Here is a 221,662-nt window from a genome sequence, read left to right as displayed (position 1 = left end):
GTCCATGTAGGCGGTGGCGATGCCGGTGACGGCGTTGGTCACGCCCGGCCCCGAGGTGACCAGGGCCACGCCGACGTCGCCGGTGGCGCGCGCGTAGCCGTCGGCGGCGTGCACGGCCGCCTGCTCGTGGCGCACCAGCACGTGCTGAATCGATTCCTGCTTGTAGAAGGCGTCGTAGATGTGCAACACCGCACCGCCCGGATAGCCCCAGACGTACTTGACGCCCTCGGCCTGCAGCGCCTTGACCAGGATTTCGGCGCCGCGCAGATCTTGGGATGTGTGGGATGCTTCGCTGCGCGAGGACGCGGCAGCGGCCGACTTGAGTTCGGCTTTGGAGATTTCCATTTCGATCAACCTTTCGAGAATTTCTCTGACGAAAAACCTTGGGTGCCCCTTGCCAGCCCTCGTGGGGCCGCTTCAGGACTTGAGACCACACGCCATGGACGGGAAACTGTAAAGCCCGCCGGACGGTGACCCGTTTGCCAGTTTGACTGCAGCGCGCATTATGGCACCGCGCGGCCCGAGCCGCCGCGCCGGCCGCCTGGACGCTGCGGTGCCGATGCCATAATTCACCGCTTCGCGGCTTCCCGCCGGCATGCGCGCCGGCAGCCCCCCGATGACTCGCGTCGTCCCTCCCGGCGTGCCGCCGGCACGCTCCCGCATCGCCTGAGACGCCCTTGGCGACCGAACAAGAACTCGCCGACCTGCTGCGCAGCGTGGAAAAGCGCGCCTTCAAGCGCACGCTCTACCACGTGCGCGACGAGAACGCCGCGCTGGACATCGTGCAGGACAGCATGATGAAGCTGGCCGAGCACTATGGCGACAAGCCGGCCGCGCAGCTGCCGCTGCTGTTCCAGCGCATCCTGTCCAACAGCACGCTGGACTGGTTTCGGCGCCAGAAGTCGCGCAAGGCCCTGTTTTCCAATCTGAGCGACTTCGAGTCGGCCGACGACGAGGGCGGCAGCTTCGACCTGCTGGAGAGCCTGGTCGCCAACGGCACCGGCGAGTCGGTCGAAAGCGCCGAGGACAGCACGCGCCGCGCCGAAATCCTGCACCAGATCGAAACCCAGATCCAGGCCCTGCCGGCCCGTCAACGCGAGGCCTTTCTGATGCGTTACTGGGAGGAGATGGACGTTGCCGAAACCGCCGCCGCGATGGGGTGTTCGGAAGGCAGCGTCAAGACACACTGCTCGCGCGCCGTCCAGGCCCTCGCCAAGGCCCTGCGCAGCAAGGGAATCACACCATGAGCACCAGCCACCAAGTCCAGCGCGACGACATCCTGCAAAACCGCTTCGGCCTGCGCGTGGCCGCCCGCCTGTCGGCCGGCGCCAGCGAGTTGCCGCACGAGCTGTCCGAGCGCCTGCGGGTGGCGCGCCAGCAGGCGCTCGCGCACCGCAAGCGCCCGGCGGTGGTGGCGCATCGCCCGGTGGTCAGCCGCGCCGCCGCCGTCATGCGCCAGGGCCCGGCCGCCGTGCTGGGCCTGGGCGGCGGCGACGGCCCTGGCTTCTGGGGCCGCGCCAGCACCGCCGTGCTGCTGGCGGGGCTGGCGATCGGCCTGGTCGCCATCAACATCGTGCAAGGCGACGACCGCGCGGTCGACATCGCCGACCTGGACGCCGCCCTGCTGACCGACGACCTGCCGCCCCAAGCCTACACCGACCCGGGTTTCCTGCAGTTTCTCAAGACGCAGCACCACGAGCGCAGCGGCGGCTCCTCGTCCGATCGCCCCGAAACCTGAAGCCGGAGCCCCGCCAGCGCCCATGCCCGCCCGGATTCGCCCCACCCGCTGGCTTGCGGCCCTGCTCGTCCCGATCGGCCTCACGCTGGCCTTGGCTGCGCCGGCGCAGGCCGAAAGCGGCGCCCGTCCCGCCCGGGCGGCGCGCCCCGCGCACGCGGCGGCCAGCAACGGCATCGCTTGGCGTGAGTTGACGGCGCGCCAGAAAACCGCCCTGGCGCCCCTGAAGGAGCAGTGGCCCACGCTGAGCGCCGAGCACCAGCGCAAATGGATCGCCCTGGCGCGCAACTACCACCGCCTGTCGCCGGCCGAGCAGGCCACGCTGCAGCGGCGCATGAGCGACTGGGCCCAGCTCAGCCCTTCGCAGCGCACGCGGGCGCGGCTCAACTTCGGCGAGGCGCGGCGCCTGCCGGCCGACGAAAAGCGCGCCCAGTGGGAGGCCTACCAGGCGCTGCCCGAGCAGGAGCGCGAGCGCCTGGCCCAGGACCGGCCCAAGCCCCCGGTCACCGCCGCGCCGGCCCTGCGCCCCGCGCCGCCCAGCGCCATCGCGCGGCCGCTGCTGCCCGCCACGCGCCCGGCCGACGGCGGCACGCGCGACATTCGCTCCAGCGTGCCGCTGAACCGCCATACACTGCTGCCTTTGCGGACGGCGCCCGACACGGTCGATCGGCGCTGACCGCGCCCCGCCTTTGTCGTCATTGGCGAGCGTGTCGCATGCACGCCGTCTGATCCGCTTTCCCTGTCGATGCCTGCCCTGCCGTCCAGCCCCTCCTCCATGTCTGCCGCCGAGCCGGGCGTGCTCGTCGCCCCCCCGCTGCGCCGGCGCATGGCCTGCTGGCTGTACGAAGGCCTGCTGCTGTTCGGCGTGGTGTTCGTCGCCGGCTACCTGTTCGGCACGCTCACGCAGACGCGCAACGCCCTGAACAACCGGCACGAGCTGCAGTTTTTCGTCTTCGTGGTCATCGGCATCTACTTCGGCTGGTTCTGGAGCAAGGGCCAGACCCTGGCCATGAAGACCTGGCACATCCGCGTGGTCGACCGCCAGGGCCGGCCGCTGTCGCAGGGCCGCGCCCTGCTGCGCTACCTGCTGTGCTGGGTGTGGTTTTTGCCGCCGCTGGCGGCGATGGCGCCGTTTCCGCTGCGCGCGGGCGAAGTCACGGTGCTGACCGTCGGCTGGGTGCTGGTGTGGGCGCTGCTGAGCCGTTTTCGCGCCGACCGCCAGTTCTGGCACGACATCTGGGCCGGCACGCGCCTGATCGACGTGCGGCCCGCCGCGGACGGGGCGCGCCCGTGATCGCCAGCCCGCCCCCCCAGCCGCCACGCAAGAACCACGCTGGCCTGGCCCGCCTGGCGCCGGCGCTGCGCCACTCGCTGGCGGGGCTGCGCGCGGCCTGGGACGAAGGAGCCTTTCGCCAGGAGGTGGCGCTGGCCGTGCCGCTGATTCCGCTCGCCTTCTGGCTGGGCCAGGGCTGGGTCGAGGTGGCGCTGCTGGCCGGCTCCGTCGTCGGCGTGCTGATCGTCGAGCTGCTCAACAGCGGCATCGAGGCCGCCATCGACCGCTTCGGCGACGACTGGCACCTGCTCTCCAAGCGCGCCAAGGACCTGGGCTCGGCGGCCGTGCTGCTGGCCCTGCTGCTGGCCGGCGCCATCTGGGCTGCCGCGCTCTATCACCGTTTTCTCACCTGATCGCCATGTCCGAAGTTTCTGTTTCTGCCGCCGCACCCGCCTTTTCCATCTGCGTCTACTGCGGCTCGCGCCCCGGCGCCAACCCCGCCTTTGCCGAGGCAGCCGCTGGCGTGGGCCGCTGGATCGGCGAGCGCGGCGGCCAGCTCGTGTACGGCGGTGGCCGCAGCGGCCTGATGGGCGTGGTGGCCAACGCGACGCTGGCCGCCGGCGGGCGCGTGGTCGGCGTCATCCCGCAGGCGCTGGTGGACCGCGAACAGGCGCACCGCGGCTGCACCGAACTGCACGTGGTCGACACCATGCACGAGCGCAAGCGCCGCATGGCCGAGCGCGCCGACGCCTTCCTGGCCCTGCCCGGCGGCATCGGCACGATGGAAGAGTTCTTCGAGATCTGGACCTGGCACCAGCTGGGCTACCACGGCAAGCCCGTGGGCCTGCTGAACGTGGACGGCTACTACGACGCGCTGCTGCAGTTCATGCACACCGGCGTGCGCGCCGGCTTCATGGACGAGGCGCAGATGCGGATGGTCGCCACCGGCGCCCAATGGCCAAGCCTGCTGCCTGAACTGGTCGAGCGTGCTGGCTTCACCGCGCCAACGCAGCTCAACGCGATCTGAACTCAGCCCGGCGGCAGAAACAGCTGCTGCAGGTCGCTCAGAAAGTCGAAGCCGCGCGCCGTGGGCCGCAGGCCGGCTCCGCCGGGCTCCAACCAGCCCTGGTCCTCGGCCTGCCGCAGGGCGGCGCGCACGCGCTCGGCCGGCAGGCCGGTGCGCGCGCTGAACTCGGACAGGGCAAAGCCGTCCTTCAGCCGCAGCGCGTTCAGCATGAATTCGAACGGCAGGTCGCCCGGCGTCACCTCGTGGTGGCTGGCCACCGCGTCGCCGGCCAGCGCCTGCTGCATGTAGCGCTCGGGCAGGCGGTGGCGCACCTGGCGCAGCACGCGGTGGGCAAAGCTGAGCTTGCCGTGCGCGCCGGCGCCGATACCCAGGTAGTCGCCGAACTGCCAGTAGTTCAGGTTGTGCACGCAGCGGTGGCCGGCCCGCGCGTAGGCCGACACCTCGTAGCGCTCCAGGCCGGCGGCGCCGGTCAGTTCGGTGATGCGGTCCAGCATGTCCCAGGCCACGTCCTCCTCGGGCAGGCGCGGCGGGTACTTGGCAAACACCGTGTTGGGCTCGATCGTCAGGTGGTAGATCGACAGGTGCGGCGGCGCGAACGACAGCGCGGTGCGCACGTCCTGCTCCAGCTCGGCCAGCGTCTGGCCCGGCAGCGCGTACATCAGGTCGAGGTTGAAGGTGTCGAAGGCGCGCGCGGCCTCTTGGAGCGCAGCGCGGGCCTGCGCGCCGTCGTGCACGCGGCCGATGGCCTTCAGGTGCGCGTCGTCGAAGCTCTGCACGCCCACCGACAGGCGCGTGACGCCGGCGGCGCGAAAAGCGGCGAAGCGCTCGCGCTCGAAGGTGCCGGGGTTGGCCTCCAGCGTGATCTCGCAGCCCGGCGCCAGCGGCAGACGGGCGCGCACGCCCTCGATCAGGCGCTCGATGCGCTCAGGCGCGAACAGGCTGGGCGTGCCGCCGCCGATGAACACGCTGATCACCGGCCGCCCCCACACCAGCGGCAGGCTGGCCTCCAGGTCGGCCAGCAGCGCGTCGACATAGCGCTGCTGCTCGGCCTCGGCGTCGGCGCCGGCGCGCATCTCGTGCGAGTTGAAGTCGCAATAGGGGCACTTGCGAATGCACCAGGGCAGGTGCACGTACAGCGACAGCGGCGGCAGCGCGGGCAGGTTCAGGGGGCCCGGCCCCATCAGGGACACGACATCAAAGGCGGGGTTCACAGCCAGCGCTCGCGCATCAGCGCAATCATGGCGCGCGCCGCCTGGCCGCGGTGGCTGTGCGCATTTTTCTCGTCGGCCGGCAGCTCGGCAAAGGTTTTGCCCAGCGCGGGGATGAACATCACCGGATCGAAGCCGAAGCCACCGCTGCCGCGCGGCTCGCGCACGATCTCGCCCACCGCGCGGCCGACGGCGATCAGCGGCTCGGGGTCGTCGGCGCTGCGCAGCGCCACCAGCGTGCTGACCAGGGCGGCGCGGCGCTGCTCGATGCCCTGCATCTGCTCCAGCAGCGCGCGCACGTTGTTGGCGTCGCCCTTGGCATAGCCGAAGCGCGTGGCGTAGTAGGCAGTGTCCACGCCCGGCTGGCCGCCGAAGGCGTCCACGCACAGGCCGGCATCGTCGGCCAGCGCCGGCAGGCCACTGGCGGCGCTGGCGTGCCGCGCCTTGGCGAGCGCGTTCTCGACAAAGGTGCGGTACGGCTCGGGCGCCTCGCCGATGCCCAGCTCGGACTGGCGCCGCAGGCCAAAGCCCAGCGGCGCCAGCATGGCCTGCAGCTCGGCCAGCTTGCCGGCGTTGTTGGAGGCCAGCACGATGTTCATGGTCAAATCAGGCTCCAGCGCCCACCAATCAAGCGCAAATAGCTATTATTTTGATAGAGACTTTTGCTGCAGCGCGATGAGCTCGCCAATGCCCTTTTCGGCCAGTTGCAGCAGGCGGTCCATCTCGGCGCGCGAAAAGGCCGCGCCTTCGGCCGTGCCCTGCACCTCGACGAAATGGCCGGCGCCGGTCATCACCACGTTCATGTCGGTGTCACAGGCCGAATCCTCGCCGTAGTCCAGGTCGAGCAGCGGCACGCCGTCCACGATGCCCACCGAAATGGCGGCCACCGTGCCCAGGATGGGCGAGGCCGCGACGCGCTGTTGCGCCAGCAGCCAGCTCACCGCGTCGTGCGCGGCCACGTAGGCGCCGGTGATGCTGGCGGTGCGCGTGCCGCCGTCGGCCTGGATCACGTCGCAGTCCAGGTGGATGGTGCGCTCGCCCAGGGCGCCCAGGTCGAACACGGCGCGCAGGCTGCGGCCGATCAGGCGCTGGATCTCCTGCGTGCGCCCGCTTTGCTTGCCGCGCGCGGCCTCGCGGTCGCCGCGCGTGTGGGTGGCGCGCGGCAGCATGCCGTATTCGGCCGTCACCCAGCCCTGGCCGCTGCCGCGCTTGTGCGGCGGCACTTTTTCCTCGACCGAGGCGGTGCACAGCACGCGGGTCTGGCCGAACTCGACCAGCACCGAGCCCTCGGCGTAGGCGGTGTAGTGGCGGGTGATGCGCACCGGGCGCAGCGCATCAAAGGCGCGGCCCTGGCGCTGATGGGCAGAAGAAGAAGTGGAGGAATCGGTCATGGAAACGGCAGTCGAAAAAAGACGGACCCGGGCGCCTGCGCACCGGCCCGAGGTGGTCAGCGCCGCGCGGCGCTGCGCTGGATGGCGTCGTTGATCTCGGCGATGGAGCGCTCGATGGCCTGCTCGTCCAGCTCGTCGAGCAGCGGGTCGACGTCGACGGCCTGAATGGTGGAGGCAAAGCTGTCGCGGTCCATCAGCTCGGTCTGGGTGAAGCCGCTGCTGGCGACCGCCGGCTGCGCGGACTCCCATTCGAGCGCCAGCACCGTGACGTTGTCCGAGCGCGCCCCGGCCTCGGCCAGCGCCTGGTCGACCAGCGCCGGCACCGCCTGCGCCACCGGCAGCGCCGACAGGCTGGCGACGATGGCCTCGTCGTCGATGCTGTCCCACAACCCGTCCGAGCACAGCATCACCTTGTCACCCTGCCGCAGCGGCAGCGGCCCGCCCAGGTCGTACATCGGGCGGGCGATGGAGCCCAGGCAGGTGAACAGCACATTGCGGTTCAGCGCCTCGATGGCGCTACCGGCGTGCGCCTGCGCCTCGACGTAGGAATGGTCGCGCGTGCGCGCCAGCAGGCGCCCCTCGCGCACCACGTACAGGCGCGAATCGCCGCAGTGCACCCATTGCAGCACGCCGTCCTGCACCACCGCGGCCACCACCGTGGTGCGCGGGGTGTCCAGCAGCGCGCGCGCGCTGGCGTAACGAATGATCTCGTGGTGCGCGGCCAGCACGCCGGCGGACAGGAAATCGGGCACCACCGCCAGCCGCGTGCGGGCGTGCCGTTGGAACTGGCTGGAAAACGACTGCAGCGCGATCTGCGCCGCCACCTCGCCATCAGGGTGGCCGCCCATGCCGTCGGCCAGCACGAACAGCCCCGCATCGCGCGTGTAGCTGTAGCCCATGCGGTCTTCGTTCTTCTCGCGCCCCCCGATGCGGCTGAGCTGAAAAATCGAAAACTTCATTGCCACCACCCGGACTGCCGGGCGCCAAACGAAACCATCGGACACCCAAGAGCCCGATGGCCGCGGAGCAGGCCATGCCAGCGGTCGCCGTGGACGGGCTTGGCCCGTTCACTGGCGACGCCCCCTCGAAGGGGGGAGGCGAAACAACGCGCAGCGTGTGGAGTCTGGGGGTGAGCCATTTATCTCATGCGGGTGGCCAGATGCGTGGCCCGCTTGATGTTCTTCTTGGTGTCGGTCAGCACGTTGTCCAGCCCCAGCCGCACCTTCTCGGTCATCGACAGCTTGGTGTAGCGGCGCTCGCCCTCGCGCGACAGCTCTTTCTGCAGCGCGAACACCGACTGCGGGCGCGACAGCGGATCGAGCGCCATGCACCACTCGACCATCTCGATCAGGCTGTCGGAGTACAGCCCGCGCATGCGGGTGAGCGACAGCGCCAGCCGGTCTTTCTCCAGCCGCTGCGGCGCCTCGTTGGGCGGAAAGCCGTGCATGCACGAATAAATGCAGGCGCCGATGGCGTAGATATCCGTCCAGGGGCCCATGGTGGCGTCGCGCCGGTACATCTCGGGCGCGGCAAAGCCGGGCGTGTACATGGGACGGGTGAAGTTGCCTTCCTTGTTCAGCACCTCGCGCGCCGCGCCGAAGTCCAGCATCACGGCGCGGTTGTCGTCGGTGATGAAGATGTTGGCCGGCTTCAGGTCCAGGTGCAGCATCTTGTGCTGGTGCACCACGCGCAGGCCGCGCAGGATTTCGTCGAACAGCGAGCGGATGGTGGACTCGCGAAACACCTTGTCCTTCTTGAGCTCGCGCGCCGTCACGATGAAGTCCTGCAAGGTGGCGCCCTCCAGGTGGTTCATCACCATGTAGACGGTTTCGTTCTGACGAAAGAAGTTCAGCACGCTCACCACCGAGGCGTGCGAGATCTGCGCCAGCGCGCGGCCTTCCTCGAAGAAGCTCTTGAGGCCCAGGCGGTACAGCGACAGTTTTTCGGGCGCCACCTGGGGCACCAGCTCGCCCGGCGCGCGCGTGGTGAGCGCCGTCGGCAGGTATTCCTTGATGGCCACCTGCTGGCCCGAGGCATCCAGCGCCAGGTAGACCACGCCGAAGCCCCCGCCGGCCAGCTTGCGCAGCACGCGGTAGCCCCCGATCATGGTGTCGGGAGGCAGGGGAGCAGGCTTGAGCTTTGCCATAGAATTTTGAATGCACCCCGGTTGCCGCGCGAACCCGCTGAAACCGGCCTGAAGCGCCGTAGGCAGGCCCGTCACGCAAGCGAAGGAAACCAAATGTCAGTTTACAGTATGACCGGCTACGCCAGTGGCCGGATCAACCCCCGGAAAGCCAGCGACGAGCAAGCCGCCCTCCCCGGCGTCGTGATCGACATGCGCTCGGTCAACAGCCGCTTTCTGGACCTCACCTTGCGCCTGCCCGACGAGTTGCGCGCACACGAGCCGGCCCTGCGCCAGCTGCTCACGCAAGGCCTCAAGCGCGGCAAGGTCGAGTTGCGCGCCGCGCTGGAAGGGCGCACCGGCAGCGCGGTGGGCGACCCGCCGATCGCCGTGCTGCAGCAGCTGGCCAATTTGCAGGACAAGGTGCGTGCCTGGCTGCCCGAGGCCGCCGCGCTGTCCGTGGCCGACGTGCAACGCCTCGCCGCCGGCACCGGCGACGGCGCCAGCGAGGTGCCGGCCGACGCCCTGCTGGCGCTGGCCCGCCGCGTGCTGGATGATTTTGCGGCGGCGCGCGCGCGCGAGGGTGCGCGCCTGGTCGAGCTGCTGCACGCGCGCATGGCCGAGCTGCGTGCGCTGGCCGCACGCGCCGAGCCGCTGGTGCCGCAGGCCGTGCAGGCGCAAAAGCAGCGCTTCGTCGCCCGCTGGAACGAGGCCTTGGCCGACGCCGGCAGCACCGTGCCCACGGCGGCGGCGCAAGAGCGCGCCTTGGCCGAAGCCGCCGCCTTCGCCATCCGCATCGACGTGGCCGAGGAGCTGGGGCGTCTGCGCGCGCACCTGGACGAGATCGAGTCGGTGCTGAAAAAAGGCGGCGAAGCCGGCAAGCGCCTGGACTTTTTGATCCAGGAGCTGCACCGCGAAGCCAACACCCTGGGCTCCAAGTCCGCCGCGCTGGAGCTGTCGCGCATCAGCGTGGACATGAAGGTGCTGATCGAGCAGATGCGCGAGCAGGTGCAGAACATCGAGTGACGTTTCAGGGCTGCCCGTGCCGCCCAAAAAACGATCGTCTTGCTATCGACAAAGCGTTGCGCGCCGGTTGAATGCCGATCCCGTGAGCAAAGAAATCGACGGGAAACCTACAACATGGGATCGGACGTAACCCGCCGCAGTTGGAGCTGAACCAGTCAGCGGATGCCCGGCGATCCCTGTCATGGACAAAACTGCGGTTACATGGACTTGCCTGAAATACTGTATAAATCAACAGTATTTCTATGCGCTCTTCAACCACGTCCATCAAACACCCGAATGCATCAGCCATCGCCTTGCCCGGCGTCTGGCGCGGCTGCGAACTCGGTCAACGGCCCGCTGCGGTGCAACCGACGGGATGGGAGCAGCTCGACCAAGCGCTGCCCGGCGGCGGTTGGCCTAGCCGCTCACTGACCGAGGTGCTGACGCCTCAGCCGGCCGTCTTGGAGTGGCGTCTGCTGAGCTTCGCGCTCGGGCGCATCGCGGCGCAGGGCCGCCAGATCGTCACCATCGCGCCGCCTAGGCATCCGTACCTGCCGGGCCTGCAACAGGCGGGTCTGGACGAGCGGTGCTTCGTCTGGATTCAGGCCGACCAGCCCGCCGAACGGCTCTGGGCCGTCGAGCAATTGATCAAGTCCAACGCCTGCGGCGCCATCGTCGCCTGGCTGCCCCAAACGCGGCCCGAGCAATTGCGCCGGCTCCAAGTGGGCGCCCAGTCCTGTGATGCTCCAGTGTTCCTGTGCCGCCCCGAAACCGCGCGGCGCGAGCCTTCGGCCGCGCCGCTGCGCGTGCTGGCCAGCCCCGGGCTGGATTGGACGCTACGGCTGCAAATCCTCAAACGCCGCGGCCCCGCCATGAGCGAGGCGATTTCGCTGCCGTCCATGCCCGGCTCATTGGGCTCCATCATCATGCCCCGGTTGCGGCAGCCGAGCCGGTTTTTCTGCCCTGAGGTGCCTGCGCATGCAGTGGATCGCTTTGTCCCTGCCTCCCACCCCCAATGGGACGCCACCGCCCAGTGACGCGCTGGCTGGGCTGGCGACCTGGGCCCTGCAGTTCACGCCCCGCGTCGCCATTGTCGATGAGGCCGTGCTGCTGGAGGTGGAGGCCAGCTTGCGCCTGTTTGGCGGACGCCGGGCCTTGCATGACCGCATCGCGGCCGAGGTTACGGGTCTGGGCTGCACGGCCATCGCCTGGGCGCCCAACAGCCTGGCCGCGCTGGCTTGCGCCCGTGGCGGAATCGTCAACGGGCTGCGCCTGCCTTTGCCCGATCTGCTCGACGCCCTGCCCTTCAAGGTTTTGTCGGCCACGACGCCCTGCCGCCTCACACTGGCCCAGCTCGGCTGCCACACACTGGGCGACGTGCGCCGCCTGCCGCGCGGCGGCATCGGCCGGCGCTTTGGCCAGACGCTGCTGGCGGGGCTGGACCAAGCCTACGGTCTGCGCCCCGAGGCCCATGAGTGGGTGCAGTTGCCCGCGACCTTCCGCGCCCGGCTGGAGCTGATGAGCCGCGTGGAGACCGCGCCCGCCCTGCTGTTTGGCGCGCGCCGGCTGCTGATGCAGTTGTGCGGCTGGTTGGCCGCGCGCCGTGCCGGCATCACCACCTTCACGCTGCGCTGGGCCCATGACGCCATGCGCACGCGCGACGCAGGCGAAGGCGGCGCACTCAGGGTCCGCACCGCGCAACCCATGCGCAACATCGAACACCTGTGCTGCCTGCTGGCCGAGCATCTGGCCCGTGTCGTGCTGCAGGCCCCCGTGGGCGAACTTGAGATCACGGCCGACCACGTTGTGCCCCTGCACGAACCCAACGCTTCGCTGCTGCCCGACCCGCGCAGCGACGGTGAGTCGCTGACCCTGGCGCTGGAACGCGTGGCCGCGCGGCTGGGACCCGATCGCGTGCTGCGGCCGGTGCTGGTGGAAGACCGTCGCCTGGAATGGGCCCAGCGCTGGCAGGCGGCGGCCCTGCCGCTGCCTCGCGCGCGCGTCGCGCCGCCGGAGTTGGCACAACCCACCTTCGTGCTGCCCACGCCGCTGCGTTTGCAAGTGCGCAACCACCGGCCGCTGTATCGAGGCCCCTTGGCGCTGCTGACGGGGCCGCAGCGCATCGAAGGCGGCTGGTGGCATTGCGAAGGTGGCACGGCCGCGCAGCACAGCCAGTTGGTGTTGCGCGACTACTGGGTCGCGCTCAGTGAGCACGCCGGTGTGCTGTGGGTATATCAGCAACGGCTGGCCGGCGACGACATCGCCTGGTACCTGCATGGGTTCTTTGCATGAACGCGCCGACACATTTTTCGGTACCAGATTACGCCGAACTGCGCTGCCTGAGCAATTTCTCGTTCCTGCGCGGCGCCAGCCACCCCGAGGAGCTGGTGGCGCGCGCCCGGCAGCAAGGCTACGCCGCCCTGGCGATCACCGACGAATGTTCGCTGGCCGGCGTGGTGCGCGCGCATGTCGCGGCCAAGGAGCAGGGACTGAAGCTGCTAATTGGCAGCCAGTTTCAGGTCGAAACAGTGGGCGACGACGCATCCGGGCTGTGTCCCTTCACGCTGGTGGTGCTGGCCTGCAATGGCAATGGCTATGGCAATTTGTGCGAATTCATCACCCGCTTGCGGCGCACCGCCCCCAAGGGCAGCTACCGGCTGCCGGTGCGCGACATCGACCCGCAGGCCCTGGCTGACTGCGTGGTGCTGGTGTCGCCGCAGCGCGCCGGCACTGCGGCGCAACTGCTGGCCTGCGCGCGCTGGCTGCTGGAGCGCTTCATGGGGCGCTGCTGGCTGGCGGTGGAGTTGCTGCGCCAACTAGACGATGCCATGTGGCTGCACCGCCTGCGCGAGGTCGGCGAACTCACGGCGATTCCGCTGGTGGCCGCCGGCGATGTGCATATGCATGTGCGCTCGCGCAAGCCGCTGCAGGATGTGCTGACGGCCACGCGCATCGGCAAACCATTGACGGAGTGCGGCCTGGCGCTGCAGCCCAATGCCGAGCGGCACCTGCGCTCGCGCCTGCGACTGGCACAGACCTATCCGCCAGAGCTGCTGGCGCAAACGCTGCGGGTCGCGGCGCGGTGTGATTTCAGCCTGGATGAGCTGCGCTACCAGTACCCGGCCGAGGTGATGCCAGCAGGTGAGACCCCGGCCGGCTATCTGCGCCGCATTACTTACGAGGGTGCCGGCCGGCGCTGGCCTGAAGGTATTCCCGCCAAGGTGCAGAACCAGATCGAGCATGAGCTGGCGCTGATCGCCGAGCTGCGCTACGAACACTACTTCCTGACGGTGGCGGACATCGTGGCCTTTGCGCGTTCGCGCAACATCCTGTGCCAGGGGCGCGGCAGCGCCGCCAATTCGGCGGTGTGCTACTGCACGGGCGTGACCGAGGTCGACCCGGCCCGCATGTCGGTGCTCTTCGAGCGCTTCATCAGTCGGGAGCGCAACGAGCCACCGGACATCGACATCGACTTCGAGCACGAGCGGCGCGAGGAAGTCATCCAGTACCTGTATCAGAAGTACGGGCGCGAGCGGGCCGCGCTGACGGCCGCGGTCATCCGCTACCAGCCCAGGAGCGCGATCCGCGATGTGGGCAAGGCGCTGGGCTTCGAGCTGGACACGCTCGATACCCTGGCCAAGGACCACCGCTGGTGGGACGGCGGCACCATCGATCCCGAACGGCTGGCCGAGGCGGGGCTCGCACCAGGATCGCTGCAGGTGCGCCAGCTGGTCACGCTGACGGGTCAGTTGCTGGGCTTTCCGCGCCACCTGAGTCAGCATGTGGGCGGCTTCGTGCTCACGCGCGGCCCGCTGTCGCGCATGGTGCCGATCGAGAACGCGGCGATGCCCGATCGCACGGTTATTGAGTGGGACAAGGATGACCTCGATGCCATGGGCCTGCTCAAGGTGGACGTGCTGGCGCTGGGCATGCTCACGGCCTTGCGCAAGGCGCTGGCCTTCATCGGCGAGTGCCAGGGCCAGGTGTTCGAGATGCAGGACATACCGCCCGAGGATGGCGAAACCTACGACATGGTCTGCAAGGCCGACACCATCGGCGTGTTCCAGATCGAGAGCCGCGCGCAGATGAGCATGCTGCCCAGGCTCAAGCCGCGCTGCTTCTACGACCTGGTGATCGAGGTGGCGATCGTGCGACCCGGGCCCATCCAGGGCGGCATGGTCCACCCTTACTTGCGCCGGCGCCAGGGCCTGGAGCCGGTGAATTACCCCGGTGCAGCGCTCAAGGAAGCGCTGGGCCGGACGCTGGGCGTGCCGATCTTCCAGGAACAGGTGATGCAGGTGGCGGTGTTGGCAGCCGGCTTCACGCCCGGCGAGGCCGACCAGCTGCGCCGCGCGATGGCGGCCTGGAAGCGCAAGGGCGGACTGGAGAAATACCGCGCCAAGCTGGTGGATGGCATGACCGAGCGAGGTTACGGGGCCGCGTTTGCCGAGGCCATCTTCGAGCAGATCAAGGGATTCAGCGACTACGGGTTCCCGGAGAGTCACGCGGCCAGCTTTGCGCTGCTGGTGTATGCGAGCTGCTGGATCAAGTGCCACCATCCGGCGGAGTTCCTGGCGGCCATGCTCAACAGCCAGCCACTGGGTTTCTACAGCCCCAGCCAGCTCGTGCAGGACGCACGCCGCCACGGCGTGCAGGTGCGGCCGGCCGATGTGGCGGCGAGCGACTGGGACTGCACGCTCGAAGGACAGACGGACCAGTCCGTGGTGCGGCTGGGACTGCGCATGATCTCAGGCATGCCCCGTGCGGCAGCCGAGCGCATCGTCGCCGCGCGGGCCAAGGGGCTGTTTGCCAACGCCGACGATCTGGCGCGGCGTGCGCTGCTGGACCAGCAGGACATGCGCCGGCTCGCCGGTGCCGAGGCGCTGGCGAGCCTGGCCGGCCATCGCCGGCAGCAGGTGTGGGAAGCTTCGGCGCTCAAGGCCACGCCGCGGCTTCTGCGCGACGCGCCGGTCCACGAGGATTTCCTCGAACTGCCGGCCGCGCCCGAAAACGAAGAAATCGTCTTCGACTACGCGAGCACGGGCCTGACGCTCAGGCGTCATCCGCTGGTGCTGCTGCGGCCGATGCTGCGCAAGCGGCACCTGCGCAGCGCACAGGAACTGAACGACCTGCCCAATGGCAGCCTGGTACGCTGCTGCGGCATCGTCACGCTGCGACAGCAGCCGCAAACCGCCAAGGGCGTGGTCTTCGTCTCGCTCGAAGACGAGACCGGCGTGGTGCAGGTCGTCGTCCGGAAAAGCGTGCGCGAGCACCAGCGCGCAGCGCTGCTGCAATCCAGGCTGCTGGCGGTGCAGGGCCGCTGGCAGCGCGAGGGCGAAGTGTCCAATGTCGTGGCGGACCAACTGGAGGATCTGACGCCACTGCTGGGACGACTGGCAGACGTGCTGGGCAAGAGCCGGGATTTCCACTGAATGATGATGGCACTCCATCGAATGCCTCAGGTCAGTCTGCGTTCGCTCCGCTGTGGCATCGGATCCGGCACTCCCGCCCCAAGGCATGGATCCCCTCAGTGGGGCGCCACGACGGGGCCTGCTACCGGCTCGTTGATGGCCCCCGGCACGCGCCGGCGCGCCAGCAGCGAATACATGGTGGGCACCACGAACACCGTCAGCAGGGTGCCCAGACTCATGCCGCCCACGATCACCCAGCCGATCTGGCGGCGGCTCTCGGCCCCGGCGCCGGTGGCCAGGGCCAGCGGCAGCGCGCCCAGCACCATGGCGCCGGTGGTCATCAGGATGGGGCGCAGGCGCTGGCTGCTGGCGTGCACCAGGGCGTCCAGCATGGGCTCGCCGCGCTGGCGCAGTTGGTTGGTGAACTCGACGATCAGGATGCCGTGCTTGGTGACCAGGCCGACCAGGGTGATCAGGCCGATTTGCGAATAGACGTTGAGCGAGCCGCCACTCCACTTGAGCGCCAGCAGCGCGCCGATCATCGACAACGGCACCGAGAACATGATGACCAGTGGATCGACGAAGCTCTCGAACTGCGCCGACAGCACCAGAAAGATGAACAGCAGCGCCAGCGCGAACACCACGATCAGGGCACCCTGCGAGGAGCGGAACTCGCGCGAGATGCCGTTCAGATCGGTCGTGTAGCCGGTCTTGAGCACCTTGTCGGCGCTTTGCTGCAAAAAGCCCAGCGCCTCGCCCAGCGAATAGTCGGGCGCGAGGTTGGCCGTGAGCGTGGCCGAGCGGCGTTGACCGAAGTGATTGAGCTCGCGCGGCGACACGCTTTCGCGCACCGTGACCAGGGCCGACAGCGGCACCATGGCATCCACCCCGCCCTTGCTGGCGCGCAGCTGGATGCGCTCGATGTCGTCAGGCGTGCTGCGACCGGTGATGGCCGTCTGCACGATCACGTCGTACTGCTCGGCGTCGCGCTTGTAGCGCGTGACCACGCGCCCGCCCAGCATGGTCTCGATGGCACGCGCCACGGCGTCCACGCCCACGCCCAGGTCGGCCGCCCGCGCACGGTCGACCTCGATACGCAGCTCGGGCTTGGACAGGCGCAGATCCACGTCGGGGGCGATGAAGCCCGGGTTGCCGGCCACTTCGGCGAGCAGTTGGCGCATCACCTCGTTGAGGTTGGCATAGCTGTCGGAGGTCTGCACCACGAAGCTGACCGGCCGCTCGCGAAAGCCCTGCCCCAGCGACGGCGGCGTGATGGCGAAGGTGTTGACGCCGGCAATGCGGTTGAACTGCGGCTGCAGCTCGCGCGCGATGTCCAGCGTCGAGCGCTGACGCTCGGACCAATCCACCGCGCGGTACATCACGCTGCCCTGCGACACCGTGGGGTTGCCGACGTTGGCGAAGATGCGATCGAACTCGGGATAACGCTCGCCGATCTGCGCCAGCTCGCGCGCATAGCGGTCGGTGTAGGCCAGGGTGGAGCCGTCGGGCGCGTTGATGCTGGCCAGGATCATGCCGCGGTCTTCCAGCGGCGACAGCTCCTGGCGCAAGCTGGGGTAGACCACCGCAATCGCGGCGGCGCAGCCCAGCATGACCAGGCCCACCGCCCAGCGCCAGCCGCTCAGGATGCGGCGCAGCAGTCGGCCGTAGCCGTTGGCCAGCGCCGTCAGCGCGCGCTCCATGCTGCGGTCGAACCAGTGCGGATGGGGGTTGTGGCGCAGCAACTTGGAGCACAGCATGGGCGTCAGCGTGAGCGCCACGAAGCCCGACACCACCACTGCGCCCGCCAGCGCCAGCGCGAACTCGACGAACAGCCGCCCGGTGCGCCCGGGCGTGAAGGCCAGCGGCGCGAACACCGCCGCCAGCGTGAGCGTCATGGCGATGATGGCGAAGCTGATTTCGCGCGCGCCGTGGATGGCGGCGGCAAACGGCGCCATGCCCTCCTCGATGTGGCGGTAGATGTTCTCCAGCATCACGATGGCGTCGTCCACCACCAGGCCGATCGCCAGCACCAGCGCCAGCAGCGTCAGCGTGTTGATGGAAAAACCGGCCAGCGCCATCAGGCCGAAGGAGCCGATCAGGCTGACCGGAATGGTGACGATGGGAATGATGGAGGCACGCATCGTGCGCAGAAAGACAAAAATCACCAGCGCCACCAGCACGATGGCCTCGGCGATGGTGGCATACACGCTCTTGACCGCGCGGTCGATGAACACCGAGTTGTCGCTGGCGATGTCGACCTTCACGTCATCGGGCAGATCCTGCTGCAGGCGCGGCAACAGCTCGCGCACGCCCTTGGACAGCTCCAGCGGGTTGGCCGTGGCCTGGCGGATCACGCCGGCCGAAATCGAAGGCCGACCGTTCAGCCGCACCGCGCTGCGCTCGTCGGCCGCGCCTTCCTCCACCCGGCCCAGGTCGGCAATGCGCACCGGAAAGCCGTTGACGGTCTTGACCACCACGGCGGCAAACTCGGCGGGCGTGACCAGGTCGGTCTGCGAGGTGACCGAAAACTCGCGCTGGCTCGACTCGATGCGCCCGGCCGGCAGCTCCAGGTTGTTGCGCCGGATGGCGTCTTCCACGTCCTGCGTGGTCAGGCGGTAGGCCGCCAGGCGGTTGGCGTCCAGCCACACGCGCATGGCGTACTTGCGCTCGCCGTAAATGCGCACGTCGGCCACGCCGGTCACCGTCTGCAGCCGCGCCTTGACGATGCGGTTGAGCAGGTCGTTGATCTCCAGCGGCGACCGCGTGTCGCTGGAAAACGCCAGCCACATGACCGGAAAGGCATCGGCCTCGACCTTGGCGATGACCGGCTCGTCGATCGCCTGCGGCAGCTTGTTGCGCACGCGCGAGACGCGGTCGCGCACTTCCGCGGCGGCCGTGTCGGCGTCCTTCTCCAGCCGAAAGCGCACGCTGATCTGTCCCTGCTCGGGCCGGCTGATCGAGGTCAGCACGTCCACCGCGTCGATGCCGGCAATGGAGTCTTCCAGCGGCTTGGTCACCTGCGACTCGATCACCTCGGCCGAGGCGCCGGCGTAGCGTACGCTCACCGTCACCACCGGCTCGTCGATCTTGGGGTACTCGCGCACCGACAGGCGCGTGTAGCTCACCAGGCCAACCAGCAGGATCAGCAGCGACAGCACGGTGGCGAACACCGGGCGGCGAATGGACAGCTCGCTCAGTTGCATGGCGCGCTCAGCGTGCGGGCGCGGCGCCGCAGGGGCTGGGGCCGGGCAGGGTCTCGGCCCAGGCCACGGCGGCGCTCGAGGCGGCCGGCGCTGCAGGCGTCGCGGCGGCCGAGGTGTCGGCCACGCGCAGCAGCGCGCCATCGCCCTGGATGCGTTGCTGGCCGGCCGTGACCACCCGCTCGCCCTCGGCCAGGCCCTGCACGATCTCGACCAGGCCGGCCAGGCGCACACCGGTCTGCACGTCCACGCGCTCGCCGCGCCAGGCCGGCGTCCCCTCGGGGCCTTCGGCCTTGACCAGCCGATAGACGCTTTGCCGGCCGCCTTGCGAGACCACGGCCTGCTCCGGAATCATCAGCGCCGCGCGGTCATCGCCCAGGCGCGCGGCCACGCGCGCAAACATGCCCGGGCGCAACTGCAGCCGCCGGTTGTCGATGCAGCCGCGCACGATCAGGCTGCGGCCGTTGGCGTCGATCTGCGGGTCCACCGCCTGCACCACGGCGGCAAAGGCGCGCTCGGGCAGCGCCTCGACCTGCACGCGCGCACTCTGGCCCGGCCGCACGCGGGCTTGCCAGCGCTCGGGCAGGCGAAAGTCGACATACATCGCGTTCATGTCTTCCAGGTTGACGATGTCGGCGCCGTCTTTCAGATAGTCGCCGACGCTGATGTTGCGCAGCCCGGCCACGCCGTCGAAAGGCGCCAGCACCCGCAGGCGCGCGGCGGTGGCACGCGCCAGCTCGGCCTTGGCCTGGGCCACCTTGACCGCCGCCGCGCTTTCATCCAGCCCGCGCTGGCTGATGAAGCCCTGCGCCACCAGCTCGGTGTTGCGCCGGTGGTTGGCCTGTGCGATCGACAGCTCGGCCTGCGCCTGCTGCAGTTGCGCCTGTTGCAGCCGGTCGTCCAGTTGCACCAGAAACTGGCCCCGCACCACCTTCTGGCCGTCGCGAAAGCCGATCTGCACCACCCGGCCCGCCACCTCGGCGCGCACCACGGTGCCCTGGCGCGAGCGCAGCGAGCCCACGGCTTCCACGTCGTCGGCCACGGCCTGGCGGCGCACGGGCGCCGTCTCCACCACCACGGCCGCGCGCGCCGGCGCGCCACCGGCCACACCGGGCTGGGCCGCTGCGGCGCTCTTGGTGGTCGCCGTGGCCGGCGGGCGTTGCACCCACCAGGCCACGCCCAAGGCACCCGCCAGGGCCAGGACAGCGATCAGGGATGTCGAGGTCTTCAAGTTTGGGCTCACGCGCACCGGCGCCACCGCAGCGCCAAATCTTGCAAACTGTAGCAGCAGCCAGGCCCGCTGCCCCGGCATCGGGGCCATCCGGCGCAGAAAAAATCAGCCGCGCGGCACGCCGCGATTGGCCAGCGCGTCGGCGCGCTCGTTGCCTTCGTGGCCGGCATGGCCGCGCACCCAATGCCAGGCGATGCGGTGGCCGCTGCCCGCCACCAGCGCATCCAGCCGCTGCCACAGGTCGACGTTCTTCACCGGCTGGCCGGTGGAAGTGCGCCAGCCCTTGGCCTTCCAGCCCGTGATCCAGCTGGTGATGCCCTGGCGCACGTACTGGCTGTCCAGGTACAGCGCCACCTCGCACGGGCGCTTGAGGGCGCTCAAGCCCTCGATCACGGCGGTCAGCTCCATGCGGTTGTTGGTGGTCAGCGGCTCACCGCCGCACAACTCTTTCTCGTGGCCCGGCGAGCGCAGCAAGACCCCCCAGCCGCCGGGGCCGGGGTTGCCCTTGCAGGCGCCGTCGGTGTACATCTCAACGCGATCCAAAATGACTTTCCTTGTGATGGCCGGCCGGCGTGGCGCGCCCGGCAATGGACGCCGGCTGGCCCACGGGGGCGGCCGCCTTGCGCCAGCTTTGCCCGATCAGCAGCGGCCCGCGCACACGCTTGACGGCGACGATGCAATAGGTTGCGCCCAGGATGGGCCACCAGCGCTGCCCCAGCCGCTCCAGCCAGCCGAAGCGCGCGAGTGTACGGGCGCCGCGCACGGCGGGCTGATAACAGCCGAACTCGGCCGACTCCAGTTCCAGCTCCAGCAGCTGCAGCCAGTCGCGCAGGCGTCGCGGGCCGATGAACTCGCCCACGTCGGGCAAGAACAGGCGCCCGCCCAGCCAGTGCGCGCGATACTGGCGCAGCCCCCACAGGCTGGCCGGGTTGAAGCCGGTAATGGCCACCCGCCCCTCCGGCACCAGCACGCGCTGCACCTCGCGCAGGCAGGCATGCGGGTCGGCACTGAACTCCAGCGTGTGCGGCAGCACCACCAAGTCGAGGCTGGCCTCGCCAAATGGCAGGGCCGTGCTGTCGGTCACCAGGGCCGTGCGCGGGACCGCCGCCTCGGGCAAGGGTGGTGTCACGTTGGCCAGCCAGCGGTGCGGCATGCGGTTGGCCGCCATCGCGTCCAGCTCGGCCAGGCCCAGTTGCAGCGCGTGGTAGCCGAACACGTCGGCCAGCGCCTCGTCCAGCCGCGCGCGCTCCCAAGCCAGCACCACTTGGCCGGCGGGCGTCTGGAACCAGTCGTGCAGATCGCTCATGCCCGGGTTTGCTCCGTGGTCCCGTTGGGAAGCGGATTCTTCGGGCGTTGGAGAGGCCGGCCAGCCAGCGCATCCAGCACCAGCCACGCAGCACGGTCCAGGCCCCCGCTCGATGGTGAATAAAATCCGCTCTTCATGAATCTGATCGCCCTGCCCGCCTTCGAGGACAACTACCTGTGGCTGCTGCACGATGGTGCACGTGCGTTGGTGGTCGATCCGGGCGATGCCCAGCCGGTGCAGGCGGCGCTCGACCGCCTGGGTCTGCAGTTGCAGGGCATTCTAGTCACGCACCATCACGGCGATCACACGGGCGGCGTGGCCGCCCTGCGGGCCGCCACCGGGGCGCCGGTGTACGGCCCGGCGCGCGAGCGCATTCCGGAGCCCTTCGAGCCGCTGCGCGGCGGGCAAGGGGTGACGGTGCTGGGCATCGACTGGCAGGTCATCGACGTGCCGGGCCACACGGCCGGGCACATCGCCTACTTTGCCGCCGACGTCGATGGCGCGCCGCTGCTGTTTTGCGGCGACACGCTGTTTTCGGGTGGCTGCGGGCGCCTGTTCGAGGGCACGCCGGAGCAGATGCTGGCCTCGCTCGACACGCTGGCCGCGCTGCCGGCCGCCACACGCGTGTGCTGCGCGCACGAGTACACCCTGGCCAACCTGCGGTTCGCCATTGCCGTCGAGCCCGGCAACCGGGCGCTGGCCGACTACACCCGCCAGTGCGAGCAGCGGCGCGCGCAGGGGCTGCCGACCCTGCCGTCCGACATTGGCACCGAGCGGGCCATCAACCCCTTTCTGCACAGCCGTCAGCCGGCGGTGGTGCAGGCCGTGCGGGCGCACACGCCGTCCGCCCACGACGAAGTGGCGGTGTTCGCCGCCCTTCGTGAATGGAAGAACACGTTCCGATGAAACTCCTGCATGTGCTGGCGCTGGGCGCCTGTGTCTGGCTGGCCGGCTGCGCCGTGCCTCCCAAGGAAGCCGATGGCGGCGCGGCCGGCACGCCCACGGCGGGCGCCACCCCGACCGGCCAGGCGGGCGCCATGCCCGCCGTGGCCGTGACCGAGCTGCCCAGCGGCAAGGTCGCCCCGCTGGCCGCCCCCGCCGACCTGTGGGAGCGCATCCGCCGCGGCTTTGCCATGCCCAACCTCGATACCGACCTGGTGCGCCAGCAGCAGCAGTGGTATTTGAGCCGGCCCGACTACATCGACCGCATGGTCGAGCGCTCGCGCCTGTACCTGTTTCACGTGGTCGAGGAGTTGGAGCTGCGCGGCATGCCGACCGAGCTGGCGCTGCTGCCCTACGTCGAATCGGCGTTCAACCCGCAGGCGGTGTCCAGTGCCAAGGCCGCCGGCCTGTGGCAGTTCATGCCCGGCACCGGGCGCGACTTTCAGCTGACGCAAAACGTGCTGCGCGACGAGCGCCGCAGCGTGCTCGACTCGACCCGCGCGGCGCTGGACTACCTGCAGAAGCTGCACGACATGTTCGGCGACTGGCATCTGGCGCTGGCGGCCTACAACTGGGGCCAGGGCAACGTCGCCAAGGCCATCGAGCGCAACCGCGCCGCCGGCCTGCCCACCGGCTACCTGGACCTGAACATGCCGGCCGAGACGCGCAACTACGTGCCCAAGCTGCAGGCGGTCAAGAACATCATCGCCGACCCCAAGCTGTACGGTGAGATGCTGCCCGACATCGGCAACCACCCGTTCTTCGACACCGTCGACATCACGCGCGACATCGACGTCGAGATGGCCGCGCGCCTGGCCGGGGTGCGGCTGGAAGACTTCAAGGCGCTCAACCCCTCGCAGCGCAAGCCGATCATCTTTGCCGCCGGCACGCCCCAGATCCTGCTGCCCTGGGACAACGCCGCCGTCTTCAAGAAGAACCTGGCCGCCGCCGACCCGACCACGCTGGCCTCGTGGACGGCCTGGGTGGCCCCCAGCACCATGGCCACGCGCGAGGCGGCGCGGCAGGTGAGCATGGACGAAGGCGACCTGCGCGAACTCAATGGCGTGCCGCGCGGCATGATGATCAAGCAGGGCTCCACCCTGGTGGTGCCGCGCAACGGGAAAACCCCGTCCGCCGTGGCACCGCAGGTGGTCGACAACGCGCACCTGGCGCTGGCGCCCGAGGTGGTGTTGCGCCGCACCACCGTGCGTGCGCGCCGCGGCGACACCATCGCCCTGGTGGCCGCCCGCTACGACCTGCCGGCCGCCACCGTGGCCGGCTGGAACAAGACCCACGCCAGCGCTGCCCTGAAGCCGGGCCGGGCGGTGGTGGTGTATCTGCCGGTGCGTGCCGGTCGCGCCGCGACGGCCAGTCCGCGCGCGGGCGCCAAGGCCTCATCGCGCCATGCAACGCCGCAGCGCGCCCAGCGCCGCGCGGCGCCCGCCAAAGCCGCGCACAAGGCGACGCCGGCACGCAAGGCGGCCGGCAAGGCGACCACCAAGAAGCGCCGCTGAACGGCGGCGCCCACTACGCCCCAAAGCGCAGCTTGGCGCGCTGGGCGAATTCGTTGGTGTAAGTGGTGGCGGGCGCGGGGGCCCGCACCGGGGCCACGGCCGGAACATGCCGCGCCACCAGCTCGTGCGCGGTCGTGACGGCGGCTTCGCTGATCAGGCCGTCGGGCGAAAACGCCTCGCGCACCTTGTCCAGCGCCGACAGGTAGATCGCGCGGTCGCCCGACATGGCGCTTTCGGGCACGGCGCGCACGATGTCGCTGGGGCCGGCCGTCTGCAGCCACTTGAGGGCGCGCACCAGGGCGTTGGCCAGGGCCTGCACGGTGTTGGGGTAGCGCACGATGAAGCCCTGCGGCGCGTACAGGCAGCCGCCCGGCATCGGCCCGCCATACAGCTGCTGCGTGCTGCGCAGCGAGCGCGCGTTGGCGATGACGCGAATCTGCGCGCGAAACTCGAGCTGGCTGATCACCGGATCGACGCTGGCGATGGCGCCGATGCGCCCTTCCTGCAGTGCCGCCGCCGCCGCCGCCCCGGTGCCCACGCCCACCCAGCTCACCTCGTTGGCGCGCACGCCGGCGCGCGCCAGCACCAGGCGCGCAAACCACTGGGTGGCCGAATCGGCCGCCGAAATGCCGATGCGCTGGCCGCGCAACTGGCGCGCGTCGCGAAACTCGGGCAAGGCCGGGCCGCCCACGCCCAGCACCGCCTGTGGCGCGCGCCCCAGCAGCGTGAAGGCGCGGCAGTTGATGCCGCGCTGGCGCAGGATCACCGTGTGCTCGTAGGCGCCCGCCACCAAGTCGGCGTGGCCGCTGACCATGGCCTGCTCGGCCGGGCCACCGCCGGGGTGATCCTGCAGATCGACGCTCAGGCCCTCGTCGTCGAAATAATGCAGCTGCTGGGCCAGGGTGAGCGGCAGGTAGTACAGCGTGGCCAGCCCGCCCACCGCCACCGTCACGCGCGGGCGCTCTGGCCGCGTTTGCGCGCGCAGCGCGGGGCTGGCCAGCAGCCCGAGGGCGGGCGCCGCCGCCAGCCAGCGGCGACGTTGGAGATCGGGTGAAGGGCAGGCGGTCAGCACGGCACGCAGCGGTCGGCAAGGTCAACCCAGACCCTAACCAAGCCCCGGCACGTGTGCATCGGGACGTGCCCGGATGGGGTTTTCATTGATGCCGCAGGGCGGCAGATCGGCTAGGCGTCGGCGTTTCGAGTTTTTAAACGAAACCGGGCCGCAGCCCCCGCCGATCAAGCGCGAGCAGCTATGTAATCAATAGTAACCGAAACGCTTCAACGGCGATCGACCAGGGCATGCGCGATGGTGCCCAGGTCGACGTATTCCAGCTCGCTGCCCGCCGGCACGCCGCGCGCCAGGCGTGTCACCGTCAGCCCGCGCGCCTTCAGCGCCTGGCCGATGACGTGCGCGGTGGCCTCGCCCTCGGCGGTGAAGTTGGTGGCCAGGATCACCTCCTGCACCAGGCCGTCGCTGGCGCGCGCCAGCAATTCATGCAGGCCGATGTCCTGCGGGCCCACGCCATCGAGTGGGCTCAGCCGCCCCATCAGCACGAAGTAGCGGCCGCGAAAGGCGGCCGTGCGCTCCAGCGCGGCCTGGTCGGCGGGGGTCTCGACCACCGCCAGTTTGCTGGCGTCGCGGCGCGGATCGAGGCAGGTGGCGCACACCTCGGCCTCGGTGAAGGTGTGGCACAGGCGGCAATGGCGCACCTGTTGCACGGCCGCATCCAGCGCCTGCGCCAGGGCCTGCGCGCCCGGCCGGTCGTGCTGCAGCAGGTGAAAGGCCATGCGCTGCGCCGAGCGCTGGCCCACGCCGGGCAGCCGGCGCAGCGCCTGCACCAGGGTGTCGAGGCTGTGGGTGTCGCTCAAGGCGAAGGCGCGGTCAGAACGGAAACTTCATGCCGCCCGGCAGCCCCGGCATGCCCGCCGGCATCAGCTTGCCCATTTTTTCGTTGGAGACTTCCTCGGCCTTGCGTACGGCGGCGTTGAAGGCCGCGGCCACCAGGTCTTCCAGCATGTCCTTGTCGTCGGCCAGCAGGCTGGGGTCGATGGTGACGCGCTTGACGTCGTGCTTGCAGGTCATCAGCACCTTGACCATGCCGGCGCCCGACTCGCCCTCGACCTCCAGGTTGGCCAGCTCGTCCTGGGCCTTCTTCAGGTTGTCCTGCATCGCCTGGGCCTGCTTCATCAGGCCGGCCAGTTGTCCTTTGTTGAACATCGCTCATCCTCTACGTGGGTATTCAAGAAAGCTCTACAGCGGTTTGACGCTGCCGGGTACGATTTTCGCCCCAAACTCGCGCATCATTTCCTGCACGAAGGGGTCGGCCATCAGCACGGACTCGGCCGTCTTCTGGCGCTGCGTGGCGGCCAGGGCGTTGCGGCGCGCAGGACAGTCCTTGACGGCGCCCAGCTCCACCTGCAGTTGCACGGTGTGGCCGGCCTCCGCCAGGGCCGCTTGCAGGCGCTCGCGCGCGCCCGACTGCGCCAGCGAGCCGCTTTCCACCCGCAGCGTCCAGCAGTCCGCCGTGCGCGCCACCAGTTCGGCCTGCAAGGCCAGCTCGCGCGTGAGCGCCGTCACCGCTTCGGCGGCCACCAGCTTCTGCACCAGCGCATGCCAGAAGTCGCCCTCGGCACCCGGCACCACGGTGGGCGGCGCCGGCTCGATGCCGATCGGTCGGGCCGGTGGCTCGGGTGATTGCGCCGCCTGGCGCACGGGGGTGGCGACGACCGCGTCGAAGGGCGCCGGGGAAGCCGCCCTGGGCTCGGGCGCCGGACGGCCGGGTTCGCGCACCGGCAGGGCCTGCACCGGCGGGCCGGCCTGGGCCGTGGCGGTCGGGGTCGGCGCATGAGGAGACGGCGGCTGCTCGCCGTCGGGCGCGCGCGCCGCTGCCACGGATGCGGCGACGGGCGCCTGGGCATGCGACGCCGCCGCAGGGGCATGGGCCGCCGGCTCAGCCGCTTTCAGAGTTTTTTTTTCAGCCGTGGCGCCGGCGGCCGGGCCGGGCTTGAAGGGCAGCAGGCGCAGCAGCACCATGGTCAGGCCGACGTACTCGTCGGGCGCCAGGCCCAGCTCGGCACGGCCGTGTATGCACAGGCTGTACAGCAGCTGCGTCTCGTCGGCCGGCATCCGCTGGGCCAGCTGGGCGGTGCGCACGGCGTCGCGGTCGGATTCGTCCACCGCCATGGTCGGCACCGCCTGCTGCACGGCCATGCGCTGCAGCACGCCGGCCATGTCCTCCAGCGTGGTGGCGGCCGACTGGCCAGCGGCGCGCAGCTGGTCGACCTGCTCGACCACGGCACGGCCGTCGCCCTGCGCCAGCGCCTCGATCAAGCTGAACACCACGCTGCGGTCGACGCTGCCCAGCATCTGGCGCACCGCCGCTTCGTGCAGTTGGCCGGAGCCGAAGGCGATCGCCTGGTCGGTCAGGCTCAGCGCGTCGCGCATGGAGCCCCGCGCGGCGCGCGCCAGCAGGCACAGGGCGGGCGCGTCGGCACTCACCTGCTCGGCTGCCAGCACGCGCTGCAGATGCTCCTGCACCGTCTCGGGCGCCATCGGCCGCAGGTTGAACTGCAGGCAGCGCGACAGCACCGTCACCGGCACCTTCTGCGGATCGGTGGTGGCGAGCACGAACTTGAGGTATTCGGGCGGCTCCTCCAGCGTCTTCAACATGGCGTTGAAGGCGGTGTTCGTGAGCATGTGCACTTCGTCGATCATGAAGACCTTGAAGCGACCCTGCACCGGCTTGTAGACCGCCTGCTCCAGCAGGCCCTGCACCTCGTCCACGCCGCGGTTGCTGGCGGCGTCGAGCTCGGTGTAGTCGACGAAGCGGCCGGCGTCGATGTCGGTACAGGCCGGGCACACACCGCAGGGCGTGGCGGTGATGCCGCCCTGCCCGTTGGCGCCGGTGCAGTTGAGCGACTTGGCCAGGATGCGCGACACCGTGGTCTTGCCGACGCCGCGCGTGCCGGTGAACAGGTAGGCGTGGTGCAGCCGCTGCTGCGTCAGAGCGTTGCTGAGCGCTTGCACCACATGCTCCTGGCCCACCAGTTCGGCAAAATTGCGAGGCCGATATTTGCGGGCCAGCACCAGATAGGACATGGCGGCGATTCTACGGGCGCATGCCTTGACTTCGGTCAGGCGGTGCCAGCCCGTGTTTTAGAGTGCAAACTCTGAAACGATGCATTCGCACAACGCCCGTTCGCGCAAGTCGCCAAAGCGCGTTATGCTGCGGCGCAACATCGTCATGATCAAAGGTTTGAAAGCCACGCGCCGCACCCCGCGCCGAGCTGCTTCCTCCATCCATGCTGCACCGCATCGACAGCCCTGATTTCGCAGATTCCGAGACGGCCCTCATCGCGGCCTGTCCCGAGGCGGCGTCCCTCATCCAGGCGCTGCGCGGCTGTCAGCACCCCCGCAGCGGCCGCCTGATGGCGCGGCTGCGCGACTGCCAGGATCCCCAGCGCATGGACGAGTTGCGCGCCGAAATCTTTCAACTGCTGGCCCTCAGTTTCGGCCGCGCCGAGGCCGAGCGCCGCCTGCTGCCGCTACAATAGTTGGCGACGGGCCTTCCCGCATGGTGAAGGAGCCAACCGGGTCAGGTGGGGAACCAAGCAGCCCTCACTCTGGAGTCAGTGCCGGGGTCAAGGCTCGTCACCTTTTCCCACTCAAGTCATCGGCGCCCCAGGGGCGCCGATTTCATTTGAGGACGTCGGGCGGCGTCCAGTCGGGTGGCGGTTGCACCACCTCGGGGTGGTCGAAACCATTGACCTCGCGCGCCGGGCGCGCCAGCATCAGGGTGATGCCGCTGCTGAGCATCAGCATGACCCAGAAAATGAAGAAGGTGACGCTGTAGATCGTCTCGCGCGGCCAGTTCACCGTCTCGCCGAACAGGGTCAGCGACAAGGGGTCGAGCACGGCGAACACCATCATCTCCAGCGCGGCGGCGACCATGAAGGCCGGCCAGGCAATCCACATCAAGCGTTGGCGCAGCATCGTGCGAATCTCCCGCGCCTCACGGGCGCTGACTGCCGGGAACGCCACCGGTGGCGGCGTGATTGCGCGCCTGCATGGCCGGTGCCAGGGTGGCCGGTGTCGACGACGTGCCGGGCTGCTGCCGGGTCGCCACGACGCGCTGGGCATCGGTGTAGACCGGGTCGGGCCGGCTGATGGCCAGATACAGGGTGAAAAAGCCGGCCACCACCACGATGGCGGGGCCGCTGACCACCAGCCACATGTGGCCGTACTTCCACCACGGGCCGCTCGCGGGTTCTTGGCTAGTTGACATCGGCTTACCTTGGAACGATGAAGACGGATTTTTCGCGCACCTCGCCCACGCCGGGCGAATCGACGCGGAAGTGGATCTCGTGCGATCCCGGCTTGGCGCCATCATAGGGCAGGCGCAGTTGCACCGGCACCCACATCGACTGCGCGCCGTCGATGGTGACGCTGGGCTCGCTCACCAGCGTCAGGCCCGGCAGACCGTCGACCGCCAGGCTGAAGGTGCGCGGCTGCTCGGTCGCGTTCATGACCTGCACGCGGTAGATGTTCTCGATCTGCCCGCCCTCGACGATGCGCGCCAGCGTGGCGCGGTCGCGCACGATGTCGACCTTGAAGGGCGTGCGCAGCCACAGGCTGGCGGCCAGGGCGACGATCAGGGCGGCCAGCGCCGCGCTGTAGATCAGCACGCGCGGGCGCAGCACCCGGCGCCAGATTTCGCGCTTGCCCCAGCCCTGCTCCAGCGCCCGCTCGGTCGAGTAGCGGATCAGCCCGCGCGGGTAGCCCACCTTGTCCATCACCTCGTCGCAGGCGTCGATGCAGGCGGCGCAGCTGATGCACTCGTACTGCAGGCCGTCGCGGATGTCGATGCCGGTGGGACACACCTGCACGCACATCGTGCAGTCGATGCAGTCGCCCAGGCCCAGCGCCTTCGGGTCGGCCTTCTTGGAGCGGCCGCCGCGCGGCTCGCCGCGCGCCGCGTCGTAGGTAACGATCAGCGTGTCCTTGTCGAACATGGCGCTCTGAAAGCGCGCATACGGGCACATGTACTTGCACACCTGCTCGCGCATGAAGCCGGCATTGCCCCAGGTGGCAAAGCCGTAGAAGAATATCCAGAACGTCTCCCACGGCCCCAGCGACCACGTGGCGATGTGGCCCACCAGTTCGCGGATGGGCGTGAAGTAGCCGACGAAGCTCAGCCCCGTCCACAGGCCGATGGCGATCCACACCCCGTGCTTGCCGGCCTTGCGCCACAGCTTGTTGGGCGACATGGGCCCCGCATCCAGCCGCAGGCGCGCCTGGCGGTCGCCCTCGAACTGCTTTTCCACCCACAAGTAGATCTCGGTGTAGACCGTCTGCGGGCAGGCGTAGCCGCACCACTGGCGCCCCGCCACCGCCGTGAACAGGAACAGCAGCAGCGCCGAGATGATCAGGATGCCCGTCAGGTAGATGACGTCCTGCGGGTACAGCACCAGCCCGAAGATGTAAAAGCGCCGCGCCTCCAGATCGAACAGCATGGCCTGGCGCCCGCCCCACTGCACCCAGGGCATGCCATAGAAGAACAGCTGCGTGGCAAAGACGAAGAACCAGCGCCAGCGCGTGAACAGGCCGCTGATGCTGCGCGGATAAACCTTCTTCTGCGCCTCGTAGAGCCAGACCGTCGCCCCCTCGTCCGGGGATGTCGCTGCCGCCGCCGCTTGCTTGGATGGTTTCATGTCAAACGCTTCGAGCGTGCGCACCCGGCGGCGCGCACGCTCCAGTCAGAGCCGGATCTCGCCTATTTCGCCACCTCGGCCGGCATGCCGCCACCCTTGCCCCAGACGTAGGCCGCCAGCAGCTTCAGCTGCTCGGGGCTGAACTTGCTGTCCCAGGCGGGCATCACGCCGGTGCGGCCGTTGGTGATCATGCTGACGATGTGCGACTCGACGCCCGGACCGTGGGTGAAGATGCCCGTGGTCAGATTGGGCGCGCCCAGCGCCGGATTGCCCTTGCCGTCGATGCCATGGCAGGCGGCGCAGGCCACGAACTTGGCGCGCCCCAGGTTGGCACGCACCGAATCGTGCGGCGCGCCCGACAGGCTGAGCACGTAGTTGGCGACATTGCGCACGTCCTCGGGCGTGCCCACGGCGGCGGCCATCGGCGGCATGACGCCGGTGCGGCCCTTGGCGATGGTTTCCTCGATCTGCGCCGGCGTGCCGCCCCAGTTCCACTGGCGGTCGGTCAGGTTGGGAAAGCCCTTGCCGCCGCGCGCGTCCGAGCCGTGGCACTGGGCGCAGTTGTTCATGAACAGGCGGTCGCCGATGGCCATGGCCTGGTGGTCCTTGGACAGCTCCTCCACGCTCTTGCCGGCAAAGGCGGCGTAGATGGGAGCCACCTGCTCCTTGCCCTTGGCCAGTTCCTGGTCGAGCTGGCCGATCTGCGTCCATTTGAGCGAGCCCTGGTAGGAGCCCAGGCCCGGATACAGGTACAGGTAGGCGAAGCCGAACACGCAGGTGATGATGAACAGGCCCACCCACCAGCGCGGCAGCGGGTTGTTCATCTCGCGCAGGTCCTCGTCCCACACGTGGCCGGTGGTGTTGTCCTGCAGGGTCATGGCCTTGGTCTTGCCGCTGAACCACAGCAGCAGCAGGCAGGCGATGATGCCGCCCAGTGTGATGACGGTGACATACACCGACCAGAAGTTGCTTGTGAAGTCGCTCATGTCGTGTGTCCCGGGGTTCAGTCCTGCTCGAACGGCAGGCGAGCGGCTTCTTCGAAGCGGGCGCGGTTGCGGCCCGACCAGGCCCACACCACGATGCCCACGAAAACAATGAACGTCACCACGGTGATGACGCCGCGCAGCAGATTGATGTCCATGCGAATGCCCTCCGTGCTTACTTGCGATGAATGCCCAGCACCTGCAGGTAGGCGACCAGGGCGTCCAGCTCGTTCTTGCCCTTGACGTCCTCGGGCGCCTTGGCGATCTCCTCGTCGGTGTAGGGAGCGCCCAGGGTGCGCAGGCCGCGCATGTGGGCCTGGATGCTGCCGGCGTCGGCGGCGGTACGCTCCAGCCACGGGTAGGCCGGCATGTTGGACTCGGGCACCACGTCGCGCGGGTTGTTCAGGTGCGCGCGGTGCCAGTCGTCGCTGTAGCGCCCGCCCACGCGCGCCAGGTCGGGCCCAGTGCGCTTGCTGCCCCACAGGTGCGGGTGGTCGTAGACGAATTCACCCGCCACCGAATACGGCCCATAGCGCAGCAATTCGGCGCGGAAGGGGCGGATCATCTGCGAGTGGCAGTTGTTGCAACCCTCGCGGATATAGACGTCGCGCCCCACCACCTGCAGCGCGGTGTAGGGCTTCAGGCCCTCGATCGGCTGGGTGGTGGACTTCTGGAAGAACAGCGGCACGATCTCGACCAGGCCACCGAAGGAGACCACGATCAGGATCAGCACGATCATCAGGAAGTTGCTGGTCTCGATGCGTGCGTGACCGGTGATTTTTTCTTGCGCCATGATGCATGGGTCCTTTCTGGCTTCAGGCGTGCGCCACGGCGGCGGGAATGGACACCGGCACCACGCGGCCGGCCGCGGCGGTCTTGGCGGTGTTCCACAGCATCAGCACCATGCCGCTCAGGTACAGCAGGCCACCCAGCAGACGGATCACGTAGAACGGGAAGGTCGCCTTGACCGACTCGACGAAGGTGTAGGTCAGCGTGCCGTCGGCGTTGACCGCGCGCCACATCAGGCCCTGCATCACGCCGGCGATCCACATGGCGGCGATGTACAGCACGATGCCGATGGTGGCGATCCAGAAGTGCGCCTCGATCGCCTTCACGCTGTACATCTGCTTGCGGCCGTACAGGCGCGGGATCATGTAGTAGAGCGAACCCATGGTGATCAGGCCCACCCAGCCCAGCGCGCCGGCGTGCACGTGGCCGATGGTCCAGTCGGTGTAGTGGCTGAGCGCGTTGACGGTCTTGATCGACATCATCGGCCCCTCGAAGGTGGACATGCCGTAGAACGACAGCGAGACGATCAGAAAGCGCAGGATCGGGTCGTCGCGCAGCTTGTGCCAGGCGCCCGACAGCGTCATGATTCCGTTGAGCATGCCGCCCCAACTGGGCGCCAGCAGGATCAGCGAAAACACCATGCCCACCGACTGCGCCCAGTCGGGCAGCGCGGTGTAGTGCAGGTGGTGCGGGCCGGCCCACATGTAGGTGAAGATCAGCGCCCAGAAGTGCACGATCGACAGGCGATAGCTGTACACCGGGCGCTCGGCCTGCTTGGGGATGTAGTAGTACATCATGCCCAGAAAGCCCGCCGTCAAAAAGAAGCCCACGGCGTTGTGCCCATACCACCACTGCACCATGGCGTCCTGCACCCCGGCGTAGGCCGAGTAGGACTTGAACAGGCCCACCGGCAGCTCGGCGCTGTTGACGATGTGCAGCAGCGCAATGGCCAGGATGAAGCCGCCGTAGAACCAGTTGGCGACGTAGATGTGCCTGACCTTGCGTGTGCCGATGGTGCCGAAGAAGACGATGGCGTAGGCCACCCACACCAGGGTGATCAGCACGTCGATGGGCCACTCCAGCTCGGCGTATTCCTTGCTGCTGGTGTAGCCCATGGGCAGCGTGATGACCGCCCCCACGATGACCGCCTGCCAGCCCCAGAAGACGAACGACGCCAGCTTGTCGCTGAACAGGCGCACCTGGCAGGTGCGCTGCACCACGTAGAACGAGGTGGCGATGAGGCCCGTGCCGCCAAAGGCGAAGATCACCGCGTTGGTGTGCAGCGGCCGCAGGCGCCCGTAGCTGAGCCACGGAATGCCGAACGTGAGATCGGGCCAGGCCAGCTGGGCGGCGATGATCACGCCCACCAGCATGCCCACCACCCCCCAGACCACCGTCATGATGGCCAGTTGGCGCACCACCTTGTCGTTGTAGACCGTCGCTTTAGCGTTGGCAAATGTCATGTCAATCGTTCCTGCTTAACAACCGCGCAGCAGTATCCTCGATCGCGTCATGGGCACGTTGACGTGCGTCAATCGTCCTCGAGAATGCGCTGCCCCTCACGTTCCACATCCTCGAACTGGCCCCGGTAAATGGCCCAGCCGAGCGCCCCCAAAACAAAAAACACCAGCACCACCGACAGCGGGATGAGCACGTACAGCACGTCCATCAGGCCCACTCCCCATCCATGCCGCGCGACAACCGCAGCGCGTTCAGCACCACCACCAGCGAGCTGGTGGCCATGCCCAGGCCCGCGGCCCAGGCCGGCATCCACCCCGCCATGGCCATGGGCACGGCGGCCGCGTTGTAAACCATGGCCCAAGTCAAATTCTGCTTGACGACGGCCACCGTGCGCAATGCCTGCCGGCGCGCCGCCGGCACCGCCCGCAGGCGCTCGCCCAGCACCACGAAGTCCGACTGCGCCTGGGCCAGCGGCACCGCGCGGCCGAAGGCGAACGACACCTGGGCCGCCGCCAGCACCGGGCCATCGTTCAAGCCGTCGCCCACCATGGCGGTGCGCGCGCCCTGCCCCTGCAGCGCCCGCAGGTGCTCCAGCTTGTCGGCCGGCGAGCAGCCGCCCAGGGCCGCGTCGACGCCGAGCTGCCCGCCCACCTGCGCCGCCGTGCGCGCGTCGTCGCCCGACACCAGCTGCACCCGCAGGCCTTGCTGGTGCAGGGCCGCCACGGCCGCCGGGGCGTCGGCGCGAATGTCTTCCAGAAAGAAAAAGCTGGCCAGCCAGCCCCGCCCGTCGCTCAAATGGCTCACCGGCCCGGCCGCCGCCACGGCGGGCACGCCGCAAAAGGCGTGCGAGCCCAGCCGCAGGCTCCGCAGTTGCCCGCCCCAGGCCATCTCGCCCGCCACGCCCTGCCCGACCACCTCGTGCACCTGCGAGGCGTCGAGGGGCGCCACATCGCCCGCGGCCGTCACCACCGCACGCGACACCGGGTGCAGGCTGTGGCGCGCCAGCGCGGCGGCCAGGGCCAGCGCGTCGGCCTGCGCCACGCCCTCGCGCAGCAGCACGCGCTGCAGCACGAAGGCGTCGCGCGTCAGGGTGCCGGTCTTGTCGAACACCACCGTGTCCACCCCGGCCAGCGCCTCGACGGCCTGCAGGCGCCGCACCAAAATGCCGCGCCGCGCCAGCGCCCCGGCGCTGGCCAGCATGGCCGCCGGCGTGGCCAGCGACAGCGCGCAGGGGCAGGTCACCACCAGGATGGCCACCGCCACCATCAGCGCCTGTCCCGGGTCCCGCGGCCACCACCAAAGGCAGGCCAGGCCCGCCGCCGCCAGCACGAACAGCAGAAAGGGCGTGGCCAGGCGGTCGGCCAGCTGCGCGATGCGCGGCTTGCTGATGGCGGCCTGCTCCATCAGCGCCACCACCTGGGCGTAGCGCGTGCCCGCGCCCACCTGGCTCACGCGCAGCTCCACCGGCTGGCTCAGGTTGTGGCTGCCGGCAATCACCGTCTCGCCGCGACTGCGCGCCACCGGGCGCGACTCACCCGTCAGCAAGGCCTCGTCGACCGTGGTCTGGCCGCTCAGGATCGTGCCGTCGGCCACAAAGCCCTCGCCCGGCAGCACACGCAGCACGTCGCCCACGCGCACGCGGCGCGCCGACACGCGCTGCCAGGCGCCGCCCGCATCGCGGCGCTGCACGCTGTCGGGCAGGCGGTGCATCAGCGCCTCCAGCGCGCCAGCGGCGCGGTCGCGCAGGCGCAGCTCCAGCCAGCGCCCGGCCAGCAGGAAGAACACGAACATGGTGAACGAGTCGAAATACACCTCGTGGCCGAACGGCCCCGCGGGCTCGAAGGTGCCCAGGCTGCTGACGGCAAAGGTGATGAGCATGCCCAGCGCCACCGGCAGGTCCATGCTGACTCGGCGCGCGCGCGCATCGCGCCAGGCGCCGCTCAGGAAAGGCTGGCACGAAAACAGCAGCACCGGCAGCGACAGCACCCACTGGGCCCAGCGCAGCAGGTGGATCAGGTCGGGCTCGATCTCGCCCGGCGCGGTGAAGTACGACGGGGCGGCGTACATCATCACCTGCATCATGCACAGGCCGGCCACGCCCAGGCGCCACAGCATGCGGCGCGTGTCGGCCTGGCGCTGCACGGCCGCCTGCAGGTCGTGCACCGGCACGGCGCGGTAGCCGCTGCCCTGCAGGGCCGCCAGCCAGCGCGAGGGCCGCGTGGCCCGCTCGTCCCACAACACCCGGGCGCGCTGGGCCGCGGCGCTGACCTGCACCTCGCGCACGCCCGGCACCGCGCCGATCAGGCGCTCGATGGTGCCGGCGCAGGCCGCGCAGTGCATGCCTTCCACCGCCACCGACGATTCCCAGCAGCCCTCGGGGGCCGCCGCCGCGCCGGCCTCGGCCACCCGGCGACTGAAGGCCAGCCACTCGTCGCGCTCGTCCAGCAGCGACAGCCCGGCCGGGGGGGCGTCGCCTCCCTGGGGTGCTGCCATCGCGGCTGCGTGAAGAGTCCCTTCTGCCAGCATGGACGGCAACCATAACCGAACCGCGGACGCCTTCGCTTGACGCAGGTCAATATGGCGCCGCCGTGGGTGGGCGAACATGGCGGCGAACGCACCCCGCGCCTGCACCGGCGCCGCGAATGCGGTATGGTTTTGACGCCGGCACGCGCTGCGGCGCACGCGTGGAGGGGCGCATCGTCACACACAAGGAGAAAGATCATGTATCAGCGCATTCTGGTTGCCACCGACGGGTCGGAGCTGTCCAACAAGGCCGTCGATCACGCCGTGCGGCTGGCGGCCACCTGCGGCGCCGAGTTGCTGGCGGCCACCGTCATCCCGGTCTATCCGCGCGGCTATTACGACGGCTCGCTGGCGCTGCACGAGGACGAGATCGCGCGCATCAAGCAAAGCTGGGCCGACATCGGGCGCAAGCACCTGGACGTGGTGCGTGACGCCGCCGCGGCGCACAAGGTCAAGGTGACCGAGGTGATGGCCGAGTCGGACTTGGTGTCGGACGCGCTGCTGGAGCTGGCCGCCAAGCACAAGGCCGACCTGATCGTGATGGCCTCGCACGGCCGCCGCGGCATGTCGCGCCTGCTGCTGGGCAGCGAGACCCAGCATGTGGTGACGCACGCGAAAATCCCGGTGCTGGTGCTGCACTGATCACGCGCCGCCACCAGAAAATACTATCGTTTTGATAGCTGTCGGCGCTTGTTCATCAAGCGCCATCGCCCATTTTCATTCGTGTCCCGGCGTGACCTGGCCGACCGGGTCGACGGGCGCGGCTGCGGGCTGCTCCAGCGCCGCCGGGCGCACGCTGGCGGGAGCCGGAATGTAACCGGCCAAGCCTTCGCGCAGGCCCATCTCCAGCCGGTCGACACGTGAATGCAGGTCGCGGTTGTGGTTCTCGACGGCATCGGCCAGGCGGCCGATCTCGGCGTCCACCGGGCGCTCGCGCAGGCCCATTTCGGCGCGGTCGATGCGCGACATCGTGTCCTGCTTCTGGCGCTCGACGGCGTCGGTCAGGCGCGCCACCTCCTGGTCCAGGTGCTGGCGCAGGTCGGTGAAGCGCGAGGCCTCGGCCTTGTCGGCCAGCTCGCGCTGGGCCGCCAGTTCCTTGGCGTGGCGGCGCGTCTCCATCAGCACCGTGCCCTGGGTGTAGGCCATCACGCCGACGAACACCACGAACAGCAGCACCATCAGCCCCACCAGCACCAGGCCCAGCGGCGCCGTGACGTGGGTGAAGATGAGCGACAGGTCGGTCGGCCGGTTCATTTCCGTCCAGTTGACACCGACGAAGGTGGCGATGGCGGCGCAAATCAGCAGGAAAAACAGCGTGCGCAAGGACATGGGGGCTCCTGAAGGGTCGATGTGCGAACTTGCGAAGAGTGTAAGCGCCCACCGCCGCGGTCAGGCCGTGAACAAATCCTTGTAGCGTTCGCGCAGCAGGTTCTTCTGCACCTTGCCCATGGTGTTGCGCGGCAGCTCGGCCAGCACGAAGCAGCGCTTGGGAATCTTGTAGTTGGCCAGCCGCGCCTTGAGCGTGGCCAGAAGCGCGTCGGGCTCGGGCGCGGCGCCGGCGCGGGCGATCACCACCGCCACGCCGACCTCGCCGAAGTCGGGGTGCGGCACGCCGACGATGGCCGACTCCTGCACGCCCGGCAGCTCGTTGAGCACGCTTTCGATCTCGGCCGGATACACGTTGTAGCCGCCGCTGATGATCAGATCCTTGCTGCGCCCGACGATGGTGACGTAGCCGCGCGCGTCCTGCTGGCCCACGTCGCCGGTCTTGAAAAAGCCGTCGGCGGTGAATTCCTCGGCCGTCTTCTCGGGCATCTGCCAGTAGCCGGCAAACACGTTGGGGCCCTGGACCTGGATGCCACCGATCTCGCCGGCGGCCACCGCGCGCCCGTCCTCGCCCTGCACCCGCAACTGCACGCCCGGCAGCGGAAAGCCCACCGTGCCGCCGCGCCGCTCGCTCTGGTTTTGGTAGCGCGGGTCGGCCCGGTAGGGGTTGCTGGTGAGCATGATGGTCTCGCTCATGCCATAGCGCTCGAGGATGGTGTGGCCGGTGCGCGCGTGCCAGTCGTTGAAGGTCTCGATCAGGAGCGGCGCCGAGCCGCTGATGAACAGGCGCATGCGCGCCGCCTGCGCGCGGGTCAGCGCCGGCTCGGCCAGCATGCGGGTGTACAGCGTGGGCACGCCCATGAACACGCTGGCGCGCGGCAGGTCGGCGATGACGCGCCGGGGGTCGAACTTGCCGTGCCACAGCATGGTGCTGCCGTTCAGCAGGGCGCCGTGGATGGCCACGAACAGGCCGTGCACGTGAAAGATCGGCAGCGCATGAATCAGCACATCGCCAGGCTGCCACCCCCAGTAGTCCTTGAGCATCACCGCGTTGGACAGCAGGTTGCCGTGCGACAGCATGGCGCCCTTGCTGCGGCCCGTGGTGCCGCTGGTGTAGACGATGGCGGCCAGGTCGCCCGCCTGCCGCGGCACGGGCGCCTGCCGGTCGCTGCAGTGGGCCGCGCGCTCCAGCAGGCTGCCGGTGCGGTCGTCGTTCAGCGTGAAGACGTGGCGCGTGCCGGCCTGGAAGGCGATCGGGCTGACCCAAGCGAAGTTCTTGCCGGTGCACACCACCACCGCCGGCCTGGCGTTGCCGACGAAGTATTCGATCTCGCCGCTCTGGTAGGCCGTGTTGAGCGGCAAGAAGACAAAGCCGGCGCGCAGCGTGGCCAGATACAGGATCATGGCCTCGACCGACTTGTCCACCTGCACCGCCACGCGCGGCGGCATGCCGCCGGGCTCGCGCGGCAGATCCAGCGACTGCAGCAGGTTGGCCACCATGGCCGTGGCGCGGTCGAGGTCGCGCCAAGAATAGCGCAGGCCGCCGTCGGTTTCGACCGCCACGGCGTCCAGGTCGGCGGGAAAGGCCGCGCGCAGGGCGGCAAACAGGTTGGCGTTGGGCATGGTGGTCGTTGGCGGGAGCGGGTGGGACTAGAACCGCGGCGGGCGCTTGGCCAGGAAGGCCGCGATGCCCTCCCGGTGCTCGGCGCTGTCGGCGTAATCGTAAGCGTCGACGACTATGTTTTCAATAGCTGGTGGCGCATATCCAACGGGCGCTGGGGGCTGATTCAATGCCCGAAGCGTCTGCTTGTTCAGGCGCGCGGCGCGCGGCGCCAGGCTGGCGATGCGCCGCGCCCGCTCGCGGGCGTGGTCCAGCAGCTCGGCCGCCGGCAGCACGCGGTGCAGAAAGCCGCGCGCCTTCAGCTCGGCCGCATCCAGCACCGCTGCCTCCAGCAGCAGCTCGCGTGCCGTGGCCTCGCCGGCTACGCGCGCCACCAGCGCCGCCTCGCGCGGCGCCATCGGAAAACCCAGCTTGGCGATCGGCGCGCCAAAGCGCGCGTCGTGCGCCGCCACGCGAATGTCGCAGCAGCTGGCGATCTCCACGCCGGCGCCCATGCAATGGCCCTCGATGGCGGCGATCACCGGCACGTCGCAGTCCAGCATGGCCTGCAGGCCGCCCCACACGTCCTGCTCGTGAAAGGCCCGCAGGCTGGCCACGTCGAAGCGGAAGGCCGGGTATTCGGCGATGTCGCCGCCGGCGCAAAAGGTGCCGCCCTGGCCCTGCACGATGACGCAGCGCACGCCCTCGTCGGCCTGGATCGCCACGAACACGGCCCGCAGCCGGCGCCACATGGCGCGTGACATGGCGTTCAGCTTGCCGGCGTGGGCCACGGTGACCCGCGCCACCGCGCCGTCGTGTGCAAGCTGGATGTCACCCGACATGGCGATGCGCGCGGCCCGTCAATCCAGCAGGCTCTGGACGGCACCGGCCACCGGCACGGTGCCCTGCGCCAGCTCGCGCCGGTGCTTGTCCAGGCGCTTCAGGTCATACAGATAGTTGACCATCAGCCCGTACGACTGCTTGAGGCCCTTGGGCGAGGGGTCGCCCAGCCAGTTGATGCGCTCGATGCGCGCGCCGTTGCCCAGGTGAAAGCGCGCCACGGCGTCCAGCGGGCGGCCGCCTTCGATGCGCTCGCGCGCCAGGTAATGGGCGGCGGCGGCCAGCAGCCAGCGCGCGCGGGCCGACTTTTCGGGCCACAGCGCCACGCCGTCGAGCGCGGCCTGCAGGTCGGCCGCGCCGACCTGGGCCACGCCCAGCTCGCGCGCCAGCTCGTTGCGGGCACGCGCGGGCAGGGCCTGCAGGCGAGCGTCGAGATTCTTGCCCAGCCAGGCGCGCAGGCCGGGAATGGGCGAGAGCGTGGCGAACAGCTTGAGGCGCGGAAACTCGGTCTGCAGCTCCTCGACCACGCGCTTGATCAGCTCGTCGCCAAAGCTCACACCCTTCAGGCCGCTTTGCGTGTTGCTGATGGAGTAGAAGATGGCGCAGGCGGCCTTGTCCAGGTCGGCCGGGGCGGCCTCCTCGTCCAGCAGCGGGACGATGCCGCCGGCCATCTCGCGCAGCAGGGCGACTTCGACGAAGATCAGTGGCTCGCCGGGCATGCGCGGGTGAAAGAAACTGTAGCAGCGGCGGTCCTCGTCCAGCCGGTTCTTGGCGTCCTGCCAGCTGCGGATGTCGTGCACGGCCTCGTACTGGATCAGCTTTTCGATCAGCGAGGCGGGCGAGTCCCAGCTGATGCGGCGCAGGTCCAGAAAGCCGACGTCGAACCAGGTCGAAAAAAGCTCTTGCAACTCGCCGTCCAGCGCGATCAGGCGCTTGTCCTTCTTGAGCTGCGGCAGCAGCTCGGCACGCAGATCGACCAGGAAGCGCACGCCGCCGGGATAGGCCGAAAAGCGCTGCAGCAGCCGCGTGCGCGGCGCGGTGAAGGCGCGGCGCAGGCGCAGCTCGGCGCGCGCCTCGTCGTCGGTGCCGCGCACCGCCTCGTAGGCGGCGTGGGCCGACTCGATGGCGGCCACGTCGGGGGCGAAGTGCTCGCTCATCAGCACCCAGCATTCGCGCCGCTGCTCGGGCGTGGCGCCGGCGTACCACTGCGCCACCGCGGCGGCGCGGCGTCCGCCCTCGACCTCGCTCACGGCCGGGTCCAGCACCTGCTGCAGTTCGCGCAGGATGCGGCGCGCGCCCCAGGGGCCGATGGCGTCCACCCCGCGCTCCAGCATCGCGCTCAGGCGCTGGCGCATCAGGGCCACGGGGGTGGCGACGGCATCGGCGTTTGCTTCATTATTCATAGCTGTTCGCGATTGATTCATGAGGGCCAGAGGCCAAAATGGCCATGAAAATCATGCCGCGGGGCGCCGGCTGGCCCACGCCCACAGGGCGATGCCCGCCAGCACCATGGGCACGCACAGCCACTGGCCCATCGACAGGCCCAGCGACAGCAGGCCCAGGTAGGCATCGGGCTCGCGAAAATACTCGGCAATGAAGCGCAGCACGCCGTAGCCGACCAGGAACGCGCCGCTCACCTGCCCCGTTTGGCGCGGCCGGCGCGCGTACAGCCACAGCAGGACGAACAGCAGCACGCCTTCCAGCAGGAACTGGTAGATCTGCGAGGGATGGCGCGGCAGCATCGAGCCGCTTTGCGGAAACACCATGCCCCAGGGCAGGTCGGGCGGGGCAAAACGGCCCCACAGCTCGCCGTTGATGAAGTTGCCCACGCGCCCGCTGGCCAGGCCCAGCGGCACGCAGGGCGCGACCAGGTCGGTCACCTGCAGCCAGGGCCGGCCGCGCCGGTGCGCCCACAGGATCATGGCCCCGATCACGCCCAGCATGCCGCCGTGAAAGCTCATGCCGCCTTCCCAGATGGCGAACACCTGCAGCGGGTGGGCGGCGTAGAACTCGGGCTTGTAGAACAGGCAAAAGCCCAGCCGCCCGCCCACGATGACGCCCACCACGCCCCAGAACAGCATGTCCTCGATGTCGCGCCGGCTCCAGGGTGCGGGCTGGGTGACGGCGGCGAACTGCGGGTGGCGCAGCCGGCGCGTGGCCAGAAAATAAAACAGCCCGAAGGCCACCAGGTAGGTGATGCCGTACCAGTGAATGGCCAGCGGGCCCAGGCGAACGGCGATGGGGTCGATGTGCGGGTACATCAGCATGGCCGCATTGTGCCCGCGCAAGGGCCGGCGCCGGTTCTTGGCGCATACTTTGCGTTTTGCGCAGCCGCCCCAGGCTGCGTTTTCATGCCTTCCTTCATCAACCCATCGCCATGGCCGCTTCCAAACCCAACCTGCCCATCAACCGCCGCAGCGCCAACATCACGCAAGGCAAGGCGCGCGCCTCCAACCGCTCCATGTTCTACGGCATGGGCTACACCGAGTCCGACTTCGACAAGCCCATGGTCGGCGTGGCCAACGGCCACAGCACCATCACGCCCTGCAACAGCGGCCTGCAAAAGCTGGCCGACGCGGCGGTGGCGGGCATCCAAGAGGCCGGCGGCAACGCGCAGACCTTCGGCACGCCCACCATCAGCGACGGCATGGCCATGGGCACCGAAGGCATGAAGTACAGCCTGGTCAGCCGCGAGGTCATCAGCGACTGCGTGGAGACCTGCGTGCAGGGCCAGTGGATGGACGGCTGCGTGGTCATCGGCGGCTGCGACAAGAACATGCCCGGCGGCATGATGGGCATGCTGCGCGCCAACGTGCCCAGCATCTATGTGTACGGCGGCACCATCGAGCCAGGCTGCCTGCACGGCTGCGACTTGAACATCGTGAGCGTGTTCGAGGCCGTGGGCGCCAACGCCGCCGGCAAGATCAGCGACCAGGAGCTGAAGGACATCGAGCAGCACGCCATTCCGGGCACCGGCTCCTGCGGCGGCATGTACACCGCCAACACCATGAGCAGCGCCTTCGAGGCCTTGGGCATGAGCCTGCCCTACTCCTCGACCATGGCCAACCCGCACTCTGAAAAGGTGGATTCGGCCCGCGAGTCGGCCAAGGTGCTGATCGAGGCCATCAAGCAGGACATCAAGCCGCGCGACATCGTCACGCGCAAGTCGATCGAGAACGCCGTGGCCGTGATCATGGCCGTCGGCGGCTCGACCAACGCGGTGCTGCACTTTCTGGCCATCGCCCACGCGGCGGGCGTCGAGTGGACCATCGACGACTTCGAGCGCATGCGCAAGAAGGTGCCGGTGTTCTGCGACATGAAGCCCAGCGGCAAATATCTGGCCGTCGACCTGCACAAGGCCGGCGGCATCCCGCAGGTGATGAAGATGCTGCTGAACGCTGGCCTGCTGCATGGCGACTGCCTGACCATCACCGGCAAGACCATCGCCGAGACGCTGAAGGACGTGCCCGACCAGCCGCGTGCCGACCAGGACGTGATCCGCCCCTTCAACCAGCCGCTGTACGACGAAGGGCACCTGGCCATTCTCAAGGGCAACCTCAGCCCCGAGGGCAGCGTGGCCAAGATCACCGGCCTGAAGAACCCCGTCATGACCGGCCCGGCGCGCGTGTTCGAGGACGAGCAGTCGGCGCTGGATGCGATCCTGGCCGGCAAGATCAAGGCCGGCGACGTGATGGTGCTGCGCTACCTGGGCCCCAAGGGCGGCCCTGGCATGCCCGAGATGCTGGCACCCACCAGCGCGCTGATCGGCGAGGGTCTGGGCGAAAGCGTGGGCCTGATCACCGACGGGCGTTTTTCGGGCGGCACCTGGGGCATGGTGGTGGGCCACGTGGCGCCCGAGGCGGCCGCCGGCGGCAACATCGCGCTGATCCAAGAAGGCGACTCGATCACCATCGACGCGCACCAATTGCTGCTGCAACTGAACGTGCCCGAGGCCGAGCTGGCCCAGCGCCGCGCGGCCTGGAAGGCGCCCAAGCCGCGCTACACCCGCGGCGTGCAGGCCAAGTTCGCGTTCAACGCCTCCAGCGCCAGCCGGGGCGCAGTGCTGGACGACTTTCCGCAGAACTGAGGAGCCTTGCCATGAGCATCCCCGTCGCGCTGCCCGAACTGGGCCAGGCCATGGCCCGCTATCGCTTTGCCTATTTGCTGACCAGCCCCGGCCAGGGCGCGCCGCACGCCACCGCCACCGCGGTGACGCTGCAGGGCGGCGTGCTGCACCTCGCCGGCATCGGCCGGCGCACGCGCGCCAACATCGAGCGCGAGCCGGCGGTGGCGCTGGTGTGGCCGCCGCTGTCCGCCGATGAGCATTCGCTGATCGTCGACGGCACGGCCGCGCTCGAAGGCGACGGCCTGCGCATCACGCCCACGCGCGCCGTGCTGCACCGCTCGGCGCCCGCGCCCCAGCCCGCGGCGCCGGGCGCCTGCGGCTCCGACTGCATCGAGCTGAACCTGCCGGGCTGACGCCGGGCGGCAGGGCGCGCGCGAAAGACCCCACCGCGCGCGGCCTCAACACGCTGCGGGGCACGATGCGCGCAGGTGCTGCGGCAGAATCGTCCGGTCAACAACCCAGGAGATTTCGCATGGCCGACACTTGGCTCACCTCGCTCATCACCGCCACCCCGCAAGAAGGCTTCGAGTTGGCCATCACGCTGAGCCGCCGCGGCGTCAAATACACGCAGCCCGATGCCCAGGTGCTGCACAAGCTGCGGCCCGAATATTCGAACGACGCACACGAGCTGACCGCGGCATCGCAGGTCATCGCCACCAACTTCCAGACCGTGGCGGCGGCCAACAACTATTGGCGCAAGTGAGTTGAACGTCGGCCGGTCGCCGACCTCGACCGTCAGCGGCCGGTCACGCGCGCGCGGATGCGCAGGTCGGGGCCGATGCGGTCGACGCCGATGTATTCAAGCTGCGGCCCTTGGGCCAGTTCGGCGAACGGGCCCAGCGCGGCCAGCGGCGCGCCCTCGCCCAGCAGGCGCGGTGCCTGGTAAAGCAGCAGTTCATCCACCAAGCCGGCACGCCATAGCGCGGCGTTCAGTTGCGCGCCCGCTTCCACGTGCACCTCGTTGACCTCGCGCCGCGCCAGTTCGACCAGCAGGGCTGACAGATCGATGCGCCCTTCTGCAGCCGGCTGTTGCAGCACGTCGGCGCCGCGCTCGCGCAAAGCCTGCTCGCGCCCGGCATCCGCGCTGGCGCCGACGATGCAGACGCGGCGCCCCGGCACCTGCCACAGCCGCGCGGCCAGCGGCGTGCGCCATTGGCTGTCGGCGATGACCAGCATGGGCTGGCGCGTGGCACTTGGCAGGCGCACGTCCAGCCGCGGGTCGTCGCGCAGCACGGTGCCGATGCCGGTCAGCACCGCGCACGCGCGGGCGCGCCAGGCGTGGCCATCGGCACGGGCGGCGTCGGAGGTGATCCACTGGCTGGCGCCGTTGGGCAGCGCCGTGCGCCCATCCAGCGAAGCCGCCACCTTCATCCGCACCCAGGGGCGTCCGCGCGTCATGCGGCTGAAAAAGCCGATGTTGAGTTCGCGCGCCACCTCGGCGCCCGGCCCCACTTCCACCTCGACGCCCGCGGCCTGCAAGCGCGCCAAACCCTGCCCGGCCACGCGCGGATTCGGGTCTTGCAGCGAAGCCACCACCTTGCGCACACCCGCCTCGATCAGCGCGTCGGCGCACGGCCCGGTGCGGCCCTGATGCGCGCAGGGCTCGAGCGTCACGTAGGCCGTGGCGCCCGCAGTGGCGTGGCCACGCGCCTGCGCATCGCGCAAGGCCATCACCTCGGCATGCGCCTGCCCGGTCGGCTGCGTATGCCCCTGCCCGATGACCTGGCCGTCGGCCCCCACCAGCACGCAGCCCACCGCCGGATTGGGCGGACAGATCAGGCGCGCCTGCTCGGCCAGCGCGAGGGCCTGGGACATGAAGAGATCGGACGGTGTCGCCATGGTCGAATTGGATTGCGCCAGGGACAACGAGCTCGGCCAAAAAGAAAAAGGGCCTGATGAAAATCAGGCCCTTTTGAGCTTTGGCGGAGTGGACGGGACTCGAACCCGCGACCCCCGGCGTGACAGGCCGGTATTCTAACCAACTGAACTACCACTCCACGCGGCATTGCGTTTTGCTCTTGCGAGCCAAGTGCAATAAAACTTGGCGACCCTACGGGGATTCGAACCCCGGTACCTACCGTGAAAGGGTAGTGTCCTAGGCCTCTAGACGATAGGGTCAAAACCTTGGAACGACCAACGATGTACTCGACACTTTGATGGTGGAGGTAAGCGGGATCGAACCGCTGACCTCTTGCATGCCATGCAAGCGCTCTCCCAGCTGAGCTATACCCCCGTTTGTGGGTGTCGAGCCTCGCATTATATGTTGGATTTCACCCGCCTCGCAAACGCGCCACAACTTTTTCGCGCTGGTGCAGGGCCAGCACCGCATCGACCGAAGGCGTCTGCGGCGTGCCCATGACCAGCACGCGCACGGGCATGGCCAGCTGGGGCATTTTCAGGCCGTGCTCGGCCAGGGTTTGCTTGAGCGCGGCGGCGATGTCGGCCGCCGTCCAGGGCGCCGATTCGAGCCGCGTAGCCAGGCTGGCCAGGGCGGGCCTGACGGCCTCGGTGACGTGCTTGGCCAGGTCTTCCGCGCTGGGCTGAACGTCGGCATAGTACGGCTGCAGCCAGTCGGCCAGCGCCACGGTGGTGTCGCAACGGTCCTTGAACAGCTCGCACAGCGCGGGCAGGCGCTCGTCGCTGTTGACCCCGCGCTGTTGCAATTGCGCGGCCACCAGCGGCGCCAGTTCGGCACCCGGCATGGCCTTCAGGTGCTGGGCGTTGACCCAGCGCAGCTTGGCTTCGTCGAAGCGCCCGGCGCTGGTGCCCAGGTGGTCCAGGTTGAACCACTGCAGGAACTGCGCGCGCGAGAAGATCTCGTCGTCGCCGTGACTCCAGCCCAGGCGCGCCAGGTAGTTGACCATGGCGTCGGGCAGGTAGCCCTCGTCGCGGTATTGCGTGACGGCCTTGGCGCCGTTGCGCTTGCTCATCTTCTCGCCCTGCTCGTTGAGCACGGTGGGCAGATGGGCGAACACCGGCACCGGCGCGCCCAGGGCCTCGAAGATGTGGATCTGGCGCGGCGTGTTGTTGACATGGTCGTCGCCGCGGATGACGTGGGTGATGCCCATGTCCATGTCGTCCACGCAGACGCAGAAGTTGTAGGTGGGCGTGCCGTCCGCGCGCGCGATCACCAAGTCATCGAGCTCGCTGTTTTGAAATTCGATGTGGCCCTTGCACTTGTCGTCCCAGCCGACCACGCCGGTCAAGGGCGTCTTGAAGCGCAGCACGGGCTTGACACCCTCGGGCACGGGCGGCAGCGTCCTGCCGGGCTCGGGGCGCCAGGTGCCGTCGTAGCGTGGCTTTTGCTTGGCGGCCATCTGGCGCTCACGCAGCGCGTCGAGCTCGGCCACGCTCATGTAGCAGGGGTACACGTGGCCGGCGGCCTGCAGCTGTGCCAGCACCGCCTGGTAGCGGTCCATGCGCTGCATCTGGTAGTAGGGCCCTTCGTCCGGGTCCAGCCCCAGCCAGGCCATGCCTTCCAGGATGACGTCGACCGAGGCTTGCGTGGAGCGCTCCAGGTCGGTGTCCTCGATGCGCAGGATGAAGGTGCCGCCCTGCGAGCGTGCAAATGCCCATGGATAAAGCGCCGAGCGGATGTTGCCCAAGTGGATGAAGCCGGTGGGCGATGGCGCGAAGCGTGTGCGCACGCGCCGCTGGGTTGAATCCTGGTTTTGAGTCATTTCGTGCCCTGACGCCCGCCGAACAAGCGCGAGCAGCTATTTATTTTATAGTATTCAGTCGATGCGGCCACAGCTGTCCAGCCCGTGCGAGAGGTCGCGCAGGATGTCGGGCACGTGCTCCAACCCGATCGACAGGCGGATCAGGCCCTGGCCCACGCCGGCGGCCTGGCGCTGCGCCTCGGACAGGCGCCCGTGCGAGGTGCTGGCTGGGTGGCTGAGCAGGGTGCGCACGTCGCCCAGGTTGGTGGCGATGGAGCACACGCGCGTGCTGTCGATGACGTGAAAGGCGCGCGCCCGGCCCTGCTCGGGACTGGCCGCCTTGACGCTGAAGGCGATGACCGAGCCGCCCACGCCGCCCTGCTGCGCCATGGCCAGCCGGTGCTGCGGGTGCGAGGGCAGGCCGGGGTAGAACACGCGCTCCACCGCAGGGTGCTTTTCCAGCCAGGTGGCGATCTGCAGCGCGTTGGCGCTTTGCGCGGCCACGCGCAGGCTGAGCGTTTCCAGGCCCTTGTGCACCACCCAGGCATTGAAGGGCGAGAGCACCATGCCGGCGGTACGGATCAGCGGGGCGAACACCTGCTCGATCAGCTGGTGCGAGCCGCAGATGGCGCCGGCCATGACGCGGCCTTGGCCGTCGAGGAATTTGGTGCCCGAGTGGATGATCAGGTCGGCCCCCAGCGCCAGCGGCTTTTGCAACGCGGGCGTGGCAAAGCAGTTGTCGACCGCCAGCAGCGCGCCGGCTTTTTTGGCGATGGCGGCCAGCGCGGCGATGTCGCACACCTCGGTCAGCGGGTTGGTGGGCGTTTCGGCAAACAGCAGCCGCGTGTTGGGGCGCAGCGCGGCGCGCCATTCGGCCACGTCGGTCTGCGACACGAAGGAGGTCTGCACGCCGAAGCGCGCGAACTCACTGCCCAGCAGCTTGATGGTGGAGCCGAACATCGACTGCGAGGCGATCACGTGGTCGCCGGCCTTGAGCAGGCCCATCGCCATCAGGAGGATGGCCGACATGCCGCTGGCGGTGGCAATGGCCGCCTCGGCGCCTTCCAGCGCGGCCAGGCGGCGCTCGAACGCGGTGACCGACGGGTTGCTGGTGCGCGTGTAGGTGTAGCCCTCCTCCTGCATCGCGAAGCGGCGCGCCGAGGTCTCGGCGTCGGGCTGCACGAAGCAGCTGGTGAGGTACAGCGCCTCGGAGTGCTCGCCGTAGCCGCTGCGCGGGATCGACACGCGCACCGCCAGGGTGTCGGGGTGCAGGCCTTCGGGCAGGCTCTGCTCGTTCAGTTCATTCGGGTTCATGGTCAAGCTCAAGGGTCAATCGGCGCCATCGGACACGGCCGACACGCGCGGGCGCTCGGCGTTCAGGCGCACCAGGTCGCCTTCGGAAATGTCGCCGGTGACGTACACGCCATCGAAGCACGAGGCGTCGAAGCGCGTCACGCGCGGGTTGACGCTGGCCACGGCCTGCTTCATGGCCTGCACGTCCTGGTAGATCAGCGCGTCGGCGCCGATGATCTGCCGCACCTCCTCGACGCTGCGCCCGTGCGCCACCAGCTCCTCGCGCGTGGGCATGTCGATGCCGTACACGTTGGGGTGGCGCACCGGCGGCGCGGCGCTGGCCAGGTACACCTTGCGCGCGCCGGCCTCGCGCGCCATCTGCACGATCTCCTGGCTGGTGGTGCCGCGCACGATCGAGTCGTCCACCAGCAGCACGTTGCGGCCGGCGAACTCGCTGGCGATCACGCCCAGCTTTTGCCGCACCGAGCGCTTGCGCACCGCCTGGCCCGGCATGATGAAGGTGCGCCCCACGTAGCGGTTCTTGACGAAGCCCTCGCGGTAGGGCTTGCCCAGCATGCGCGCCAGCTCGTTGGCGCTGGGGCGGCTGGATTCGGGGATGGGAATGACGGTGTCGATCTCGCTCGGCGGCACGGTCGAGATCACCCGCTTGGCCAGCGTCTGGCCCAGGTTCAGCCGCGCCTGGTAGACCGAGATGCCGTCCAGCACCGAGTCGGGCCGCGCCAGATAGACGAACTCGAAGATGCAGGGCGACAGGCTGGGCCGCTCGGCGCACTGGCGCGCATGCACCGTGCCGTCCAGCGTGACGAACAGCGCCTCGCCCGGCGCCAGGTCGCGCTCGAAGACATGGCCCGTGCCCTCCAGCGCCACCGATTCGCTGGCCGCCATCACCGCGCCGCCGGCGCCGCGCCCGAAGCCGAGCGGACGAATGCCGAACGGATCGCGAAACACCAGCATGCCGCGCCCGGCGATGTGCGCCACCACCGCGTACGAGCCGCGCAGGCGCCGGTGCACCGCCGCCACGGCGGCGAAGGCCTGCTCGGGCCCCAGCTCGCCACCGCGCGTGGCCTGCGCCAGCTCGTGCGCCAGCACGCCCAGCAGCACCTCGGAGTCGCTGTCGGTGTTGATGTGGCGGTGGTCGCCCGCCAGCAGCTCCTGGCGCAGGGCCTGCGCGTTGGTCAGGTTGCCGTTGTGCACCAGCACCACGCCGAAGGGGGCGTTGGTGTAGAAGGGCTGCGCCTCCTGCTCGCTGTCGGCGTTGCCGGCGGTGGGGTAGCGCACCTGGCCCAGGCCGCTGGTGCCGGGCAGCGCGCGCATGTTGCGCGTGCGAAAGACGTCGCGCACCATGCCCTTGGCCTTGTGCATGAAGAACTTGCCGTCCTGCTGCGTCACGATGCCGGCGGCATCCTGGCCGCGGTGCTGCAGCAGCAGCAAGGCGTCGTAAAGAGTCTGATTGACCGGCACCTGACCAACCACGCCGACGATGCCACACATGATGATGTCCCGAGAAAAAGGCCCCAAGGCCCGATTGTCACGTCGAAAGATATTGTCCTAGTCCAGCGAATCGGAGAAATCGGCGGTGCGCGGGTGTCGCAACGGGTGCAGGCCAAGGCGCGCGCCGCAGCCAAGGCTGGTGGCCTTGGCAAGGTGCGCAACGCCGGCATGCGCCTGTTGCGGCACCCGCCCTTCGGGTGAATGCCTGGCAGGGCCGCACTCTTTGTTGCCGTGCTCGCCGGGTGTCCAACCCGGCTGCGCCCGACGCCTCGATTGCCGCCCTGCCAGGCATTCACGCACCGCCGATTTCTCCGATTCGCTGGACCAACGCCGCCGGCAGCACCGGATGCAGCTGCCCCAGCATGCCCTGCAGCCAGGCGCCGCTGGCCGACTCGCGCCACCACGGCGCCTGGCCCTGCCCCGTCACCTGCACCACGACGGCCAGCACCAGCAGCAGCAGCACGCCGCGCAGGGCGCCGAACACGGCGCCCAGCACCCGGTCCACCGGCCGCATGCCCAGCGCGCGCGCCGCGCCGCGCACCGCCCAGGCCAGCATGCCACCGCCAAAGGCGACGACGATAAACACCAGCACGAAGCCCGCCGCGAAGCGCCATTCGGCGGGCGCCTCGCCCATCGGCAGCGCCTGGCCGACCCAGTCGGCTGCCCAGCGGGCGACGAAATACGCCGCCACCCAGCCGGCCACCGACAGCGCCTCGTACAGCAGCCCGCGCCAGGCCCCCAGCAGCAGCGAGCCCAGCAGCACGGCCAGGCAGATCCAGTCGGTGGGGTGCATGGGGGCTGGCCGCGGGTCCGATCGGGCGATCAGAGCGTGAGGATGCTGCCCGGCAAGCCCGCCTTCTTCAGCGCCGCCGCCGCCTTCTCGGCCTCGGCGCGGCTGGCGAAGGGGCCCACGCGCACGCGGGTGCGCTTGCCGTTGGCGGTGCTCACCACCTGGGTGTAGGTCTTCAGGCCCGCGCCCTCGGCCTTGCGGCGCGCCTGCTGGGCCGAATCGGCCTCGGCGAAGGCGCCGATCTGCACGATGAAGCGACCGGCGTCGGTCGCGCTGGCGGTCGCGGCCGTGGCCGTGGCCGGCTTGGCGCTGGCGCGGCCTTCCAGCGCCGCCCGGGCGCGCGCGGCCTCGGCCTCGCGGCGGGCCTTGGCTTCGGCCTCGCGCTGCGCCTTGGCCTGCTGCTCGTCGTGCTGGGCCTTGGCGCGCGCCTGGGCCTCCTGCTCGCGGCGCGCCTTGGCCTCGTCGTCGCGCGCCGCCTGGGCAGCGGGCGCGGCGGAGGGCTTGGCCGCATCGCCGGCCGCGGCGCGCGTGGGGGCCGTGGTCTCGGTGGCCGGTGTGGCCGCAGCTTGCGCCGCTGGCTTGGGTGCGGCGGGCACTACCTCTTCGTGCTCGCCCAGGCTGGCGGCGGCGGGCACCGCGGCCTGGCCGACCGGCTTGGGCGCCGTCAGCGCAGGCGCGTGGTCGCGGTCGGGAATGGTGATGGGCGCGTTGACGGCCGCCGGGCGCGGCTCGGTGTCGAACAGCAGGGGAAAGCCGACGACGGCCACTGCCACCAGCACCACCGCGCCGATCAGGCGATGGCGCGCGCGCCGACGCACGCTCTCGATCGAGTCGGGCGGCGCGCTGGCCGCATCGGCCTTGCGCGGCGGCTTCTTGGCGGAGGCAGCGCTGTGCTGGCGAAACTTGAAAAATGCCATGGTGCTGGGTCAGCAGTCAGCGATCGGCATGCTGCCAGGGCGCGTCGGATTCGAGGTGCGGCACGCCGTGCTCCAGCACGCCACCGACGGTGTAGAACGATCCAAAGCAGACGATTCTATCAGTGGGCTGCACGCGCGCGGCCGCCGCGTCGAAGGCCGCCATGGGCGTGGCAAAGCACTCGGCCGCGGCCCCCGCGCGCTGCGTGACCGCGCGCCAGATGGCCTCCAGCGCCTGCGCCGAGGCGGCGCGCGGCGTGGGCAGGTCGGTGAAGTACCAGCGGTCGATCAGCGGGTCCATGTGGCGCAGGATGGCGGGAATGTCCTTGTCGGCCATGGCGCCGAATACGCCGTGCGTCATCAGAAACGAGCCCATGGCGTCCAGGCTTTGCGCCAGCGCCGCCACGGCGTGCGGGTTGTGCGCCACGTCCAGGATCACCACCGGATGGCCGGGCACGACCTGAAAGCGCCCCGGCAAGTCCATCATGCCGAAGCCGTTGCGCACCGCCTGCGCCGTCACCGGCAAGCGGGTGCGCAGCGCGTCCAGCGCCGCCAGCGCGCCCGAGGCATTGATCAGCTGGTTGGCGCCGCGCAGTGTGGGGTAGCCCAGCCCGCTGTAGCGCCGCCCGCGCCCGGCCCAGGCCCATTGCTGCGGGTTGTTGCCCTGGTAGTTGAAGTCGCGCCCCAGCAGCCACAGGTCGGCGCCGATGGCGGCGGCGTGGTCGAGCACGCTTTGCGGCGGCACCGGGTCGCTCACGATGGCGGGCTTGCCGGGGCGCATGATGCCGGCCTTCTCGAAGCCGATCTTCTCGCGCGTGTCGCCCAGCAGCTCGGCGTGGTCGATGTCGATGCTGGTGATGACGGCGCAGTCGGTATCGATCACGTTGACGGCGTCCAGCCGCCCGCCCAGGCCGACCTCCAGGATCACCACGTCCAGCCCCGCGCGCGCCATGGCCAGCAGAATGGCCAGGGTGGTGAACTCGAAATAGGTCAGCGAGACGTCGCCGCGCGCCGCCTCGACCTGCTCCAGGCAGGCCACCAGTTCGTCGGCGGCGATGGCCTGGCCGCGGATGCGGCAGCGCTCCTCGAAGTGCACCAGGTGCGGCGAGGTGTAGACGCCGGTGCGGTAGCCCGCCTGCAGCAAGATGGCTTCCAGCATGGCGCAGGTCGAGCCCTTGCCGTTGGTGCCCGCCACGGTGATGACCGGGCCGTCGAAACGCAGCGCCAGGCGGTCGGCCACCGCGCGCACCCGGTCCAGCCCCAGTTCGATGACCGTGGGGTGCAGCCGCTCGCAGTAAGCGAGCCATTCGTTCAGTGTCTTCATGGGAGCGCCGATTGTCGCGCCAAGCGCCAAGGCCATGGCATCATCGCCGGCATGGCCCGCGCATCCGTCACGCTCTACGGCATTCCCAACTGCGACACCGTCAAGAAGGCGCGCGCCTGGCTGGCCGAGCACGAGGTCGCGGTGCGCTTTCACGACTTCAAGAAGGCCGGCGTGCCGGCCGAGCACCTGCGCCGCTGGATCGACGCCGTGGGCTGGGAGCGCCTGCTGAACCGCCAGGGCACGACCTGGCGCCTGCTGGACGCCGCCACGCAGGCGGGCGTGCACGACGCCGCCAGCGCCGCCACCCTGCTGCAGGCCCACGCCAGCGCCATCCGCCGACCGGTGGTGGAGTGGGATGCGGGTGCGCCCACCATCACGGTCGGCTTTGCGCCGGCGGACTGGCAGGCGCGCCTGAAGGGCTGACGCGCGCACCCCTCGACCCATGTCGCTGTCGGACCTCACCTTCGCCGGTCACGCCGGAACCTATTGGCTGGCTTGGGCCTGGTCGGTCTCCAGCGTCATCCTCACCGCCTGGATCATCTGGCAGCGTCGCGCGCCGGTGTCCACGCTGGCGTGGATCATGACGCTCAACCTGCTGCCGGTGCTGGGCCTGCTGGTGTATGCCTATTTCGGCCCGCAGCGCGTGCACCGCCAGCGCCTCAAGCGTTGGCACACGCAGGCGGCACTGATGTCGCAGCAGGACATGCGCACGCTGCGCGCCGACCGGCCCGAGCCGCCGCTGTGGGCGGTGCAGCACGCGCGCCTGATCGAAACCAGCTGCGGCCTGCCGATCTGCAGCGCGCACGGCGTGGAGCTGCTGGCCAGCGGCGCCGCCACGCTGGATGCGCTGCTGCGCGAGATGACGCAGGCGCGCAGCCACATCCACCTCGAGTACTACATCTTCGAGCCCGACCAGACCGGCCGCGCCGTGCTGCAGGTGCTGACCGAGCGCGCCGGCGCCGGCATCGCCGTGCGCTTGCTGGTCGACGCGGTCGGCTCCTCGCGCCTGCTGGCGCGCCGCCACGCGCCGCTGCTGCGGACGCTGCGCCAGGCCGGCGGCGAGGTGGCGGTGTTTCATCGCGGGCGGCTCGACCGCCTGCGACCGCTGGTCAACCTGCGCACGCACCGCAAGATCGCCGTGATCGACGGCCGCACCGGCATGGTGGGCGGCATCAACGTCACCGACGAGGAGAACGAGCGCCTGCGCCCGCAGGACGCCTACCGCGACACCCACCTGCTGCTGCGCGGCGGCGCGGTGCGCTGGCTGCAATACGTCTTTTTGCAGGACTGGTACTACGCCAGCGGCCACAAGCTGAACCACGACGGCCACGTGCTGCCCACGGGCGAGCCGCCCGGCCAGGTGCCGGTGCAGATCGTCGCCTCGGGCCCCGACAGCGACGGCGAGGCCATCCACCGCGCCATGATCGACGCGCTGAACCTGGCGCTGGAGCGCATCTGGCTGTCCACGCCCTACTTCGTGCCCACCGAGCCGGCCATCACCGCGCTGACCAACGCCGCGCTGCGCGGGGTGCAGGTCAAGCTGATCGTGCCCCAGCGCAGCGACTCGCGCATCGTCACCGCCGCCGCGCGCTCGTACTACAAGGAGCTGCAAAACGCCGGCGTGCTGGTGTTCGAATACCAGGGCCGCATGTTCCACCCCAAGACGCTGGTGATGGATTCGCTCTACAGCGTGGTGGGCAGCGCCAATTTCGACAACCGCAGCTTTCGCCTGAACTTCGAGGTCGCCGCGGTGATGTACGACCGCGCCCTCAACCAGCAGCTGGCCGACCTGTTCGAGGCCGACCTGTCGCACTGCCGCCTGGTGCCGCGCGACCGCCGCACGCCGGTTCACCAGCAGTTCTTCGAGGCCGTGGCGCGGCTGGGCTCGCCGCTGCTGTAGCAACCTTGGCGGGCATCGGTCAAACCAGCGCGCGCAGATCGAGCCCCGCCTTGCGCAGTACGCTCCAAAACAGCATGCGCTCAAGTTGGTCGCGTGGCTCGAAGGCCGCGGCATCGCGCGCGCAGGACAGGCGCACGGCATCACTCAAGGGAACGTTGGCGCCGCGCAGGCTGTCGGCCATCACCTGCACCTCGCAGGCGCGCTGCAGCGTCCACATCCAGCGAAAGGCATTGAACACGTTGCAGCCGGTGCCCAGCAAGCCATGATTGCGCAAGATCATGACGCGCCTGCCGCCCAGGCTGGCCGCCAAGCGTGGGCCTTCACCATCGTGCACGGTGATGCCCTCGAAGTCGTGGTAAGCCACGTCGCCGAACAACTCGGCACCATAAAAATCGTCGTGTCCCAGGCCGGCCTGCTTGCAAGCCACCGCGATGCCGGCCGTGGTATGGATGTGCATCACGCAATGGGCGTCCTGACGCGCGCCGTGGATGGCGCTGTGAATGACGAAGCCGGCCCGGTTGACCGGGTGCGAGGTGGGCTCGGCGGGCGTTCCGTCCAGGCCTATTCGCACCAGGTTGCGCGCGGTCACCTCGTTGTAGTTCAACCCGAACGGGTTGATCAGGAAAGTATCGGGCGTGCCCGGTACCCGCAGCGTGATGTGGTTGAACACCAGCTCGGTCCAGCCCAGGGCGTCGAACACACGATAGCAAGCCGCCAGTTCCAGCCGCAGCCGCCATTCGGCCGGGTTCATGCCGGCGGGCCGCAGCGCCTCCAGTTCGGTCAGCAGGTCGGCTTGTGCGGGGGTGGGACTCACGATTGCGCTCCTTCTACAAATGTCACGCTGCCTCGACAGGCGGATGGTTGCAAGTCTAGGAACGAGCTGCGTGGCGATCAACCGGCGTTCGGCAAACATCTTGTTCGAGTTTCTGGATAATCAAATCCATGAACTGGAACGACTGCGAAATGTTCTGCCACGTGGTCGAGCACGGTGGTTTCTCGGCCGCTGCCAACTTTCTGAGTCACCCCAAGTCCAGCATCAGCAGTGCCGTGCAGCGACTGGAGCAGGAGTTGGACACGCGCCTGTTGGAGCGCACCACCCGCAGCGTGCGCGTGACCGAGGCGGGCGAAATCCTGTTTCGGCGCACGGCCCCCCTGTTCGCGGGCCTGCATGAAGCCTGCGCCGAGGCCCTGGGTTCGGGCCGTGAGGTCACGGGCATGCTGCGCATCGCCTCGCCTTATGAGTTCGGCGCGCACCACTTGGCGCCGGTGGCCTGCGAGCTGATGCTGCGCTACCCCAAGCTGCAGGTTCAGATCGACGTCGAGAATCGCCCGATCAATCCGCTGACCGAGCCTTACGACATCGTTTTTGCCATGCTGGAGAGCCAGTTGCCCGCCTCCAGCGTGGTGATCCGGCGCATGTTCTCGCTGCAGCGCGACCTGTTTGCCGCCCCCTCGCTGGTGCGCGACCGGGGCCGCCTGCAGCGGCCCGACGAACTGCGCCACTGGCCGCTCATCACCAGCTCGGCCGACGCCGGCTGGTCCTTCGTCGACAGTGACGGCGTCGACCACCAGGTCGCCATCGCTTCGCCCCGCGTCATCAGCGCCAACGCCGACATCCGCATGCAGGCGGCCATGCGCGGGTTGGGCATCACGCGCATCACGGCCAGTTTTTGCGCCGATGCCGTGGCCAGCGGCGCGCTCGCGCGCGTGCGCTTTGCGGGCTATACCTGCGAGCCATTGCGCGTGTATGCCCTGTTGCCCGGCAAGAAGTTGCAGCCCGAGAAAGTGCGGCATTTCCTGGACGCCCTGGCGGGCCACGCCCGCCAGACGCGCGAGGACATGGGCTGGCAGTTTCACCACGACAAGGGCGCAGCGCGCATCTGAGCCCGGCACACCGGCTGACCCCTGCCCTTTCCTCCACCACGCGGCGATTGTTCGATTCGTCGAACAATCTGTTCGCGGTTTTGATCTTTATCACCGCTCCTTCGGGCTTTACGGTTCACGCTGCGCTGTCGCCGTGGGTGATAGCTCTTTTTCCCATCACGAACGGAGACAAGCCCAATGTCGGCATTCAACACCTGGAAGTTTTCCCGCCCCGTCCTGGCGCTGCTGGTGAGTGCAACGGCCGCATTGTCCGCGCAGGCCCAGATCAAGGTTGGGGTGGTGCTGTCGACCACCGGCCCCGCTTCCTCGTTGGGCATTCCCGAGCGCAAGACGATCGAGCTGTTCCCCAAGGAAGTCGCGGGCCAGATGATCGAGTACACCATCCTCGACGACGCTTCCGACCCCACGGGCGCCGTCAAGGCTACCCGCAAACTGGTGTCCGAGGACGGGGTGCACCTGGTCATTGGCGCCACCACGACGCCCAGCTCGCTGGCCATGCGCGACGTGGTGGCCGACGCGGGCGTGCCGCAGATCTCGATCGCCGCCGGCCGCAGCATCGTCTTTCCGGTCGACGAAAAGCGCAAGTGGGTCTTCAACACCGCCCCCACCACCTCGCTGATGGCCAGCGCCGTGGTGCAGCACATGAAGAAAAAGGGCGTGAAGACGGCCGCCTACATCGGCTTCGACGATGCCTTTGGCGAAGACTGGGCGACCAACTTTTCCGAGGCCGCCAAGGCCGCCGGCATCGAGGTGGTGGCCAGCGAGCGCTACAGCCGAGCGGCCACCTCGGCGACGGGCCAAACCCTGCACATCAAGGCCGCCAAACCCGACGCGGTGATGATCGGCGCCTCGGGCACCGCCGCTGCGCTACCCGAGCGCTCGTTCAAGCAGATTGGCTATACCGGCACGCTCTATCAAAGCGGCGGCGTGGGCAACCCCGACTTCCTGCGTATCTGCGGTGCCGACTGCAATGGCACCGTGGTGGCCGTCGCGCCCGGCATGGTGGCGCGCCAGTTGCCTCAAGACAGCCCCATCAAGCAGTCGGCCATGCGCTTTGCCGACACCTACGAAGGCGTGTACGGCACGAAATCCATCACGCAGTTCGGCGCCAACGCGTGGGACTCGGGCGTCCTGTTCGAGCATGCCGTGCCGGTTGCGCTCAAGCAGGCCAAGCCGGGCGACAGCGCCGCCTTTCGCAAGGCGCTGCGTGACGCCCTGGAGGGACTGAAGGACGTACCCGCCGCCGGTGGCATCTACACCATGACCCCAGACAACCACAACGGCCTAAACGATCTTGGCGTTGTGCTGGTGAAGATCGTCGATGGGGACTGGCAGCTGGAAAAATGAGACTACACTGAACCGTCGAGAGGCCGCAGCGCCAGGAGTTGCGGCCCATCCGCCAGTCGACCCGCTTGCGAGCGGGTTTTTTCCTTTCCCATCGTCAAGCGGACGTCCCAAGCCACCTGACGTTTTCATTGGATCGAGACGCATCGCATGGACCGCCCAGCCTCCCCCCTGACCCTGCTCAAGGACCCCCGCCTGCTCGTCACCGACGGCCTGATCAACGGCAAGTGGGTCAAGGGCAGCGCGCGCTTCGACGTGCTCGACCCGGCCACCGGCCGCAAGCTGGCCGACGTGGCCGACCTGGGCGCCAAGGAGACCAAGGCCGCCATCCAGGCCGCCAACGCCGCCTGGCCGGCCTGGCGCGGCCTGACAGCCAAGCAGCGCCACGCCGCGCTGATGAAGTGGTTCCATCTGCTGATGGAGCACCAGGACGACCTGGCGCGCCTGATGACGGCCGAGCAGGGCAAGCCCCTGCCCGAGGCCAAGGGCGAGGTGGCCTACGGCGCCAGCTTTGTCGAGTGGTTTGCCGAAGAAGCCAAGCGCGTCAACGGCCAGACGCTGCCGACCTTCGACAACAACAAGCGCCTGACGGTGATCCAGCAGCCCATCGGCGTGTGCGCGGCCATCACGCCCTGGAACTTTCCGCTGGCCATGATCACGCGCAAGGTGGCGCCGGCGCTGGCCGCCGGCTGCACGGTGGTCATCAAGCCGGCCGAGCTGACGCCGCTGACGGCCCTGGCCGCCGCCGAGCTGGCGCAGCGCGCGGGCCTGCCGGCGGGCGTGATCAACGTCGTCACCGGCACCGACGCGCCGGCCATCGGCCGCGTGCTGTGCGAGAGCGAGGTGGTGCGCCACCTGTCCTTCACCGGATCGACCGAGGTCGGCCGCATCCTGGCCGCGCAGTGCGCGCCCACGGTCAAGAAAATGTCGCTGGAGCTGGGCGGCAACGCACCCTTCATCGTGTTCGACGACGCCGACCTGGACTCGGCCGTCGAGGGTGCGCTGGCCAGCAAGTACCGCAACGCCGGCCAGACCTGCGTGTGTGCCAACCGCCTGTACGTGCAGGACGGCGTGTACGACGCCTTCGTCAAGAAGCTGGCGGCCAAGGTCAAGGCGATGAAGGTGGGCAATGGCTTCGACGAGGGCGTGAGCGTCGGCCCGCTGATCGAGCCCGCGGCCCTGACCAAGGTGGAAAAGCACGTCAAGGATGCGGTCAAGAAGGGCGGCAAGCTGGTCACCGGCGGCAGCCGCCTCAAGGGCCAGTTCTTCGAGCCCACCGTCATCTCGGGCGCCACGGCGCAGATGCTGGTGGCGCGCGAGGAAACCTTCGGCCCGCTGGCGCCGGTGTTCCGCTTCGCGACCGAGCAGGAGGCGATCGACGCCGCCAACGCCACCATCTTCGGCCTGGCCAGCTACTTCTACGCGCGCGACATCGGCCGCATCACGCGCGTGAGCGAGGCGCTGGAATACGGCATGGTCGGCATCAACACGGGGCTGATCTCGACCGAGCACGTGCCCTTCGGCGGCGTCAAGCAGTCGGGCCTGGGGCGCGAGGGCTCGACGCACGGCATCGACGAATACCTGGAGATGAAGTACTTGTGCACGGGTGACGTGCTGAAGTAAACCCGGCACGCAAAGCGCAAGGGGCATTCTCTCACCCCCTTGGGAGCGGATTGGGGTGAGGGCCAGCAGCCTTTCCCCAGGCGTACGACCCGAGGCATCCCGCCTACACTCCCGCCCGTCAAGGCGCCAGTTCGACCCTCGCGTGAACACCAGGCGCGCGTGGTTGATCTCGACAGCGCCAACTCGCGGTCGACGCCTTCCGTTTCCGGTCGTCGTGAAGCCCAGAACCGGAAAGATTATCCAAGCTGCTGAATAGTCTGTCCGGCAATATGCGATTGATCGCACGTCCTCGTCTTTCTAGACTGCAGGCATCGTTTCTGACCTTTCGACATGGGCAGAGTCATCAGCATCGACGGTATTGATGCCATCTTCATTGAAGGCTACGACGCTTGTCGGTACGCTGCAACATAGGTCAAGAAACCGATCCACGGCCAGAAACAGGCGTGCGTGATCTTGAAAAACGCGCCGCCAACCGACCACGGCATGAACAAGTGGTCTTGTGTTCGTTCGAGATGTTGGGTGAACCGCAAGTGCAGACATCGCATAAATCAGCAAAGGAAATCGAATGCTCAGCAAGGCGACAAGGATCGCAATCATTGGTGGAGGGCTGGGTGGCCTCTCCGCGGCGATTGCGCTGAAGAAGATCGCGGGGGTTCAAGCCACCGTATTCGAGCAATCCAACAAGCACGACGAGGTGGGTGCCGGCGTAACCATCGCACCCAACGCCTGTCGGGTGCTCGACAAGCTGGGCTTGCTGGAGCCGATGCGGCGTGCAGGCGCGATACCGGACGGACACGGCGTTTATCTGGATGCCATGGGCGATGTGGTCACTGACGCCGCCTGGGAAGATACGTCGAGGCAATACCAGAATATCGGCATGTATCGGCCTGACATGATCGATATTCTGGCGAAAGCCGTGGATCCCGAGGCAATTCGGTTGCACCACCGGGCCAAGTCGGTCGAAATTCTGGATTCCGGCGTACGCGTCCTATTCGAAAACGGCAAGCAGGAAGACTTCGACGCCGTCATCGGCGCGGACGGGATTCGCTCGGTGGTGCGCAAGGCCGTGGGGCAGCCAACCCATTTCGTTTACTCCGGATACATGGCCTATCGGGGCGTGATCGATGCCGCCGACCTCCCCAAGGACTGGAAGCGGATCAGCCAGACCTGGATGGGCAACGACCGACACTTGATGACCTATCCGTTGCAGCAATACAAGCTGTACAACTACGTCGCCTGCGTACCGAGCGACCGGCCTCTCAAGGGCCCCTGGTCCGGCCCTGCGGACGTGGCCGAAGTGCATGCCGAGTTCAGTCGCCAGAAATGGGATCCGAGGGTTGAGCAGTTTCTTTCGGCGATCAAGGAAACCTTCTGGTGGGGTTTGTTCGACATCGAACCCCTCACCAACTGGTCACGCGGCCCCATCGCGCTGCTGGGTGACGCGGCACACAGCATGATCCCCCACCAGGGCCAAGGAGTGAATCAGGCGTTCGAAGACTGCATCACGCTTGCATTTTTTCTCAAGGAAGCTGACAGCGTCAGCGATATTCCCGAAGCCTTCCGGCGCTATACCGCCGCGCGCATGCAACGCGCGGCCATCCTGCAAGTGGGCTCACGCAGAGCGGGTGCGATGTTCGACTCGCAATTGCAATTCACCAATACCAGAAAGCGCAACGTCGACATCGCCTCCGGGCGCGATTTCCGCAGGGCGGTCGTTTTCGATTACGACGCACTGAAAGTGGCTGAAAACACACTGCAACGATTCCAGAGGGTTTGATTCATATGACATCGATCAGCATTATTGGCAGAGGAAAAATGGGTTCGGCAATCGCGAACATCGCGGAACTTGCCGGAGCCCACGTCCAAATCGTCAATCGCAGTGCCACGCCCATCAAGGACCACCCGCATGCCACGTATTCGGTTCTTGGCGACGATCTGACCGGTGATCTGGTGGTTTTCGCCATTCCCTATGGAGCTTATTCAAGCATATTGGGGCATTACCGGAGCCGACTGGGTGGCAAAGTCGTGATCGACATCAGCAACCCCATTGATTTCATGACGTATGAGCAGCCAGCGGCGCTGCAGAATTCTTCCACGGCGCTTGAACTTGCCAAGCAGCTTCCCCAAGACGCCGCCGTCCTGAAGGCGTTCAACGTCAATCTCGCCGACACGCTCATTGCCCGTACGAATGGGACGACAACGACGACGGTCCTGTTCGCCGGAGATCACGCGGAGGGGAAGATTGCGCTCACGGATCTCCTTGGAGCGGCGGGCCTTCGTGCCGTCGACGCTGGGCCTCTGCAGCGTTCAAGGCAACTTGAGGCGATCGGCTTCCTGCAAATGGTGCTGGCATCGTCCGGGAAGACACGCTTTGAATCGGGCTTCACCCTGCTGCCTTGATCGATTGCGACCCATGGCAAGATTGGCATGACGTGGGTCGCCAAAACCGGCAAAGCACGTCACGGCCTCCGGTTCGTACCGCTACGGAGCACCGCCCGCCAGCCGCCGCAGCACGCCGCGCCCCGCCCGCACGCCGCTGGCCAGGCTGGCCGTGAGCAGGTAGCCGCCGGTGGGTGCTTCCCAGTCCAGCATCTCGCCGGCGCAAAACACGCCGGGCAGGCGGCGCAGTTCCAGGTCCTCGGTCAGCGCACTGAGCCGCACGCCGCCTGCCGTGCTGATGGCCTCCGCCACCGGGCGCGGCGCGCGCAGCGTGATCGGCAAGGCGACGATGGCCTGCGCCACGGCCTGCGGGTCTTTCAACTGCTCGGGCGTCAGCCGCTCGTGCAGCAGCGCCATGTGTACGCCGCCCAGTCCCAGGCGGCTCTTCAGGTGGGAGGACAGGCTGCGGCGGCCGCGCGGGTGCGCCACCTCGGCCGCCACCTGCGCGGGGGAGCGCGCGGGCAGCAGGTTCAGGTGCAGCGTGGCCTGGCCCTGCGCCGCAATCTCGCCGCGCAGCAGGCTGCTGGCGGCATAGACCAGGCTGCCTTCGATGCCGGTGGCGGTCAGCACGAACTCGCCGCGCCGCTTGAACCGCCGGCCCTGGCTGTCGGCAAACGTCAGCACGACGTTTTTCAGCGGCTGGCCGGCAAAGCGTTCGGCCAGGTAGGGCGACCAACCCACGCCATCGTCCAGCACCGCATCGCCCACCGGCCCGCCGCGCGGCGCCACGTCGAAGCCGCAGTTGGCCGGCGCGAGCGGCGCCACCTCCACCCCGGCCTCAGCCAGCCAAGGCGCCCAGGCGCCGTCCGAGCCCAGGCGCGGCCAGCTGGCGCCGCCCAGGGCCAGCACGGCGGCGTGCGGACGCAGCGTCATGGCGCCATCGGGTGTTTCAAAGCAAAAAGTGGCTGCAGCGCCCGTTGAACAAGCGCCAGCGGCTATCGATTTATGAGTATCCGGCGCCCAACCGACCCAGCGATGCCGCATGAAAAAGCGCACCGGCACGGCGTCCGGCGCCTGCGGCGCGCGCAGTCGCAGCAGCCAGGCGCGCAGCAGGGGCGCGGCCTTCATCTCGGTCGGAAACACGCGCCCGGAGGTGCCGACGAAAGTCTGCACGCCCAGCGCCGCCGCCCAGTCGCGCACGGCGTCGGGGCCGAAGTCGCGCAGCCAGCCCGCCACGGCCTCGGCGGCGCCCGGTTCGCCCTCGCCCTGTCGAAAGCGACCGATGAAGGGCGCCAGCGGCTCGGAATGCGTCAGGTTCAGGCCCCCGCGCCCGGCCAGCAAAAACTTGCGCCCGGCCGAAGGCATGGCGTCGAACACCGCCACCGCCACGCCGGCGCGCGACAGCACGTCCGCGGCCATCAGGCCGGCGGGGCCGGCGCCGATGACGGCAACTAAATCGTGGGGCAAGTCGGACATCGGCGCAGGGCACGGAGCAATGCGCCGATTGTCGCGGAAGGCGCGCCGCTGCTATGAAGGCGCCGGCAGCCGCTGGCTCACCAGCTCGGCAAAAAAGCGCGCGCCCACGGGCAGGATGGCGTCATTGAAGTCGTAGCCCGCGTTGTGCAGCGGCAGCCCGCCCACACCGCCGGGCAGGCCGTTGCCGATGAAGACGAAGGCACCCGGCACCTGGCGCAGGAAGGCGCCGAAGTCTTCCGACGCCAGCAGCGGCGGCGTGTCGGCGGCCACGCGCTCGGGCCCCACCACGGCACGCGCGGCCTGCAGCGCGGCGGCCACCGGCGCGTCCCAGTTGACGGTGGGCGCGAACTCGTGCGTGTACTCGACCTCGCAGCTGGCGCCATGCGCCGCGGCGATACCGGCGCAAAGCTCGCGCATGCGGCGCTCCAGCAGCAGCTGCACCTCGGGCGTGAAGCTGCGCGTGTCGCCCTTGATCGTGACGTTGGACGGGATGGCGTTGCGAATGCCGTCGGTGATGAACTCGGTGCACGACACCACGGCGGCGTCGGTGGCCTCCACCGCCCGCGCCACGATGGTTTGCAGCGCCAGCACGATCTCGGCGCCCACCACCAGCGGGTCGATGGTGAGGGCCGGGCGCGAGGCATGGCCGCCGCGCCCGCGGATGCGGATGACGAAGTTGTCCTCGCTGGCCATCAGCGCGCCGGCGCGGGTGGCGATGCTGCCGGCGGCGATGCCGGGCATGTTGTGCGCGCCGTAAATTTCATCGACCGGAAAGCGCTCGAACAAGCCGTCGTCGATCATGGCCTTCGCACCCCGTCCGTGCTCTTCGGCCGGCTGAAAGATGAAGCGCACGGTGCCGCTGAGGTTGCGCCGCTCGACCAGCAGGCGCGCCGCGCCCAGCACCATGGCCATGTGGCCGTCGTGCCCGCAGCCATGAAAGCAGCCGGCGTTTTGCGACAGGTACGGGCGCCCCGGCGCCTGCTCCATCATGGCCAGCGCGTCCATGTCGGCGCGCAGGCCGATCACGCCCGCGCCGGGCCCCACGCGCAGGCTGGCCACCAGGCCCGTGCCGCCGATGCCCCGCTGCACCTGCAGGCCCATCGCCTCCAGCGCCGTGGCCACGTAGTCGGCCGTGCGGTGCTCGTTGAAGCCGGTCTCGGGGTGCCGGTGCAGATGCTGGCGCCAGCGCACCAGCTGAGTGCCCAGTTCAGTTTCGACATACATGTGGGTACTCCTTTCAGATCAAGGGTGGCGCGCCAGCCAAGCCGCTTGCCGCTGCAACACCCGCGCGGCGCTCTCGCCCACGCACTGGGCATAGACCTGCGGCGCGGTGGCGCCTTCGGTGCTGATCAGCAGCACGCGCGCGTCAGCGCTCAAACCTGCCTCGGCCCATTGCGTTGGGTCGGCGCGCAGCGCCTGCAGCGCGGCCAGGCCGGCCACGCCGGATTCACCGGCCACGAGGGGCAGGTCGCCATCGACCCCCTGCGCCAGCGTGCGCATGGCCTGCACGGCCTGCACGTCGTCCACGGTCTGAAAGTGATCCACGCCCGGCTGCAGAAAGCGCCAGGCCAGCGGCGAGGTCTCGCCACAGGCCAGCCCGGCCATCACCGAGTCGACCGATCCCGTCGCCCGCGCGGGCCGCCCCTGCAGCGCGCTTTGCAGCAGGCAGTCGGCCTGCGCCGGCTCGACCACGATGAAGTGCGGCCGGTGCATGCCGTGGAGTTCCCAGAAATAACTCAGCAGCCCGGCGGCCATGCCGCCCACGCCGCCCTGCAGGAAGACGTGGGTGAAGGCGCCCGCCTCGCCCGGTCGCGCGCCGGTCTGCTCCACCACTTCGGCGGCGACGGTGGCGTAGCCCTGCATCACGTCGCGCGGAATGTCCTCGTAGCCCTCATACGACGTATCGGACACCACCTGCCAGCCGTTGTCGCGCGCCAGCCGCGCGGCCTCGGCAACCGAATCGTCGTAGTTGCCGGCAATGCGCACGATCTGCGCGCCGTGCGCGGCAATGGCGTCCTCGCGTTCCTGGCTGACGTGCGCGTGCAACACGATCACGCAGCGGCAGCCGGCCGAGCGCGCCGCGGCGGCCAGCGCGCGGCCGTGGTTGCCGTCGGTGGCGCTGATCACGGTGTAGCCCTGCAGTGGCGTGGCATAACGGCCGGCCAGCACGCCCGTGGGCTCGATATCGGGGTGCAAGCGCAGCACCTGGCGCACCAACGCCACCGGCGCGCCCAGCGCCTTGAAGCTGCCCAGCGGCGAGCGCACGGATTCGTCCTTGACGCTGACGCGCGCCACACCCAGCTGCCGCGCCAGGCCGGGCAAGTCGTGCAGCGGCGTGGCGCCGTGGGCGATCTGCGGCCAGGCGGCCAGCCAGCGCCGGCTCTCCTGCGCGCGCTCGATGTTCATGATCGAACGCAACTCGGCGGGGTAAGGCGCGCGAATGGCGTGTGGGTTGGGGATCAGCATGGCGGGCTCGTCGAAAAGTCGTTGGCCCCATGGTAGGACGCCAGCGGCGGCAAAACATCCCTGCTTTGGAGTCTGCAGAGCAACGTTGTACCGTTTGCGCCGTCGCGCGCGCAACGCCGTCGACCTTCAACCCGGCAGGGGCACCGCCAGCGACACCTTGGCCCGCTGCATCACCACGCAGGTCTTGAAGGCCTTGACGTTGCCGCCGGCAAAAAACAGCTCGCGCGTCAGTTGCTCGTACTCGGCCATGTCGCGCACGTTCAGGATCAGCAGAAAGTCGAAGTCGCCCGTCACGTAGTACACCTGCTGCACCTGCGGGCAGTCGACCAGGCGCCGCCGCACGGCGTCCAGCAGGTCGATGCGCTCGCTCTCGAGCGTCACCTGCACCACGATCGTGATCGACCGTTGCACTGCCGCCGGCTCCACCACCGCCACCGTGGCCGTGATCACGCCCTGGGCCTCCAGCGCCGCAATGCGCCGGTTGACGGCCGAGGGCGACAGGTTCACCGCCTCGGCCAGCTGCCGCTGCGGGCACTTGCCATCGGCCTGCAGCAGGGCCAGCAGTTTGAGGTCGTAGGTGTCGAGGGGCATGGTGGGGGTGACGGGCAAATGGCGCAAGACCTGTTCAGTGGGCCTGAAGGCGGGCGAGACGCGACTGCCAAGGCGGACACACTCAAGCGTTCAGGCCAGAATCTGGGTTGGCAAAAACAGCAGCAAGGCATTGTCCGGCGCGCACTGAAACCCAAACCGCTGGTAGTAGCCTGCAGCCCGCTCGTCGATGGCATCGACGAACAACCCGACACCACCCGCCTCGACCTGAATGCGTTGCGCCCGGTGCAATGCATCCATGAGCAGGAGTTCGCCCAGTCCCTTGCCGTGATGGCGCACGTCCACCGCCAGTCGACCCAGACGCACGCCCGGAATGCGCTGTGGCAGCTTTTTGCGCCAGGCCAGCGGCAAATGGCGGCCTTCGAGTTCGGCCAGGGTCAGCGCGTAGTAGCCGCAGATGCGCGACGGTTCGGCGTCGAGCGTGGCGACGAAGGTCTTGGACAGGCCCTTGGTCTGGTGCTGGCGCGCCACCTGCCGCAACCAGATGTTCAGTTCGTCGCGCCCGCAATCGAAGCCCTGCCGATCATGGCTGCCAGTCAAAGGCGTGATCTGCATCGTTGTGGCGAGCCTTCTTGTAGCGCTTGAGTGCAGCGGCCAGCTTGGCATTGGCCTTGGGCGGCGCCTCGGTCAACTCCAGCAGCCAATTCCAGTCGCGCGGAGACAGGCGAATGACCTCCTGCTGTTCGATGACGTGCTGTGCTTCTTTGAGCGCGGCTTGCACGAGAAACTGGTTGACGGTGGCACCGGTCAACTCGGCCGCGCGACACAGGGTTTGATACACGTCGTGCGACACGCGCGCGCCGATGCGGTCTTGTTTGGTAAGGGCGGTTTCCATGGCAGTTGGCCTCCTGGGGCTTGAGCCTGCATTTTATCATTGGCGCCAAAATGGCGACAACCATGGGAACCACGGATCAAGCCCCTGCCACCCTCCCCTCCCCACTCAAAAACGCCACCCGCACTGCCTGCCCCGGGTGCAGGCGCTCGATGGCGGCGCGGTAGCCGGCCAGCTGGGCTTGCAGGGTTTCGTCGCGCTCGGGCTGCGCGGCGCTCTTGTAGTCCAGCACCCACCAGGCCTCGGGGCCGTGGGCGCCGGCGCGGCGGCGCACCAGGCGGTCGATGCGCAGGCGCTGGCCCTGGTGCACCAGTTCGATTTCGTCGAAGGCCTCCAGCACCTCGGCGGTGGACCAGGCCCAGGCGGCTTCGCCGGTGAAGATGCGGCGCGCCATGGCGGTCGCGTGGGCGGCCTGCTCGGGCGCCAGGGCAAAGCGGCGCTGGGCCTGGGCGGTGCGCTCGGCGCGCCAGCCCTCGGGCGTGTCGCCGGCGTGCTCCAGCAGCCAGTGCATGGCTTCGCCGATGCGCGAGGCGTCGGTGGGAGGGCTGCGCTCGGGCTCGTCCGTCACTTCTGATTTGATAGCTTCCAGCGCTTGTTCCACGCCGGTATTCGGCACTTCAAGCATGAAAAACTCGCCCGGCGGCGCGGTGGCAGCCACGGGCGCCTCGGGCGCGGCGAGAGGAGAGGCGAGCGTTTCGATGCGCTGCCACCAGCTGGATGCGGGCACGCGGTGCGGCACCACGCCGCTCATCACCAGCCGCTGGCGCGCACGGGTCATGCCCACGTACAGGGCGTTGAGTTCCTCGCGCGCCTGGGCGGCGTCTTCCTGCGCTGCCAGCGTCTCCAAACTCGGTGGGGGCTGGCGGTCGTTGGCGACGAAGGCCAGGCGCGCGGGCACGGAGGCGTCGCCAGGCCAGTCGATCAGCACGCCCGGGCCGGAGCGGTGGCTGTCGGCGCCGGCGTCGGTGCCCAGCAGCAGCACGCAGTCGGCCTCCAGGCCCTTGGCGCCGTGCACGGTGAGCAGCTGCACGCTGTCGGGCTGGGCGTGGCGCGGCGCGGGCAGGTGCTGGCGGCGCAGCGCGCGCACCCACTGGTAGGCCGTGAGCGTGCGCCCGCCACCGACCTGCAACGCGCCGGCCAGCAACGCGCGCAGCTGCGCCAGGGTGTGTGCGCGCTCGGGCGCGGGCGCGGCGGCGGCAAAGCGGGCCAGCACGTCGCCGTGCTGGTAGATGGCCTGCAGCGCGTCGTGCGGGGGCAGCGTGGCCAGCCAGTGCTGGTATTGCATCAAATCGGCATGCAGCCGTTGTCCATCAAGCGCGAGCAGCTCTGTATTTGGTAGCACATCGAGCCACGCCGGGCGCGCGTCACCCACGGCGTCGGATGCGCGCACGGTCCGCGCGATGCGCGCCAGGTCGTCGTCGGGCAGGCCGAACAGCGGCGACTTGAGCGCGCGCGCCAGCGACAAGTCGTGCCCCGGCGAGACCAGCGCGTCGACCAGCGCCAGCACGTCTTGCGCGACGGGCAAATCGCCCAGGTTCTGCGCCTGGGGTTGTTCGCAGGCGATGCCCAGGTGGCGCAGCTCGGCCTGCAGCTCGCCCAGCGGCGCGCGCTTGCGGCACAGCACCATGATCTCGTCCGCGGGGGTGCCGGCCGCCACCTGCGCGGCGATCCAGCGCGCGGCCTGGCGCGCCTCCAGCGTGCGCTGATGCTCCTCGGGCTCGACACGCGGCGTGGCCAGGCTGTCGCGCCAGGCCAGCGGGTCGTCGTCCGCGCCGCCCGCGCGCTCGGGGCGCGCGATGAGGGGCAGCGCGGCGACGCGGCCCTGCTCGTCGGTCGATTCGGTGCTGTGCGCGCGGTAGCCGTCGAACTCGCCGGCCGCCTGCGCCGCGCCCATGACGGCGTTGACGGCGGCCAGCACGGCCGGCGCGTTGCGGCGCGTGTGGTCGCAGGCCAGCAGCTCGCCGCCCAGGCCTTGGGCAATGAAGCGCTGCGCGGCGCCGAACACGCGTGGGTCGGCGCCGCGAAAGCGGTAGATGCTTTGCTTGGGGTCGCCGACGATGAAGACGCTGGGCGGCTCCAGCCCGCCGCCCGCGCCGGCGTAGCCCGCCAGCCAGGCGTGCAGCGCCTGCCACTGCAGCGGGTTGGTGTCCTGAAACTCGTCGATCAGCAGGTGACGCACGCGCGCGTCCAGGCGCTGCTGCACGTAGCCGCTGAGAAATTCGTCCGACAGCAGGGTGAGCGCGGCGCGCTCGACGTCGGCCAGGTCGACCCAGCCACGCTCGCGCTTGAGGCGAGCAAAGGCGTCGATGAAGGCGCGCGTCAGGCGCGCCACGCGCTGGTGATGGGCACGGGCCTCGTGCTGGCGGGTGGCGGCCAGCAGGCGCTGCAACTCGGGCTCGGCCTCCTGCGCGGCGGCGAACTTGCGCAGGTGCTGGGTCAGCCGGTCTTCGTTCTTGACGAAAAAGGCATCGCGCAACGCGGCCAGGCGCTGCAGCGGATCGGCCAGCGACTCGAAGGCATCGACCACGGCGGCGGCGGCGGCTTGCGGCGTCTTGTTTTTCTCGACGCCGAGCAGCCGCGCGCGCGCCAGCCAGCGCTCGCGCACGGCGGCGGGCAGCAGCGCATCGGCCGGCTGCGCCTGGTCGGCGAACTCGGGGTACAGCGCGGCGGCCGATGCCACCGCCTCGTCGACATGGCCCACCTCGTCGGCCAGCGCAAACTCCACGCGCCGCGCCAGTGCGCCCTCCAACGCCTGGTGCGCGCGGGTGCGGCCCAGCGCGGCCACCAGGGCGGCGTAGTCGGCGCGCAGGCCGACGTCGGCGTCGATGGTGTCGAGCAGGCCGCGCCAAGCCTCGGCCACGGCGTCGGCGGTGTCTTCCAGCAGCTCGTAGCGGGTGGGCAGGCCCAGGTCGGCCAGCACCTGCAGCGGCGCGCTGCGCAACAGGGCCGCGAACCAGCTGTGGAAGGTGCGGACCTGCACCGTGCGCGCCTGGGCCAGCAGCGTTTGATACAAATGTTGTAGCTGCTCGCGCTGGCCTGGCAAGCGCTGGAGCTCGATTCCTCTTGCAATCAACTCTTTGTCCAGCACCTCGGGCGCGGCCTGCGCGAATTCGGCCAGCCACTGCTGCAGGCGCTGGCGCATCTCACCGGCGGCCTTGCGGGTGAAGGTGATGGCCAATATCTCTTGCGGCGCGGCGCCGTCCAGCAGCGCGCGCAGGATGCGCGACACCAGCATCCAGGTCTTGCCCGCGCCGGCGCAGGCTTCCACCGCCACGTGGCGGCGCGGGTCGCAGGCGATGGCGTAGAACGCATCCCGCGTGCAGGGCTGGTCGTTGTGTTCGTAGGCGGGCGTCGTCATGACCAGAAGTCCCTGCGGCACAGACCGCGCGCCGCGCACCAGTCGCACACGCTGCCCTCGCCCAACGGGCGCAGCGGGTGGCCGGCGGCGATGCGGGCCAGGTCGTCCTCGATGCCCTGGTGCAGCGCGGCGGCGTGCTCCAGCAGCTGCGCCGACGCATACAGCCTGGCGGGCTCGCGCTCGCCCACGTTCAGGTAGGCGGCCTGCGGTGCGTCATGGCCGGTCAGCAGGGCGTAGAAGGGCAATTGCGTGTCCTCGCTGCCGGTCTTCAGGCGCGCCTGGGTGCGCGCGGGGCTTTCGGTCTTGTAGTCGATCACCAGCGGCGCGCCGTCCGGCAGGCGGTCCACGCGGTCGAAGGTGCCCAGCAGCGCCACCTCGCCCACCTGGCGGCGCACGCCTTGCTCGCCTTCCTCGAACACGGCGCCGGTGGCGGCCTCGTGCCCGGCCAACCAGTCCAGATAGCCATCACGCACAGCCGGCCAGGCGACGGCGAAGGGCAGGAAAGCCCCGCCCTGCAAGCCCAGCGCCTGCATGGCCTGCTCTGCGGCAGCGTCCAGCAGGGCCGCGCGCACGGCAGCCGGGTCGGCCTGCAGCGCCCGATGAAAGCGGTGCAGCACCTCGTGCAGCCAGATGCCGAAGTCGCGCTTGTCGACCTCGGCTTCCAATTCACCCTCTTCGGCCAGCCCCAGCTGGCGCAGGGCAAAGAATCGGTACGGGCAGGCGCGCAGCATCTCGTAGCTGCTGGCCGACAGCGGCTGCGTGGGCAGCGCGGCGCCACTCGGCGCAGGCACCGCCACGGGCTTGGCAATCAGCGCGCGGCGGGCGCGCGGATCGACGCCTTCGCTACTCTGCCCCTGCAGCCGCAGCGCCTGCACCCAGGGCGAGGGCAGCAGCGGCTCGCCGCTGTCGTCGCTGGTGCGCCACAGCACGTCGATCTGCGGCACGGCCAGCGCGACGCGCCAGGCCGCCGCCTGCGCCGCCGCCAGCTGCTCGCGCAGCGGCAGGTGCAATGCCTGGCGCTGGGCGGCGGTCCAGGGGCCGGGCGGCTCGGGCGCGGCGGGCAGGCGCTGCTCGTCGGCGCCGGGCAACACCAGGGCGACAAACGGGCGGCCCAGCAGCTGGCTGAGCGGCAGCACCACCACCGGTGCATTGGGCGGGTGCGGCGGGCGAAAGCTGGCGGCCTCCAGCGTGTCGCCGACCCAGCGCGTGAACTCGCGCAGGCCCAGGCGCCGCCGGGCCGCGGGCCAGGCCAGCCAGTCGGTGTCGGCGCCGGGCGCCAGGCTCAGCGCATCGGCCACGGCGGCGCCGGCGGCGTCGTCTAGCAGCGGCTGCCAGGCGCCCCACGCGGCCAGCGCCTCGCGCAGGGCGGCCAGCCAGTCGGCCAGCGGGCGCGGCGCCTGCAGCGCGGCGCGCAGTGCCTCGACCCGATGGGTCAGCGGCTGGCCGGCGGTGCGCGCACTGGCCTCCAGCCAGTCGCGCACGCCGTCCCGGCGCAGTTGACGCTCCAGCGTGCGCAGGGCGGCGGCGTCCGCGTCGGGCGCCAGCTTGAGCCAGTCCAGCACCGCGTCGGTGGACGCACCCCGCGCCGCCGCGCGCAGCAGCGCCACCAGCCGCGCGGCGGCATGGGTGGTGGACAGCGTCCAGCCCGTCTCGTCGCGCAGCGGCACGCCGCGTGCGGCCAGCAGCGCGCTGATGCGGCGCGTGAGCACGCGGTCGCCGGCCACCAGGGCCACCGGCGCGCGGCCCTGGGCCAGGTGTGCCAGCACGCAGGCGGCGGCGCGCTCGGCCTCGTCCTCGCCGTCGGCGCACACGTGCAGCGCCGGCGTGGCGCCGGGCGGGTCGGCCGGCAGGGCAAGCCAGGTCGCCTTGTCGGCGTAATGCTCCGCCAGGTGGGCGGTCAGCAGATCGGGTTGCAGGCCGGGCACGATGACAAGCGCGTCCAGCGTCTGGCCCACGCGCGGGCCGAACAGCACGTCGGTGGCGTAGTCGGAGCTGCCGGCCCAGGCCAGCGCGATGCGGCCCAGCGCAGCCTCCAGCGCCATCGGGCCCTCGCCCAGCGGCGGCAGCGCGGCGCGCGCCTGCTGCGCCCAGTCGGGACGCAGCGCGGGCGGCAGGCTGGCGGCCACCGGCGCCAGCGGCGCCGCCCACTCCAGCAGCAGGCCAGCCAGCGCCTGGCGCTGGGCGCCCAGGCCGGCAGCCTCCAGCAGGCCGGCGGCGGTGAGCCAGTCGCGCCCATGCTCGCCGCTGAGGTCGGTGGGCGCGGGGCTGAACATGCCCACGCGCGCTGCCCAGGTGCGCGTGCTTTCAAAGCGCGGCGCGTAGCCGTCGGGATACTGCGCCGCCCACAGCCGCGCCGCCAGCGGCGCCAGTTGGGCATAGGGCAGCAGCACCACGGAGCGCGCCGGATGCGCGGCCTGCTCGTGCAGGCTGGCGTGCACGCGGGCCAGCAAATCGGCCCAGTTGGAGGGGGTGGGCGCCTGATTCGTCACGCTGGGGGCAAGCATCGGCGCGTCAGTGGATATGGGTTTCTGTCACAATGACCCGCACTGTAGCCGCAGCGTCGGCGCCCACTTTTCTCAAGGATTGCCTCATGGCCAGCGACCTGATCAAACACGTGAGTGATACCTCTTTCGAAGCCGACGTGCTGAAGTCGGACAAACCCGTCCTGGTGGACTTCTGGGCCGAATGGTGCGGCCCCTGCAAGGCCATCGCGCCTTCGCTGGACGAGCTGGCCGGCACCTACGACGGCAAGCTGACGGTGGCCAAGGTCAACGTCGACGACAACCAGAACATCCCGGCCAAGTACGGCATTCGCGGCATCCCGACGCTGATGGTGTTCAAGAACGGCCAGTTGGCCGCCACCAAGGTGGGCGCGCTGTCCAAGGCGCAGCTGGCGCAGTTCATCGACCAGCAACTGGCCTGAATTTGGCGCAGTCTCGACTGCGCAACAGCCCACGCCGCGCCGCTCGCGCGGCGTTTTGTTTTCCTGCCATAATCTGCCCCTGAGACCGGCGTTCAGGTAAGCGCCGGCCGGTGTCCTGCAACCCAGGTGCACCTGCAGCAATGCCCCATGCGGGCCTTGCCCGCCTCCCCAAATCCATCCGCTTTCTTTCCCGTCATCGCACGGTCTGGCTCGGCCCACCCGCGCGCCCACACGCACCGACCACATTTCCCATGCATCTGAACGAACTCAAAGTGCTGCACGTCTCCGAACTGCTCAAGCAGGCCGAGGCGCTGGAAATCGACAACGCCAGCCGCATGCGCAAGCAGGAGCTGATGTTCGCCCTGATCAAGAAGCGCGCCAAGGCCGGCGAGCAGGTGTTTGCCGACGGCGTGCTGGAGATCCTGCCCGACGGCTTCGGCTTTCTGCGCAACCCCGACACCAGCTACACCGCCAGCACCGACGACATCTACATCAGCCCCAGCCAGGTGCGCCGCTTCAACCTGCACACCGGCGACATGATCGAGGGCGAGGTGCGCATCCCCAAGGACGGCGAGCGCTACTTTGCGCTGACCAAGCTGGACATGGTCAACGGCGACGCGCCCGAGAAGAACAAGCACAAGGTGATGTTCGAGAACCTGACGCCGCTGTTTCCGCGCGAGCAGATGCGCCTGGAGCGCGACGCCTTCAAGGGCGAGGAGAACATCACCGGCCGCATCATCGACGTCATCGCCCCCATCGGCAAGGGCCAGCGCGCGCTGATCGTGGCGCCGCCCAAGAGCGGCAAGACGGTGATGATGCAGACCATCGCCCACGCCATCGCCGCCAACCACCCCGACATCCACATGATGGTGCTGCTGATCGATGAGCGGCCCGAAGAGGTGACCGACATGCAGCGCTCGGTCAAGGCCGAGGTGATCGCCTCGACCTTCGACGAGCCGGCGGCGCGCCATGTGCACGTGGCCGAGATGGTGATCGAGCGCGCCAAGCGCCTGGTCGAGCTGAAGAAGGACGTGGTGATCCTGCTGGACTCGATCACCCGCCTGGCGCGCGCCTACAACAACGTCGTGCCCTCCAGCGGCAAGGTGCTGACCGGTGGCGTCGACAGCAACGCCCTGCAGCGGCCCAAGCGCTTTCTGGGCGCGGCGCGCAACGTCGAAGAAGGCGGCAGCCTGACCATCATCGCCACCGCGCTGATCGACACCGGCAGCCGCATGGACGAGGTGATCTTCGAAGAGTTCAAGGGCACGGGCAACAGCGAGATCCACCTGGACCGCCGCCTGTACGAGAAGCGCGTGTTCCCCTCGATTCAGCTCAACCGCTCGGGCACCCGCCGCGAGGAACTGCTGCTGGCGCCCGAGGTGCTGCAAAAGACCCGCATCCTGCGCCAGTTCATGTACAACATGGACGAGATCGAGGCGATGGAGATGGTCATCAAGAGCATGAAGGCGACCAAGACCAACGTCGAGTTCTTCGACATGATGCGCCGCGGCGGGTAAGCCGCGGCAGCACGACTGGGGCGCCGCGGGCTTACGAGGCCGTCGCCGGCCTCTTGCCGTAGGCGCTGCCGCCGGGGTTGTCGATGGTCGAGTGCTCGCGGTTGTCGTGCATGAACAGCACGGCGATCAGCCCGAACACCGCGACGACCGTCACGTACCACGGGAACACCTCGCCAAAGCCGTGCTGCTTCATGAACAGCGCGACGTATTCGGCCGAGCCGCCGAACAGCGAATTGCCGATCGCGTAGGTGAAGCCCACGCCCAGCCCGCGGATGTAGGCCGGGAACATCTCCGCCTTCACGATGCCCGAGATCGAGGTGTAGAAGCTCAGGAAGAACATCGCCAGGATGATCAGGAGGCCCGCGTCGAACAGCGAGGTCTGCCTGCCGATGGCGTTCAGCACCGGCACCGGCAGCACGATCATGGCGACGGCGAAGATCAGCATGCTGTTCTTGCGCCCGATCTTGTCCGAAATGGCGCCGATCACCGGTTGCATCAGCATGAAGACGAACAGGCACACGGTCATCGTGTCAGCCACGTCGCCCTTGGAAAAGCCGCCGGTGTTGATCAGATACTTTTGCATGTAGGTGCTGAAGGTGTAGAAGGTCAGCGAGCCGATGCAGGTGATGCCGAACACCACCCAGAACGAGCGCTGGTGGTGCCAGACCTCCCTGAAGGTACCGGCGCCCTCGTGATGGCGGTCCGATTTCGAAGTGGTCTCGGTCAGGCCCGAACGCAGCCACAGCGACACCAGCGCCGCCACCGCGCCGATGACGAAGGGCAGGCGCCACCAGCCGGCGGTGATCTGGTCGCCGCCCAGGGTGTGGGTCATGATCACGGCCAGCAGGCTGGCCAGCAGCTGGCCGCCGATCAGCGTCACGTACTGGAACGACGAGAAAAAGCCGCGTCGGCCGGGTTGCGCGATCTCGGACATGTAGGTCGCGGTCGAGCCGTATTCGCCGCCGACGGCGATGCCCTGGATGCAGCGCACCAGCAGCAGCAACACGGGCGCCCAAGCGCCCACGGTGGCGGCGGTCGGCAGCGCCGCCAGGCACAGCGAGCCGAAGCCCATCATCAGGATCGACACCACCATGGCGTCCTTGCGCCCGAAGCGGTCCGATATGCGCCCGAAAATGTAGCCGCCCACCGGGCGCATCAGAAAGCCGATGAAAAACACCCCGGCCGCCTGCATGAAGGCGCCGGTCTGGCCGGTGCCGGTGAAAAACTGCTCGGCAAAGTAGACGCTGAAGAAGGCGTAGATGTAGAAGTCGAACCACTCGACCAGATTGCCACTGGAGGCCTTGACGATGGCCCAGACGGTCTCTCGGGTGGAGAGCTGGCCCATGATCGGGGCCGGCGCCCCGGTGGGTGCCGGCGCCGCTGCGGCATTCGCCATGACGAGACCTCTTTCCTTGCCTTGATGCCGGCAAATACTACTCCGCCGCCGGCCCGCGCGTCAGCCCGGTTGCGCGCGCCAAGACCCATTCGCCGCACGGGCAACACCGCCCTTGGCGTCCATACCCGGTACCGATATAATGGGCGGTTTTTTCGGCAAGTACGTCGGATGGGCCGGCGCGGCTACCGCAGCGAACCCCCAAGGATTTCATCATGCGTGAAGGCATTCACCCCGCGTACCGCGAAGTGTGCTTCGTGGACCTGTCCAACGGCTTCAAGTTCGTCACCCGCTCGTGCGTCAACACCAAGGAAACGGTGAAGATGGACGACGGCCGCGAGCTGCCCCTGTTCAAGCTGGACACCTCCAGCGAGTCGCACCCCTTCTACACCGGCACGCAGAAATCGGTGGACAACCTGGGCGGGCGCGTCGAGAAGTTCCGCAACCGCTACGGCAAGGTGGCCCGCTAAAATCGCGCGGCGCCTTTTCCGGCTCTCGAAGGGCAGCACGGGCAACCGCGCTGCCCTTTTTCTTTCCTTGATCCGCCTGCCTTGAACGAACCCAGCCCCGCCATCGTCGCCCAGGACGCCGTGCGCCGCCTGCCGCGCTGGGCGCTGCTGCTGCTGTGCCTGGCCTACGTCGTGCCGGGCTATGTCGGGCGCGACCCCTGGAAGAGCGCCGACCTGGCGGCCTTCGGCATCATGCGCGAGCTGGCGGGCGAAAGCGCGTGGTCCGCCTGGTGGCAACCCAGCCTGATGGGCCTGGCGCCCGACACCCCCGCCCTGCTGCCCTACTGGCTGGGCGCCTGGGCATTGCAATGGGCGCCGGCCTGGGTGGCGCCGGACTTCGCGGTGCGCCTGCCCTTCATGGCGATGCTGGCCGGCACCTTGGCCGTGACCTGGTACGCGGTGTACGACCTGGCGCGCCATGCCGGTGCGCAGCCCGTGGCCTTTGCCTTCGGCGGCGAGGCACGCGCCACCGACTACGCCCGCGCGCTGGCCGATGGCGGCCTGCTGGCGCTGATCGCCACGCTGGGGCTGGCGCAGTTCTCGCACGAGACCACGCCGGCGCTGGGGCAGCTGTTCTTCTCGACCCTGGTGTTCGGCGGCCTGGCCGGCCTGCCGTTTCGCCCGCGTGCCGCCCCGGTGGCGCTGCTGATCGGCCTGCCCGGCCTGGTGCTCAGTGGCGCGCCGTCGATCGCGCTGATCTTTGGTGTCGTGGCCACGCTGGGCCTGCTGCGCCCCTCGGCCGATCACCTGCCGCCCGCGCTGCGTCGGCGCGCCGGCTTGGTGCTGGGCGTGGCCACACTGGCCAGCGCCGTGCTGGCGTGGTTCAGCGGGCTGCTCAGCTGGCAGCTGGCCGTGCCGGGCTCGGGCTGGGGCAACCCGCGCGCCCTGAGCCAGCTGCTGCTGTGGTTTACCTGGCCGGCCTGGCCGCTGGTGCTGTGGGCGCTGTGGCGCTGGCGCGGACAACTGGGCCAGCTGGGGCGCCAGCGCCATCTGGGCCTGCCGCTGCTGATCGCCGGCGTGCCGGTGGCCTGCACCGTCGCCACGCCCGCGGGCGACCGCGCCCTGCTGCTGGCCCTGCCCGGCATGGCCTGCCTGGCCGCGCTGGCGCTGCCCACCTTCAAGCGCAGCGCGGCGGCGCTGATCGACTGGTTCACGGTGCTGTTCTTCAGCGCCTGGACCCTGGTCATCTGGGTGGTGTGGATCTCGATGCAGACCGGGGTGCCCGCGCAGCCGGCCGCCAACGTGGCGCGGCTGGCACCGGGCTTTCAGCCGAGCTTTCAGTGGTTGGCGTTCATCGCCGCGCTGGCGGCCACCATGGCCTGGATCGCGTTGGCGCGCTGGCGCACCGGGCGCCATCGCACCGCACTGTGGAAAAGCCTGGTGCTGCCCGCGGCCGGCGCCACGCTGTGCTGGCTGCTCCTGATGACGCTGTGGCTGCCGGCCCTGAACTACGCGCGCAGCTACGCGCCGCAGATGCGGCAGGTGCGCCAGCTGGTGGGCGAGGCGCCCTGCGTGCAAGTGCATGGCCTGTCGGTGGCGCAGGTGGCCGCCGTGCGCTTTCATGGCGGCTGGGACACGCTGCCGGCGCGCAGCCTGGCCAGCTGCCCTTGGCTGCTGGTGGACGTGGACGCCACCGCCAGCCTGCCGGCCATCGTGTCGATGTCGCACTGGCGCCTGGTGGGCGAGGTGCGCCGCCCGACCACCAAGGACGAAGACCTGCTGGTGTACCGGCGCGTCGGCGCGCCCTGACGGGCGCGGCGCCGGGCGCGCCGTTCAGGCCGCGGGCGCCTGCAGGTACGCGCGCCGCAACTGCTCGCGCGCGGCGCTGCCCACCCCCAGTTGCCGGGCCAAGTAGGCGTCCAGGCCGCCAAACTCCTCGTCCACCGTCTGCAGCGCGGCGTCCAGGAACGGGCCCTGCACGCGCCACAGCACCTCGCGCACCTCCTGCGCGACGCGCGGGTCGCGGGCGGCGGGCATGCGGTAGTGCTCGTTGGTGAGCAGGTAGTCGTGCATCACTTCGCCGCGCGGCACACCCAGCGCCAGCAGGATCAGCGCGGCGGCGTAGCCCGTGCGGTCCTTGCCAGCGGTGCAGTGGAACACCAGCGGCTCGTCGCTGCGCAGCAGCTGCGCGAACAGCTCGGCAAAGCGCGGCGCGTTGTGGCGCACGAAATTGCGGTAGGTCAGGCACATCAGCTCGACCGTGCGCTGGGCCGTGAGCGCCTCGCCGGCCGCCAGGATGCTCTGCATGCCCTGCACCACCGTGGGCTCGATGGGCAGCGGGTGCTGCACCACGCCGGGCAACTGGTAGGCGGCGGCGGCACGCTCGCTGCCTCCGCGAAAGTCCAGCGCGCGCGAGACACCCAGCGAGGCCAGCACCTGCGCGTCGTCGACCGTGAGCGCCGCCAGGTGGTCCGAACGGAACAGGCGGCGCCAGCGCACCACGCGCCCGTCGTCCGTGCGGTAGCCGCCCAAGTCGCGGAAATTGCTGGCGCCGGACAGGTGCAGGGAGCGGTCGGGAGACGGGGTCATGGGCAGGGCAGTGGCAAGCAGGTCAACCAAGTATTGTCGGACAGGCCGCCGTGACCCCGTGTCGCCCACGGGGCTGAAACCTCAGTCAACGAGCACTTTGCCACGCAGCGAATGCGGCAGGGCCTCGGTGATGGTCACGTCCAGCATCTGCCCGACCAGGCGCGCGCCCTGGGGGCCGCCGTCGAAGTTGACGATGCGGTTGCACTCGGTGCGGCCCATCAGCTCGCTCGGGTTCTTGCGCGAGGGCCCCTCGACCAGCAGGCGCTGCACGGTGCCGACGCGGCTGGCGCTGATCGCGCGCACGTTGCGCTCCACCACCGCCTGCAGGTGCTGCAGGCGCGCCAGCTTCACCTCGTGCGGCGTGCGGTCGGGCAGGTTGGCGGCGGGCGTGCCGGGGCGCGGGCTGTAGATGAAGGAAAAGCTGGCGTCGTAGCCCACGTCCTCGATCAGCTTCATGAGCTGGGCAAAGTCGTCCTCGGTCTCGCTGGGAAAGCCGACGATGAAGTCGCTGGACAGGCTGATGCCCGGCCGCACCGCGCGCAGGCGGCGGATGATGCTCTTGTATTCGAGCGCCGTGTAACCGCGCTTCATCAGCGACAGGATGCGGTCGGAGCCATGCTGCACCGGCAGGTGCAAATGACTGACGAGTTTGTCGACTTTGCCGTAGACGTCGATCAGCGCCGGCGTGAACTCGTTGGGGTGGCTGGTGGTGTAGCGGATGCGTTCGATGCCGGGGATTTCGGCCACGTATTCGATCAGGGTGGCGAAGTCCGCGATCTCAGCCGTGTCACCCATCCTGCCGCGATAGGCGTTGACGTTCTGCCCCAGCAAGGTGACCTCGCGCACGCCCTGGTCGGCCAGGCCGGCGACCTCGGTCAGCACGTCGTCGAAGGGACGGCTGAACTCCTCGCCGCGCGTGTAGGGCACCACGCAGTAGCTACAGTATTTGGAGCAGCCCTCCATGATCGAGACGAAGGCCGTCACGCCCTCCACGCGCGCCGGCGGCAGGCAGTCGAACTTCTCGATCTCGGGAAAGCTGATGTCCACCTGGGGCGCCCGGGTGCGCCGGCGCTCGGCCAGCAGCTCGGGCAGGCGGTGCAGGGTCTGCGGGCCGAACACCACGTCCACGTAGGGCGCGCGCTTGATGATTTCCTCGCCCTCCTGGCTGGCCACGCAGCCGCCCACGCCGATCAGCACGCCCTTGTCCTTCAGGTGCTTGACGCGGCCCAGGTCGGAAAACACCTTTTCCTGTGCCTTCTCGCGCACCGAGCAGGTGTTGAACAGGATCAGGTCGGCCGCCTCGGGGTCGTCGGTGGCCTCGTAGCCGTCGGCGGCGGCCAACACGTCGGCCATCTTGGCCGAGTCGTAGTCGTTCATCTGGCAGCCGAAGGTCTTGATGAAGAGTTTGCGCGTCATGGTGGGTGGCAAGAAATGCAAGGCGAGCGGCCGGCGGGGCGCCGGCCGGAAGAACCGCGGGCCGTGGGCCGGCCGTCAGTTGATGTAGTCGGGCTCGGGCCGGGCGCTGCCGGCCTGCGCACCCTGCACGGGCCGCGCGATCTCGGCCGGCGTCAGAATCCAGATCTCGCGCACCATGCCGGCGGCATCGCGCTGGTAATTGACGACGAAGCTCTTGCCGCGCAGCGTGCCGGTGAGCGCCACGCGGTTGTGCGCGTCGCGCACGCGCACGCCGGGCCCCAGGCGTTCGGTCTTGCCGTCGAGCTCGACCACGGGCGGCGCCGTGAAGGTGATGCCGCCGCGCTGCACCTTGGCCGGGAACAGGCGCTGCATCTGGGCCTGGGCGGCCAGCGGCAGCATGCCGGCCAAAGCCAGCGCGGCGCCTAGGGCCAACCGGCGTGGCTGGGAGAGGGGTTTCGAGCAGCGGTTCATGGTGTCTGTCCAGAGGCTGTGAAAGCAAACGTCAAACCGGGCATTTTACGGGCTGCCTCGCCCGCCCGGCGGCCCCGGAGGGCGCCGCAAAGCCCGCAGCGCCAGTGCTGGCACCGCCCGACGATGGGCAAAGCCGATAAAGTTGCATAAAATCTGCATATTTAAAACGCCCCGCTCCCCAACGTTCATGGCTGCACTCCCCGAAGCCTCCGGCCTGCCCATCGCCAGCGAGGAAAAAACCCAGGCGCCGGCGCTGACGCAGGCGCTGGCACGCCCCTACCAGCACGGCTTCGTCACCGACGTCGAGTCCGATTCGCTGCCGCCGGGCCTCGACGAGGACACCATCCGCGCCATCTCGCGCATCAAGAAGGAGCCCGAGTTCCTGCTGAAGTGGCGCCTGGCCGCGCTGGAGCGCTTCTTCAAGATGGAAGAGCCCGACTGGGCCTACCTGCGCATGCAGCCCATCGACCTGCAGTCGCTGTCCTACTACTCGGCGCCCAAGTCAATGCAGAACGCGCCCAAGAGCCTGGACGAGGTCGACCCCAAGCTGCTGGAGACCTACGAAAAGCTCAACGTGCCGCTGCACGAGCGCGCGCGCCTGGCCGGCGTGGCCGTGGACGCGGTGTTCGACTCGGTCTCGGTGGGCACCACCTTTCGCAAGCAGCTGGCCGACGTCGGCGTGATCTTCTGCTCGTTCTCGCACGCGGTGCAAAACCACCCCGAGCTGGTCGAAAAGTACATGGGCACCGTGGTGCCGCAGGGCGACAACTACTACGCCGCGCTCAACTCGGCGGTGTTCTCCGACGGCTCCTTCGTCTACATCCCCAAGGGCGTGAAGTGCCCGATGGAGCTGTCCTCGTACTTCCGCATCAACGCCGCCAACACCGGCCAGTTCGAGCGCACGCTGATCATCGCCGAAGAGGGCAGCACCGTCAGCTACCTCGAAGGCTGCACCGCGCCGCAGCGCGACGAGAACCAGCTGCACGCGGCGGTGGTCGAGCTGATCGCGCACGACGACGCCTTCATCAAGTACTCGACGGTGCAAAACTGGTACCCCGGCGACGAGAACGGCGTGGGCGGCATCTACAACCTGGTGACCAAGCGCGGCCTGTGTGCGGGCAAGCGCTCGCGCATCGCCTGGACGCAGATCGAGACCGGCTCGGCCGTCACCTGGAAGTACCCCAGCGTGATCCTGCGCGGCGACGACTCCAACGGCGAGTTCCACTCGATTGCCGTGTCCAACCACTTCCAGCAGGCGGACACCGGCACCAAGATGATCCACATCGGCAAGAACACATCGAGCCGCATCGTCTCCAAGGGCATCAGCGCCGGCAACGCGCAAAACAGCTACCGCGGCCAGGTGCGCATCAACCCCGGCGCCGCGGGCGCGCGCAACCACACGCAGTGCGACTCGCTGCTGATCGGCCCCGACTGCGGCGCCCACACCTTCCCGTACATCGACGTGGCGCGCAGCGACGCGGTGGTCGAGCACGAGGCCACCACCACTCGCATCAGCGAGGAGCGCCTGTTCTATTGCCAGCAGCGCGGCATCGACCCGCAGGAGGCCACGGGCCTGATCGTGGGCGGCTTTTGCCAGGCCGTGATCGAGGAGCTGCCGATGGAATTCGCGCTCGAGGCCAAGGCCCTGCTGGCCGTGTCGCTGGAAGGCGCCGTCGGCTGATTTGAAAGCAAAAAATGGCTCTGGCGCCCGTGTATCAAGCGCGGGCAGCTATCAAAACAATAGGACTTCTCCCTCATGACCTCTTCCTCTCCCCTGCTGCAAGTGCGTGACCTGCGGGTCGACGTGGGCGAGCGCACCGTGCTGCGCTCGGTCTCGCTGGACGTTCCCGCCGGCGCGCTGGTGGTGCTGATGGGCGCCAACGGCAGCGGCAAGAGCACGCTGGGCATGGCCCTGGCCGGCCACCCCAACTACCAGGTCACCGCCGGCAGCGCCCGCCTGGGCGATGCCGACCTGTTGGGCCTGCCGGCGCACGAGCGCGCCCGCGCCGGCCTGTTCCTGTCCTTCCAGTCGCCGCCCGACGTGCCGGGCGTCAAGAACAACCTGTTCATCCGCACCGCGCTCAACGCCGTGCGCGAGGCGCGCGGGCTGGAGCCGCAGGACGCGTTCGACTTCCTGTCCAGCGCCAAGCAGGGCGCCAAGCAGCTGGGCCTGCCCGAGGCCATGCTGGGCCGCCCGGTCAACGAGGGTTTTTCGGGCGGCGAGCGCAAGCGCAACGAACTGCTGCAGTTGTCGCTGCTGCAGCCGCGCCTGGCCCTGCTCGACGAGATCGACTCGGGCATGGACGTGGACGGCGTGCGCGCCGTGGTCGAGCTCGTGCAGCGCCTGCGCGCGCAGGGCACGGCCTTCATCGTCATCTCGCACTACCTGCAGATGATCGAGCAGCTGCAGCCCGACACCGTGCTGCGGCTGGACCAGGGCTGCATCGCCGAAACCGGCGACATCGAGCTGGCGCGCCGCATCGCCCGCACCGGCTTCGCGCGCGCCGCCGCCACCGCGGAGGCCTGAGCATGGACAGCGCCCGCGCCGACATCCTGGCGGCCGAAAGCCACCTGCAAGCGCACGGCTGGATCGGCCGCCACAACGAATCGTTCCGCCACCTGCCCCCGCCCGACTTGCCGACGTGGCAGGGCCAGCCGGCCACCGACGCCGCCTGCGACGCGCCCCCCCTGGCGGGCACCGGCTGGACGCTGCTGCCCATGGGCCAGACGCCGGCGCATGGCGTCGACGCCCGCTGGCTCGACGCGCTCGACCCGGCGCAGCGTGCCGAGCTGTTCGCCGGCCTGCCCCCGCCGGGCGAAGGCGGCGATGCCGCGCCCTTCGCCTGGGCCCACCGCGCCCTGTGCCGCCAGGGCCTGCGCCTGCGCGTGCAGGGCACGCCCGGCAAGGCGCCCGGCGAGCAGGACACCGTGTGGCTGCAGCTGCGCCACCAGCCGCGCGCGCAGGCCGAGGCGCCGCTGCTGGTGCTGGATGTGGACGAAGGCGTGCGCTGCATGCTGATCGAGTCGCACGAGCACGACCCCGCCGTGTGCGCCCACGGCCTGACGCAAAACCTGCACGTGCACATCCGGCTGGCGCGCGGCGCCCGGCTGCAGCACCTGCGCGTGGCCGCGCCCGGCCCGCAAGACCGCCGCGCCCACGTCGTGCACGCCACGCTGGCGGCCGACGCGCATTACGCCCAGGCGCTGGTCGCCACCGGCGGCAGCTATCACCTGCAGCGCTGCGTGGTTCAGCTGCAGGGCGCGGGCGCCGAGGCGCGCCACGCCGGCCTGCTGCTGGCCGGCGCGCAGGCCATCGACCACCACATCTTCAGCCGCCTGGACGCGCCGCGCACCACCAGCCAGGTCGAGGCCCTGGCCCTGGCCTCGGGCAGCGCCCGCGCGGTGGCCAATGCCTACACCCGCATCGCCGCCGGCAGCGACGACGCCTCGGTGCGCCAGCGCCTGTCGGGCATCGCGCTGGACGGCCAGCCGCGCATGGTGCTGCGCCCGCACCTCGAAATCCTGCACGACCAGGTGCAGGCGGTGCACGGCGCCACCTGGGGCGCGCTGCCGGCCGACGCCCTGTTCTACGCCCGCCAGCGCGGCCTGGACGAGACCACCGCGCGCGCCCTCATCATCGACGGCATGGCGCGCGCCGTGCTGGAGCGCTGCCTGATTGATGCCGACGGCACCCGCCTGCTGACCGAATGGCTGGACAGCGGCTGGCTGCACCAGGCCATCGCCCGCCACCTGACCCTCAAGGAGCCCGCCCATGGGTGAAGCCCACGCCTTCCTGCACGACGGCGCGCTGAACGTGCCGGCCCTGCGCGCGCAGTTTCCGGTGCTGGCGCAGGCGGTGCATGGCGCACCGCTGGCCTACCTGGACAACGGCGCCACCACCCAGATGCCGCTGGCGGTGCTGGAGGCCATGCGCGTCTTCGAGACGCGCGACCGCGCCAACATCCACCGCGGCGTGCACACGCTGAGCCAGCGCGCCACCGACGACTTCGAGGCCGCGCGCGCCGTGCTCAAGCGCTTCATCGGCGCCGGAGCCGAGCACGAGCTGGTCTTCACCTCGGGCACCACCGAGTCGCTCAACCTCGTCGCCCAGGGCCTGTGGCTGGGCGGCGCGGGCAAGGCCTGGCTGCGCGCGGGCGACGAGATCATCGTGAGCGGCCTGGAGCACCACGCCAACCTGATCCCCTGGCAGCAGGCGGCGCAGGCCAGCGGCGCCAGGCTGCTCGTGCTGCGCCCCGACGCCGCAGGCCGCCTGCACACGGCCGATCTGCAGCGCCTGCTGACCGAGCGCACGCGCGTGTTTGCCGTGACGGCCGGGGCCAACGCGACCGGCGAGCGCCCACCCTATGAAGAGATGCTGCTGCTGGCCACGCAAGCCGGCGCGCTCACCGTGCTGGACGCCGCGCAGGCGGCCAGCCACGCCGTGCCCAAGCTGTCCGCCCTGGCCTGCGACTTCATGGCCTTCTCGGGCCACAAGATGTACGGGCCCATGGGCACCGGCGTGCTGGCCGGCCGGCGCGCGGCGCTGGAGCGCCTGCACCCGCTGCGCCTGGGCGGCGACATGGTCGAGTGGGTCAAATACGACAGCGCCTGCTATGCCGCCCTGCCCGCCCGGCTGGAAGGCGGCACGCCCAACGTGGGCGGCGCCGTCGGCCTGGCGGCCGCCGCGCAGTTCATCGACCAGGTGGGGCGCGCAGCCATCGACGCCCACGTGCACGCCCTGCGCGCGCAGGCGGTGGCGGGCCTGGCGGCGATCGAGGGCGTCACCGTGCTGGCGCCGCACGCCACCGATGCGGCCCTGCTGTCCTTCGTGGCGCGCGACGTACACCCGCACGACATCGGCACCCTGCTGGACGAGCAGGGCATTGCCGTGCGCACCGGCCACCACTGCGCCCAGCCGCTGATCGACCACCTGGGCCTGGGGCCCACCACGCGCGCCTCGTTCGCGGTCTACAACACGCCCGAGGAGGTGGAGCGCCTGGTCGCTGGTGTCGCGCGCGCGCTGGAGGTCCTGCGATGAGCAGCGCCGAGAACGATCTCTATCAAGAGGTGGTGCTGGAGCACAAGCGCGCGCCGCGCAACTTCGGCCACCTGCCCCATCCCACGCACCAGGCGCAAGGCACCAACCCCTCGTGCGGCGACCGCATCGCCGTCGAGCTGGACCTGCAGGGCGATCGGGTGGCGGACATCCGTTTCACCGGCCACGCCTGCGCCATCTGCATGGCCTCCACCTCGATGATGACCGAGGCCGTCAAGGGCCGCGACGTCGCCGCCGCCAAGGCCTTGCAGCAGCACTTTCGCGCCGTGCTGACGGGCGAGGAAGAGCCCGAGGAAGCCCCGCTGGGCAAGCTGATCAGCCTGGCCGGCGTGCGCCAGTACCCCAGCCGCATCAAGTGCGCGCTGCTGGGCTGGCACGCGCTGATGCACGCCATCGCACAAGACGGTTCGGGCAGCACCGAGACCGTCATTTCGGACCAGGAGCCCGTTTGATGAGACGCAACCGCGAAACCGTGCTGGTGCGCCGCACGGTGCAGGTCGAGCTGGTGCCCGCGGGCACGCCGGTCGAGCTGGAAGAAGGCACCTGGGCCGAGGTGACGCAGGCGCTGGGCTCGTCCTTCACCCTGCTGGTCGAGGGGCAGCTGGTGCGCCTGCGCGGCAGCGACGCCGACGCCATTGGCAAGACCGACCCGACGCCCGTCATCGACCATGGCGACGTGCAGGCCAGCGACGTCGAGCCCCTGGTGTGGGAGGCGCTGCGCACCTGTTATGACCCCGAGATCCCGATCAACATCGTCGACCTGGGCCTGGTTTACCGCTGCGAGCTGCTGCCCTTTGCCGAGGAAGAGGGCAAGCTGCACGTGGTGATCGACATGACCCTGACGGCCCCCGGCTGCGGCATGGGCGAGGTGATTGCCAACGAGGTCAACGAGAAGGTGCTGAACCTGCCGCGTGTCGAAGAATGCACCGTCAACATCGTGTTCGACCCGCCCTGGGACCGCTCGATGATGACCGAGGAAGCCAAGCTGGCGCTGGGGCTTTGACGCCCCGGCGCGCGCGCCACGAAACCACAAAACCATGGGGGCCGCGGCCCCCATTTGCATGTCCAGGGTCGGCCGGCTTCAACCGTCCTTGCCGTCCAGCCGCGTCTGGGTCAGCCAGGGCACGTAGATCAGCAGGTAGATCAAAAACGCCAGCCCCCACAGGCCCGACGCCAGCAACAGCGCCTGCGTGTAGACCGCCGGCACGGCCGCCGGCAGCAGCACCCGCACTACGGCGGCGGCCAGCACCAGGGCGTAGGCCAGGGTCTCGCCCCACGAGGTCTTCAGCGGCCGCCCGGTGTGCCCGCGCGCGGTGCGCGTGATCATGCCGATGATCAGCCCGCCCACGGCGCCGACGGCAAAGGCGTGCACCGCCAGCGCCTCGGCCACCCAGCCGGCCTGCGCCGCGGCCAGCAGCGCAAAGCCGATCGGCAGCCAAGCATAGGCCCCATGCAAAATCCACAGGATGGGCCGCGTCAGCGTGACCTGCGGCTTCCACATCGCCAGCCGCAGCGCGTGCAGCACGGCCGCCAGCGCGCACAGCAGCCCGACCAGGCCGGCCGGCGCGCCGCACACCCACGCCGCCAGCGCCAGCGCGGTGGCGGCCAGCACGCTCCACTCCAGCGGCCGAGGCACGCTGTTCTTCAGCCCCGGCGTCACGTTGCGGGTGAACACCGGCACCACGCGCCCCGCCATCACGCTGATCACCATCAGGATCAGCGCCAGCCCGGCGTACAGGGGCCTGGCGGCGGGCACCGCCAGCACGCCCATCACGCTCAGGTGAAACACCGCGTTGGCCGCCGCCATCAGCAGCAGCAGCGAGAGCAGCGGAATGTTGCGCCGGTTGCCGGCCTTGACCAGGATGCGCAGCAGCAGCACCGCCACCACGGGCAGCAAGGCGAAGTCCAGCACCGCGAACAACGCGTAGGGCCCCGTCAGCGCCGCCAGGCGCGCCGCCAGCCACAGCACCGCCAGGGCGGCCAGCAGCGGCCCGCGCGGGGTTTCCAGGCCCGTCCAGGCGCGCACCCCGGTCAGCAGAAAGCCGATGATGACGCCGGCCGCAAAGCCGAACACCATCTCGTGGCCATGCCACAGCAGGGCCGGCAGCGCGAACGCGGTGTGGGCATGGCCCAGGAAGACGGCCACCCACAGCGGCACCGACACGCAGGCCAGCAGCGCCGCGCCCAGGTAAAACGGCCGAAAACCGAGCCGAAACAGCGGCCAGCCGCGCAGCGCGGGAGCCGGCGCCGACCCGGCGACGGGGATGGAAGAAGCGGAGCGTTGGTTCATGTAACGGGCGCGAAAAGTGCGCTTGGAGACGGCGCGCAGGCCGAGATGGCTCATTTTTATATAGCGGGGCGTTGGACGCCAGAAGAATCATTTTGAGCACGTGTTCAGTAAGGTTGCTGGACGATCGCCGGCGGCCCGCCGTCCTGCGCGAAAACCCCGAGCCGAAACACCGCCGGTCTTTCGGATTCCGAACTGCAACAGTGCAAGAATGATGCTTTTGGCTGCCGGACCGCTGGGCTCCGGCAACGTCGACCGAGGAGTTCACCCCATGAAAAGAGACCCGCTGCCCCAGGCGCAGCGCCCACTCGCCGCCCAGTCCATCAGCGCCGACGTGCTGGCGGAAAAATACTTCAAGCCCGGCGAGCACTCCCTCGAGCAGCTCTATGGCCGCGTCGCCCGCGCACTGGCCAGCGTCGAAAAGCCCGAGCTGCGCGCCGAATGGGAAAGCCGGTTCCTGAGCAACCTGCACGCCGGTGCCATCGGTGCGGGCCGCATCATGAGCGCGGCCGGCACCGACATCCAGGCCACGCTGATCAACTGCTTCGTGCAGCCGGTGGGCGATGCCATCCAGGGGCGCGACGCCGACGGCTACCCCGGCATCTACGAAGCGCTGCGCGAGGCCGCCGAGACCATGCGCCGCGGCGGCGGCGTGGGCTACGACTTCTCGCGCATCCGGCCCAAGGGCGCCTTCGTCAAGGGCACGCACTCGTACGCCAGCGGGCCGTGCAGCTACATGAACGTGTTCGACCAGTCGTGCTCGACGGTCGAGAGCGCCGGCAGCCGCCGCGGCGCGCAGATGGGCGTGCTGCGCATCGACCACCCCGACGTGCTGGAATTCATCACTGCCAAGCGCACGCCCGGGCGCTGGAACAATTTCAACGTCTCGGTGGGCGTGTCCGACGCCTTCATGAAGGCCGTGGCCGACGGCACCGCGTGGGAGCTGGTGCACCGGGCCGAGCCGGGCCCGAAGGTCAAGGATCAGGGCGCCCATCAGCGCGCCGACGGCCAGTGGGTGTACCGCAGCGTGCCCGCGCGCGAGCTGTGGGACACCATCATGACCTCGGCCTACGACTTTGCCGAGCCGGGCATCCTGTTTCTGGACCAGATCGGGCGCGACAACAACCTCAACTACACCGAGAAGATCGAGGCCACCAACCCCTGCGGCGAGCAGCCCCTGCCGCCCTACGGCTGCTGCGACCTGGGCCCCATCATCCTGACCCACTTCGTGCGCCACCCCTTTGGCGTGGGCGGCGAGGCCCGCTTCGACTTCGACGCCTTCGAGCAGGTGGTGGCCACCCAGGTGCGCGCGCTCGACAACGTGCTGGACGTCACCTACTGGCCGCTGCAGCAGCAGCGCGACGAGGCGGCCGCCAAGCGCCGCATCGGCGTGGGCTTCACCGGCCTGGGCAACACGCTGACCCTGCTCAAGCTGCGCTACGACCGCGAGGACGGCCGCCAGATGGCGGCCGAGATCGGCCGGCGCATGCGCGACGCGGCCTACCGCGCCTCGGTCGAGTTGGCCCGCGAGAAGGGCGCCTTCCCCAAGTTCAAGGCCGATGGCTACCTGGCCCAGGGCACCTTCGCCAGTCGCCTGCCGGATGACATCCAGGCGGCCATCCGCCAGCACGGCATCCGCAACAGCCACCTGCTGTCCATCGCGCCCACCGGCACCGTCAGCCTGGCCTTTGCCGACAACGCCTCCAACGGCATCGAGCCGGCCTTCAGCTGGGGCTACAAGCGCAACAAGCGCGAGGGCGACGGCAGCACCAGCAGCTACATGGTCGAAGACCATGCCTTCCGCCTGTACCGCGAATTGGTGGACGCCAGCGTCACCACCGACGACGTGGCCGGCAAGCTGCCCGCCTACTTCGTCAACGCGCTGCAGATGAGCGCGCAAGAGCACGTGGCCATGATGCAGGCGGTGCAGCCCTACGTGGACACCTCCATCAGCAAGACCGTCAACATCCCCGAGGACTATCCGTTCGAGGACTTCAAGGACCTGTACCGCCAGGCCTGGCAAGCCGGCCTGAAGGGCCTGGCCACCTACCGGCCCAACAGCATTTTGGGTGCGGTGCTGGAGACCACGTCGACCAAGAAGCCCGAGCCCCAGGCCGCGCCGGTGCCCGCCTACGACCCGATGCGCACCGTGATCGAAAAGCGCCCGGCCGGCGGCCTGCCGGCCGTGGCCGAGAAGATCGAGTACTGGACCAGCGAAGGCCAGCAGCGCCTGTACCTGATCGTCACCTTCCTGCCCGTGCCCGCGGCCGACGGCAAGGGCACGATCGAGCGCGCCATCGAGTTCTTCATGCCAGTGGGCCAAAGCAGCGAGTCGCAGCAGTGGATCACCGCCACCATGCGCATGCTGAGCCTGGCCGCGCGCGGCGGCTTTCTGGATCGGGCGCTGTCGGACATGCGCAAGGTCACCTGGGACCGCGGCCCGGTGCGCCTGGGCACCTACGAGAAGGCCGACGGCACCCACGTGCCGCGCTGGCACGACAGCGAGGTGGCGGCCATCGGCTATGCGGTCGAAAACCTCATCGCGCGCCGCGCCGAGGCGGCCCAGGCCTCGCTGTTCGAGCCCGACGAGATGCTGTCGGCCGAGCCGGCTGCCGACTCATCGCCCGCGGCCCCCGGCGTGATGGCCGGCAAGAAGTGCCCCGAATGCGGCGCGCACGCCATGATCCGCAAGGACGGCTGCGACTACTGCACGCACTGCGGCTTTGTCGGCAGCTGCGGGTAGGCCGCCATGAAGCGCCGCCACGCCCTGGCCCTGACCTGCGCCGCCTTGCTGCCGCTGGCCGCGCACGCCGCGCTCAAGCCGGGCGACGCCGCGCCCGAGTTCAAGAGCACCGCCGCCCTGGCCGGGCAGACGTTTGCCTTCGATCTGGCCGAGGCCCTGAAGAAGGGCCCGGTGGTGCTGTATTTCTTCCCCAAGGCCTTCACGCAGGGTTGCACCATCGAGGCCAATGCCTTTGCCGAGGCCACGCCCAAGTTCGCCGCGCTGGGCGCGCGCGTGATCGGCATCTCGCACGACGACATCGACACGCTCAAGCGTTTTTCCACCGAGGCCTGCCGGGACCAGTTCGCGGTGGGCTCGGACCCGAAGGGGCAAACGATCAAGGCCTACGACGCCGCGTCGCTGCTGCCGGGCGTCGCCAACCGCATCTCCTACGTCATCGGCCAGGATGGGCGGATTGCCTTTGTCCATCAGGGCAGCGACCCGCTGCGGCACGTCGAGCTGACGCTGAAGGCGGTAGGCGACGGGGTGCACAACAAGCGCTGACGCGGCGGAAACTTACAAAAAAATCACTGGAATCCGGCGCCAATCAAGCGCGAATAGCTATAAATTATGTAGTATCCGATCGTAATCAACGGTCGAACTGCTGCGCGCTGGGTCAACATGGCGAACGCCCTTTGCAGTCGAAAAGCATCGGGCAAGAATGGCGCCAAGGGGCTTATGTCAAGGCGGCGCGCAGGTGTCGGGCGATCCGCTGGGCCGCCTGGCCGTCACCGTAGGGCGACACGCCCTTGGCCATGGCCCGGTACGCCGCCGGGTCGTCGAGCAGGCGCTGGGCCTCGGCCACGATGCGCTCGAAGTGGGGCCCGACCAGCTTGACGACGCCGGCGTCCACCGCCTCGGGGCGCTCGGTCTCGTTGCGCAGCACCAGCACCGGCTTGCCCAGCGCGGGCGCCTCTTCCTGCACGCCGCCCGAGTCGCTGATGATGAAGTAGGCCTGCTTCATGGCCGCCACGAAGTTGTCGTATTCGAGCGGCGCGCACAGATGCATGTTGGGCAAATCCGCCAGCGCCGCGTGCGCGACATCGCGCACGTTCGGGTTGGGGTGCACCGGGTAGACGAAGTCCACCTGCGGGTTGTGCTCGGCCAGATGCCGCAGCGCGCGGCAAACCTCCTGAAACGGCGCGCCGAAGTTCTCGCGCCGGTGGGCGGTCACCAAGACCATGCGCGCGCCGGGACGCTGCCCCAGATCGACCGTGGCGCTGCGCTCGGCGGTCATCAGCAGCGCGTCGATGACGGTATTGCCCGTCACCAGGATGTCGGCATCCGCCACGTCCTCGCGCAGCAGGTTTTGCCGCGACGACTCGGTGGGCGCGAAATGCCAGCGCGCGAACAGCGAGGCGATCAGCCGGTTGGCCTCTTCCGGAAACGGGTTGTGGATGTCGCCCGTGCGCAGGCCCGCCTCCACGTGCCCAATCGGGATGCGGCGATAAAAGCAGGCCAGGCACATGGCCATCACCGTCGTGGTGTCGCCCTGCACCAGCACGGCGTCGGGCGCCTGCTCGGCCAGCACGGCATCGGCGCCGGTCAACAGGCGCGCCGTCAGGCCGCTGAGCGACTGGTTGGCCTGCATGACGTTCAGGTCGACGTCGGGCTGGATGTCGAACAGGCGCAGCACCTGGTCGAGCATTTCACGGTGCTGGGCCGTAGCCAGCACGCGGACGTCGAAATTCGGATCGGCACGCAAGGCCAACACCACCGGTGCCATCTTGATGGCCTCGGGGCGCGTGCCAATGACGCAAAGAATGCGCTTCATCTCACCTCCACAGATTCACAGCGTTGGAAAACCGATCCCATCCGCTCACTTGAGCGCCTTGTAGCGCATGCGATGCGGCCGCGCGCCCTCCTCGCCCAGGCGCTTCTTCTTGTCGGCCTCGTACTCTTGGTAGTTGCCGTCGAAGAACACCCATTGCGAATCGCCCTCGGCTGCCAGGATGTGGGTGCAGATGCGGTCGAGGAACCAGCGGTCGTGGCTGATGACCATCACGCTGCCGGCGTATTCCAGCAGCGCGTCTTCCAGCGCGCGCAGGGTTTCCACGTCCAGGTCGTTGCTGGGCTCGTCCAGCAGCAGCACGTTGGCACCCTGCATCAGGGTCTTGGCCAGGTGCAGGCGGCCGCGCTCGCCGCCCGACAAAGTGCCGACCTTCTTTTGCTGGTCCTGCCCGTTGAAGTTGAAGCGCCCGCAATACGCGCGGCTGGCCATCTGGAACTTGCCGACGTTGATGATGTCCAGGCCCCCCGAGATGTCTTCCCACACCGTCTTGTCGTTGGCCAGCGCGTCGCGGCTCTGGTCGACGAAGGCCAGTTGCACCGTCTTGCCGAGGGCGACCTCGCCGGCGTCGGGCTGCTCCTTGCCGGCAATCAGGCGAAACAGCGTCGACTTGCCCGCGCCGTTGGGGCCGATGATGCCGACGATGGCGCCGGCCGGCACCTTGAAGCTGAGGTTGTCGATCAGCACGCGGTCGCCAAAGCTCTTGCTGACGCCCTTGAACTCGATCACCTCGGTGCCCAGGCGCTCGGCCACGGGGATGAAGATTTCCTGCGTCTCGTTGCGCTGCTGGTATTCGTAGTCGCTCAGTTCTTCAAAGCGCGCCAGGCGCGCCTTGCTCTTGGCCTGGCGGCCCTTGGGGTTCTGGCGCGCCCACTCCAGCTCCTTCTTCATGGCCTTCATGCGCGCGTCTTCGCTTTTCTTTTCTTGCAGCAGGCGCGCTTCCTTTTGCTCCAGCCAGGTGCTGTAGTTGCCCTTCCACGGAATGCCGTAGCCGCGGTCCAGCTCCAGGATCCATTCGGCCGCGTTGTCCAGGAAGTAGCGGTCGTGCGTGATCGCCACCACGGTGCCGGGAAAGCGCTGCAGAAAGATCTCCAGCCACTCCACGCTCTCGGCGTCCAGGTGGTTGGTGGGTTCGTCCAGCAGCAACATGTCGGGCTTGGACAGCAGCAGCTTGCACAGCGCGATGCGGCGCTTTTCGCCGCCCGACAGGTTCTTGATCTGCGCGTCCCAGGGCGGCAGGCGCAGCGCGTCGGCGGCAATTTCCAGCTGGTGCTCGCTGTCGGTGCCGGCAGCGGCAATCACCGCCTCCAGCTTGCCCTGCTCCTCGCTCAGGGCGTCGAAGTCGGCATCGGGCTCGGCATAGGCGGCGTAGATTTCCTCCAGCCGGGCGCGCGCGGCGTTGACCTCGCCCATCGCCAGTTCGACCTCTTCGCGCACCGTGTGCTCGGGGTTGAGCTGCGGCTCCTGCGGCAGGTAGCCGATGTCCAGGCCCGGCATCGGCGTGGCCTCGCCCTCGATCTCGGTGTCGATGCCGGCCATGATCTTCAGCAGCGTGGACTTGCCCGAGCCGTTCAGGCCCAGCACGCCGATCTTGGCGCCGGGAAAGAACGACAGCGAAATGTCCTTCAAGATCTGCCGCTTGGGCGGCACGATCTTGCTGACGCGGTTCATGGTGTAGACGTACTGGGCCATCAAATTACTCTCAAAAACATAGCTATCAGCGCTTGCCAGGCGAGCGCTGCAGCATTAAAACGCTTGAAATCGGAGGAGCAGATCCCCCGCGCGGGCACCGCGTGGCCGCAGGCCGCCAAACCTCGATTATCGGCGCTGCGCCATGGCCGGGGCGCAGCCGCGGGCGCGGCGCGCGCGCATCCGCTGCGCCATGCGTGCGATAATGGCGGGGCTGACGGTTCACCAGTTCCCCGTTTCAGCCAGCCCTTCCGCTGGGGCACCTTGCACATGCGCAGCCCATCCGGGCCCATCGCGCGCCAGGGCGCCCACCTCAAGAAGAACCCGCTTTTCGCCCACCTGACTGGCCGGCCCTGCGCCGGATCGGGCCCAAGGCAGCCGCGCCGCATTGCACGGCGCATCCATCTGATGAACTTTGACGATCTGAACCTGGCACCGGCCCTGCTCAAGGCCGTGCTCGATCTGGGCTACACCCAGCCCACCCCCGTTCAAGCCCAGGCCATCCCCGTCGTGCTGCAAGGCCACGACCTGCTGGCCGGCGCGCAGACCGGCACCGGCAAGACCGCCGGCTTTGCGCTGCCCCTGCTGCAGCTGCTGTCCACCCGCCCCGCGCGGCGCCCCGGCGCCATTCGCGCCCTGGTGCTCACGCCCACGCGCGAGCTGGCCGCGCAGGTCGAGGAAGCCGTGCGCCAGTACGGCAAATACCTCGATCTGAGCTCCACCGTGATCTTCGGCGGCGTCGGCATGAACCCGCAGATCGAGCGCATCCAGGCCGGCTGCGACATCCTGGTGGCCACGCCCGGGCGTCTGCTCGACTTGGAGCAGCAGGGCCACCTGGACCTCTCGCACGTCGAAATCCTGGTGCTGGACGAAGCCGACCGCATGCTGGACATGGGCTTCATCCACGATGTCAAGAAGGTGCTGGCCCTGCTGCCCGCGTCCAAGCAGAGCCTGCTGTTCTCGGCCACCTTCAGCGACGAGATCCGCGCGCTGGCGGCCAACCTGCTGAAGGACCCCAAGAGCATCCAGGTGACGCCGCCCAACACCACGGTCGAGCGCATCGCGCAGCTCATCTACCCGGTGGGGCGCAACCGCAAGAAGCAGGTGCTGACGCATCTGATCAGCGAGGGCGACTGGAGCCAGGTGCTGGTGTTCACGCGCACCAAGTTCGGCGCCAACAAGGTGGCCGACTACCTGAACGCGCAGGGCATCAAGGCCATGGCGCTGCACGGCAACAAGAGCCAGAGCGCCCGCACGCAGGCGCTGGCCGAGTTCAAGAGCGGCGAGCTGCGCGCCCTGGTGGCCACCGACATCGCCGCGCGCGGCATCGACATCGACGAGCTGCCGCACGTCGTCAACTTCGACATCCCCAACGTGCCCGAGGACTACGTGCACCGCATCGGTCGCACCGGCCGCGCCGGCGCCAGCGGCGAGGCCGTCAGCCTGGTGTGCCTGGACGAGGAAGGCTTCATGCACGAGATCGAGCGCTTCACGCGCCAGCAGATCCCGGTGCGCATCCTCGACGCCTACGGCCCCGAGGACGGCGAGCAGGCCGAGCCCATCGCCATGGGCCGCCAGACCCTGTGGGGCGGCCTGGGCAAACCGCCCAGCCGCGAGGTGATGCAGGCCGCCGCGCGCGCCGCGCGGCAGGAGATGATGCAGCGCATCCGCGAGAACAAGGCCACGCAAGGCCAGAGTGCGCGCGGCGCGCGACCGCCACGTGCCGCCGCTGACGGCGCCGAGGGCGCGCACGGCCCCGCGCGCAGCGCCGACGGCCAGCCCGGCGCCGAGCCGGCGCGCAAGCGCAAGCGCCGCCGCGGCAAGGGCGGCAGCGCCGGCCCCAACGCGGGGCCCAATGCCGGCCACGCCATGCGCCCAGACAATGGCCCGCCCAAGTCGCACGCACCGCGCGGCTACGACGGCGGCTTCGACGACGGCGATGACGAGCGCGAGCTGGACACCCTGCCGCGCCACATCGACCCGCTGCAGACCAACCTGCACACGCGCCGCAGCGTCCCGCGCGGCCCCAGCCACGGCGCCGCCGGCCAGCCCGACCCGATGCGCACCAGCATCGACCTGATGGGCGGCAAGGGCGGCGGCAAGCGCAACCGCGGCGGCGGTGGCGGCGGCTATGGGGGCGGCAAGCGCTCCGGCGGCGGTTACGGGCGCTGAGCGCGGCGCACCGCACCATGCAAAGGCCTCTTCGGAGGTCTTTTTGCATTTTTTGCCTCCAGCGCTTGCGCAGCAAGCGCGAGCAGCTACTTATTCCATTTCCATATCAATAGATCAATAATATCCATGTCACCGATCCCGCAAGGAGAACGACATGGCAAGAACAGCCCGAGGTGCCGACAGTCTGGAGTCGGCCCGTCAAATGCTGGCCGGCGCACAGACCGCTGAGCAGCTTCGCCAAGCACAGGCGGTGGTGTTGCCGCTGGACTATGGCTTGAGCCTGGAGCAAACCGCGCAGGTCATCGGCCGCTCCCCGGCGTGGACCTGCCGCTTGCGCAATCGCTTCCTGGCCGGCGAGGTTGCAGGTGACGGCCAGCGCCCCGCGCGCGGCGGCAGGCGCCACCAGAACATGACGACTGAGCAGGAGCGCCAGGTGCTGGCGCCCTTTCTTGATCGCGCTCGCACGGGCGGCATCCTGGTGGTCGGTCAAGTCAAGTGTGAAATCGAAGCTGCCCTGGGCCGTCCCATGGCGCTGTCCTCGGTCTACAACCTGCTGCACCGCCACGGCTGGCGCAAGCTGGCCCCCGACAAACGCCATCCGCAAAGCGATCCTTTGGCTCAAGAGGAGTGGAAAAAAAACTCCCCGAGCGCCTTGCCGAAATCTGCTCGCACTGGCCGCAGCAAGGCCCCATCAAGCTGATGTTCCAGGACGAGGCGCGCTTTGGACGCATCAACGACGTGCGCCGCTGCTGGGCGCCCAAGCCGGTGCGGCCGCTGTGCCAAGCCATGTTGACCCACGAGTACACCTACGCGTACGCCGCCGTCGATGTGGCAAGCGGCCAGTTGGACTCGCTCATCTTGCCTCACGTCAACACCGAGTGCATGCAGTTGTTTCTCGACGAGGTGAGCGAGCGTCACCCGCACGAGCGCATCGTCATGGTGCTTGACGGTGCCGGCTGGCATGCCAGTGGTGAGCTGCACCCGCCCGCCAACATGCGCCTACTGAGCCTGCCCCCCTATGCGCCGGAGCTCAACCCGGTGGAGCACGTGTGGGACGAGCTGCGCGAGAAGCGATTCCACAACCGCGTCTTCGACAGCCTGGAGGCGCTCGAAGATCACCTTGAGCTCGCCCTGCGAGACTTCGAGAGCAACTGCGAACGGATCCGATCCATCGTCGCCTGGCCGTGGATTATTGATGCGCTATTGAATTAGAAATGGAATTATTCAATAGCATTTCGCGCATGCGCTCGGCCCATGCCGGATTGCCACGCCACAGCGGCTGCAGCGCGTCGGCGGATCCTGGCTGCGTTTGTGCGCACTCGCGCAGCCAAGCCGCCGCCGCGCCGCGGCGCCCCAGCGCGACATTGGCTGCAGCCGCCGCCTGCATCGCCGAGCGCCAAGTCGGCCGCACCTTCAAGGCGGCGACCGCCCCTTGCAGCGCCGCTTCGGCCCGGCCGTCGAACAGCTGGGCGAGCGCCTGCAAGGTGTACCAGACAAAGTTTTGCGGGTCATGGCGGTTCAGCTTGAGCCCGTCCTCCAGCGCCTGCGCCGCAGCGCCGGCCTGGCCCGAAAACAGCGCCGTCATGCCGTGCACGAGGTGGCCCAACGCAAAGCAGGGACTCAGCTCGATCGCCTTCTCGGCACTGCGACGCGCCAGCACGAAGTCGTCCACGTAATTGCTGACGATGGCCAGCGCATAGTGGGCGTAGGGGTTCTTCTCGTCGAGCTGCACGGCCTGGAGCGCGGCGGACTGGCCCTCATGCAGGTCACGCGCCGGGTCTTCGCTCCATGCGTAGCCCACCAGGCCGGCGCTGACCCGGCCCAGCCACAGGTGCGCCTCGGTGAGTTCGGGGTCGATGCGGCTGGCCTGGCGAAACAGCTCGCGCGCCTCCAGATGCGTGGGCCGCGTGACGTGGTGGAACAGCCACGAGCCCCGGGCAACCAAGTCCCACGCGCTCACGCTGCCGCCGCGGCGCCGCGCAGCCAGATCGCCCGCGCCCTTCAACAGCTCCGGCTCCATCGCCCCCGCGACCCGCCGGGTGATGGCGTCCTGCACGTCGAACAGATCGGCATCGCCAAAGTCGTAGTGTTCCGCCCACAGGCAGCGGCCACCCGCCGCCTCCACCAGTTGGACCGAAACGCGTCCGCGCCCGGCCGCCTTGCGCACGGAGCCCTCCACCGCGTAGCGCACCCCCAGTTCGCTGGCCGCGGTGCGTCCGTCGGCAGGCCTCAGCTTGTAGACATGGCTGGCATTGCGGCCCGTCACCGAGAACCAGCGGAACCGGGTCAGCGCGGTGATCAGCGCCTCGGTGAGGCCGTCGGCGAGATACTCCTGCGTGGCATCGTCGCCCAGGTGCGTGAAGGGCAGCACGGCGATGCTGGGTCGGCCCCCGTGGTCGATCAGGCCATGGTCGAGCGGCGCGAGTTGCACCTCCTCCACCGCAGCCGCGCCGAGCAGGCGATAGCCGGTGCGCGGCACGGTGACGATCCACTCCGAGCCGTGCTGCTGCGCCGGGCCGAGCAGCTTGCGCAACGCGGCCACCTGCACCGAAAGGTTGCTGTCCTCCACCACCAGCGCCGGCCAGGCCAGGCGCATCAAATCGGCCTTGGACACCGACTCGCCTCCGGCCTCCAGCAGCGCCTGCAGGATGCGCAGGCCGCGCTGGCCCACGGTGAGGGCCTGGCCATCGCGCGTCAGCGTGCCGCGCGCGGCATCAAACAGGAAGGGACCGAACGCAAAGCGCTTCGTCACGGCGGGCTCGGCGTTCTCGCTGGGCATGATTTCGCAACTTTTCGGCGCCGTTTCAGTGACACGCGCGGCGGGCGCCCCTATTGTCCGGCCACGGGCCACCGGCCCGCAACCATCGCAGGAGAGACACCATGTCAGCACCCGATGCAAGGTCCGCGCGGTACGTCATCCGCCCATCGCCCGCCTTCACCAGCACCCAGGGCTCGCGTTACGCGCCGGCTGTCAGCGCCGAAAGCGTCGGCGCGCGCGCACTCTTCATGGGCGAGATCACGCTCGCGGCCGGCCAGCGCACCAAGGCGCACGCGCACGGACACGAGACCGCCCACCGCATGCAGAGCGGCGAGGCGGTCGAGCTGTGGACCGGCGCGCGGCTGGAGCACTGCGACCTCGTGCGGCCCGGCGACTACCTGTCCATCCCGGCCGGCATGCCGCATGTGGCCGTCAACCGCAGCGACACCGCCGCCGTCTTCATCGGCGCTCGCAACGAGCCCAAGACACAAGAAAGCGTGACCCTGCTGCCCCAACTCGACGCATTGGTGCCATAACGCACGAACCCAGGCGCCACGGCGCGCCAAGCCAGCCGCTCAGGCGCGCACGAACAGCGTGACCAGCGGCTCGTCGCCCAGCAGCCGGCTGCGGTGGCCGTGCAGCGCCGGATCGAAGCTGGCGCCCGCCGGCAGCGTGTCGTTGGAGTAAAAGCACTCGCCCGGCCCGAACACGCGCGCGCTGCCGTCGCGCAGGCCGATCTCCATGCGCCCCTGCAACACCACCAGCCACTGCGGCGTGGTGGTGCAATGAAAGTCGCTGGCAAAGCCGACCGGGCTGTGGCGAAACTGCCAGCCACCCGAGGCCTGCAGCGCCGACAGGCGTGCGACGGGCGAGCCCTCGGCCAAAACCACCACACGGTCGCGAAAGCTGGCGCGGCCATCGGCACTCGTATACAGTTCGGTCAAAGTCAGGGTGGTCATGGGCAAGCGTCGCACGGGTGGGCCGAAAGGGGCAGTGTAGGCGCAGCGGACGACGGCATCCGCCCGGCAGCGGACAGCGGGTCGGGCCTCGGAACCGGCTCGGGGTGGTGATTCAGGCCCGCCCCAAAAATGACCGCCACCGCATCAGAATTTGCATACTGAAGTGGTACATTCCAGCGCTTTGCCGCCTCGCTGATTCGACCATGTCCGCCACCACCGCCCCCATCTGCTTTGGCCTGCAAGGCCGCGTCGTCATCGTCACCGGCGCCGCGCAGGGCATTGGCGCGGCCTGCGCGCGGCGCTTCGCGCGCGAGGGCGCGCAGGTGGTGATCGCCGACGTGGCCGACGCCGCCGGCCAGGCCCTGGCGGCCGAGCTGCAGGCCGACTACATGCATTGCGACGTCGGCGACAAGGCGCAGGTCGACGCGCTGGTGGCCAAGGTGCTGGGCCAGCACGGCCGCATCGACGTGCTGGTCAACAACGCCGGCATCTTCAAGGCAGCGGATTTTCTGGACGTGAGCGAGGCCGACTTCGACGCCGTGCTGCGCGTCAACCTCAAGGGCGCCTTCCTGGTCGGCCAGACGGTAGCGCGCGCGATGGCCGCCGCCGGCCGCGGCGCCATCGTCAACATGAGCTCGGTCAACAGCGTGCTGGCCATTCCCAACATCGCCAGCTACAACGTCAGCAAGGGCGGCATCAACCAGCTCACGCGCGCCATGGCGCTGGCGCTGGCCGACAAGGGCGTGCGCGTCAACGCCGTGGGGCCCGGCACCATCGCCACCGAGCTGGCCGCGCAGGCGGTGCTGACCAGCGACGACGCCAAGAACAAGATCATGATGCGCACGCCCATGAAGCGCCTGGGCGAGCCCGCCGAGGTGGCCGAGGTGGTGGCCTTCCTGGCCAGCGACGCCGCCAGCTACATGACGGGCGAAATCGTCATGGTCGACGGCGGGCGCATGGCGCTGAACTACACCGTGCCGGTGTGAGCGCCGCGCAAGACCCCGGCACGCCCCCTCGGCCGCACGCCATGCTGATCGCCCAGATCACCGACCCGCACATCGGCCTCCAGCCCGGGCCGGCCACCGGCCCGCTCGACCCCACGGGCAGCCTGCGCCGCGCGCTGGCGCACGTGCGCGCGCTGCAACCGGCCGTCGACGTGCTGTTGCTGACCGGTGACCTGGCCGACAGCGGCCGGCCACAGGACTACGCCGAAATCGCCACCCTGCTGGCCGACACCCTGCCGACGCCGGCCGATGGCGGCCCGCGCGTGCTGGCCGTGCCCGGCAACCACGACCGGCGCGCCCCCGCGCGCCAGGCACTGGCCGCGGCCATGCCGGTGGCGCCCGACGCGCCGGGCGACTGTGTCTGCCTGCACGTCGAGCACGGCGGCCTGCACCTGATCGGCCTGGACACCGTGGTGCCCGGTGCCGCGCACGGCGCGCTCGCGGCCGAGCAGCTGGCCTGGCTGCAGCGCCACCTGACCGCCTGCGCCGGCGCGCCGGTGCTGATCTTCATGCACCACCCGCCCCTGATCAGCGGCATGGCCGCCATGGACGCCTGCGGCCTGCTGCAGGGCCGCGCCGAACTGGGCCGCATCGTGGCGGCGCACGGCGGTGTGCAGGCCATCGCCGCCGGCCACCTGCACCGCGCCATCGTCGGGCAGCTGGGTGGCGCGCCGGTGGTGGTGGCACCCTCAAGCTCGCACCAGCTGACGCTCGACCTGCGCCCCGACGCCCCGCTGGCCCTGCGCTTCGAGCCGCCCATGATCGGCCTGTACCGCTGGACGGCCGCCGATGGCATCGCCTGCCACTTCAGCTACGTCGAGGCGTTCGGCCCCAGCCACCCGATCTGAGCGGCTACTTCGTCAATTTCCACTTTCCATCGACTACATCGACCAGCACGGCGGATTTGGGGTCGTAGCCGCCGTGATCTTCGGCGCTCATGGTGTAGGTGCCGTTGGCACCCACCACCTTGCTGGTCTTTTCGAGCCCATTGCGCACCGCCTCCCGGAACTCCGGGGTGCCCGGTTTGGCCGTGGCGAGCGCCGCCTTCAGGGCACCTTCCAGCACCAACCAGCCGTCCCAAGACGCGCCCGCGAAACTGGAGCGCGAATCCGGACCGAACTTCGCGGTGAGTGCCTTGTCGAGGGCGAGGCCGGCTGCCTTGTTGGGTTGACTATCGGGCAGTTGCTCTGCGACCAGCACCGGTGCGATGGCCAACCGCGCACCCTCGATCGCCTTGCCGCCCACGCGCAGAAAATCCTTGTTCGCGACCGCATGCGAGTGGTAGATCGGCCCGGCGTAGCCTCGCTCACGCAAAGTGATGTGCGGCAACGCCGCCGGCGTTCCTGAGCCACCCACGAACACCGCATCTGGCTTGGCGCTGATGGTCTTCATGACCTGACCCATCACGCTCGGATCAGTGCGCCCATAGCGTTCGATCGAGGTAATTTTGATGCCTTCGCTTTCGGTGGTCTTGGTGAGCGCCTTCAGCAGCAGTTCGCCCCAGGCATCCGTGAAGCCAATGAAGCCGACGTTCTTGATACCCCGCTCCTTCATGTCGCTGACCACGCGACCGACCATGACCTCCGCCAGCGGCTCGATGCGGAAAGTGTAGCGATGCAGATCCGGGCCGACCACCACCGGCGCCTGCGCCAGGAAGGCGGTTTTGGACTCGACCGCCACTGGGGCGATTGACAGAGCGGACGGAATCGCGTTGACACCGAACAGCACATCAACCTTGTCCTCCAGCACGAGCTTGCGCGCGTTCTTCACCGCCTGCGAGGGATCGGTGGCGTCGTCGAGCACGATGTAGTTGATCTTCTCGCCACCCAGGGCGTTCGGCATCAGGTCGATCGCCTTGCGCGTCTCCTTGCCGAGCGACGCGGCGGGCCCCGTCAATGAGAAGATGACGCCGACATTGATGTCGGCCAGGGCCGGAGCCGCCGAGACGACCAAGGTGGCCGCGGCGGCCAGAGGTTTCCAGTTGAGTTTCAAGGGTATCTCCTTCAGATTGCGCTCAAAGTGCTTGTTGGATGCGCGGCCGGGTTCGGAAATGCCGCGCGAGTTGGTGGAGTCGACGGTTCCCAGCCGCCGCGGTCGAAGGTTCGTGCGAATTCATCACGGTCAGCGCGACAGGAATTCGATCGCCATGCGGTTGAACTTGTCGGCGTGCTCCCACTGCGCCCAATGTCCGCAGCGGCTGAAAACGTGCAGGTCGGCGTCCTTCAGGCCGGCCACCAGACGCAGGCCTGCGTCCAGCGGCACGAACCGATCGTCCCGGCCCCAGATGACCAAGGTGGGCGCCGCCACTTCGCCCAGGCGCGGGCCGACGTCCGGAAACTGGCGCGGGTTCGCCTCGCTGCTGCGCACGAAGTTCTCCAGGTGCTCGCGGTGCGCCAGCATGTTCTCGAGCCGTTGCGCCATCAGTTCCTCGGTCAGGCTGCCGGGGTCGTACACGAACACCTGCATCATCCGCTGGAGGTTCTCCAGCGTCGGCGCACGGTATAGCGCCCCGATCAGCTTGATGCCCTCGGTCGGCATGGGCACAAAAGAGCTGATGCCGCCCGTGCCGCCACCCATCAGCACCAGCTTGGCGACGCGCAGGGGCTGCGCCATGGCAAACGCCACCGCGCTGTGGGCGCCCATCGAGTTGCCGACGATGTGCACCTTGTCCAACCCCAGCGCATCGAGCAGGCCTTGCAGCGCGCGTGCGTTGAGTTCCGAGCGCGAACCAGTGCAGACGATCGGATCGCTCTTGTTCCAGCCCGGGCAATCCATCAGGATCACGCGGTAGCCAGCCGCCGCCAGCGGCTCGACATTGCGGTGAAAGTTGGACCAGCCGCTGGCACCGGGACCGGAGCCGTGCAGCATCACCGCGGTTTGTTCGCCCGCGCCGATATCGTTGTAGTGCAGTTGCAAATCGAGATCCTGCGCTTGCACGCGCAGCAGGCGGCTGGTGGAGGCTTCGGTAATCGTCACGGTTCTTCCTTTGGTTCAAAAATGGCGTTCAGGCCGGCGTGAGCATCATGGCCCCGAAGCCGGCGATGTATTCGGGAATCGCCTGGTAATGACGGAAGGTGCAGTGCGGCCGGCCGTCGCCAGGCAGTGCGCTGCGTGCCACCAGCCAGCTCTTCGATTCGTGGGCGGAGCGCCCGCCATCGCGCGCGACCTCCTCCTCGGTCATGCCGCACAGGCCATCGATCGCCCCGACCTCGCCGGCCAACGCGTCCATCCAGCGGCGGTCCCATTCCGGGTTCAGCGGCCGCAGCGGACTCTGGCCGCTCGCCAGTGCCATGCCGGCCGCCATCACGCGCCGGGTCTTGGCGTCGCGCTCGGGCTGCGTCGGACGCTGGCGCGCCGTGATGCGCTCGCGCACGGCCGGATCGGGATCGGCCAGGGTGGGTACCGGCGGCTCGTGCGACAGGCCACCCGACCCGATCAGCAGCGTGCGGCGCGGCTCGCCCTGCAAGAAGCGCCCAATCGCCGCGCCCAGCGCGCGACAACGACGCAAGCGCGGAATGCCTGGCGCGGCGACCGCATTCACGAACAAGGGCAGAACGGGCGGCGTATCCAGATCGCCCCAGAGCATCTGCAAGGGCTGGGCGAAACCATGGTCGACCACCATGCGGCGCGAGACGGCGATGTCGAAATCTTCATCCATCAAACGCTCCGCCAGGGTCACGGCAGTAACGGTGTCGACGTTGAGAGATCCGGGCGGCGTCAAATAGTCGCCCACCGATTCGGCCTCAGTGCCGATGCAAAAGGGCGGCATCAGCTCGTTGAAGAAGCCGTTGTAATGGTCTGGCGCGACCAACACGATTAGTTCTGGCTGGAACGCCAGCACCTGCTCACGCAACTCTGCCAGGGCAAATTGAAGTTCGCGCTCTACCGTCGGCGAGATGGGATTAAGTCCCATCAGCGGCGAGTGCGACAGGCCGACGAAGGCGCGCGCGCTCGTTGAACCACCTTCGGCCTGACGGCCTGAGGTACGCTCATCTTGGAGCGGTCCGGCGGTGGTCATGCCAACTCCTTCGGCATGGCCAATATCTTCGACAACACCGCGATCAGTTCGCTGCGCGCCTGCTGCACATCAGACACGCCGGTGGCCCTGCGCCACGCCACCACGCCATCGGGGCGCACCAGCAACGCGCCCTCCTCCTCGATCTCACGCACGCCATGCCAATCGGCGTAGACGTCCTGAGCACCAAGCGTGCCGATCACCAACACGTCGAGGTAGGGCAGCGCCAGTGTCTGCACTGCCTGCGCCCATGCCTGACCCGCAATGCCCGTGACCACGGTGAAACGACCCTTGCCGGTACAGTCCAGAGTGGACACACGCCGGCCGTCCTTGCCGATCAACCAGGCGTGCGGGATCTTGGCGCCGGGGCGCGTGGTGGCCTGAAGGTAAAGCTGCGGGTCGCGCCGCCAGGTTTCCTCGCCGGCCTGCGGGTCGGAGATGACGGCGTCGGATGCGCAGCGCTGGTTCATCTCCACGCCCTGCGCATTAAATTCGGTGTTCTTCAACTCCAGCGCTCGGGCGAGCGCCTCGCGTCGTGCCACACCCTCCGGCCCGGGGTCAGCCAGTTGGGCGAGCCCTGCGGCCACGGGATCAGCGGCCGCCTTGTTGCGAAAGCACGCGTTCAGCGGTGCGTAATCGACACGCGATTGGTTGGCGCGCGCGACGATTTGCGCGCCCACCGGAGCGCGCTCCAGGCTGTAGGAGTCCAGCAGCCGCTCACCCGCGTGGCCCTTGCACACGTAGGCCAACTTCCAGGCCAGGTTGAAAGCGTCCTGCATGCAGGTGTTGGAGCCCAGGCCGCTGGACGGCGGATGCCGGTGCACCGCATCGCCGCCACAGAACACGCGGCCTTTCGAATAGACCGGCGCATGCGCCTGGTTGACGTACCACACCGAGGTATTCTCGACCTCGATCTCCAGTGCGGGATCGCCCACCAGGACGCGCACCTTCCTGAGCACTTCCTCAGGCGAGAAGTCTGGCTCCCCCTGGGCCATGTCGAAGCCCCAACCGGCGATCCACTTGGTCCACGGATCAATGGCACGCAGCAGGCCCTGACCGATCTCGCCGAAGGCTGCGTTGGAGGTCACGATCCAGTACAGGATGCTGGGCCGGTGCGCCACGTAGCGGGTCAGGTCGGCACGGAACAGCACATAGGCCGTGGCGGCGCGGGCCAACTGGCCTTCGACCTTCAGTCCCGCGTCGTCCAGCACTTTTGAGCGCGCACCGTCGGCGCCGACCAGGTAGCGTGCCCGCACCTGGCGCTCGCGACTGGAAGACAGGTCGCGCAGCGTCACGGTGACGCCGTCGGCATCCTGCTCGTGCCCGACGTACTCGGTGTTGAAGGCCAGCACGGCGCCGTGGGCAGCGGCGTGCTTGACCAGGATCGGCTCCATGCGATCCTGCGGAATGTCGAGCATCGGACACGGGCTGCCTTGCAGGTAGTCGCCGATGCGCTTGTCGCCCGTGCCCCATGTGCGCAGGCGCGCGACCTCGGGGCCGGCCAGGCTGGTGGTGAACAGCGTGTCGCCCATCCATTCCCACGGCGTCGCGAACTGCCGCGCCTCCGGCTCGACGCCGAGATCGCGCAGCACTTCGACCGCACGCTGGTTGGTGATGTGCGCGCGCGGTGTGGAGGCCGTCCAGTTGTAGCGGTTGACCATCTGCACGCGCACGCCCTCGCGCGCCAGCGCCAACGCCGTGGTCGCGCCCATCGGGCCCGCGCCCACCACCAGCACATCAGTATCGAATGTCGAAGTCATGTCGTCCTCTGTTCGTTATCGCGGTCCGGCAGGCAGGGCACGCATCGCCAGTTCCCGCAGCGACAGCCAGTTTCAGAAAAGGTCGTGGCGCCGTATAGTGTGTGCACTGAGTGCACCATGAATGATCGCCTGCGCAGCGCTGTCGGGGATGCCCGGGCATACAAGGAGGTTCGCGGCTTGACGCGCGGGCTGGCCGTACTGCGCGCGCTGAACGAGTTGCCGGCCGGCATCGGCACCGTGGCCAGCCTGGCGCGCAAGACCGGCATCCACCGCACGACCGTCAAACGGCTGCTGGAGACGCTGCGGGCCGAAGGCCTGGTGCACCTGAAAGACGAGGGCACCTCTTATTCGCTGGGCTTCGAGGTGCGCCACCTGTCCGAAGGCTACGTCGCCGCATCGTGGATCGACCAGGTGGCCGCTCCCCTGATGAAGGAGCACGTCAAGGCACTCTCGTGGCCGAGCGACTTGGCCACACCCGACGCCGGTTTCATGATCGTGCGCGAATCCACACACCGCAACAGCCTGCTGTCGCAGCACCGCGCCACCATCGGCATCCGCATCCCGATGCTGGTGTCAGCCATCGGCCGCGCCTGGCTGGCATGGTGCGACGCCGATGCGCGTGAAGCCACCCTGGCGCTGCTGCGTTCGCGTACCGACGCCATCGGCGACATGGCACGCGACTCCGGCTACGTGCGGCGTATCCTGCGCGAGACGTGCAAGCGCGGCTATGCGATGAACCGCACCGAATGGGCGATGGAGCCGCACGTGACCGCCATCGCCATGCCCATCCTCAGCGCAGGCCACGCCATCGGCGCGGTCAATCTGATCTTGCATCGCGATGCCGTGTCCGAGCGCCAGATTGCTACGCGCCACGTTCCTCTGCTGCGTTCGTTGGCGGACGAGATTTCGATCGGCGTGGCTCGCATGAAGCATGAATGAGCGCCCATCGCCGGACACCACTCCCACATCCCCTTCCGCACGGAACCCGTCCAATGTCACTCCCTCACTTGTTGATCCGGCAGGCGCGCCGCCAGCCGCACGGCGACGCCATCCTGCACGGCGCGCGCGTGCACGCCAGTCACCGTCAATGGGCCTCCCGCAGCGCCGGTCTGGCCGAGCGCCTGCGCGCCGCCGGCCTGCAGCCGGGCGAGCGCGTGCTGCTGTTTGCGCACAACCACCCGCGCTACCTCGAAGTGCTGTGGGGCCTGTGGTGGGCCGGCCTGGTGGCGGTGCCGGTCAACGCCAAGCTGCACCCGCGCGAGGTCGAATGGATCGTGGCCAACTGCGGCGCGCGCTGGGCCTTCGTCACGGCCGACGTGGCCGATGCGCCGTTGGCCGGCATCGAGCGCCAGGTCGAGCTGGACTCGCCCGCCGCCGACGCGCTGCTGGCCGAGGCGCCCGACCCCTTGGCCGTGCCGGTGGCCGAGCGCGCGCCCGACGACACCGCCTGGCTGTTCTACACCAGCGGCACCACCGGCCGCCCCAAGGGCGTGATGCTGAGCGAGCGCAACCTGATGACCATGGGCCTGGGCTATCACGTCGACGTCGATCCGGTCGCGCGCCAGGACGCCATTGCCTACGCCGCCCCCATCTCGCACGGCGCGGGGCTTTACTCGATCCCGCACCTGATGGCCGGCGCGCGTCACGTGGTGCCGGCCTCGGGCGGCTTCGACGCCGCCGAACTGTTTGCGCTGGGCCACGCCGTCGGGCCGCTGTCGCTGTTTGCCGCGCCCACCATCGTCGGGCGCCTGGTCGACCACGCGCAGCACGAGGGCCTGTCGCCCGCCGACTGCGCGCGCGCCTTCAAGACCATCGTCTACGGCGGCGCGCCGATGTACCTGGCCGACATCCAGCGCGCGCTGCAGGTGATGGGCCCGCGCTTCGTGCAGATCTACGGCCAGGGTGAAACGCCCATGGTGGGCACCGTGCTCTCGCGCGCCGACCTGGGCGACACGCCGCACCCGCGCCACCGGCAGCGCCTGGCCAGCATCGGCGTGGCCCAGACCCCGGTGCGCGTGCGCGTGACCGACGCGGCCGGGCGTGACCTGCCGCCGGGCGAGATCGGCGAGGTGCTGGTGCGCGGCGACAGCGTGATGACTGGCTACTGGAACAACCCCGAGGCCACGGCGGCGGCCATCCGCGACGGCTGGCTCTTCACCGGCGACATGGGCGCGCTGGACGAGGACGGCTACCTGACGCTGAAGGACCGCAGCAAGGACCTGATCATCAGCGGCGGCAGCAACATCTACCCGCGCGAGGTGGAGGAAACCCTGCTCACCGCTCCCGGCGTGCTCGAGGTGGCCGTGGTCGGCGAGCACGACGCCCAGTGGGGCGAGAACGTGGTGGCCTTCATCGTCGCTGCTGCCGGCCTGGCCGCACCAGACCCAACGGCGCTGGATGCACATTGCCTGCGGCAGATCGCCCGCTTCAAGCGCCCCAAGCGCTATGTTTTCGTGAGCGAGCTGCCCAAGAACAACTATGGCAAGGTGCTCAAGACCGTCCTGCGCGAGCGGCTGCACACCGCCGGCTGACGGCCACCCGGCCCGGGCCGCGCGGGCACAATGGCGGCATGAAAATCCTGCACACCATGCTGCGCGTCGGCAACCTGCAACGCGCCATCGACTTCTACACCCAGGTGCTGGGCATGCAACTGCTGCGCACCTCCGAAAACCCCGAATACAAGTATTCGCTGGCCTTCGTCGGCTACGAGGGCGGCAACCCCGGCCAGGCCGAGATCGAGCTGACCTACAACTGGGGAACCGAGAGCTACGACATCGGCACGGCCTACGGCCACATCGCCATTGCCGTGCCCGACGCCCACGCCGCCTGCGACAGGATCAAGGCCGCCGGCGGCCAGGTCACGCGCGAGGCCGGCCCGGTCAAGGGCGGTACCACGGTGATTGCCTTCGTCACCGACCCCGACGGCTACAAGATCGAGCTGATCCAGCGCGCCGAGGGCGCGGCCGGCGGCGGTCTGCGCTGAGAAAAAAACCCGGCTCGCGGCCGGGTTCTCGTCTGCTGGGCGCTGCCTGGCCTCTTATTCCAGCGTCACCTCGACGCGCCGCGCCTCGGCGTTGCTGCCGCTGGCGGTGCCGACCTCGGGCTTGCGCAATTCGATCTTGTCTTCGCCGATGCCCAGCGCCACCAGGGCGCCCTTGACCGCCAGCGCGCGCTGCTTGGCCAGCTCTTCGTTCTGGGCCGCGTCGCCGGTGGCGTCGTGATAGCCGCTGATCACCGCCTTGCGCCCGGCCGCCACGCCCTTGACGATGACGCCCAGCGCGTCGGGCGCGCCGGCGGCCAGTTCGGTCTTGCCGCTGGCAAAGAAGAACTTGACCACCTCGCCCTGCACCTGCACCCCGGCCGCGTCGCTGGCGACGGTCTCGGTCGCGCCCGCCGCGGCCACCGTCGCGGTCGCGGGCGGCATGACCGCCGCCTGAGCCGCGGCGGCCGGCGCCGCCACACGGCCCGCGCCACGGCCCAGCACCAGGCCGAAAATCAGGCTGATGACCAGCACGATCAGGCCGAAGACCACGCCCAGGACCAGGCCGTGCGATTCATCGTTTTGCGTTGACATGTTGTTGTGCTCCAGACATTCCAAACCCGTCATTGTATAAATTGATTTCATGCGCACCGATTCCGACGCCTACGCCGCCTACGAGCACCTGCGCCCGCCGGGGCGCGATCCCCAGCACATGCGCGAAGTCACGCGCGACCAGTGGCGCCGACAGGCCGGTGCGCGCGGCCCGCTGTGGGTGTTCGGCTATGCCTCGCTGATCTGGCGGCCCGACTTCGACCCCGCCGAGCGGCACCCCACGCGCGTGCACGGCTGGCATCGCGCGCTGGCCATGTGGAGCCGCGTCAACCGCGGCACGCCCGAGCAACCCGGCCTGGTGTTTGCCCTGTTGCCCGGCGGCAGCTGCCAGGGCGTCGTCTACCGCGTGCCCACGCACGAGGCCGACGCCGTGTTCGACCGCCTGTGGGCGCGCGAAATGCCCAGCGCCGTGTACGACCCGCGCTGGCTGGCCTGCAGCACGCCGCACGGGCCGGTGCAGGCGCTGGCCTTCACCCTGTCGCGGCGCAGCCCGTCGTACACCGGCGCCCTCACGCCCGGCCAGTACCGCGACATCTTCCGCCACGCACACGGGCGCTACGGCAGCACGCTGGACTATGCGCGCCAGACCCTGGACAGCCTGCACGCCCATGGCGTGAAGGACCTTCAGCTGAGCCGGCTGCTGCACTACGCCGACGAATGAGTACCGAAGCGCATCGCCCATGAACGACATCGCCCAACTGCGCAAGAGCTACGAGCGCGCCGAACTGTCCGAATCCGCCTCGCAGGCCGACCCGCTGGCCCAGTTCGGCCAATGGTTCGACGAGGCGCGCCGCGGCGAGGTGGCCGAGCCCAACGCCATGACCCTGGCCACCGTCGGCAGCGACCTGCGCCCCAGCACGCGCATCGTGCTGATCAAGGGCTTCGACGCGCGCGGCATCGTCTGGTACACCAACTACGACAGCCGCAAGGGCCAGGAACTGGCGGGCAACCCGTTTGCCGCGCTGCAGTTCCACTGGGTCGAACTGGAGCGCGTGGTGCGCATCGAAGGGCGGGTGCAGAAGGTGGACGATGCCGAAAGCGACGCCTACTACGCCAGCCGCCCGCTGGACAGCCGCATCGGCGCCTGGGCCAGCCCACAAAGCCAGGTGATCAGGGACCGGGCCGTATTGGTCAGCGCAGCTGCCCAATACGGCGCGCGCTTCCTGCTCAAGCCGCCGCGTCCGCCGCACTGGGGCGGCTTTCGGCTGGTGCCCGACCGCTGGGAGTTCTGGCAGGGTCGCAAGAGCCGGCTGCACGACCGGCTGCGCTATCGGCTGGACGGCGGCACTTGGGTGCGCGAGCGCCTGGCGCCCTGAAGCACCTCAGCGCCGGCGCGGCGGCACCGCCGTCTTGGGCTTTTGCCCCAGCGCCTCGCGGTGGCGATTGATGCGGTCGAGCTTGCGCTGGTCGTCGCGCTCCATGGCCTTGCGCTTGGTGTAGCCCGACCAGTCGGCCCAGGCCCACCACAGTGCGGCGCCGGCAAAGGGCGCCAGCACCCACCACCACGACCACCGGCGACGACGCCGATCTCCTGCCACTTCAGCAGCAACAAAACGACGCCCAGGCCCAACAAGTACATGGTGTATTCCTCCTGCCCCCCGTGGGGGATTTGCCCGCCGGGTCAACGTGTCACCCTACAATCGCGTTGAAAGTTGGCAAGTTGACTCTCTCGATAAAGGAAACATTATGAAGCGTGTTCTGCTCACCCTGGCTGCCCTGACCGCCGTGGCCGCCGCCACGCCCGCCATGGCCGACGAAGCCATGGCCAAGGCCAAAAACTGCATGGCCTGCCATGCCATCGACAAGAAGGTGGTGGGCCCGGCCTACAAGGACGTGGCCAAGAAGTTCGGCGGCCAGGCCGGCGCAGTCGACATGCTGGCCGACAAGATCATGAAGGGCAGCTCGGGCACCTGGGGCCCCGTGCCCATGCCGCCCAACACCAACGTCAACGCGGCCGAGGCCAAGAGCCTGGCCACCTGGATTCTGAGCCTGAAGTAACGTCTCTAATCCGCCACAAAAAAGCCTGCGCATCGCGCAGGCTTTTTTGATTTGACGCAAGAATCGGCTCAGAGGCTGAGAGTTTTTTGAGCGTGCCCGAGGAGCGCGCTCAAATGCGCCCAATCAAGGCGCAAAGCACAGCCGTAGCTCGAGCTACGGCGAGCATTTGCAACGCCGAGTGGGTGCGTTTGGGCGTGATCAGCGGGCATGAGCAAGAGACTCTCAGCCTCTCAGTGGGTCTGGCCCAGCTGGTCCAGAATGGCCGGGTTTTCCAGCGTGCTGGTGTCCTGGGTGATGGCCTCGCCCTTGGCCAGCGAGCGCAGCAGGCGGCGCATGATCTTGCCCGAGCGCGTCTTGGGCAGGTTCTCGCCAAAGCGGATGTCCTTGGGCTTGGCGATGGGGCCGATTTCCTTGGCCACCCAGTCGCGCAGCTCCTTGGCGATCTTGTCGGCCTCGGCACCGTGCGGCAGCGAGCGCTTGAGCACCACGAAGGCGCAGATCGCCTCGCCGGTCAGCTCGTCGGGGCGCGCCACCACCGCCGCCTCGGCCACCAGGTCGGTCTTGGCCACCAGGGCCGACTCGACCTCCATGGTGCCCAGGCGGTGGCCCGAGACGTTCAGCACGTCGTCGATGCGGCCGGTGACGCGGAAGTAGCCGCGGTCGGCCGAGCGCACAGCGCCGTCGCCGGCCAGGTAGTAGCCCTTCATCTCCTCGGGGAAGTAGGTCTTCTTGAAGCGCTCGGGATCGCCCCAGATGGTGCGCACCATGCTGGGCCAGGGCTTCTTGTAGACCAGCATGCCGCCGGTGCCGTTGGGCATCTCGTGACCGGTCTCGTCGACGATGGCCGGAAAGATGCCCGGCAGCGGCAGCGTGCACGAACCCGGCACCAGCGGCGTGGCGCCCGGCAGCGGGTTGATCATGTGCGCGCCGGTCTCGGTCTGCCAATAGGTGTCGATGATGGGGCAGCGCTCGCCGCCGACGTTCTTGTAGTACCACATCCAGGCTTCGGGGTTGATCGGCTCGCCCACGCTGCCGATGATGCGCAGGCTGGACAGGTTGCTGTGCCTGGGGTGCACCGCGTCGTGGGTCTCGGCGGCCTTGATGAGCGAGCGGATGGCGGTGGGCGCGGTGTAGAAGACGCTGCACTTGTGGCGCTCGATCATCTGCCAGAAGCGGCCGGCGTCGGGGAAGGTGGGGATGCCCTCGAACACGATCTCGGTGGCGCCCGCGGCCAGCGGGCCGTAGGTGCAGTAGGTGTGGCCCGTCACCCAGCCGATGTCGGCGGTGCACCAGAAGACGTCGGAGGGCTGGAGGTCGAAGCTCCAGTCCATGGTCAGCTTGGCCTGCAGCAGGTAGCCGCCGGTGGAGTGCTGCACGCCCTTGGGCTTGCCGGTGGAACCGGATGTGTAGAGGATGTACAGCGGATGTTCGGCCTCGACGCTGACCGGCGCGCATTCGGTGGGCTGGCCCTTCAGCACCTCGGCGAAGGTCTTGTCGCGGCCGGCCTGCATCGGGCAGGCGCTGGCGCTGCGCTCGTACACGAAAACGTTGCGGATGCTCTCGCAGCCGCCCATGGCCAGCGCCTCGTCGACGATGGCCTTGAGCGGCAGCTCCTTGCCGCCGCGCATCTGGTAGTTGGCGGTGACCACGGCCACGGCGCCGCCGTCGATGATGCGCTCTTGCAGCGCCTTGGCCGAAAAGCCGCCGAACACCACGCTGTGGATGGCGCCCAGCCGCGCGCAGGCCTGCATGGCGACCACGCCCTCGATCGTCATGGGCATGTAGATCAGCACGCGGTCGCCCTTCTGGACGCCGTGCGCCTTGAGCGCGTTGGCGAACTGGCACACGCGCGCCAGCAGCTGCTTGTAGGTGACCTGGGTGACCGCGCCGTCGTCGGCCTCGAAGATGATGGCGGTCTTGTTCTCGACCGGGGTGCCCATGTGCCGGTCCAGGCAGTTGACGCTGGCGTTGAGCATGCCGTCGTCGAACCACTTGTAGAACGGCTTGGCGGACTCGTCGAGCACGCGGGTGAAGGGCTTGTCCCAGGTCAGGTTCTCGCGCGCCAGGCGGCCCCAGAAGCCGGTGAAGTCCTTCTCGGCCTCGGCGCACAGGGCCTCGTAGCCGGCCATGCCCGAAATGCGCGCGGCCTTGACCAGGGCCTCGCTGGGCGGAAACACACGGTTTTCGATCAGAACGGATTCGATGGCACTCATGCTCTTTGTCTCCTCGATGGGTTGCACTCAGGACCGCGGACGCGCTGCCTGAACGGCGGCATCATCGCGCGGCGCTCTTACACACTTCTGACGGGGCCGGCACGCCGCCCCAGCGGCGCGCATGGCCCACGGGGTCAACGATACGCCAAATGCCGCGGGCTCATGCCATGACCCGATCATTTCAAGCCTTTTCGGCACTCAGCCCACATGCAGCAAGCGCGAGCAGCTATCAATAAAGTAGTGACAATCACACCATGTCCTGCGGACGCACCCAGGCGTCGAACTGCTCGGCCGTCAGAAAGCCGCTGGCCACCGCCGCCTCGCGCAGGCTGATGCCCTGCTGGTGCGCCTTCTTGGCGATGGTGGCGGCCTTGTCGTAGCCGATGTGGGTGTTGAGCGCCGTCACCAGCATCAGCGAGCGCTGCACCAGCTCGTCGATGCGGCCGCGGTTGGGCTCGATGCCGACGGCGCAGTGCGCGTTGAAGCTCTTCATGCCGTCGCCCAGCAGGCGCACGCTCTGCAGGAAGTTGTGCGCGATCAGCGGGCGAAACACGTTCAGCTCGAAGTTGCCCGAGGCGCCGCCGATGTTGATCGCCACGTCGTTGCCCAGCACCTGCGCACACAGCATGGTCATGGCCTCGCATTGCGTCGGGTTGACCTTGCCCGGCATGATGGACGAGCCGGGTTCGTTCTCGGGGATGCTGATCTCGCCCAGGCCGCTGCGCGGGCCGCTGGCCAGCCAGCGCACGTCGTTGGCGATCTTCATCAGGCTGGCGGCCAGGCCCTTGAGCGCGCCGTGCGCCTGCACCTGCGCGTCGCAGCTGGCCAGGGCCTCGAACTTGTTGGGCGCGCTGACGAAGGGCAGCCCGGTCAGCCGCGCCAGTTCGGCGGCGGTCGCCTCGGCATAGCCCTTGGGCGCGTTCAGGCCGGTGCCCACCGCCGTGCCGCCCAGGGCCAACTCGCACAGGTGCGGCAGCGCGGCGCGCACATGCTGCTCGCCATGCGCCAGCTGCGCCACCCAGCCCGAGAACTCCTGCCCCAGCGTGAGCGGCGTGGCGTCCTGCAGGTGCGTGCGGCCGATCTTGACGATGTCGGCAAAGGCGGCCGACTTGGCCGCCAGCGTCTCGCGCAAGGCGGCCAGCGCCGGCAGCAGCCGGTGCTCGATCGACTCGACCGCGGCCAGGTTCATGGCGGTGGGATAGGTGTCGTTGCTGGACTGGCTCTTGTTCACGTCGTCGTTGGGGTGCACCAAGCGCTCTTCGCCGCGCACGCCGCCCAGCAGCTCGCTGGCGCGGTTGGCCAGCACCTCGTTGACGTTCATGTTGGTCTGCGTGCCCGAGCCGGTCTGCCACACCACCAGCGGAAACTCGTCGTCGTGCTGGCCCGCCAGCACCTCGTCGGCCGCACGCACGATGGCACCGGCCTTGGTCGGGTCCAGCTTGCCCAGGCGCTCGTTGACGGTGGCGGCGGCGCGCTTGACGAGCGCCAGCGCGCGGATGATCTCGCGCGGCTGGCGCTCGCCGCTGATGTCGAAGTTCTGCAGCGAGCGCTGCGTCTGCGCGCCCCACAGGCGCTCGGCGGCGACCTCGATTTCACCAAAGCTGTCGCGCTCGGCGCGCGTGGGTTGATCCGGGTTGGACATGGTCGGGCCTGTCAAAATAAGGGTTTGCGTCGACTGGCAAGGTAGCAGAGCCTGCAAAACCTTGCTGGCGCCCGCGTTGCCCATCCCGTTAGCCTATTCGTCAGGAATCACCATGACCACGACCATCCGCTGCACCGACCTGGTGGAGTCCGTCGCCGCCGCGCTGCAGTACATCAGCTACTACCACCCCGCCGACTACATCGCGCACCTGGCGCGCGCCTACGAGCGCGAGCAGAGCCCCGCCGCCAAGGACGCGATGGCGCAGATCCTCACCAACAGCAAGATGAGCGCCACCGGCCACCGTCCGATCTGCCAGGACACGGGCATCGTCAACGTGTTCCTGAAGATCGGCATGGACGTGCGCTTCGAGGGTTTTGCCGCCGACCAGAGCCTGGAAGACGTCGTCAACGAAGGCGTGCGCCGCGGCTATCTCGACCCCGACAACACCCTGCGTGCCAGCGTGGTGGCCGACCCGCTGTTCGCGCGCAAGAACACCAGGGACAACACCCCCGCCGTCATCAACGTGCAACTGGTGCCCGGCGACAAGCTGGACGTGACGGTGGCCGCCAAGGGCGGCGGCAGCGAGAACAAGTCCAAGATGATCATGATGAACCCCAGCGACAGCCTGGTCGACTGGGTGCTGAAGACCGTGCCCACCATGGGCGCCGGCTGGTGCCCGCCGGGCATGCTGGGCATCGGCATCGGCGGCACGGCCGAAAAAGCGGTGCTGCTGGCCAAGGAAAGCCTGATGGAAGACCTGAACATGTACGAGCTGCAGGCCAAGGCGGCGCGCGGCGACAAGCTCGATCAGGTGGAAGAACTGCGCCTGGAACTGTACGAAAAGGTCAACGCGCTGGGCATCGGCGCGCAGGGCCTGGGCGGCCTGTCCACGGTGCTGGACGTGAAGATCAAGCTGTACCCCACGCACGCCGCCAGCAAGCCGGTGGCCATGATCCCCAACTGCGCCGCCACGCGCCACGCGCACTTCGTGATGGACGGCTCGGGCCCGGTCTACCTGGAGGCGCCCAGCCTCGACCTGTGGCCCAAGGTGCAATGGATGCCCAACACCGAAACCAGCCAGCGCGTGAACCTGAACACGCTGACCAAGGAAGAAGTCGCCAGCTGGAAGCCCGGCCAGACCCTGCTGCTGAACGGCAAGATGCTCACCGGCCGCGACGCCGCGCACAAGCGTATCCAGGACATGCTGGCCAAGGGCGAGAAGCTGCCGGTGGACTTCACCAACCGCGTCATCTACTACGTCGGCCCGGTCGATCCGGTACGCGATGAAGTCGTCGGCCCCGCCGGCCCCACCACCGCCACGCGCATGGACAAGTTCACGCGCATGATGCTGGAGCAGACCGGGCTGATCGCGATGATCGGCAAGTCCGAGCGCGGCCCCGTCGCCATCGAGGCGATCAAGGACAACCGCAGTGCCTACCTGATGGCCGTGGGCGGCGCCGCCTACCTGGTCAGCAAGGCCATCAAGGCCGCGAAGGTGGTGGGCTTTGCCGACCTGGGCATGGAGGCGATCTACGAGTTCGACGTGGTGGACATGCCCGTCACCGTAGCGGTCGACGCCAGCGGCACCAGCGTGCACAACACCGGCCCGGCCGAATGGCAAAAGCGCATTGCCAGCGGCGAGTTCCCCAGCGTGCAGAGCTTCACGGCGCGCAAGGCGGGCACGCCGGCCTGAGGCACGAGCCGCCGCAAGGGCGGCTCGGCGTCCGCGTCAATGCAGATGCCGTGGGCGGCGTCCGCCACCGTGGCCGGGCGTGCCGCCACCGGCACCGCGCGGCGGCTTGCCGATCTGCAGCGAGTCGACCAGCGCGTCGAAGCGGTCCGAGAACAGCTTGTCGATCTCACCCACCACGCCGCCCAGCTCGGCACCGTCGAAGTGGCGCTCCATCAGGGCGACCACGTCTTCCACCAGCAGATCGCGCTGCGCCTGCATGATGGCCTGCGGCGTGGGACCGACGAACAGCAGCAGGAAGTCGTCGCGCGACTCGCGTCCGGCGTCCTCGTCCTCCTCGTCGTACTCGGCGTCGTAGAACGTCACCTCGACCGAGGCGCCGGCGGCGCTGAGCTCGTTGAGGTTCATGCACATGTCGTCGAGCTGCTGGCGAAAGTCCTCGTCGCCGGCCAAGGTCCAGCACATCTGCAACAGGTGCTCGGCGGGCTCGAAGCGGATGCCGGGCTCGTCCTCGTACAGGCTGGCCGCGCCATCGGCCAGCGAGCGCGCACCGGCGTATTTCCAGAGGGGTTTCAAGGCGTCCTGCAGGGCATCGAAGCCCACGTCGGGGCGCAGTTTCACGTCGCCATGCACGTGAATCTCGAAGGGTGCGTCGTCGTGATTCATGGCGTTTTCCTGTTGTGTGATGCTGGTGCCCCGAGCCGGGGTCGAACCGGCACGCTCCCTTGCGGGAAAGCGGCGGATTTTAAGCCAGAGCATGGCATCCGCACCGTGCTAACGCTGGACTTGGATGAGGCTTGCTGTAGCAGGTTTTCCGCCAGACCAATGCCTTCGATCATATCCCGGTGCGCGATGCAAACCGCCCCGGTTCCCCTCCGCCTGGCTCCTAGCCGGCCCCTGGAATCGGGGCCTTTCAGGAGCACCTCATGGCAAAGATCAAACTCACCAAGTCCGTCGTTGACACGGCGCAGGCGCAAACCTGCGACGTGGAACTCCGGGATACGCTCGTTCCGGGCTTCTTGTGCAAGATAACACCAACGGGCCGCAAGGTCTTTATGGTTCAGTACCGCACGAACTCCGGCGTGCGGCGCAAGCCCGCCCTCGGCCAGTTCGGCGAGCTGACGGTCGAACAGGCCCGATCGCTGGCACAAGACTGGCTGGCCGAAGTCCGGCGCGGCGGCGACCCCGGACTCGACAAGGCCGAGGCCCGCAAGGCGCCGACGGTCAAGGAGCTGTGCGGCCGGTTCATGGACGACCACTCCAGGCCGCACAACAAGCCCAGCACGCAGGCCGGCTACCAGTACCAGATCGACAGCTTCGTCATCCCGGCCTTCGGCAGCAAGAAGGTTCACGAGGTCACACGCCACGACATCACCGCGCTGATGAAGCGCATGGAGAAGTCTCCGACGCAGGCCAATCGCGTGCTGTCGCTTGTCCGCAAGATGTTCAACCTGGCCGAGCTGTGGGGCTACCGGCCCGACGGCTCGAATCCCTGCCGCCACGTGCCCAAGTACCCGGAGAAAGGCTCGACCCGCCTCATCACCGACGAACAGATGGTCAAGCTGTTCGCCTATCTGGACAAGGCCGAGGCCGAGGAACTGGAGCATCCGATCCACCTGCTGGCTGTCCGGCTGCAATTCGAGTTCGCGGCCCGCATGTCGGAAATCCTGCTGTTGCAGTGGGATTGGCTCGACTTGCCCAATGGCCGGGTTGTCTGGCCGGACAGCAAGACGGGCGATATGTCGAAGCCGTTGAGCGAGGAAGCCCGTCGGCTGCTGACGAACGCACCTCGCTATGGCAAATCGCCCTACATCTGTCCAGCCATCAACGATCACGACAAACCACTCGGCCCCCATTCCTACTACCAGGCATGGCGCCGCATCCTTGATCGCGCCGGCGTACCGAAGGTCGGCACCCACGGCATCCGCCACCGCTCAGCGACCGACATTGCCAACTCCGGCATCCCGGTCAAGGTCGGCATGGCGCTGACAGCGCACAAGACCGTGGCGATGTTCATGCGCTACGTCCACACCGAGGACGACCCGGTACGTAAGGCGGCCGAATTGGTGGCCAGCCGGCGCAAGTCGGTCATCGGCATGCGCCAGGAGCCGAAAGAGGTGACCACATGACCAGTGGCCAGCGGTCAGCCCTGTCGGCCCAGATTGTCGTATCGCTGTCACGACAATCTGCCCAGCGACCCTCCCCGCCCGGGCATCGCGCGGGGGTCTGGAAAAGTGTACCCGTTTCGGGTATAGTTTGGAGGTCAAGATGAAGCGCGTTCTCAAGCGAAAGGACTTTGCGCGGTGGCAGGCAAGCGAGAAGCTGCCTGATGCCGCCTTGTGCAAAGCGGTTCAGGAGATGGAAAGCGGTCTGATTGAAGCGGACTTGGGCGGCTTCCTCTATAAGAAGCGGGTTGCACGCCCCGGCAGCGGCAAGAGCGGTGGTTACCGCACGCTGCTGTCGGCCCGCATCGGTAGCCGCTACGTGTTCCTGCATGGGTTCCCCAAGAGCGACAAGGCGAACATCACGCAAGACGAGAAGAAGGCGCTGCAGTTCGCCGGTAAGGTGTTTCTGGAACTGTCCGCGGAGGCTTTGTCGAAGGCGTTGCGGTCGGGCGCGTTATTGGAGGTGCATTGTGAGCAAGATCATTGAATCCCTGCGTGGCGACTTGGCTGCGCTCCACGAAGCGGGAGCGATCAGCAAGGTGACGATGCGCGAGTTCGACGCGATCTGTCCGCCGCCGGTGCGGCAACTCAGTGCTGCCGACATCAAACGTCTGCGCGAAGCCTTGAAGTTCAGCCAGCCGGTGTTTGCTCTTCATTTGCACACGTCGGCCTCGACCGTGCGCAAGTGGGAGCAAGGCGAAACCCATCCCACCGGGCCGACCCTCAAGCTGCTCAACGTCATCGCCGACAAGGGACTACAGGCAATTCTTTAAGCGAGCAAGCTGGCCAGTAGCCCCTACTGCACCAGCCACAAACCCGGTTACGATCTTCAAAACATGCAAAACCATGGAGGTGACAGATGGCAGACAAAAGGAATGTATTCATCAGCCATGTCCATAAGGACGATCATGGGCTCCAGAAGCTCAAGGATTTGTTGGCTCCGAAAGGTCTGGAGGTCCGGGATTCCTCGATCCATACAGGAAAGTTCAACAATGCCACTGATGAGCACTACATAAAGACGCAGATCCTTGCGCCTGCCATCAATTGGGCTGGGGTGTTCATTTGCTATGTCTCTCCCCAAACCAAGAACAGCGATTGGGTGAACTGGGAAATCGAATATGCGGCCAAACAGGGCAAGCGCATTGTTGGTGTTTGGGAGCATGGTGAGAAGGAATGCGACCTACCAGATGCGCTGAAAGAACATGCGGACGCCTTGGTTGGGTGGAACGGTGATTCAATCATTGACGCGATCAACGGGAAGGACTCGTGGGAAAAGCCTGACGGCGGTGCCTGCGACCCGGTTCCACTCAAGCGGCATCCCTGCTGATGACACGTATTCACTCCTATGTAGTGCGGTACGACAGTGGTTTTGCACCCAACCCCTTCTATAGCTACTGCACGCTCGCGACTTGCAAACCCAGTATCCGCAGAAGCGCTGACATCGGCGATTGGGTGGTCGGTAGTGGAAGCAATGATCGAAGTGTCCGACGCGGTGGGCATCTCGTGTATGCGATGCGGGTCACCGAAGCAATGACATTTGACGAGTATGGCCGAGACCCGCGGTTTGAATCCAAGAAGCCGTACCGCAATGGCAGCCGGAAGCAAAGTTGCGGGGACAACATCTACTTCAGGGCTGCGGCTGGGGTTGCTTGGCAGCAGCGAGACTCATTTCACTCCCGCCCCGATGGCTCGCTCAACCCTGACCATGTGGCCCGTGATACAGGCGTCAACAGGGTTTTGATCAGCAACGATTTCGTATATTTCGGGGGTGAGGGCCCTGCGTTTCCTGATGAATTGCAAGATCAGCAAGGTCGCCCTCTATGCAAAACGGGAATAGGCCTCACAGCCTTTGACGATGCGCAATTGGTTGGAAATCTTGAGCAATGGATTCGCAACTTGGCAGTGAGCGGCTACCAAGGCGCCCCATTCGAATGGCTGACTCTTCGCAGGTGACCGATGAAAAAGGAAGGCTCCCTCTTGCTCTCGGATTACGCTGCGGGAATTGCAGCCACAGACGTACTCAATCCGAACGACTTCAATCCGGTTCTCCAAGGGCTATATGGAGAAGTTGGCGGAATAATGGCCACGGCCAAAAAGCACGTTCGAGATAAATCAGCATACCCTGGCTACAAGAGAGCGGCGGAAGAAGAATTCGGCGACACTCTTTGGTACTTGGCTGCAATCTGCAGGCGCCTGAATATCCCTCTTGAGGATATCTTCGGGGAAGCCGCCAACCACGGAAATTTTAAGAATGTTGGCGCTGCAAGTGATATCGCTGAAGGTGCATTGGCCTATATCGCAGTGCCTATTGCGGCGACTGCATCGTTAGATGCCACCCTGGCACGTTTGGGGCAGTCAGCAGCAGCCCTAATGGGAAGCACCCCTGCGCGCACTGATTTGGTCGCGTTCGCGCGGGCTTACCTGGATGCAATCCATGCGGCCGAACTAGCATTTTCGGAAGTGGCTCGCGCCAACCTTCGGAAAGCGCGCGGCGCGTTCTTGGAACCACAAGCAGATGATCTGGTTGACCTTGATTTCGACAGTAAATTTGGAATCGAGGAACAGCTACCCAGAGAATTCAGAATCCGAGTCAATCAACGAGGCAGTGGTAAGAGTTATCTCCAATGGAATGGCGTATTCATTGGAGATCCCTTAACCGACAACATTGCCGACCGCGATGGTTACCGGTTCCATGACGTCTTCCATTTTGCGAATGCGGCGATCCTGCACTGGTCACCCGTGATGCGGGCATTGATCAAACACAAACGAAAGAGCAATCCGAAATTCGATGAAGAGCAGGACAGCGGTCGAGCCATCGTCGTTGAAGAAGGGGTTTCAGCTTGGATTTTCTCAAGAGCCAAAGAATTGAATTTCTTCGAGAACCAGGAAAAGGTCTCACTCGGAATTCTCAAGACCATCGGCGAGTTCGTGAGTGGTTACGAGGTAGAGAAGTGCCCACTGAAGCTCTGGGAAAAGGCCATCTTGGAAGGGTATGCGGTCTTCCGACAGCTTAAGGAAAATCAAGGCGGCTGGATCATTGGAAACCGAGAACAACGCACCATCAAATACATGCCACTTGAGTCTGAAAAATGAACATCCACCCATTCGTTGAGGCAGTTGCTTCGCTGCAATTCGAAGACTGCTTCAATCCGTATTCGGATCGATGTGAAGTCCATGATCGGCGCGATGCGCCGCGTCGCCGTGCTGCAGCACTTTCCGCCATGTTGCGTCGTGCAACAGAGGAGCCTGTAGATGCGATCTGGATCGGGAGAGACCTCGGATATCGCGGAGGGCGCCGCACTGGGCTAGCCCTGACTGACGACGTTCACATGAGCCAGCACGCCAAGCGCTGGAATCTCGATCTGATCGCTGAGCGGCCGACGATAGGAAGTGCTGTAGCTGAACGAACCGCGGCGGTCATATGGGGCATGCTAGAACACATTGATGCTCGCATCTTCCTCTGGAATGTCTTTCCCCTTCATCCGCATGAATCTGGAGATCCATTCACCAACCGCCAGCACAACGCGCACGAAAGACGCGCCGGCGAAGAACTGCTCCAACAACTCATTGTCTTGCTGAAGCCTTCTCGCATCGTTGCCATCGGCAATGATGCCACCGCTGCGGCCCATCGCATCACGGATTCTGTACCGGTAATTTGCGTGAGGCACCCTAGCTACGGAGGACAGACACAGTTCCAGACGCAAATCTCGGAACTCTATGGGCAACCAATGAGTACCGGATCGTTGTTTTGACGAGATGTTCTGACTTCTAGCGAGCGGCGATCGCTGCTTCGATCCAACTCGACAGGCTGTCGCTGATGGAGGTATAGACCGCGCTACTGGTGCCTCCCGGCGGATCGTAGACGCGGACGACGGAGGATAGCTTTCTACCGTCGTTCAAGGTAAATGAGTCGAACGGATTGGCCCCTGCCACTGATGGTTGCTGGTTGTGGTCCAAGAGCTTGTGGACACGTATCCCCAGGAGTCCCTTTCCGCTGTTCCATGACTGCTCAATCTCATATCGAATCCAGGGGCGATTTGCCGTTTCCGCACCAACCAAAACAATTGTGCATGTCCGCCCTTGCAATTGATCGTCAATCCAGCGCTTGATCGCGGTATCACCGCCTCGCTTCACTTCTTCCCATTTATTATCGCTTGCTGACGGGTTGCCCTCTACAACCCCAATATTGCGTATCTTGGATGCGCGCCAACTGTCGCGTTGATAATGAAAGCTGTAGAAAACTTTCCGTGGCATGAATAATCCTCGGTTGATTTTTTAGAGCACGGGATCGGGAAACGAACTGACTCTACTTGCCAGCCAAGGGCACCGCCAGATGCTCATGGAAGAGCTGAGCAAAGTCCACATCGACAAGCGCTTCCCCGGTGAAATAGCTATGGTCCTTGGCGAGATTCAGCGCCGCTCCGCCTGGCGAGGACACCGGGAGCACCTTGGCTGCAGGATGGAAGCGCCTGAAAAGCTCATGTTCAGCTTCTACCCCATCCATTCCACCAATAAACACAGCAGCGCTTAAGTCCTCACGCGAGAGCATCTGTTCGCGCATGACAAGCAAGCTTGCCGCCCTGTCATTAGGGACTGCATCGGTGAAGACTACATTTTGGAAATGCTTGTTCTCTTCAGGGAAGATTTCTGCAAAGAACGTGCTCTGATACAAGACAACAGACTGCGAGTAGTCGACCCCCAAGTCTTCACTTATGCTCCAAATCATCGGGGTAATCGCAGGATGCCCACCCCACACGATCTTGTGCTGGCGAATGACTGCTATGACCAGTTCTCTCACCGCACATTGGATAAGAAATGGATCGGCGGTTTCGTGGTAAGTGCCACGCCCTACAAGTGGCACGCTGGCCGAGAGGAAGATTGCACTCATGGCTACGCCTCCCAGTCCGCGAATTGCCAACCCGCCTCGCTGGCTTTAACCCACCTAGCGGAGTGAATGTGCTGTCCTAACCAGTCCAGATGGCCCAGCCACCTGGGATGCAGACCTACGTGATCGTAGACCACGGCAACGGATTGTTCCGGTGAGTTCGTAGACGCATCGTGCAGCGTAGTTGACGTGGGAACACCGACCGTTGGATAAACAACTACATTCCGCCCATCGGGCAGTTGGACATATACAGCTCTATTGGCGCCCACTCCGACGACTTGGCCGCCGATTGTTTGAATGGCATTGCGCAGATTGCTTACGAGGTTGACAGAGCGAACCGCGTGACTCTGGCTGCGAACTTCCTCCAGTTGAAGACAAATGCGATCCACCGCACCGTCTGCGATGCGTCCGGTCGTCGGATCGACTTCTTCAGGTAACAGTTCCGCCCGACTGGCCGTTGCCGTGCGCGCAGAAGGCGTTGTGTCAGGCCAACCGACCCGCAAGACGCTGATGCCTTTGGCCAAAGCGCGTCCGAACTCAGCACTCGTCCAACGGCTTTCAAAATATCCTGGCGTGTCGAGCATCAGCAGGACATCCGAGTCACAAAGCCGGTGCCATAGCATTGTCTGGAAATCTTCTGCAGGTGGAATACCATGTGTATCGAGAAATACATCAAATAGCCGAGCAGACAGCGCATCGAATAGCTGCAAGGCTGCTTCCCTAGCCTCGCCCCGACGATAGCTTACGAACACCCGGCGCTGTCGAGGAAGGAGCCCAGCACACTCCAGCAAAGCAGACGCGACACGTTGCGGCCCACCTGCGGCGTATGCTAAGCAGTTGAGCGGCTGCAGCAATGCGGGGATTTCTGCACTGACTCGATTGACGTCAGAGGCGACCGGGAGCAATGGGATGCCTCGCGCCAGCAGTCTTGCCACATTGGCAAGAGGAGGCTCATGACCTCCGAAAAATGCCGCAGCAGACGATCGCTGTTGGTCTGGATTGAATTCATCGGGACAAACCTCCCATCCAATCTCATGCCCCAACCGCAAATTGAACATGCCGACAGCCTTTCCGATGACTTCTTCAAGTTCGGAAATTTGAACTGCAGTTGGTGTTCCAAGCAGGGCAAGTTGATATAGGGCTGGCATGCCGTTCCTTGCAATGGCAGTGTTCTAACCAAGCGAGACCCAATACGGGAATCTGTTGTTTCTAAAGATACCCGATTTTGGGGCGTCCCCGAATGGGCCGCGCTGTCGTACTTCGCATCGAGCCACCGTTGGCGTCTCGCCCCTACGGGCGTCCATCGCTGACGCCTCCGGCCTGGACAGGCCTGCGCGCTCCGCTTGCCAGAGTTCATGCGTCGCATGGAGACGGTCTTGCTGTCCCTACACCGTACCACGGCGTTCTCGCCGTCAAGGGCCTCGCGCCTTCGGCGCTTGCGGCCGTGGCCGTCTTCGACCCTGTGACAGCTTGCGCTGCGCCGTGCTGGGCCCGGTTGCCCCGCGATCCTCGATCACAAGAAGCCGTTAAGCCTCCACTCCTACTATCAGGCGTGGCGGCGCATCCTTGACCGTGCCGGTGTGCCGAAGGTCGGCACCCACGGCATCCGCCACCGCTCGGCGACGGACATTGCCAATTCGGGCGTGCCGCTCAAGGTCGGCATGGCGCTGACAGCGCACAAGACCGTGGCTATGTTCATGCGCTACGTCCACACCGAGGACAATCCTGTGCGCCAGGCGGCCGAGCTGGTGGCGACCCCCGGCGCCAGACCATCACGAAGGCGCGGCAGCGCCAGCCCCAGGAGGCCACGACATGAGCGCCCGGATGCCCAAAGCAGTAAAAGGTGCCGCCCCTGCCTGCCGGCTACGCCGGCATCCACGACGGCATGACGGCCAGCTATTGAGAGATTGGCCGCCGCATCGTGGAGGCCGAGCAACAGGGCAAGCGTCGCGCGGGATATGGCGAACAGTTGATTGCCCGGCTGTCCGCCGACCTGACCGTGCGCTTCGGTCGCGGGTTCAGCCCGGACAATCTGGAGAACATGCGGCGGTTCTTCGCCGCATACCCCCGGCCTGTGATTTCCGAGGCACTGTCTCGGAAATCGGGGAACGGGCTGCCCGCCGAGAAATCCGAGACAGTGTCCTCGGAAATTCGCCCTTCTGCACTACAGATGGATCGACCGCCTAAGCAACGCCGCGCTGGCAGGACACAAGTTCGCAGCCTGCCGCGTCGCCGGTACTGAAGCCGGTGCGCTTGTACGCTCCATCGGCTTGAAGCCCGCGCGCTCGAAGAACGGCGCGGCCGTCGTGGTCAGCAACCAGGCTTCGCGCCCCCCTTCGTCGAAGGCGCGGCGCAGCAGCAGCGCGAGCATGCCGCCGCCGATGCCGCGATGGCGCGCTTGCGGCAGTACCACCAAGGAGCGCACCAGCACGTTCTGGCCCATGCGCTCGAAGCCACCAAAGCCCACGCGCTCCCCTGACACCGTGACATAGGCGAAGAATCGGCGTCCCGGCTCGGTCAAGTCATCCGTGGGAAGCCCGGCCCCCTGCAGCGCCAGGGCAAGGTCGGGATCGCCGCCGGCGATTGGCGCGTCTATGAGGAGCAGCGTGCCGTCCTCTTTGCGGATCTCGCCTGCCTGCCGCTGCGGCAACAGCTCGACCACAATGTCCGAAGGACGGCACAGCCGCACACCCAGCGCAGACACCACGATGGGCCGATTGATGAGGATCGGGTGCGCCAGCATCTGGTCGATCAACTGGTCGTCGCTCCAATGCATGGCGTCCAGGCCCAATTCCTTGTAGGGCGTGCCCTTGACGCGCAGCACATCCCGCACGCGCATGCCCATCCGCGCGATCAGTGCCTTCAGGATTTCCCGGTCAGGCGGCGCTTTCAGGTACTCGATGATCGTGGGCTCGATGCCGCTTGCACGGATCAGTGCCAGCGTGTTGCGCGACGTGCCGCAATCCGGGTTGTGATAGATCGTGACGATACTCATGCCGGATGTCTCGCTGCGTTGCGCGGGGCCTGTTCGTACCAGCCACGAGATCGGTTGACCAGGCGCACGACCAGCAGCATCACCGGCACCTCGATCAGCACGCCGACCACGGTGGCCAGCGCAGCGCCGGAGTGGAAGCCGAACAGGCTGATGGCCGCTGCCACGGCCAACTCGAAGAAGTTGCTCGCGCCGATCAGCGCCGAGGGGCCGGCAATGCTGTGCTTCTCGCCCACCTTGCGGTTGAGCCAGTAGGCCAGGCCGGAATTGAAGAACACCTGGATAAGGATCGGCACCGCCAGCATGGCGATCACCAGCGGCTGCTGCAGGATGGCTTGGCCCTGGAAGGCGAACAGCAGCACCAGCGTCAGCAGCAGCGCCGCGATCGACAGTGGACCGATGCGCGCCAGCGCGCGGTCGAACGCCGCCTGGCCCTGACGCAGCAGCGCTCGGCGCCACACCTGCGCGATGATGACCGGGATGACGATGTAGAGCACCACCGAGGTCAGCAGCGTGTCCCAGGGCACGATGATGGCCGACAACCCGAGCAGCAGCCCGACGAGGGGCGCAAAGGCGAAGACCATGATGGTGTCGTTCAGCGCCACCTGCGACAGAGTGAACATCGGATCGCCGCCGGTCAGCCGGCTCCAGACGAACACCATCGCCGTGCAAGGTGCGGCGGCCAGCAGGATCAGGCCGGCGACGTAGCTGTCGAGCTGGTCGGCCGGAAGCCAGTCGGCGAAGACCTGGCGGATGAACAGCCAGGCCAGCAGCGCCATCGAGAACGGCTTGACGGCCCAGTTGACGAACAGCGTCACGCCGATGCCGCGCCAGTGCTGGCGCACCTGGCCGAGTGCGCCGAAGTCCACCTTGAGCAACATCGGGATCACCATGATCCAGATCAGCAGGCCGACCGGCAGATTGACCTGGGCCACTTCCATGCGGCCGACGGCCTGGAACGCGCCGGGCGCGAGCTGGCCCAGGGCGATGCCCGCGACGATGCACAGCAGCACCCACACGGTCAGGTAGCGCTCGAAGACGCTCATGGCGGGCGCCGCCGGCGCGCGGCCGGCGGTATCGGCTCCTGCGGTCATCGTGCTGGCCTCACTGGCGGCCAATGTCGCGCAGCTCGCGCTGCAAGGACATGGCATCGAGACTTTTCAGGGGCAGCGACAGGAACAGCTCGATGCGCCGGCGCAGCGTGATCGCGGCGTCCGTGAACGCTTTGCGCTGCTGTTCCTCCGTGCCTTCGACGGCCGCTGGGTCGGGCACGCCCCAATGGGCCGATACCGGCTCGCCCGGCCACAGCGGGCACGCCTCACCGGCGGCGTTGTCGCAGACGGTGAAGATGAAATCGAACACCGGCGCATCCGGCGCCACGAACTCGTCCCAGCTCTTGCTGCGGTAGCCGGTCGCCGGCAGATGCAGGCGCTCCAGCGTGGCGAGCGCCAGCGGATGGACTTCGCCCTTGGGATGGCTGCCCGCCGACCAGGCGTGAAACCGGCCCTTGCCCAGCTCGTTGAGGATGCCTTCGGCGAGGATCGAACGCGCCGAATTGCCCGTGCAGATGAACAGCGCGTTGTAGGTGGCTTCAGTCGTCATGCGTGCCTCGCGTCAGCAGCAAGATGCAGCGGGCTTCGCGGCGCGGCCATCGCTTGGCGCGCAGCACGCCGCAGCGGCGCCGCTTGCGGGCTGGGATGCTTCGTTGAAGACGGGGATGTTGCCCAGCGTGTGGAAATGCTCCCAGGCCACACCTTGCGGGTCGGTGATCCAGTGCTTCTCGCTGCGCGCGTAGCAGCAGGTCGTGGTGCCTTCGTCGAGCAGTGCCATGTCGGCGGCCTGCGCGCGGGCCTTCAGGCCAGCCAGTTCCTCGGCATCGTCGGTCTGGATGCCCAGGTGGTCGATGCCCGGCTTGCCGCCGCGCGTGGAGATGGCGAAGTTGACCGGCGGGTCTTCGAGCATCCACTTCGCGTAGTCGCTCTCGGTGCGCGCGGGCTGCGCGGCGAACAGTTGGGAATAGAAGCCGATGCTGCGGTTCAGGTCATCGACGTTCAGGTGGACGTGGAAGCGTTTCATGGGAAGTCCTTTCAGCAGGTGGTGCAGATGGCGGAAGACGGGCTGACCTCGCACACGCCGCCCTGGCAGCAGTGCTCGGTCAGGTAGCCGATCAGGCCGTTCATGCGGCTGTACTCGGCGCGGTAGATCAGGTTGCGGCCCTGCTGCTCGATCGTGACGAGGCCGGCGTGCGCCAGCTCCTTCAGATGGAAGGACAGGGTGTTGCGGGCCACGTCGAGCTGGTCGGCCAGGATGCTGGGCGTCAAACCCTCGGGGCCGGCGACGACCAGGGCGCGGAACACGCGCAGACGCTGGGCATGGGCCAAGGCACTCAGGGCGGAAACAGCTTGGGTCTCGTTCATTATTCGATAATACAACATTTATTGAATCATTGTGCAAGTCATCAGTAGGCAGAACTGCATGGCGTCCCGGCGTCCCGGCGTCCCGGCGTCCCGGCGTCCCGGCGTACCGGCGTACCGGCGTACCGCCGTCGGGCTCGCGGGCTGCGCCCCGCGCTTCGTGCCGAATCGCGGCCATCCGGCTTGATCCCTGACGCCTCCGGCCCTTGAGGGCCTGCGCGCTCCGCTTGCCCCAAAAGCCGACTGTGTGCAGTGGGCGGGGTGTGGGCGGTCTTGCTGTTCCCTTCACCGTATCACGGCGTTCTCGCCGTCAAGGGCGGCGCGCGCTTGTGCGCGCTTGCGTCCTGGCGGCCGTCTGCGACCCCTGACTGCTTGCGCTGCGCCGTGCTGGCCACGGTTCCGGGCAATTCCGCCCGAGCAACCGGAGCACGATCATGTCGCAACTGTCCTTTTCCTCGTTCGATGCCTCGCTGATGGTGCGTGACGCACAGGGCCGCTACCTGCTGGCGACGGCAGACCAGATTTTGGAGGCCGCGCGCCACGCCATCGAGCAGAAGATGCAGCGTGGTGCCTCGTTCAGTTCGCCGGCGGCAGTCAAGGAGTACCTGCGCGCCAAGCTGGCTGGCTTCGAGCACGAAGTGTTCGCGGTGCTGTTCCTCGATACGCAGCATCGCCTGATCGAGTACGCGGAGATGTTCCGCGGCACCATCGACAGCGCATCGGTGTATCCGCGCGAGCTGGTCAAGGAGGCGCTCCGGCTCAACGCGGCGGCGGTCATCGTTTCGCATTTTGTGGCGCGCCACAAAATGAGCGTTTTGTGCCCTGTTTTCTTATGTGCCATCGAGGATTGATCTCGGCGCACGTGAGCGGTTTCCGACGGGCGGATGGGCACAAAACGGTAGACAAGCGGAATCGTTGCATACCAGAGGTCTTGGCGGATGGGTGATTGTCTTGAAGCTGGACGGCCAACAAGACCGTCCAGTGATTGGTGCTACAAGGACGACAGCCAGGCCAGCATGGCAGCATCGTCGCGCCACGCGGATTTGCGCGTTGGCGCCACCGCGACGGGCTCGCAAAGCTTCAGGGCCTCGGCCTTCATGCGGATGGTGATCTCGGCATAACGATTGGTCGTCTCCAGGTTGACGTGCCCCAACCAGCCTCGAATGACGTTGACCTCCACACCCGATTCGAGAAGATGGACCGCCGTGGTGTGCCGAAATACATGAGGAGTCACGTGGGTGGGTGACGATGCTGTGACGGAAGCTTCCCAGAGCTTGGCGTAGTGGCGGATGCGCTTGTAGATGCCGAAGCGGGTCATCCCCTCTTGAGCCACTCCGACGAACACCGGAGCATCCGGTGGCAAACGCTCGGGCCGTTCATCCAGCATGCTCTGCAAGGCCTTGGCGGTCTGGCTCCAGAGGGGGCAAGTTCGCCACTTCGATCCTTTGCCCAGCAATCTGACGCGGGCAGGCGACTGCAAATCAAGTTGCCCCACCTTCAGCTGTGCAACCTCCGAGACGCGCGCGCCGGTGTTGTACAGCAGCATAAGAAGCGCGCGATCCCGCTGCGAAAGACGATCGTGGGCCGGAATGAGGGCAAACATCGCCTCGACCTCATCGCGCGCGAGAAACTTCATCTCTGGCAGTGGACAGCGCTTCATCGGGATGGCAGCAACCTTGGCGCTGGCTGGCAACATCTCGGGGGTCGTCCGGCCGAGATACTCGTAGAACATGTGCAGGGCGGTCAGGCGCTGATTGCGGGTGCTGATGGCGTTGCCCCGTTTAACCTCCATGTTGTTCAGGAAGTCCTGCACAGCGGCGTAGCCCAAGTGCTCGAACGCCAGTTCGCTGACCCCGATCCGGTTGGCATCGGCGACGAAGATCAGGAACAGGCGCAGGCTGTCCCGATAGCTGCGGATCGTGCTGGACTGCAAGCCCTTGTGGCGAGGCAGATACTCCAAGAAGTAGCGATGGATGGCCGACGGAAGACCCTGCTGTTTCATGATTCGCCTCCACCGGAGAGCATCGGGACGAAGGACTCGAAGCGCTGATTGGCGGCATCGAGAAGCTCGCTGGTAATGGTGAGATACACCGCAGTGCTACTGGGGTTGAGGTGTCCCAGGAACGTGGACAGGTGATGGAGTCGGTCTGTCGGTGCTATTCCCTGGCGATACCAGTTCAGCAAGGTGCGCACCGCGAACGAGTGCCGCAGGCAATGAACGTGAGGACCAAAGACACCGGGCGGGGTCACCAGGGCGAGCTGAGGCAGCAAGTCATCGCGGAAGGTGTTGCGGATGCTGTTCGTGCTGATCGGCGTGCGGCCGTTCCAGGAAAACAGGTAGTGGGCGCCCGCGCAGGCGTAGCCTCGTTGCTCGCGTTGGGCTTGGTAGCCACGCAGCCTGGCCGCCAGCTTGGGGCCAAAGGGCACCAGCCGATCCTTGCCGAACTTGGTGTTGCGGATCTCCAGCACTTCTCGCACCAGGTCCACGTCACCCCATTGGAGGCGAGCGACTTCACCCACCCGCAGGCCAAGACCCGCGAGCAGTGCAAGGATCATCTCGTAGCTGGCACCCCGCAGTTGAGCGCGTGAGTTGTCTGGCAACGCTCTGGCCGAGATCAGCAAGCGCCGGATGGTGTCGTCTGAAAACAGGAAGGGAAGCCGGCGAGCTGTCTGAGGTTGAGCCCTGGCCGTCAACGGGGAGCCCACCAGAACCTGCTGACCGACCATCCACTCGAACAGCCGTCGGACATCTCCGAGCAGGTTGTTGTAGCTGCGAGGGTTGGTGCGATGGCGGGAATCCAGAAATGCCTGCAAGCACTCTCCATCGATCGCCTCGATGCATTCGACACCGCGGTCATCGAGAAATCGGTCGAGCAGTCGCAATTGACGATCCTCGCAGGCGAACTTGCATCCCATGGCGCGCTTGGCGCGCAGGTACTGTTCGATGTGAGGAGCCAAGGCGCTGTGAAAGCCGTTCCAGAGGGCGGTCATAGCACGTCCTCCCCGTGGCCAATGACCATCTCTCGCAGTTTGTGCACCGCCACCTTGCCATAGACCAGTGTGGATTCAGGATGGCGATGGCCAACGTAGTCGCCAATGACCTTGAATGGCAAGTCGGCTTCCACCAAGTGCTGAACGCAGGAGTGACGCAAGGTGTGGGAACCGGCGCGTGCTACCTGAATGCCGATGCTGCGCAGATGGCCAGCCACCATGGATGAAACCGTCCAGTGGTTCATCGGGGTATAGGGCGAGCGGACCGTGAGAAAGATTCGGCGGTCGTCTATATCGGTTCTTCGGACATGCAAATAGGCGATGATCGCTTCGCCCACCGCCGCCGAAAGCGGATAACGGGTCGAATGGCCGCCTTTGCGCATGGGAATGCCGATCTGCCCATGGGCCCAATCCAGATCGTCCAGACACAAGGCTACGATCTCCCTGGCACGCAATCCGTAGCTGGTCAGCAACGTCAGGATGGCATAGTCGCGTTTACCCAGGTCGCTGCGGCGGTCGATGCTGGCCAGCAATCGCTCGACGTCCGCCCAGCCGATGGCGCGCGGAATGGATGCCTGGCGGTAGACACGGCCGCGCGGCACACTGCGAACCAGATCGTTGGCGATGATGCCTTCACGGTGCAGATAGCGAAGGAAGACACGCAAGGCCCCCGCCGTATTGAGCATGCCGGACTTGTGCAACGTCTTCGCCCGGTCATTGATGAACTCGGTGATGCAGGCTGGAGTCAGCTTGTCCAGGGAAATACCTGCTTGTGCCAAATATGAATCGAATGGACGCAACGTGAAGGTGTAGTTGTGTATCGAGGTCTGGCGCAGACCCTTCTCCTTGAGAAGGAAGGGAAAGAAGCCAGGAACGCTGGTGGAGAACGGCATGGCCGGCCGGTTGCTTGGCCGCGTGTAGCCAGGCACGGCCAGGCTGAGCATCCGTTCCACTGGGACACGGCTTTGTGCAACGACGGCGGCCCGATCTTGCGCGCTCTTGCACCAGCGTCCGTGCCCGGCCTGCCAGTGCTCCACGAAGGCATCCACATGGTCGGGTAGATCGTCCAGACAGGTGGCACCTCGGCCAATCACGAAGTCGTTGAAGTGCCCGAGAGCGCGAACATGCTGCCGAACCGTGGAGTTGCTCGTGTGCAACTCGTCCAGAAACTGTGCATAGCGCTCAATCTGCGGCCCCAGCCACTGGGCCTTGATGCGGTCGATCGCCTTGAGCGACCGGAAATGACGTTCCAACATGACAATCACCTCTCCGAGAAAATGAAGGGGACGTCATGTTGCGCTGCGGCTGCTGTTATGTGCCCCGATTCTGACCAGAGGCCCAGGAGGTGCGCTCCTGGCCTCCAAGCACGGCACATAAGAAAACAGGGCACAAAATTCGCACAACCACCCGAGCGGCAATCCAGAGCCGAGTGGCGCTGACAAGGCACTGACCCAGCGGCTCAAGGAGGCGCTGGCGCTGGTGGATGTCCGCACGCTGGATCACATCATCGTGGCGGGCGACAGCACTACGTCCTTCGCCGAACGCGGCCTGATCTGACCAAGGGGGCTTCGGCCCCCTTTTTGCTGTGCCCGGTGGGCAACTCCGGCCCTCGCGGGCCTGCGCGTGCTACGTACTTTGCCGAAAGCCGGTGTGCTTGGGGGGTGCGAGGGAGGCGGTCTTGCTGTTCCTTCATCGTGCCACGGCGTTCTCGCCGTCAAGGGCAGCGCGCCGTTGGCGCTTGCGTCCTGGCGGCCGTCGTTGACCCCTGACTGCTTGCGCTGCGCCGTGCCCCGGAAGGGTCGGGCAATTCCGCCCGGCAACCTTTCAGGAGTTCACCATGAACAACGCACTCATCACCGACGAGCAGCACATCATGCTGCTGGCCAACGGCCGCGAATCCTTGGAGAACCCGGACTTCGATCCGGCGCCCGTGGTCAAGCTGTTCACGCCAGATGCCGGCGCGACCTGGCTGCTGACCGAGATTGATCCCGATGACCACGACCACGCCTTCGGTCTTTGCGACCTGGGCCTGGGAATGCCGGAAATCGGCTGGGTCAGTTTGGGCGAGCTGGCGACGGTGCGCGGCGGGCTGGGCCTGCTGATCGAGCGCGATTTGTCCTTCCGCGCCGAGAAGCGGTTGAGCGCCTACGCGCGCGATGCGCGGCTGGCGGGAAGGGTCATCGTGTGACCTCGCAAGCGCGTCGCCCTTCGGGGTGACGCGCTTTCTTTTCTTTTTGCGGCGCCTGCATCAGCAGCAAATATCAGACTTCACTTCAACGCCGTCAGCCGACAACGCAGCGGTTCGTGGCTATGCGCCGCCGCCAAATATCTCATCAAATGTTGAGTGATTGAAAAACTCATCCGTAGCCGGCACCGAGTAATTCGGCACACTCGAAACATACCCGCAGAAAGTTCCGAACGTGGGATCTCGTCCCAACGCACCCGGCGATGTGACATTCGACTTGTAAATCACGGCCGCGCTCGGGTCTATGAATCCAGTGACGACAAAGCAATTCGCTACAAGCTCGGAACAAAAATAGCGGCCTTTCTCGATAGGTGCGGGTGTGTACGTTCCATTGAAGAACGCATGGAGCTGTTCAGTGAGTGAAAGCTGGTGAACGTCGCTTCTCTTCTTGAAAGTCACCACGTCGCGCAGGTTGTATTTCGCCCCGGACGCCACGATGGAATCTACAAAAGCGTTCATGGCTTGAACGCGCTCTGGCGGTCGCCACGCATCGGGTTGGCGGAACACTGCGACATGATCGTAGCGTTTGATTAGGTCTTCAATCTGAACCTTGCCTACGCCGCCTGAGACCGTTGCTTCTGCCGCGACACAAGGTCCGATACAAATTGCGGCGTGCGTGTATTCGCTGTCCGTAACGCGAGTGATGCCCTTCCCAACCGGGTCGATTTTTGCATCTTTATAGCAAAGCAGAACGTCGCCTGCGCGAATCTCGTTGGCGTGCATCATCTTCATTTTCTTCTCGTCATTGAGTTCAAGTCACACATATCAAGCGTAGAGAATAAACGAGCAATTTGTGCGTCTCCGCTTCGCGGACCGCGCTGCTCCAGGTTCGCTGTTCGCTCATCCCTTACGGGACTGGCATTCGCCAGCCTTCCACATCCCTGACGCCTCCGGCCCGGCTTCCAGCTTCGGGCCTGCGCGCTTCGCTTGCCGTGCGGTCTGCATATCGAGGCGGCCGTTGCCATGTCCAGCCGTCTTCCCTGACTCCATCACCTTGTCCGCGACTGTAGCCCGCGGCCGGGTGCCGTCAAGGCGCGCAGGGCCGTGTCCTCGGCTGCGCCTGCGGGCCGCACCAACCCTGCGCTTGCCTCCTTGACGGCCCCCGTCCGCGCGCTCCTGACCGTCGCGGGCGATGAACTCAGGAAAGACGGTGGCAACAGGGCCAACCGGGTTCCTCGTGCCGACCGCACCGAACAGCCGAAAGGCTGGGCTCCGAATCTAGGAATCCGGTGTGCGGTGTGAACAGCAAACCCTTCTTTGTCAGGAGAAAGACCATGCAACTCGCATCCCGTTTCGCTTCCCGTTCGCCGGTGCTGCGTTCCGACTATCCCTTGTCGGATGACCAAATCCGCGCCGTGGCCCCGTCCATCTTCGCGGACGCCCCGCACGAAAGCCGCTCCGAGCGGTACAGCTACATCCCCACCGCGACCGTGCTGCAAGAACTGCGCGGGGAAGGCTTCGAGCCTTTCATGGTGACGCAGACCCGCGTGCGCCACGACGACCGCCGCGACTACACCAAGCACATGATCCGGCTGCGCCACGCCAGCCAGATCAACGGCCGCGAGGCCAACGAAATCATTCTCCTGAACTCCCATGACGGTACCAGCAGCTATCAGATGCTGGCCGGGATGTTCCGCTTCGTGTGCAGCAATGGCCTTGTCTGCGGCGACACCGTGGCCGACGTACGCGTGCCCCACAAGGGCGACGTAGCCGGGCACGTCATCGAAGGCGCTTACGAAGTCCTGCATGGCTTCGACCGTGCGCAGGAATCCCGCGATGCCATGCGCGCCATCACGCTGGACGCCGGGGAATCGGAAGTGTTCGCCCGCGCTGCGCTGGCGTTGAAGTACGACGAGGACAGGCCCGCGCCCATCACGGAATCGCAAATCCTGATGCCGCGCCGCCATGACGACGACCGCCGCGACCTGTGGAGCGTGTTCAACCGCACGCAGGAGAACTTGACCAAAGGCGGCCTGTCCGCCCGCGCCGCGAATGGTCGCCGCCAGACCACCCGGCCCGTGCAGGGCATCGACCAAAGCGTGCGCCTGAATCGCGCCCTGTGGCTGCTGGCCGATGGCCTGCGCCAGTTGAAAGCCTGAATCCCCACGCGGCAGGGGCAGGCAGCAGCCTTTGCCGCTTCTCTCGCTGCTGCATCCCAACCGCTAGGAGAAATCACCATGAACGCCGTACTCAAAACCGAAACCGTCGCCATCGAAGCCGCCGCACCGCTGGAAGTGGCCGACCCGACCAAGAACCTGATTTTGGTTCCGCTGTCGCAACTGTTGCCGCGCCGCTCCAAGCGCAACGTCCGCACGACCCCGCGCCAGTCCATCCCCGAACTGGCCGCGAGCATTGCCCGCATCGGCCTGCTGCAAAACCTGATCGTCATCCTTGCCGCCGATGGCGAGGCTTACGAGGTGGTGGCAGGCGACCGCCGCCTGACCGCCTTGAGGCTGCTGGCGAAGAAGAAGCGCATCCCCGCCGACTACGAGGTGCCGTGCCTGCTGGTGGCCAATGCGTCCGCCCGCACCGTCAGCCTCGCGGAGAACGTGCAGCGCGAGGCCATGCACCCCGCCGACCAGTTCGCGGCTTTCGCCGCGCTGGTCAAGGAAGGACGCCCCATCGAGGACATTGCCGCCGACTTCGGCGTGTCCCCGCTGGTGGTGCAGCGGCGCTTGAAGCTGGCGAACGTCTCGCCGCGCCTCATGGCCGATTACCGGGCCGGAGGCGTCACGCTGGAACAGTTGATGGCCTTGACCATCACCGACGACCACGCCGCGCAGGAAGCCGCGTTCTATGGTGCGCCGGAATGGCAGCGCAGCCCGTCCAAGCTGCGCGAGCGCCTGACCGAGCGCGAAATCGACGCCGCGCACGCGCTGGTGCGCTTCGTCGGGCTGGACGCCTACCGGCAGGCAGGCGGCGGCATCCGCCGCGACCTGTTCGCGGAAGGCGATGCCGGAACCTACCTCACCGATACCGCAGTGCTGGAAACGCTGGTGCGCGGCAAGCTGGATGCGCTGGCCGAGGACGTGCGCGCCGAGGGCTGGGCATGGGTGGAGGCCGTGCCGCATCTGGCCTACGAGGAACGGCAGGCTTTCCAGAACGCCCCGCGCCATCGCCGCGAGCCGACCACCCGCGAGGCCCGCCGCATTGCCTCGCTGCAAACCCGCCTCGACAAGATCGACGCCGAACTGGAAGAAGCCTGCCAAGGTGAAAGCAGCGAGGACGAGGCCAAGGCCGAGAAACTGGAACAGCGGCGCGATCAGGTGATCGGGGAACTGCAAGACGCGGAGGACGCCTTGCAAGGCTATGCGCCCGAGGTGCGCGAGGTGGCCGGTGCCATCGTCACCATCGACCGCAACGGCGAGGCCGTCATTCATCGCGGCCTGCTGCGCGAAGCCGAGGCGAAGGCGCTGCGCACGCTGGAAAAGCTGCGGCGCGGTTTCGGCAGTACCGAAGGCGAAGCCGCCAACGACGAGCACGAGGACGCCGACGACGCGCCCAAGGCCGCGAGCCTGTCCGACCGGCTGGCGCAGCGGTTGAGCGCCCACCGCACGGCGGCGCTGCAAATCGAAGTCGCCCGGCATCCGCAGGTCGCGCTGGCCGCGCTGGTGCATGGCATGGTGCAGAAGGTCTTGCAGCCCGACGCCTACGGCGATGGACTGCCACTCGGCGTGCGCCTCACGGCGCAAGACAGGCTGGAAGGCATGGCCCCGGACTGGCCGGAATCGCCTGCCGCCGTGGCGCTGCGCGAACTGCAACAGGTAGCCGGTGAAGCCTTGCCGGAGGACAGCGCCGAACTGTTCGCCGCGCTGCTGGCGAAGTCGCAAGACGAACTGGTGCGGCTGCTGGCCGTGTGCGTGGCTTCCACGGTGGACGTGGTGACGCCCCGTGCCACGCCGCACCAGCCCGGCAAGGAACTGGCGCAGGCCGTGGGCCTCGACATGGCCGCATGGTGGAAGCCGACCGCAGAAGGCTACTTCAAGCACGTTTCCAAGGCCGTGATTCTGGATGCCGTGGGCGCGTTTGCACCGGAATCCGTCACCCGGCTGGCGAAGCTCAAGAAGGCCGACATTGCCAGCGAGGCCGAGCGGCTGGCCGATGGCACCGGCTGGATGCCCGCCATATTCAAGGCCGAAGGCCCGCAGGAGGCCGCGCAGGAAGAAGGCCCGGAGCAGGACGCCCCGGAGGATACCGAGGCAATGGCGGATGAACCCGCCGAGGCACTGGCCGCTTGACCCGCGCCGAAGGCAAGCGCCCCGGCCTCGACCGGGGCGCTTCGCTTTGTGTGGTGGCGCATCGAGACGAAGGAATAACCGCGATCAGCACCGCGCCCAGGCCGTTCCGCCCTAGGCGCGGTGGACGCGAAATCCGGGTGCGACAGTGGCCGCGCCCGGTGTTCAAGGCCAATAGCCGAATTAAAACGCCGCCGCCTTCGCGCTGGCTCAGGCGGCGGCGTTGAAGGCATCGCTGTAGTGCGCGATGCCTTCCGGCACTGTCCCATGCAGGGCCAGCGCCATGAAATAGCCGGGCGGCACGCCCGGCAGTTGCAAGCCCGCATGGGCCTGGAAGCCAAAGCGCGTGTAGTACGTTGGATCTCCCAGCAGCACGCAGCCTGCGGCCTGCATAGCCCGCAGTTCAGACAGCGCCTGTTCCATCAGGCGCGAACCGATGCCTTGCCCCTGCCTTGGCGGCAGGACGGAGATCGGCCCCAACCCATACCAGCCCTCGGTCTTTCGCCTGTGCTCATGGGTGATCGTTACTGGCGACAGCGCGACGTGACCGACGACGCGCCCATGTTCTTCGGCCACGATGGAAAGCGTCAGTTCGTTGGCGGCACGCAAGGCGCGCACGATGAATTGCTCGGTGTGGCTGGTGTGTGGTGCATCAGCGAACGCGGCGATGGTCACGGCCTCGATGGCGGCAATGTCGTCCGGGGTTTCGTGTCGGAGCTGGAGGGTCATGGGCTTGTCTTCGATTGCTTCCTGAAAATATAGAACAGCCTGGGCGTGTCGGCGCACTGCGCCGCCGGGCTTTCGGGCTGCGCCCCGTGCCGCCTTTGCCGTCACGGCCATTCGGCTTCAATCCCTCACGCCTTCGCGCCTGCGGCGCTGCGCGCTTCGCTTGCCTCCAGGGGAAAGTCCCGCGGGCTATCCCCGCCGCGCGATGCTTGGCGCCCCTCGATGACGCCGAACCGGCTGCGCCGGATCGGCCCGGCCAGCGCCCCGCCGCGATGGGCGAGGCGCTGGCGAACACGCTGGCGCTCGCTGCGGCAGGTTGTGCAGGTGCGAGCCGTCCTCAACGCTGGCGGTTCCTGCCCATCACGTCACGAAGGACGGTTCACGGACAACCCGCCCGGCATCGCTATGGAGCTTCCACGCCACGCCTCAAGAGCGGCGCCGCAAGGTGCGGCGGGGGCGTTCTCGCCTGTCGTCGGGTGGTTGACCTGGCCCGCGTCAGTGGGCGAGCCGGAGAAGCCTTCGTGCGGGGATGCCGAGCCGGCCCCATCTCCTTTCGGAGCGGTCCGGCCCAAGGCGTCCTTGTCTCGTTGTGAATCCTGGCGGTGGCGCGGCTGCGCCTCGGGCTTCATGGCTGCAACCGTCCGGCGAAAACAATTTCCCCTGCGCTGCGCGCATTCCTCGCGGGCCAAGTTCTTTTCGCCTCCCGGCTCTCCACTGCGTTGCGACCGCAAGCGGTGCAGCCAGCCCGTCCCCCGCCGGCCGGATCACAACAAGGACGCGATGGGCGCGAACCTTGTTCAACCGAAAGGAGAAAACATCATGGCCAACATCGGCACCTTCACCACCGACAAAGACGGCTTCACCGGCACGCTTCGCACCCTGACGCTCAACGTCAAGGTCAAGCTGGTTCCCAACGACAAGGGCAGCAGCGAGAACGCCCCCGATTTCCGCCTCCAGGCCGCCAGCCACGACATCGGCGCGGCGTGGAAGAAGACCAGCGAGGCTGGGCGCGAGTACCTGTCCGTGACCCTCGATGACCCTTCGTTCCCGGCAGCGGTCTATGCCCGCCTGATCGAAGGTGAGGACGGCACGCACGACCTGATCTGGTCGCGCAGCAAGCCCCAGGCGGCGTGACCGCCGCAGCGCCCCGCCCATCGCGGCGGGGCGATGTGCTGCTAATAGCAGCACATCACCGCATCACGCGCGCGGCTCCGCCGCGTCGCGTTCGCTCAACACCGCCTCCAGCTCTTGGCGCACCTGCGCCAGCAGCTCGTCGGCCTTGCGCGGGCTGTCGCCCGCGTAGGCCAGCGTCAGCAGCGTGAGCGGATGGATCTCCATCACCTCGCACAGCTCGGCCAGCTTGTTCAAGGTGGGGCTTTTCAGGTCGCGTTCGAGGGTACTCATATAGGTGCGGCTGGACACGTCAGAGAAGGCTTCCTGGCTCAAGCCACGCGCCTTTCTGACTGTCTTCAACGCCTTCGCCAATGAGTTCCCAGCCGCCACCTATGGTTTCCTCTCAAAAACCAAGATGACATCCCATTGCGCCCTATAGGGCTACAATCTATAGTGTTCATTTGGTGTTCTCCGTTTTTGTGCCTCTACGGAAATCCGTATCGGCGGATTCCGGCAAAGCCATAGAACCGCATCCGTGCTTGCGCACGAAGGCGCAAATCCGGTTTCGTGGTTCTGCGCTTCGACGTGAAACCGCATTCGTGCATCATTGGATTTGTGGGATTGCCGACCATGCCCCAGCCATTCGCCACCGCCCCGGAGCGCGCGCAATTGCTCGCCAACGGCGAGGCCCGCGCCGCTGGCCGGGCCATCGACCCGGTGCCCGTGGTGCGGCTGTTCACCCCGGACGCGCACGTGACCTGGCTGCTGGCCGCACTCGATCCGGCCGATGGCGACACGGCCTGGGGCCTCATCGACCTGGGGATCGGGATGCCGGCACAGGGCACCGTCAAGCTGTCCGAGCTGGCCGGCATCGTTGGGCCGCGCCAGCAGCCCGTGATGCGCGACCTCTATTTCCGTCCCACGCGCACGCTGTCGGAGTACACCCGCGCGGCCGAGCGTGACGGAGCCATCCCGGACTGAACACAGCCCACTGTGACTTTTTCAGTCTGATGTCATGCCGGGCAGGTCTCAATCGGCATTCTTGCAGCGTAGCCCCACCAGTCTGATCCAAATAGACATGATGGCTGGCGCGGGCTGCGGCAGGCTGGCCTGTGCAGCACTCCAACTCGGGGCGCTGCCGCCGCAGCATTGAGACGAATACCGCAACGCATCGGAGCCAATCGGTCTTGACAACCCGATCCATCTTTTTGACCCATAACCTTTTGACGATGGCGATGTAGCGCGTAGTTCTTCCGTGGCGGCGAGTCCTGTTCGCAGGAGGAGGCGTCATGGTCGATCACAGCGCCGAGCCTTGGTATCCGACTGCCGCGTATCTGTACGTGCTGCATCTGGACGGCCTTGCGCTTGCCTGGGAATACCTGCGCCGGCATCCCGACTACCGGCTCGACTGGCTGCGCCGTCATCGTCGGCCACAAGCAGCCCAGCAGGCGGCGCATCACTGGGGCTTGCGCCTGCTGGAAGACCCGGCACTGGATGCGCGTGACGCGCATCCGGCCTGGCTGCCTGGTCATGCCGCCGTGGTGCAGCTCTACCCCGATGCCGATCCGCCGCTGGACGCGGCGACGTTCGCGTTCTGGCGTATCCCCGGCCACAAGCAACTGCTGCATGACGGCAAAGGGCTGGCGCTAATCGCGCGCAGCCCAGGCCACTGCCTGCGCTGCGCGCTCGCGGCCGGCCTGGAGGACGGCATGGCTGTCGCCTATGCCTATCGCGGCGGCGCTGCCGCGCCTGCACGCGGACAGGTGCCCGGCGCCGCTCTGGCCGATGCCAAACCCAGGCCAACACCTACCGCGCTGCTGGAACTGCACAGCTTGCAGGCGCTCGACGCGACCCTGGCGGGCGCGTCCTTGCGTGAAGTCGCGGAAGGACTGTTCGGCGTGGATGCCGCAGCCGATTGGTACAGCGATGGCGGGCTGCGCTCCAAGGTGCGCCGCCTGGTGCGTCGCGGCGATGCGCTGATGCGCGGCGGCTACCGCCACCTAGCACAGCTTCCGCCGCTTGAGAAGGGTCGTTTTGAAGACCAAGAAAAACGACCCTGAGCAGGAGAGCTTCGTTTTCTGAGACTGCCTCCATCCCGGTTGCGCTGGTGCAGCCGGCGTTTTCAACCGATGGAGGTTCACACCATGCGTCCCGCTCCCTTGCGGCCTGCCGCCACTGTCTCGACCGCTGCTGCGCAGCCCCAACGCTATCTCACCAACGACGAAGCCGCCGAGTACCTCCGCCTGTCGCCGCGCACGCTGGAAAAGCAGCGCGTGATCGGCGGCGGCCCGCGCTTTCGCAAGTTCGGCCGTCGCGTCATGTACGCCGTGGCCGACCTCGATGCCTGGGCTGCCGACCGCAGTTTCGAGACGACTTCCGATCCCGAATACGCCGAGCACCACTCGGCCGACAGTCGTGCGCGCTGATCGGCGGCGCGCGGCAGGCCATCGCCATGTCCAGCACTGCGCTGCCGCCCCGGCAGCGGCCGTTGCAGGAGCGCGAACAGCTCGACCTGTTCCGCGCCTTGCCCGGCGACATGGCGCCGCGCGACAGCCAGGACTTGATGGCCTATCCGTTCTTCTCGCTCGGCAAGTCCAAGCGGGTCAGGCCCATCGACTTCCGTGCGGGCAACGTGACGATCCGCGTGGAGGGAACAGCCGAGCACGGCATCGCCACGATTTGGGATGCGGACGTGCTGATATGGGCGGCCTCGCAGATCGTGGAAGCGAAGGACGCGGGCCTGCGGCCGTCGCGGCTGATGCGCGCCACGCCTTACGAGATCCTGCGCTACATCGGGCGCGGCAAGTCGCTGCGCGACTACCAGCGCCTCAAGGCCGCGCTCGACCGGCTGCAATCGACTACGGTGGCCACGTCCATCCGCGAGACGACCGGGCGGCGCCTGCACCGTTTCTCGTGGATCAACGAATGGAAGGAACTGGCCGATGCTCGCGGCACGCCGCTGGGCATCGAGCTGATCCTGCCGGACTGGTTCTATGCGGGCGTGCTCGACGCCGCCTTGGTGCTGACCATCGACCCGGCGTACTTCCGGCTGACCGGCGGCATCGAGCGGTGGCTGTACCGCCTGGTGCGCAAGCACGGCGGCAAGCAAGCATACGGCTGGCAGTTCGACTTTCGCTACCTGCACCAGAAATCCGGCAGCACTGCGAAGCCCTACGACTTCGCCTGCGACCTGCGCGCGCTGGTCGCGCGGCAGTCGCTGCCCGGCTACGTCCTGGGCATCGAGCGGATGCCGGACAGCGGCATGGAGCTGCTGACGTTCCGACCCGTGCCGCATACGGCACGGGGATAACTCCGGGAAAACTTGTGAATGGTGTCGTGCTATCAGGCGTGCGGGGTATCGTGCTATCAGGCGTGGGACTATCGTGCTATCAGGCGTGCCGATCGGCCGCAAACCCGCGCCAGCATTGGGTTTCGCGCCCCTCTAACTTCCCTAACTTAAATTCTCTAACTTTTAGTAGGGAAACGCCGCTGCGGTGGATAACCACCACGCGGCCACAAACGGCAGGCAATACCAGCCGGCAGCCGACAGGTTTTGCAGACCGATCAAAGCAAGGCTTTCCAGCATGGAGGGCCTCGTCATGATCGTCGCTCTGCTCAACCAGAAAGGCGGCGTGGGCAAGACCACGCTCGCCACGCACATCGCCGGCGAGCTTGCGATGCGCGGCCAGCACGTCGTCCTGCTGGACGCCGACCCGCAGGGTTCATCGCTGGACTGGACGCAACGCAGAAGCCAGCAGGGTTTGCCAAGGTTGTTCAGCGCCGTGGGCCTGGCACGCGAAACGCTGCATCAGGAAGCACCAGAGCTCGCCAGGCGGGCCGATCACGTCGTCATCGACGGCCCGCCACGCATCGCGGCACTGGCGCGCTCCGCGCTACTGGCGGCCGAGCGCGTGCTGATCCCCGTGCAACCCAGCCCCTACGACCTGTGGGCCAGCGCCGAGATGGTGGCGCTGATCCGCGAAGCGCAGGTGTTTCGGCCTGCGCTGCGTGCGGCCTTCATCATCAATCGGCGCATCAGTACCACCGTCATCGGGCGCGAAGCGCGCCAGGCTCTGGCCGACCAACCGCTTCCTGCGCTGCGCTCTGAAGTGCATCAACGCATCGTGTTCGCCGACAGCGTGGCCGCTGGCCGGCTTGCACGCGAGACGGCGCCGGACAGCGCCGCCGCGCGGGAAATCACCGCCCTGGTGGACGAACTGCTGCGGTGGCCGATATGACAGCGAAGCCGCCGATACGCGCAAAGCGCGTCGGCATCGGCGCGCGTCCGCCCGCGAATCCGCACGCCGAGGCGTGGATTCGCCAAGGCGACGCCGATGCGCTGGGCAAGGGCGACCTCTACACCGCCCGCCTGACCCTCGACATCACGCCCGCGCTGCGCGCGCGCATCAAGGTGTCGGCCTTCACGCAGGGCGTGACCGTGGCCGATCTGCTGCGCGGCCTGCTGGAGCGTGAGTTTCCAGAGCATCGCAGGGAGAACGCACCATGACCGCATCCGCTTCGCCTGCCGCTGGCGCGGCCACGGCTGCGCTCGAAGCACCTTCCGGCCAGCCTGCCAGCGCGCCGCTGACGCGCGTGGCACTGGCCTACATCGAACCGCGCTTCAAGCTCTACCTGCGCTTCGGTGAACCTGCGCGCACGCACCAGCTCGACCGCTGGCGGCGCTGCGCGGTGTTCCAGCCGGGCGCTATGTTCTGCCGCATCCGCTGGCAGGCCAACGACTACGGCACGATTCGCTGGCAGCTCATGGTGATGCAGGCTTGCACGCCGCTCGATGCGGCGCAGCGCATTTCCGGCGTGCAGCCGGGCGCGCGCCTGCTGCTGCACGCCGAGGGCGAGAATCAGGTGCGCGCCGTGCTGGAGCGCATCGACGCCATCGAGGCGCTGGGCATCGCGCCTATCGGTGCCTCGCCCGTGTACTGGCGCACGCTCGCCAACCGGCTCGCTGCGCGCTTGCCGCTGCCCGAATACACCGCCGAGCGGCACGCCGCATGGCTCATCGGGAGGGCGCTGCCATGACCGCCGTTTCGACTGCCGGCACCGCGCCGCGTCCTCGCTCGCCCCGCGCACGTTTGCGCGCTCGCATCGTGCTGGCGGGCCTGTCCGCTTGCGGCCTCGCTGCGCTGGCCTGGGCGTCCTTCGTGCATCCGCTGCCGCGCCTGATCTACAACCCGTCCGACAGCGTGGCGGTCGGCTGGTATCGCGTCGATCCGCTGGGCCACGGCACCGGCTCGCTGCCACGTCCTTTGTCTGTGGACAGCATCGTCCTGACCACGCTGCCGCCAGATGCCGCTGCGCTGGCCGCGCAGCGCGGCTACCTGCCGGCGCGCGTGCCCCTGCTCAAGCGCGTGGGCGCCGTCGCGCCGCAGGAGGTGTGTATCACTGACCGCGTTGTCCGCATCGACGGCGTGCCTTCGGCCGCCGTGCTGCCTGCTGACCGCTGGGGTCGGTCGCTGCCATCCTGGCAGCAATGCCGCCGCCTCGAACCTGGCGAACTGTTCCTCTTGAGTGTGACCAACCCGGCGTCGTTCGACAGCCGGTATTTCGGGCCGGTCAGCGCATCCGCCGTGATCGGCGTCGCGCATCCGGTCTGGCTGGAATCCCGCCCATGAAGGCCGTCGATTCGCTGCACGTCGCCGTGCATCTCATCGTGCCATCGGGCGTGTCGTTCTGCTGTTCGTCGCCGTGTCGTCGCGCGTGCAGTGCGGGTGCCAATCCTACGCATTGGGCACCGCACTTCGCGTTGCCTTCGGCGCAGCCGTCCAACGTGCAGGCGTCTTGCCTCGAACGCGCCCGGCCTGCGGCCGTGTCCGCGTTCGCCGGCGCGCTGGCTGCTCGCGCAGCAGCGCCGCCGGGCCGCCGCTGCCCGGAGCGCCAGCGAGGGGCAAAGGCGGAAGGCAAGACAAAAGGACGCGGCACCGGGCCGCGTCAAAAGCCAGTCTGCACATGGGGGTTGCGCGGCACGCAGCGGCTTCGCCGCCGTGCCGCTTGTGGCGCGAAGCCGGCGCCGATGCGGGCATGTCTGCGTGCTTCGCACGACCGGACACGCCGGAGCTTGCAGGGAACGCAGCCATGACCGACCGCCGCGACGACGATTTCCGCATCCGCCCCAGCGCCCCGAAGAATCGGGGCCAGGGCTTCGTCTCCAAGGTGCTCGAGCAGGCAGGCAAGGCCAGCAGCGGCAAGTCCGCTGTGCGCCGTCCTGGCACTGCCAGCGGCACCGGGAGGGGCACCGGCCAGCGGCCCGGCTCGCGCCTGGGGCGCGGCCACACGGCGGCGCGCTTCGCCGGGGCGAAGCTGACGCCCATGTCTCGGCGTGTGACCATCAAGACGCTGTTGGTCAACCAGCGCCAGGCCAGCCCGCAGTCGCTTGCCAAGCACCTGCGCTACATCGAGCGCGACGGTGTGGGCCGCGATGGCGAGCCGGGCCAAGCCTACGGGCCGCAGACCGATGCCGCCGACCTCGACGCCTTCAAGGAACGCTGCGCCAACGACCGGCACCATTTCCGCTTCATCCTCGCCCCCGAGGACGGCGCGGAACTGGAAGACCTGCGCACCTACACGCGCCACCTCATGGGCCGCATGAAGGCCGACCTGGGCACCGGCCTCGATTGGGTGGCGGTCAACCACTGGAACACCGACAACCCGCACACGCACATCGTCGTGCGCGGACGTGACGACACGGGCAAAGACCTCATCATCGCGGGCGACTACATCGCCGACGGCCTCCGCCACCGGGCCGCCGAACTGGCGACCGAATGGCTGGGGCCGCGCACCGAGCTGGAGATCCAGCAGACCTTGCAGCGCGAGGTGGAGCAAGAGCGGTGGACGAGCCTGGATCGCACCTTGAAGCGCGAGGCCGGCGACGATGGCCTGGTGCATGTCGAACGGCTCAACGAACCCCGCTTGCAGCGCCAACGCCTGCTGCTGATCGGCCGCCTGCAACGCTTGCAGCGCATGGGCCTGGCCGACGAGACGCAGCCGGGCACCTGGGCCGTTCATGCCGATGCAGAGAAGACCCTGCGCGCCCTGGGCGAGCGTGGCGACATCATCCGCACGATGCAGCGGGCAATGAGTGGGCAGCCGCGAGAACTGGTGGTGTTCGAGCCGGGCGACGATGGCCGAACTATCCTCGGGCGCGTGGCCGCGAAGGGGCTGGCCGACGAGCTGCGCGACCGGGGCTATCTGGTCATCGACGGGGTGGACGGCAAGGCGCACTACGTCGCGCTCAATGCCCGCGACGAGCTGGCGAACTACCCGACCGGGGCCGTGGTGGAGGTGAAGGGATCGGCCGACGTGCGCGCGGCCGACAGGAACATCGCCGCGCTGGCGAGCAATGGCCTGTACCGTACCGACCATCACTTGGCCGTGGCACAGGGCCAGGCCGTGCCGGGCCGCGACCCGCAGGAGGTTGTGGCGGCCCACGTTCGCCGGCTTGAAGCCCTGCGCCGGGCCGGCATCGTGGAGCGCGTGACCGAGGGGCTATGGAAGGTGCCGGGCGATCTGCCCGAGCAAGGCCGCCAGTACGACGCGCAGCGCCTGGGCGGCGTGGCCGTGGAACTGAAATCGCACCTGCCCATCGAGCGGCAGGCCCGCGTGATCGGGTCCACCTGGCTCGACCAGCAGTTGATCGGCGGCGGCTCGGGCCTGGGCGATCTGGGCTTTGGTGGCGACGCCAAGCAGGCCATGCAACAGCGCGCCAACTTTCTGGTCGAGCAGGGGCTGGCCGAGCGGCGCGGGCAGCGCGTGATCCTGGCGCGCAACCTGCTGGGCACGCTGCGCAACCGGGAGTTGGCACAGGTCGCCAAGGACATTACGGCCGAAACGGGCCTGGAGCATCGCCCCGTGGCCGACGGACAGCGCGTGGCTGGCATCTACCGGCGCTCCGTCATGCTTGCCAGCGGGCGCTATGCGATGCTCGATGACGGCATGGGGTTCAGCCTGGTGCCCTGGAAGCCGGTGATCGAGCAGCGGTTAGGGCAGCAGATTGCAGCGACAGTGCGCAGCGGCAGGGCGACTTGGGAAGTTGGTCGGCAACGCGGGCAATCAATCGGCTAACCACTTGCTACCGATCACAGTATTCAGTTCAAGCCGTTTGTCGTTCCTTGGCGATGAATCTCAGTCCAACCCCAGGTTCAGTCACGATATAACGGGGTGCGGAAGCATCGTCTCCAAGTTTGTGACGCAACTTGCCGACAAGAATGCGTAAGTAGTGAGCATCTTCGTCGTGCGTCGGTCCCCACAGTTCCCTTAAAATTTGCGTTTGCGTGATCAACCGTCCTGGTTGGAGAGCCAATAGAGACAGTAGAGAAAACTCCTTACGACTTAAAGTGACGATCTGGCCATGAACCGTCACTTCCCGGTTTACCAGATCTATGCTGACAGTCCCATCGTCATAGACTGGACCTTCCTCCAGACCAGATCCTACGGTTCGCAGGAATGCGCGAATACGCGCCATGAGTTCCTCGACACCGAATGGTTTGGTCACGTAATCGTTAGCGCCCGCATCTAACAAGGCTACCTTTTCCTCCTCGCCGGACCGCACCGTCAACACTATGACAGGCACGCGTGACCACTGCCGAAGCTCTTTGAGAACTTCCTTTCCGTCCTTGTCCGGCAGCCCCAGATCAAGAACGACGAGATCCGCCCCCTTACTGGCTAGCAGCGTTAGTCCCTCGCGTCCCGTTCCTGCCAACAGGGTGGCATAGCCCTGCGAACGCAAACTGATGTCGATGAACTTGCGAATCTGCGGTTCATCATCGATTACAAGAATCCTGGCAGCCGGCGCGCTCGCAGTCGATTCATTAGGTCGTCCCATCATCTTCTTTCGCCTCTTGCTTGGCATATTCGCCCCACGGCAAGGTCAGACGGATCGTGGTTCCCTTGCCTTCCCGTCCGGGCAGTGCCTGGACGCTGCCCATATGGGCGCCCACGATGCCTTGGACTATCGTCAATCCCAGACCAGTCCCTTGCTTGCCCCGGTCGCCACGCTCCACGCTGTAGAACATATCGAAGATGCGTCGTCGTTCGTCTTCTGGAATGCCGGGACCACGGTCCGAGACGTCTACTTGCAATTGACCATCTTCATTGCGCTGGACCTTCACGTGGATGGGAACTTCCAGAGGGGAGAACTTTGCCGCGTTTTCCATCACGTTGAACAAAGCCTGCTCGATTAGGGCGGGATGGACATGAATCGGCGGCAGCCCCGAGGGAATGTCGAGCTCCAGGCGGATATTCGGCTCGTACCGTTGCAGACGCCTTGACGCCGACCCCACTAATTCGTCTATACCGATCCAGTCGCGCGTCAACGTCAGGCCCTGCTGCCCAAGTCGCGTCATGTCGAGCAGGTTCTGAATGTAGCGATCCAGGCGTTCGCCCTCAATATGAATGGTTTCCAGCAAACTCTGCTGATCCTCCGTTCCCATGTTCTTGCCGTACCGCGCCAGACTGTCGGCCGCCCCTATCATCGATGACAAGGGCGAGCGCAGATCGTGCGACACGGATGACAACAACGCGGACCGCAGACGCTCCGTTTCTCCCGTGACCCGCGCCTCCTCCAATTGTGATACCAACCGCGTGCGTAGCGCCGCCTGACCAATGTCTTCCACCATGCTTTCTGCGAGGCGGCGCTGCTCAAACGATAGACGACCCATATCCGACCGGAACCTTAGTCCGGCCACGCCTAGCGCGTCTTTGTCCGAACGCACTGGGAGGAACAGCCAACTGGAACTACTCAAGGTGTCTGTGTAACGCCCGCTCATTTGTCCGTGTTGTTGCGTCCAGTCCGCCGCCATCAAATCTTTATCGGTAAGCGGGGTTGTGGCTGCGGTAGGCCCCGATTCCCCGTTGATGCGTATCCATGCTTCGGCATGAAGGGTCGATCTTAGTATCGAGGCGCCTGGCGCAATAACCTGTCCAAGATCGGCTGCCTTGGCAAGTTGGCGTCCCAATTTCTGCATTGCTGTAGCGTGAGTGTTGGCGGCTCGCAGTGCCACTACTTGTCTGCGTAGTTGCGAAGCCAAGCGCCCCGCGATCAGTGCTGCTGCGAGAAACAGCATTACGGTTGCGACGCCCCGAGGGGCGCTGATCAGAAAGGTAAGCTTTGGCTCGATAAAGAAGAAATCATAGGCCAAGAAGCAGAGAACTGCAGTGATAACTGCTGACGCCATGCGAGTGCGTGACGCGACCAGCACAACGGCGACGAGAAAGATCAGCGACAGATCCTGTAATCCTAGAACTCGTTCAGCCAAGGCTGCTGAACCTATGGCGGCAGCGCTGGCCAGAAGAATCAGCGAGACTTCCCGTTTCGTAATTCGGCTGCTGGCCGTGTCCGTCCAATATATCGTCTGCTGCCGCGCCTGCGGTGTGCTGACAATCGTCAGTTCGTAGCGAGCGCCGCGCTGAAGCAGTTGCTGCGTCAATGTACGGTTGAACATTCGGGCGAAAGGACGCTCGCGTGTGCGACCGATCACAATGGATCTTGCGCCGCGCGCTTCCGCAGCGTCCAGCAATGCCTGCGTGACGTCGGTGTTGTTCATCACCTCCGTCTCCCCGCCAAGATTGCGCGCTAGCGCAAAAGCCTTGTCGATCTCCATCAAACGTTGCTGCTCAGCACGCGCGTTCCTTCTGAGCCATGAGATCGGCTGGGCGATGCTGCCTACTTGCTGTGTCGCGTCGGCAGACCTTCCTGTGTCTACGGTGACCACTGACCATGGCGAGCCACGTCGCTCGGCCATTCTGGAACCCGCTCTCACGAGATATTCGGATTGTCCCCGGCCATCAATGGCGATCAGCACATGGTGTTGGATGGGACTGCCTGCCAGCCCGCGTGCGGCACGCTTTTCGCGAAGGTCGACATCGACGTGCTCCGCCACCGTTTGCATTGCAAGCTCACGCAAGGCGGTGAGATTGGACGGTGAGAAGAACGCCTGTAGCGCTCTCGCAGCCTGTTCGGGAATATAGACTTTCCCATCGTTCAGACGTTCTATCAGTTCGCGCGCAGGCAAATCGACCAGACGAATGTCACGCAAACGCTCAAAAATAGTGTCAGGAACAGTCTCGCTTACTCGAATACCTGTAATCTGGTGCACAACGTCGTTCACACTCTCCAGATGCTGGATATTGACCGTCGTGTAAACGTCGATACCGGCGTTGAGCAATTCCTCCACATCCTGCCAGCGCCGCTCATGACGGCTTCCAGGGGCATTGCGATGGGCCAGCTCATCTACTAAGGCAATTGCCGGCTTGCGTGCTAGCAAGCCATCCAGGTCCATTTCCTCCAGTTGCCGCCCTCGATACTCAATTGTTTTGCGAGGCAGCAGTGGGAGCCCCTCGACCAGAGCCCGGGTCTCGCCACGGCCATGGGTTTCGACGATACCAATAACGACATCCACCCCTTGGCGGTGCAGTTCTCGCGCACGGGCCAGCATGGCGTAGGTCTTGCCAACGCCAGGCGCAGCACCCAGAAATACCGTCAACCGCCCGGCAGATTCTCGCTTGAGTTCACCCAGTATGGCGTCGGATTTTATGGGTTGGGTCGCTCCCATAAGGCGGTCCTCGTAACTCGGTAACGTCCTAGAGTTTTGGGCAACGTTTTTAGCGTTGCCCAATTATTCCATAGGATTAAATTTCAGAAGAATGGGGTCAGTAGAATGTCTATCAGCTTGATTCCAATGAACGGCGCGATGAGGCCACCGACCCCGTAGATCAGTAGATTGCGCCTGAGCAGGTGGGATGCAGGTTCGGACCGATATTTCACGCCACGTAGGGCAAGCGGTATCAAGGCGACGATGATCAGCGCATTGAAGATCACCGCGGATAGAATCGCCGAGCTGGGACTGTGCAAGCCCATCACGTTCAATGCTCCCAATGCCGGATAAGTGGCGACGAACGCGGCCGGAATGATCGCGAAGTACTTCGCCAGGTCATTCGCTACACTGAACGTGGTCAATGCCCCTCGCGTCATGATCATCTGCTTGCCCACCTCGACGACACGCAGAAGCTTGGTGGGATTGCTGTCCAGATCCACCATGTTGCCCGCTTCTTTCGCGGCTTGAGTGCCGCTGTTCATGGCCACTGCCACGTCAGCCTGTGCAAGGGCGGGTGCGTCGTTGGTGCCGTCTCCCGTCATCGCCACCAAGCGGCCTTCGGCCTGGTATTTGCGGATCAGGCTGAGCTTGTCTTCAGGCGTCGCTTCTGCAAGAAAGTCGTCCACTCCAGCATCAGCGGCAATCGAGGCAGCGGTAAGCCTGTTGTCACCCGTGATCATGACCGTCTTGATGCCCATGGAACGCAGCTGGGCGAAGCGCTCCTTGATTCCATGCTTGATGATGTCCTTGAGTTCAACCACACCGATGACGCGGGGGCCGTCAGCCACAACCAGGGGGGTGCTGCCGCGCCGAGAAATTTCCTCGACTGTCAGATTGACGGCCTCAGGGAACGTCCCACCGGCATGCTCCACATAGGCACGAATCGCCGATGCAGCCCCTTTGCGCAGTTGCCGATTATCGATGTCGATGCCACTCATGCGTGTCATCGCACTGAATGCAATGGGCTGCGCACCATCCAGTGTCCGAGGCTTGACATTGAAGCTGCGCTTGGCCAGCGTCACGATGGAACGGCCTTCCGGCGTTTCGTCGGCCAGCGAAGCCAGGTAGGCAGCGTCGGCAACAGCCTGCTCCGAGAGGCCTGGAGCGGGTACAAACCTGACGGCTTCACGGTTGCCTAGGGTGATTGTGCCAGTCTTGTCGAGCAGGAGCACGTCAACGTCACCAGCAGCTTCGATCGCACGGCCGGAGGTCGCCAGAACATTGGCGTTCATCATCCGGCTCATGCCGGCGATGCCGACCGCCGATAGCAGCGCGCCGATGGTGGTCGGGATCAGGCACACGAGCAAGGCAATGAGGACCGTGATGCTCACCGGCTGCCCTGCGCCATTGACCTGTACGCCGAACATGGAGAACGGCAACAGGGTCACGCACACCAGCAGGAAGATCAGCGTCAGGGCGACCAACAGGATGTTCAGCGCAAGCTCGTTAGGTGTCTTGCCTCGCTTGGCACCCTCAACCATGGCGATCATGCGGTCAAGGAACGCCTCACCAGGCTTCGCTGTGACGCGCATGATGATCCAGTCTGAGAGCACGCGGGTTCCGCCGGTAACTGAGCTGAGATCGCCCCCAGCCTCGCGGATCACCGGGGCCGACTCCCCTGTGATGGCTGACTCATCGACGGAGGCAACCCCAACCAGTACCTCACCGTCCGCTGGGATGGTTTCTCCGGCGTTGACGTGGACGTAAGCACCCACGGCCAATTCGTCGCTGGGGACGGGCCAGCTCGTACCGTCTAGCTTAGGTTCCTTGAGCACACGGGCAACCACTCGCCGCCGAGAGGCGCGCAGCGCTTGAGCATGCGCTTTGCCGCGGCCCTCGGCCAATGCCTCGGCTGCGTTGGCGAAGAGCACGGTGAACCAGAGCCAGGCAGCCACTGCAAAGATGAAGCCCGCCGGGGCGTCGCCATCTCCTCGCACAGCCTGAATCCCCAGAACCGTTGCCACGATGCTGCCGATATACACGACAAACATCACTGGGTTCTTCATCTGCACCCTTGGAGACAGCTTACGGAACGCTTCACCAATAATCGAGGACCATGGCAGGGCGCCGGGCTGAGGGTTTGGCGGCTTACCAGATGGGCCGGTGCTATTAGTAGACGTGATGACTTTTGTTTGGGACATAAAAACTCCCAGCTTTATTGAGTGACTGGCCGGGCCTTGAAGGCCTCGTCCAGTGCAAGGTTGAGTTCCAGCACATTGACGCGGGGTTCGCCAAGAACGCCGAGCTGACGTTGCGCTGTGTTCTGTTCCAGCACCGACAGCACATCCTTCTCAGGCACATTGCGCGCCTTTGCCACCCGGGGCACTTGCAGCCGGGCGTTCGCTAACGAAATGTGCGGGTCAAGGCCGGAGGCAGATGCGGTCACCGCATCGACCGGTACCTTCGCGTCAGCTGCCAGACCGTTTTCCTCCCGGTAGGCTTTGGTGCGCTCTGCCACGGCGTCGAGCAGTTTCTTGCTCAGCGCCCCCTGGTTGCTCGCGCCGCTGTTGGCAGCGTTGTACGGCTGGTCGATCGAATTGGCTGGATCGTTCGGGTCAGTGCCGGAGGTGGCACTGGGGCGGCCATGGAAATACTGAGGCTGCGTGAAAAGCTGGCCAATGACACGCGAGCCGACGGCCTGTCCGTTGCGAGTAATCAAACTGCCTTGCGCCTGATCGCTAAAGAGCAGTTGGGCCACACCAGTAGTGGCCAGTGGATACACCAGTCCGGTCACGATCATGAAGAGCACGGCAGAAACAAGCACCGGGCGGGTGACACCGCTGAATGCCGATGTCACAGCCGGGCTGACTTGTGTTTGAATTTCAGTCATAGCTACTCCTTAGAAGGTCTGGCCCGTGAGCAACAGTAAGTGCTCCACGATGGGACCCAGAGCGAGAGCGGGCAGGAAAGTCAGTCCGCCGACGATGAGGACGATGAAAACCAGCAGCCCCGTGAACAGGGGCGTGGCTGTCGAGAGCGTTCCTGCGCTGGCCGGAATGCTGTTCTTGGCTGCCATTACTCCAGCGACCGCGAGCATGGGCAGCAGCGTGAAGTAGCGGCCCACGAGCATGGCCAGGCCGATGGTCGTATTGAAGAAAGGCGTATTGGCATTCAGGCCCGCAAACGCAGAGCCGTTGTTCGCCGTGCCTGACGTATACGCATACAGGACTTCACTGAAGCCGTGTGGCCCGAGGTTGGCCAAGCTTTCCATGGTGGCCGGGACCAGGCATGCGATGGCCGTGAATCCGAGGATGCTCAACGGATGGGCGAGCACGGCGATCATCACGTACTTCATCTCCCGTGCCTCGACTTTCTTGCCAAGAAACTCAGGAGTGCGGCCGATCATCATGCCCACAAGGAACACCGTGAGGATGGCGTAAGTGACCAGATTGATCAGACCCACGCCATCACCACCGAATACGTTGTTGAGCATCATCTGCGCCAACGGAACGAAACCGCCCATCGGGGTGTAGGAGTCGTGCATCGAGTCCACCGAGCCGGTGGTTGCGGCTGTGGTTACTGCTGCAAACATGCTGCTTTGAGCCACGCCAAAGCGCAGTTCCTTGCCTTCCATGTTGCCGCCACCCTGCAGAGCGCTTTGCGTCTGATCCACGCCCAGGGGCGTCAACATCGGATTGCCGCTATGCTCCGCGTTGTAGATCAACGCAAGAAAGCCTACGAACATCACAACGAAGGCGCCAAAGAAGGCCCAGCCTTGCCTGCGGCGCATGATCATCGAGCCGAACGTGTAAGTCAGCGCAGATGGGATCAGCAGCATGCTGAGCATGTGCAGCGTGTTGGTCAGCGGCGTCGGATTCTCGAACGGATGTGCGGCATTCATGCCGAAAAAGCCACCGCCGTTGGTGCCGATGTGCTTGATCGTCTCGAAGCTCGCGACCGGCCCCATGATGATCTGCTGCTTGGCTCCTTCGAGCGTGGCGACAACTGCGTCGGCACTCAGCGTTTGCGGCATGCCTTGCCAGACATAAACCAGTGCCATCACGAAGCACAGTGGCAGCAGGAGCCGATAGAGCACACGAGTGAAATCCACCCAGTAGTTACCGATGTCGCCGGTGGACCTGCGGCTCAGGCCCCGGATGAACCCCCCTGCGGCAGCCACGCCCGTTGTTGCGCTAACGGACATCAAGAAGGTGATGACCGCCATTTGTGAGAAGTTGGACAGGCTGCTTTCGCCTGAATAGGCTTGCCAGTTGGTGTTGGTGATGAAAGAAGCCGCAGTATTGAATGCCAGATCAGGCGTTTGAGACGCCCTCTCCAGCGCATCGCCAGGCAAATACTGCTGCACGCGCAGCAGAACGTAGCCAAGGAGCATCATGGTGGCGTTGCTCAGGACGAGCACCATCCCGTAGCGTTTCCATGACATCTTCTCCGACGGGTCAACGCCAAGAACTCGATAGGTACCACGCTCCAGAAAACTGTGCGCAGGACTTGTGAAAAGACGTGCCATCCATTTCCCGAGCACCACGACCAGGCCGGTCATGATCACCAGGATGATAGCGAATTGGACAATGTCGACAGTCATCTTGGACTCCGATCAAATTTTTTCGAGGCCAACGATGAACCCCGCCGTGATTACGAAAAATCCGCAAGCCAATACCAAAAACAAGAAATCACCCATAAATGCACCTCGATTGATTTGAATAATTTTGTAATCAGAACTTTTCAGGCCTGATCAGTGCATAAAGCAAATATGCAAATAACCCGAACGATATCAATCCGATAATCAAATTCACGATCCACCTTTATTGAAAATTGCCATGCTGCTGGCAAGTTAATGATTTTTAGAAAGAGGCTTGCAGAGCGAACTCAACACGAGAGCCCGCCATACTGGGAAACATCCTTTTTGCGGCGGAGTCCGTCCCGTGCAGCGTCAGCCTTGCCTCGAATGGGGCTTGAAATCCCCACACCACGCCCAGGGAGCCGTGGGTGTAGCTATCCGCGTAGGCGCTGTCCAGGAAGTAGCGCGCTAGCGTGCCCTCGAAACGCCATTTGTCATTGACGGGGTATCGCACGCCGATGAGCGCATAGGTACCAGTTGTCTTGCTGGCCATCGCGTTCGTGGAGCGCCCCACCGACAGCCAGTAGTTGTCGCGCCAAGTAAGCGCCGCGTTGACTTCGTTCCAGCTGGGGGAGCCTTGTGTACCGGGGTACTGGTAGCGCAGGTAATACGCATCAAGCGCCCAGTCTTCTGCCAGCTTGCCGCTCCAGCCCAAAGCGATATCGAATTCGCTACTGGCATTGTTATCTGGCTTGAACTTGACGTTGGAACCCCAGGCCGAAGCATAGAAGCCGGAGTCGTGGGCGTACTTCACTCCTGCTTGAACCGCCGGCTTCTCACGTGTCTGTGAAGAGCCGCGCCACACGTAGTCCGACGTCAATGCAACATTGCCGGAGACTTGCGCTTGAACGCTGGTTGCCGCCCCAAGCAGCAGCACGCTGATCGCAGCAGCAACGACCTTTCTAGTCGCCTGAATTTTTTCGAGATGCATGATTTTTCTCGCGAACGAATAGCGAAATGCCCATGCAACCAAGTATTCAGTGAAAGCGCGTAAATTTTCCATTCATGAACAATCTCCACGCATAAATTCTACGTAAATTATGAAGATCTTCGCTGTCGCACACGAGTTTAGTGAAGTCGGTCAAGGCGCGTCGACGTCCGCGTGCGCGCGGCGGCTGTGATCGTAAATTTATGTTGAATTTACGACGAGCGGAGTCTGCTTGAGGTATGGTTTTCAGGCCTCCGGCGCAAGAGTGTCCAATCAAATACAAGACGCCATCCTCATTGGCACTGTTGTGGTTGGATTCGTCTCCTTTTTTCGTATCGCAGAAATGAGCTGCATGGCTTGCAAGTCGACTTAAAGAATCACTACCGAGCCGCAATTTTCAAATATGCGCCAATCTTCTTAGAGCTGCATATATGGGTGATTGATTTGACCGAAAATGAAGCGTCAGCGAGATAGAAAGAATGGAGTTACGCCACCTTCGATACTTTCTCGCAGTTGCAGAGGAGCTTCGCTTTGTTCGTGCTGCCGAGCGACTGCACATCGAGCAATCACCGTTGTCGCGCGCAATCAAGGAGCTTGAGGAGGAGTTGGGTGTCCTGCTATTTGCGCGCACCACACGCAGCACGCAATTGACCCGTTCTGGCAAGTTGTTTTTGGAGCATGTGCGCCGTGTATTCACCGCCTTGGAGCAAGCACGGGATAGCGTGCGAGCGGCAGCTAACGGCTTTCACGGACAATTGCGCGTGGCATTATCGGACGGCATTACACCGTCGCGCTTGCCGGCATTGCTGGCGCAATGCCGGCAGGAAGAACCCGAAGTGGAACTCAGATTCTTCGAGATTCCACTGTCGCAGCAGATCAAGGGACTGCATGACGACTCGTACGACGTGGGATTTGCGCAGTCCGACGAGGTAGGTGTCGCATCCCGGACGATTACATAGATGAAAACCGCTACCCGCTGTTCATGGCCCGAGCCGTATTGCGGGAGTTGATAGAGTCCTTGCAAGCCACCGGGAGTGCCACGCCATGCTGATAGCCCTGCACAAGAACGCCCGCACGACACCGGCCGTGCGCGCCGAGATCGCGGCCAGCCACGAGACCGCCGCTGTCCTGGCCCAGCGCTTTGGCATCACCGAGCAAACGGTCTACAAGTGGAAGAAGCGCCAGGTCTTTGGGGATCGCTCGCACACGGCCCATCGCCTGCAGACGGTGCTCACGCCGGCGCAAGAGAGCGTGGTGGTGCACCTGCGGCGCACCTTGCTGCTGCCCCTGGATGACCTGCTGGCTGTCACGCGGGAGTTCATTTGCCCCCATGTCTCGCGCTCAGGCCTGGATCGGTGCCTGCGCCGCCATGGCGCGGGCAACCTCAATGCCCTCAAGCCCCAGGAGCCTACCGTGGCCCACAAGGCCTTCAAGAGCTACGAGCCGGGCTATGTGCACATGGACGTGAAATACCTGCCCCAGATGCAGGACGAGAGCAGTCGGCGCTACCTGTTCGTGGCCATCGACCGGGCCACGCGCTGGGTGTACGTGGCCCTCAAGGCCAACAAGACCGCCGCCAGTGCACAGTCCTTCCTGAAGGCACTGCACAAGGCCTGCCCGATCAAGATCCACAAGCTGCTGACCGACAACGGCAAGGAGTTCACCGATCGCCTGTTTGCCAGCCGCGAGCGCCAGCCCAGCGGCAACCACGAGTTCGATCAGTTGTGCGACGAGTTGGGGATCGAACACCGCCTGACCAAGCCCAGAACGCCCAGGACCAATGGCATGGTGGAGAGGTTCAACGGTCGCATTGCCGACGTGCTCAAGACGCACAGGTTCAACAGCCGCGAGGACATGGAGCAGACCTTGCTGCGTTATGTGGCCCTGTACAACCACCAACTGCCGCAGTCAGCGCTGGGCAGCAAGACGCCTATGCAGGCCATGAAGCAGTGGTATCAGGAGAGCCCGCATCTGTTTCACAAGCGACCTTATGATCGTCCGGGATGCGACAGGTAGGCGATGGCATCTTCGCTCTACCTGTCTGGAGCGATCCGCTCATGGTTGCGGTGCCAGCTCGGCATCCACTGCTGGCCCACAAGCGGATTCCTCTGGACGAACTGCTGCGCTATCCGCTTGTCCTGTGTGACCCACAAATCTGTGAAGGCCATGCCAAGCATGTCGAGCGAGTGTTGCGCCGTACCGAAATGGAGCCGCTGATCGCGGAACGAGTGGCATCCGCCGACCTGATGATGGCGCTGGTGGCGGCAGGCTTTGCGCTTGGACTGGCAGGTGCGGCGCACATTGCTGCCAGCCGTGAACCTGGCGTAGTGGCCCGGCCTCTGGCGGCGCGCGTACCGCCGCTGACCACTTATTTGCTGTATCCCGAAAGTGAGCCGCTGGAAGTGCTAGAACGATTTATTGGGCGCGTACAGGCGATCGAATCCCTGGAATCTCCCAGGCCTATGCGAGGCCGCTGTTCTGACATATCGGAGGAACCCGCATCATGAGGAAGATACTTCCGCTTTTACTGGCTGCCGCGTTGACTGCTTGCGGCTCGTCCGAGATGCCTCAGAAGGCCGACACCTCGGAAGCGAATATCCCAACGGTGGAAGAACTGGCGGCCAATCCTGAGCGGCTCAAAGAGCTGCGCCAGCAATGCAAGACCGACCGCCCGAAGCTGGGCGACGTGCTGTGCAACCGGGTGGCCGAGGCCACGCGCAAGCGGTTCTATGGCGACGGCGAAACGCCGTACACACCACCGAAGGAACCGCCTAAGTTCTGATCGTTGGCGGTTCGCCGAATCGCCTTAATTTTTTGCTCGATACGCCGCAATGCGCCCGCGCTTGCGGCGTTTTTCTTTGGCTCGCCGTCGCACTCATTCTGTCTTTTTGCTCGACCTTTCTGCCGAAAACGGTCTTTGACCGGCACTGGCCCGGCACCGATCCTGACGCCTGCGGCACGCCTTTGTGCCGCTCTTTCCATGAGGAATCAGCTCAGGAGAAATCGGAGGCCAGGTCATGCAAGGGACGAACGTGCTGTTCGGTCAGATCGCCGTCGTATTCGGCATCGTGATCGCTGGCGTGTGGGGCGCCACACAATGGACAGCAGCCGCCCTTGGCTATCAAGTACGCCTTGGCTCGCCCTGGTTCGACTTCCTTGGCACGTCGATCTACCACCCCTGGAAACTGTTTGAGTGGTGGTTCTTCTTCGGGGCCTATGCACCGGAAGTATTCGACACCGGCGGCGCCATCGCCGGCGCCAGCGGCATGGTCGCCGTGGGCGTTGCCATCGCCATGTCGGTCTGGCGCTCGCGCCAAGCACGCCTCGTCACCACCTACGGCTCTGCGCGCTGGGCTAACGCGCAGGACATTCGCAAGGCGGGCCTCGCACAGCCTGCCGGCGTGTTCCTGGGCCAGCGCGATCGCCAGTACCTGCGGCATGAAGGCCCGGAACACGTCCTGACCTTCGCGCCCACGCGCTCGGGCAAGGGCGTGGGCCTCGTGGTGCCGACGCTACTGTCCTGGCCGGCTTCGGCCGTCATCCACGACATCAAGGGCGAGAACTGGCAGATCACCGCAGGCTGGCGCAGCCGATTCAGCCACTGCTTGCTGTTCAACCCGACCGATGCGAAGTCGGCGGCCTACAACCCGCTGCTGGAGGTGCGGCGCGGCGCGCATGAAGTGCGCGACGTGCAGAACATCGCGGACATTCTGGTCGATCCCGAAGGCGCGCTGGAGAAGCGCAACCATTGGGAAAAGACTTCGCACGCGCTGCTGGTCGGGGCCATCCTGCATGTGCTCTACGCAGGCGAAGACAAGACGCTGCGCGGCGTCGCCAACTTCCTGTCCGATCCGGCCAGCCCGTTCGAGCTGACCTTGCATCGGATGATGACCACGCCCCACCTGGGCGATGGCCCGCATCCTGTTGTCGCTTCGGCGGCGCGCGAAGTCCTCAACAAGAGCGACAACGAACGCTCGGGCGTGCTTTCCACGGCCATGTCGTTCCTCGGCCTGTACCGCGATCCCACGGTGGCCGAAGTCACCTCGCGCTGCGACTGGCGCATCGCCGACCTGATCGCGGCCAAGCATCCGGTGTCGCTCTACTTGGTAGTGCCGCCTTCGGACATTTCGCGGACGAAGCCGCTCATTCGCCTAATCCTCAATCAGATCGGGCGGCGCCTCACCGAATCGCTCGACGGCTCCGACGGCATCGAGCGCCGGCACAAGCTGCTGCTGATGCTTGACGAGTTCCCGGCGCTGGGGCGCCTGGACTTCTTCGAGACGGCGCTGGCCTTCATGGCGGGGTATGGCATCCGCAGCTTCCTCATTGCGCAGTCGCTCAACCAGATCGACAAAGCCTACGGCCAGAACCATTCGATCCTCGACAACTGCCACGTGCGCGTGACGTTTGCGACGAACGACGAGCGCACCGCCAAGCGGATCTCCGAGACGCTGGGCACGGCCACCGAGCTGCGTGCGCAACGCAACTATGCCGGCCACCGGCTCGCGCCGTGGCTCGGGCACCTGATGGTGTCGCGCCAGGAAACCGCGCGCCCGCTGCTGACGCCGGGTGAAGTCATGCAGCTTCCGCCTGACGAGGCCGTGGTGATGGTGTCCAGCCTGGCGCCGATCAAGGCGAAGAAGCTGCGCTACTACGCGGACGCCAATTTCAAGCGCCGCGTGCTGCCGCCGCCTGCACTGGCGAACGGGCAGTACGCGGACGCGCCGACGCTGCGTCCCGACGACTGGAGCGGGCTGGCGATTCCGTCCGTGCCCGCTGCGCCTGCCACGGCATCCGCCGATGGCCTGGAGAACTTGGGTTCGGCCGACGACGGCGGCCCGCGCCGTCAGCCCGAACTCTCCGAAACCGTCGCCTACGACCCCGAGCTGGCCGCGCCTGCGGCTGACCTCGGGCTGCTCGATGACGACGACGACCTTCCGCTTCCCCTTCCGCGCCAGCTCGATCCAGCCATGCAGCGCACGGCCCGGCTGGCTTCCCTCGACCCCAACGACGGAATCGAGCTATGAGCCACTACCGCCTCAACCTGTTCATCCAGCCGGAGCACGCCAAGCGCCTGGATGAGCTGGCCGCCAAGAAAGGCGTGTCCAAGTCGTCCATCGTCGCGGCGGCGCTCGCATCGTGGCTGTCGCCCGATGCCGCCGACCAGCGCGAGGCGGCCATCGCCAAGCGGCTGGATCGCCTCTCGCGCCAGACCGAGCGCATGGAGCGCGACCAGAACATCGCCATCGAAACGCTGGCGCTGTTCATCCGCTACTACCTGACCGTCAGCACGCCGGTTCCCGAGGCGCACCAAGACGCGGCACGCGCGCAGGGCAAAGCGCGCTTCGAGCAGTTCACCGAGCAGCTTGGCCGCCACCTGCTGCGGGGCCGCAGCTTGGTGCGCGACGTGGTGGAGGAACTGCATCCCGATCCGATGCGGATGGAGGACGCGGCGGCAGCCGCCCAAGCGCGGGAGCGTGCGTCATGAGCGCCGTTCCCCAATCCATGACCGCCACGTCGCTCGACCGCCGCATCCAGATGCTGCGCACGGCGATGGGACCGCTGATCGCCGCCGCGCTCGAAGACCCGGACGTGGTGGAGGTGATGCTGAATCCTGATCGCACCCTTTGGGTGGATCGGCTTTCCAGTGGGCGCGCGCCGATGGGCGTGGAACTGCCCGAGGCGGACGGCGAGCGAATCATCCGCCTTGTCGCCGCCCACGTCGGCGCGGAAGTACATCGCGGCCAGCCGCTGTTGTCCGCCGAGTTGCCCGAGACGGGCGAACGCTTCGAGGGCATCTTGCCGCCCGCCGCGCCGGGGCCGGCCTTTGCCTTGCGCAAGCGCGCCATCGGCGTGATTCCGCTGGAGCGGTACGTCATCGGCGGGATGATGACCAGCGCGCAGGCGGGCTTTCTCGTTCGCGCCGTGCGCGAGCGGCAGAACGTGCTGATCGCCGGGGCCACCAGCAGCGGCAAGACCACGCTCGCCAATGCGCTGCTGGCTGAGATCGCTGCCACGGGCGACCGCGTGCTGGTGCTCGAAGACACGGTGGAGCTGCAATGCGCGGCCCGCGACCACGTTCCTCTGCGCACCCGCGCAGGCGTGGTGTCGATGACCGAGCTGGTGCGCTCGTCCATGCGCCTGCGGCCTGATCGCGTCGTCGTTGGCGAAGTGCGCGGCGCCGAGGCGCTGGATCTCATCAAGGTGTGGGGCACGGGCCACCCCGGTGGCATCGCCACGATCCATGCCGGCTCCGCGCTCGGCGCGCTGCTGCGCCTGGAGCAACTGATTCTCGAAGTGGCGGTGAATCCGCCCCGTGCGCTGATCGCCGAGGCCGTGGACGTGGTGATCCACATCGCCGGGCGCGGGCGCAAACGCCGCATCGAGAGCATCGCCCGCGTCGTCGGCTTCGATGGCGTGGGCTACCAACTGGCGGACGCGCTGGAAACGCCGTTTCCCGAGCTGCCGCCACATCCCGATGCCGCACCCGCTGCGGCGACTTCCCCATCCCCTCACTCACTTGGAGAACTGCCATGACGCAGATGACCATTCCTGCTTTCCGTTTTTCTGCAAATCCGGCTTTGCGTCTTGCGCGGCTGCGCTGCCTGGCCCGCCCTGCGGGGCAAGGGCTGCTGCTGGCCGCGCTGCTGTTGTTTCTGGCCGGAACCGCGCAGGCCGCCGGCTCCTCGATGCCGTGGGAAGGCCCGCTGCAATCCATCCTCGAATCCATCCAGGGGCCGGTGGCGCGCATCGTCGCGGTCATCATCATCATTGCCACGGGCCTCGCGCTCGCGTTCGGCGACACGTCGGGCGGATTCCGCAAGCTGATCCAGATCGTCTTTGGCCTGTCCATCGCGTTCGCCGCGTCCTCGTTCTTCCTGTCGTTCTTCAGCTTCTCCGGCGGGGCTGTCGTATGAGCGCCCCGGATAGCTTCGCGGCGGGGTTCGAGGTGCCTTTGCACCGCTCGCTCACCGAGCCGATCCTGCTGGGCGGCGCACCGCGCACCGTGGCGATCGCCAACGGCACGTTGGCCGCCGCTGTCGGGCTGGGTCTGCAACTCTGGATTCCCGGTGGTGTGCTCTGGATCGTCGGCCACGCGCTGGCGGTCTGGGGGGCGCGCGTCGATCCGCAGTTCATGGCCGTGTTCGCGCGGCACATCAAGCACCGCCCGCTGCTGGACGTGTGAGGGGAATGCCATGCTGAACCTTGCCGAATACCGCCAGCGCCCGGCCTTGCTTGCCGACTGGCTGCCCTGGGCCGGATTGGTGGCGCCGGGCGTCGTGCTGAACAAGGATGGCTCGTTCCAGCGCACGGCGCGGTTTCGCGGGCCTGACCTCGACAGCGCCACGCAAGGCGAGCTGATCGCCACGTCGGCGCGCTTGAACAATGCGCTGCGCCGCCTGGGTTCGGGCTGGGCGCTGTTCATCGAGGCCGAGCGCCGCGCTGCCGCCGATTACCCGCACTCGGAGTTTCCCGAGCCGCTGTCGTGGCTGGTGGACGAGGAACGCCGGGCCACCTTCGAGGAATCGGGCAACGACTTCGAGAGCGGCTATCACCTGACGCTGGTGTACCTGCCGCCCGAGGAATCGCGCACCCGCGCGGCGGGGATGCTGTACGAGAACCGGCCCACCGATGGCGTGGACTGGCGCGAGCGCCTGGCGGCCTTCATGGCGGAAACGGATCGCGTGTTCGACCTGTTCGATGGCGTGATGCCGGAGATCGCCTGGCTGGACGACAGCCAGACGCTGACCTACCTGCACTCGACCATCTCGACGCGGCACTACCGCGTCGGCGTGCCCGACGTGCCGTTCCACATCGACGCGCTGCTGACCGACTCCGCACTGGTCGGCGGCCTTGCGCCCATGCTGGGCGACCAGCACCTGCGCGTGGTGTCGGTGCGGGGCTTCCCGACCTCGACCTGGCCGGGGATTCTGGACGACCTCAACCGCCTCGGTTTTGCGTACCGCTGGAGCACGCGCTTTCTCTGCCTCGACAAAGCCGAGGCGGAAAGAGAACTCGCCCGCCTGCGCCGCCAGTGGTTCGCCAAGCGCAAGAACGTCATCGCGCTGCTGCGCGAAACGATCTTCCAGCAGGAAAGCCCGCTGGTCGATACCGACGCCAACAACAAGGCCGCCGATGCCGACGCTGCCTTGCAGGAGTTGGGCAGCGATCAAGTCGCCTTTGGCTATCTGACGGCGACCGTCACCGTCATGGACGAGGACGCCGCCGTGGCTGACGAGAAGCTGCGCATGGTGGAGCGCGTCATCCAGGGCCGGGGTTTCGTGACGATTCCCGAAACGCTCAACGCCGTGGATGCATGGCTGTCGTCCATTCCGGGCAACGCCTACGCCAACGTGCGCCAGCCCATCGTTTCAACGCTGAACCTGGCGCACATGATGCCGGTATCGGCGGTATGGGCCGGGCCGGAGAAGAACGAACACCTCGACGGCCCCCCGCTGATCGTGACACGCACCGACGGCGCCACGCCGTTCCGGCTTGTGACGCACATCGGCGACGTGGGCCACACGCTGGTCGCGGGGCCGACCGGCATGGGCAAGTCGGTGCTGCTCGCCACGCTGGCAATGCAGTTTCGCCGCTATCGCGGTTCGCGCATCTTCGCCTTCGACATGGGCCGCTCCATGCGCGCCACCATCCTGGGTCTGGGCGGCGAACACTACGACCTGGGCACGGATGGCGAAATCGCCTTCCAGCCGCTGGCTCGCATCGACCGCGAGGGCTACCGCACCTGGGCCAGCGAATGGGTGGAAGGCCGCCTGCTGCACGAAGGCGCGGCCGTCGGCCCGGACGAGAAGGCGGGCATCTGGTCTGCGCTGGGGAGCTTGGCCAGCGCGCCGGTGGAGCAGCGCACGCTGACGGGCCTGACGGCCTTGCTGCAATCGAACACCTTGCGCCAGGCACTCGCGCCCTACGTCCTGGGCGGTGCGCACGGCAGGCTGCTGGATGCCGACCACGACCGCCTCGGCACGGCCGACGTGCAGGCGTTCGAGATGGAGGAGCTGATGCACAGCAAGGCCGCTGTGCTCGCGGTGCTGCGCTATCTGTTCGCGCGCTTCGAGGAGCGGCTGGATGGTGCGCCCACGCTGCTGATCCTCGATGAAGCGTGGTTGTTCCTCGATGACCCGGTGTTTGCGGCGCGCATCCGCCAGTGGCTCAAGACGCTGCGCAAGAAGAACGTCAGCGTCATCTTCGCCACGCAGTCGCTCGCGGACGTGAAGGACTCAGCCATCGCTCCGGCCATCATCGAAAGCTGCGCGAGCCGGGTGTTCTTGCCCAATCCGCAGGCGACCGAACCGCAGATTCGCACGATCTACGAGGGCTTCGGCCTCAACAGCCGACAGATCGAGATTGTCGCCACCGCGCAGCCCAAGCGCGACTACTACTACCAATCCCGCCTCGGCAACCGCGTGTTCGACCTCGACCTGGGGCCGGCGACGCTGGCCTTCGCGGGCGCTTCCACGCCGCAAGACCAGCGCGACATAGACCGTGTGCTGCTGGATGCCGGCGTGCCCGGCTTCGCGGGCGCCTGGCTGCGCCATCGCGGCCTCGATTGGGCGGCCGACCTGCTGCCCACGTTCCCCGGCCTCGCGCCGGGTTCCCTCGCTGACCAACCCCTGGAGAACCTGCCATGAAAAAAAAGCGTTTTGTCGCCGCCGCCATCGCGGCCATGCTTTGCACCGCCACCGCCCATGCGCAATGGGTCGTGGTCGATCCCACGAACCTCGTGCAGAACACGCTGACCGCGATCCGCACGCTGGAGCAGATTAACAACCAGATCCAGCAGCTTCAGAACGAAGCGCAGATGCTGATGAACCAGGCGCGCAACCTCGCCAGCCTGCCGTCCAGCGTGGTGAACCAGTTGCGCGCCAACCTGGCGACGACCGAGCGGCTGATCGCCCAGGCCCGAGGCTTGGCCTATGACGTGACGAATCTGGATCGGGAGTTCGCGCGCCTGTATCCCGAGCAGTACGCCGCCACCGTCAGCGGCGACCAGATGTACCGCGACGCGCAGGAGCGTTGGCGGAACACGCTCAACGGCTTGCAGACCACGATGCAGATGCAGGCGCAGGTGTCGCAGAACCTGGGCGAAGACGAAAGCGTGCTGGCCGATCTTGTGGGCAAGAGCCAGTCGGCCGAAGGCGCGCTGCAGGCGATGCAGGCCATGAACCAGTTGCTGGCCTTGCAGGCCAAGCAGTCGATCCAGTCGCAGCGGCTTCAGATCACGCAAGACCGGGCCACTTCGCTGGAGCTGGCGCGGCAGGCGGCGGCCACGGAGCGCGCCCGCGAAGTGCGGCGGCGTTTCCTGGGCGAAGGCACGCCGTACACGCCGCAGCGCGTGGATTTCTACGGTAACTGACGGGAGGCCGCCATGCGATGCGTCCTCGCCCTGTCGGTTTCGCTGCTTATGGCACTGGTGGCCGCGTGCAGCGACCAGCCGGCCGACAACCTTGCCGATGCCCTGGCCACCGATCCCATACGGCTCAAGGCATTGCGCGCGCAATGCGCGGCCGACCGCCAGACCACGGGCGAGGACGCTTGCCGCGCCGCCGCCGAAGCCTTCCGACGGCGCTTCTTCTCCGGTCAGACCGGGCCGGATGAATACCAGACGCTGGCCGACCTGCCGCCGATCCCGCCGAGCTTCGATGAACCGGGCGATGGCACGGCGCCGGCATCGCCGGCCGAACCGGAGGGCACGCCATGAATGACGTGACCATCATCGACCAGTTCCTCAATATCTTCTCCGCCTACATCGACTCGGGTTTCGGGCTGTTGCAGGGCGAAGTGGCCTTCCTCACCGCCACGCTGATCGTCATCGACATGACGATCGCCGGACTGTATTGGGCGATGAGCCACGCCACCGGCCAGGGCGAGGACGTGATCGCCAAGCTGCTGCGCAAGGTGCTCTACGTCGGTGCCTTCGCCTACATCATCGGCAACTTCAACTGGCTGGCCGGCATCGTGTTCCGATCCTTCGCCGGGCTGGGCCTGACGGCCACCGGCTCGGCGATCACCATGGAAAACTTCTTGCAGCCGGGCCGGCTCGCCAAGACCGGCATCGACGCCGGGGCGCCGATTCTGGAGCAAGTCGGCGAGATGGCCGGCTTCCCCGAGGTGTTCGTGAACCTCGATGCCATCACGGTGATGTTCCTCGCGTGGCTGGTCGTGGTGCTGTGCTTTTTCGTGCTGGCGATCCAGCTTTTCATCACCCTGATTGAGTTCAAGCTGACCACGCTCGCCGGGTTCGTGCTGGTGCCGTTCGCGTTGTGGAACAAGACCTCGTTCCTGGCAGAGAAGGTGCTGGGCAATGTCGTTTCCGCCGGCATCAAGGTGCTGGTGCTGGCCGTGATCGTGGGCATTGGCTCGGGCCTGTTCGCTCAGTTCCAAGTCCATCCCGCCGAGCCGTCCATCGACCACGCACTGGTCATCATGCTGGCCTCGCTCACCTTGCTGGCGCTAGGGATCTTCGGCCCTGGCATCGCCACGGGCCTCGTCTCCGGTGCGCCCCAGCTCGGCGCGGGCGCGATGGCCGGCGCTGCGGTGGGTGCTGCCGGAGCCGCTGTTGCTGTCGGTGCCGCCGCGACGGGCGTAGGCGGCGCGGTCATGGCCGGGGCGCGCATGGCGCCTGCCGCGGCCAAGCTCGCCGGCAGTGGTGCGCGTGCTGCCACCTCGACGGCCAGCAGCGCACGCTCGGCGTTCCAGGCCGGTTCCGCCGCCGCAGGCGGTGGCGCGAAAGGCGCGATGGCCGGCTTGGGAAATGTCGCCAAGACCGGCGCGCAGTCTGCCGGACGGGGTGCAGCGTCCCGCGCATCCGCCTTCGGCCAGAAGATGACCAGCTCCTTCCGTGCCGGGTGGAACGGCCCGACTGACGACGGTGCGGGTGCGGCATCCGGTGGAGCCGGAGCATCCAGCCAGGCCTCCACAGGCGAAGCCGCAGCGGGCGGCGCCAACGCGCAGAAGCAAGAACAGCCCGCTTGGGCCAAGCGGCTGCACCGCCGCCAGCAACTCACTCATGCCGCGACCACCACCGCCCACGCGCTGCGCGGTGGCGATGGCGGCGGCTCCGGCCAGGGGCCGAGCCTGCGCGATTCCAATTCATAAGGAGAACTGACCATGCGATTTAAACGACCGCAGGTGCGCTACGCCGACACGCCGCAGCCTGCCACTCCGTACCAAGCTGCCGGCCAGGTGTGGGACGAGCGCATTGGCTCGTCCCGCGTGCAGGCGAAAAACTGGCGCCTCATGGCCTTCGGCTGCCTCGCGCTTGCGCTGCTGATGGCGGGCGGCCTGGTCTGGCGCTCGGCGCAGTCCATCGTCACGCCCTATGTGGTGGAGGTGGACAACGCGGGCCAGGTGCGCGCCGTGGGCGAAGCCGCTACGCCGTACCGGCCCAGCGATGCGCAGACGGCGCACCACATCGCGCGTTTCGTCACGCTGGTTCGGTCGCTGTCCATCGACCCGATCGTGGTGCGGCAGAACTGGCTGGACGCCTACGACCACACCACCGACAAGGGCGCGGCCGTGCTCAACGACTACGCGCGCGTGAACGATCCGTTCGCGCGCATCGGCAAAGAGTCGGTAACGGTGCAGATCACCAGCGTCGTGCGCGCCAGCGACACGTCGTTCAACGTGCGCTGGACGGAACGCCGCTACGTCAATGGCGCCGCGGCTGGGCTGGAGCGGTGGACGGCCGTGGTGTCCATCGTGCTCCAGCCGCCGCGCACCGAAGAACGCCTGCGCAAGAACCCCCTGGGCATCTACGTCAATGGCCTGTCGTGGAGCCGCGAACTGGATTCTTCCGAAGGAGCCAAGCCATGAATGCACTTTTCCGTAGATCCGCTTTGCCGGTGATCCTGCTTGCATCAACCATCTTGTTCACAGGCTGCGCCACGCAGGGCAAGCCGCCGCCGGTGATTTCGCTCGATGAGCCGGTGCAGGCGCAGCCACTGCCCGAACCGCCTCAGCCAGTGGAAGTTGTGACTGTGCCCGAGGTGTTGCCGATGCCGGCGCAGTTGAAGCCAGTGCCCGAGGGCGAGGAAGCCAAGCCTGCGCCGGAACCGGCCGACGAGAAGGTGCGCGTCTCGCGTGCCAACGCCGAGGCACGCATCGCGCCCACGCGCGAGGGCTATGTCAACGCGATTCAGGTGTGGCCCTTCACCGATGGCGCGCTGTATCAGGTCTATGCGGCCGTGGGCCGAGTGACCGTGATTGCACTCCAGCCGGGCGAGGAACTGGTGACGGTGGCCGCTGGCGATACCGTGCGCTGGATCGTGGGCGACACGTCCAGCGGCAACGGCGCCGACCTGCGCGTGAACGTGCTGGTCAAGCCGATCCGCTCGGGTCTCAAGACGAATCTGGTCATCACCACCAGCCGCCGGACGTACCTGCTGGAGCTGACCTCGACCGAGAAGACGTGGATGGCGTCGGTGTCCTGGGAGTACCCGCGCGACCGGATGCTGGCCTTGCAGCGCCAGGCGCAGGCGGCCAGCGCCGCCGCGCCTGTCGGTACCGGGCTATCGCTGGAAAACCTGCGCTTCCGCTACGCGATCAGCGGCAGCAGTCCGCCGTGGAAACCACTGCGCGCCTTCGATGACGGCGAGAAGGTCTATATCCAGTTCCCGCCGGGCATCGCACAAGGCGAGCTGCCGCCGCTGTTCGTCATCGGTGCGCAAGGCGACGGGCAACTGGTCAATTACCGTTTCCGTTCACCGTACTACATCGTCGATCGTCTTTTCGGCGCCGCCGAGTTGCGCTTGGGTGGCGACAAGGGCGACATGGTGCGGATCGAGCGCACGGATGGCACGCGGAGGAACTGACATGGGCCAGGACGACACCCCCGACCTTGCCACGCCGCAGGCGGGCAAGATGGCGCCCGAGGCGGTGGCGCTGCGCGCCCAGCCGCGTCCGGTCACGCGCCTGAACCGGCGCACGCTGGCCATCCTCGTCGGCGGCCTGTCGGTCGCCGTGCTCGGGGCCACGATCTGGTCGCTACAGCCGCAGCGGCGCGGGGCCAACGAGCAGACCGAGCTTTACAACGTCGATCGCGTGTCCAAGTCCGAAGGGCTGGATGGCCTGCCGGCCGACTACTCGAAGCTGACGCCGAAGGTGCCCGAGCTGGGGCCGCCGCTACCGGGCGACCTCGGACCGGCCATCGTGGCCTCGCAGCAGCCGGCCGTGGCCGCCTACTCGGCGCCCGGCCACGACCCGAATGACGCCTTGCGCAAGGAGGCGGAAGCCGCTGCGGCTTCGTCGGTGTTCTTCCGCTCGGGCGGCCAAGCCGCCGCCATGGTGGCGCAGGCGGCGCCGGGTGCAGCAAGCACGCTCGCGGCCTTCGACCCGCTCGCTGCCGGGCCCGCTTCGACATCGGCCCAGCCCGCCGACCCGACCGCCGTGCAGAACCGGCAAGATCAGAAAGAGGCATTCCTGAAAGCCGGTTCTACGGAAACCCGCAATTCCGGCAACCTGGCGTTGCCGGCGTCGCCGTATCAGGTGATGGCGGGAACGGTGATCGCCGGTGCGCTGGTGACGGGTATCAAGTCGGACTTGCCGGGCGACGTGATCGCCACGGTGACGGAGCCGGTCTATGACTCGGCCACGGGCAAGTTCCTGCTGATCCCGCAAGGATCGCGCATCCTCGGGCGCTACAACAGCCAGGTCAGCTACGGGCAGAGTCGCGTGCAGGTGGTGTGGAACCGGGTCATCCTGCCCGACACGTCCTCGCTGGCGCTCGACAACCTTGTCGGCACCGACCCGGCCGGCTACGCCGGCCTGGAGGACGACGTGGACTGGCATTGGAATCGCATCATCGCGGGCGCGGTGCTGACGACGCTGCTGGGCGTCGGCGCTGAGTTGGCTGCGCCGGAGAACCGGCAGGACGGCAACCGCATCGTCATTGCCGGACGCGACAGCGCACAGGACAGCATCAATCAGGTCGGCCAGGAGATGACCCGGCGCAACATGAACATCCAGCCGACGCTGACGACGCGGCCGGGCCTGCCGGTTCGCATCATCGTCAACCGGGATCTGGTGCTGCGGCCGTACCAGCCGCTGTTCTTCAATCGGGGAGTTTCGCAATGAGCGCGACCAAGAAGCTGCGGCTCGGGCCGCTGCCCAAGACCGAGAGCGTCAAGCTGACCTTTGCCTGCCCGGCCAGCCTGAAAGCCGACCTCGACCGCTACGCCGCGTTGCACGCGCAGGCGTATGGCGAGGCGGTCGATGCCATGACGCTGATCCCGCACATGCTGGAAGCCTTCATGGCCGGGGATCGTGGCTTCAAGCGCACACAGCCCAAGAACGGAAAAGCCGCCCCTGCGTGAGCAGGGGCGGCTCTGGATTGGTGCCCGAGGCCGGAATCGAACCGGCATGACCGTGAGGTCGAGGGATTTTCTTACCACTTCGGCTTTCGCCGCCGTCCTGCTCACACAGGGCGTTCGTGGTCTGGAGCACGCCTTCACCATAGCCTTACAGCCGTAGGTGCCCGCCGTCTGCTCTCTACACCTTCCCAAGCGCATAGCTTGGGCTTGGCTCGGCGTTGGCTCGGATGCCGAAGCATCCAGGGCTTTCGCCGAATTTGACGGGCTTCACTTCGGGCGTTTCCCCCCGAAGGCTCAAATTGTTCAAGTCCCTTGTGTCTACCGATTTCACCACTCGGGCGTAGCGCGGTGCGCTGGAAACACCTACCTCTATCTACTGGCGCCTAGTTGGCTCCTGATCGCCAAGCCAAGCTATGAAGCTACATCTTGGATGCTCGCAAACCGTTGTCACTATTGACCTTCTGGCCCGGTAGTTCAAGCAGAAAGGACTTGACAGAACAGATTTTAAGTCCGCTGTGTCTACCGATTTCACCACCGGGGCCAAAGCGCATTGTCGCAGGCTAAGGCCTCATGCGCCGCTGCGCACATCCGCGACCATCGATCGGGCCAGGCGGGGTGGGAAACGGGGCGTGTTGGAGGCGCGATCCGGAGTCGAACCGGACTGGACGGATTTGCAATCCGTTGCATAACCGCTTTGCTATCGCGCCCTCTTCAACCAGCTGAAAAAAAAGGAAGCGGACGCTTCCTTTTTCTTGCGCGTGACCGGCTTGGTGGATCGGACACTGGATGATTGGAGCGGGAAACGAGGCTCGAACTCGCGACCTCAACCTTGGCAAGGTTGCGCTCTACCAACTGAGCTATTCCCGCGTTGCAAGCCTTGCATTGTAGCCTGAAAAACGACCGCCTTTGGCCGGCACGCCAAAAATTTTAAAGATATCTTCAGCATCGCTTCAACAGCCCAAGGCGCCATGCGGCAACCGAACCACATGGCGCAAAAGAGTCGAATGGCCGCGGAGCCGGCCGTGCCAGCGATCGCCGTGGCCGGGGTCTCCCCGGTCACCGGCGATGCCCCTCGGGGGGAGGCGAAACATCGCGCAGCGAGTGGAGCAACGGGGGGGGGGGGGGGGGCCGATTCAGTGCTTGATGGCGCTGCCCCGGCCGGTCTTGCGCTTGGCCGCCGGCGCGGCCGCGGCGACCACCACGGCGGCCGGCGCCGCGGCGGTTTCGTCATCGGCCAAGGGCATGGGCTGGCGCTCCAGCGCGACCTCGAGCACCTTGTCGATCCAGCGCACGGGCGTGATGGTCAGGTGCTCCTTCACGTTGGCCGGGATCTCCTGCAGGTCCTTGACATTCTCCTCGGGGATCAGCACCGTCTTGATGCCACCACGCAAGGCGGCCAGCAGCTTTTCCTTCAGGCCGCCGATGGCGGTGATCTCGCCGCGCAGCGTGATCTCGCCGGTCATCGCCACGTCGGCGCGCACCGGGATGCCCGTCAGGGCCGACACCATGGCCGTGGTCATGGCCGCGCCGGCGCTGGGGCCGTCCTTGGGCGTGGCGCCATCGGGAACGTGGATGTGGATGTCGCGCTTTTCGAACTGTTCGTCCTTGATACCCAGCGCGCGCGCGCGGGCACGCACCACGGTGCGCGCGGCGTCCACCGATTCCTTCATCACCTCGCCCAGCTGGCCGGTGCGCTGGATGGCGCCCTTGCCAGGCATGGTGGCCGCCTCGATGGTGAGCAGATCGCCGCCCACCTCGGTCCAGGCCAGGCCCACCACCTGGCCGACCTGGTTCTTGTGCTCGGCGCGGCCGAAGCTGTACTTGCGCACGCCCAGAAAGTCGTTCAGGTTGTCGGCGGTGACGGCCACGCGCGGCTTCATCTGGCCCAGCTGCAGCGCCTTGACCACCTTGCGGCAAATCTTGGACAGCTCGCGCTCGAGCGAGCGCACGCCGGCCTCGCGCGTGTAGTAGCGCACGATGTCGCGCACCGCGTCTTCGCCGACCTCGAGCTCGCTCTCCTTCACGCCATTGTTCTTGAGCTGCTTGGGCAGCAGGTACTTGATGGCGATGTTGACCTTCTCGTCCTCGGTGTAGCCCGCCAGGCGGATCACCTCCATGCGGTCGAGCAGGGCCGGCGGGATATTCATCGAGTTGCTGGTGGCCACGAACATCACGTCCGACAGATCGAAATCGACCTCGACGTAGTGGTCGCTGAAGGTGTGGTTCTGCTCCGGGTCCAGCACCTCCAGCAGCGCGCTGGACGGGTCGCCGCGAAAGTCCATGCCCAGCTTGTCGATCTCGTCGAGCAGGAACAGCGGGTTGCGCGTGCCGACCTTGGCCAGGCTTTGCAGCACCTTGCCCGGCATGGCGCCGATGTAGGTGCGGCGGTGGCCGCGGATCTCGGCCTCGTCGCGCATGCCGCCCAGCGCCATGCGCACGTACTTGCGGCCCGTGGCCTTGGCCACCGACTGGCCGAGCGAGGTCTTGCCCACGCCCGGCGGCCCCACCAGGCACAGGATGGGCGCCTTGACCTTGTCCACGCGCCGCTGCACCGCCAAGTATTCGAGGATGCGGTCCTTGACCTTCTCCAGGCCGTAGTGGTCTTCGTTGAGCACCTGCTCGGCGTAGGCCAGGTCGTGCTTGATCTTGGTCTTTTTGGCCCAGGGCAGGCCCACCAGCACGTCGATGTAGTTGCGCACCACGGTGGCCTCGGCCGACATGGGCGACATCAGCTTGAGTTTTTTCAGCTCGGCGTCGGCCTTCTTGCGCGCGTCCCTGGGCATGCGCGCGGCCTTGATCTTCTTCTCGATCTCGTCGATGTCGGCGCCCTCCTCGCCCTCGCCCAGCTCCTTCTGGATCGCCTTGACCTGCTCGTTGAGGTAGAAGTCGCGCTGGTTCTTCTCCATCTGGCGCTTGACGCGGCCGCGGATCTTCTTGTCGACGTTGAGGATGTCGACCTCGCGCTCGAGCTGCTCGAACAGGCTCTCCAGCCGCGCCTTGACGCTGGCCAGGTCGAGCACGCCCTGCTTGCTCTCCAGCTTGAGCGGCAGGTGCGCGGCAATGGTGTCGGCCAGGCGGCCGGCCTCGTCGATGCTGGCGATCGAGGTGAGGATTTCGGGCGGGATTTTTTTGTTGAGCTTGACGTACTGGTCGAACTGCTGCATCACCGCGCGGCGCAGCGCCTCCACCTCGGCGTTGTCCAGGTCGGCGTCGTCGGCCACCAGCGGGGTGACGGTGGCGACGAAGTGGGTCTCGCCCTCCTCGATGTGCGTCACCGTGGCGCGCTGCTGGCCCTCCACCAGCACCTTCACCGTGCCGTCGGGCAGCTTGAGCATCTGCAGGATGGTGGACACGCAGCCGACTTCGAACATGTCGGTGACGGCCGGCTCGTCCTTGGCCGCCGCGCGCTGGGCCACCAGCATGATGCGGCGGTCGGCGGCCATGGCCGATTCGAGCGCCTTGATGCTCTTGGGCCGCCCGACAAACAGCGGGATGACCATGTGCGGAAACACCACCACGTCGCGCAGTGGCAGCAGGGGCAGATCCACCGGCGTGGCGGGCAGGGGCGTGGTTCCGGGCATGACAAGTCCTTGTGCGTGATCGGGCCTGAGATGGCGGCGCAGGCCCTGATTTTCAACCCGGCGCGGCGCCGGGCCCGTCCAGCCGGCCGGCCCCATGCGGGAACCGGTTCGCAGCCGAGCGATTGACTACAAAATGTATAGCTGCTTGCGCTTGATGCACGCGGGCTAAAGGCCGATTTGGCTTGGAATCAAGCCTTCTTGGCCGCCTCGCGGTACACCAGCAGCGGCGCCTGGGCCTCGTCGATGGTGCTGTCGTCCACCACCACCTTGGCCACGTTGGCGGTGTGCGGCAGCTCGTACATGGTGTCGATCAGCGCGCCTTCCAGGATCGAGCGCAGGCCGCGCGCGCCGGTCTTGCGCGCCAGCGCCTTGCGCGCGATGGCCTTGAGCGCGCTGGGGCGAATCTCCAGCTCGACGCCCTCCATTTGCAGCAGGCGCGAGAACTGCTTGACCAGCGCGTTCTTGGGCTCGGTCAGGATTTGCACCAGCGCGTCCTCGGTCAGCTCGGCCAGCGTGGCGACCACCGGCATGCGGCCGATCAGCTCGGGAATCAGGCCGTACTTGATCAGGTCCTCGGGCTCGACGTCCTCGAAGGCCTCGCTGATCGAGCGCTGCTGCTTGCTGCGCACGGTGGCGCCAAAGCCGATGCCGCTGGCCTCGGTGCGCGCCTCGATCACCTTCTCGAGGCCCGCGAACGCGCCGCCGCAGATGAACAGGATGTTGGTGGTGTCGATCTGCAGGAAGTCCTGGTTGGGGTGCTTGCGCCCGCCCTGCGGCGGCACGCTGGCCATGGTGCCCTCGATCAGTTTCAGCAGCGCCTGCTGCACGCCCTCGCCCGACACGTCGCGCGTGATGCTGGGGTTGTCGGCCTTGCGGCTGATCTTGTCGATCTCGTCGATGTAGACGATGCCGCGCTGCGCGCGCTCGACGTCGTACTCGCAGCTTTGCAGCAGCTTGCTGATGATGTTCTCGACGTCCTCGCCGACGTAGCCGGCCTCGGTCAGCGTGGTGGCGTCGGCCATGACGAAGGGCACGTCGAGCTGGCGCGCCAGCGTCTGCGCCAGCAGCGTCTTGCCGCTGCCGGTGGGGCCGATCAGCAGGATGTTGCTCTTGCTGAGCTCGACGTCGCCGCCCTTGTGGTCGTTCTTGTGCTTGAGGCGCTTGTAGTGGTTGTACACCGCCACCGCCAGCGTGCGCTTGGCCTTCTCCTGGCCGATGACGTAGTTGTCGAGGTTGCCCTTGATGTCGGAGGGCGTGGGCAGGTCGCTCTTGGGCTGGCCCTCGGCGGCGCCCTCGGGCACCTCCTCGCGGATGATGTCGTTGCACAGGTCGATGCATTCATCGCAGATGAACACCGACGGTCCGGCGATCAGCTTCTTGACCTCGTGCTGGCTCTTGCCGCAGAAGGAGCAGTAAAGCGTTTTCTCGCTGGAAGAGCCTTTTTTCTCGGCCATTGACACAAACTCAGTGGATGGATCGGACCATGATAGCGAAATCTCGCCGCAGCGCCCCCGTCAGGGGCGCTGGGCCAGCACCTGGTCGATGATGCCGTAGTCCTTGCTCTCGTCGGCGGTCATGTAGTAGTCGCGCTCGGTGTCCTGCACCACCTTCTCGTAGGGCTGGCCGGTGCGCTCGGCCAGGATGCGGTTCATCTGCTCCTTGGTGCGCAGGATGTCGCGTGCCTGGATCTCGATGTCGGTGGCTTGGCCCTGCGCGCCGCCCAGCACCTGGTGGATCATGATCTTGCTGTTGGGCAGCGAATAGCGCTTGCCCTTGGCGCCGGCGGCCAGCAAAAACGCGCCCATGCTGGCGGCAAAGCCCAGGCACATGGTGGACACGTCGGGCTTGATGAACTGCATGGTGTCGTAGATCGACATGCCGGCCGTGACGCTGCCGCCGGGCGAGTTGATGTAGAACGAGATGTCCTTGTCCGGGTTCTCGCTTTCCAGGAACAGCAGCTGCGCCACCACCAGGTTGGCGGTCTGGTCGTTGACCTCGCCCACCAGGAAGATCACGCGCTCCTTGAGCAGGCGCGAATAGATGTCGAACGACCGCTCGCCGCGGCCGGACTGCTCGATCACCATCGGGATCAGCCCGAGGTTTTGGGGAGAGGCAAGTGCGCTCATGAAAGCTCCGTCAGGGGGAATGAAAACCAAATGGGGCCGGAACCGCCGGATTCCAGACCCCATTGTCGCCGCCGGGCCATGCCCAGCAAAACCATGAACCAAATCGCCCTCTGGCGCCCATGCATCAAGCGCCGGCAGCTTCGTTTTTTATAGCAATCAGGCCGACTGGCCCATCAGCTCGTCGAAGCCCAGCGCCTTGTCGGTCACCTTGGCCTGGCCCAGCACGTGCTCGGTCACGTTGTTCTCGATCACCATCGCCTCCACGTCGGCCAGGCGGCGGTTGTCGGCGTAGTAGTAGCGCACCACCTCGGCGGGCTTCTCGTAGCTGGCGGCCAATTCCTCGACCTGGGCCTTGACCTGCTCGGGCGTGGCCTGCAGCTTGGCCGTCTTGACCAGCTCGGCCACCACCAGGCCCAGGCGCACGCGGCGCTCGGCCTGCGGGCGGAAGGCGTCCTCGGGGAAGGGGAACTTCTCGATGTCCTTGTCCTTCAGGCCACGCGCCTTCAGGTCACCCCGTGCGCTTTCGACCATGCGGTCCACCTCGGCCTGCACGCTGGCCTTGGGCACGTCCAGTTCGGACTTGGCCAGCAGCGCGTCCATCACGGCCTGCTTGTTGCGCGCGTTCAGGCGGAACTTGATCTCGCGCTCCAGGTTCTTGCGGATGTCGGCGCGCAGGCCCTCGACGGTGCCGCCCTCCACGCCCAGCGACTTGGCCAGTTGCTCGTTCACCTCGGGCAGGTGCGCGGCCTCGATCTTCTTGACGGTGACCATGAAGTCGGCCGTCTTGCCCGCCACGTCCTTGCCATGGTAGTCGGCCGGAAAGGCCAGCGGAAAGGTCTTGCTCTCGCCCACCTTCAGGCCGCGCACGGCGGTCTCGAACTCGGGCAGCATCTGGCCCTCGGCGATGACGAAGGCGAAGTCCTCGGCCTTGCCGCCCTCGAAGGGCTCGCCGTCGATCTTGCCGGCAAAGTCCACCGTCACGCGGTCGCCGTCCTCGGCACCGGCGCCCTGGGCGCGCTGGGCAAAGCTGCGGCGCTGCTTGCGCAGGATCTCCAGCGTGCGGTCGATCGCCTCGTCGGTCACCTGAGCGCTGGCGCGCTCGATCTCGGCGGTGGTCAAGTCGCCGATCTTCACCTCGGGAAACACCTCGAACACCGCGTCGAAGGTCATCTGCCCCTCGGGCGCGCCGTCCTTCTCGGTGATGGTGGGCTGGCCCGCCACGCGCAACTCGGCCTCGTTGGCGGCGCTGAAAAAGGCCTCGCCCACCTTGTCGTTCATCACCTCGTACTGCACCGAATAGCCGTAGCGCTGCGCCACGACGCTCATCGGCACCTTGCCGGGGCGAAAGCCGTCCATCTTGACGGTGCGCGCCAGCTTGCGCAGACGCGCGTCCACCTCGCCCTGGATGGTGTCCAAGGGCAGAGTGAGCGTCATCTTGCGCTCGAGTTTTTCCAGGGTTTCGACATTCACGGCCATGGGGATCTCTCAGTCAAGTTGGATGGTGGTGCGCGGGGGGGACTCGAACCCCCACACCCTCGCGGGCGTCAGGACCTAAACCTGGTGCGTCTACCAATTTCGCCACCCGCGCGAACAGGGTTCAAACGAATCGGACCGCTGGCGCCCTTCGGTGCCAGCCGCCTCATTGAAATGCGACGAACCGCGTATTTTATCTGCTTGGCGCGCACCGGCCCCGAATCCCGTCGGATCGGGCGCGAACGCGCTCGCGGGCGCCGGCCCACCGTCGGGGTAAAGTCGCGGCTTTTGTCTCGGAGAGTCTTTTCCAATTCAGGTATGAGCCTGAACGAGCCGGATTGAAGGTTGGGTTCAGGCCAAGCGTCTGGATCGTTTTTCAATTGTCGCAAACAGCGCCATGCGCGCTGCATTGAGCTGTTCAGCGGCCTGCAAGTCAGTCACTTGCACGGCCTGCTGTTGCAGCAGCTGGACAGTGATGCCGCGGCGCAACTGCTTGTCAATGTCCGGCAAGCTCGCGAGCTTCTCCAACGGCGTTTGCACCAGCTCGGGTGGGTAGGTCTTGCGAATTTTGCCCTTGGCATCCATCACCTGCTTGGCAAACAGGCAAGGGCGGTGCAGGTTGACGTAGGTGTTCAGATGCTCTTGGCAGAACGTGTTGATCAGGCCGGCAAAGCGCTGCGGAATATGGCTGTAGCCGAACGTCTTGCGCACCACGGCGGCGTTCTTGCTCTCGGCCAACGCGTTGTCATTGCTCTTGCGCGGGCGCGACTTGGTCTGCTCGGCCTGCAGCTTGCCCAGCAAGGCGGCCACCTGTCGATTGACGAACTCGCCGCCGTTGTCCGAATGAAAGCCGCGGATCGGAAACGGAAACTGAGCCATGAGCTGCTCCAACACCGGCAGCAAGAACGCCTCGCTGATGCGCTCGCAGCAAGCCACCACCTCCCACTGAGTGAGGATATCGACGGCATTGACGTAGTACACCCCCTTGATGCGATCGAGATCGCCCTGATGGACGCTGTCGATGCGAATGAAGCCCACTCGCCCGCCGGGGTCGGGCGCGCGTCGCTGGCCAATGGCATTGAGCACGGGCCGGGTTTTGGTCAAGGACACCCGGGCGGCTTTGTATGGGCCGCTCTTGCGCAGGTTGTACAGGTGCGAGGGCGACAGTTGCGCCAGGCGTTCAAAGCGCGCATCACCGTGCACATGCCAGGCGCGGCGCAGCAGGTGCACCGTCGCCGGCCCCGACAAGCAGCCATGGGCGCGATCAACGCTCACCAGCAGCGCCACATCGGCGGGGCTGTAGCGCCGGGCAAAGGCATGCGCTGGCACGCGGTAGCGCTTGGCCAGAGGCTGGCCTTCCAGCACGCGCGCCAGCAGCCGCGTCAGTTGCGCGCGCGAGTAGCCGCTGGTGCGCGCCAGATAGCGCAGCACGATGCCCTTGTCGGGCCTGGACAGACGCGTATAGCCCAAGCGGCGCACCACGCTGGCAATGTGCGCATAGCGCTCTTGATCATCGGCGAAGGCGCTGAAGCTGACCTCCAGCGTGCCTTCGAGAAACGCCTGCAATTGGGCAATGCTGCCCAGCCGGGATTCGTCCATGTCGATCACCATCTGAAAAATGATCGACCCAGATCGCCCATTCAGGCTCATATCTCGTTGGAATCTCGGCAACTCGTTCAGGCTCATACCTCGTTGGACAAGACTCGGAGTGGCAGGGTGCTACGGAAAATCGTTATAATGCCGGGTTCTTCGCGGATGCGAGAGGCGTGGCAGCCGATCGGGCACCCGCGAAGCCCACGGGGCCACCGCCACCCCTTTCATGGCGAGGTGAGGTCCGAGCGAGTCGCGCAGCAAGCCGCGGCGCCAGCGAAGACCGGATGGACTGGAGAGCATTTCTCATGGCACGCGTGTGCGAAGTCACGGGCAAGAAGCCCATGGTCGGAAACAACGTTTCCCACGCCAACAACAAAACCAAGCGTCGTTTCCTGCCCAACCTGCAGTACCGGCGCTTCTGGGTCGAGAGCGAGAACCGCTGGGTGCGCCTGCGCGTGTCCAGCGCCGCGCTGCGACTGATCGACAAGAATGGCATCGAGTCCGTGCTCGCCGACATGCGCGCACGCGGCCAAGCCTGATTCACTGAAGGAGCACCATCATGGCCACCAAAGGCGGACGCGAAAAGATCAAGCTGGAATCCACGGCCGGCACCGGTCACTTCTACACCACCAGCAAGAACAAGAAGACGATGCCCGAGAAGATGTCGATCATGAAGTTCGACCCCAAGGCACGCAAGCACGTCGAGTACAAGGAAATCAAGCTGAAGTGATTTTCGGCTCGTGATACGACGAAACCCGCTGCTTGCAGCGGGTTTCTTTTTCTCCGATCCGCAGCCGAGCCTGCGCCCAGACCGATAGAATTTCAGGCCTCACCCGCGGAAGGGTGGCAGAGTGGTCGATTGCACCGGTCTTGAAAACCGGCGACGGGCAACCGTCCGTGGGTTCGAATCCCACCCCTTCCGCCAGGTACTTATATTTCATGCGGCATGTAGGCCGTTTTTATTTTTTACCCCACCTTTAACCCCGATTGGCGCATCCCCTCAGCAAAGAAAAGCCCGGCACACGGGCCGGGCTGGTGATGTAGGTGCCTTCCCTCGCCGCCGGTGGGCTGCGTCCGCAAGGAAGGCTTGCTCGCTTTGAAGCCCGAGAAAGCAGCGAGCGCGGTAACCGCCGAAACGGTGTTCGTTATGCGTCGCCGGTGGCACCGGTGTTTTGAACCCAACCGACGGGCGAGACCCAGCCGCAACCGAAGTCCAGGCGGGCCTTGACCTCCAGGCCGTCGATCTCGAATCCCTCGCGCTGGCTGGTTTGCGGGCCGGCCTCGCCGTCCAGGTAGCCGTATTCGAGGGCGCGCTGATTGGCGGCCACCAAATACCATTCGTTGGCATCGGTCAGGCGCGGCTCGACTACCACGCTCAGCGCGCCGAAGGGCTGCACGTCGGTGGTCTTGGTGGCGCTGATGCTGGCAACCAGCTGGCGCGCAGTCATTTCCAGCGCGGCGGGCACCACGATGGCGCCGGGCTCTTGGGTGACCAGCTGGTCGAAGTGCTTTTGACCGCGCAGCGCCTGCACGGCCACGCCCAGCCCGGCCAGCGTCAACTTGCGCGGGCTCTGCGTGTTGCGCGCGCTGCTGAACAGGGCGGCGCCGTCGACTTGGCCCGGGCTCGTCAGGGCTTTGACCAGCTCGTCGGCTTCGCGTCGCGCGGCGGCCTCGGCAAACAGGCGCACCAGGTCTCCGAACGCGCCCAAGTCGTCATTGACCAGGGCTTGACGGGTGATGGCGAAGATGCGACCGTAGGTGACCAGGCGCCAGGCGGCGGCGCCCTCTTCGATGGTGCCGTAGTGAAATTCGCCGTGCTCGTTGACCTGCTCCAACGACGGCGCGCTGCCCAGGCGAACCGTGGTGCGGTCGCGAAAGTCGGGCAGCATGGTTTCGCGTGCAACCGCCTTCAGCGCGGCCGGCGCGGCGGCGTAGGCATCCAGCAGGACGCGGCCGGCAGCGGCGCCCAGCAGGCTGGGAAAGTCGCCGGTGCCGTGCATGGCGCGCTCGATGATCTGCGTGCGGCTCATGTCGGAGTAGACGCGCTCGCCGGCCAGCTCCAACGAACGCTGCGCCAGGCCCACGGCGTCCAGGCCGCGCAGGATGGGCTGATCCTTGCGGCGCGCGCCCATGCGGTGCGCCAGGCTGGCAATCAGGACTTCACGCTCGCCGCCGTGACCGCTTGCGCCAAATGCGCTCAGCTCGCGCGAGTTCGTGTTCCGGTGGCCGCCTGCGGCCAGGTCACGGGCGCCCAGCTCTTCCAGGATTGCGGTGCGGGCTGCGCCGATGTCGGTGGCGCTTTGCGCCAGGCCGCGCGCAAAGTCGGTCAGGCCGTGGCGCTTGCCCAGCTCCATGATCTCGGCTTGCAGGGCGGCGCGGTTGATGGTGGGCGCGGTGGGCGCGGTGGTGGGAGTCATTTGCTTGTCCAATGAGCGATAAAACCCGGCGCCGGTATCGGCGGGCACGGGGACGATGGAGACCTCATGCGGCGCCCAGCGGTACACGGTGCCGGCGTCGGTGGGCACGCCTTCGCCGATGTGCTGGTAGCCGACGGACAGCGAGCGGTGAAATCCCGCCTTCACGTCGGACAGAATCTGCTGGGCCTCGGGCGAGGTGGCGAAGCGCGCCCGGCCGGTCACGCGCTTGCCGTCGGCTGCCAATGCGTCAACTTGACCCACGGCCAGGTGACCGGCATCGTGGGCGATCAACAGCGGCAACGGCGCGCGCGCGAGGTCTACACCGGCGGGCGAGCAATCGAGAATCTCGGCACCCATGGCGCGCGGCACGGGCGCATCGGTGGCGATGGTGCAGGGGATGGCCTCGCCGTCGCCATCGGCGGCGCGCAGCTCGATTTGACGGCTCAGCATCAACGGGCCCCCGTTTGGCGGTTGTCGGGCGCAGCGGCGCGGCTGAGCACGGCGCCGGCCAATTCGAGCGCGGCGGCGGCGGCGATGGCTGGCGCGTCGACGTTCTCGGCCTCCACGTAGTGGTGACGGTGGTAGAGCAGGGTGCTGGCCTGGGCGCCAGCGAGCGCCTTGCCAATTTGTTCGGCGGCCAGGACGGCCTCGCCGATGGCGTAGCTCAGGCGCGCGGCCAGGAGCGCGGCGCGGCGCGGGTCTAGGGTGGCGACCAGTTCGGTGTCGCCAGCGCGCAGCGCCAGGCGGACGTACTGGCCATCGGGCTCAATCCCGACGATGGCTTGGGTGATGTTCTTGCTCATGCCGCGATGATCCGGCCGGCCGCACTGACGCGGGCCGACTTTTGGGTCAGTCGCTGCGCAGCAGCTCGAACAGGCGCCGCTGACAGGTGACGGGTGCGGCGCCCGTCGCAAACGCCTCGTGCAAGGCTTGCTCGGTTTCCGACAGCAGCGGGTGCGCCCCGCCCAGCAATGCCGGCCACAGCGCGCGCTCGAATCGCTCGATAGCAGCGGCCAGGCGGCCGGCCGCAACCCATGCGCCGCAGGCGTCGCCCGACAGCAGCGCGGCGGCGCGCTCCAACGCGGCGTTGCGCCGGCGCGTGCGGCTGGCGCGATCCAGGCCCAGCAGGGCCGGCACGTCGGCCGGGGCGGCCTGCAGCAGCGCGGCGGCCAGGTCGGCAGGCAGCTCCACGGCGTCACCCTTGGCGGCGCGTGTGAGGAGCAGCAGCGTGTCAACGGTCATGGCGTCAAGGAGTCCGTCAAGTAGCTGGACAAGCCGACCACTAGCGCGCAAGCGGGGTTGCGATTACCCGCGGGACGCCGGGCTGGGAAGTACCTTTCACTCGCCGGGCATGCGTCAGGCCCCAGGCGCGGCGCGAAGTCGAACGCCAAGTCGTTCATGCGTGCACCCTTTCGGCGCGCTCGGCCTCGCGCTGGATTTGCGCGCTGAGTTCGCGCAGTACCTGCTCGACCTGGTCGGCAATGGCGGTGCGGACGGCCGGCTCGTCGCGGCCAGCCAGTTGCGGCGCCAGCATCGCCGCCCAGCCTTCCAGCGCGGCGCGGATGGTGGCGCCCAGGTTGGCGAAGGCGGCGATGTGCTCGGCGACGTCGATCAGCTCGCCGGCCTCGCGCCGGGCCGCGATCTCGGTCTGCTGCGCGGCCCAGTGCTCGCGCCGGGCGCGTGATTCGTCGTAGTTGAAGATCCCCGCCTGCTCATTGGTCTTGGGGCTCTTCACGCGCGGCCTGACGTTGACCTCCTTCCACGCCATGGCATCCGCAACGCTTGTCGCTGGCATGCCGCGCCGTCGGTATCGGGAAATCAGGCCAGCGTCACAGCCAAGGGCGGCGGCGAGATCAATGTTTTTCAGTTTCGTGGTCATTTCTAGACAAACCCCAAAAATTGACAGGTTGACGGACAAAAAACTCAAGTCACTAACTACCCACCCAAAGGGGTGCGAATTACCCTGATTGGGGAAGGCTGGGAAGGACCCGCACCCTCCCTGCCGGTGCCCAGGCGCGGCCAGACTGCGGCGCCTGGGTGCACGCATGCGCGTGCCGCGAAGGGTGGAAGATATGGAAGAGATGGAGGAAATGAATTCAAGGGCTCGCGCTTACTTTCCATCTCTTCCATTTCTTCCATGGGTCTGTGCGCGTGCATGCGTAAGTGCAGAGAGAGAAAGAGACTTTCTTTATTCCTCTGACGGGCAATCCATGGAAAACGGTGGTGAATTGCCCTTGTCGACGCGGTGCCCCGCCGTGTTTTTCTGGGTTTTTCAGCCACGTTGCCCCCTCCCCGAAGACCCGCCTGCAGGAAATGGAAGAAATAGACGCGGGTTCACGTACCACAGGTCGGTGGGCTTGCCGCGCGTGTTCTTTCTTGCCTCGTGCCGCAGACAGCCATTTGCCTGCAGGCGGATCAGGGCGGCGGTCAGGCGCTCCTTCTTGGTGAAGCGGCCGTGCAGCGCCGCGTGCAGCTCGGACTGTTTGAACACGGCTTCGCCATCCGGCCGCATCACCCACGTCATGACCGCATCTGCATCGCGGTCGGCCTCATCGGCGGCCAGCAGGCGGAAGGCGGCGCGCGCGTGCTGGATCAGCACACGGCACAGCGCGACGGCCGCCTGCACGCTGTCGGCACAGATGCGCTCAGCCTGGGCGCCGCTGCTCACCAGCTCGAACAGCAGCGCAATGCGCGAGGCGGTGCCGGCCAGCTTGGCGCCCCAGTCGGATATGGCGTCCAGCTCGCCACCCGGCGCCAGCGCGTTCTCCACCTCCTGGGCGAAGTCCAGCCACAGCTCGCGCGCGTCTTCCACCAGGTCCAGTTCGGTGGGCGGCAGGTGCGGGCCGGTCTCGGGGTCTGGCAGCAGCGCGTCCACCTCGCGCGCGTATTCGGCCTGCAGCTCGGGCGAGACGCTGGTGAAGGCGCGCACGTTGCGGCCACCGACGAACGGGCGCGGCACGGCGTACAGAAAGCGCGCCATCAAGCCGCTGGCGCGAAAGCGGCTTGACCCGGCCGCGTCGTTCAACAGGTCGGGTTGCAGCATCAGGCCCAGCGTGACGGCCGCGCGGTCGACGTAGGCGGTGCGCGTGGTGCGGTCGACGCGCACCGCGCCCCCGGCGTGGCCTTGCAGCAGCGCGTCGAGAGACGGCCCGGCGCCACCCCCGTAGGTGCCGGCCAGCGTGGCAAACAAACCGCCCTCGTCGCTGAGCATGGCCATGCGCCCGCCTTGCTCCACCAGCATGGATTGCAGGCGCTCCACGGTCGCATCACCGGTGAACAGGCGCGGCGGAAACAGCTCGTCGGGGCGGGCGTTTTGCTCGTCTTCGATCCGCTTGCGGATGGCGTCCAGTTCGGTGGCGTCGCTGGCCTTGCCGGCCTCGCCCTGCAGGCGCTTGATGATGGCGTCGGACGCGATGCGGCGCGCGGTGTTGGCTGAGATGGCGCGGCGCATTTTGTCGCCCGCGCGCTTTTCCCAAGCCATCAAGGGACGGGTGAAGGCGTTGACGATGGCGGACTTGCGCGAGCCGCTGGCGGCCACGCTCAAAGACCACAGTGATGCCGGCTCGCGATAGTCACCTTCCAGGCCGTGCGGCGCCCCCACGTAGCGCCGCTGCACGCACGCGGCCAGCACCGACAGGGCGAACAGCGCGGACATGGTGACCGGGGTTTGCGTGCTCGCGGCCACGGCCCCGACGTAGCGGCCCAGCCAGCCGGGCAGCATGTCGGCCGTGATTTCGGGCGCCTGCCCAGCGCCGGCAAATGGCACCGGCCAATCGTCCAGGGCGGCGGCCGGCGCTGGTGCAGGTTCATCATGGGCCGGTGCCTGCGGGCGCGGCGGCGGGCGCAGTGCCAGCGCGTCAAGCGCGGCGGCAGATTGATCGAGGGTGCCGGTCATGCGAACAGCCCCCCGATCTTCAGGATGCGGCCAGCGGCCAGAAGCAGGCGGTCAAGGTCAACGCGCGTCAGCACCACGCCCTGCGCGATGTTGCCGGCGGCCACGGCAACCAGGTTGACCTCGGCGGCCAGCAGTTGCAGCGCGTCGCGCGCCGGCAGCGGCGCAGGACGCGACGGCGCGGCGCGGCCATCGCCCGCCCATGCGCCCAGCGCCTTGGCGGCATCGATGAAGCTCAGGCCCTGGGCGGCCATGTGGTAGGCCAGCACGTCGCCACCACGGGCGCCGCAGCCGGCCATGCAGCAGTAGGCGCCGGTCTGCGTGTTGACCCGCATGGAATCGTGGCCCCCGTGGAAGTTGCAAGCGGTGGTGCGCCACTTGCCCTTGCGCTCACGCAATTTCAGGCCGGCGGTGCCGGTGTAGTAGTCGGTCGGATCGGGCAGGCGCGTGCGGTCAAAGCCACTACGGCCCGCGTGCTGCTGCCCGTTGGAGGCCGGCGCGGCGTGCTCAGTGCTGACGTGCATCGTGCTCGACCTCCGACGTCAGTAGCGCGGTGAACGCGCTCAGTGCGGCCTTGTAGCGCCGCGTCTTCACCAGGCGCGGCAGGCTGCGCGGCACGCGCGGGCGCCAGGTGGCGGACACCATCGCCACGCCGGGCGCGCCCGAAAAGCGCACCGAATATCCTCGCCCGATGCTCAGCCAGCCGGTATCTTGGACGGCTGGATTGGGCTTAAAATCGACGTGTTCATTTTGATCGGCGCCCTTGGCTTCACTGGCCTGGGCGCTTTCTTTTTTGGGCTGGGTCATTGGGCGCTGCCCCCCGTCGGCCAGGTGCGGCCCTCAAGGGCGGCGGCGCGCGTCAGATGGCGCAGCTGGTCGTCTTCGTGTGCGAGCCCGACGCTTTCGGCGGCGCAGCTGACACCGTTGCCGGCGTCGGATGCGCGATAGACGATTTCGGACAGCGCGCGCACGATCAGGGCGCCATCCAGCCGGCCGGGGCCGTGGTCGATTTCGCTCAGCGCCAGACTGGCGAGCATCTCGATTGCGCCCAGTGCATCGGCGCTCAAGGTGTAGAGCGTGTCGGCTGCGGCCTTGAAGTCGGGCGCGGCCGGTGCGCGGCGGGTAAGGATTTGCGGGTCGGCCATCGATCAGCCCCCCGCCGTGGTGGACTTGGCTTGGGCGTCGCGCCAGGCGATCAGCTCCGCGCTATCAAAAACGGTGCAGCGCGCACTGAGGCGCCGGGCGCGCGGAAAGTCGTGCCGGGTTGCCACCCAGCGCCACAAGGTTGCGCGGGAGATGCCCAGCAGCTCAGCGGCTTGCCGTGGGCGGCTTGAAGTACGAACTTGACTCACTTGAACCCCTTTCGCCCCGCGTGATTGCGGGATGTAGGGATTCGAACGTCAGGCGGCGTTTGACGCTATGCCAGTCGCCTAGATCGATCCTTGTGGCGACTGGCATAGGCACGCACCTCGCGCAATGCCACTTGCTTGCCGATCGTCACGCCCCGCAGTGACGCGGCTTGGTGAATGAGGTCGGCAACCCACGGCGAAACCGGCAGACACCGGCCAAGCTCAGCGGACGCATGGGCAACAATGGATCGCGCCATCGCCTCGGCATTCAGGCGATCAGGGCGGATGTTTGGCCCCTTCTCGGTGCGCGCAACAATTTGCTCCCCAAGGTTCACCACGTCTGAAGCGACGTCCCACAGCGCAGCCAAGAATGAGCGCGATCGATCCTCATAAATTCCTGCCTCTCGAATGACGCACGCGACGTCCAGATGCCCCATGTGCCGCAACGCTTGGAACGGGTGCACCGCCATCAGGCTGGTGTCGGTCAATTGAAGTTGGTCGGGGTCAGGTGGAATGCTCGCCGCGGCATGCAAATCAATCGCACCGCGTGCAGCTTCGTCGGCCATCTGAATTGCCAGCAGCAATCGCTGGGCAGCACTGGTGATGGACTGAACATCGGAAACGACAGCGTTGCCGGCGGCTGTGAGGCCGCCCCCTCGCACATCGAAGAACCCGATTGCGTGGTCAATGCCGGTCAACAGCCGCTCGGCATCCGTCTGGCCGCGACGGTCGCGCGTGGAGTCTTTGAACCAGCTCGCCGGCACGTGGTGGGCACAGGCCGCTCGCGCCTCCTCGCTCAGGTTGCCGGCGCCGTACCAAATGGCTTGGCGCTGCCGCTCAAAATCTGGCTTCCGCTTTGCCGTCGCTGTCACGTCAGTCGCCCGCAGGATGCCCCACGGCGCGCAAGGCGTGGTGCAGCTCGCCGCGCACGGCGTCCCAATCGAGCGCGGTGGCGAAGTCTTCGGGGTCGGCGCTGGTTTGCGCCTGCACGATGGTGGCGTGCGCCGTCAGCACGGCCTGCACCAGTTGTTTGACGGCCTCGGGGTTGTCCAGGTGGGCGCAGTAGCGCCAGGCGTCGCCGGTTGTCATTTTCGATTGACCCTCTTCAGTTGAATCACGTCTACCCCCCGAATCGGCACCACGTCTGCCGGTGCCTGCACGGTGTTGCAGTACGCGGCCCAGTCGGCCATCAGCACGCGGCGCTTTTCAAACAGGCTGCCACGCTGATAGGCAGCTTCGGCCTTGTCCTTCAACTGGTGCGCCAGCGCGTGCTCGATTACCTCCCTCGGGTGCGCCGTCGATTCGCCGGCCCAGTCGCGGAACGTGCTTCGGAAACCATGCACCGTCAGGTCGGCGCGGCCCATGCGCTTGAGTAGTTGCAACCCGGCCATGTTGGACAGCGGCTTGCCCTTCGCGCCGGGGAACACGAACTCGCCCTCGGATTGGTCGCGCAGCTCGGACAAGATCGCCAGCGCGGCGTCACTGAGCGGGATAACGTGCTCCTTGCCGGCCTTCATCCTCTCGGCCGGGATCGTCCATACCTTCGCGCTCAGGTCGAACTCGCCCCACCGGGCATTGATGGCCTCGGACGTGCGCGCGGCGGTCAGGATGATGAACTCGACAGCACGCGCTCCCGTGCCCGGCATGGCCCGCAGGGCGCCCACAAACGCCCCCACGTCCCGCCATGGCAGCGCGGCATGGTGCGCCACCTTCTGCACTTTCGCGCGGGCCGGCAGCGTCATGTCCAGGTGGCCCTTCCAGCGCGCCGGGTTCTCGCCCTCGCGATAGCCTTGCACCTTCGCCCAATCGAGCACAGATTCGATTCGGCCACGCAGGCGCGATGCCGTCTCAGCCTTCGCCGTCCATATTGGTTGCAGCACCCTCAACACCTGCGCGGTGTCCACACGCGACACGGGCAAGTCGCCGATGATCGGGCTGGCGTAGGTGGCGAGCGTGTTTTCCCATTGCTGCCGGTGCTTGTCATTGCGCCAGCCGGGGGCGTGGGCTTCGATGTAGCGGGCGGCCGCCTTGTCGAAGGTGATGATGCTGGCGTCAGCCATGCGGCGCTGTAGTGTTGTTTCCCGCTTCGCTGCAATGGGGTCTATGCCGTCGGCCAGCCGCTGGCGCTGCTCACGGGCTCGCTCACGGGCTTCTGACAGCGAAAAGGTGTTGACGCTGCCCAGCCCCATTTCACGGGCCTTGCCGGCCAGCTTGAACTTGAACAGCCAGCTCTTTGAGCCGCCCTTGGCGACTTGCAGATACAGCCCTGCGCCATCGGCGTAGTAGCCCGGCTCCGTCAGCTTCTTGACCTGCAGCGCCGTCAGTGGCGAAGGTCTCCGCCCAACTCGACTCAGCATTTTTACCCCACCTTGTACCCAATTTAATGAGTGCAATTCTATGGGGTTTCGTGATACCACGCAAGCCTATTGAGTCGGCTCTAACTCATTGATATTCATAGAGGTTTGAGGCTTTCTGGTGGTTACGTGAGACTAACCAGAAAACGGACACCCCTTCCGCCAGATCGGCCATCAAGAAAACTCTCGTCATGACACGCGAGAGTCTCTTGGCCTCGACTCAGAATGGCGCCCACGTCGTACTGGAGGAGGCGCGGAACGTCAGCGTGCGTGCATTCGCGCCTGCCTTCACCAACCAAACCGTGCCGCCGTCGGCCACACTGCCACCGGACACCGCAGTGGGTCGGAGATAGCGAGCCTTGGGCAAGCGCCAGACCAGTTCCTTCAGACTGATCGGATGCGAAGCGGTGAACTGCGTCACCCCGTTGGCAAGACTCTGCTCACTCCATTGCACTTCATTGCGCTTGGCCATAAAGTCGGCCAGCCGCGGCATGGTGTACCAGGAGAATTTCGAGGCGCCTTTGCTGCGCACATAGGCCTCCAGGGTCTGGACCACGTCGATCCACTCCGACGCACCCGGGGGATGGGCATAGACCATGCGTGCGGTGTCATGCGTGAGGTCGAAATCAACCAGATCGAGGTACCAGTTGATGACATCCGCCTTCGGCACATTGAAATCCTGGAACTCCTCGAACGTTGCGTAAAGTCCCATCGGGGTCACCGGAACCACCCACAGGGTGGGCGTATTCAGGATGCCATCACGGTAGTCACGCGTCACGCCCAGCCCGGTATGACCGCCGAAATACGCGGATACCACGCCCTGTTGTGCAAGCCAATCCATGGCCCAGTGCGGGTTGTTTCCTTCCGGCGCGGAATAGTCCCGGGTCGGGTGTCCGACGGCGTTGTCGACTGCCAGACGATTGAGTACGAGAAATGGCAGGAAGGTGGCGCTGTTGGTTTCATTGGCATTCAAGCCATAGTAGTCATGGTCCCAGCCTCCATGAGAGCCAATCGAGTGCCCCTTCGCATCCATGCGACGGAGAAACGCCTGCATGGTCGGGTTGTTGTTCAAGTCGAAGCCCAGCCCGTCCCCAGGCACCACCGTGTCAGGACCGGCCGTGATGTGAATGCTCATCGGCCCCGCGTTGAAGATGCCGGCAGTTTCCAGTTGCAAGGTGGGTTGCTGGGCCTCCATGGAGTCCAAGTGCCAATTGAACATCATGCCCGGAACCCCGTTGGGCATGCTGGACAACTGAGCGCCTCCCAGCAGGTGCTTGACGAAATACTGAAGGAACCCATGCATGGGCAAGGCGTCCGTGCGACCCTTGAGATAGGTCAGCGGGAGGTTGACGAACAGCACGCGGCCGGCACCATAGGACTTCACCCCGGCCACCAGGCCGAACTGCGGCGACGTCGCCAGAACGGTTCCGGCGTACGAACCTTCGGTGACGTAGCTCGGATAAATCAGAAATCCCAAGGCGTAACCGTGGTAGGCCTGCAGGACGTCGGGGCCATTGTCACCGAGCCCAGTTCGAACGACTGCACCGCCATCAGCAGCGCCACCCGAACCGCCACCAAATACGCCGATCGCCTTCGTGCTGGCGGCCGCAACGAACCGACTGGCTTCGTTCGGCGCCGCTGCCCGTACGGCTTGGCCAAACCCCACCTGCGCCTTCAGTTCCTTCAACCGGTTCGGCGACCGGAGTTGGCTGGACGACGCCATCGGCTGGATCTGGTACTGCTGCGGGTCAAAGCCATGAACACCTCCCGGGTCGCCGGGACTGACCGGAAGATAGAGGGCCTGCCCGGGTCCGACGCCTGCTGCCCTCAACAACGGCACCTGGCTTGCCACGTCAATGGCACCGGCGGGACCAACCTGCAGCCGATCCTTGTTGCCGACGCTCGGGGGCCCCACGGTAATGGTTGTTGGCCCCACGGTAATGGTTCCGCCGGGGGCCGTTGGTAAAGCAACGGGGCCTGCCGTGGAAAATGGCTCCGACTTGCCGGGAGGGACCAGCAGCTCGCGCATGGTGGTGCGCATCGCCGTCACCGGACCCAAACCCACCGTGCGGTCGAGGTATTTGTCGTACAGGACGTAGTCCACCCCAGCCAAGTCGCTGAGGCGGGATTTCGGGATCGGATAAACCAAAGGCCCGTCCGCGCGGCGCGTCAATGCGGCAAAGTCGAACGTCAAGAACGTGCTGCCGCCGGCATTGGTGTAATCGTGCACCGCCGCCACCAATTGATCGGTGGCCACGGTATGGATCTGGTCAGGCAGGACCAGGCCGGCGTAGGCCAGGGCTCCGCTGGTGCCCAGGCTCAAGAACTGGGAGTCGGTGATGGGCGCCATGCGCACGCCCACTTCGCGCGCGGCATCCTCCCAAGCCATGATCCCGGGGTCCTGGTCATCGATGCCGTCGGGCACCAGAAGAAGCAGCAAGCCCGGGTCGGGCGCTGCCAAAGCTACGGCTGCCTTGACCGATTGGTCGGCGGAGCCATTCGCCACAGGTGCCGCGATGCCCCCGGCGCTGCCTGGCTGCACGCTCGCCGCGGCGCTTTGCTGGCTGACGGCCGCGGTATCCGATCCACCGCCGCAGCCCACCAGATTGACACACAGCAACACGGCCGCCAACCAGGCCACCGGCGCAGGCCGGAACCTGCCTGACAACCTGGTCGGGGGGCCAGCAAGGGTGAGGGTCGCTTTCATGGTCTTCTCCTGGGGAAAAAAGTGACAGAGTGCGAATCAGGGAGCGTTCGTGAAAAATTTTTTGAGCGGCGAAATCCAGTCAACCAAGCCTCGGTGGCCGCTGCACCAGGCTCATGAAGAACCCATACACGCCAAGCTGCCCCAGCAACTGGGGCAAAAAACTCGCCAGCAAATGGAGCGGCAATACGACCAACTGGCTGCCATGCACCAGCAACCAGGCCAGCGCCCCGACCTGCAACGGAATGCCGACCGCGATCAGCAGCAGCGCCGCCAGCGTGGCGGTCAACTTCTGCAGCAGGCGAAGAGGAAAGATGTAGAGAACCAGGGCATGGATCAGAGGCAGCGACCACAGCAGCGCCATGCCCAGCGTCAACAGCTGATTGAGCACCGCGTCGGCGGGCATGATGGCGTTTGGTCCGAGCGCGGCGGCCGCGATCAGGCTGGCCAGACACAGCGCAGCGACCAGGCGCAAGAAGTAGATCGTGGGCAGGCGCTCACGCGATAGTCGCAGAGAAGTTGCCGTCAGAACCAGGGTCACGCCGGCGACAGCCCACCAGTGCGCCAGTCCGGGCGCCGGCACCGACAACGCCACGTCCAGTGACTGAATGGACCCGCCCGGGACGGCCACCTCGACGAGATGAACTTGCGACGCCGTTCCAATGCCCAGATGCGGCCACGCCCATGCGAGCGCCTTCGACCAGGCTTCAACCACGCTGTCGTAAGCCAGCACCACGACCGCCATGGAAGCACCCAACACGCCCAACACACCCCATGTGTCGCGACTGCGCCAGACGTAGCTGCGCAAACCGCGATGCTGCGGTGTCAGGCGCGGCGGATGACGTCTCATCGGCCGCATGGCTGCCATGGGTCGGACATCAGAAGTCAAAGAACACCCCCGCAGTCACACCAGCGCGCGTGTAATAGGGATTGCGGTAATACTGCAGGCCCACCGTGTAGCCATAGTCCCGACCCAGCCATTGCCGCCAGACCGTGCTGACTTCAGTCGACGTGAACGCGACGCTGCTGGGTGCACTTCCGACGAAGGCACCGGCTGGAAGATAGGCCTCGCGGCCATGATCGATTCGGGTCATCCACAGGTGGTGTCCCTGCTGGCCCACCGTCAGCACCCCGTAGGCGCGCGCCGCACGGACGGAGCCGGGTTGCGATCGATTGAACATCGCCCCGCCCTCGGCGATCCAGCCGTCGGTGGAGTAATACGCAACGGAGAGGCTCGGCATCGTGTCACGATGGATGTGGTCGCCCCCCAGGCCCCGCATGACCGTCAAGCCCGTGACCCATTGCCGCGTGGCGCCCCACTTGCGGTAGATGCCCACATCACCCCGCAAGCGGTACTGGAACTCTGCGCTGCCGCCACTCACGCCTGCCATCACAAACCAGTCCGGCGACAAATCCTGCAAGATCGAGACCGCGCCCAACGTGCCCCGCTGATTGAAATGCCCCTGGCTTGCGAGCTCGGCGTTGATGGTGGTTCCAGGCGCCGGGCGCACATAGCCGCGGACATACACGTCGCGCCAGTCGCCGTCGGCGCCATTCAGGTGCGCGGCACCCACGCCCGCCTCGATTCGCCCGGTGGTCGGCGGCGGTGGCGCGACAGGAGCCGGCGCTGCGTTGCCTGCTGGCGCCGCCTTGCCCGCGTCGGATTGAGCCAGCGCCGGCAACACCGGCACCAGAGCGCCAAGCAACGCTGCGCCAAGCCACTGGCGGGTTGTGATCGCGATGTCGGTCGCCATGCGTCGTCCTCTTGCTTTGTTCGAGTGCAACTGGATCATGATCACCGATCCTTCAACGAGGACACTCGACGCCGATGCCGCTGTGCTGCAGCGCCACGTCCACGGCAGCGTCGAGCACCGTCCAGCCGATGGCGCTTGAATAAGGGCGGACGGAGTGCCGCCAGCAGGCGGCCTCGATGGGCGCCAACTGGTGCAGGTTCCAAGCCACCAGGCCCCACGCAAAGTGGTCGTCCGTGCGACGACGCCAACGATCGCCGTACTGGGCCATCCAGCTTGCCATGTCAGACCCCGCCTCGGCACGGGTTGTGAACACGCCCGGAACCCAAAGAAACGTGCGTGCCAGCACATGGGGATAAAAACTCTGATGTTCGAAGCGGGGAAAGGCCGGTTGCCAACTTCTTCCCTGGTCGAACTGGTGGCGAATGGCGCTTGCCAATGCGTCGGCCGCCTTGGTCCGACCGCTGGCCACCAGAGCGGTGTAAACCTCGACGTTGTCCATCAGGTAGTACGTCGGGGTATCGGCGAACACCTGATAGATGCCGGTCTCCGGGTTCTTGAGCCGGGCAAGCATCGTCTCGCTGCCCCGGACCACCGCCGGCATTTCCGACTTCACGCGGTCGGAAAGCAGGCCGTTGCGCAGCGCCAGGTACAACAGCTCGATGGTGGTGGCCGCCGTGGAATCGTCCGCATCGGCCTTGCGGCACGCCGTCCAATCGCGGTCGCCCGCACGGCAATAGCGATCGAACCCCCCGTCGGCACGCTGCCGCGGCAGCAGCCAGGCGAGCCACCCGTCCAGTTCGGCGCGCACGTCGACCCGCGCCTGCAGCAGGACAATGAACGCCTTGTTGACGAAATAGGGATCGACGAGGTCACCACCCACGGTGGTGAAGTAGGCGCCATCACCGGTACGAAAATCGGACAGGCCCGGCGGCTGTGCGGTCGCCAGCGCCGGGCCCGCGAGCAGGGTGGTCGCCAGCCCCGCCGCCAGCAACAGGGCTGACACACGGCCCAACGCAGGCAAATCGCGCAACATCACAGCGTTTCTCCCGCTTCGACGCAGGCGATGCGCCCAAACACGGTCACGTCGTGATCCAGTCGGACGTCCCAAGCGGAGACGCTCGCCTTGGCGTCCGCCCTGCCGACCACGCAATCCGGCCCCAACCAGACGCGCTTGCCGGCTGCCACCGGTCCCGACAGTCGATTGTTGCCGTGGCAATGCACAGAGCCTTGCACAAACAGTGCCCCGGCCAATGCGGCGCCTGCCAGCAACTCGGCATCACCATGAACCTTGACGTTGCCCGTGAGAATCGAGTCCTGACCCAAGGTCAGCGACCCTTGAACCACCAGGTCGGCAACCAGTGTTGTCGACGCGGGTAGTTCAAAATCACCCGCGTGACAATGGCGCGGGGGGTTCAACGCGTCGGCACATGAAGGCTCGGCCCTATTCTCCCGTTGGCGATCTTCACCTCGCACCTCGGTCCGAATGACCGGCGCCGAAAGAGTGCAAAAAAGCGAACCTGCACCGAGGTCGATGGCGGTCGTCGCGTGAACCATGCGTGGCAGACGCGCGCCGTCGCAGTGCACGCGCCGGGCACGCAAGACGGAATCGATCTGCGCGCCCGCTTCGACGATGACATCGCCGGGGTGATCCACCTCGTGGCGGCGATCACCGCTGCGCACGATCAATTCATCCGCGACCTGGCTGTCGTCGAATGAAGGCCGCGACTCGACCCCTTGCCGCTGCGGGCCTGCGCCGCCAATGGCCACCCCCGAGGGAAGCGGCAGCGGCTTCACATCGCTGGGATGGTGCATCTCGCGCCACGCCGGCCACAGAGGCAGGCCCAGTACGAGCACCGTGGCGCCGAACCACAGCACGACCCATAGCGAGCGCATCGGATCAGGTTCCATGGCTCAACCTCGGGGCGACATCCGCGCCCGCCGGACGATAGCGGATCGTCTTGTCCCACTTGAACTCGCGCCGCAGCAGCCGGTCCAGCACCAGGCCATCGATGGCCGCCTTGGACAGGGAAATCATGCTGACCAGAAAGCTCGCGAACAGCAAGGGCAAGAGCCGGATCCTGGCGCGATTGCCGTCAAGGTGAACCGCCGCCGCGACCTCGAAGAAGGCCGCAAAGTTGCCCAGGCAACTGCAGGCCGCCAATCCCATGAACGCCAGCAGCCCGATCGGCACCAACTCGCCAGAGTCCAAGCCCGCCGTGAGTACAACGATGATGGACAGGAGCCAACCCAGCAGCATCACGGGGGCCATGGCGTAGACACCCAGCAGGGCCAAACCATCCCAGTGCGCCATCGGGTTCATGGCCCGGCTGGTCGCCACGCTGCCGGCGTATCGGGCCAAGGCCTGGTTGTGGCCTTTGGCCCAGCGCCCGATCTGCCGAAAGCGCACCGGCCAGCTTTGCGGCACTTCTTCATAGCACTCGGCGTGAGCAAGGTAGGCCACGCGCCAGCCGCACATGAGCAGGCGATAGGTCAAATCCGTATCTTCGGCCAGCACGCCGTCGTGCCAGCCGCCCACGTCGTCCAGCGCGCTGAGGCGAACGCCACCCACGGTGCCACCGTACTGCGCCACCGCGCCAAGGTTGAAGCGGGCCTGCTGATCCACCTGATAGCCACCCGAGCGCTCCAGATCCAGCAGACGCGTCAGCAAATTGACGCCGGCGTTCTGGGGCACCACACGTCCCATCACGGCACCGATCTCGGGGTCGAGAAACGGAACCACCAACTCCTTGAGCAGTTTCCGCCCAGGCAGATAGTCGGCATCGAAGATCAGAATGACATCGGCCAGGTTCTCCCGGATCACGATGTCCGTCGCATCCTTCAGCGCGGCTGCCTTGCCCGGCGGGCCGGACACCCGATGAAATGGCCGCAGGCGCCCCGGATGCGCGTCGCAATAGCGCTCGATGATGGCGCGCGTGCCATCCGTCGAGCGGTCATTGACCGGCATGATCACCAGGCGGTCGCGCGGATAGTCGGCCGCGAGCAGGCTGGTGATGCAGTCGCCCACCACGGCCTCTTCGTTGTGCGCGGCAATGAAGACGGTCAGACGCGGCCACTCGGTCGTCTCGATGTCGACATAGAGCGAGCGCTGGCGCGCAAACAGGCGGTTGAGCGTGAACAGGTAGTGCCGCACCGTATAGAGGCCAAGCAGTACAGCAATCAGCACCAGCATCGCCATCATCAGCATGGGCAACCAGCCCGCGGAGGGCTGCATCGCCCTGGCCGAACCGTGAAACGCGGTGGATGGCCACAGGTTCGCCACCACAGCGGTCGTGGTGTATCGCGCGGACGCGCGCAGCAGCCTTTTAAGCGTGTGCATGGCCGTCCAACGTCACGAATGGAGTCTTCCGCGCACCATTCGTGCGCGTCACGCCGCACCGAGCTGGGCGCGCTCACGGGCCGCCACAGTTGCGCGCCCGGCGGTAGCGCCGCCCAGGTCGAGCACGAGGCCAAGGACGCCTTCGAAGCGGCGGATGCCCAGGGCATCCATTACGGCCTGTTCCTGCGCCATGGTTTCCATGCGCACGAAGCAGACGGCCTGGCGCCCGCCATCATGACTGGCCAGAAGAACGTCGAGCTGCCGGACTCGACCAAAGCGCGCGCACGCGCTGCCCAGGCTGCGTCGGACGGTGGCAATGTCCGAATACCGTTGTTGTTCGCGAATGGTGGTCATGTTCTCTCCCCTGCAACCGACGTGCTGCACGCAGCGCCTCAAACCATTCGGTTGCCTGCTGACCTTAGCGCCCGGGCGTGGGCGAGGAAATACCCAGAAAAGACTGTGCCCTGCTACCCCACGGCGGTCGCAACCACGCCTTACTTCTCCCCATGGTTGGAATCAAAAACAAAATTGACAAAATCAAGCCTGTCGTTAAAACCCAATTCAAATGTTTCTAATTGAAATACAACCGTAGGGACCGGTGGCGACGGGGAAAAGGATACGGACGCAAATTCCGCACGGATGAAGCCTCGCCAGCGCCAAGACTCGAGTTTTCGATCGGCTCTGCAAGCCGGCCAGGCGATTCGCTTCAGAGCAGCGGAAGGACCGGCTGAGCCCGCACCCCGCCGGGCGAAAACTCCACCGCGAACACCGAGCCACGCCCCAGCACGCTGCTGATGGCCAGTTGCGCGCCGTGGCGCTGCAGCACGTGCTTGACGATGGCCAGGCCCAGGCCGGTGCCACCGGTGTCGCGCGAGCGGCTGCGGTCGACGCGGTAAAAGCGCTCGGTGATGCGCGGCAGGTGCTCGGGGGCGATGCCGGGGCCGCTGTCGATCACGGCCAGGCGCGCGCCGCCGCCCGCCAGCGGCTGCCACTGCACCTCGATGCGCCCGCCGGCGGGCGTGTAGCGCACGGCGTTGTTGATCAGATTGGCCAGGGCGCTGTGCAACTCGCCGGGGCTGCCAGCCAGTTGGCCTGCCGAGCGCAGCACCTCGGCGGCGGGAAAGACGATCTGCTGTGCGACAGCGCCGGTGTCGCCGTGCAGCGCCTGCGACAGCGCGCGCGCCTCCTGCTCGCAGCGCGCCAGCAGCGGCGCCACGGCGGTCCACTCGTGCATGTCGGGCAGCGGGCTGCCTTCCAGGCGCGAGAGGGTCAGCAAGTCCTGCACCAGGTGGTGCATGCGGGTGGCCTGCTGGGCCATCAGGCCCAGGTAGCGCAGGCGCTCACCGTCGGGCAGCGGCAGGGTCTGCAGCGTCTCGACAAAGCCCGCCAGCACGGTGAGCGGGGTGCGGATTTCGTGCGAGACGTTGGCGACAAAATCGCGGCGCATGGCGTCGGCCTGCTCCAGCGCGGTGATGTCGCGCGACAGCAGCAGCAGCCGGCCCTCGCCGTAGGGGTGCAGTTGCGCCGACACGCGCACCGGATGCGAGTCGGTGCTGTGGCGCCCCGGCAGCACCACGTCGTGCGCGAAGTCGCGCGCCGCGCAGTAGGCGCTGAAGGCCGGGTCGCGCACCAGGTTGCCGACGGACTGCAGCGCGTCGCGCTCGGCGTCGAAGCCGAAGTGCTCCTGCGCGATGCGGTTGCACCATTCGATGCGGCCTTGCGCGTCGAGCAGCGTGACGCCGTTGGGCGAGGCCTGCAGCGCCGCCAGGATGCCCTGCAGCTGCGCCCGGCTGGCCTGCTCGCGCTGCTGGCCCTGGCGCAGCAGGCGCCGCGCACGGTCGGCCACCTCGCCCCACAGCCCGCGCAGGCCCGGCGCGGCCGCGACATCGCCCTGGCGCAGCCAGGCCAGCACGCGCGCGCCGCGCCAGGCGTCCCAGCCCAGCCACAGCCAGGCGCCCACGCAGGCGCCCGCCAGCGCGCCCCAGGCACCGGCACGCCAGCCGCCCAGGGCCGCGCCCAGGGCCTGGCACAGCAAGAACGTGGTCACGCGCAGCAGCATGAACCGATGATAACTATGATTTGTATAGCTTTTCGCGCTTGATGGACGGGCGCTACAGGCATGAAAAGCTTGAAAACGCGGCCATCATCGCATGCGCCGCCGCTTACTTGCCGTTGGGTGCCGACGGCATCGCCGTCAGTCGATAGCCCGCGCCGCGCACGGTCTCCAGCATGGGGCTGGCCTCGCCCAGCGCCTCGCGCAGGCGCTTGACGTGCACGTCCACGGTGCGCTCCTCGATGAACACGTGGTCGCCCCAGATCTTGTCGAGCAACTGGGCGCGGCTGTGCACGCGCTCGGCGTGCTTCATCAGGTAGTGCAGCAGCTTGAACTCGGTCGGCCCCAGCTTCAGGGGCTGGCCGTCCAGGCTGACGCGATGCGCCGCCGCGTCCAGCGCCAGCGTGCCGATGGCCACGCGGTCGGCCACCTGCTCGGGCGCGCGCCGGCGCAGCACGGCGCGGATGCGCGCCAGCAGCTCCTGCGTGGAAAAGGGCTTGGTGATGTAGTCGTCGGCGCCGGCATCCAGCCCGGCCACCTTGTCGGGCTCGTCGCCGCGCGCGGTCAGCATCAGGATGGGAATGGGCTTGGTGCGTGCGTCGGCACGCCACTTGCGCGCCAGCTGCAGGCCGCTCTGGCCGGGCAGCATCCAGTCGAGCAGCACCACGTCGGGCAGCACGGCGTCCAGCTCACGCTGCGCGGCCTCGGCGTCCTCGGCCCAGACCGGCGTGAAGCCGTTGTGCCGCAGGTTGACAGCGATCAGCTCGGCAATGGGCGCTTCGTCCTCGACGATGAGCACTCTGGGATTGGGCTTCATTTCAGGGATGATTCGATGCTTTCGAGCGCCTGGTGGCGGATGTCCTTGCCCTCGACCAGGTAAATGATTTGCTCGGCGATGTTCTTGGAATGGTCGCCGATGCGCTCGATCGCCTTGGCCAGAAACAGCAGGTCCAGACTGGGCGAGATGGTGCGTGCGTCTTCCATCATGTAGGTGATGAGCTTGCGCATGAAGCCGTCGAACTCGCGGTCGATCAGGTCGTCTTCCTTCAGGATGGCCAGCGCGGCCCGCGTGTCCAGCCGTGCGAACGCGTCCAGCGCCTTGCGCAGCAGGCCCGAGGCCAGGTCGGCGGCCACGCGCAGGTCCATGCTGGGCAGCGAGCGCGGCGCGCCGCTCTCGATGATGGAGCGCACCATGCGCGCCATGCGCGTGGCCTCGTCGCCCATGCGCTCCAGGTTGGCGGTGGCCTTGGAAAAGGCCATCACCAGACGCAAGTCGCGCGCCGTCGGCTGGCGCCGGGCAATGATGGTGATGAGCTCGTGGTCGATCTCCACTTCCATCTGGTTGACGCGGTTCTCGATGAACTGCACGCGCTCGGCGGCCTCGGTGCTGAACTCCGACAGCGCCACGATCGCCTGCCTGATCTGCGATTCGACCAGGCCGCCCAGCTCCATCACGCGGGCCGCAACCTGGTTGAGCTCGCTGTCGAACTGGGATGAAAGGTGCTTGTCTGTCATGGTTCTTTTCCTCAACCGAAGCGGCCCGTGATGTAGTCCTCGGTCTCCCTGCGCTGCGGCTTGAAGAACAGCTCTTCGGTGGCGCCAAATTCCACCAGGTCGCCCAGGTACATGTAGGCGGTGTAGTCGCTGCAGCGCGCGGCCTGCTGCATGTTGTGCGTGACGATCACCACCGTGTATTCGTCCTTCAGCTCGGCGATCAGCTCCTCGATCTTGGCCGTGGAAATCGGGTCCAGCGCCGAGCAGGGTTCGTCCAGCAGCAGCACCTCGGGCTTGATCGCAATACCGCGCGCGATGCACAGGCGCTGCTGCTGCCCGCCCGACAGGCCGGCGCCGCTCTGGTTCAGCTTGCTCTTGACCTCGTCCCACAGCGCGGCCTTGCGCAGCGCCCATTCCACGCGCTCGTCCATGTCGGCGGGGCTCAGGGCCTCGAACAGCTTCACGCCGAAGGCGATGTTGTCGTAGATCGACATCGGGAAGGGCGTGGGCTTCTGGAACACCATGCCGACCTTGGCGCGGATCAGCGCCACGTCCTGGCGGCTGGCCAGCAGGTCCTCGCCGTCCAGCAGGATCTGGCCCTGCGCGCGCTGCTCGGGATACAGCTCGAACATGCGGTTGAAGGTGCGCAGCAGCGTCGACTTGCCGCAGCCCGAGGGGCCGATGAAGGCCGTGACCTTGTTCTCGGGAATGTCCAGGTTGATGCCCTTCAGGGCGTGGAACTTGCCGTAGTAGAAGTTGAGGTCGCGCACCGCCAGCTTGGCGGGCGACAGGGGTGAAGCGACGGACATGAAGCGCAATCCTTATTTTTGGCGCGTCAGCACGCGCGCCAGAATGTTGAGGCCCAGCACCGCCAGGGTGATGAGAAACACCGCCGCCCAGGCCAGCTGCTGCCAGTTCTCGTAGGGGCTCATGGCAAATTTGAAGATGGTCACCGGCAGGCTGGCCATGGGCTTGGACAGGTCGCCGTTCCAGAACTGGTTGTTCAGCGCGGTGAACAGCAGCGGCGCCGTCTCGCCCGCGATGCGCGCCACCGCCAACAGCACGCCGGTGATGACGCCGGCGCGCGCCGCGCGCAAGGTGATCAGGGTGATGACGCGCCACTTGGGCGCGCCCAGGGCGTAGGCCGCCTCGCGCAGGCTGGCCGGCACCAGCGACAGCATGTTCTCCGTCGTGCGGATGACCACCGGAATGACGATCAGCGCCAGGGACGCGATGCCGGCCCAGGCCGAGAAGCTCTTGAACTGCGCCACCACCACCGCGTACACGAACAGGCCGATGACGATGGAGGGCGCCGACAGCAGGATGTCGTTGACGAAGCGCGTGACGCCCGCCAGCCAGCCGCGCGGGTCGTACTCGGCCAGATAGACGCCAGCCATGATGCCGATCGGCGTGCCGATGAAGGTCGCCATGGCCACCATCATCAGCGAACCGAAGATCGCGTTGGCCAGGCCGCCGGCCTCGTTGGGCGGCGGCGTCATCTCGGTGAACAGGGCGAGCGACATGCCGCCCAGGCCCAGCCGCAGCGTCTCCCACAGGATCCACACCAGCCAGAACACGCCGAAGGCCATGGCGGCCAGCGACAGCGCCAGCGCCACGCGGTTGACGCGCTGGCGCGCGGCGTAGCGCGCCGTGCGGGCCTGCGCCGGGGGTCGAGCCCTGGTCATGCCCGCCCTCCCTCGGCCTTCTTCAGCCGGCCAAGCAGCAGCTTGGACAGCGCCAGCACCACGAAGGTGATGAAGAACAGCACCAGGCCCAGGTACATCAGCGAGGCCTGGTGCAGCCCCTGGCCGGCCTCGGCGAACTCGTTGGCCAGCGCCGAGGTGATGCTGTTGGCCGCCTCGAACAGCGACAGCGACTGCAGCTGGTTCATGTTGCCGATGACGAAGGTCACCGCCATGGTCTCGCCCAGCGCGCGCCCCAGGCCCAGCATGATGCCGCCCAGCACGCCGGTCTTGGTGTAGGGCAGCACCACCTTCCACACCACCTCCCAGGTGGTCGCGCCCAGGCCGTAGGCCGACTCCTTGAGCAGCGCCGGGGTCACCTCGAACACGTCGCGCATCACCGAGGCGATGAAGGGAATCACCATGATGGCCAGGATGATGCCCGCCGACAAAATGCCGATGCCCACCGGCGGGCCGGACACCAGCGCGCCCAAAAAGGGCACGCCGTTGAACAGCGCCTGCAGCGGCTGCTGCACCCAGGCGGCCAGGATGGGGCCGAACACCATCAGCCCCCACATGCCGTAGACGATGGAAGGCACGGCGGCCAGCAGCTCGATGGCCGTGCCCAGCGGGCGCTTGAGCCAGGCGGGCGAAAGCTCGGTCAAGAACAGCGCGATGCCGAAGCTCACCGGCACCGCGATGAGCAGCGCGATCGCCGAGGTCGCCAGCGTGCCGTAGATCATCACCAGGCCGCCGAACTCTTCCTCGACCGGATCCCACTGGCTGCGCACCAGAAAGCTCAGGCCGTAGCGCTCGATGGCAGGCCAGGCGCCATACACCAGCGAGGCCAGGATGCCCAGCAGCAGCGCCAGGGTCACCAGCGCCGCGGTGCGCGCCAGCGCGGCAAACAGGCGATCGGCCAGCGCCGCGCCCGGCCGGGAGGGTCGCGGCGCCGCTGGACGGCCAACGGCACCCGCGGGCAAGGGCAGCGCCTCTTGCGCAAGCGTGGGAGGATTCACTGGCATGGACCGAAAAGACTGAACGGGGCCGGCGGCCCGCCCCGAGGGCCAGGCCGCCGCGCTTGGCAAGAACGCAAGATTACTTCAAGGCGACGGGCTTGCCCGCGCCGTCCTTGATCTCGGACCAGGACTTGAAGATCACGCCCTTGACGCTCTCCGGCATCGGCACATAGTCCAGATCGTCGGCGGTCTTGTCACCCGACTGATAGGCCCACTGGAAGAACTTCAGCACGGTGTCGGCCTGCTGCGGCTTGTCCTGCACCTTGTGCATCAGGATGAAGGTGGCCGAGGTGATGGGCCAGGAATCCTTGCCCGGCTGGTTGGTCAGGATCTGGTAGAAGCTGCGCGACCAGTCGGCGCCGGCCGCCGCGGCCTTGAAGGCGGTGTCGTCGGGCGACACGAAGTTGCCGGCGCTGTTTTGCAGCTGCGCGTAGGTCAGCTTGTTTTGCTTGACGTAGGCGTATTCGACGTAGCCGATCGAGTTGGCCAGCCGGCCCACGAAGGCGGCCACGCCCTCGTTGCCCTTGCCGCCGGCGCCCAGCGGCCAGTTCACCGCCGTGCCCTCGCCCACCTTGTCCTTCCACTCGGGGCTGACCTTGGACAGGTAGTTGGTGAAGCCGAAGGTGGTGCCCGAACCATCGGCGCGGCGCACCGGGGCGATGGCGGCGTCCGGCAGCTTGACGCCGGTATTGAGCGCCACGATGGCCGGGTCGTTCCAGCGGGTGACCTTGCCCAGGTAGATGTCGGCCAGCAGCGTGCCGCTGAGCTTGAGCTGGCCCGGCGCCACACCCTGGATGTTGACCACCGGCACGATGCCGCCGACCACGGTCGGGAACTGCATCAGGCCCTTGGCCTTGAGATCCTCGTCCTTCAGCGGCGCATCGCTGGCGCCGAAGTCCACCGTCTTGGCTTCGATCTGCTTCAGGCCGGCACCCGAGCCGACGGACTGATAGTTGATCTTGACGCCCGTGGCCTTGTTGTAGTCGGCTGCCCACTTGGCGTACAGCGGCGCCGGAAAGCTGGCGCCGGCGCCCGTGGCCTCTTGTGCCCAGGCGGACGACACGGCCCCACTCGCCAGCACACCCGTCATCAAAACCCGCATCGCAGTCAGTTTCATCAGAAAACCTCGTGGTTGGAAAATTCGATGAGGGCAATGTAGAAGGCGTTTGTGACACTGTCGTGACAGTCTGGCGAGGGCGACACTTGCTTGTCGCAGGCCAGTGCTATGCTGCGCCGCTTTCAGGAAACCGACGGACGCGAACCTTCATGCAAGACGGCACCCTGCTGGCGGCCGTGGATCTGGGATCCAACAGCTTTCGACTCGAAATCGGCCGCCTGGATCACGGCCAGATCCAGCGCGTCGAATACCTCAAGGAAACCGTGCGCCAGGGCGCCGGCCTGGACGACGAACGCCAGCTGACTCCCGAGGCCATGCAGCGCGGCTGGGACTGCCTGGCGCGCTTCGGCGAGCGCCTGGCGGGCTTTGCCCGGCCCCAGGTGCGCGCGGTGGCCACGCAAACGCTGCGCGAGGCGCGCAACCGCGAAGCCTTCATTGCGCACGGCAGCGCCCTGCTGGGTTTTCCGATCGAGGTGGTGTCGGGCCTGGAAGAGGCGCGCCTGATCTACAAGGGCGTGGCCCGCATGCTGCCGCAGTCGGACGAGCGGCGCCTGGTGGTGGACATCGGCGGCCGCTCGACCGAACTCATCGTGGGCCAGCGCTTCACGCCCGCCGCCGCCGCCTCGTGCCGCGTCGGCAGCGTGGCCTGGTCGGGCCGGTACTTCGCCGACGGCGCATTCACGCGCGAGGCGTTCGACGCCGCCGAACTGGCCGCCCGGGCGGTGCTGGACGAAGTGATGACGCAGTTTCCGCGTGACAGCTGGGACGTGGCCTATGGCTCCTCGGGCACGGTGGGTGCGGCCGGCTCGGTGCTGGCGTCGGTCATCGAGCCGGAGGGCGTGATCACGCGCGCCGGCCTGGCCTGGCTGCAGGAACAGTTGCTGCGCGCGCGCCACCTCGATCGCCTGCGCCTGGAAGGGCTCAAGGACGACCGGCGCGCGGTGATCGGCGGCGGCATCGCCATCCTGCGCGCGGTGTTCGCGCAACTGGGCATCGAGCGCATGACCGTGGCCCAGGGCGCGCTGCGGCAGGGCGCGCTGTATGAAATGCTCGATCGCGAGCAGCCCGAAACCGACCTGCGCAGCGCCAGCGTGCGGGCGCTGATGCGCCGCTTCGCCGTCGACGAGGCACAGGCCGAGCGCGTGGCGCGCGTGGCCGTGGCGCTGTTCACGCAGGCCGCCCCCGCGGGGGGCGAGCGCGCCGCGCGCAAGCTCGGCTGGGCCGCGCAGCTGCATGAAATCGGCCAGCGCATCGCCCACGTCGATCACCACCTGCACGGCGCCTACATCCTGGAGCACACCGACGCCGCCGGCTTTGCCCTGCCCGAGCTGCAGCGCCTGAGCCTGCTGGTGCTGGGCCAACGCGGCAAGCTGCGCAAGCTGGCCGGCCCGCTGGAGGACGCCGATTTCGCGCTGCAGCTGATGTGCCTGCGCACCGCGCTGGCCCTGTGCCACGCGCGGCGCGACCCGGACGTGGCCGGCCTCGCGCTGACGCTGCAAGGCCGCCGCTGCACCGTGCGCACGCGCGCCGGCTGGGCCCAGGCCTATCCGCAATCGGCGTACCTGCTGCGCGAGGAAGGCAAGGCCTGGGCGCGCACACCCTGGGAGTACGCGACCGAGCCTTGAGCGGCCCGGCGCTACAACAAGTCCGGCGCCTGCACCGCCAGCAGCACGGTCTCGCTGGCGCCCTGGCGCTCGCGCTGGCGCAGCCACCACACCGCGCCCTTGCGGATCGCGCAGTCGGGCGCCGCCATGCCCAGCAGGCGCGCCGCCGCCTGCCCCAGCACCGGCTGGTGGCCGACCACCAGAACCGTTCCTCGTCCGCGCGGCCATTGCACCAGCGCCAGCAGGTCGTCCGGCGTGGCCACCGGCGCCAGTTCATCGCGCAGCTTGAACTTGCGCCCCAGCGCCTGCGCCGTCTGCTGGGCGCGCACGGCCGGGCTGGCCAGCACCCGCAGGCCATCGGGCAACTGGCGGTCCAGCCATTCGGCCATGCGCTTGGCCTGACGCTGGCCGCGCGGGGTCAGGGGGCGCTGCAGGTCGTCGTCGCCATCCACCGATTCCTCCGCCTCGCCGTGGCGCCACAGGATCAGGTCCATGCCTGGGCTCGCTTCCGGGGCTCGCCTGGCGGCGCGGCGTAGCGCGCCATCAGCGCCTGCTGCGCGCCATTGCCGTCCAGCACGCGCGGCGCACGGGCGTAGCGGCCGTCGGGCTGCAAGGTCCATGCGTCACGGTCGTCGTGCAGGTAGGCGACCAGGCATTCGTTGATGATGCGCTGGCGCAGGCGCGGGTCCGTCACCGGCCAGGCCAGCTCCACCCGGCGCAGCATGTTGCGGTTCATCCAGTCGGCGCTGGCCAGGTACAGCTCGTCGTGTTTGCCCATGCCGAAGTAGAACACCCGGGTGTGTTCGAGAAAGCGCCCGATGATCGAGCGCACGCGGATGTTGTCGGTCCGGCCCGGCCGGCCGGCCGGCAGCATGCAGGCGCCGCGCACGATCAGGTCGATGCGCGCGCCACGGCGGCCGGCACGCACCAGCGCCTTGATCAGGTCCTCGTCGGTCAGCGCGTTCATCTTGGCGACGATGCGCCCGCCCTCGCCGCGCTCGGCGGCCAGGCCGGCGGCGTCGATCTTCTCGATCAGGCTGCGCTGCAGGTCGAACGGCGCCATCAGCAGGCGCTGCAGGCGCGGGCGGCGGTTCTGGTTGGCCAGGTGATCGAACACGGCATCCATGTCGGCGGTGATGCGCTCGTCCACCGTCAGGTGGCTCAGATCGGTGTACAGGCGCGCGGTGTGCGGGTTGTAGTTGCCGGTGGACAGATGGCCGTAGCGGCGCAGGCCGCCGCCTTCGCGGCGCGTCACCAGCAGCATCTTGGCGTGGGTCTTGAGGCCCACCACGCCATAGACGACCTGCGCGCCGATCGACTCCAGCGCCTCGGCCCAGTTGATGTTGGCTTCCTCGTCGAAACGCGCCTTCAGCTCCAGCACCACCGTCACCTCCTTGCCGCGCCGCACGGCCTCGCGCAGCAGGTTCATCATCTCGGAGTCGGCGCCGGTGCGGTAGACGGTTTGCTTGATGGCCAGCACCTGCGGGTCTTCGACCGCCTCACGCAGAAAGGCCAGCACGGCGTCGAAGCTCTCGAAGGGCTGGTGGATCAGGATGTCGCGCCGGCGCATCTGCGCCATCACGCCGCCGGTGCGCGGCAGCGCATGCGGCCAGGCCGGACGCCAGGGTGGAAACAGCAGTTCGGCCCTGCCCGCCAGGTCGACCAGCTGCATCAAGCGCACCAGGTTGACCGGTCCGGGCACACGCATCACGGCGGCGTCGGGCAGGCCGAACTGCGCCTGCAACAGGTCCACCAGAGCAGGGGAGCACCCGGCCGACACTTCGAGCCGCACCGCCTGGCCGTAGTTGCGCTGCTCCAGGCCCTGGCGCAAGGCCGTGCGCAGGTTGCGCACATCCTCCTCGTCGACCGCCAGGTCGGAGTGGCGCGTGACGCGAAACTGCGAGAACTCGAGCACGGGGCGGCCCGCGAACAACTCCCCCAGATGGGCGCGGATGATGCTCGACAGGCTGACGAAGCACTGCCGAGCCGACGCGCCCTCGCGCGGCAGCCGCATGAGGCGCGGCAGCGCGCGCGGCACCTTGACGATGGCGATTTCGTTGTCGCGCCCGAAGGCGTCGCCGCCGCCCAGGCGCACGATGAAGTTGAGCGACTTGTTGGCCACCTGCGGAAAGGGATGGGCCGGGTCCAGGCCGACCGGAATCAGCAGGGGACGCACCTGGCGCTGAAAGTGTTCACGCACCCAGTGGTGCTGGGCCTTGCTGCGCTCGCCGTGACCCACGATGCGGATGCCGCGCGCGGCCAGCGCCGGCATCAGCGTGTCGTTGTACAGCGCGTACTGGCGCGCCACCAGGGACTTGACGGCACCCGCCAGGGCGGCAAACGAGCCGTCGCCCGACGGCGCCGGCGAGGACGCGGCCGGCAAATGCGCCGCGGCCCGCACCTCGAACCATTCGTCCAGGTTGGACGAGACGATGCACAGGTAGCGCAGGCGCTCCAGCAGGGGCACGTCCGCGCGCTCGGCCCAGTCGAGCACGCGCGCGTTGAAGGCCAGGGTGCTGTGGTCGCGGTCGAGCCACTCGAGGGCAGCCGGCGTGCCGTGCCCTGCGATGCCTGACGCCCGCCCGACGAATTCATCGGCGGCTCGATCGGGCGAAGCGGAAAGCAGGGGCGGCGGGTGCATGGGGCGGGGTCACGGCGCGGGCAACGCGAGAAGTGTCGCGCAGCCGTATGACTAATCCATGACAAAACGCCGACGAACGGCCCGCCCCCGCCCCAGGAGCCCGGCGCCGGCGCCCTACATGCCGTAGAAGCGCTGGATGACGTCCCAGGCCTCCTCGGGTTCGTCGACCACGTCGTACAACTGCAGGTCCTCGGCCGCGATGGCGCCCTCCTCCACCAGCATCTGCAGGTTGAGCAGGCGGCTCCAGTAGCTCTTGCCGAACAGCACGATGGGCACGCGGCGCACCTTGCGCGTCTGCACCAGGGTCAGCACCTCGAACAGCTCGTCCAGCGTGCCGAAGCCGCCCGGAAACGCCACCAGCGCCTTGGCGCGCATCATGAAGTGCATCTTGCGCAGCGCGAAGTAGTGGAACTTGAACGCCAGGTAGGGCGTGACGTAGGCGTTGGTGTGCTGCTCGTGCGGCAGGCCGATGTTCAGCCCCACCGAAGGCACGCCCACGTCGTGCGCGCCGCGGTTGGCCGCCTCCATCACGCCGGGGCCGCCGCCGGTGCAGATGAACAGGCGGTCGGCGGGCTGCTGGCGCAGGCTGTGCTCGGCGACGATGCGCGCGAACGCCCGCGCCGCCGCGTAGTAGCGCGCGCCGCGCACGGCCTGCTCGGCCTTGCCGATGGCCGCCGCGTCGCCGGCCGCGCGCGCGGCGGCCAGCTGCACCTCGGCCGCCTCCGGGTCGACCACGCGCGCACTGCCGTACACCACCACGGTGTTGTGCACGCCGGCGGCGGCCAGGCCCAGGTCGGGCTTGAGCAGCTCCAGCTGAAAGCGGATGCCGCGCGTCTCGGGGCGCAGCAGAAATTCCGGGTCGGCAAAGGCCAGGCGATAGGCGTCGGGGCTGAGCGGCTCGCCGTTGCGGGCATGCGCCTGCAGCGTGGCCCAGGCGTCCACGACGGCTTCGCGCGAAGCTTCCTTGAGGTCTTGGGTGGTTTCCATGCAGCGATGGTAGCGGCCCGGCGCGGGCATGAAAAAACCGCCCGCAGGCGGCTTTTCACGCTCCGGCCACGCCAACGCTCACACGCGCTTGCGGTACTCGCCGGTGCGGGTGTCGATCTCGATGCGGTCGCCCTGGCTGACGAACAGCGGCACGGGCACCTCGAAGCCGGTGGCGATCTTGGCGGGCTTGAGCACCTTGCCCGAGGTGTCGCCCTTGACGGCCGGCTCGGTCCAGGTGATCTCGCGCTCGACGCTGGTGGGCAGCTCGACCGAGATGGCCTTGCCGTCGTAGAACACCACCTCGACGGCCATGCCGTCCTCCAGGTAGTTCAGGGCGTCGCCCATGTTCTCGGCCTCGACCTCGTACTGGTTGTACTCGCCGTCCATGAAGACGTACATCGGGTCGGCGAAATACGAATAGGTGCAGTCCTTGTGGTCGAGGATGACCTGCTCCATCTTGTCGTCGGCCTTGAAGACGACTTCGGTGCCCATGTTGTTGAGCAGGGCCTTGAGCTTCATGCGCACGGTGGCGGCGCCGCGGCCGCCGCGGGCGTATTCGGTCTTCAGCACGATCATGGGGTCCTTGCCGTGCATGACAACGTTGCCGGCGCGGATTTCCTGGGCGATTTTCATGGGTCGAATTCCAGTGAGTGGGGTGAGCGTGGGCCGCTCGTGCACGACGTCCTGGGTGGACCGTGAAATATGTGCGCGCGGGCGACATGCGCTGCAAGCCGGCTTGCGTGCACTCGTCCAGGCGAGCCGGCTGTTTTTGCAAAGCCCGCTATTCTAGCGTTTTTCGGCCACGAAGCCGATGAGCTGGCTGGCCAGGTCGCGCTGCCGCATCAGCCGCGCGCGGGCGGCCGATGCGCAGGCGATCCAGGCGCGCTCGTCCAGCGGCGGCAGCGGCTCGGCGCCGATGCCCGACCAGGCGCGGTGAAAGGCGCGCAGCCCCGGCGGCGCCTGCAGCCAGTCCAGCCAAGCCGCCAGCTTGGCGTGGTGCGCGTCGTCGTGCTGCGGATAGGGCTGCCACACCAGCGGCTGGCCGGCCCACAGGGCGCGCACCAGCGAGTCTTCGCCGCGCACGAAGTTGACGTCGCAGGCCCACAGCAGCTCGTCGTAGCCACGCTGGTCCAGGTACGGCAAGTATGAAATCGATAGCTGCCCGCGCTTGACCTGCGCCGGCTGCAGCCCCATTTGATGCTCAAAAGCGGCACGCACGGCCTGCGCGGCGCGCCCCGCCGTCACCAGCAGGCGCGTGGGCCGTGGCCCCTGCTGCAGCTGCGCCAGCAGCGCCGCCAGCGCCGGCGGCTCGTAGCAGAACAGCGACAGCAGCCGCTCGCCCCGCCAGGGCACGCCCTGCGCGGCCAGCCAGGCCGCGCGGTCGAAGGCGGCCTGGCGCGCGGGCAGTTCGGCCTCGCGCAGCAGCCCGCCGGTGCGCGGCGTGAAGCCGGGGAAATAGAACCACTTGGTCCGGCCCGCCGCCGGGCCCTGCAGCACGGGCGAAGGCAGGCCGTGCATGCGCTCGACGTAGGGCTCGGCGCTGAGGTATTCCAGGTTGACCCACACGGGCGCGGCGCTGCCCCGTGCCGCGCTGTCTTGCACGCCGTGGGCGACGAAGGCCTTCGGCAGCTCGCAGCCGAAGGCCTCGATCCACACGTCGGCCACCGGCAGGCCGGCCAGAGCGGCGGCATCGAAGGGCTCGCGCCACGGCCGCACCTGCACACCGGGCACGTCACCGCACAAGCCGTCGGGCGCCATCCAGGTCAGGGCGGCGGCATCGTCCACCCACAGGCGCGCCCGCTGGCCGCGCGCCGCCAGCTCGCGCGCCAGGCGCCAGCACACGCCCAGGTCGCCGTGGTTGTCGATCACGCGGCAAAACAGGTCCCACAGGGGCGGCGCGGCAGGCATGGGGCGATTGTGCCCACGGCGCGCCACCCCTCTTCCGGCCCCGTAAACTGCCCGACATGAGCGAGCCCACGGCGCCCGAAGCTTCCCCCGAACCCACCCGTTCGCACCCGCCCGAGCTGCTGGCGCAAGTGGCCGCCCTGCCCGGCCTGCCGGGCGTGTACCGCTACTTCGACGCGGCCGGCACGGTGCTGTACGTGGGCAAGGCGCGCAACCTGAAGAAGCGCGTCTCCAGCTACTTCAGCAAGAACCACGGCGGCACGCGCATCGGCCACATGGTGAGCAAGATCGCACGGCTGGAGACCACGGTGGTGCGCTCCGAGGCCGAGGCGCTGATCCTGGAAAACAACCTGATCAAGCAGCTGGCGCCCAAGTACAACATCCTGTTTCGCGACGACAAGAGCTACCCCTACCTCAAGCTCACCGGCAGCGGCGCGCCGCACCCCGACCCCGGCCCCGGCGCGCCCGACCCGGCGGCCTACGCGCGCGTGGCCTACTACCGCGGCGCCACCGACAAGCGCCACCGCTACTTCGGCCCCTACCCCAACGCCTGGGCGGTGAAGGAGACCATCGAGCTCTTGCAAAAGGTGTTTCGCCTGCGCACCTGCGAGGACACGGTGTTCGCGCACCGCACGCGCCCCTGCCTGCTGTATCAGATCAAGCGCTGCACGGCGCCCTGCGTGCGGCTGATCAGCGACGCGGACTACGCCCTGGATGTGGCGCACGCCGAGCAGTTTCTGCGCGGGCAGACGCAGGAGCTGCTGCAGGTGCTGGAGCAACGCATGATGGCGCACTCCAGCGCCCTGCGCTTCGAGCAGGCGGCGTTGATCCGCAACCAGATCCAGTCGCTGTCGCGCGTGCTGCACCAGCAGGCGGTGGAGGTGGGCTCGGAGGCCGACGTCGACATCCTGGCCGTCAAGGTGCAGGGCGGGCGCGCCTGCGTCAACCTGGCCATGGTGCGCGGCGGGCGCCACCTGGGCGACCGCGCGCATTTCCCCAGCCAGATCGAGGACGCGCAGGCGCTGGCGGCCGAGCGCGAGGACGCCGAGCTGAGCACGGTGGAGGCCCAGGTGCTGGACGCCTTCATCGCCCAGCACTACCTGGCGGTGCCGGCGCCGGCGCAGCTCATCACCAGCGAGCCGGTGGCGCGCGCGCTGCTGCAGGCGCTGTCGGACAAGGAGGAGCGCCAGATCGCCGCCACCCACGCGCCGCGCGGCCAGCGCCGCATCTGGCTGGAGATGGCGCAGCAGAACGCCGCGCTGCAGCTGGCGCGCCTGCTGGCCGAGGAAGGCTCGCAGCAGGCGCGCACGCGCGCGCTGGCCGAGGCGCTGGAGCTGCCCACCGACCAGCTCGACCAGCTGCGCATCGAGTGCTTCGACATCAGCCACACCGCGGGCGAGGCCACGCAGGCCAGCTGCGTGGTGTTTCAGGGCCACCGCATGGTCAGCAGCGAATACCGCCGCTACAAGATCGACGGCATCACGCCCGGCGACGACTACGCCGCCATGCGCCAGGTGCTGCAGCGGCGCTACGGCAAGATCGCCGAGGCACTGGCCGAGCAGGGCAACGCCGCCAGCGTGCGCATGCCCGACCTGGTGCTGGTCGACGGCGGCAAGGGCCAGGTCAGCATGGCGCGCGAGGTGTTCACCCAGCTGGCGCTGGACGTGTCGCTGATCGTCGGTGTCGAGAAGGGCGAGGGGCGCAAGGTCGGGCTGGAAGAACTGGTTTTTGCCGACGGCCGGCCCAAGGTGTACCTGGGCCACGACTCGGCGGCGCTGATGCTGGTGGCGCAGATCCGCGACGAGGCGCACCGCTTCGCCATCACCGGCATGCGCGCGCAGCGCGCCAAGGTGCGCGTGGGCGGCGGCCGGCTGGAGGAAATCGCCGGCGTGGGGCCCAAGAAGCGCGCGCGCCTGCTGCAGCGCTTCGGCGGCGTGCGCGGGGTCGAGGGCGCCAGCGTGGAAGACCTGATGACGGTGGACGGCATCTCGCGCGCGCTGGCCGAGCAGATCTACCGCGCGCTGCACTGAATCTTCAAACAAAATCGGCTTCTGGCGCCCGTCGATCAAGCGCCAGCAGCTATTCAATTGATAGTATCGGATTGGCCCGCGGGGCGCCTGCGGGCCGGCGCGGGTGCATGCCACAATCGGCGCCATGTTCTTCACCCTGCCGACCCTGCTGACCTGGACGCGCATCGTCGCCATCCCGTTCATCGTCGGCGTGTTCTACCTGCCGCTGCCGGCCGAAGTGCGCAACCTGGCGGCCACGGTGATGTTCGTGGTGTTCGCCTGGACCGACTGGCTGGACGGCTACCTGGCGCGCAAGCTCAACCAGACCTCGGCCTTCGGCGCCTTTCTGGACCCGGTGGCCGACAAGTTCCTGGTCTGCGCCTGCCTGCTGGTGCTGGTGCACCTGCAGCGGGTGGACGTGTTCGTGGCGCTGATCATCATCGGGCGCGAGATCGCCATCTCGGCGCTGCGCGAGTGGATGGCCAAGATCGGCGCCAGCAAGAGCGTGGCCGTGCACATGCTGGGCAAGCTCAAGACGGCGGTGCAGATGGTGGCCATCCCCTTCCTGCTGTACGACGGGCGCGTGCTGGACGTGGACACGCGCCTGTGGGGCCAGTGGCTGATCTGGCTGGCGGCCATCCTCACCGTGTGGTCGATGATCTACTACCTGCAAAAGGCGCTGCCGGAAATCCGCGCGCGAGTGAAATGACATCCCCCCTGAGTCGCCTGCGGCGCCATCCCCCAAAGGCGGACACCGCCCGTGGCCGCGGAGACCCCGGCCACGGCGGTCGCTGGCGTGGCCTGCTCCGCGGCCTTTCGTCCAAGCGCCCGGCTGAACCTGGAACGCCGGTGTGAGCGAGCGGAGCGGCGCCGCCACCGTCGCGCTGATCCGCTGGATGCCGGCGGTGTTCGTGCTCATCTGGGCCACCGGCTTCATCGTGGCGCGCTACGGCATGCCGCATGCGCCGCCCTTCACCTTCCTGCTGCTGCGCTACGGGCTGTCCATCGCCTGCTTCGGCGTCTGGATTGCGCTGGCGCAGGTGCGCTGGCCGCAAACGCGCCAGCAATGGCTGCACCTGGCCGTCACCGGCATGCTGATGCACGGCGGCTACCTGGGCGGGGTGTGGGCCGCCGTCAAGGCCGGCATGGGCTCGGGGCTGTCGGCGCTGATCGTCGGCATCCAGCCGGTGCTCACCGCCATCTGGCTGTCGGCCTTCGGCAGCGCCGAGCACCGCGTCAGCGGCCGCCAGTGGCTGGGCCTGGGCCTGGGCTTTGCCGGTCTGGTGCTGGTGGTGTGGCGCAAGCTGACCGAGGGCAGCCCGGGCGATACGGTCAACGCCATCAACCTGGCCTGGGCGGTGGGCGCGCTGCTGTGCATCACCGCCGGCACGCTTTATCAAAAGCGCTGGGTGGCGCCCTGCGACGTGCGCAGCGCCAACACCGTGCAGCTGATGGCCGCCGCGCTGGTGACGGCGCCGCTGGCCTGGCTGGAGCCCGAGTCCATGCACTGGAACCTGCAGTCCGCCGGTGCCATGGCCTGGTCGGTGCTGGGGCTGACGCTGGGCGGCAGCTCGCTGCTGTTCCTGCTGATCCAGCGCGGCGCCGCCGCCTCGGTGGCCAGCCTGATGTACCTGGTGCCGCCCGCCACGGCACTGATGGCCTGGCTGCTGTTCGGCGAGCCGATCACCCCGGTCACGGTGGCCGGCATCGCGCTGACCGCGCTGGGCGTGGCGCTGGTGGTGCGCCCGGGCGCGGCAACAAGCGGCAAAGCCTGAGCAAAAAAGTCAGCCAACACCCCACTTTTCGCACGCTTGTTGCGTCATCGCAGCAGCGGGGGAAAACCGCGAGGGACAGGCCGCGGAATCGGTCTAGAATCCAACGCTCGCTGACGCTGCTTTCGTGGGCCAGCCCTTGCGCCACAAGGCTTGGGCATGGTTCGAGGACGTGGCTTGGGCGCACGTCAGGCGAACGAGGGGGAAGGCCGGCACGATTGGCGCAAGCAACCCGACATCGCTGTTTCCAGATTCCTGACACATTCTGAAAGAGGGACACTTTCGTGAACAAGACCGAGCTGATCGAACACATCGCCAAGAACGCCGACATTTCCAAGGCCGCCGCCACGCGCGCGCTCGAAGCCACCATCGGCGCCGTCAAGACCACGCTGCGCAAGGGCGGCACGGTTTCGCTGGTCGGCTTTGGCACCTTCGCCGTCGGCAAGCGCGCAGCTCGCACCGGGCGCAACCCCCGCACCGGCGCAACGATTAAAATCAAGTCCGCCAAGGTACCCAAGTTCCGTCCCGGCAAGGCGCTGAAGGACGCGCTGAACTGACATTTGCATCGGTTCGGCTGGGGTGCTTAGCTCAGTTGGTAGAGCGGCGCCCTTACAAGGCGTAGGTCGGCGGTTCGACCCCGTCAGCACCCACCAATTGATGTGAAGGCGAACGACGGTTCGCCTTTTTTCTTGTTCTCCGCGCGGCCCCGCACGCAACCCAGAGCCTCTTTCGCATGTTCGACGCCATCCGCAAGCACAACAAGATCATCATGTGGATCTTGGGTCTGCTGGTCTTTCCCTCGTTCATCTTCTTCGGCATCGAAGGCTACGGCCGCTTCAACGAGGGTGCCAACAAGGTGGCCGAGGTGGACGGTCACGCCATCACGCAGACCGAGTGGGACAACGCCCACCGCCTCGAGGTCGATCGCGCGCGCGCGGCCAACCCCACGCTGGACCTGAACCTGCTCGACTCGCCGGTGATGAAGTACGCCTCGCTCGAGCGCCTGGTGCGCGACCGCGTGCTGGCTGCCGCCGCCCAGGGCGAGCACCTGATGGTGAGCGACGCCGCGCTGGCCGCCGCGCTGGAGCAGGACCCCGCCATCGCCAGCCTGCGCGGCGCCGACGGCCGGCTGGACATGGAAGGCTACAAGCGCCTGCTGGCGGCCCAGGGCCTGACGCCCGAGGGCTTCGAGGCGCGCATGCGCAGCGACCTGTCGATGCAGCAGGTGCTGGGTGGCATCGCCACCTCCGAGCTGGTCAGCCAGGCCAACGTCGACGCCGCCATGAACGCCTTCCTGGAGCGGCGCGAGGTGCGCGTGCTGCGCCTGGCGCCCAAGGACT

General features: G+C 67.2%; 210 protein-coding genes, 8 tRNA genes, 1 other RNA gene and 7 pseudogenes (2 of these 226 running past the window's edge). 101 read left to right on the top strand and 125 right to left on the bottom strand.

The features are described from left to right. A protein-coding gene (locus ACWHMB_RS06425; RefSeq protein WP_377483748.1) for an acetolactate synthase 3 catalytic subunit crosses the window boundary here: on the bottom strand, positions 1 to 345 show its start. It extends 1,446 nt beyond the left edge of the window; 345 of the gene's 1,791 nt are visible here — the first part of the coding sequence; the start codon lies at positions 343 to 345; its stop codon lies beyond the left edge, outside the window. 332 nt (positions 346 to 677) lie between these two features. Between ACWHMB_RS06425 and ACWHMB_RS06420 the strand changes: the two genes are divergently transcribed. From ACWHMB_RS06420 to ACWHMB_RS06395, 6 genes are all read left to right on the top strand, one after another. Beyond that, entirely contained in the window at positions 678 to 1,247 is a 570-nt protein-coding gene (locus ACWHMB_RS06420; RefSeq protein ID WP_293224370.1) for an RNA polymerase sigma factor, read from the top strand. Then, positions 1,244 to 1,738: a DUF3619 family protein gene (locus ACWHMB_RS06415; RefSeq protein ID WP_293224372.1), complete on the top strand. Its 495-nt coding sequence runs from the start codon at positions 1,244 to 1,246 to the stop codon at positions 1,736 to 1,738. The genes ACWHMB_RS06420 and ACWHMB_RS06415 overlap by 4 nt, the downstream gene beginning before the upstream one ends. 22 nt (positions 1,739 to 1,760) lie before the next feature. Then, a complete protein-coding gene (locus ACWHMB_RS06410) occupies positions 1,761 to 2,411 on the top strand; it encodes a DUF3106 domain-containing protein (protein ID WP_293224374.1) in 651 nt (216 codons plus the stop codon). 99 nt (positions 2,412 to 2,510) lie between these two features. After that, positions 2,511 to 3,029 (top strand): RDD family protein, encoded by a 519-nt coding sequence (locus ACWHMB_RS06405; RefSeq protein ID WP_293224428.1) that lies wholly within the window; start codon positions 2,511 to 2,513, stop codon positions 3,027 to 3,029. Beyond that, entirely contained in the window at positions 3,026 to 3,421 is a 396-nt protein-coding gene (locus ACWHMB_RS06400) for a diacylglycerol kinase (RefSeq protein WP_293224376.1), read from the top strand. The genes ACWHMB_RS06405 and ACWHMB_RS06400 overlap by 4 nt, the downstream gene beginning before the upstream one ends. Before the next feature lie 5 nt (positions 3,422 to 3,426). Further along, positions 3,427 to 4,035: an LOG family protein gene (locus ACWHMB_RS06395; RefSeq protein ID WP_293224378.1), complete on the top strand. Its 609-nt coding sequence runs from the start codon at positions 3,427 to 3,429 to the stop codon at positions 4,033 to 4,035. Positions 4,036 to 4,037: 2 nt separating this feature from the next. Here the strand turns inward: ACWHMB_RS06395 and hemW are convergent, their stop codons facing one another. From hemW to ACWHMB_RS06370, 5 genes are all read right to left on the bottom strand, one after another. Beyond that, positions 4,038 to 5,216 (bottom strand): radical SAM family heme chaperone HemW, encoded by a 1,179-nt coding sequence (gene hemW / locus ACWHMB_RS06390; RefSeq protein ID WP_293224430.1) that lies wholly within the window; start codon positions 5,214 to 5,216, stop codon positions 4,038 to 4,040. Between the two features lie 26 nt (positions 5,217 to 5,242). Continuing rightward, positions 5,243 to 5,842, bottom strand: coding sequence for an RdgB/HAM1 family non-canonical purine NTP pyrophosphatase (rdgB, locus tag ACWHMB_RS06385; protein WP_293224380.1), 600 nt, complete (start codon positions 5,840 to 5,842; stop codon positions 5,243 to 5,245). Between the two features lie 45 nt (positions 5,843 to 5,887). After that, the gene (gene rph, locus ACWHMB_RS06380; RefSeq protein ID WP_293224382.1) at positions 5,888 to 6,634 is read right to left on the bottom strand and encodes a ribonuclease PH; all 747 of its coding nucleotides are present in this window, start codon (positions 6,632 to 6,634) and stop codon (positions 5,888 to 5,890) included. 56 nt (positions 6,635 to 6,690) lie between these two features. Further along, positions 6,691 to 7,593: a PP2C family protein-serine/threonine phosphatase gene (locus tag ACWHMB_RS06375; RefSeq protein ID WP_293224384.1), complete on the bottom strand. Its 903-nt coding sequence runs from the start codon at positions 7,591 to 7,593 to the stop codon at positions 6,691 to 6,693. A gap of 179 nt (positions 7,594 to 7,772) precedes the next feature. Beyond that, positions 7,773 to 8,780 carry a serine/threonine protein kinase gene (locus tag ACWHMB_RS06370; protein ID WP_293224386.1) on the bottom strand — a complete coding sequence of 336 codons (1,008 nt, stop codon included), beginning with the start codon at positions 8,778 to 8,780 and terminating at the stop codon, positions 7,773 to 7,775. Between the two features lie 93 nt (positions 8,781 to 8,873). On the opposite strand from ACWHMB_RS06370, the gene ACWHMB_RS06365 reads away from it, so the two are divergent. From ACWHMB_RS06365 to ACWHMB_RS06350, 4 genes are all read left to right on the top strand, one after another. After that, the gene (locus ACWHMB_RS06365; protein ID WP_293224388.1) at positions 8,874 to 9,782 is read left to right on the top strand and encodes a YicC/YloC family endoribonuclease; all 909 of its coding nucleotides are present in this window, start codon (positions 8,874 to 8,876) and stop codon (positions 9,780 to 9,782) included. A gap of 293 nt (positions 9,783 to 10,075) precedes the next feature. Further along, complete coding sequence (gene imuA, locus ACWHMB_RS06360; RefSeq protein ID WP_377542578.1) at positions 10,076 to 10,798, top strand: translesion DNA synthesis-associated protein ImuA; 723 nt, start codon at positions 10,076 to 10,078, stop codon at positions 10,796 to 10,798. Beyond that, positions 10,740 to 12,053, top strand: a complete 1,314-nt coding sequence (locus ACWHMB_RS06355; RefSeq protein WP_377483752.1) for a Y-family DNA polymerase — start codon at positions 10,740 to 10,742, stop codon at positions 12,051 to 12,053. Before imuA ends, ACWHMB_RS06355 begins: the two co-directional genes overlap by 59 nt. After that, positions 12,050 to 15,193: an error-prone DNA polymerase gene (locus ACWHMB_RS06350; protein ID WP_447648479.1), complete on the top strand. Its 3,144-nt coding sequence runs from the start codon at positions 12,050 to 12,052 to the stop codon at positions 15,191 to 15,193. Before ACWHMB_RS06355 ends, ACWHMB_RS06350 begins: the two co-directional genes overlap by 4 nt. A 95-nt stretch (positions 15,194 to 15,288) precedes the next feature. On the opposite strand, the gene ACWHMB_RS06345 is transcribed toward ACWHMB_RS06350, so the two are convergent. The 4 genes from ACWHMB_RS06345 to ACWHMB_RS06330 all read right to left on the bottom strand — a co-directional run bounded on the left by ACWHMB_RS06345 (position 15,289) and on the right by ACWHMB_RS06330 (position 20,909). After that, positions 15,289 to 18,375: an efflux RND transporter permease subunit gene (locus ACWHMB_RS06345; RefSeq protein ID WP_447648478.1), complete on the bottom strand. Its 3,087-nt coding sequence runs from the start codon at positions 18,373 to 18,375 to the stop codon at positions 15,289 to 15,291. 7 nt (positions 18,376 to 18,382) lie between these two features. Continuing rightward, positions 18,383 to 19,615 (bottom strand): efflux RND transporter periplasmic adaptor subunit, encoded by a 1,233-nt coding sequence (locus ACWHMB_RS06340; RefSeq protein WP_377483759.1) that lies wholly within the window; start codon positions 19,613 to 19,615, stop codon positions 18,383 to 18,385. Between the two features lie 93 nt (positions 19,616 to 19,708). Continuing rightward, a complete protein-coding gene (gene rnhA / locus ACWHMB_RS06335) occupies positions 19,709 to 20,131 on the bottom strand; it encodes a ribonuclease HI (RefSeq protein ID WP_377483838.1) in 423 nt (140 codons plus the stop codon). 1 nt (position 20,132) lies between these two features. Further along, entirely contained in the window at positions 20,133 to 20,909 is a 777-nt protein-coding gene (locus ACWHMB_RS06330; RefSeq protein ID WP_377483761.1) for a class I SAM-dependent methyltransferase, read from the bottom strand. 135 nt (positions 20,910 to 21,044) lie between these two features. Between ACWHMB_RS06330 and gloB the strand changes: the two genes are divergently transcribed. After that, positions 21,045 to 21,815 carry a hydroxyacylglutathione hydrolase gene (gene gloB / locus ACWHMB_RS06325; protein WP_377483763.1) on the top strand — a complete coding sequence of 257 codons (771 nt, stop codon included), beginning with the start codon at positions 21,045 to 21,047 and terminating at the stop codon, positions 21,813 to 21,815. Next, on the top strand, positions 21,812 to 23,365 hold the full coding sequence (locus ACWHMB_RS06320; protein ID WP_377483765.1) for a transglycosylase SLT domain-containing protein: 1,554 nt from the start codon (positions 21,812 to 21,814) through the stop codon (positions 23,363 to 23,365). The genes gloB and ACWHMB_RS06320 overlap by 4 nt, the downstream gene beginning before the upstream one ends. Positions 23,366 to 23,378: 13 nt before the next feature. Here the strand turns inward: ACWHMB_RS06320 and ACWHMB_RS06315 are convergent, their stop codons facing one another. The 4 genes from ACWHMB_RS06315 to dnaX form a co-directional block, all read right to left on the bottom strand. Then, positions 23,379 to 24,437, bottom strand: a complete 1,059-nt coding sequence (locus ACWHMB_RS06315) for an ABC transporter substrate-binding protein (protein ID WP_447648477.1) — start codon at positions 24,435 to 24,437, stop codon at positions 23,379 to 23,381. Between the two features lie 206 nt (positions 24,438 to 24,643). Next, positions 24,644 to 25,234, bottom strand: coding sequence for a recombination mediator RecR (gene recR, locus ACWHMB_RS06310; RefSeq protein WP_293224410.1), 591 nt, complete (start codon positions 25,232 to 25,234; stop codon positions 24,644 to 24,646). A gap of 13 nt (positions 25,235 to 25,247) precedes the next feature. After that, positions 25,248 to 25,583 (bottom strand): YbaB/EbfC family nucleoid-associated protein, encoded by a 336-nt coding sequence (locus ACWHMB_RS06305; protein ID WP_293224412.1) that lies wholly within the window; start codon positions 25,581 to 25,583, stop codon positions 25,248 to 25,250. A gap of 33 nt (positions 25,584 to 25,616) precedes the next feature. Next, on the bottom strand, positions 25,617 to 27,464 hold the full coding sequence (gene dnaX, locus ACWHMB_RS06300) for a DNA polymerase III subunit gamma/tau (protein ID WP_447648476.1): 1,848 nt from the start codon (positions 27,462 to 27,464) through the stop codon (positions 25,617 to 25,619). 203 nt (positions 27,465 to 27,667) lie between these two features. Between dnaX and ACWHMB_RS06295 the strand changes: the two genes are divergently transcribed. Both ACWHMB_RS06295 and ffs read left to right on the top strand, forming a co-directional pair. After that, positions 27,668 to 27,919 carry a hypothetical protein gene (locus ACWHMB_RS06295; protein ID WP_293224416.1) on the top strand — a complete coding sequence of 84 codons (252 nt, stop codon included), beginning with the start codon at positions 27,668 to 27,670 and terminating at the stop codon, positions 27,917 to 27,919. Between the two features lie 5 nt (positions 27,920 to 27,924). After that, positions 27,925 to 28,021, top strand: an RNA gene (gene ffs, locus ACWHMB_RS06290) — signal recognition particle sRNA small type. A gap of 40 nt (positions 28,022 to 28,061) precedes the next feature. Here the strand turns inward: ffs and ACWHMB_RS06285 are convergent. From ACWHMB_RS06285 to ACWHMB_RS06245, 9 genes are all read right to left on the bottom strand, one after another. Further along, a complete protein-coding gene (locus tag ACWHMB_RS06285; protein WP_293224417.1) occupies positions 28,062 to 28,358 on the bottom strand; it encodes a hypothetical protein in 297 nt (98 codons plus the stop codon). 19 nt (positions 28,359 to 28,377) lie between these two features. Next, positions 28,378 to 28,650: a nitrogen fixation protein FixH gene (locus ACWHMB_RS06280; protein WP_293224418.1), complete on the bottom strand. Its 273-nt coding sequence runs from the start codon at positions 28,648 to 28,650 to the stop codon at positions 28,378 to 28,380. 4 nt (positions 28,651 to 28,654) lie between these two features. Continuing rightward, positions 28,655 to 30,076, bottom strand: coding sequence for a cytochrome c oxidase accessory protein CcoG (gene ccoG / locus ACWHMB_RS06275; RefSeq protein ID WP_293224420.1), 1,422 nt, complete (start codon positions 30,074 to 30,076; stop codon positions 28,655 to 28,657). A 62-nt stretch (positions 30,077 to 30,138) separates the two neighbouring features. After that, positions 30,139 to 31,062, bottom strand: a complete 924-nt coding sequence (gene ccoP, locus ACWHMB_RS06270) for a cytochrome-c oxidase, cbb3-type subunit III (RefSeq protein WP_293224422.1) — start codon at positions 31,060 to 31,062, stop codon at positions 30,139 to 30,141. Between the two features lie 17 nt (positions 31,063 to 31,079). Next, positions 31,080 to 31,217, bottom strand: a complete 138-nt coding sequence (locus tag ACWHMB_RS06265; protein WP_293224424.1) for a cbb3-type cytochrome oxidase subunit 3 — start codon at positions 31,215 to 31,217, stop codon at positions 31,080 to 31,082. A gap of 17 nt (positions 31,218 to 31,234) precedes the next feature. Continuing rightward, positions 31,235 to 31,852, bottom strand: coding sequence for a cytochrome-c oxidase, cbb3-type subunit II (gene ccoO / locus ACWHMB_RS06260; protein ID WP_293224432.1), 618 nt, complete (start codon positions 31,850 to 31,852; stop codon positions 31,235 to 31,237). Positions 31,853 to 31,874: 22 nt separating this feature from the next. Next, a complete protein-coding gene (ccoN, locus tag ACWHMB_RS06255; protein ID WP_377483769.1) occupies positions 31,875 to 33,311 on the bottom strand; it encodes a cytochrome-c oxidase, cbb3-type subunit I in 1,437 nt (478 codons plus the stop codon). Between the two features lie 68 nt (positions 33,312 to 33,379). Continuing rightward, positions 33,380 to 33,517, bottom strand: coding sequence for a cbb3-type cytochrome oxidase assembly protein CcoS (gene ccoS, locus ACWHMB_RS06250; RefSeq protein WP_377483771.1), 138 nt, complete (start codon positions 33,515 to 33,517; stop codon positions 33,380 to 33,382). Further along, positions 33,517 to 35,802, bottom strand: a complete 2,286-nt coding sequence (locus ACWHMB_RS06245; protein ID WP_377483773.1) for a heavy metal translocating P-type ATPase — start codon at positions 35,800 to 35,802, stop codon at positions 33,517 to 33,519. The genes ccoS and ACWHMB_RS06245 overlap by 1 nt, the downstream gene beginning before the upstream one ends. Before the next feature lie 228 nt (positions 35,803 to 36,030). On the opposite strand from ACWHMB_RS06245, the gene ACWHMB_RS06240 reads away from it, so the two are divergent. Continuing rightward, entirely contained in the window at positions 36,031 to 36,474 is a 444-nt protein-coding gene (locus ACWHMB_RS06240) for a universal stress protein (protein ID WP_293225681.1), read from the top strand. A 75-nt stretch (positions 36,475 to 36,549) separates the two neighbouring features. Here ACWHMB_RS06240 and ACWHMB_RS06235 read toward each other — a convergent pair whose 3' ends face one another. The 5 genes from ACWHMB_RS06235 to lgt are packed head-to-tail and all read right to left on the bottom strand — an operon-like array spanning position 36,550 to position 41,865. After that, positions 36,550 to 37,161, bottom strand: a complete 612-nt coding sequence (locus tag ACWHMB_RS06235) for a LapA family protein (RefSeq protein ID WP_293225679.1) — start codon at positions 37,159 to 37,161, stop codon at positions 36,550 to 36,552. Positions 37,162 to 37,221: 60 nt separating this feature from the next. Further along, positions 37,222 to 38,781, bottom strand: a complete 1,560-nt coding sequence (locus ACWHMB_RS06230; protein ID WP_293225677.1) for a malonate--CoA ligase — start codon at positions 38,779 to 38,781, stop codon at positions 37,222 to 37,224. A 27-nt stretch (positions 38,782 to 38,808) separates the two neighbouring features. Beyond that, positions 38,809 to 39,600 (bottom strand): enoyl-CoA hydratase/isomerase family protein, encoded by a 792-nt coding sequence (locus ACWHMB_RS06225; RefSeq protein ID WP_377483775.1) that lies wholly within the window; start codon positions 39,598 to 39,600, stop codon positions 38,809 to 38,811. 18 nt (positions 39,601 to 39,618) lie between these two features. Next, the gene (locus ACWHMB_RS06220; RefSeq protein WP_377483777.1) at positions 39,619 to 41,001 is read right to left on the bottom strand and encodes a malonyl-CoA decarboxylase; all 1,383 of its coding nucleotides are present in this window, start codon (positions 40,999 to 41,001) and stop codon (positions 39,619 to 39,621) included. Between the two features lie 51 nt (positions 41,002 to 41,052). Then, complete coding sequence (gene lgt, locus ACWHMB_RS06215) at positions 41,053 to 41,865, bottom strand: prolipoprotein diacylglyceryl transferase (RefSeq protein ID WP_377483780.1); 813 nt, start codon at positions 41,863 to 41,865, stop codon at positions 41,053 to 41,055. Positions 41,866 to 41,975: 110 nt separating this feature from the next. On the opposite strand from lgt, the gene ilvD reads away from it, so the two are divergent. The 3 genes from ilvD to ACWHMB_RS06200 all read left to right on the top strand — a co-directional run bounded on the left by ilvD (position 41,976) and on the right by ACWHMB_RS06200 (position 44,427). Next, positions 41,976 to 43,685, top strand: a complete 1,710-nt coding sequence (gene ilvD / locus ACWHMB_RS06210; RefSeq protein ID WP_377483782.1) for a dihydroxy-acid dehydratase — start codon at positions 41,976 to 41,978, stop codon at positions 43,683 to 43,685. Between the two features lie 11 nt (positions 43,686 to 43,696). Beyond that, a complete protein-coding gene (locus tag ACWHMB_RS06205; protein WP_377483784.1) occupies positions 43,697 to 44,077 on the top strand; it encodes a hypothetical protein in 381 nt (126 codons plus the stop codon). A 119-nt stretch (positions 44,078 to 44,196) separates the two neighbouring features. After that, entirely contained in the window at positions 44,197 to 44,427 is a 231-nt protein-coding gene (locus ACWHMB_RS06200) for a hexameric tyrosine-coordinated heme protein (RefSeq protein ID WP_293225557.1), read from the top strand. A 32-nt stretch (positions 44,428 to 44,459) separates the two neighbouring features. Here the strand turns inward: ACWHMB_RS06200 and ribD are convergent, their stop codons facing one another. The 10 genes from ribD to folC form a co-directional block, all read right to left on the bottom strand. Beyond that, the gene (ribD, locus tag ACWHMB_RS06195) at positions 44,460 to 45,539 is read right to left on the bottom strand and encodes a bifunctional diaminohydroxyphosphoribosylaminopyrimidine deaminase/5-amino-6-(5-phosphoribosylamino)uracil reductase RibD (RefSeq protein ID WP_377483786.1); all 1,080 of its coding nucleotides are present in this window, start codon (positions 45,537 to 45,539) and stop codon (positions 44,460 to 44,462) included. Positions 45,540 to 45,644: 105 nt separating this feature from the next. Then, a tRNA-Asp gene (locus ACWHMB_RS06190) sits at positions 45,645 to 45,721 on the bottom strand. A 45-nt stretch (positions 45,722 to 45,766) separates the two neighbouring features. Continuing rightward, a tRNA-Glu gene (locus tag ACWHMB_RS06185) sits at positions 45,767 to 45,842 on the bottom strand. 39 nt (positions 45,843 to 45,881) lie between these two features. Next, a tRNA-Ala gene (locus tag ACWHMB_RS06180) sits at positions 45,882 to 45,957 on the bottom strand. 37 nt (positions 45,958 to 45,994) lie between these two features. Beyond that, positions 45,995 to 47,404: a glutamate--tRNA ligase gene (gltX, locus tag ACWHMB_RS06175; protein WP_447648474.1), complete on the bottom strand. Its 1,410-nt coding sequence runs from the start codon at positions 47,402 to 47,404 to the stop codon at positions 45,995 to 45,997. 54 nt (positions 47,405 to 47,458) lie between these two features. Further along, positions 47,459 to 48,697: an O-succinylhomoserine sulfhydrylase gene (locus ACWHMB_RS06170; RefSeq protein ID WP_377483790.1), complete on the bottom strand. Its 1,239-nt coding sequence runs from the start codon at positions 48,695 to 48,697 to the stop codon at positions 47,459 to 47,461. 15 nt (positions 48,698 to 48,712) lie between these two features. Next, positions 48,713 to 50,188, bottom strand: coding sequence for an amidophosphoribosyltransferase (purF, locus tag ACWHMB_RS06165; protein WP_447648473.1), 1,476 nt, complete (start codon positions 50,186 to 50,188; stop codon positions 48,713 to 48,715). 292 nt (positions 50,189 to 50,480) lie between these two features. Further along, a complete protein-coding gene (locus ACWHMB_RS06160; protein WP_293220217.1) occupies positions 50,481 to 50,981 on the bottom strand; it encodes a CvpA family protein in 501 nt (166 codons plus the stop codon). Between the two features lie 29 nt (positions 50,982 to 51,010). Further along, entirely contained in the window at positions 51,011 to 51,895 is an 885-nt protein-coding gene (locus ACWHMB_RS06155) for an SPOR domain-containing protein (protein WP_447648472.1), read from the bottom strand. A 16-nt stretch (positions 51,896 to 51,911) separates the two neighbouring features. Beyond that, positions 51,912 to 53,216, bottom strand: a complete 1,305-nt coding sequence (gene folC, locus ACWHMB_RS06150) for a bifunctional tetrahydrofolate synthase/dihydrofolate synthase (protein ID WP_377483796.1) — start codon at positions 53,214 to 53,216, stop codon at positions 51,912 to 51,914. 51 nt (positions 53,217 to 53,267) lie between these two features. Between folC and ACWHMB_RS06145 the strand changes: the two genes are divergently transcribed. Together ACWHMB_RS06145 and cls are read left to right on the top strand one after the other, a co-directional pair. Beyond that, positions 53,268 to 53,639, top strand: coding sequence for an arsenate reductase (locus tag ACWHMB_RS06145; RefSeq protein ID WP_377483798.1), 372 nt, complete (start codon positions 53,268 to 53,270; stop codon positions 53,637 to 53,639). Positions 53,640 to 53,658: 19 nt separating this feature from the next. Continuing rightward, positions 53,659 to 55,116: a cardiolipin synthase gene (gene cls / locus ACWHMB_RS06140; protein WP_377483800.1), complete on the top strand. Its 1,458-nt coding sequence runs from the start codon at positions 53,659 to 53,661 to the stop codon at positions 55,114 to 55,116. Positions 55,117 to 55,135: 19 nt separating this feature from the next. Here the strand turns inward: cls and ACWHMB_RS06135 are convergent, their stop codons facing one another. Beyond that, a complete protein-coding gene (locus ACWHMB_RS06135) occupies positions 55,136 to 55,867 on the bottom strand; it encodes a class II aldolase/adducin family protein (protein WP_377483840.1) in 732 nt (243 codons plus the stop codon). A gap of 191 nt (positions 55,868 to 56,058) precedes the next feature. On the opposite strand from ACWHMB_RS06135, the gene ACWHMB_RS06130 reads away from it, so the two are divergent. The 5 genes from ACWHMB_RS06130 (at position 56,059) to ACWHMB_RS06110 (ending at position 62,367) form a co-directional block, all read left to right on the top strand. After that, positions 56,059 to 57,000, top strand: coding sequence for a LysR family transcriptional regulator (locus ACWHMB_RS06130; protein WP_377483802.1), 942 nt, complete (start codon positions 56,059 to 56,061; stop codon positions 56,998 to 57,000). Positions 57,001 to 57,177: 177 nt separating this feature from the next. After that, a complete protein-coding gene (locus ACWHMB_RS06125; RefSeq protein ID WP_377483804.1) occupies positions 57,178 to 58,347 on the top strand; it encodes an ABC transporter substrate-binding protein in 1,170 nt (389 codons plus the stop codon). A 147-nt stretch (positions 58,348 to 58,494) separates the two neighbouring features. Further along, positions 58,495 to 59,967 (top strand): NAD-dependent succinate-semialdehyde dehydrogenase, encoded by a 1,473-nt coding sequence (locus ACWHMB_RS06120; protein WP_293220237.1) that lies wholly within the window; start codon positions 58,495 to 58,497, stop codon positions 59,965 to 59,967. Between the two features lie 565 nt (positions 59,968 to 60,532). Further along, on the top strand, positions 60,533 to 61,744 hold the full coding sequence (locus tag ACWHMB_RS06115; protein WP_377483806.1) for an FAD-dependent monooxygenase: 1,212 nt from the start codon (positions 60,533 to 60,535) through the stop codon (positions 61,742 to 61,744). Between the two features lie 5 nt (positions 61,745 to 61,749). Beyond that, entirely contained in the window at positions 61,750 to 62,367 is a 618-nt protein-coding gene (locus ACWHMB_RS06110) for an NADPH-dependent F420 reductase (protein ID WP_377483808.1), read from the top strand. Between the two features lie 81 nt (positions 62,368 to 62,448). On the opposite strand, the gene ACWHMB_RS06105 is transcribed toward ACWHMB_RS06110, so the two are convergent. From ACWHMB_RS06105 to ACWHMB_RS06070, 8 genes are all read right to left on the bottom strand, one after another. Beyond that, complete coding sequence (locus ACWHMB_RS06105) at positions 62,449 to 63,822, bottom strand: TIGR03862 family flavoprotein (RefSeq protein WP_377483811.1); 1,374 nt, start codon at positions 63,820 to 63,822, stop codon at positions 62,449 to 62,451. A 51-nt stretch (positions 63,823 to 63,873) separates the two neighbouring features. After that, positions 63,874 to 65,046, bottom strand: a complete 1,173-nt coding sequence (locus ACWHMB_RS06100; protein ID WP_377483813.1) for a M20 aminoacylase family protein — start codon at positions 65,044 to 65,046, stop codon at positions 63,874 to 63,876. 18 nt (positions 65,047 to 65,064) lie between these two features. Then, a complete protein-coding gene (locus ACWHMB_RS06095) occupies positions 65,065 to 66,288 on the bottom strand; it encodes a diaminopropionate ammonia-lyase (RefSeq protein WP_377483815.1) in 1,224 nt (407 codons plus the stop codon). A 126-nt stretch (positions 66,289 to 66,414) separates the two neighbouring features. Beyond that, positions 66,415 to 66,879, bottom strand: coding sequence for an Lrp/AsnC family transcriptional regulator (locus tag ACWHMB_RS06090; RefSeq protein WP_293220255.1), 465 nt, complete (start codon positions 66,877 to 66,879; stop codon positions 66,415 to 66,417). 90 nt (positions 66,880 to 66,969) lie between these two features. Next, positions 66,970 to 67,452 carry a GNAT family N-acetyltransferase gene (locus ACWHMB_RS06085; RefSeq protein ID WP_293220258.1) on the bottom strand — a complete coding sequence of 161 codons (483 nt, stop codon included), beginning with the start codon at positions 67,450 to 67,452 and terminating at the stop codon, positions 66,970 to 66,972. After that, a complete protein-coding gene (locus tag ACWHMB_RS06080; RefSeq protein ID WP_293220261.1) occupies positions 67,421 to 67,732 on the bottom strand; it encodes a type II toxin-antitoxin system TacA family antitoxin in 312 nt (103 codons plus the stop codon). Before ACWHMB_RS06080 ends, ACWHMB_RS06085 begins: the two co-directional genes overlap by 32 nt. Before the next feature lie 76 nt (positions 67,733 to 67,808). Beyond that, a complete protein-coding gene (locus tag ACWHMB_RS06075) occupies positions 67,809 to 71,087 on the bottom strand; it encodes a UvrD-helicase domain-containing protein (protein ID WP_377483817.1) in 3,279 nt (1,092 codons plus the stop codon). Next, entirely contained in the window at positions 71,084 to 73,591 is a 2,508-nt protein-coding gene (locus ACWHMB_RS06070) for a PD-(D/E)XK nuclease family protein (protein WP_377483819.1), read from the bottom strand. Before ACWHMB_RS06070 ends, ACWHMB_RS06075 begins: the two co-directional genes overlap by 4 nt. 86 nt (positions 73,592 to 73,677) lie before the next feature. Here ACWHMB_RS06070 and trxA point away from each other — a divergent pair, with 86 nt between their 5' ends. Beyond that, positions 73,678 to 74,010, top strand: coding sequence for a thioredoxin TrxA (gene trxA / locus ACWHMB_RS06065; RefSeq protein ID WP_293220270.1), 333 nt, complete (start codon positions 73,678 to 73,680; stop codon positions 74,008 to 74,010). A 251-nt stretch (positions 74,011 to 74,261) separates the two neighbouring features. Continuing rightward, a complete protein-coding gene (gene rho / locus ACWHMB_RS06060) occupies positions 74,262 to 75,527 on the top strand; it encodes a transcription termination factor Rho (RefSeq protein ID WP_377483821.1) in 1,266 nt (421 codons plus the stop codon). A gap of 31 nt (positions 75,528 to 75,558) precedes the next feature. Here rho and ACWHMB_RS06055 read toward each other — a convergent pair whose 3' ends face one another. Next, positions 75,559 to 76,872 carry an MFS transporter gene (locus ACWHMB_RS06055; RefSeq protein WP_447648690.1) on the bottom strand — a complete coding sequence of 438 codons (1,314 nt, stop codon included), beginning with the start codon at positions 76,870 to 76,872 and terminating at the stop codon, positions 75,559 to 75,561. Positions 76,873 to 77,135: 263 nt separating this feature from the next. Between ACWHMB_RS06055 and ACWHMB_RS06050 the strand changes: the two genes are divergently transcribed. Beyond that, on the top strand, positions 77,136 to 77,390 hold the full coding sequence (locus ACWHMB_RS06050; RefSeq protein ID WP_293222071.1) for a type B 50S ribosomal protein L31: 255 nt from the start codon (positions 77,136 to 77,138) through the stop codon (positions 77,388 to 77,390). Between the two features lie 81 nt (positions 77,391 to 77,471). Beyond that, entirely contained in the window at positions 77,472 to 79,178 is a 1,707-nt protein-coding gene (locus tag ACWHMB_RS06045; RefSeq protein WP_293222073.1) for a hypothetical protein, read from the top strand. A 24-nt stretch (positions 79,179 to 79,202) separates the two neighbouring features. On the opposite strand, the gene ACWHMB_RS06040 is transcribed toward ACWHMB_RS06045, so the two are convergent. From ACWHMB_RS06040 to ACWHMB_RS06030, 3 genes are all read right to left on the bottom strand, one after another. Next, a complete protein-coding gene (locus ACWHMB_RS06040; RefSeq protein WP_293222075.1) occupies positions 79,203 to 79,958 on the bottom strand; it encodes a tyrosine-protein phosphatase in 756 nt (251 codons plus the stop codon). A gap of 81 nt (positions 79,959 to 80,039) precedes the next feature. Then, positions 80,040 to 81,374: a tRNA (N6-isopentenyl adenosine(37)-C2)-methylthiotransferase MiaB gene (gene miaB / locus ACWHMB_RS06035; RefSeq protein ID WP_377483823.1), complete on the bottom strand. Its 1,335-nt coding sequence runs from the start codon at positions 81,372 to 81,374 to the stop codon at positions 80,040 to 80,042. A 75-nt stretch (positions 81,375 to 81,449) separates the two neighbouring features. Next, positions 81,450 to 81,845: a hypothetical protein gene (locus ACWHMB_RS06030; protein ID WP_377483825.1), complete on the bottom strand. Its 396-nt coding sequence runs from the start codon at positions 81,843 to 81,845 to the stop codon at positions 81,450 to 81,452. Between the two features lie 187 nt (positions 81,846 to 82,032). Here ACWHMB_RS06030 and sufB point away from each other — a divergent pair, with 187 nt between their 5' ends. The 6 genes from sufB (at position 82,033) to sufT (ending at position 87,904) form a co-directional block, all read left to right on the top strand. After that, complete coding sequence (sufB, locus tag ACWHMB_RS06025) at positions 82,033 to 83,526, top strand: Fe-S cluster assembly protein SufB (RefSeq protein WP_377483827.1); 1,494 nt, start codon at positions 82,033 to 82,035, stop codon at positions 83,524 to 83,526. A gap of 75 nt (positions 83,527 to 83,601) precedes the next feature. Continuing rightward, positions 83,602 to 84,372 (top strand): Fe-S cluster assembly ATPase SufC, encoded by a 771-nt coding sequence (sufC, locus tag ACWHMB_RS06020; protein WP_377483829.1) that lies wholly within the window; start codon positions 83,602 to 83,604, stop codon positions 84,370 to 84,372. A gap of 2 nt (positions 84,373 to 84,374) precedes the next feature. Then, the gene (locus ACWHMB_RS06015; protein WP_377483831.1) at positions 84,375 to 85,625 is read left to right on the top strand and encodes a SufD family Fe-S cluster assembly protein; all 1,251 of its coding nucleotides are present in this window, start codon (positions 84,375 to 84,377) and stop codon (positions 85,623 to 85,625) included. After that, a complete protein-coding gene (locus tag ACWHMB_RS06010; RefSeq protein WP_293225877.1) occupies positions 85,618 to 86,883 on the top strand; it encodes an aminotransferase class V-fold PLP-dependent enzyme in 1,266 nt (421 codons plus the stop codon). Before ACWHMB_RS06015 ends, ACWHMB_RS06010 begins: the two co-directional genes overlap by 8 nt. Then, positions 86,880 to 87,353, top strand: a complete 474-nt coding sequence (gene sufU, locus ACWHMB_RS06005; RefSeq protein WP_293225879.1) for a Fe-S cluster assembly sulfur transfer protein SufU — start codon at positions 86,880 to 86,882, stop codon at positions 87,351 to 87,353. Before ACWHMB_RS06010 ends, sufU begins: the two co-directional genes overlap by 4 nt. After that, complete coding sequence (gene sufT, locus ACWHMB_RS06000; protein WP_293225881.1) at positions 87,353 to 87,904, top strand: putative Fe-S cluster assembly protein SufT; 552 nt, start codon at positions 87,353 to 87,355, stop codon at positions 87,902 to 87,904. Before sufU ends, sufT begins: the two co-directional genes overlap by 1 nt. A 78-nt stretch (positions 87,905 to 87,982) precedes the next feature. Here sufT and ACWHMB_RS05995 read toward each other — a convergent pair whose 3' ends face one another. After that, positions 87,983 to 89,191 (bottom strand): NnrS family protein, encoded by a 1,209-nt coding sequence (locus ACWHMB_RS05995; protein WP_293225883.1) that lies wholly within the window; start codon positions 89,189 to 89,191, stop codon positions 87,983 to 87,985. A gap of 268 nt (positions 89,192 to 89,459) precedes the next feature. Here ACWHMB_RS05995 and ACWHMB_RS05990 point away from each other — a divergent pair, with 268 nt between their 5' ends. Together ACWHMB_RS05990 and ACWHMB_RS05985 are read left to right on the top strand one after the other, a co-directional pair. After that, on the top strand, positions 89,460 to 91,931 hold the full coding sequence (locus tag ACWHMB_RS05990) for an adenosylcobalamin-dependent ribonucleoside-diphosphate reductase (RefSeq protein WP_377483834.1): 2,472 nt from the start codon (positions 89,460 to 89,462) through the stop codon (positions 91,929 to 91,931). A gap of 6 nt (positions 91,932 to 91,937) precedes the next feature. After that, positions 91,938 to 92,474, top strand: a complete 537-nt coding sequence (locus ACWHMB_RS05985; protein ID WP_293224220.1) for a peroxiredoxin — start codon at positions 91,938 to 91,940, stop codon at positions 92,472 to 92,474. Positions 92,475 to 92,646: 172 nt separating this feature from the next. On the opposite strand, the gene wecB is transcribed toward ACWHMB_RS05985, so the two are convergent. Both wecB and ettA read right to left on the bottom strand, forming a co-directional pair. Beyond that, entirely contained in the window at positions 92,647 to 93,744 is a 1,098-nt protein-coding gene (gene wecB / locus ACWHMB_RS05980; protein WP_293224222.1) for a non-hydrolyzing UDP-N-acetylglucosamine 2-epimerase, read from the bottom strand. Positions 93,745 to 93,789: 45 nt separating this feature from the next. Continuing rightward, positions 93,790 to 95,451 (bottom strand): energy-dependent translational throttle protein EttA, encoded by a 1,662-nt coding sequence (gene ettA, locus ACWHMB_RS05975; RefSeq protein ID WP_293224224.1) that lies wholly within the window; start codon positions 95,449 to 95,451, stop codon positions 93,790 to 93,792. Positions 95,452 to 95,856: 405 nt separating this feature from the next. Here ettA and ACWHMB_RS05970 point away from each other — a divergent pair, with 405 nt between their 5' ends. The 3 genes from ACWHMB_RS05970 (at position 95,857) to ACWHMB_RS05960 (ending at position 98,832) form a co-directional block, all read left to right on the top strand. Continuing rightward, entirely contained in the window at positions 95,857 to 97,620 is a 1,764-nt protein-coding gene (locus ACWHMB_RS05970) for a DEAD/DEAH box helicase (RefSeq protein ID WP_293224226.1), read from the top strand. A 154-nt stretch (positions 97,621 to 97,774) separates the two neighbouring features. Beyond that, entirely contained in the window at positions 97,775 to 98,320 is a 546-nt protein-coding gene (locus ACWHMB_RS05965; RefSeq protein ID WP_377516474.1) for a helix-turn-helix domain-containing protein, read from the top strand. Beyond that, positions 98,248 to 98,832: an IS630 family transposase gene (locus ACWHMB_RS05960; protein WP_377516475.1), complete on the top strand. Its 585-nt coding sequence runs from the start codon at positions 98,248 to 98,250 to the stop codon at positions 98,830 to 98,832. Before ACWHMB_RS05965 ends, ACWHMB_RS05960 begins: the two co-directional genes overlap by 73 nt. Here ACWHMB_RS05960 and ACWHMB_RS05955 read toward each other — a convergent pair. Beyond that, positions 98,810 to 100,399, bottom strand: a complete 1,590-nt coding sequence (locus ACWHMB_RS05955) for a winged helix-turn-helix domain-containing tetratricopeptide repeat protein (protein WP_377481326.1) — start codon at positions 100,397 to 100,399, stop codon at positions 98,810 to 98,812. The two genes, ACWHMB_RS05960 and ACWHMB_RS05955, sit on opposite strands and share 23 nt — an antisense overlap. Positions 100,400 to 100,500: 101 nt before the next feature. Between ACWHMB_RS05955 and ACWHMB_RS05950 the strand changes: the two genes are divergently transcribed. Beyond that, complete coding sequence (locus tag ACWHMB_RS05950; protein ID WP_377481329.1) at positions 100,501 to 100,914, top strand: cupin domain-containing protein; 414 nt, start codon at positions 100,501 to 100,503, stop codon at positions 100,912 to 100,914. 39 nt (positions 100,915 to 100,953) lie between these two features. Here ACWHMB_RS05950 and ACWHMB_RS05945 read toward each other — a convergent pair whose 3' ends face one another. Further along, positions 100,954 to 101,337: a hypothetical protein gene (locus ACWHMB_RS05945; protein WP_377481332.1), complete on the bottom strand. Its 384-nt coding sequence runs from the start codon at positions 101,335 to 101,337 to the stop codon at positions 100,954 to 100,956. A gap of 203 nt (positions 101,338 to 101,540) precedes the next feature. Between ACWHMB_RS05945 and ACWHMB_RS05940 the strand changes: the two genes are divergently transcribed. Both ACWHMB_RS05940 and ACWHMB_RS05935 read left to right on the top strand, forming a co-directional pair. After that, on the top strand, positions 101,541 to 102,323 hold the full coding sequence (locus ACWHMB_RS05940; protein ID WP_377481336.1) for an SDR family NAD(P)-dependent oxidoreductase: 783 nt from the start codon (positions 101,541 to 101,543) through the stop codon (positions 102,321 to 102,323). Then, positions 102,320 to 103,189 (top strand): metallophosphoesterase, encoded by an 870-nt coding sequence (locus tag ACWHMB_RS05935; protein ID WP_377481339.1) that lies wholly within the window; start codon positions 102,320 to 102,322, stop codon positions 103,187 to 103,189. Before ACWHMB_RS05940 ends, ACWHMB_RS05935 begins: the two co-directional genes overlap by 4 nt. A gap of 4 nt (positions 103,190 to 103,193) precedes the next feature. Here ACWHMB_RS05935 and ACWHMB_RS05930 read toward each other — a convergent pair whose 3' ends face one another. The 4 genes from ACWHMB_RS05930 to ACWHMB_RS05915 all read right to left on the bottom strand — a co-directional run bounded on the left by ACWHMB_RS05930 (position 103,194) and on the right by ACWHMB_RS05915 (position 108,116). Then, positions 103,194 to 104,333 (bottom strand): ABC transporter substrate-binding protein, encoded by a 1,140-nt coding sequence (locus ACWHMB_RS05930; protein ID WP_293224238.1) that lies wholly within the window; start codon positions 104,331 to 104,333, stop codon positions 103,194 to 103,196. 129 nt (positions 104,334 to 104,462) lie between these two features. Beyond that, on the bottom strand, positions 104,463 to 105,317 hold the full coding sequence (locus ACWHMB_RS05925; RefSeq protein ID WP_293224240.1) for an alpha/beta fold hydrolase: 855 nt from the start codon (positions 105,315 to 105,317) through the stop codon (positions 104,463 to 104,465). 28 nt (positions 105,318 to 105,345) lie between these two features. Beyond that, positions 105,346 to 106,359: a 3-carboxyethylcatechol 2,3-dioxygenase gene (locus ACWHMB_RS05920; RefSeq protein ID WP_293224242.1), complete on the bottom strand. Its 1,014-nt coding sequence runs from the start codon at positions 106,357 to 106,359 to the stop codon at positions 105,346 to 105,348. Continuing rightward, positions 106,356 to 108,116, bottom strand: a complete 1,761-nt coding sequence (locus tag ACWHMB_RS05915; protein ID WP_293224244.1) for an FAD-dependent monooxygenase — start codon at positions 108,114 to 108,116, stop codon at positions 106,356 to 106,358. The genes ACWHMB_RS05920 and ACWHMB_RS05915 overlap by 4 nt, the downstream gene beginning before the upstream one ends. A 117-nt stretch (positions 108,117 to 108,233) precedes the next feature. On the opposite strand from ACWHMB_RS05915, the gene ACWHMB_RS05910 reads away from it, so the two are divergent. From ACWHMB_RS05910 to gloA, 3 genes are read left to right on the top strand one after another with little or no spacing between them, the layout of a single operon-like run. Beyond that, entirely contained in the window at positions 108,234 to 109,055 is an 822-nt protein-coding gene (locus ACWHMB_RS05910) for an IclR family transcriptional regulator domain-containing protein (protein ID WP_377542575.1), read from the top strand. A 53-nt stretch (positions 109,056 to 109,108) separates the two neighbouring features. Then, positions 109,109 to 110,647 carry a class I adenylate-forming enzyme family protein gene (locus tag ACWHMB_RS05905; protein ID WP_377481345.1) on the top strand — a complete coding sequence of 513 codons (1,539 nt, stop codon included), beginning with the start codon at positions 109,109 to 109,111 and terminating at the stop codon, positions 110,645 to 110,647. A gap of 38 nt (positions 110,648 to 110,685) precedes the next feature. Then, positions 110,686 to 111,099, top strand: coding sequence for a lactoylglutathione lyase (gene gloA, locus ACWHMB_RS05900; protein WP_377481348.1), 414 nt, complete (start codon positions 110,686 to 110,688; stop codon positions 111,097 to 111,099). A gap of 54 nt (positions 111,100 to 111,153) precedes the next feature. On the opposite strand, the gene ACWHMB_RS05895 is transcribed toward gloA, so the two are convergent. Continuing rightward, positions 111,154 to 111,690, bottom strand: coding sequence for an OmpA family protein (locus ACWHMB_RS05895; protein WP_377481351.1), 537 nt, complete (start codon positions 111,688 to 111,690; stop codon positions 111,154 to 111,156). A gap of 49 nt (positions 111,691 to 111,739) precedes the next feature. Between ACWHMB_RS05895 and ACWHMB_RS05890 the strand changes: the two genes are divergently transcribed. Both ACWHMB_RS05890 and pdxH read left to right on the top strand, forming a co-directional pair. Beyond that, the gene (locus ACWHMB_RS05890; protein ID WP_377481354.1) at positions 111,740 to 112,369 is read left to right on the top strand and encodes a gamma-glutamylcyclotransferase; all 630 of its coding nucleotides are present in this window, start codon (positions 111,740 to 111,742) and stop codon (positions 112,367 to 112,369) included. A gap of 19 nt (positions 112,370 to 112,388) precedes the next feature. Beyond that, positions 112,389 to 113,024, top strand: coding sequence for a pyridoxamine 5'-phosphate oxidase (gene pdxH / locus ACWHMB_RS05885; RefSeq protein WP_377481357.1), 636 nt, complete (start codon positions 112,389 to 112,391; stop codon positions 113,022 to 113,024). Positions 113,025 to 113,030: 6 nt separating this feature from the next. Here pdxH and ACWHMB_RS05880 read toward each other — a convergent pair. After that, positions 113,031 to 113,287 (bottom strand): annotated as a pseudogene (locus tag ACWHMB_RS05880) (TIGR04438 family Trp-rich protein). A gap of 107 nt (positions 113,288 to 113,394) precedes the next feature. Here ACWHMB_RS05880 and ACWHMB_RS05875 point away from each other — a divergent pair. After that, positions 113,395 to 113,706 (top strand): c-type cytochrome, encoded by a 312-nt coding sequence (locus tag ACWHMB_RS05875; protein ID WP_293224258.1) that lies wholly within the window; start codon positions 113,395 to 113,397, stop codon positions 113,704 to 113,706. A 230-nt stretch (positions 113,707 to 113,936) separates the two neighbouring features. Here ACWHMB_RS05875 and acs read toward each other — a convergent pair whose 3' ends face one another. Together acs and fumC are read right to left on the bottom strand one after the other, a co-directional pair. Continuing rightward, positions 113,937 to 115,919, bottom strand: a complete 1,983-nt coding sequence (acs, locus tag ACWHMB_RS05870) for an acetate--CoA ligase (RefSeq protein WP_377481362.1) — start codon at positions 115,917 to 115,919, stop codon at positions 113,937 to 113,939. A 247-nt stretch (positions 115,920 to 116,166) separates the two neighbouring features. After that, positions 116,167 to 117,561: a class II fumarate hydratase gene (fumC, locus tag ACWHMB_RS05865; RefSeq protein WP_377481365.1), complete on the bottom strand. Its 1,395-nt coding sequence runs from the start codon at positions 117,559 to 117,561 to the stop codon at positions 116,167 to 116,169. 112 nt (positions 117,562 to 117,673) lie between these two features. On the opposite strand from fumC, the gene ACWHMB_RS05860 reads away from it, so the two are divergent. After that, positions 117,674 to 119,254 carry a fumarate hydratase gene (locus tag ACWHMB_RS05860; protein WP_377481368.1) on the top strand — a complete coding sequence of 527 codons (1,581 nt, stop codon included), beginning with the start codon at positions 117,674 to 117,676 and terminating at the stop codon, positions 119,252 to 119,254. Positions 119,255 to 119,290: 36 nt separating this feature from the next. Here the strand turns inward: ACWHMB_RS05860 and ACWHMB_RS05855 are convergent, their stop codons facing one another. After that, positions 119,291 to 119,917 (bottom strand): DUF6806 family protein, encoded by a 627-nt coding sequence (locus tag ACWHMB_RS05855; protein ID WP_293224266.1) that lies wholly within the window; start codon positions 119,915 to 119,917, stop codon positions 119,291 to 119,293. Between the two features lie 260 nt (positions 119,918 to 120,177). Here ACWHMB_RS05855 and ACWHMB_RS05850 point away from each other — a divergent pair, with 260 nt between their 5' ends. The 7 genes from ACWHMB_RS05850 to ACWHMB_RS05820 all read left to right on the top strand — a co-directional run bounded on the left by ACWHMB_RS05850 (position 120,178) and on the right by ACWHMB_RS05820 (position 125,168). Then, positions 120,178 to 121,380, top strand: a complete 1,203-nt coding sequence (locus ACWHMB_RS05850; protein WP_073665944.1) for a tyrosine-type recombinase/integrase — start codon at positions 120,178 to 120,180, stop codon at positions 121,378 to 121,380. Positions 121,381 to 121,519: 139 nt separating this feature from the next. After that, entirely contained in the window at positions 121,520 to 121,903 is a 384-nt protein-coding gene (locus ACWHMB_RS05845; protein ID WP_043567059.1) for a type II toxin-antitoxin system RelE/ParE family toxin, read from the top strand. Further along, positions 121,887 to 122,189 (top strand): helix-turn-helix domain-containing protein, encoded by a 303-nt coding sequence (locus tag ACWHMB_RS05840; protein WP_043567027.1) that lies wholly within the window; start codon positions 121,887 to 121,889, stop codon positions 122,187 to 122,189. Before ACWHMB_RS05845 ends, ACWHMB_RS05840 begins: the two co-directional genes overlap by 17 nt. 86 nt (positions 122,190 to 122,275) lie before the next feature. Then, positions 122,276 to 122,743, top strand: coding sequence for a TIR domain-containing protein (locus ACWHMB_RS05835; RefSeq protein WP_043567025.1), 468 nt, complete (start codon positions 122,276 to 122,278; stop codon positions 122,741 to 122,743). Beyond that, a complete protein-coding gene (locus ACWHMB_RS05830; protein WP_015912899.1) occupies positions 122,743 to 123,369 on the top strand; it encodes an Nmad2 family putative nucleotide modification protein in 627 nt (208 codons plus the stop codon). The genes ACWHMB_RS05835 and ACWHMB_RS05830 overlap by 1 nt, the downstream gene beginning before the upstream one ends. 3 nt (positions 123,370 to 123,372) lie before the next feature. Next, the gene (locus ACWHMB_RS05825) at positions 123,373 to 124,509 is read left to right on the top strand and encodes a nucleoside triphosphate pyrophosphohydrolase family protein (protein ID WP_113931823.1); all 1,137 of its coding nucleotides are present in this window, start codon (positions 123,373 to 123,375) and stop codon (positions 124,507 to 124,509) included. Then, on the top strand, positions 124,506 to 125,168 hold the full coding sequence (locus ACWHMB_RS05820; protein WP_306582524.1) for a uracil-DNA glycosylase: 663 nt from the start codon (positions 124,506 to 124,508) through the stop codon (positions 125,166 to 125,168). The genes ACWHMB_RS05825 and ACWHMB_RS05820 overlap by 4 nt, the downstream gene beginning before the upstream one ends. Before the next feature lie 16 nt (positions 125,169 to 125,184). Here the strand turns inward: ACWHMB_RS05820 and ACWHMB_RS05815 are convergent, their stop codons facing one another. Genes ACWHMB_RS05815 through ACWHMB_RS05805 form a run of 3 tightly spaced genes read right to left on the bottom strand, consistent with a single transcriptional unit; the run spans position 125,185 to position 127,449 of the window. After that, the gene (locus ACWHMB_RS05815; RefSeq protein WP_113931821.1) at positions 125,185 to 125,670 is read right to left on the bottom strand and encodes a TIR domain-containing protein; all 486 of its coding nucleotides are present in this window, start codon (positions 125,668 to 125,670) and stop codon (positions 125,185 to 125,187) included. Positions 125,671 to 125,722: 52 nt separating this feature from the next. Next, positions 125,723 to 126,304 (bottom strand): SLOG domain-containing protein, encoded by a 582-nt coding sequence (locus ACWHMB_RS05810; RefSeq protein WP_113931820.1) that lies wholly within the window; start codon positions 126,302 to 126,304, stop codon positions 125,723 to 125,725. 2 nt (positions 126,305 to 126,306) lie between these two features. Further along, on the bottom strand, positions 126,307 to 127,449 hold the full coding sequence (locus tag ACWHMB_RS05805; RefSeq protein ID WP_015912904.1) for a toll/interleukin-1 receptor domain-containing protein: 1,143 nt from the start codon (positions 127,447 to 127,449) through the stop codon (positions 126,307 to 126,309). A 348-nt stretch (positions 127,450 to 127,797) separates the two neighbouring features. Between ACWHMB_RS05805 and ACWHMB_RS05800 the strand changes: the two are divergent. Together ACWHMB_RS05800 and ACWHMB_RS05795 are read left to right on the top strand one after the other, a co-directional pair. Beyond that, positions 127,798 to 128,117, top strand: a pseudogene (locus tag ACWHMB_RS05800) (tyrosine-type recombinase/integrase); the annotation flags it as partial. 90 nt (positions 128,118 to 128,207) lie between these two features. Continuing rightward, positions 128,208 to 128,453 (top strand): annotated as a pseudogene (locus ACWHMB_RS05795) (DUF1016 N-terminal domain-containing protein); the annotation flags it as partial. A 12-nt stretch (positions 128,454 to 128,465) separates the two neighbouring features. Here the strand turns inward: ACWHMB_RS05795 and arsN2 are convergent. The 5 genes from arsN2 to ACWHMB_RS05770 are packed head-to-tail and all read right to left on the bottom strand — an operon-like array spanning position 128,466 to position 131,710. Further along, positions 128,466 to 129,296, bottom strand: a complete 831-nt coding sequence (gene arsN2 / locus ACWHMB_RS05790; RefSeq protein WP_113931819.1) for an arsenic resistance N-acetyltransferase ArsN2 — start codon at positions 129,294 to 129,296, stop codon at positions 128,466 to 128,468. Continuing rightward, positions 129,293 to 130,387, bottom strand: a complete 1,095-nt coding sequence (gene arsB / locus ACWHMB_RS05785) for an ACR3 family arsenite efflux transporter (protein WP_043567054.1) — start codon at positions 130,385 to 130,387, stop codon at positions 129,293 to 129,295. Before arsB ends, arsN2 begins: the two co-directional genes overlap by 4 nt. 10 nt (positions 130,388 to 130,397) lie before the next feature. Continuing rightward, positions 130,398 to 130,895 (bottom strand): arsenate reductase ArsC, encoded by a 498-nt coding sequence (locus ACWHMB_RS05780; RefSeq protein WP_043567008.1) that lies wholly within the window; start codon positions 130,893 to 130,895, stop codon positions 130,398 to 130,400. Positions 130,896 to 130,907: 12 nt separating this feature from the next. Further along, entirely contained in the window at positions 130,908 to 131,369 is a 462-nt protein-coding gene (locus tag ACWHMB_RS05775; RefSeq protein WP_043567004.1) for an ArsI/CadI family heavy metal resistance metalloenzyme, read from the bottom strand. Between the two features lie 11 nt (positions 131,370 to 131,380). After that, entirely contained in the window at positions 131,381 to 131,710 is a 330-nt protein-coding gene (locus tag ACWHMB_RS05770) for an ArsR/SmtB family transcription factor (protein WP_043567001.1), read from the bottom strand. 431 nt (positions 131,711 to 132,141) lie between these two features. Between ACWHMB_RS05770 and ACWHMB_RS05765 the strand changes: the two are divergent. Further along, positions 132,142 to 132,495: pseudogene (locus tag ACWHMB_RS05765) on the top strand (JAB domain-containing protein); the annotation flags it as partial. A gap of 203 nt (positions 132,496 to 132,698) precedes the next feature. Here ACWHMB_RS05765 and ACWHMB_RS05760 read toward each other — a convergent pair. Genes ACWHMB_RS05760 through ACWHMB_RS05750 form a run of 3 tightly spaced genes read right to left on the bottom strand, consistent with a single transcriptional unit; the run spans position 132,699 to position 135,954 of the window. Then, on the bottom strand, positions 132,699 to 133,709 hold the full coding sequence (locus tag ACWHMB_RS05760; RefSeq protein ID WP_012248435.1) for a tyrosine-type recombinase/integrase: 1,011 nt from the start codon (positions 133,707 to 133,709) through the stop codon (positions 132,699 to 132,701). Continuing rightward, positions 133,706 to 134,698 carry a tyrosine-type recombinase/integrase gene (locus ACWHMB_RS05755; RefSeq protein WP_012248434.1) on the bottom strand — a complete coding sequence of 331 codons (993 nt, stop codon included), beginning with the start codon at positions 134,696 to 134,698 and terminating at the stop codon, positions 133,706 to 133,708. The genes ACWHMB_RS05760 and ACWHMB_RS05755 overlap by 4 nt, the downstream gene beginning before the upstream one ends. Beyond that, positions 134,695 to 135,954 carry a tyrosine-type recombinase/integrase gene (locus ACWHMB_RS05750; protein WP_377516468.1) on the bottom strand — a complete coding sequence of 420 codons (1,260 nt, stop codon included), beginning with the start codon at positions 135,952 to 135,954 and terminating at the stop codon, positions 134,695 to 134,697. Before ACWHMB_RS05750 ends, ACWHMB_RS05755 begins: the two co-directional genes overlap by 4 nt. Before the next feature lie 139 nt (positions 135,955 to 136,093). Between ACWHMB_RS05750 and ACWHMB_RS05745 the strand changes: the two are divergent. Further along, a pseudogene (locus ACWHMB_RS05745) lies at positions 136,094 to 136,255 on the top strand (JAB domain-containing protein); the annotation flags it as partial. Positions 136,256 to 136,535: 280 nt separating this feature from the next. Further along, on the top strand, positions 136,536 to 136,886 hold the full coding sequence (locus ACWHMB_RS05740; protein ID WP_113931817.1) for a DUF2958 domain-containing protein: 351 nt from the start codon (positions 136,536 to 136,538) through the stop codon (positions 136,884 to 136,886). A 120-nt stretch (positions 136,887 to 137,006) separates the two neighbouring features. Here the strand turns inward: ACWHMB_RS05740 and ACWHMB_RS05735 are convergent, their stop codons facing one another. Continuing rightward, complete coding sequence (locus ACWHMB_RS05735; RefSeq protein ID WP_113931816.1) at positions 137,007 to 137,675, bottom strand: hypothetical protein; 669 nt, start codon at positions 137,673 to 137,675, stop codon at positions 137,007 to 137,009. A gap of 542 nt (positions 137,676 to 138,217) precedes the next feature. Between ACWHMB_RS05735 and ACWHMB_RS05730 the strand changes: the two genes are divergently transcribed. After that, the gene (locus ACWHMB_RS05730; protein ID WP_113931815.1) at positions 138,218 to 139,042 is read left to right on the top strand and encodes a DUF932 domain-containing protein; all 825 of its coding nucleotides are present in this window, start codon (positions 138,218 to 138,220) and stop codon (positions 139,040 to 139,042) included. 78 nt (positions 139,043 to 139,120) lie between these two features. After that, a complete protein-coding gene (locus tag ACWHMB_RS05725) occupies positions 139,121 to 141,181 on the top strand; it encodes a ParB/RepB/Spo0J family partition protein (protein WP_043566991.1) in 2,061 nt (686 codons plus the stop codon). Positions 141,182 to 141,388: 207 nt separating this feature from the next. On the opposite strand, the gene ACWHMB_RS05720 is transcribed toward ACWHMB_RS05725, so the two are convergent. Further along, the gene (locus ACWHMB_RS05720; protein WP_043567052.1) at positions 141,389 to 141,907 is read right to left on the bottom strand and encodes a GNAT family N-acetyltransferase; all 519 of its coding nucleotides are present in this window, start codon (positions 141,905 to 141,907) and stop codon (positions 141,389 to 141,391) included. A gap of 816 nt (positions 141,908 to 142,723) precedes the next feature. Here ACWHMB_RS05720 and ACWHMB_RS05715 point away from each other — a divergent pair. Beyond that, positions 142,724 to 143,038: a DUF736 domain-containing protein gene (locus tag ACWHMB_RS05715; RefSeq protein ID WP_021249531.1), complete on the top strand. Its 315-nt coding sequence runs from the start codon at positions 142,724 to 142,726 to the stop codon at positions 143,036 to 143,038. 63 nt (positions 143,039 to 143,101) lie between these two features. Here the strand turns inward: ACWHMB_RS05715 and ACWHMB_RS05710 are convergent, their stop codons facing one another. Continuing rightward, the gene (locus ACWHMB_RS05710; RefSeq protein ID WP_023127565.1) at positions 143,102 to 143,407 is read right to left on the bottom strand and encodes a helix-turn-helix domain-containing protein; all 306 of its coding nucleotides are present in this window, start codon (positions 143,405 to 143,407) and stop codon (positions 143,102 to 143,104) included. Positions 143,408 to 143,647: 240 nt separating this feature from the next. Here ACWHMB_RS05710 and ACWHMB_RS05705 point away from each other — a divergent pair, with 240 nt between their 5' ends. The 9 genes from ACWHMB_RS05705 (at position 143,648) to ACWHMB_RS05665 (ending at position 151,093) form a co-directional block, all read left to right on the top strand. Beyond that, entirely contained in the window at positions 143,648 to 143,998 is a 351-nt protein-coding gene (locus tag ACWHMB_RS05705) for a DUF2958 domain-containing protein (protein WP_031346926.1), read from the top strand. Positions 143,999 to 144,306: 308 nt separating this feature from the next. Beyond that, the gene (locus ACWHMB_RS05700) at positions 144,307 to 145,077 is read left to right on the top strand and encodes a DUF2285 domain-containing protein (RefSeq protein WP_043566981.1); all 771 of its coding nucleotides are present in this window, start codon (positions 144,307 to 144,309) and stop codon (positions 145,075 to 145,077) included. Between the two features lie 84 nt (positions 145,078 to 145,161). Beyond that, positions 145,162 to 145,443, top strand: a complete 282-nt coding sequence (locus tag ACWHMB_RS05695; protein ID WP_003107109.1) for a helix-turn-helix transcriptional regulator — start codon at positions 145,162 to 145,164, stop codon at positions 145,441 to 145,443. 26 nt (positions 145,444 to 145,469) lie between these two features. Continuing rightward, on the top strand, positions 145,470 to 146,327 hold the full coding sequence (locus ACWHMB_RS05690) for a replication initiator protein A (RefSeq protein WP_043566978.1): 858 nt from the start codon (positions 145,470 to 145,472) through the stop codon (positions 146,325 to 146,327). A gap of 289 nt (positions 146,328 to 146,616) precedes the next feature. Continuing rightward, positions 146,617 to 147,255 (top strand): ParA family partition ATPase, encoded by a 639-nt coding sequence (gene parA, locus ACWHMB_RS05685; RefSeq protein WP_043567046.1) that lies wholly within the window; start codon positions 146,617 to 146,619, stop codon positions 147,253 to 147,255. Further along, positions 147,252 to 147,524 (top strand): chromosome partitioning protein ParB, encoded by a 273-nt coding sequence (locus ACWHMB_RS05680; protein WP_113931814.1) that lies wholly within the window; start codon positions 147,252 to 147,254, stop codon positions 147,522 to 147,524. Before parA ends, ACWHMB_RS05680 begins: the two co-directional genes overlap by 4 nt. Continuing rightward, on the top strand, positions 147,521 to 148,054 hold the full coding sequence (locus ACWHMB_RS05675) for a DUF2840 domain-containing protein (RefSeq protein WP_113931813.1): 534 nt from the start codon (positions 147,521 to 147,523) through the stop codon (positions 148,052 to 148,054). Before ACWHMB_RS05680 ends, ACWHMB_RS05675 begins: the two co-directional genes overlap by 4 nt. Continuing rightward, on the top strand, positions 148,051 to 148,647 hold the full coding sequence (locus tag ACWHMB_RS05670) for a S26 family signal peptidase (protein WP_113931812.1): 597 nt from the start codon (positions 148,051 to 148,053) through the stop codon (positions 148,645 to 148,647). The genes ACWHMB_RS05675 and ACWHMB_RS05670 overlap by 4 nt, the downstream gene beginning before the upstream one ends. 460 nt (positions 148,648 to 149,107) lie before the next feature. Beyond that, positions 149,108 to 151,093: a relaxase/mobilization nuclease domain-containing protein gene (locus tag ACWHMB_RS05665; protein WP_447648469.1), complete on the top strand. Its 1,986-nt coding sequence runs from the start codon at positions 149,108 to 149,110 to the stop codon at positions 151,091 to 151,093. Between the two features lie 28 nt (positions 151,094 to 151,121). Here the strand turns inward: ACWHMB_RS05665 and ACWHMB_RS05660 are convergent, their stop codons facing one another. The 7 genes from ACWHMB_RS05660 to ACWHMB_RS05630 all read right to left on the bottom strand — a co-directional run bounded on the left by ACWHMB_RS05660 (position 151,122) and on the right by ACWHMB_RS05630 (position 160,205). Then, entirely contained in the window at positions 151,122 to 151,856 is a 735-nt protein-coding gene (locus ACWHMB_RS05660; protein ID WP_113931810.1) for a response regulator, read from the bottom strand. Then, positions 151,840 to 154,581, bottom strand: a complete 2,742-nt coding sequence (locus ACWHMB_RS05655; protein ID WP_447648468.1) for an ATP-binding protein — start codon at positions 154,579 to 154,581, stop codon at positions 151,840 to 151,842. The genes ACWHMB_RS05660 and ACWHMB_RS05655 overlap by 17 nt, the downstream gene beginning before the upstream one ends. An 83-nt stretch (positions 154,582 to 154,664) precedes the next feature. Then, positions 154,665 to 156,764, bottom strand: coding sequence for a potassium-transporting ATPase subunit KdpB (gene kdpB, locus ACWHMB_RS05650; RefSeq protein WP_113931809.1), 2,100 nt, complete (start codon positions 156,762 to 156,764; stop codon positions 154,665 to 154,667). Positions 156,765 to 156,778: 14 nt separating this feature from the next. Then, the gene (gene kdpC / locus ACWHMB_RS05645) at positions 156,779 to 157,453 is read right to left on the bottom strand and encodes a K(+)-transporting ATPase subunit C (RefSeq protein ID WP_113931808.1); all 675 of its coding nucleotides are present in this window, start codon (positions 157,451 to 157,453) and stop codon (positions 156,779 to 156,781) included. A gap of 9 nt (positions 157,454 to 157,462) precedes the next feature. After that, positions 157,463 to 159,166: a potassium-transporting ATPase subunit KdpA gene (gene kdpA / locus ACWHMB_RS05640; protein ID WP_113931807.1), complete on the bottom strand. Its 1,704-nt coding sequence runs from the start codon at positions 159,164 to 159,166 to the stop codon at positions 157,463 to 157,465. Between the two features lie 130 nt (positions 159,167 to 159,296). Further along, positions 159,297 to 159,377: a K(+)-transporting ATPase subunit F gene (gene kdpF, locus ACWHMB_RS05635; protein ID WP_113931806.1), complete on the bottom strand. Its 81-nt coding sequence runs from the start codon at positions 159,375 to 159,377 to the stop codon at positions 159,297 to 159,299. A 48-nt stretch (positions 159,378 to 159,425) separates the two neighbouring features. Then, complete coding sequence (locus ACWHMB_RS05630) at positions 159,426 to 160,205, bottom strand: TorF family putative porin (RefSeq protein ID WP_333783566.1); 780 nt, start codon at positions 160,203 to 160,205, stop codon at positions 159,426 to 159,428. Positions 160,206 to 160,609: 404 nt separating this feature from the next. Between ACWHMB_RS05630 and ACWHMB_RS05625 the strand changes: the two are divergent. The 17 genes and pseudogenes from ACWHMB_RS05625 to ACWHMB_RS05545 form a co-directional block, all read left to right on the top strand. Next, a pseudogene (locus ACWHMB_RS05625) lies at positions 160,610 to 161,065 on the top strand (LysR family transcriptional regulator); the annotation flags it as partial. 109 nt (positions 161,066 to 161,174) lie between these two features. Continuing rightward, positions 161,175 to 162,146, top strand: a complete 972-nt coding sequence (locus ACWHMB_RS05620) for an IS481 family transposase (protein ID WP_377542573.1) — start codon at positions 161,175 to 161,177, stop codon at positions 162,144 to 162,146. Beyond that, positions 162,140 to 162,637 (top strand): annotated as a pseudogene (locus ACWHMB_RS05615) (LysR family substrate-binding domain-containing protein); the annotation flags it as partial. The gene ACWHMB_RS05620 and the pseudogene ACWHMB_RS05615, both read left to right, overlap by 7 nt. Continuing rightward, complete coding sequence (locus tag ACWHMB_RS05610) at positions 162,634 to 162,912, top strand: EexN family lipoprotein (RefSeq protein ID WP_057505138.1); 279 nt, start codon at positions 162,634 to 162,636, stop codon at positions 162,910 to 162,912. The pseudogene ACWHMB_RS05615 and the gene ACWHMB_RS05610, both read left to right, overlap by 4 nt. A 235-nt stretch (positions 162,913 to 163,147) precedes the next feature. Further along, complete coding sequence (locus ACWHMB_RS05605; protein WP_057505137.1) at positions 163,148 to 165,157, top strand: conjugal transfer protein TraG; 2,010 nt, start codon at positions 163,148 to 163,150, stop codon at positions 165,155 to 165,157. Then, a complete protein-coding gene (locus tag ACWHMB_RS05600; protein WP_057505136.1) occupies positions 165,154 to 165,618 on the top strand; it encodes a ribbon-helix-helix protein, CopG family in 465 nt (154 codons plus the stop codon). Before ACWHMB_RS05605 ends, ACWHMB_RS05600 begins: the two co-directional genes overlap by 4 nt. Next, on the top strand, positions 165,615 to 166,667 hold the full coding sequence (trbB, locus tag ACWHMB_RS05595; RefSeq protein WP_057505135.1) for a P-type conjugative transfer ATPase TrbB: 1,053 nt from the start codon (positions 165,615 to 165,617) through the stop codon (positions 166,665 to 166,667). Before ACWHMB_RS05600 ends, trbB begins: the two co-directional genes overlap by 4 nt. Beyond that, a complete protein-coding gene (locus ACWHMB_RS05590; RefSeq protein WP_003103996.1) occupies positions 166,664 to 167,047 on the top strand; it encodes a TrbC/VirB2 family protein in 384 nt (127 codons plus the stop codon). The genes trbB and ACWHMB_RS05590 overlap by 4 nt, the downstream gene beginning before the upstream one ends. Continuing rightward, complete coding sequence (locus ACWHMB_RS05585) at positions 167,044 to 167,316, top strand: VirB3 family type IV secretion system protein (protein ID WP_057505134.1); 273 nt, start codon at positions 167,044 to 167,046, stop codon at positions 167,314 to 167,316. Before ACWHMB_RS05590 ends, ACWHMB_RS05585 begins: the two co-directional genes overlap by 4 nt. Positions 167,317 to 167,326: 10 nt before the next feature. Beyond that, a complete protein-coding gene (gene trbE, locus ACWHMB_RS05580; protein ID WP_377483354.1) occupies positions 167,327 to 169,780 on the top strand; it encodes a conjugal transfer protein TrbE in 2,454 nt (817 codons plus the stop codon). Next, the gene (trbJ, locus tag ACWHMB_RS05575) at positions 169,777 to 170,505 is read left to right on the top strand and encodes a P-type conjugative transfer protein TrbJ (RefSeq protein WP_113931800.1); all 729 of its coding nucleotides are present in this window, start codon (positions 169,777 to 169,779) and stop codon (positions 170,503 to 170,505) included. Before trbE ends, trbJ begins: the two co-directional genes overlap by 4 nt. A 12-nt stretch (positions 170,506 to 170,517) precedes the next feature. Then, a complete protein-coding gene (locus ACWHMB_RS05570) occupies positions 170,518 to 170,850 on the top strand; it encodes a hypothetical protein (RefSeq protein WP_113931799.1) in 333 nt (110 codons plus the stop codon). After that, on the top strand, positions 170,847 to 172,247 hold the full coding sequence (trbL, locus tag ACWHMB_RS05565; protein ID WP_113931798.1) for a P-type conjugative transfer protein TrbL: 1,401 nt from the start codon (positions 170,847 to 170,849) through the stop codon (positions 172,245 to 172,247). The genes ACWHMB_RS05570 and trbL overlap by 4 nt, the downstream gene beginning before the upstream one ends. Positions 172,248 to 172,259: 12 nt before the next feature. Then, positions 172,260 to 172,964, top strand: a complete 705-nt coding sequence (gene trbF / locus ACWHMB_RS05560) for a conjugal transfer protein TrbF (RefSeq protein WP_073665901.1) — start codon at positions 172,260 to 172,262, stop codon at positions 172,962 to 172,964. Next, entirely contained in the window at positions 172,961 to 173,962 is a 1,002-nt protein-coding gene (gene trbG, locus ACWHMB_RS05555; RefSeq protein ID WP_113931797.1) for a P-type conjugative transfer protein TrbG, read from the top strand. Before trbF ends, trbG begins: the two co-directional genes overlap by 4 nt. 1 nt (position 173,963) lies before the next feature. Further along, positions 173,964 to 175,223, top strand: coding sequence for a TrbI/VirB10 family protein (locus ACWHMB_RS05550; protein ID WP_113931796.1), 1,260 nt, complete (start codon positions 173,964 to 173,966; stop codon positions 175,221 to 175,223). Continuing rightward, entirely contained in the window at positions 175,220 to 175,462 is a 243-nt protein-coding gene (locus ACWHMB_RS05545; protein WP_073665898.1) for a DUF2274 domain-containing protein, read from the top strand. The genes ACWHMB_RS05550 and ACWHMB_RS05545 overlap by 4 nt, the downstream gene beginning before the upstream one ends. 630 nt (positions 175,463 to 176,092) lie before the next feature. On the opposite strand, the gene ACWHMB_RS05540 is transcribed toward ACWHMB_RS05545, so the two are convergent. From ACWHMB_RS05540 to ACWHMB_RS05505, 8 genes are all read right to left on the bottom strand, one after another. Continuing rightward, positions 176,093 to 176,166 (bottom strand) — tRNA-Cys (locus ACWHMB_RS05540). An 84-nt stretch (positions 176,167 to 176,250) separates the two neighbouring features. After that, positions 176,251 to 176,326: transfer RNA gene (locus ACWHMB_RS05535), tRNA-Gly, on the bottom strand. A 266-nt stretch (positions 176,327 to 176,592) separates the two neighbouring features. Next, positions 176,593 to 179,040: an endopeptidase La gene (lon, locus tag ACWHMB_RS05530; protein ID WP_447648467.1), complete on the bottom strand. Its 2,448-nt coding sequence runs from the start codon at positions 179,038 to 179,040 to the stop codon at positions 176,593 to 176,595. Positions 179,041 to 179,228: 188 nt separating this feature from the next. Beyond that, complete coding sequence (gene clpX, locus ACWHMB_RS05525; RefSeq protein ID WP_377483350.1) at positions 179,229 to 180,494, bottom strand: ATP-dependent Clp protease ATP-binding subunit ClpX; 1,266 nt, start codon at positions 180,492 to 180,494, stop codon at positions 179,229 to 179,231. 60 nt (positions 180,495 to 180,554) lie between these two features. Beyond that, positions 180,555 to 181,166: an ATP-dependent Clp endopeptidase proteolytic subunit ClpP gene (gene clpP / locus ACWHMB_RS05520; RefSeq protein ID WP_377483348.1), complete on the bottom strand. Its 612-nt coding sequence runs from the start codon at positions 181,164 to 181,166 to the stop codon at positions 180,555 to 180,557. Positions 181,167 to 181,322: 156 nt separating this feature from the next. Further along, on the bottom strand, positions 181,323 to 182,642 hold the full coding sequence (gene tig / locus ACWHMB_RS05515) for a trigger factor (RefSeq protein ID WP_293219894.1): 1,320 nt from the start codon (positions 182,640 to 182,642) through the stop codon (positions 181,323 to 181,325). A 26-nt stretch (positions 182,643 to 182,668) separates the two neighbouring features. Then, positions 182,669 to 182,754 (bottom strand) — tRNA-Leu (locus ACWHMB_RS05510). A gap of 236 nt (positions 182,755 to 182,990) precedes the next feature. Beyond that, complete coding sequence (locus tag ACWHMB_RS05505) at positions 182,991 to 184,289, bottom strand: integrase (protein WP_377542571.1); 1,299 nt, start codon at positions 184,287 to 184,289, stop codon at positions 182,991 to 182,993. Between the two features lie 248 nt (positions 184,290 to 184,537). Here ACWHMB_RS05505 and rpmB point away from each other — a divergent pair, with 248 nt between their 5' ends. The 3 genes from rpmB to ACWHMB_RS05490 all read left to right on the top strand — a co-directional run bounded on the left by rpmB (position 184,538) and on the right by ACWHMB_RS05490 (position 185,157). Further along, a complete protein-coding gene (rpmB, locus tag ACWHMB_RS05500) occupies positions 184,538 to 184,771 on the top strand; it encodes a 50S ribosomal protein L28 (RefSeq protein ID WP_293219891.1) in 234 nt (77 codons plus the stop codon). 20 nt (positions 184,772 to 184,791) lie between these two features. Further along, on the top strand, positions 184,792 to 184,962 hold the full coding sequence (gene rpmG, locus ACWHMB_RS05495) for a 50S ribosomal protein L33 (protein ID WP_006298735.1): 171 nt from the start codon (positions 184,792 to 184,794) through the stop codon (positions 184,960 to 184,962). 107 nt (positions 184,963 to 185,069) lie between these two features. After that, a tRNA-Ser gene (locus tag ACWHMB_RS05490) sits at positions 185,070 to 185,157 on the top strand. Positions 185,158 to 185,377: 220 nt separating this feature from the next. Here ACWHMB_RS05490 and ACWHMB_RS05485 read toward each other — a convergent pair. The 26 genes from ACWHMB_RS05485 to pstS all read right to left on the bottom strand — a co-directional run bounded on the left by ACWHMB_RS05485 (position 185,378) and on the right by pstS (position 209,404). Then, positions 185,378 to 187,099: a phage major capsid protein gene (locus ACWHMB_RS05485; RefSeq protein ID WP_377482954.1), complete on the bottom strand. Its 1,722-nt coding sequence runs from the start codon at positions 187,097 to 187,099 to the stop codon at positions 185,378 to 185,380. Further along, on the bottom strand, positions 187,099 to 187,452 hold the full coding sequence (locus ACWHMB_RS05480; protein WP_377482952.1) for a hypothetical protein: 354 nt from the start codon (positions 187,450 to 187,452) through the stop codon (positions 187,099 to 187,101). Before ACWHMB_RS05480 ends, ACWHMB_RS05485 begins: the two co-directional genes overlap by 1 nt. A 46-nt stretch (positions 187,453 to 187,498) precedes the next feature. After that, positions 187,499 to 187,891, bottom strand: a complete 393-nt coding sequence (locus ACWHMB_RS05475; RefSeq protein ID WP_377482950.1) for a hypothetical protein — start codon at positions 187,889 to 187,891, stop codon at positions 187,499 to 187,501. A gap of 154 nt (positions 187,892 to 188,045) precedes the next feature. Then, positions 188,046 to 188,528 carry a hypothetical protein gene (locus tag ACWHMB_RS05470; protein ID WP_377482948.1) on the bottom strand — a complete coding sequence of 161 codons (483 nt, stop codon included), beginning with the start codon at positions 188,526 to 188,528 and terminating at the stop codon, positions 188,046 to 188,048. A 393-nt stretch (positions 188,529 to 188,921) separates the two neighbouring features. Beyond that, positions 188,922 to 190,544: a YfjI family protein gene (locus tag ACWHMB_RS05465; RefSeq protein ID WP_377482946.1), complete on the bottom strand. Its 1,623-nt coding sequence runs from the start codon at positions 190,542 to 190,544 to the stop codon at positions 188,922 to 188,924. After that, entirely contained in the window at positions 190,541 to 191,065 is a 525-nt protein-coding gene (locus ACWHMB_RS05460) for a CHC2 zinc finger domain-containing protein (RefSeq protein ID WP_377482944.1), read from the bottom strand. Before ACWHMB_RS05460 ends, ACWHMB_RS05465 begins: the two co-directional genes overlap by 4 nt. Beyond that, entirely contained in the window at positions 191,049 to 191,348 is a 300-nt protein-coding gene (locus ACWHMB_RS05455) for a hypothetical protein (RefSeq protein ID WP_377482942.1), read from the bottom strand. Before ACWHMB_RS05455 ends, ACWHMB_RS05460 begins: the two co-directional genes overlap by 17 nt. Further along, positions 191,345 to 191,686 carry a hypothetical protein gene (locus tag ACWHMB_RS05450; RefSeq protein ID WP_377482940.1) on the bottom strand — a complete coding sequence of 114 codons (342 nt, stop codon included), beginning with the start codon at positions 191,684 to 191,686 and terminating at the stop codon, positions 191,345 to 191,347. The genes ACWHMB_RS05455 and ACWHMB_RS05450 overlap by 4 nt, the downstream gene beginning before the upstream one ends. Positions 191,687 to 191,689: 3 nt before the next feature. Further along, on the bottom strand, positions 191,690 to 191,893 hold the full coding sequence (locus ACWHMB_RS05445) for a helix-turn-helix transcriptional regulator (RefSeq protein WP_377482938.1): 204 nt from the start codon (positions 191,891 to 191,893) through the stop codon (positions 191,690 to 191,692). Positions 191,894 to 191,958: 65 nt separating this feature from the next. After that, the gene (locus tag ACWHMB_RS05440) at positions 191,959 to 192,762 is read right to left on the bottom strand and encodes a hypothetical protein (RefSeq protein ID WP_377482936.1); all 804 of its coding nucleotides are present in this window, start codon (positions 192,760 to 192,762) and stop codon (positions 191,959 to 191,961) included. 1 nt (position 192,763) lies between these two features. Then, positions 192,764 to 192,979: a hypothetical protein gene (locus tag ACWHMB_RS05435; RefSeq protein WP_377482934.1), complete on the bottom strand. Its 216-nt coding sequence runs from the start codon at positions 192,977 to 192,979 to the stop codon at positions 192,764 to 192,766. After that, positions 192,976 to 194,247 carry a tyrosine-type recombinase/integrase gene (locus tag ACWHMB_RS05430; protein ID WP_377482932.1) on the bottom strand — a complete coding sequence of 424 codons (1,272 nt, stop codon included), beginning with the start codon at positions 194,245 to 194,247 and terminating at the stop codon, positions 192,976 to 192,978. The genes ACWHMB_RS05435 and ACWHMB_RS05430 overlap by 4 nt, the downstream gene beginning before the upstream one ends. 217 nt (positions 194,248 to 194,464) lie before the next feature. Next, the gene (locus ACWHMB_RS05425) at positions 194,465 to 196,951 is read right to left on the bottom strand and encodes a hypothetical protein (RefSeq protein WP_377482930.1); all 2,487 of its coding nucleotides are present in this window, start codon (positions 196,949 to 196,951) and stop codon (positions 194,465 to 194,467) included. Between the two features lie 79 nt (positions 196,952 to 197,030). Continuing rightward, positions 197,031 to 197,816 (bottom strand): hypothetical protein, encoded by a 786-nt coding sequence (locus ACWHMB_RS05420; RefSeq protein WP_377542569.1) that lies wholly within the window; start codon positions 197,814 to 197,816, stop codon positions 197,031 to 197,033. Positions 197,817 to 197,826: 10 nt separating this feature from the next. Beyond that, the gene (locus tag ACWHMB_RS05415; RefSeq protein ID WP_377482927.1) at positions 197,827 to 198,741 is read right to left on the bottom strand and encodes a YaiO family outer membrane beta-barrel protein; all 915 of its coding nucleotides are present in this window, start codon (positions 198,739 to 198,741) and stop codon (positions 197,827 to 197,829) included. 13 nt (positions 198,742 to 198,754) lie between these two features. Next, entirely contained in the window at positions 198,755 to 199,735 is a 981-nt protein-coding gene (locus tag ACWHMB_RS05410; protein ID WP_377482925.1) for a hypothetical protein, read from the bottom strand. After that, positions 199,735 to 200,610 carry a hypothetical protein gene (locus ACWHMB_RS05405; RefSeq protein ID WP_377482923.1) on the bottom strand — a complete coding sequence of 292 codons (876 nt, stop codon included), beginning with the start codon at positions 200,608 to 200,610 and terminating at the stop codon, positions 199,735 to 199,737. Before ACWHMB_RS05405 ends, ACWHMB_RS05410 begins: the two co-directional genes overlap by 1 nt. Next, on the bottom strand, positions 200,600 to 202,039 hold the full coding sequence (locus ACWHMB_RS05400) for a glycosyltransferase family 2 protein (protein WP_377482921.1): 1,440 nt from the start codon (positions 202,037 to 202,039) through the stop codon (positions 200,600 to 200,602). The genes ACWHMB_RS05405 and ACWHMB_RS05400 overlap by 11 nt, the downstream gene beginning before the upstream one ends. A gap of 48 nt (positions 202,040 to 202,087) precedes the next feature. Beyond that, a complete protein-coding gene (locus tag ACWHMB_RS05395) occupies positions 202,088 to 202,393 on the bottom strand; it encodes an RNA-binding protein (protein ID WP_293219869.1) in 306 nt (101 codons plus the stop codon). Positions 202,394 to 202,745: 352 nt separating this feature from the next. Beyond that, positions 202,746 to 204,098, bottom strand: a complete 1,353-nt coding sequence (gene phoR, locus ACWHMB_RS05390) for a phosphate regulon sensor histidine kinase PhoR (RefSeq protein ID WP_377482917.1) — start codon at positions 204,096 to 204,098, stop codon at positions 202,746 to 202,748. Between the two features lie 103 nt (positions 204,099 to 204,201). Continuing rightward, positions 204,202 to 204,909 carry a phosphate regulon transcriptional regulator PhoB gene (phoB, locus tag ACWHMB_RS05385; protein ID WP_377482915.1) on the bottom strand — a complete coding sequence of 236 codons (708 nt, stop codon included), beginning with the start codon at positions 204,907 to 204,909 and terminating at the stop codon, positions 204,202 to 204,204. Continuing rightward, positions 204,906 to 205,607: a phosphate signaling complex protein PhoU gene (gene phoU, locus ACWHMB_RS05380; RefSeq protein ID WP_293219860.1), complete on the bottom strand. Its 702-nt coding sequence runs from the start codon at positions 205,605 to 205,607 to the stop codon at positions 204,906 to 204,908. The genes phoB and phoU overlap by 4 nt, the downstream gene beginning before the upstream one ends. Positions 205,608 to 205,618: 11 nt before the next feature. Then, positions 205,619 to 206,395 (bottom strand): phosphate ABC transporter ATP-binding protein PstB, encoded by a 777-nt coding sequence (gene pstB, locus ACWHMB_RS05375; RefSeq protein ID WP_377482913.1) that lies wholly within the window; start codon positions 206,393 to 206,395, stop codon positions 205,619 to 205,621. A gap of 12 nt (positions 206,396 to 206,407) precedes the next feature. Continuing rightward, the gene (gene pstA / locus ACWHMB_RS05370) at positions 206,408 to 207,271 is read right to left on the bottom strand and encodes a phosphate ABC transporter permease PstA (protein ID WP_377482910.1); all 864 of its coding nucleotides are present in this window, start codon (positions 207,269 to 207,271) and stop codon (positions 206,408 to 206,410) included. Continuing rightward, the gene (gene pstC, locus ACWHMB_RS05365) at positions 207,268 to 208,293 is read right to left on the bottom strand and encodes a phosphate ABC transporter permease PstC (RefSeq protein WP_377482908.1); all 1,026 of its coding nucleotides are present in this window, start codon (positions 208,291 to 208,293) and stop codon (positions 207,268 to 207,270) included. Before pstC ends, pstA begins: the two co-directional genes overlap by 4 nt. A gap of 73 nt (positions 208,294 to 208,366) precedes the next feature. Then, complete coding sequence (pstS, locus tag ACWHMB_RS05360; RefSeq protein WP_377482906.1) at positions 208,367 to 209,404, bottom strand: phosphate ABC transporter substrate-binding protein PstS; 1,038 nt, start codon at positions 209,402 to 209,404, stop codon at positions 208,367 to 208,369. Between the two features lie 149 nt (positions 209,405 to 209,553). Here pstS and ACWHMB_RS05355 point away from each other — a divergent pair, with 149 nt between their 5' ends. Continuing rightward, positions 209,554 to 211,029 (top strand): Ppx/GppA phosphatase family protein, encoded by a 1,476-nt coding sequence (locus ACWHMB_RS05355; protein WP_293219845.1) that lies wholly within the window; start codon positions 209,554 to 209,556, stop codon positions 211,027 to 211,029. Positions 211,030 to 211,040: 11 nt separating this feature from the next. Here the strand turns inward: ACWHMB_RS05355 and sixA are convergent, their stop codons facing one another. The 5 genes from sixA to earP all read right to left on the bottom strand — a co-directional run bounded on the left by sixA (position 211,041) and on the right by earP (position 216,544). Then, positions 211,041 to 211,502: a phosphohistidine phosphatase SixA gene (gene sixA, locus ACWHMB_RS05350; RefSeq protein WP_293219842.1), complete on the bottom strand. Its 462-nt coding sequence runs from the start codon at positions 211,500 to 211,502 to the stop codon at positions 211,041 to 211,043. Next, a complete protein-coding gene (gene ppk1, locus ACWHMB_RS05345; RefSeq protein ID WP_377482904.1) occupies positions 211,493 to 213,649 on the bottom strand; it encodes a polyphosphate kinase 1 in 2,157 nt (718 codons plus the stop codon). The genes sixA and ppk1 overlap by 10 nt, the downstream gene beginning before the upstream one ends. 114 nt (positions 213,650 to 213,763) lie before the next feature. Beyond that, positions 213,764 to 214,636 (bottom strand): LOG family protein, encoded by an 873-nt coding sequence (locus ACWHMB_RS05340; protein WP_377482902.1) that lies wholly within the window; start codon positions 214,634 to 214,636, stop codon positions 213,764 to 213,766. Positions 214,637 to 214,714: 78 nt separating this feature from the next. Then, a complete protein-coding gene (efp, locus tag ACWHMB_RS05335) occupies positions 214,715 to 215,269 on the bottom strand; it encodes an elongation factor P (protein WP_293219833.1) in 555 nt (184 codons plus the stop codon). Between the two features lie 153 nt (positions 215,270 to 215,422). Further along, positions 215,423 to 216,544: an elongation factor P maturation arginine rhamnosyltransferase EarP gene (gene earP, locus ACWHMB_RS05330; protein WP_377482900.1), complete on the bottom strand. Its 1,122-nt coding sequence runs from the start codon at positions 216,542 to 216,544 to the stop codon at positions 215,423 to 215,425. Positions 216,545 to 216,600: 56 nt separating this feature from the next. Here earP and uvrC point away from each other — a divergent pair, with 56 nt between their 5' ends. The 6 genes from uvrC to ACWHMB_RS05300 form a co-directional block, all read left to right on the top strand. Continuing rightward, positions 216,601 to 218,571, top strand: a complete 1,971-nt coding sequence (gene uvrC / locus ACWHMB_RS05325) for an excinuclease ABC subunit UvrC (RefSeq protein WP_377482898.1) — start codon at positions 216,601 to 216,603, stop codon at positions 218,569 to 218,571. 124 nt (positions 218,572 to 218,695) lie between these two features. After that, positions 218,696 to 219,259, top strand: a complete 564-nt coding sequence (gene pgsA / locus ACWHMB_RS05320; RefSeq protein WP_377482896.1) for a CDP-diacylglycerol--glycerol-3-phosphate 3-phosphatidyltransferase — start codon at positions 218,696 to 218,698, stop codon at positions 219,257 to 219,259. A gap of 187 nt (positions 219,260 to 219,446) precedes the next feature. After that, a complete protein-coding gene (locus ACWHMB_RS05315) occupies positions 219,447 to 220,325 on the top strand; it encodes a DMT family transporter (RefSeq protein ID WP_377482967.1) in 879 nt (292 codons plus the stop codon). Positions 220,326 to 220,606: 281 nt separating this feature from the next. Then, on the top strand, positions 220,607 to 220,879 hold the full coding sequence (locus ACWHMB_RS05310; protein ID WP_377482894.1) for an HU family DNA-binding protein: 273 nt from the start codon (positions 220,607 to 220,609) through the stop codon (positions 220,877 to 220,879). Between the two features lie 20 nt (positions 220,880 to 220,899). Further along, a tRNA-Val gene (locus ACWHMB_RS05305) sits at positions 220,900 to 220,975 on the top strand. An 80-nt stretch (positions 220,976 to 221,055) separates the two neighbouring features. Next, a protein-coding gene (locus ACWHMB_RS05300) for a SurA N-terminal domain-containing protein (protein WP_377482892.1) crosses the window boundary here: on the top strand, positions 221,056 to 221,662 show its 5' portion. Its footprint extends 1,331 nt past the window's final position; only the first 607 of its 1,938 coding nucleotides appear in the window; the start codon lies at positions 221,056 to 221,058; the stop codon falls past the right edge of the window.

The organism is Ottowia pentelensis (genome assembly GCF_964341695.1).
Note: the sequence above shows the minus strand (reverse complement) of the source record. Positions and strands in the feature narration are given on the sequence as shown.

Excerpts from the sequence above, each read along its gene's own strand:
- ACWHMB_RS05665 (WP_447648469.1), top strand. The coding sequence starts at position 149,108 with ATGACCGACCGCCGCGACGACGATTTCCGCATCCGCCCCAGCGCCCCG.
- ACWHMB_RS06205 (WP_377483784.1), top strand. The coding sequence starts at position 43,697 with ATGAGCATCCCCGTCGCGCTGCCCGAACTGGGCCAGGCCATGGCCCGC.
- ACWHMB_RS06230 (WP_293225677.1), bottom strand. The coding sequence starts at position 38,781 with ATGCCCAACGCCAACCTGTTTGCCGCCCTGCGCGCGGCCTTTCCCGCC.
- trbE (WP_377483354.1), top strand. The coding sequence starts at position 167,327 with ATGCTGAACCTTGCCGAATACCGCCAGCGCCCGGCCTTGCTTGCCGAC.
- ACWHMB_RS06200 (WP_293225557.1), top strand. The coding sequence starts at position 44,197 with ATGGCCGACACTTGGCTCACCTCGCTCATCACCGCCACCCCGCAAGAA.
- ACWHMB_RS05895 (WP_377481351.1), bottom strand. The coding sequence starts at position 111,690 with ATGTCAACGCAAAACGATGAATCGCACGGCCTGGTCCTGGGCGTGGTC.
- ACWHMB_RS06145 (WP_377483798.1), top strand. The coding sequence starts at position 53,268 with ATGGCCCGCGCATCCGTCACGCTCTACGGCATTCCCAACTGCGACACC.
- ACWHMB_RS05655 (WP_447648468.1), bottom strand. The coding sequence starts at position 154,581 with ATGGGAGCGACCCAACCCATAAAATCCGACGCCATACTGGGTGAACTC.
- ACWHMB_RS06235 (WP_293225679.1), bottom strand. The coding sequence starts at position 37,161 with ATGTCCTTGCGCACGCTGTTTTTCCTGCTGATTTGCGCCGCCATCGCC.
- ACWHMB_RS06355 (WP_377483752.1), top strand. The coding sequence starts at position 10,740 with ATGCAGTGGATCGCTTTGTCCCTGCCTCCCACCCCCAATGGGACGCCA.
- pgsA (WP_377482896.1), top strand. The coding sequence starts at position 218,696 with ATGTTCTTCACCCTGCCGACCCTGCTGACCTGGACGCGCATCGTCGCC.
- ACWHMB_RS05660 (WP_113931810.1), bottom strand. The coding sequence starts at position 151,856 with ATGATGGGACGACCTAATGAATCGACTGCGAGCGCGCCGGCTGCCAGG.
- sixA (WP_293219842.1), bottom strand. The coding sequence starts at position 211,502 with ATGGACCTGATCCTGTGGCGCCACGGCGAGGCGGAGGAATCGGTGGAT.
- ACWHMB_RS05810 (WP_113931820.1), bottom strand. The coding sequence starts at position 126,304 with ATGAGTGCAATCTTCCTCTCGGCCAGCGTGCCACTTGTAGGGCGTGGC.
- ACWHMB_RS05825 (WP_113931823.1), top strand. The coding sequence starts at position 123,373 with ATGAAAAAGGAAGGCTCCCTCTTGCTCTCGGATTACGCTGCGGGAATT.
- ACWHMB_RS06050 (WP_293222071.1), top strand. The coding sequence starts at position 77,136 with ATGCGTGAAGGCATTCACCCCGCGTACCGCGAAGTGTGCTTCGTGGAC.
- arsB (WP_043567054.1), bottom strand. The coding sequence starts at position 130,387 with ATGACCGCAGGAGCCGATACCGCCGGCCGCGCGCCGGCGGCGCCCGCC.
- ACWHMB_RS05400 (WP_377482921.1), bottom strand. The coding sequence starts at position 202,039 with ATGCACACGCTTAAAAGGCTGCTGCGCGCGTCCGCGCGATACACCACG.
- ACWHMB_RS05725 (WP_043566991.1), top strand. The coding sequence starts at position 139,121 with ATGAACGCCGTACTCAAAACCGAAACCGTCGCCATCGAAGCCGCCGCA.
- ACWHMB_RS06305 (WP_293224412.1), bottom strand. The coding sequence starts at position 25,583 with ATGTTCAACAAAGGACAACTGGCCGGCCTGATGAAGCAGGCCCAGGCG.
- ccoP (WP_293224422.1), bottom strand. The coding sequence starts at position 31,062 with ATGAGCGACTTCACAAGCAACTTCTGGTCGGTGTATGTCACCGTCATC.
- ccoS (WP_377483771.1), bottom strand. The coding sequence starts at position 33,517 with ATGGACGTGCTGTACGTGCTCATCCCGCTGTCGGTGGTGCTGGTGTTT.
- ACWHMB_RS05740 (WP_113931817.1), top strand. The coding sequence starts at position 136,536 with ATGAACAACGCACTCATCACCGACGAGCAGCACATCATGCTGCTGGCC.
- ACWHMB_RS05950 (WP_377481329.1), top strand. The coding sequence starts at position 100,501 with ATGTCAGCACCCGATGCAAGGTCCGCGCGGTACGTCATCCGCCCATCG.
- ACWHMB_RS06015 (WP_377483831.1), top strand. The coding sequence starts at position 84,375 with ATGGACAGCGCCCGCGCCGACATCCTGGCGGCCGAAAGCCACCTGCAA.
- rho (WP_377483821.1), top strand. The coding sequence starts at position 74,262 with ATGCATCTGAACGAACTCAAAGTGCTGCACGTCTCCGAACTGCTCAAG.
- ACWHMB_RS05620 (WP_377542573.1), top strand. The coding sequence starts at position 161,175 with ATGCTGATAGCCCTGCACAAGAACGCCCGCACGACACCGGCCGTGCGC.
- ACWHMB_RS05590 (WP_003103996.1), top strand. The coding sequence starts at position 166,664 with ATGACGCAGATGACCATTCCTGCTTTCCGTTTTTCTGCAAATCCGGCT.
- ACWHMB_RS05550 (WP_113931796.1), top strand. The coding sequence starts at position 173,964 with ATGGGCCAGGACGACACCCCCGACCTTGCCACGCCGCAGGCGGGCAAG.
- ACWHMB_RS06155 (WP_447648472.1), bottom strand. The coding sequence starts at position 51,895 with ATGGCATTTTTCAAGTTTCGCCAGCACAGCGCTGCCTCCGCCAAGAAG.
- ACWHMB_RS05415 (WP_377482927.1), bottom strand. The coding sequence starts at position 198,741 with ATGATCCAGTTGCACTCGAACAAAGCAAGAGGACGACGCATGGCGACC.
- ACWHMB_RS06245 (WP_377483773.1), bottom strand. The coding sequence starts at position 35,802 with ATGGCAGCACCCCAGGGAGGCGACGCCCCCCCGGCCGGGCTGTCGCTG.
- ACWHMB_RS06265 (WP_293224424.1), bottom strand. The coding sequence starts at position 31,217 with ATGGACATCAATCTGCTGCGCGGCGTCATCACCGTGGTGACGTTCATT.
- ACWHMB_RS05985 (WP_293224220.1), top strand. The coding sequence starts at position 91,938 with ATGAAGCGCCGCCACGCCCTGGCCCTGACCTGCGCCGCCTTGCTGCCG.
- trbL (WP_113931798.1), top strand. The coding sequence starts at position 170,847 with ATGAATGACGTGACCATCATCGACCAGTTCCTCAATATCTTCTCCGCC.
- ettA (WP_293224224.1), bottom strand. The coding sequence starts at position 95,451 with ATGGCCCAGTACGTCTACACCATGAACCGCGTCAGCAAGATCGTGCCG.
- kdpC (WP_113931808.1), bottom strand. The coding sequence starts at position 157,453 with ATGACTGAAATTCAAACACAAGTCAGCCCGGCTGTGACATCGGCATTC.
- ACWHMB_RS06170 (WP_377483790.1), bottom strand. The coding sequence starts at position 48,697 with ATGAACCCGAATGAACTGAACGAGCAGAGCCTGCCCGAAGGCCTGCAC.
- ACWHMB_RS05610 (WP_057505138.1), top strand. The coding sequence starts at position 162,634 with ATGAGGAAGATACTTCCGCTTTTACTGGCTGCCGCGTTGACTGCTTGC.
- wecB (WP_293224222.1), bottom strand. The coding sequence starts at position 93,744 with ATGAAGCGCATTCTTTGCGTCATTGGCACGCGCCCCGAGGCCATCAAG.
- ACWHMB_RS05395 (WP_293219869.1), bottom strand. The coding sequence starts at position 202,393 with ATGACCACCATTCGCGAACAACAACGGTATTCGGACATTGCCACCGTC.
- ACWHMB_RS05585 (WP_057505134.1), top strand. The coding sequence starts at position 167,044 with ATGAGCGCCCCGGATAGCTTCGCGGCGGGGTTCGAGGTGCCTTTGCAC.
- ACWHMB_RS05705 (WP_031346926.1), top strand. The coding sequence starts at position 143,648 with ATGCCCCAGCCATTCGCCACCGCCCCGGAGCGCGCGCAATTGCTCGCC.
- ACWHMB_RS06135 (WP_377483840.1), bottom strand. The coding sequence starts at position 55,867 with ATGAACCCGGCCGAATGGCGGCTGCGGCTGGAACTGGCGGCTTGCTAT.
- ACWHMB_RS05355 (WP_293219845.1), top strand. The coding sequence starts at position 209,554 with ATGCAAGACGGCACCCTGCTGGCGGCCGTGGATCTGGGATCCAACAGC.
- ACWHMB_RS06075 (WP_377483817.1), bottom strand. The coding sequence starts at position 71,087 with ATGACGACGCCCGCCTACGAACACAACGACCAGCCCTGCACGCGGGAT.
- ACWHMB_RS05730 (WP_113931815.1), top strand. The coding sequence starts at position 138,218 with ATGCAACTCGCATCCCGTTTCGCTTCCCGTTCGCCGGTGCTGCGTTCC.
- phoB (WP_377482915.1), bottom strand. The coding sequence starts at position 204,909 with ATGAAGCCCAATCCCAGAGTGCTCATCGTCGAGGACGAAGCGCCCATT.
- hemW (WP_293224430.1), bottom strand. The coding sequence starts at position 5,216 with ATGGGGCCGGGCCCCCTGAACCTGCCCGCGCTGCCGCCGCTGTCGCTG.
- pdxH (WP_377481357.1), top strand. The coding sequence starts at position 112,389 with ATGAACGACATCGCCCAACTGCGCAAGAGCTACGAGCGCGCCGAACTG.
- ACWHMB_RS06085 (WP_293220258.1), bottom strand. The coding sequence starts at position 67,452 with ATGCAGATCACGCCTTTGACTGGCAGCCATGATCGGCAGGGCTTCGAT.
- ACWHMB_RS05505 (WP_377542571.1), bottom strand. The coding sequence starts at position 184,289 with ATGAGCCTGAATGGGCGATCTGGGTCGATCATTTTTCAGATGGTGATC.
- ACWHMB_RS05995 (WP_293225883.1), bottom strand. The coding sequence starts at position 89,191 with ATGAACCAACGCTCCGCTTCTTCCATCCCCGTCGCCGGGTCGGCGCCG.
- pstA (WP_377482910.1), bottom strand. The coding sequence starts at position 207,271 with ATGACCAGGGCTCGACCCCCGGCGCAGGCCCGCACGGCGCGCTACGCC.
- ACWHMB_RS05420 (WP_377542569.1), bottom strand. The coding sequence starts at position 197,816 with ATGGCAGCCATGCGGCCGATGAGACGTCATCCGCCGCGCCTGACACCG.
- efp (WP_293219833.1), bottom strand. The coding sequence starts at position 215,269 with ATGAAAATCGCCCAGGAAATCCGCGCCGGCAACGTTGTCATGCACGGC.
- sufC (WP_377483829.1), top strand. The coding sequence starts at position 83,602 with ATGACCTCTTCCTCTCCCCTGCTGCAAGTGCGTGACCTGCGGGTCGAC.
- ACWHMB_RS05830 (WP_015912899.1), top strand. The coding sequence starts at position 122,743 with ATGACACGTATTCACTCCTATGTAGTGCGGTACGACAGTGGTTTTGCA.
- ACWHMB_RS06055 (WP_447648690.1), bottom strand. The coding sequence starts at position 76,872 with ATGGGCCAGCTCTCCACCCGAGAGACCGTCTGGGCCATCGTCAAGGCC.
- ACWHMB_RS06095 (WP_377483815.1), bottom strand. The coding sequence starts at position 66,288 with ATGCTGATCCCCAACCCACACGCCATTCGCGCGCCTTACCCCGCCGAG.
- pstS (WP_377482906.1), bottom strand. The coding sequence starts at position 209,404 with ATGAAACTGACTGCGATGCGGGTTTTGATGACGGGTGTGCTGGCGAGT.
- ACWHMB_RS06240 (WP_293225681.1), top strand. The coding sequence starts at position 36,031 with ATGTATCAGCGCATTCTGGTTGCCACCGACGGGTCGGAGCTGTCCAAC.
- ACWHMB_RS06070 (WP_377483819.1), bottom strand. The coding sequence starts at position 73,591 with ATGCTTGCCCCCAGCGTGACGAATCAGGCGCCCACCCCCTCCAACTGG.
- ACWHMB_RS05875 (WP_293224258.1), top strand. The coding sequence starts at position 113,395 with ATGAAGCGTGTTCTGCTCACCCTGGCTGCCCTGACCGCCGTGGCCGCC.
- ACWHMB_RS05455 (WP_377482942.1), bottom strand. The coding sequence starts at position 191,348 with ATGACCCAGCCCAAAAAAGAAAGCGCCCAGGCCAGTGAAGCCAAGGGC.
- ACWHMB_RS06410 (WP_293224374.1), top strand. The coding sequence starts at position 1,761 with ATGCCCGCCCGGATTCGCCCCACCCGCTGGCTTGCGGCCCTGCTCGTC.
- ACWHMB_RS05630 (WP_333783566.1), bottom strand. The coding sequence starts at position 160,205 with ATGGAAAATTTACGCGCTTTCACTGAATACTTGGTTGCATGGGCATTT.
- ACWHMB_RS05815 (WP_113931821.1), bottom strand. The coding sequence starts at position 125,670 with ATGCCACGGAAAGTTTTCTACAGCTTTCATTATCAACGCGACAGTTGG.
- ACWHMB_RS05475 (WP_377482950.1), bottom strand. The coding sequence starts at position 187,891 with ATGACCGTTGACACGCTGCTGCTCCTCACACGCGCCGCCAAGGGTGAC.
- ACWHMB_RS06080 (WP_293220261.1), bottom strand. The coding sequence starts at position 67,732 with ATGGAAACCGCCCTTACCAAACAAGACCGCATCGGCGCGCGCGTGTCG.
- ACWHMB_RS06120 (WP_293220237.1), top strand. The coding sequence starts at position 58,495 with ATGGACCGCCCAGCCTCCCCCCTGACCCTGCTCAAGGACCCCCGCCTG.
- phoU (WP_293219860.1), bottom strand. The coding sequence starts at position 205,607 with ATGACAGACAAGCACCTTTCATCCCAGTTCGACAGCGAGCTCAACCAG.
- ACWHMB_RS06160 (WP_293220217.1), bottom strand. The coding sequence starts at position 50,981 with ATGCACCCCACCGACTGGATCTGCCTGGCCGTGCTGCTGGGCTCGCTG.
- ACWHMB_RS06365 (WP_293224388.1), top strand. The coding sequence starts at position 8,874 with ATGTCAGTTTACAGTATGACCGGCTACGCCAGTGGCCGGATCAACCCC.
- ACWHMB_RS05410 (WP_377482925.1), bottom strand. The coding sequence starts at position 199,735 with ATGTTGCGCGATTTGCCTGCGTTGGGCCGTGTGTCAGCCCTGTTGCTG.
- ACWHMB_RS05315 (WP_377482967.1), top strand. The coding sequence starts at position 219,447 with ATGCCGGCGGTGTTCGTGCTCATCTGGGCCACCGGCTTCATCGTGGCG.
- ACWHMB_RS05480 (WP_377482952.1), bottom strand. The coding sequence starts at position 187,452 with ATGAGCAAGAACATCACCCAAGCCATCGTCGGGATTGAGCCCGATGGC.
- ACWHMB_RS05465 (WP_377482946.1), bottom strand. The coding sequence starts at position 190,544 with ATGACCGGCACCCTCGATCAATCTGCCGCCGCGCTTGACGCGCTGGCA.
- ACWHMB_RS06280 (WP_293224418.1), bottom strand. The coding sequence starts at position 28,650 with ATGTCAACTAGCCAAGAACCCGCGAGCGGCCCGTGGTGGAAGTACGGC.
- ACWHMB_RS05680 (WP_113931814.1), top strand. The coding sequence starts at position 147,252 with ATGACAGCGAAGCCGCCGATACGCGCAAAGCGCGTCGGCATCGGCGCG.
- fumC (WP_377481365.1), bottom strand. The coding sequence starts at position 117,561 with ATGTCCAACCCGGATCAACCCACGCGCGCCGAGCGCGACAGCTTTGGT.
- ACWHMB_RS05600 (WP_057505136.1), top strand. The coding sequence starts at position 165,154 with ATGAGCCACTACCGCCTCAACCTGTTCATCCAGCCGGAGCACGCCAAG.
- rdgB (WP_293224380.1), bottom strand. The coding sequence starts at position 5,842 with ATGAACATCGTGCTGGCCTCCAACAACGCCGGCAAGCTGGCCGAGCTG.
- ACWHMB_RS05780 (WP_043567008.1), bottom strand. The coding sequence starts at position 130,895 with ATGACGACTGAAGCCACCTACAACGCGCTGTTCATCTGCACGGGCAAT.
- ACWHMB_RS06125 (WP_377483804.1), top strand. The coding sequence starts at position 57,178 with ATGTCGGCATTCAACACCTGGAAGTTTTCCCGCCCCGTCCTGGCGCTG.
- rnhA (WP_377483838.1), bottom strand. The coding sequence starts at position 20,131 with ATGTACACCGACGGCGCCTGCAAGGGCAACCCCGGCCCCGGCGGCTGG.
- ACWHMB_RS05545 (WP_073665898.1), top strand. The coding sequence starts at position 175,220 with ATGAGCGCGACCAAGAAGCTGCGGCTCGGGCCGCTGCCCAAGACCGAG.
- sufB (WP_377483827.1), top strand. The coding sequence starts at position 82,033 with ATGGCTGCACTCCCCGAAGCCTCCGGCCTGCCCATCGCCAGCGAGGAA.
- ACWHMB_RS06010 (WP_293225877.1), top strand. The coding sequence starts at position 85,618 with ATGGGTGAAGCCCACGCCTTCCTGCACGACGGCGCGCTGAACGTGCCG.
- ACWHMB_RS06130 (WP_377483802.1), top strand. The coding sequence starts at position 56,059 with ATGAACTGGAACGACTGCGAAATGTTCTGCCACGTGGTCGAGCACGGT.
- cls (WP_377483800.1), top strand. The coding sequence starts at position 53,659 with ATGTCGCTGTCGGACCTCACCTTCGCCGGTCACGCCGGAACCTATTGG.
- ACWHMB_RS05700 (WP_043566981.1), top strand. The coding sequence starts at position 144,307 with ATGGTCGATCACAGCGCCGAGCCTTGGTATCCGACTGCCGCGTATCTG.
- ACWHMB_RS05675 (WP_113931813.1), top strand. The coding sequence starts at position 147,521 with ATGACCGCATCCGCTTCGCCTGCCGCTGGCGCGGCCACGGCTGCGCTC.
- ACWHMB_RS05845 (WP_043567059.1), top strand. The coding sequence starts at position 121,520 with ATGAAGCGCGTTCTCAAGCGAAAGGACTTTGCGCGGTGGCAGGCAAGC.
- ACWHMB_RS05750 (WP_377516468.1), bottom strand. The coding sequence starts at position 135,954 with ATGTTGGAACGTCATTTCCGGTCGCTCAAGGCGATCGACCGCATCAAG.
- ilvD (WP_377483782.1), top strand. The coding sequence starts at position 41,976 with ATGGCCGCTTCCAAACCCAACCTGCCCATCAACCGCCGCAGCGCCAAC.
- ccoO (WP_293224432.1), bottom strand. The coding sequence starts at position 31,852 with ATGGCGCAAGAAAAAATCACCGGTCACGCACGCATCGAGACCAGCAAC.
- trxA (WP_293220270.1), top strand. The coding sequence starts at position 73,678 with ATGGCCAGCGACCTGATCAAACACGTGAGTGATACCTCTTTCGAAGCC.
- uvrC (WP_377482898.1), top strand. The coding sequence starts at position 216,601 with ATGAGCGAGCCCACGGCGCCCGAAGCTTCCCCCGAACCCACCCGTTCG.
- ppk1 (WP_377482904.1), bottom strand. The coding sequence starts at position 213,649 with ATGCACCCGCCGCCCCTGCTTTCCGCTTCGCCCGATCGAGCCGCCGAT.
- ACWHMB_RS05570 (WP_113931799.1), top strand. The coding sequence starts at position 170,518 with ATGCGATGCGTCCTCGCCCTGTCGGTTTCGCTGCTTATGGCACTGGTG.
- ACWHMB_RS06225 (WP_377483775.1), bottom strand. The coding sequence starts at position 39,600 with ATGTCGGGTGACATCCAGCTTGCACACGACGGCGCGGTGGCGCGGGTC.
- ccoN (WP_377483769.1), bottom strand. The coding sequence starts at position 33,311 with ATGACATTTGCCAACGCTAAAGCGACGGTCTACAACGACAAGGTGGTG.
- earP (WP_377482900.1), bottom strand. The coding sequence starts at position 216,544 with ATGCCTGCCGCGCCGCCCCTGTGGGACCTGTTTTGCCGCGTGATCGAC.
- ACWHMB_RS05890 (WP_377481354.1), top strand. The coding sequence starts at position 111,740 with ATGCGCACCGATTCCGACGCCTACGCCGCCTACGAGCACCTGCGCCCG.
- purF (WP_447648473.1), bottom strand. The coding sequence starts at position 50,188 with ATGTGTGGCATCGTCGGCGTGGTTGGTCAGGTGCCGGTCAATCAGACT.
- ACWHMB_RS06090 (WP_293220255.1), bottom strand. The coding sequence starts at position 66,879 with ATGCCCCTCGACACCTACGACCTCAAACTGCTGGCCCTGCTGCAGGCC.
- ACWHMB_RS05970 (WP_293224226.1), top strand. The coding sequence starts at position 95,857 with ATGAACTTTGACGATCTGAACCTGGCACCGGCCCTGCTCAAGGCCGTG.
- ACWHMB_RS05760 (WP_012248435.1), bottom strand. The coding sequence starts at position 133,709 with ATGAAACAGCAGGGTCTTCCGTCGGCCATCCATCGCTACTTCTTGGAG.
- kdpB (WP_113931809.1), bottom strand. The coding sequence starts at position 156,764 with ATGTCCCAAACAAAAGTCATCACGTCTACTAATAGCACCGGCCCATCT.
- gloB (WP_377483763.1), top strand. The coding sequence starts at position 21,045 with ATGAATCTGATCGCCCTGCCCGCCTTCGAGGACAACTACCTGTGGCTG.
- ACWHMB_RS05470 (WP_377482948.1), bottom strand. The coding sequence starts at position 188,528 with ATGACCACGAAACTGAAAAACATTGATCTCGCCGCCGCCCTTGGCTGT.
- lon (WP_447648467.1), bottom strand. The coding sequence starts at position 179,040 with ATGCCCGGAACCACGCCCCTGCCCGCCACGCCGGTGGATCTGCCCCTG.
- ACWHMB_RS05430 (WP_377482932.1), bottom strand. The coding sequence starts at position 194,247 with ATGCTGAGTCGAGTTGGGCGGAGACCTTCGCCACTGACGGCGCTGCAG.
- ACWHMB_RS06220 (WP_377483777.1), bottom strand. The coding sequence starts at position 41,001 with ATGAATAATGAAGCAAACGCCGATGCCGTCGCCACCCCCGTGGCCCTG.
- trbB (WP_057505135.1), top strand. The coding sequence starts at position 165,615 with ATGAGCGCCGTTCCCCAATCCATGACCGCCACGTCGCTCGACCGCCGC.
- lgt (WP_377483780.1), bottom strand. The coding sequence starts at position 41,865 with ATGCTGATGTACCCGCACATCGACCCCATCGCCGTTCGCCTGGGCCCG.
- ACWHMB_RS05450 (WP_377482940.1), bottom strand. The coding sequence starts at position 191,686 with ATGGCCGACCCGCAAATCCTTACCCGCCGCGCACCGGCCGCGCCCGAC.
- ACWHMB_RS06320 (WP_377483765.1), top strand. The coding sequence starts at position 21,812 with ATGAAACTCCTGCATGTGCTGGCGCTGGGCGCCTGTGTCTGGCTGGCC.
- ACWHMB_RS05910 (WP_377542575.1), top strand. The coding sequence starts at position 108,234 with ATGAATGATCGCCTGCGCAGCGCTGTCGGGGATGCCCGGGCATACAAG.
- ACWHMB_RS06100 (WP_377483813.1), bottom strand. The coding sequence starts at position 65,046 with ATGTATGTCGAAACTGAACTGGGCACTCAGCTGGTGCGCTGGCGCCAG.
- ACWHMB_RS05695 (WP_003107109.1), top strand. The coding sequence starts at position 145,162 with ATGCGTCCCGCTCCCTTGCGGCCTGCCGCCACTGTCTCGACCGCTGCT.
- pstC (WP_377482908.1), bottom strand. The coding sequence starts at position 208,293 with ATGCCAGTGAATCCTCCCACGCTTGCGCAAGAGGCGCTGCCCTTGCCC.
- ACWHMB_RS05820 (WP_306582524.1), top strand. The coding sequence starts at position 124,506 with ATGAACATCCACCCATTCGTTGAGGCAGTTGCTTCGCTGCAATTCGAA.
- parA (WP_043567046.1), top strand. The coding sequence starts at position 146,617 with ATGATCGTCGCTCTGCTCAACCAGAAAGGCGGCGTGGGCAAGACCACG.
- ACWHMB_RS05690 (WP_043566978.1), top strand. The coding sequence starts at position 145,470 with ATGTCCAGCACTGCGCTGCCGCCCCGGCAGCGGCCGTTGCAGGAGCGC.
- ACWHMB_RS06030 (WP_377483825.1), bottom strand. The coding sequence starts at position 81,845 with ATGAACCGCTGCTCGAAACCCCTCTCCCAGCCACGCCGGTTGGCCCTA.
- ACWHMB_RS05835 (WP_043567025.1), top strand. The coding sequence starts at position 122,276 with ATGGCAGACAAAAGGAATGTATTCATCAGCCATGTCCATAAGGACGAT.
- ACWHMB_RS05720 (WP_043567052.1), bottom strand. The coding sequence starts at position 141,907 with ATGACCCTCCAGCTCCGACACGAAACCCCGGACGACATTGCCGCCATC.
- ACWHMB_RS06345 (WP_447648478.1), bottom strand. The coding sequence starts at position 18,375 with ATGCAACTGAGCGAGCTGTCCATTCGCCGCCCGGTGTTCGCCACCGTG.
- folC (WP_377483796.1), bottom strand. The coding sequence starts at position 53,216 with ATGAAGACACTGAACGAATGGCTCGCTTACTGCGAGCGGCTGCACCCC.
- ACWHMB_RS06330 (WP_377483761.1), bottom strand. The coding sequence starts at position 20,909 with ATGAGCGATCTGCACGACTGGTTCCAGACGCCCGCCGGCCAAGTGGTG.
- ACWHMB_RS06350 (WP_447648479.1), top strand. The coding sequence starts at position 12,050 with ATGAACGCGCCGACACATTTTTCGGTACCAGATTACGCCGAACTGCGC.
- ACWHMB_RS05940 (WP_377481336.1), top strand. The coding sequence starts at position 101,541 with ATGTCCGCCACCACCGCCCCCATCTGCTTTGGCCTGCAAGGCCGCGTC.
- gltX (WP_447648474.1), bottom strand. The coding sequence starts at position 47,404 with ATGACTCAAAACCAGGATTCAACCCAGCGGCGCGTGCGCACACGCTTC.
- rpmB (WP_293219891.1), top strand. The coding sequence starts at position 184,538 with ATGGCACGCGTGTGCGAAGTCACGGGCAAGAAGCCCATGGTCGGAAAC.
- trbJ (WP_113931800.1), top strand. The coding sequence starts at position 169,777 with ATGAAAAAAAAGCGTTTTGTCGCCGCCGCCATCGCGGCCATGCTTTGC.
- ACWHMB_RS06115 (WP_377483806.1), top strand. The coding sequence starts at position 60,533 with ATGCTCAGCAAGGCGACAAGGATCGCAATCATTGGTGGAGGGCTGGGT.
- ACWHMB_RS05340 (WP_377482902.1), bottom strand. The coding sequence starts at position 214,636 with ATGGAAACCACCCAAGACCTCAAGGAAGCTTCGCGCGAAGCCGTCGTG.
- clpX (WP_377483350.1), bottom strand. The coding sequence starts at position 180,494 with ATGGCCGAGAAAAAAGGCTCTTCCAGCGAGAAAACGCTTTACTGCTCC.
- ACWHMB_RS05850 (WP_073665944.1), top strand. The coding sequence starts at position 120,178 with ATGGCAAAGATCAAACTCACCAAGTCCGTCGTTGACACGGCGCAGGCG.
- ACWHMB_RS05425 (WP_377482930.1), bottom strand. The coding sequence starts at position 196,951 with ATGAAAGCGACCCTCACCCTTGCTGGCCCCCCGACCAGGTTGTCAGGC.
- clpP (WP_377483348.1), bottom strand. The coding sequence starts at position 181,166 with ATGAGCGCACTTGCCTCTCCCCAAAACCTCGGGCTGATCCCGATGGTG.
- ribD (WP_377483786.1), bottom strand. The coding sequence starts at position 45,539 with ATGTCCCAGGCCCTCGCGCTGGCCGAGCAGGCGCGCCTGATCTGTCCG.
- ACWHMB_RS06415 (WP_293224372.1), top strand. The coding sequence starts at position 1,244 with ATGAGCACCAGCCACCAAGTCCAGCGCGACGACATCCTGCAAAACCGC.
- ACWHMB_RS05920 (WP_293224242.1), bottom strand. The coding sequence starts at position 106,359 with ATGACCACCGCCGGACCGCTCCAAGATGAGCGTACCTCAGGCCGTCAG.
- ACWHMB_RS05855 (WP_293224266.1), bottom strand. The coding sequence starts at position 119,917 with ATGAATCACGACGACGCACCCTTCGAGATTCACGTGCATGGCGACGTG.
- ACWHMB_RS05755 (WP_012248434.1), bottom strand. The coding sequence starts at position 134,698 with ATGACCGCCCTCTGGAACGGCTTTCACAGCGCCTTGGCTCCTCACATC.
- ACWHMB_RS05905 (WP_377481345.1), top strand. The coding sequence starts at position 109,109 with ATGTCACTCCCTCACTTGTTGATCCGGCAGGCGCGCCGCCAGCCGCAC.
- ccoG (WP_293224420.1), bottom strand. The coding sequence starts at position 30,076 with ATGAAACCATCCAAGCAAGCGGCGGCGGCAGCGACATCCCCGGACGAG.
- sufU (WP_293225879.1), top strand. The coding sequence starts at position 86,880 with ATGAGCAGCGCCGAGAACGATCTCTATCAAGAGGTGGTGCTGGAGCAC.
- ACWHMB_RS05945 (WP_377481332.1), bottom strand. The coding sequence starts at position 101,337 with ATGACCACCCTGACTTTGACCGAACTGTATACGAGTGCCGATGGCCGC.
- ACWHMB_RS05955 (WP_377481326.1), bottom strand. The coding sequence starts at position 100,399 with ATGCCCAGCGAGAACGCCGAGCCCGCCGTGACGAAGCGCTTTGCGTTC.
- ACWHMB_RS05485 (WP_377482954.1), bottom strand. The coding sequence starts at position 187,099 with ATGCTGAGCCGTCAAATCGAGCTGCGCGCCGCCGATGGCGACGGCGAG.
- ACWHMB_RS05670 (WP_113931812.1), top strand. The coding sequence starts at position 148,051 with ATGACCGCCGTTTCGACTGCCGGCACCGCGCCGCGTCCTCGCTCGCCC.
- ACWHMB_RS06295 (WP_293224416.1), top strand. The coding sequence starts at position 27,668 with ATGCTGCACCGCATCGACAGCCCTGATTTCGCAGATTCCGAGACGGCC.
- pstB (WP_377482913.1), bottom strand. The coding sequence starts at position 206,395 with ATGTCCGTCGCTTCACCCCTGTCGCCCGCCAAGCTGGCGGTGCGCGAC.
- ACWHMB_RS05805 (WP_015912904.1), bottom strand. The coding sequence starts at position 127,449 with ATGCCAGCCCTATATCAACTTGCCCTGCTTGGAACACCAACTGCAGTT.
- ACWHMB_RS05915 (WP_293224244.1), bottom strand. The coding sequence starts at position 108,116 with ATGACTTCGACATTCGATACTGATGTGCTGGTGGTGGGCGCGGGCCCG.
- kdpA (WP_113931807.1), bottom strand. The coding sequence starts at position 159,166 with ATGACTGTCGACATTGTCCAATTCGCTATCATCCTGGTGATCATGACC.
- ACWHMB_RS05605 (WP_057505137.1), top strand. The coding sequence starts at position 163,148 with ATGCAAGGGACGAACGTGCTGTTCGGTCAGATCGCCGTCGTATTCGGC.
- ACWHMB_RS06375 (WP_293224384.1), bottom strand. The coding sequence starts at position 7,593 with ATGAAGTTTTCGATTTTTCAGCTCAGCCGCATCGGGGGGCGCGAGAAG.
- ACWHMB_RS05775 (WP_043567004.1), bottom strand. The coding sequence starts at position 131,369 with ATGAAACGCTTCCACGTCCACCTGAACGTCGATGACCTGAACCGCAGC.
- ACWHMB_RS05715 (WP_021249531.1), top strand. The coding sequence starts at position 142,724 with ATGGCCAACATCGGCACCTTCACCACCGACAAAGACGGCTTCACCGGC.
- ACWHMB_RS06370 (WP_293224386.1), bottom strand. The coding sequence starts at position 8,780 with ATGGCAAAGCTCAAGCCTGCTCCCCTGCCTCCCGACACCATGATCGGG.
- ACWHMB_RS05770 (WP_043567001.1), bottom strand. The coding sequence starts at position 131,710 with ATGAACGAGACCCAAGCTGTTTCCGCCCTGAGTGCCTTGGCCCATGCC.
- ACWHMB_RS06040 (WP_293222075.1), bottom strand. The coding sequence starts at position 79,958 with ATGACCCCGTCTCCCGACCGCTCCCTGCACCTGTCCGGCGCCAGCAAT.
- ACWHMB_RS06285 (WP_293224417.1), bottom strand. The coding sequence starts at position 28,358 with ATGCTGCGCCAACGCTTGATGTGGATTGCCTGGCCGGCCTTCATGGTC.
- trbF (WP_073665901.1), top strand. The coding sequence starts at position 172,260 with ATGCGATTTAAACGACCGCAGGTGCGCTACGCCGACACGCCGCAGCCT.
- rpmG (WP_006298735.1), top strand. The coding sequence starts at position 184,792 with ATGGCCACCAAAGGCGGACGCGAAAAGATCAAGCTGGAATCCACGGCC.
- acs (WP_377481362.1), bottom strand. The coding sequence starts at position 115,919 with ATGAGTGCCATCGAATCCGTTCTGATCGAAAACCGTGTGTTTCCGCCC.
- ACWHMB_RS05405 (WP_377482923.1), bottom strand. The coding sequence starts at position 200,610 with ATGGAACCTGATCCGATGCGCTCGCTATGGGTCGTGCTGTGGTTCGGC.
- ACWHMB_RS06110 (WP_377483808.1), top strand. The coding sequence starts at position 61,750 with ATGACATCGATCAGCATTATTGGCAGAGGAAAAATGGGTTCGGCAATC.
- gloA (WP_377481348.1), top strand. The coding sequence starts at position 110,686 with ATGAAAATCCTGCACACCATGCTGCGCGTCGGCAACCTGCAACGCGCC.
- ACWHMB_RS06105 (WP_377483811.1), bottom strand. The coding sequence starts at position 63,822 with ATGTCCGACTTGCCCCACGATTTAGTTGCCGTCATCGGCGCCGGCCCC.
- ACWHMB_RS05435 (WP_377482934.1), bottom strand. The coding sequence starts at position 192,979 with ATGACAACCGGCGACGCCTGGCGCTACTGCGCCCACCTGGACAACCCC.
- rph (WP_293224382.1), bottom strand. The coding sequence starts at position 6,634 with ATGACCGATTCCTCCACTTCTTCTTCTGCCCATCAGCGCCAGGGCCGC.
- miaB (WP_377483823.1), bottom strand. The coding sequence starts at position 81,374 with ATGACGCGCAAACTCTTCATCAAGACCTTCGGCTGCCAGATGAACGAC.
- ACWHMB_RS05965 (WP_377516474.1), top strand. The coding sequence starts at position 97,775 with ATGGCAAGAACAGCCCGAGGTGCCGACAGTCTGGAGTCGGCCCGTCAA.
- ACWHMB_RS05460 (WP_377482944.1), bottom strand. The coding sequence starts at position 191,065 with ATGCACGTCAGCACTGAGCACGCCGCGCCGGCCTCCAACGGGCAGCAG.
- ACWHMB_RS05735 (WP_113931816.1), bottom strand. The coding sequence starts at position 137,675 with ATGAAGATGATGCACGCCAACGAGATTCGCGCAGGCGACGTTCTGCTT.
- dnaX (WP_447648476.1), bottom strand. The coding sequence starts at position 27,464 with ATGTCCTATCTGGTGCTGGCCCGCAAATATCGGCCTCGCAATTTTGCC.
- ACWHMB_RS06405 (WP_293224428.1), top strand. The coding sequence starts at position 2,511 with ATGTCTGCCGCCGAGCCGGGCGTGCTCGTCGCCCCCCCGCTGCGCCGG.
- ACWHMB_RS05990 (WP_377483834.1), top strand. The coding sequence starts at position 89,460 with ATGAAAAGAGACCCGCTGCCCCAGGCGCAGCGCCCACTCGCCGCCCAG.
- phoR (WP_377482917.1), bottom strand. The coding sequence starts at position 204,098 with ATGCTGCTGCGCGTGACCACGTTCTTGCTGTGCCAGGCCCTGGGCGCG.
- tig (WP_293219894.1), bottom strand. The coding sequence starts at position 182,642 with ATGGCCGTGAATGTCGAAACCCTGGAAAAACTCGAGCGCAAGATGACG.
- ACWHMB_RS05860 (WP_377481368.1), top strand. The coding sequence starts at position 117,674 with ATGACCACGACCATCCGCTGCACCGACCTGGTGGAGTCCGTCGCCGCC.
- sufT (WP_293225881.1), top strand. The coding sequence starts at position 87,353 with ATGAGACGCAACCGCGAAACCGTGCTGGTGCGCCGCACGGTGCAGGTC.
- ACWHMB_RS06395 (WP_293224378.1), top strand. The coding sequence starts at position 3,427 with ATGTCCGAAGTTTCTGTTTCTGCCGCCGCACCCGCCTTTTCCATCTGC.
- arsN2 (WP_113931819.1), bottom strand. The coding sequence starts at position 129,296 with ATGAGTATCGTCACGATCTATCACAACCCGGATTGCGGCACGTCGCGC.
- trbG (WP_113931797.1), top strand. The coding sequence starts at position 172,961 with ATGAATGCACTTTTCCGTAGATCCGCTTTGCCGGTGATCCTGCTTGCA.